Raw genomic sequence first — 226222 nt, forward strand, 5'->3', positions numbered from 1 at the left:
GGTCCCACACGATACGGGGGCGCATACTCCGAGTACCTGGCGCACAAGCGGGCCGAACGCGCACGCTGGGAGCAACGCTACGCCGAGGAGCGGAAACGGCTGGACCAACTCCGTCACGCGGTGCGCGTGACCGCCCGCCGAGTCGCGTCGGGCGGAGCACCACGGGACAACGCGAAGATGGCCTACGACTACTCCGGCGGACGCGTGCAAAAGCAGATCTCCCGACGGGTCAGGGCCGCCCGGCAGCAGTTGTCCGAATTGGAACGGAATCGGGTGCGCAAGCCACCGGCTCCCCTGAGATTCGCGGCCGTCCTCACCGACGAGGTCGGTGACGAACCCCGGAGAGCCCTCGCGGTGCGCGACGCGGCGGTGGCCGGTCGGCTGCGGCCGGTTCCCGCCCTGGACGTCCACATCGGCGGAGAGTCGGCCACCCGGCTGCTCGTCACCGGTGGCAACGGCGCGGGCAAGTCCACTCTGCTGTCGCTGCTGGCGGGACGGCTCACCCCGAGCAGGGGCACGGTCGAACGCGCCCAAGGCGTCCGGGTGGGACTGCTGGAGCAGGACGTGCGCTTCGCCGATCCGAAACGCACGCCCCAGCAGCTCTACGACGCCGCGATCCGTGGCCGATCGGCCCCTTCGCTGACGTCGTTGGGTCTGGTCGCACCGCGGGAGCTGAACCGCCCGGTGGGAACGCTGTCCGTGGGACAACGGCGTCGGGTGGCGCTCGCCCTCCTGATCGCCCGGCCGCCCCACGTGCTGTTGCTGGACGAACCCACCAACCACATCTCCCTCACGCTCACCGAGGAGCTGTGCGAAGCCCTCGACACCACGCCCGGAGCGGTGGTGCTCGCCTCGCACGACCGGTGGTTGCGTCGCCGGTGGGACGGCGCCGAGCTGGCGCTTCCCTCGGCGTGAGGCGGGCGGCTACAGCACCACGCCGAGCAGCGAGTCGACGGCGGAACGCACCAGCGCGGGCGCCGACTCGTCCGCCCCTCCGTGCCGCAACGCCTCGTCGGCCCACGCGTCGACGGCGGCCAGCGCCTTCGGGGTGTCGAGGTCGTCGGTCAGGTGATCGCGCAGTCGGTCGATCGTGGCCTCGGCACCGGGACCGGAGTCCGACGACACCGCCTCCCGCCACCGTGCCAGCCGTGCCTCGGCCCGTGCCAGCAGCTCGTCGGTCCAGGAGCGGTCGGAGCGGTAGTGGCCCTCGAACAGCGCCAGGCGGATGGCCGAGGGATCGACCCCGTCGGCCCGCAACCGCGAGACGAAGACGAGGTTGCCCTTCGACTTCGACATCTTCTCGCCGTCGAGACCGATCATCCCGGCGTGCACGTAGTGGCGTGCGAACGGGTGCTCCCCCACGAGCGCCTCGGCGTGGGCGGCGCTGAACTCGTGGTGCGGGAAGATGAGGTCCGATCCTCCACCCTGCACGTCGAAACCCATGCCGAGACGGTTGAGGGCGATGGCGCTGCACTCGATGTGCCATCCGGGTCGGCCCCGTCCGAGGCTCGACTCCCACGACGGCTCCCCCGGCCGTGCGGCACGCCACAACAGCGCGTCGAGCGGGTCGCGCTTGCCGGACCGGTCGGGGTCCCCGCCCCGCTCGGGGAAGAGCGCGCGCATGGTGTCCTCGTCGTAGCGGGACTCGTAGCCGAACCGGCCCGTGTACGAGCGGTCGAAGTACACGTCGGGGTACTCCGGGTCGTCGACCCGGTACGCCGCACCACTGGCGAGCAGCTTCTCGACCGCCTCGACGATCTCGGGGATGCTCTCGACCGCGCCGACGAAGTCGTGCGGGGGCAGCACCCGCAGGGCCTCCATGTCCTCCCGGTACAGCGCCGTCTCCCGCAGCGCGAGCACGACCCAGTCGTCGGAGTCACGTTCGGCCCGCTCCAGCAGCGGGTCGTCGATGTCGGTGACGTTCTGCACGTAGTGCACTTCGTGCCCGGCGTCCAGCCAGAGCCGGTGGATCAAATCGAACGCCAGATAGGTCGCGGCGTGGCCCATGTGGGTGGCGTCGTAGGGCGTGATGCCGCAGACGTACATCCGGGCGGTACGGCCCGGTGCGGTGGGCCGGAGCTGACCGGTTGCCGTGTCGTAGAGCCTGAGCGGACGGGGGGTTCCGGGTACACGGGGTACGGCGACCGAGGACCAAGTCTGCATAGCTTCAACCCTATGCGCGCTCGTTCGTCACCGTTCCGTGTGGTGAGCAGGACCCCAGACGCGCTCCACTCCCCGCCGTAGCTCGTCGGCGGCGGGAACGCCCTCCGGGTCGAGCACCCACTGCACGGCGAAGCCGTCGCACACGGCCATGACGAAACCGGCGAGCGCCCTCACCTGAGGGTCGTCGGGGGTGGTGCCGTCGCCGAGCGACTCCGCGACGAGCTCGGCGACCCGTTCCCGGCAGCGGCGGTACTGCCGCGCGAACTGCTCCCGTAGGGCGGGAGCTCGCTCGGCCTGGGCCAGTGCCTCCAGGTAGGACACGACGAGTTCGCGCTGAGCCGCCACGCCATCGAGCATCGCCGACCACGCCGAGAAACCGCGTTCCGCGGGAGTGGCGGCGGGGTCGGCCATCGCCACGCGAGCGAGCTGCTCCGTCCACTCCTCGATCGCCTCGCCGATGGCCGCGTTGAGCAGCCCTTCCTTGGAACCGAAGTGGTAACCGATGGAGGCCAGGTTGGTGCCCGACTCGGCCACGAGGTCCCGAGCCGTGATGCGCGCGTACCCCTTGGTACGCAGCAACCGCCGCGCGGCGGCGAGCAGGTCTTGCCGATGGCCCACGTCGCGAGCGTACGACACGCCCCTGGACACCGGATCTATACGGGCGTATAAAACCGCCATGGCGACCGACCTCACATCTCCCGTCCTGCGCCTCGACGACCTCACGGCCACCCGCGAACCTCCCGGCCCCCGCCTGCCCGTGGCAGTCCAGACCGCGCTGTTCGGCATGTTCCGGCAGTACTGGCTCCCGTGGCTGCGTCGCCGGTACGGCAGCATCGTCCGCCTGCGCATCTATCCCGAGCGGTCGGTCGTCGTCCTGTCCGACCTCGACCACATCCGCGCCGTGTTCGCGGGCCCCGCCTCCGTGTTCCACGCGGGCGAGGGCAACGCCATCCTCAAACCGGCGATGGGCGAGCATTCCGTCCTGCTCACCGACGAGGATGTCCATCTTCGGGCACGCAAGCTGCTGATGCCCGCGTTCAACGGAGCCTCGCTGCGCGGGTATCGCGACATGATCACCGAACTGGCCGAGGCGGAGGTGCGACGCTGGCCCGCGAATCGCCCGTTCTCCTCGCACACGCGCATGCAGGCGCTGACGTTGGAGGTGATCCTCCGCGTCGTGTTCGGCGTCGCCGAGGGCCCCCGGCTCGACGAGCTGCGCCACCTGCTGCGGCGGGTCGTCGACGTCGGCCCCATCGAGTTGATCGGCTGGCACAACCCACGCCTGCAGCGCGTGGGACCGTGGCGGGCCTACGCCTCCACCCAACGGCGGGTCGACCAGCTCCTGTACGCGGAGATCGCCGACCGACGACGGGCCACCGACCTCGACCGGCGTCGCGACGTGCTCTCCCGCCTGCTCACCGTCTCCACCGAGGGGGACGAACCGCCCCTGACCGACGCCGAGTTGCGCGACCAGCTCATCACCTTGCTGCTGGCGGGGCACGAGACCACGGCGACGGCATTGGCCTGGACGTTGCACGAGCTCGCCCGTGATCCCGTCGAACACGCGAAGGCCACCCGCGCCGCCGACGAGGGAGACGAGAAGTACCTCGAAGCCGTCGTCAAGGAGGCCATGCGCCTGCACCCGGTGGTCTCCGAGGTGGCTCGCAGGCTCACTCGGGACGTCCAGATCGGTGACGTGCGGATTCCGGCCGGACACACGGTGATGCCGTCCATCACGCTGGTCCACTCCGATCCCGAACACCACCCCGAGCCCCGGCGGTTCCGACCGGAACGGTTCCTCGGGGGCGGGCCCGCGAGTGGCACGTGGTTCCCGTTCGGCGGTGGGGTCCGGCGGTGTCTCGGCGCGGGATTCTCCCTGCTCGAAGCGGTCGTCATGCTGCGAGCGGTGCTGACACGGCACCACGTCACGACGGATCGTCCGCGCCCGGAGCCTCCCAAGCCCCGCAACGTCACGATGATTCCCGCGCGTGGCGCGCGGATCATCGCCATGCCACGGGGTTGATACGGAAAGTGACAAGTCAACCCACATAGCGTAACGACATAGTGACGTTCCCCACATAGGCTGGGCGGAAAGGGGCCCACACGGGCATCGAGGTCCGCCGAGAGAAAGGGGCGCGTCATGACCGCGACGAACACCACCGGCGACGGTGGCACGGAGACCGGCCGGTACCTCGTGCTGTTGCAGGAGAACTCCGCCGCGGCGGCGTTGCGCACGATGGCGCGGGTGGCGGGAGTCCGAGCGGCCAGCACGGCCGACCTCACCAGTTTCCGTACGGCCGACGCGTTGAGCGGGGCCGACGGGCTGTTGCTGCACGACCTGGGGGTAGCGGTGATCACGGCGGCGCGCGACCAGGCCGACGCGCTGGCGCGCGCCACCGCCGAACACGGACCACTGGCGCGGGTGGAACCGGAACGCCTGGTGAGGGCCTACTCCGCCCCACCGGTGGAGCCCGGCGAGAGCGGCGAGGACACCGATCTCGCCGAGGCGACACTGACCTGGGGCCTGCGGGCCGTCGGGGCCGAGGAGAGCACGGCCACCGGCGCCGGAGTCCGGGTGGCGGTGCTCGACACGGGGTTCACCGTCGACCACCCGGACTTCGCCGACCGAGAGGTCGAGGCACGGTCCTTCGTGGACGGTGAGGACGTCGCCGACGGGCACGGACACGGCACCCACTGCATCGGCACGGCGTGTGGGCCGCGCGCCCCCTCGGAAGGTCCCGGATACGGCGTGGCCCCCGAGGCGGAGATCTACGCGGGCAAGGTGTTGAGCAACGCGGGCACCGGCACCGACGGCGACATCCTGTCCGGGATCGCGTGGGCGGTCAGCAACGGCTGCGCGGTGGTGTCCCTGTCCCTGGGGGCGCCCACCCGGCCCGGCGAGACGCACTCGGAGACCTTCGAGGAGGTCGCCCGGCGCGCCATGAACCGGGGCACGTTAATCGTGGCCGCGGCGGGGAACGAAAGTGATCGAGCGGGAGGGGTCGTGGCTCCGGTGAGCCATCCGGCGAACTGCCCGTCGATCCTCTCCGTGGGAGCCGTCGACGCCTCGATGGCGGTGGCCAACTTCTCGTGCGGCACGGTCGATCCGGAACGTGCCATCGACGTCGTCGCCCCCGGCGTGAACGTCCATTCCAGCTGGACGCTGCCCGAGAAGTACAACTCGATCAGCGGAACCAGCATGGCGACGCCGCACGTGGCGGGTGTCGCGGCGCTGCTCGCCGAGAAGTACGGCGCCCGTGCCTGGGAACTCTGGGCCCGGCTGGGCCAGTCGGCGCGCCGCCTGCCGCTCCCGTCCACCGACGTGGGCTCGGGCCTGGTCCAAGCCCCCTAAACACCGTGTCCGCAGATCCCGTACACGTGTCCGCAGATCCCGTACACGTGTCCGCAGATCCCGTACACGTGTCCGCAGATCCCGTACACGTGTCCGCGGCCTGCGGCGCGGACACGTGTACACCAGGTGCGAACACCCGTACGTGGACTGCGGACACGCGTGCACAATCTGAGGACACGCCGGTCTTCAGTTGGCGGCCGTTATGGCTTCCAGGTGGGAGACGACGACCCGCTCGACCGTCTCCCTGTCGAGGCCGAGTCCGGAAAGCGGGCCGCTGCCCGCCTCCTCCTCCAACAGCGCCAACAGGATGTGCTCGGTACCCACGTAGTTGTGTCCCAGCCGCAGGGCCTGTCGCAACGTCAGCTCCAGGACCTTGCGAGCGTCCCGGTCGTACGGAATAAGGTCCGGGACCTCATCCTGCCGCTCCGGCAGTACCGCGACCAACGCCTCGCGCATGTCGTCGAGGGCCACCCCCTGCCCCTCGATGACGGCGATCGCCAGCGACCTCGGCTCGCTGAGCAGCCCGAGCGCGAGATGAACCGGCGCGATCACGGGGTTGCCCGCGGCCCGAGCCTCCTCCTGAGCCGCCATGACCACGTTCTCCGCGCGAGGAGTGAAGCGCCGGAACCCCTCGGAGGGGTCGAACGTCGAGGAGTCGCCCTTCGGGACGAACCGTTTCTGCGCCGCCTGCTTGCTCACGCCCATGCTCTTGCCGATGTCGGTCCAGGATGCCCCCGACCGGCGCGCCTGGTCGACGAAGTGGCCAATGAGGTGATCCGCCACCTCCCCGAGATGCTCGGCCAGCAACACGGCATCCGCTAGCTGTTCGAGCACGTCGGTGCGCGTCTTCTTGATCGCGTTGATGAGGTCGTCGAGCTTGATGGTGACTGGAGTTTCCGCCATGCGTCAACGTTAGGTTGACGACTCATCGTTTGTCAACCAATGGTTGACGTTCGCTCGATGGATTGCCGCGCCAGGACGAACAGCCCCAACGCCGCCACCGCCGCCACCACGGGAAGCTGGGCCAGGCCATCGACGCCGAGCACGCCCCCACCCGCCGCGACGCCGAGATACGTGCCCGACGGGTTGAGCGCGAGCGCCTGGGTGGCGACCGGACCGCCAACAAGTGCAGACGTGCCTGCACCGCGGGGGAGTTCCAGAAAGCCGCGCCACCCCACACCACCACCGGCAGCAACATCCCGAGGGAGACCGGGCGCCACGGCCACAGGGTGAGCAACGCCGCCACGCCGGCGACCAGCGTCCGATCCGGACCCCATCGATTGGTCGCCGCGCCTCCCGCCCAGATCCCGAGCATTCCCGCGACCCCCGACACCGCGAAGAGCACGCCGCGCTCCCCCGGTCCGGCATCCGCCAACGCCCCGACGTACGGCGCGAGATAGGTCAGCACCATCATCGAGCCGAGCATGAGGACGAGGTTCGCGGCGAGCCCGAGGGACACCGCCGGCCGCGCTAGGATGGCGAGTTGTCGCCGCACCGGCAACGCCTCCCGCACGCCCGTGCCACACGGAAGCACGAGCAGGACCGCCGCCCCGAAAGCCACTCCCGCCACGGCCATGAGAGCGAACGTGGCTCGCCACCCGAACGCTCCACCGATCCACGTGCCCACGGGCACGCCCACCGCGATCGTGCCCGTCACCCCGAACACCACCACCGCGACGTACCGGCCCACGCGTTCGGGCGGCGCGAGGGACGCCGCCGTGCTGAACAACACCGGTGTCGCTGCGGCGGCCGCCGAAGCGGCGAGTACCCGGAGCACCAGCAGCACCGGATATGCCGGAGCCAACGCGGCCAGCACGTTGGCGGCCGTGAACACCGTCGCCGCCGCACCCAGCAGGCACCCGCGCGGCGCCGATCGCGATGACCGGTGAGGCGATCGCGACGGTCAACGAGAAAGCCGTCACCAACTGCCCCGCCGTCGCGGTGCTCACACCGAGGCCGTCGGCGATCTCCGGAATGATGCCCGCGATGACGTAGTCGTCCGTGTAGAACACAAGCGCGCCCGCGCCCAGAACGAGAAGCCAACCCGGCACGCCGTGCACTTTGGGAACGCCACCGAAGAACCGCACCCGCATTTCACGGTCGTACCCGTATCGGGGCCACCGCCGACACAGCGGATGCGGACACGCGTGCACCGGATGCGGACACGCGTACGAGAAGTGCGGACACGCGTACGTAGGCTGCGGACACGCCGGTTGTGGGTCAGCGCGCTCGGCGGTGGCGGAGATAGTCGCCCACGACCGCCGCTCCGAGGCCGTCGGGGTCGGAGGCCACGACTCGGCCCCCGGCCCGGCGGGCCAGCAGGTCCACGAACGCCTCCAACCTCGGCTCGTCACCCAGGCGGAACACGGTGAACGCCGCCCCCAGCTTGGCGATCCGGTCCACCTCGGACAGTGTCTTGCCCAGTGTGCGCGGGCTGGGCGGGTAGTCGAACTCGGCCACGCCGTCGGATTCGAGATGCGCCGTCGGCTCCCCGTCCGTGACCATCAACACCACGGGCGTGGCATCGGGGTGCCGTCTGAGGTGACGCTCGGCGAGCAGCAACGCGTGGTGGGCGTTGGTGCCCTGTTCCCAGGTGCCCTCCAGACCCACGAGCTCCTCGATCCGCACCGACTGGGCGTAGCGGCCGAACGTCACGACCTCCAGCGCGTCCCCGCGGAACCGGGTCGAGATCAGATGATGCAGTGCCAGCGCCATGCGCTTCATGGGAAGCCAGCGGCCCTCGGTCACCATCGACCACGACGTGTCCACGCACAGCGCCACCGCGGCTCGGGCACGGTGCTCGGTCTCGACGACCTCCACGTCGGACACGTCGAGCCGCACACGTCCGGAGCCGTCGGCCGCCGCCGTGCGCAGCACCGCGTTGCGCACCGTCTGGGGAACGGCCCAGGGCTCGCTGTCGCCGAACTCCCACGGCCGGGTGGCCCCGGTGGGTTCCCCCGCCGCACCCGCCGACGCGGTGTCGCGCCGACCGGTACGGGTGCGCAGGGAACGGACGACGTCGGCGAGCGCGGTCTCCCCGAGCCTGCGCAACGCCCTCGGGGTGAGCCGGAGGGCCCCGTCGGGGGTTCGTTCGACGATGCCCTGCCGTCGTAGTTCGCGTTCCAGCTCGGCGAGTCGGCGCGCGTCGACGACGGCGTCGGGGCCGAGTTGCCGCTGCAACGCGTCGAGGTCGATGTCCTCCAGGCTGGCTCCGGGATAGCCCTGGGAAAGCTGTTCGGCCAACGCGTCCAGTTCGGAAAGATCGGTCATCGCCCGAACGCCGTCGGCCAGACCCAGTGGGTCGTCGCCGCGGAAGCGGGCGGACGAGGTCCAGTCCTGCCCCGGCCGCAGGGCGCGGAGCTGGTCGTCGAGCTGGGAGAGTTGTTGGGCGATACGGGGGTCCCCGAACGCCTGCCGGGACAGCTCCGCCAGTTCCCCCCGCTGTTCCGGCGTCATCGAGTTCAGCATCCGCTGCGCCGCCGCGGCTCGGGCGGCGAGCACGTCGATCAGCTCGTCGATGTCGCGGGGGTTTTCCGGGAAGAACTCGCCGTGTCTGCGCATGAACTCGGCGAACCGCTGCTCCACGTCGCCGAAGGACTGCGCGTGCGCGGCGAGCAACGCGTTCAGATCGGCCAACATGCGGTTGATCCGCTCCACGTCCCGTGGAGTCGTCGACCGCAGCACCTCGGCCATCCCCTCGAACCGCGACCGCAGCAACTGCTGTCCCAAAAGCTCGCGGATGCGTTCGTAGGCTTGCCGCCCGGTCTCGGTGGCCCACTGGTAGTCGGCGAGTTCACTCACGGCGGCGGCCGTACCGGTGGGCAGGGCGTCGAGCCGGGCTCGGCGGAATCGGGCCTCGTCGGTGTCCTCGGCGAGCGCGGCGCGCCGTTCGGCCGCCACGGCCTCGTCGAGCAGACGCCGCACCTCCTGCAGCGTGCCGTCGAGCCGGTGCCTGCGCTGGATCTCCGAGCGGCGCTGCCACAGGCGTCGCGTCAGCTCGTCCAGGCCAGGGGTGGACCGGGTGCCCCGCCGAAGCAGCTCGTCGAGCGCCGATCGCGGGGACGCGCCCGCCATGACCTCCTCGCCGATCTCGTCGATCGCCTCGCGCAGGTCGATCGGCGGGGCGAGGGGGTCGGGCCCGCCGTGGTAGGGACCGTACGAATAGGACTCGGGAAGGGTCATGCCCCACTCCCTTCGATCAGGGGCCGTAGACCGTGGTGGTGCCGTCGGCGTCCTTGGCGAGGCGGCGGGCCAGGTACAACGACTCCAGGGCAAGTTCGACGGCGGACGCGATGCGGGGAGCGGGCTCGTCGGCCGACACGCCCGCGCGCTGTGCCACCTCGTGCAGGACCGGCAGCTCGGGCAGTGCCGCGAGGAGATCGGCCCCGGTCACCCGTTCACCGGTGGCCACGAGGTGTCCGTCGGCCACCGCGTCCGCGAGGGGCCGCAGGTTCAGGCCCGCGAAGAGTTCGCCGGCGGTCTCGGCGACCGCGCGGCGCAGCAGGTGGGTGAGGTGCTCGTTCTCCCGGCCCTCCTCACCCGGTTCGAACTCCACCTTGCCGCGCAGCACTCCGGGCACGGCCTCCAGGTCGATGGGCCGGGCCACGGCCGGGTTCTCGCCGGTGAGCGCGGAGCGCCGCAGGGCGGCGGCGGCCACCGTCTCGGCCGCGGCGACGGCGAACCGGGCCGACACTCCCGAACGCTGGTCCACCACGGTCGAGGCACGCAGGTTCCGCACGAACCTGGCCAACACCGACAGCAGCGGATCACCGACCTCGGCCACCAGGTGGGCCTCCTGCTTCACCACCTCCACCTCGGCGGCGACGTCGAGTGGGTAGTGGGTACGCACCTCGGCGCCGAACCGGTCCTTCAGCGGTGTGATGATCCGCCCCCGGTTCGTGTAGTCCTCGGGATTGGCGGTGGCGACCAGGAGCACGTCGAGCGGCAGCCGGAGCGTGTAGCCGCGGATCTGGATGTCGCGCTCCTCCATGACATTCAGCAGGGCGACCTGAATGCGCTCGGCGAGGTCGGGCAGCTCGTTCACGGCGACGATGCCCCGGTGGGCCCTGGGCACGAGCCCGTAGTGGATCGTCTCCGGGTCACCGAGACTGCGTCCCTCGGCGACCCGCACCGGGTCGACGTCGCCGATGAGGTCGCCGACGGAGGTGTCGGGGGTGGCGAGTTTTTCCGTGTAGCGCTCCGAGCGGTGCAGCCACGCCACCGGCAGGTCGTCACCGAGTTCGGCGGCGCGGCGCCGCGAGGCCGGGGTGATGGGCGCGAGCGGGTGCTCGGCCAGCTCGGCCCCCTCGATGACGGGCGTCCACTCGTCGAGCAGACCGGTGAGGGTGCGCAGCAGCCGGGTCTTCCCCTGTCCCCGCTCCCCGAGCAGGATCACGTCGTGCCCGGCCAGCAGCGCGCGTTCCAGCTGCGGCAGCACGGTGCGGGAGAAACCGACGATTCCCGGCCACGGGTTCTCCCCGGCTCGCAACGCGGCCACCAGATTGTCGTGGACCTCGGACTTCACGCTCCGGGGCCGATGTCCGGCGGCTCGCAGTTCCCCCACGGTGCGGGGCAGGTCGTCGGGAGGCTGGGGACGGAACTGAGTCTCCTGAGACGTCACAGCAACGACGCTACTGCTCACTTCGTCCCCCGTCGACAGGGACCGGATACCGGTAGGCTCGGACTTCGTGTGTTGTCCCAGTGCGACTCTCGCCGTGTGGTCCTCGGCCTGGCTGTCCGGTGCCGCCGCCCCCGACGACGTGCTCGACGCTCTCGGTGCGTGGGGTGAGGCTCACGAGGTGGTGGCCCACGACGAAGCCACCGCCGACGTGTTCGAGGTGCCCGTGAACGGCGAGGTCCCGGCCGCGCCCGCCCAACTGCTGAGTGCGTTGCGACGGCTCGGGGCCACCGACGGTCTGCTGGTGCTGCCCGTCGCGGGTGACGTGCGTGGTCTCGGTGCGGGCGGGCCGTTCGCCTCGGCCGCCCTCCGTGCGGGTGAGGCCCTCGTGTTCCCCGGTCTCGGCTTCGGAGTCGTTCCCCGGCACCTCGCGGAGGGGCTGTGGCGCTGGACGGTGTTCCCCTTGGCCAGTCACCCGATCTCGGGTACGCCAGCGCCCGAGTACGTGCCGCTCGGGGAGGCCGAGCACGGCCTGACGGAGGCAGTCCGCGAGAGCGCCGGCACGCTGCAGGCTCTCGACGTGGCACGCGACCGTCCCGGCGTGCGGGCGGAGTTGTCCGCGCGGCTGCGGTCCCGGCCGCGCCCGCACTGGCCGACCGGGATGCCGGGCCGGGCCCTGCGCGTGCTGCAGCGCGCCGAAGAGGTCGGGGCGATCCTGGAGCTGGCCAGGGCCGACGAACCGGGCGGTGCGGTCTCGGCGTCGGCAGCGGCGCGCAGAAGCGAGGCCCTGCGCCCGCTGGACGACGCGGTGCGGCGGGCCCGCTGCGCCGCCGTGAACGAGGCGGTGCGCCTGCTCGCCCGCACGTCCGAGAACTCCTAGGGCACGGCGGGCCCGCTCACCCGAGCATCACGAAACCCACACCGCCGACTCCGTCGCGGAGGCCGGGACTACGCGTTCCCCGCCGGGGCCGCCGCGGGGCGCTTGAGGGGCTCGCAGCAGCGGGTCGCGCAGGGCGCACCGTTGGCGGTGTCCCCGCCCGTGACGAGCGTGGACAGCTTGCGGACCGGCGCGTTCTCGGTCTGCTCGCGGATCAGCTCGACGACGAGTTGCGCGAACCTCGGGTCGGCGTTGGGCGTCGCGGAACGCGCGAATCGCATGCCGAGCTCGGCGGCCTTGTCGGCGGCCTCGTTGTCGAGGTCCCAGATCACTTCGAGATGGTCGGAGACGAACCCGATCGGGCAGCACACCACCGAGCGCACGCCCTTGCCGTGCAACGCCTCGATATGGTCCACGATGTCCGGCTCCAGCCACGGCACCTGCGGGGGACCGGACCGCGACTGCCACACGACGTCGTAGGTCTCGGCGCCCACCCGCTCGGCCACCAGCCGCGAGGCCTCGGCGACCTGGCGGGAGTAGCGGTTGCCGCCCTCCTCGGGCGGTCCGGAGGCGGCGTCGGCCGCCGTGGGCACCGAGTGCGCCGTGAAGACCAGTCGCGCTTCGGGGTCGCCCACCTGCTCGTACGCCGCTCGGACGGCGTCGGCGACGGCCTCGACGAACAGCGGGTGGTCGAAGAACTGACGCAGCTTCACCAACTGCGGGGCCTTCCGGCCGACCGCGGCGCGCGCCCGCAGGATGTCCTCGTCGTACTGCCGGCACGCCGAATAGCCGCCGTAGGCGCTGGTGGCGAACACGAGAGCACGCTTGACACCGTCCTCGGCCATCCGCTCCACGGTGTCCTCCACCATGGGGTGCCAGTTGCGGTTGCCGAAGTAGACGGGCAGCTCAATCCCCTGCGCGGCCAGCTCCCGCTCGACCGCCGCGATGGCGTCGCGGTTCAACTGGTTGATCGGGGACACCCCGCCGAAGTGGTGGTAGTGCTCGGCGACTTCGGCGAGCCTCTCCGGCGGCACGCCCCGGCCTCGGGTGACGTTCTCCAGAAACGGCATGACGTCGTCCGGCCCCTCGGGTCCGCCGAACGACAGCCACAGCAACGCGTCGTAGTTCACGCGCCCATCCTCCCGCCGCCGTTCGGCCGCCGCAGAGCGGGGTGGGCCGGTCGCGACGCCCGTCTCATCCGGTTTGCCCTCCGCTCGCCCGTCGGCACCACGAGCACATGAGGGAGGTCGCCGGGCGGCTCGTGGCGCGGTGAGCCGCCCGGCGATCGAAAGGTCACTCCCCCAGGGCGTGCACTCCGCCGTCGACCCACACCATCGACCCCGTGGTGGCGGGCAGCCAGTCCGACAGCAGCGCGCAGATGCTCTTCGCGACCGGGGTGGGGTCGGAGGTGTCCCACCCGAGCGGAGCCCGGTCGCCCCAGCTTTCCTCCAGCTCGCTGAATCCGGGGATGGACTTGGCGGCCATCGTCTTCACCGGACCCGCCGCGACCAGGTTCACACGGATGCCCCGCGGGCCGAGGTCGCGGGCCAGGTAACGGTTGACCGATTCCAGTGCCGCCTTCGCCACGCCCATCCAGTTGTAGGCGGGCCAGGCGACACGGGCGTCGAAGTCCATGCCCACGATCGAGCTGCCCCGACCCAGCAACGGAAGCACGGCGGCGGCGAGCGCCTTGTACGAGTACGCCGAGATCTCCACCGCGGTGGCGACGTCCGCGGCGGGAGCGTCCATGAACGGCGCACCCAGGCAGCTCGGCGGCGCGTACGCGATCGAGTGCAGGACCCCGTCGAGCCCGTCGACGTGCTCCCGCACACGGTCGGCCAGCGTGTCCAGGTGCTCGGAGTTCCGGACATCGAGCTCCAACACGGGCGCGGGCTCGGGCAGGCGCTTGGCGATGCGCTCGACCAGCGACATTCGCCCGAAACCGGTGAGTACCACCTGCGCGCCCTGTTCCTGCGCCACCTTCGCGGCGTGGAACGCGATCGACGCGTCGGTGATCACGCCCGTGATGAGCAGGCGCTTACCTTCGAGCAGTCCGGACACAGTCGTCCTCCAGTTCCGGGGGTTCGGGTGGGTGGGAAAGGCGGGGAATTCTTCAGTGGCCCATGCCGAGGCCGCCGTCCACGGGCAGCACGGCCCCGTTGACGTAGGCGGCCTCGTCGGAGGCGAGGAACCGCACGACGTGCGCCACGTCGGCGGGGTCGCCGTAGCGGCCGGCCGGGATCTGCTTCAGGGCGGCGGCCCGCTGCTCCTCGGTCAGTTCGTTCGTCATGTCGGTGACGATGAAGCCGGGAGCCACGACGTTGGCCGTGATGTTGCGGGAGCCGAGTTCACGGGTCAGCGAGCGGGCGAGCCCCACGAGCCCGGCTTTGCTGGCGGCGTAGTTCACCTGACCCGCGCCCCCGGACAGGCCGATGACCGAGGAGATGAACACGAACCGTCCCCACCGGGCGCGCAGCATGCCGCGCGACGCCCGCTTGGCCACGCGGTAGGCGCCGGTCAGGTTGGTGTCGAGCACGCGGGTGAACTGCTCCTCGCTCATGCGCATCAGGAGCGTGTCGTCGTTGATGCCGGCGTTGGACACCAGCACCTCGACCGGGCCCTGGTGCTCCTCGATCTGCTTGAACGCGGTGTCCAGCTGCTCGGCGTCGGTGACGTCGGCCTTCACGCCGAACAGCCCTTCCGGAGCGCCGGAACCGCGGTGGGTCACCGCCACTCGATGGCCCGCCTCGGCGAGCTCTTGTGCGATCGCCAGGCCGATGCCGCGATTGCCGCCCGTGACCAGAACGGACCGTCCCACGTGTCACTCCTCGTACCGCGTTGCGTGTTCCTGCAGCGCCGAGGTTATCCGTTCGCCTTCGGCCGCGCCGAGGCAGGGACCGTGACCCCGTGTGTCCCGGAAAACGTGGCGCGAGAGAATCGCCTCGTGTTCCGGATCGTGTTCTTCCATCCCGAGATCCCAGGCAACACCGGCAATGCGATCCGGCTGGCGGCCAACACCGGCTGCGAACTGCACCTGATCGAACCGCTCGGGTTCTCGATGGAGGACCGCTACCTCCGGCGCGCGGGGCTGGACTACCACGACCTGGCGCACGTGCGGGTCCACCGCGACCTCGACGCCGCGTGGCGGGCCCTGGACCCGGTGCACGTCTACGCGTTCACGACGCGGGCGCGGCGTTCCCACACCGACGTCTCCTACGCCGAGGGCGACGTGTTGCTGTTCGGGCCCGAGTCGGTGGGCCTGCCCGACGAGGTCGTGGCCGACGCGCGGATCACCGAACGGGTCCGCGTGCCGATGTTGCCCACCTCGCGGTCGTTGAACCTCACCAACACGGCCTCGATCGCCGTGTACGAGGCATGGCGGCAGCACGACTTCCGCGGTTGTGGGCCCTTCGCCGGATAGTCGGCTCCCCCTTCCTCGGCTACGGCAGTCGCTGTCCGATGAGCAACGAGCTGACGGCCGCTCCGATCAGGACGATGGTGCCGAGCGCGACCCACGGCCTGCTGGCGTCGACCTCCTTGATCTCGTACCCGATCTGCTCGCCGAGGTCGTCGTAGACCTTCTTGAGTTCCTCGGCGGTGGCGGCCTTGTAGAAGTCGCCGCCGGACAGGCGGGCGATCTCCCGCATGGACGCGTCGTCGACCTCGACGGGCACCTGCTTGCCCTCGATGTCCACGCTGCCGTACGACGTGCCGAACGAAATCGTGGTCACGGGGATGTTCTTCTGCTTCGCCACCCCGGCGGCGGTGAAGGCTCCCCTCGGCGCGTACTCGTCCTGGGGGACGGTCTGTTTGCCGTCGGTCATCAGCACGATGCGCGCGGGAGGAGGTCCCTCCGCCCCGCCCACCACGGCGGAGAAGCTCTCGATCGCCTGGATCGCGGCGAAGATTCCCTCACCCGTGGCGGTGGACTGCGCGAGCTTGAGGTTCTCGATCGCGTGGATGACGCCCTCGCGTTCGGTGGTGGGTGCCACGAGGACGGTCGCCGTCCCGGCGAACGAGATGAGACCGAGGTTCACCCCCGGCGTGAGGTTCTGCGCGAACGAGCGAGCGGCGTCCTGCGCGGCCCGCAGCCGGGTCGGCTTGACGTCGGTGGCCTCCATCGACAGCGACACGTCGATCACCAGCATCACCGTGGCGCGGTTGCGGGGCACCTTCTCCTCGGCGGTGGGCCCCGCAAGCGCGAACGTCAACAACAGCAGCGACACCGCCAACAGCGCGGCGGGCACGTGCCGCACGCGTCCCTGGCTACGGGGCGCGACTCGTTCGAGCAGTTCCAGGTTGGTGAACCGCATGATGCGCTTGCGGCGCGAACGCAGCGCCAGCACGTAGCCCCCGACCAGCGCCGCGAGCACCAGTAGCAGCAGAAACCACCACGGCGCGGAGAATCCCGACACACTCATGAGGAAGCCCCCGACCACCCTCGTTTGCGGGCCACGACGAATCGGACCACGTCGGCGATCCAGTCGGAATCCGTGCGCAGCACCAGGTGTCCCGCCGCCGCCTGGCGGATCGCCCGCGCGACCTCGGCGCGATGAGCTTGCGCCGCGGCGGCGAACTCCTTGCGCAGCAACGCCGAGACGTGCACCTCGCGCTGCCGCCCCGTCTCCGGGTCGGCGAGCACCACCGAACCCACCTCGGGCAGGTCGACGTCGCGGGGGTCGAGCACCTCCACGGCCAGCAACTCGTGTCGCGTCGACAGCGCGCGCAGGGGACGTTCCCAGGTGACGGGGCCGAGGAAGTCGGACACGACGACCACGAGCCCCCGCCGACGCGGTGGCCTGCGTAGTTTGTCCACGAGCGCGGCGAGATCACCACGGGTGCCCTCCTCCGCGCGGGGCAGCGTCGCGACCCGGCGCACGAGGTCACGGGCGTGCCCCAGCCCGCCACGGGGCGGGATGCGCACCGTCTGCGTGCCGTTGGACAGCAAAGCGCCGATCCGGTTCCCCCCGCCGCCGGTCAGATGTGCCACGGCGGCGACGGCGCACACCACGAGATCGCGTTTCTCGCAGGCGGCCGTGCCGAAGTCCAGGCTCGGTGACAGGTCGGCGACCACCCACGTCTCCAGCTCGCGGTCGGCGACGGTCTCGCGGACATGCGGGGTGGTGGTCCGGGCGGTGACGGCCCAGTCCATCCGCCGCACGTCGTCCCCCGGCTGGTACGGCCGCGCCTCCCCCGGCTCCGATCCCGGACCGGGGACGAGTCCCAGGTGGTTGCCCTGCAAGAGGCCGTCGAGTCGCCGGCGCACGTCCAGTTCGAGGGTACGCAGCCCCGCCTCCAGTCGGTCCCCGCGCAGGATCGGAGGGGCCCAGGTGGGCCGGTCCCCGGCGTCGCTTCGCTCGGTCATCGCCGCCCGCTACCTACCGGGCACACCCGCCGCCACGGTGGGGCCCGTGCCCGGCCCTTGAGGCCGGGCCGACACCTGGGGCAACGGGACGGCCTGGAGCACGCGGTTGACGATGTGGTCCAGCGGCACCCCGTCGGCCAGCGCGTCGTAGGAGAGCACGAGCCGGTGCCGGAGCACGTCCGGCACGATGTCCACCACGTCCTGCGGAAGCACGTAGTCCCGACCGCGCACCAGGGCCAGCGCTCGGGCCCCGGAGATGATGCCCAGGCTCGCACGCGGCGAGGCACCGTAGGAGACCCAGCCCGCGACGTCCGCGAGGCCGTGTTCCCCCGGTTTGCGGGTGGCCAGCACCAGGCGCACGACGTAGTCCACGAGCGAGTGATGGACGAAGACCTTCGAGGCGGCGTCCTGGAGTCGGACGAGTTCGTCCGGGCTCAGGACCTGCTGAGGTTCCGGCGGCGTCACGCCCATCCGGTAGATGATCTCGCGTTCCTCCTCCGCCGTCGGATACTCGACGACGATCTTGAAGAGGAAGCGGTCACGTTGCGCCTCCGGCAGCGGGTAGACCCCTTCGTTCTCGATGGGGTTCTGGGTCGCCAGCACGAGGAACGGGTCGGGCATGGGGAAGGTCTCGCCGCCGATCGACACGTGGCGCTCGGCCATGACCTCCAGCATCGCCGACTGCACCTTGGCGGGCGCGCGGTTGATCTCGTCGGCAAGCACGAAGTTGGCCACCACCGGACCGAGTTCGACGTCGAACTTCTCACTCGACTGCCGGTAGATCCGGGTGCCCAGGATGTCGGCGGGCACGAGGTCGGGCGTGAACTGCACACGGGAGAAGGACCCGCCCACCACGCGGGCGAACGTCTCCACCGCGAGTGTCTTCGCGACACCGGGTACACCTTCGAGCAGCAAGTGCCCCTTGGCCAACAAGCCCACCAACATGCGCTCGACAAGCCGGTCCTGCCCGACGATGACGCGCTTCACCTCGAAGACGGTGCGTTCCAGCAACTGCGCGTCCCCCGCCGGGGTGCCGGGCTCGGTCACACCTAACCTCCTCGCTGGCGACCTGTGGTGCGTGCCCCGTGACCGTACCGGGTGCCGAAGCGTGGCTGATCACGACCATGCCGAGCCAAGCAAACACCTCCGCCGGTGTGACGGCTGTGAAGCTCACGGTCAGGGGCACAGGTCGTCCGGGCTGTCCACGTCACGAGCCTCGCCCGTGAGCGCAGGGACCTCCACAATGGACGACATTCCCAGGGTGCCACGTAACGAGGCGCCACGGGGATCGGTCGGCACGGCCGTGTCGAGCGAGTTTCTGCGCCACACCCCGATGAGCCACTGTCTCCGGCCGGTCGAGTCCACGAGCACGGCGCCGTCCGCCTCCCCGGCCGCGTCCAGTGCCGCCACCAGCCGAGAGATCGTGTCCGTCGTTACGCCCATCAGGTCGGCGGCGAGCACCGCGACGGTGTCGACGTGAGCGTCGAGCACGGCGAGCGCGGCGGCGAGCGCGGCCACCGGACCGGAGCCCGGCGGGTCCTCTCGTGTCCAGCGCACCCCCGGCACTCCCTCGCGCCGGGGGCCGACGACGATCACCGGATCGGTGTCCCGCAGCGCCGCGACCACCCGGTGCAGCAAGGGGATTCCTCCGACCCGGAGCATCACCTTGTCCCCGCCGCCCATCCGGCGCGCCGCTCCCCCGGCGAGCACGACTCCGGCCGGTCGGGGGCGCGCGGGGCGGGGATCGGTCACTGCCTCACCAACGGGGTCGCGGAACGGATCGTCCCAGCGTATCGCCGTGACGGCGGCGACGCGGCCGATCGACCCGCCCCGACGTCGCTACCATCACCACACTCCCGAGCCCCACGGCGACATTCGGTACGCCGCCCCGCTTCCGTGTCCGGTCCGCACACCCCGTCCTCGGGAGGAACATCCACGCACACCACGCGACAGGCGAGGAGGACGAGATGCGGTCACTACCTCGGGGGACGACGGCGAGCCGGGCGGTCGTCGGATGGAGCGCCCTCACCGCGACGGGACTCGTCGTAGCCGCCGTCGGCACGTTCCTGCCCTGGTTACGGTCGGGGCTCGTGAACCGGGACAGCTACGAGGCGGCCGCTGTGGTCGAACGCCTGTTCTCCCTCGGCTCCCTCGCGCACCTGGCGCTGCGCGCCTGGAACGGTGTCGTGGTCGCCACCGCCCTGTGCCTGGTGTTGCTCGTGCTCGGCCTGTGGCGCACCGCCGCCACCCTGGCGTCCGTGATCGGCGTCACAGTAGGAACCGTTTCGGCGCTGCTCACCGTCCAAGGCGTCGACGTGGCCGGCCTGGTCAGGGTCGCTTTCACGGGCCCGGCGACCTCGACGGTCGGCTCGCTCGTCGCGCTTTCCGGTGGGCTCGGACTGTTCCTCGCGGCTCACCGAACCACGACCACTCACGCTCGGGACGGGTGACACAAGTGAGTACGCCGGAATACGACCACCAACTCGGCCAGCAGGCCCCCCAGCATCCACAGCAGCCTCTCGGCGCCCCGCCCGGTACGGCGCCGTACGGGTATCCCGCGCCGGGGGCGGGATACGACGCGAATCAGCAGACGTTCCCCTTCCCCCAGCCTCAGCCGGGCAACGCGCCCGGTCCGCGGCCGCCACGGGGCAAGCGGGGACTCGTCGTGGGCCTGGTCATCGCCCTCGTCCTCGCCCTCGGCGGTGGCGCGACCTGGTGGGTGCTGTCCGAACGCGAGTCCGTGGCCTCGGGGGCGAACAGTCCCGAGGAAGCCGCGAGGGAACTGTTCACCGCGCTGGGCAACGGCGACCTGGTGGGGGTCGCCCAGTCCCTGGCTCCCGGCGAGGCCGCGGCGCTCGGCGATCTGCTCGCCGACAGCGCGGAGGAGCTCAAGCGGCTGGGCGTGCTGACCCCGGACGCCGATCTCTCCGCCTTCTCCGGCCTTCGTGTCACCGCCTCGAACCTCACGTTCGACGCCAAAAGCGCCGAACGAGTCAACGATCACGTGACCATCACGAAGCTGACCGGGGGCACGCTCACGCTCGACATGGACCTCACCACACTGCCGCTGGCCCGCGAGTACCTGGAGCCGATGCTCGCGGCCGCGGACGTCGAGGGCGTCACCACCGGAAGCCGGACTCTCGACATCGGCACGATCACGCGACTCTCCGGGCCCCTCCGTATCGCGACCGTGAACGTCGACGGCGCGTGGTACCCGAGCCTGCTCTACACGTTCACGGACAACCTCCTGAACGAGCTGCGGTTGTCGTGGCCGCGGACGTCGATCCCGGCGAACGGCGCCGACTCCCCCACCGAGGCTGTGCGGCAGACGCTGCAGGCCGCTCTCGACGCCGACCTGAACCGGGTGATCGAGCTGCTGCCGCCCGACGAGATGGCCGTGCTGCACGACGTGGGCCCGCTGCTGGTGGACATGCTCGCCACCGAGGGCGCGAGCCCCACGGGAGTGAAGGTGCTCGACCTGCGGACGGAGGACACCCCCGTCGCCAACGGCACCCTGGCGACCGTCACCGCGGTGGAGCTGGAGGTTCCCGGACAGGGGAACTTCTCCGTCGCCAAGGACGGCGACTGCTACACCGTCACCGCCGCCACCGGCGAGAGCCGACGCGTCTGCGGCGCCGAACTCGGCGAGATGATGGCCGAGAACTCGGACGGCACGACCCCGCCGGAGGTGACCGAGAAGATCGCCCGAACACTCGCCGGGAAGGGGCTCGGGGTGGTCACCACCCAGGTCGACGGCAAGCACTACGTCAGCCCGCTGCGGTCCCTGGGCCACCTCGGCCTGAGCCTCTACGGGCAACTGAGCCCGGAGGACTTCAAGGCGATGCTCGACTCCGAGTGATCGTGGGGACGACCACGGGCCCGGCACCCCACCCGGTGCCGGGCCCTTCGGCTATCCTGACCTTGAACAGAAAAAGGACAAGCGTACGGTTTAGTGGGCCGGGCTGAAGGGAAGCTCATCTCTGCGGGCGTGACGGGGGTGGGCGACACTCAGCCTGCTCCTACCCGAACAACCGCCGCCACTGGAGTGAACGTGACTGCACCCGCCAGCAAAAACAGCTTCGGCGCCCGCGACACGCTCCGGGTCGGTGACGCCTCGTACGAGGTGTTCCGCCTGGACAAGGTCGAGGGGTCGCAGCGCCTTCCGTACAGCCTGAAGATCCTGCTCGAAAACCTGCTGCGGACCGAGGACGGCGCCAACATCACCGCCGAGCACATCCGCGCGCTCGGCAACTGGGATCCCAAGGCGGACCCGTCCATCGAGATCCAGTTCACCCCCGCGCGCGTGGTGATGCAGGACTTCACCGGCGTTCCGTGTGTGGTGGACCTCGCCACGATGCGTGAAGCGGTCGCCGAGCTCGGCGGCGACCCCGACAAGGTGAACCCGCTCGCGCCCGCCGAGCTCGTGATCGACCACTCGGTCATCATCGACGTCTTCGGCCGCGCCGACGCCTTCGAGCGCAACGTCGAGATCGAGTACGAGCGCAACCGCGAGCGCTACCAGTTCCTGCGCTGGGGCCAGAACGCCTTCGAGGAGTTCAAGGTCGTTCCTCCGGGCACCGGCATCGTGCACCAGGTGAACATCGAGCACCTGGCGCGCACCGTGATGGCCAGGGGCGGCCAGGCCTACCCCGACACCTGCGTGGGTACCGACTCGCACACCACGATGGTCAACGGCCTCGGTGTGCTGGGCTGGGGCGTCGGTGGTATCGAGGCCGAGGCCGCCATGCTGGGCCAGCCGGTGTCGATGCTGATCCCGCGCGTCGTCGGCTTCAAGCTGACCGGCGAGATCCCCGCGGGTGCCACCGCCACCGACGTCGTGCTGACGATCACCGAGATGCTGCGCAAGCACGGTGTGGTGGGCAAGTTCGTCGAGTTCTACGGCGAGGGCGTGGGCGCCGTTCCGCTGGCCAACCGCGCCACGATCGGCAACATGAGCCCCGAGTTCGGCTCGACCGCCGCGATCTTCCCGATCGACGACGAGACCCTGCGCTACCTGAAGCTGACCGGCCGCTCGGAGGAGCAGCTCGCGCTCGTGGAGGCCTACGCCAAGGAGCAGGGCCTGTGGCACGACCCGAGCCGGGAGGCGGAGTACTCCGAGTACCTGGAGCTCGACCTGTCGACCGTGGTGCCGTCGATCGCCGGTCCGAAGCGCCCGCAGGACCGCATCGAGCTCAGCGCCGCCAAGCAGTCGTTCCGCGCCACCCTGCCCGACTACGTGGGCGACGCGTCCGGCGAGGAGACCACCTCGCTGGTCGACGAGGCCTCCGAGGAGTCGTTCCCCGCGAGCGACTCGCCGGGCTACATCGCCGACGGTGTCCAGGAGGACCGCGGCGGGGAGCCGGTGCACTCGGCGGCCAACGGCGCGAACGGTCGGCCCAGCAAGCCGGTGAAGGTGACCTCGGCCGACCGCGGCGAGTTCGTCCTCGACCACGGTGCCGTGGTGATCGCCTCGATCACCTCCTGCACCAACACCTCGAACCCGTCGGTGATGCTCGGCGCCGCGCTGCTCGCCCGCAACGCGGTGGAGAAGGGTCTGTCCACCAAGCCGTGGGTCAAGACCTCGATGGCACCGGGTTCGCAGGTCGTCACCGACTACTACGACAAGGCCGGTCTGTGGCCGTACCTGGAGAAGCTGGGCTTCCACCTGGTCGGTTACGGCTGCACCACCTGCATCGGTAACTCGGGTCCGCTGCCCGAGGAGGTCTCGGCCGCGGTGCAGGAGCACGACCTGTCGGTGGTCTCGGTGCTGTCGGGTAACCGCAACTTCGAGGGTCGCATCAACCCCGACGTCAAGATGAACTACCTGGCGTCGCCGCCGCTGGTCATCGCCTACGCGCTGGCCGGCACGATGGACTTCGACTTCGAGAACCAGCCGCTGGGTCAGGACCCGCAGGGCAACGACGTCTACCTGCGTGACATCTGGCCGTCGCCGCAGGAGATCCAGGCGACCATCGACTCGGCGATCACGCAGGAGATGTTCGCCAAGGACTACGCCGACGTGTTCGACGGCGGCGAGCGGTGGAAGTCCCTGCCCACCCCGGAGGGCAAGACGTTCTCGTGGGACCCCGAGTCCACCTACGTCCGCAAGCCCCCGTACTTCGAGGGCATGACCAAGGAGCCGGAGCCCGTCACCGACATCTCGGGCGCTCGCGTGCTGGCGAAGCTGGGCGACTCGGTGACCACCGACCACATCTCCCCGGCCGGTGCCATCAAGGCGGACTCCCCCGCGGGCCGCTACCTCACCGAGCACGGTGTCGACCGCAAGGACTTCAACTCCTACGGTTCGCGTCGCGGTAACCACGAGGTGATGATCCGCGGCACGTTCGCCAACATCCGCCTGCGCAACCAGTTGTTGGACGGTGTCCAGGGCGGCTACACGCGGGACTTCACCCAGCCCGGCGGCCCGCAGGCGTTCATCTACGACGCCGCGCAGAACTACGCCGCGCAGAACATCCCGCTGGTGGTGCTCGGCGGCAAGGAGTACGGTTCCGGTTCGTCGCGTGACTGGGCGGCCAAGGGCACGCGCCTGCTCGGCGTTCGCGCCGTGATCGCCGAGTCGTTTGAGCGCATCCACCGCTCGAACCTCATCGGCATGGGCGTGATCCCGCTGCAGTTCCCGGAGGGCGCCTCCGCGGACTCGCTGGGTCTCGACGGCACGGAGACCTACGACATCAGCGGCATCACCAAGCTCAACGAGGGCGAGACGCCGCGCACGGTGCACGTGACGGCCACCAAGGACGACGGCAGCAAGGTCGAGTTCGACGCGGTCGTGCGCATCGACACGCCGGGCGAGGCCGACTACTACCGCAACGGCGGCATCCTGCAGTACGTGCTGCGGAAGATGACGAACGCCTGAGTCGGCGACCGCCGTCCCCACGAGCGGGACGACCGAGAAACGACGGCCCACCGCGCCACCCGCGTGGTGGGCCGTCGTCGTGACGGGAGGTGTTGGGCGTTGCTGGAGGTGGTGTCGGCGGGCGCGGCCGTGTTCGCGGGAGCGCTGGTGCAGGGCTCCGTCGGTTACGGCATGAACCTCATCGCCGCTCCCCTGCTGGCATTGGTGGACCCGCGACTGGTTCCGGTTCCGCTGCTGATGGTCGCGCTCGCCCACGCGCTGTTGTCGGTGGCCCGCGAGTACCGGGACGTCGACTGGCGGGGTGTGGGGTTCGTGACGGCGGGCCGGGTGCCCGGTACGGCGTTGGGGGTGTTGGCCGTCGTGCTGCTCGCGGAGCGCCCGTTCGCCGCCGTCGTGGGGGGCGCCGTGCTGGTGTGCGTGCTGTTGTCGGTGGTGTCGTGGACGCCGAGACCGACCCCGCGCGCGCTGCTGACGGCGGGCGTGGCGAGCGGAACCCTCGGCACGGCCTCATCCATCGGAGGGCCTCCGCTGGCGCTGCTGTACCAGAACGAATCGGGGCCGCGGATCAGGGCCACGCTCGCGGCCTGCTTCGCGCTCGGGTCGTCGTTGTCGTTGGCCGCCCTGGGGTTCGCGGGACAGCTCCACGTCGACGATCTCGTCACCGTGCTGTGGTTGCTGCCGTTCCTGGTCGCGGGTTTCCTGCTCTCCGGTCCCGTCCGGCGCCTCCTGCACGGAGGACGCATGCGCGTGGCCGTGTTGACGGTCGCCGCCGGGAGCGCGCTCGCCCTGCTCGTCCGCAGCGCGCTGGGCTGAGCCGTCGTTCGGCGCGCTGCCGACAGCGAGTCACGGGTTCCGGCGCTCGACTCCACCCGGCCGCGGGTCGTCGGCCACTGCGACGTCGACCGACCGCGGGTCGGCCGCACCTCGCGGTGAGACGAAGTCCAACACCAACACCGGGAGTCGTCGCCCCGCCCACTTGCGTTCGGCACCGTAGCCGGGCCAGTACCGCAGCAATCGCGGCCACAGTCGCTCGTACTCCGCGCCCGTCACCTCCCGAGCCCGTACCGGGGTGGTCCGGCCCCCGATCGTCACCGTCGCGTCGGGACACGCCCGGAGGTTGTGCACCCAGCCGGGATCACGGGGCCTGCCCCAGTTGGAGCCCACCACCACGACGGCGCCCGGCAACGGCAGACACAGCAACTGGGTCTCCCGCCGTATCCCACTGCGTCGCCCCACGGTGGTCAGTCGCACCGTGGGCACCCCCGCCATCCGCAGCAGCGTCACCCGCCCCGCCGTGATCCGGTGCAGCCGCCGATCGGCGCGCACGATCACCGGGGCCAGGCGCATGACCCAGCGGCGGGCCCCGAGGAACCGGGCCAGTGCCCCGCGCACGCTCATGTCAGTCGCGCACCTGCGCCAGGCACACCCCGAACCGCCCCTTTCGGTCGGTCCACCAGCGCCGCACCGCGAAACCGGCGTCGGCCAACTCGGCCCGCACCCCCTCGGGGCGGAACTTGGCCGAAATCTCGGTCCGCACGTACTCGCCTCGCTCGAACCGCACCGTGAGGTCCGCGTCGGGAATCGACACCGTCATGGGGCGGCGGGCGGCCAGCCGCATCTCGATCCACTCCCGACAGTCGTCCCAGTGCGCGACGTGGTCGAACGCCGAAGGATCGAAGTCGGCGCCGAGATGGGTGTTCACCACGCGCAGCACGTTGCGGTTGAACTCCGCGGTCACTCCCCGCGAGTCGTCGTAGGCGTGCAGGAGCGTGTCGGTGTCCTTCACGAGGTCGGTCCCGAGCAGCAGCCACTCCCCCGAGCCCAGCACCGCACGCACCGAGGCGAGGAACTTCGCGCGTTCGGCGGGGACGAGGTTGCCGATGGTGCCGCCGAGGAAGGCCACCAGTCTCGGAGCGCTTCCGGGCAGGGTTTCCAGGTGGGCGGTGAAGTCCCCCACCACACCGTGGACGGCCACCCGCGGATACTCGGCGGCGACGGCGCGAGCCGAGGCCGACAGCGCCGAGGAGGACACATCGAGGGGCACGAACTCCCGCAGGGTCCCGTGTGCGGTGCCGGCGGCGAGCAGCAGCCGGGTCTTCTCACTCGACCCGGACCCGAGCTCCACCAACGTCCGCATCCCACTGGTGGCCGTGATCTCGGTGGCCCGCCTCGCGAGGATCTCGCGCTCGGCACGGGTCGGGTAGTACTCCGGCAAGGTGGTGATGCGGTCGAACAACTCGCTGCCCGTGGCGTCGTAGAACCACTTCGACGGCAACCACTTCGGTCGCGCCGACAGCCCCTCGCGAACATCCCGCCGCAGTGACTCGGTCACCTCCGTGCCGTCCCGGTGAATGTCGATCGACACCTCGCTCACGGCAGACTCCGTTCTTCCGGTTGTCCGATCTTCGTGACCTCGTACGCCGTCGAGGCCCCGCCGTCGGTGGTCCGCGCCACCAGGAGCCCGCCGTCCGGGACGGGACGCCAGTCCGGCTCCTCGTCGCACGGTTCGGAGGCCACGAGCACGCCGGCTCCGTGGGGACGCAGCCACAGCGAGTGCGACCAGGCGGTCGCCACGAGCACTGCCCTTCCCGAGAGCAGGAAGTTCAGGCGTGACCCCGGTGCCGCCGCCACCACGCGGTGGAGGAGGTCGGTGACCGTCTCCACCGGATCGGCTCCCCCGCGCAGGGCGTGGCGCACCAGCGCCCACAGCAGCGCCGAGTCGGTCGGCGCGGCCAGGCGCAGCAGATCCACCACGGGGAGGCCCGCGGCGAGTCCGGCGACCGACTCGGGCCAGCCGAACACCACGCCGTTGTGGCTGAACAACCAGTCGTCGTCGGCGAACGGCGCGCACGCCTCCGCGGTCACCGGCATGCCGACGGTGCCCGACCGCACGGCGGCCAGAAACGAGCGCGACCGCACCGGGCGCAGCAGCCGTTCCAGAGCCGGGTCCGTCCAGATCGGCTCGGCTCGCCGGTAGCACGTGGGGTACCCGTCGTCGGCGAACCAGCCGACACCGAACCCGTCGGCGTTCACGGTGCCGCCGCCCCTCATGTTCTCGGGCGCGTACGACTGGACCACCAGCGAGTGCGGGGCGCGCAGCACCGGGTCGGCGAGTGCCGTGGCCGGACCGAGGTACGCCAGGTGCCTACACAACGGCGTCTCCGTACCGCACGTCCCGCGCGCAGCGGAAGCCCGCGAAGATCTGCCGGCGGACGGGGAAGTCCCAGTTGCGGAACGTACCCCGCACCGCCACGGGGTCGCTGCCGAACGACCCGCCGCGCAGCACCTTGTAGTCGGGTCCGAAGAAGACCTCGGAATACTCCCGGTACGGGAAGGCGGTGAAACCCGGATAAGGCCGGAAGTCGCTGCTCGTCCACTCCCAGACGTCGCCGATGAGCTGGTGCACACCGAGCGCGGACGCACCGTCCGGATACGCGCCCACCGGGGCGGGCCGCAGGTGGCGCTGCCCGAGGTTCGCGTGGGCGGGGGTGGGATCGTCGTCACCCCACGGGTACCGGCGGGAGCGGCCCGTGGCGGGGTCGTACCGGGCCGCCTTTTCCCACTCGGCCTCGGTGGGCAGTCGCCTGCCCGCCCACGCCGCGAACGCCTCCGCCTCGTAGTAGGAGACGTGGAGCACCGGTTCGTCACCGGGCACCGGCTCGTACACCCCGAAGCGAGTACGCCACCACCGGCCGTTCTCGCGCCTCCAGAACCGAGGGGCGACGATGCCGTGCTCGCTGCGGTACGCCCAGCCCGCGTCGCTCCACCAGCGTGGGTCGGCGTAGCCGCCGTCGTCGACGAATTCCGCGTACCGCGCGTTCGTCACCGGCGTGGTGTCGATGGCGAAGGCGTCGACGAACACCTCGTGGGCGGGTCGTTCGTTGTCCAGCGCCCACGGTTCGACCGAGGTCCCCATCGTGAACGAGCCCGCCGGAACGACGACCTCCTCGGGCAGGTCGCGCACCGTCGCGGGAGGTGGGGCGGGCGCGTGCAACACGGGATCGCCCTTGCGCAGTTGGTGGGTGGCCAGCATCGTCTCGCAGTGCTGCTGTTCGTGTTGCGCGATCATGCCGAAGGCGAACGCGTCGCGCGTCAGGGCTCGATCGGACAGGGGCGTCCGTGCCAGCACGTCGAACGTCCTGCGCCGCACCTCCTCGACGTAACGGCGAGCCTCCGACGGCCCGAGCAGGGGTAGCGACGGCCGGGTGGCGCGAGGGTGTTGGAAGGCGTCGTAGAGGTCGTCGATGTCGGGACGCATCGGGTCGAGACCTCCCACCTCCCGGAGGATCCAGATCTCCTCCTGGCTTCCGATGTGGGCGAGGTCCCACACCAGCGGGGACATCAAGGCGGAATGCTGTTTGACGAGATCGTCGTCGTCCACGGCGCCGGTCAGGGCGAGGCTGCGGGCGCGAGCCCGGTCCAGGACCTCGGCGACGTACGCCTTCAGGGCCGGTTCGGACAGTTCTCGCAACGGGTGGTCCGGCTCCTTTCGACGATCGAGCAGAGTGTCGACGTCGTGGTGTGCACGGGTCATGGACGTCACTCCCTTTCCCGCCGTCGCCACCGACGTTCGACGGCGTCGGCGAGTTCGGCGATCGTGTGATCGGGCAGGTTCAGGTTCGACAGCGCGGCGCAGCCGAGTTCGCCGACGGCGCGGGCGGTGGCGCCCAGGGCCGCGTCGTCCGTTCCCGATCGCGCGGCCTCGGCCCACCGGCCCGCGACCGGCTCGCAGAGCTCCAGTACCGAATCCACTGTGGAGGGTGTGGAGAGCAGGGCCGCCAGCAGTGCCGCGGGGCAGGCCCAGTCCTCGGGCGGCTGCGCGTCGAGGTAGCGGATCTCCAGGTAGCCGTGCGGTCGTACGGGGGTGAACAGCGTCGTGAGGTGGTAGTCCAGGTCACCGAAGGTCGGCCGGGGCAGTCCGGCACCGGGCCCCCGTGCCTCGATCCAGTCGGCGAACGTTAGGCCGGCGGGTGCGTCCCACCTCGTTCCGTGGCGCCGCAACACCAGCAACGGGGTGTCCAGCACTCGCCGTGCCCACGCCGCCGCCGGATCGTCACAGGGGCGTTCGGCTCTGGTGCGGCACGGCTCGGTGTCCATCACGGAACGCCAACGCGCCGACGCGAACCCCGTGTCGGCGCCCGCGTGCCGCCGGGAGTTCGCGAACAGGGACAGCAACACCGGCCCCAGGGCGTGCGCGGCGGCCCACCGGCGCGGTGCCTCGTGGGCGCTCCCCGCGTCGACGCACACCTGGATGGCGGCCGTGCTGCACATCATCGTGATGCCGCCGGGCCCGAGCGGGGCGAACCGGCGTTCCATCGCCGCGTAACGCGGGGTCGGCAGCAGCCGCGTCGGGGAACGGAAGGCGTCGATTCCGTACGAGCCCAGCCGCAGGCCCGCCGCGCCGAGAAGATCGTCAACGTGAGCGAGGTCCGCGTCCACCGCCTCCATGAGGGCCCCGAACGACGAGGCGGGGGCCGTGGAGATCTCCACCTGGCCTCCGGGTTCGAGGGTGAGCGCGGAACCGGACGGAAGCGGCAGCGCGGGGCTGTCGGGGACGAGAGTGGGCGGGGCATGGGGGCCCAGGGCGGAGGCGAGGCGCGCCGGTGTCAGGGGGAGGGTGGGATCGACGACGTCGTGGACGGTGAATTCCAGCTCGACGCCGAGCAGCCGCGGTGGGCCGTGTTTGAAGCACACCGCCGCGACGTAGGCCTCCCCCTCCGCGCGATCGGAGATCACTCGGGCGGCGATCTCCTCGGGCTCCGTCCTCGTGTCGGGTACGCCTCGGTGCCGAGGATCACGGGGATTCGGCCGGGCGACGGATGTCGCTGTCATTCCCACACTCCCCCATCGACGTCGATGGCCCACGGACGTTAAGGAAGGGGTACGACGCTTTCGGGTGAGTGAAACCTGATTCAGCCCGGAACCGTCGCCGAGGCACCGAGCCCGAGCTCCGCCGCGGCGGCCCGCACGGCGTCGATCACCAGTCGCAACGCCGGTCTGCGCCGGGCCGTGCGACGGTAGGCCACCGACACCGTGCGCATCACCGGCGTCGCCAGCGTCACGATGTCGACCCCGGCGGGGCGCAACGTCAGCCCCAGGTCCGACACCAAGGTGATGCCCAGCCCGGCGCTCACCATCGCCATCGCCGTGGCCTGCTCCTCGACCTCGTGGTTGATCACGGGCTGGAATCCGGCTCGCTGACACGCCACCCGCACCGCTCTGCCGAAGTGACTTCGCGGGCTGGCAAGGATCCACGGTTGGTCGGCCAGGTCCGACAAGCTCACCGAGCTCGCCGGGGCGGTGGCGGCGGGCATCGCGGCGTACAGCCGTTCCACGGCCACCGCCACCCGCTCCAGTCCGGTGTCCCATGGCGTCGGCGCGTCGGTGTAGTCGAGCACGAACGAGAAGTCCAGCGATCCGTCGCGCACGGCGTCGGCCGTCTCCTCCGGGGCCAGCTCGCGGGTACGGACCTCGATGCCCGGATGCTCCTCGGCGAGCGAGGCGAGCGCGGTGGGCAACAGTCCGGAGGCCACCGACGCCCACACTCCGGCGGTCAGCCGCACCGACCGGGTCTGCTGCGCCTCCTCCAGTGCCAGGGTGGCGCGCTCCACCGCGCCCAGGATCTCCTCGGCGTGCTCGCTGAGCAGCACGCCGAGTTCGGTGAGTTGGACCCGGCGTCCCAGCCGCTCGAAGAGCTTGGCTCCGACGTCGCGCTCCAGTTGCGCGAGCTGCTGCGAGACGGCGGAGGCCGTGTAGTGCAATGCCGCCGCCGCGGCGGTGACCGTGCCCCTGCGGCGCAGTTCCCGCAGCATCCGCAACCGATGCACCGACAGTTCCATTCACCAACCGTAAAAGGAATCGTGCACGGTTCCTAACTGGACGTGATCGCCGGCGCGACCCCAGCCTGGAGGTGCGCGTCACGACGCGCGCGAACCAGCGGGCGGGCGTTTCGAGGAGGGGTCGAGTGGGTCTTCAGCATGCTGCCGAACCACTGCTGCGGTTGACGTGGACCGACCGGGTGACGGGCGCGCACGGCTATCTCGTCGTGCACAACCTCGTGTCGGGGCTGGCGACCGGGGGCACGCGGATGCGGCCCGGTTGCACGCTAGCCGAGGTCGAGGACCTCGCGCGGGGCATGGCCGCGAAGACGGCGACGTTCGATCTTCCCGTCGGCGGCGCGAAGGGCGGGATCGACTTCGATCCCAAGGACCCGCGCGCCCGTGGCGTACTGACCCGGTTCTACGAGGCGACGCGGCCGTGGCTCGACGCGCACTGGGTGACGGCCGAGGACCTCGGGGTGCCGCAGCACCTCGTCGACGAGGTGTTCGCCGAGCTGGGGCTCGGTCAGTCGTACCACGCGGCCATCCGGCGGTCGGCGAACCCGGAACGCACGCTGCGCCGCGTGCGCGCGGGCCTTTCCACCCCCGTTCCGGGCGGTCTGTTGCTCGGTGACGTCATCGGCGGCTACGGCGTGGCCCAGGCATGCCTGGGGGTGGCGTCGGCCCTGGCACGGCGGCCCGAGGACACGACCGTCGCGCTTCAGGGCATCGGCACGATGGGTGGGGGTGCCGCGTGGTATCTGCACGAGGCCGGGGTGCGTGTCGTGGCCGTCGCCGACGCGGCGGGCACTCTCCACGATCCCGACGGTCTGGACGTGCCCGTGCTGCTCGCGGCCCGCGACGCCTACGGCGAGATCGACCGGACCAGGGTGCCCGAGCGCGTTCGACGGCTGCCGCGTTCGTCGGTGGTCGCCACGGAGGCGGACATCCTCGTCCCCGCGGCCGTCTCGTACGCGCTCACCCCGGACAACTCCTACGACGTGAAGGCGGCGGCCGTCGTCGAGGCGGCCAACGCGGCGACCACACCCGAGGCCGAGGCCATGCTCGCCGCGCGGGGCGTACCGGTGATCCCCGACTTCGTGGCCAACGCGGGCGCCGCGGCGTGGGCGTGGTGGTTGCTGCTGGGCGAACTCGGCACGGACCCGACCGACTCGTTTGCGAAGCTGCGCACCGAGATGCGGGCGAAGGTGGCGTTGCTGTTGTCCGCCTGGAACGCCGACGGGGTGCCGCCCCGGAGGACGGCATGGGAGTTCGTGACGGCCCGCGACGCGATCCCATCACCCGATCAGGTGCTCACGATCCCCTGATCTCGGGAGCAGCGTCACAGTACGTACGTACGGATTGCGAGTCCTCGGGACCGATGTCAAGATCGTGGGATGCCACGGGTCAGCCAGGACCACCTCGCGGCGCGCCGCCGACAGATCCTCGACGGCGCCCGCATGTGCTTCACGCGGTACGGATACGAGGGTGCCACCGTCCGACGGCTCGAAGAGGCGACCGGCCTGTCCCGCGGAGCCATTTTCCACCACTTCCGTGACAAGGAGTCCCTGTTCCTCGCTCTGGCCGAGGACGACGCTCGTCGGATGGCCGACGTCGTCGCCGAACAAGGGCTCGTCCAGGTCATGCGCGACCTGCTGTCGAGCACCGGGGAGCATCCCGCCGACTGGCTCGGCACCCGGTTGGAGGTCTCGCGGCGGCTGCGGACCGACCCGGAGTTCCGGGCTCGCTGGGCGGAGCGCTCGCAGCAGCTGACCACCGCGACCCGCAAACGTCTGCTGTGGCAGCGGGAGGCGGGCAACCTGCGCGACGACGTCAGCATCGACGTCCTCACCTCGTACCTCGAACTCGTGCTCGAGGGGCTGGTCTCCCACCTCGCGATGGGCCTGCCCGCCGACGATCTCGAACCGGTGCTGGACGTCGTCGAGGAGAGTGTGCGCCGTCACCGCGGCCGCGCCGCGACGGCGGCCGACGAGCGGAGCGGCACCGAGAATGAGGAACAGAACATCTCGGGTGCTCGTTAATCGTGGTTAAGATAGCGCCACTTTCCACACAACCCGATTTGGAGGAGTGACCACACCCGTGCGCGATGCGCAGTCACCCGGAGACAGTACCGAGCCGGGTGACAAACCCGGCTATCCCTCCGCCTGCCGCGACCTCGGCGGTGTCCACTGATGGACATCCTGTTCACGGTTCTCGGCGTCTGCTTCGTCATCCTGCTCACCATCGGAACCGGTCTGGCCGTCGCGGCCGAGTTCTCGCTCACCACGCTGGAACGCAGCACGGTCGAGGCGAACGTCCGACAGGTCGGTGACAAGCGTTCGAAGATCGTCCTGAAGGCGCACCGCACCCTGTCGTTCCAACTCTCGGGTGCGCAGGTCGCCATCACCCTCACGACTCTGGTCACCGGGTACGTGGCCGAGCCGTTGCTCGGCCGGATCGTGCGCCCGATCCTGACCGGGTTCGGCATGTCCGAGTCCGCGGCGGGCAGCACCTCGCTCGTCGTGGCCATGCTGCTGGCCACCGCGCTGTCGATGGTGATCGGCGAGATGGTGCCGAAGAACCTCGCCGTGGCCCTGCCCCTGAAGACGGCCCGCGCCGTTGCCGGCTACCACACGCGGTTCTCGATACTGTTCCGCTGGCTCATCAACCTGATGAACAACAGCGCGAACTGGGTCGTACGCAAGCTCGGGGTCGAGCCGCAGGAGGAGTTGCGCTCGGCGCGTTCCCCTCAGGAGCTCGGCTCGATCGTGCGCGCCAGCGCCGAGACGGGGTTGCTCGACAGGGCGACCGCGCAGTTGCTCGACCGGTCGCTGCGCTTCGGCGACCGCACGGCGGCCGAGTTGATGACCCCCCGCGTGCGGGTGGAGGCCCTGCAGGTCGACGACACGGTGGCGGACATGGTGGCGCTCGCGCGCCGTACCGGCCTGTCCCGTTTCCCCGTCTACCGCGAGGACCTCGACGACATCCAGGGCACCGTGCACATCAAGCAGGCGTTCACCGTGCCCGCGCCCGAGCGGACGTCCACCCCGGTGAGCTCGCTCATGCGGCCGGTTCCCACCGTCCCCGAGTCGCTTCCGGGAGACGCCGTCCTCGACCGACTGCGCGACTCCCGGTTCCAGCTCGCGATCGTGGTCGACGAGTACGGCGGCACGGCCGGGCTCGTGACGCTGGAGGACGTGGTCGAGGAGATCGTGGGTGACGTTCGCGACGAACACGACATCCACGAAGAACCCGCGTCGCACCAGCTCACCCCCGACAGTTGGGTGGTCTCCGGGCAGCTTCGCGACGACGAGGTGCTCGACGTCACGGGCTTTCGGATGCCGGAGGGCGACTACGAGACGATCGCGGGTCTACTGCTGGACCGACTCGGTGAGATTCCCGAGGTGGGCGCCACCTTGGACATCGACGACTGGCAGCTGGAGGTGACCGGCATGGACCGGCACCGCATCGCCGAGGTCACCCTGCGGCGCAGGAAGGCGATCTCATGAGCGACTGGTTGTCCATCTCGCTGATCGGGGTGTTGTTGCTCGCCAACGCCTTCTTCGTCGGTGCCGAGTTCTCGCTCATCTCGTCGCGCCGGGATCGCCTGGAAGCCCTGCTCGAACAGGGCAAGACCCGCGCCGGGATCGTGATCAAGGCCGGCAAGAACGTGTCGCTGATGCTGGCGGGCGCGCAGCTCGGCATCACGGTCTGCTCCCTGTTGCTGCTGCAGTTCGGGGAACCCGCGGTGGCGCACCAGCTCGAACTCGCGGTGAGTGCCCTCGGGATACCGCTGCCGACCTACGTGGTGCACGCCGTCGCCTTCACCGTCACGCTGGTGGCGCTGACGTTGTTGCACGTGCTGATCGGCGAGATGGTGCCGAAGAACCTCGCAATCGCCGAACCGGAGCGGCTCGCGCTGTGGCTGGTGCCGTTGCACGTGGCCTGGGTGCGCATCACTCACCCGTTCATCTGGCTGCTCAACAGCGTCGCCAACGGCATCCTGCGACTGGGGAAGATCGAGCCCAAGGCCGAGGTCGAGACCGGTTACACCTCCGCCGAGCTGGCCGCGCTCCTGCGCGAGTCACGCAGGGAGGGGCTGCTGGAGCAGTCGGAGCACCGCCGACTCAGCCAGACCCTGTCCTCGGTGGAGAAGACCGTCGCCGACGTGCTCGTGCCGCTGGACGAGGTGTCGACCCTCCCAGAACGGCCCACCGTCGGAGACGTGGAACGGGCGGTGTCGGCCACCGGGTTCTCGCGTTTCCCGGTGCGCGACGCCGGCGGCAGGCTGACGAGCTACGTCCACGTCAAGGACATCCTCGCCCAGCTCGACGGCGACCCCTCCGTCGTGGTGCCCACCGCCAAGACCCGCAAGCTGACGCAGCTCGCCCTGTACGCCAGACTCGACGAGGCGCTGTCGACCATGCGCCGGGAGGGAAGCCACCTCGCGATCGCCGTCAACGCCGAGGGCAGCGTGGTCGGCATCGTGGCGTTGGAGGACCTGCTGGAGGAGTACGTCGGTACCGTGCGCGACGGCACGCATCTCATGGGAAGGTCATGACGAAGGTCGAGATCCTCTCCGAGGAGGAGTGGCGGGCGCGGGAGGCCGCCCACACCGACCGGATGCGAGCGTGGACGGAGCCGCATCGACAACGCCGCTCGCGCGGGGAGAAACATCCGGTGCTGGATTTCCTCTTCACCTACTACTCGTTTCCCCCCACGCGCCTGGAGCGGTGGCAACCCGGCCCCGGAGTCGTCCTCACGGGGCCGGGTGCCCGGCGTTTCCTCGACCGGCCCGGATACCGCGAGACGGCCGAGGGCGTGACACTCGATCTCTCGGCCTTCTCCGACCGGCTCGCCCGCAACGCTCGATACTCGCTGTCGTTGCTGGAGGCCATCCACAGCCGCCGGGCTCGCGTCGACTGTTTCGGCTTGCACGAATGGGCCATGGTCTACCGCACGCGGCCCGAGCAGGTACGTCACGCGCAGGTGCCGTTGCGTCTGGGCCACGCGGGGACCGACGCGGTGGTGGAGTCGCTGAACGTGCGGTGCAGTCACTTCGACGCGTTCCGGTTCTTCACCCCCGACGCGCGGCCGCTCAACCAGTTCACGCCCACCCGCGAACGCCAGCGGGAGCTCGACCAGCCCGGCTGCCTTCACGTGGGCATGGACCTGTACAAGCACGCCTACAAGCTCGACCCGTTCGTTCCCTCGGAGCTGCTCGGCGACTGCTTCGCCCTCGCCGTGGAGATTCGGGAGCTGGACATGCGCGCCAGCCCCTACGACCTGTCGGCCTACGGCTACTCCCCCGTCCCGATCGAGAAGGCCGAGGGACGAGCCGTCTACGCGCGAGCACAGGCGTCCTTCGCCCGGCGGGCCCGGCCGCTTCGAGAACGACTGATCACGCTCTGCCGCACCCTTCTCACCGAGAATCATCACTCTTCGTGTTGAGTCTGATCACATTTTGATTACTTACCCACCTGAACAGGTGGTAGTATTTTGACCTCTTTTACGGAGAGTAATTATTGTGTTGAGGGGGACACGCGAGATGGGGCGGCATGGAGGTCGTCACAGAATCCGCCGGCGCACGGAAACCACGTCGTCGATCACGTCGACGGGAACCCACCGGGCCGTAGGACGCCGCCGGGGCGTCGCGGCATGGCCCATCGCCTGCGTCGTCCTGCTCGGTCTCCTCGTCGCCGGGTGGTTCGGCTGGAACTGGGCGGACGGCGTACTCGAAAGCCGTGCGGCGGCACAGGCGGCGGCATGTCCCGGGGGTGACGCCACCATCCGCGTCGCGGTCGACCCCGCGCTCGACGGCCCGGTCGGAAGCGCCGCCGACCGGTGGAACCGCAAGGGCACCGTCGTGCGGGAACACTGCATCCACGTCGAGGTCCACGCCGCGCCGTCGGACGACGTCGCGGCCGTTCTCACCGGAGACTCCGATCCCGCCACCATCGGCGGCTACCCGGCAGCCTGGATTCCCGACTCCCCGGAGCGCATCGACGCGCTGGCGGACCAGCATCCGGAACTGATCGGCTCCTCGGGCCTGACCGTCGCCTCGGGCCCGGACGGTGACTACCCCTTCCTCGCGCTCGCGGGCGAACACTCCGACGGGACCCGGCAGCACGCCGCCCAGTCGTTCCAGAAGTTCCTGCTCGAACCCGCACAGCAGAAGGCGTTCCGGGAAGCCGGACTCACACCGGCGAAGGGCTGACCACCCTCACCGGCAGGGCATCCCGGTGATGCGCGTCAGCAACGCGAGGAGCGTGGCGCGCTCGTCGTCGGACAGCCCTTCGAGCAACATCTCGTTGACCTCGTCGACGACGGCACTCGCCCGGCGCAGTACCTCGTGCGCCCGGGGCGTCGCCACCACGATGTTGCGGCGCCGGTCGGTCCGGTCCGGCGTACGCCGGACGAGGCCCTCCTCCTCCAGCGCGTTGATCATCGCGACGACGTCACTGCGGTCGATCCCCAACCGCCGCCCGAGATCGGCCTGCGTGATGCCCTCGGCCTCGATCAACGCCGCGAGCACGCCGTGGTGGTTCTTCGTCAGACCGGCCTCACCGAGGCGGTCCACCACCATCCGCTGCGCCCTGCGTCCGGCCTCGGCGAGCTGCCAGCTGATGCGGCCACGCAACTCCGCAGGAGGAAGCAACTCCGCTCGCAGACCGTGTCCCTCACGCACCCTCGCAGTCTAGAAGATCCTCTCCGGCCGCAAAAATCGTTGGCTTTTCCAACGTTGACTATGCCAACATTGGCAAGACCAACAAAGCTGGGGAGCTATCCGATGACCGATGTCCTGACCATCCGCCGTACCCCACCGCCCGACAGTCCGGGCGCGCTCACGGTCCTCCTCTTCGCCACCACCCTGAGCGTGCTGGCGGGGGCGGTGATCAGCCCCGTGCTGCCCACCGTCCGCGACGAGTTCGGTCTCGACGCGACCACGGCCGGGCTCGTGCTGACGGCGCACAGTCTGGTGATCGCCCTGGCCAGCCCGGTGGCAGGCCGCCTGATCGACCGCCACGGGTTCCGCGTGCCGCTGGCCGCCGGACTGCTGGTGTACGGCGTCGCAGGCTCCGCCGGTATGGTCGCCGACTCCTACGCAGCGCTGATGGCGAGCCGAATCGTGTTCGGACTCGGCGCCGCGGCACTGTTCTCGGCCACCACGGTCGCCATGACCACCCTCTACACCGGTACCCGCCGTGACCGCGTCATGGGCTGGAGGTCGAGCGCCACCTCACTCGGAGGCATCGTCTGGCCGCTGGTGGGCGGTGCTCTCGGCACGCTGACGTGGCACGCGCCGTTCGCCGTCCACCTCGTCGGACTCCCCCTCGGGCTGGCCACGTTGTTGTGCCTTCCCCGCACCGCGACGCCACCCGCGCGAACGCGGAGCCGCGCCCTGACCCTGCTGCGCGCCCACCCACGGCTGGTCGCCGCCCTCGGTCTCCAGGCCGCACTGTCGGTGTTGCTCTACTGCATAGTGATCTACCTGCCGTTCCGGCTCGACGAGACCGGGGTGACGTCTCCGGCACTGATCTCGTTGTTCCCGGCGGCGGCGAACCTGGCGGCGAGCCTGATCGGCTTCGGCTATGCGCGGCTACGGGCACGACTGTCGTACCCGACGCTGCTCCGCGCGTCGGTGGCACTCTGGGCGGGCGGCTTCCTGCTGCTGGGCACGGCCGCGCACCCCGTGCCCCTGGCACTCGGTGCGGCGGTCTTCGGAATCGGACAGGGCATCGCCTTCCCCGCGCTGACCGTGCTGGTGGCCGACGCCGTGAGCCCCGAGCACCGGGGCATGGCCACGTCACTGTCCGGCACGACGATCTTCGCGGCGCAGTTCGCGACCCCACTGGTGATCGGCCCTCTCACCGTGGTGGCCGGGATCGACGACATCCATCTGACGCTGGCGACCGTCCTCGCGGTGGGCACCGCGCTCTCCCTGCTACCCCACCGAACGACAGCGCGACGTGGCGCACCCAGCCGCCGACCACGGTGACCCCTTGCGCGTTCTCAGTCCGGCACCCGGACGCCCTGTGACGCCCTCGCAGGCCTGTCGCCCGTCGCGAGTGGCCCACTCCAGCGAACGCCTACGGAGTCGGGGAGGAGGCCGGAGCCGCCCTCACGGGAGCAGGCCCGTCGTTCCACCACTCCAAGATCTACTAAACTGCTTAGTAGAACTACGTGGGAGGTGTGATGCGGCACCGCGGGATCAGGTACGTCGCCGTGTTGGCGACATCGGCAGCGCTGACGGCGTGCGGCGGTGGGCTGGGCAGCGATACCGGTACCCCTTCCGGGGACGCTCTACCGACGCCGACTCCGGTGGCGCTGTCGGCTCCGGCCACACCGCCTTCGAGTGACGTGCGAGGTCCCGGTCCGGACGCGGAGACACCGCGCTGGCGGGCGCCGTTCGACGACGTCCCTCGGACCGGTGGCGGAATGTTCGTCGGTCTGGTGTTCCCCACCGACGACCAGGCCGACCTGTCCATCACCGGCGTGGCCACGGACGGGAGCACGCGGTGGGCCGTGCGCACGAATCCCTCCTGCATCGGCTACGGGGTGACGAGCGTCGCCGGGACGGCGGCCGCGGTGGTGCTCGCGAGCGACGCCGACAACCGGGAGGGCAAGATCGCCACGAGGACCACGGCCAACGCCTACGACGTACGCGACGGCAGCCGGTTGTGGGGGCCGTCGCCGGTGCCGGGGCCGATGCTCGGGCCCGGACTGATCTTCGGCAGGGCCACGCCGTCGATCGTCGGTGGGGCCCAGGGTGAGCGCGTCATGCTCGCGGCCCACTCGGGAGCCCCGGTGCCGCCGCCTGTCGAGGACGCGGTTCCGCTCTACGAGCACCACGGGACCGGCCTGTTCGGCAGGGGCGGCACGGTCACGGCCGTCGACACCGCGACAGGGGCTGTGTTGTGGGACTCCGGCACGCTCCAGGCGCCGCCCGGATTCAGCGAAGGCCCACGCGGTGTGAGGTTGCTCGACGCCGCCACGGCGTCGGCCGGCGACGTCGTCGCCCTGCGTTGGACGCGTCCAGGCGACGACGGCACAGGAGAGACGGCCCTGCACGAACTCGGAAGCGGCAGGCTGATCGCGGCTCTGGGTGACCAGCCGGAGCTGAGGACGGCCGTGGACCGGAAGACGGGGACGGTCGTCGTGTCCGGCCTCGACCAGTACCGGACGGCCCGCGCGTTCGACATCGGCACCGGCACGGAGTTGTGGCGTGACGACGACGGCGTCGGGGCGCTGGAGATCACACTGGTTCACGAGGGCACGGGGTACGGCACCCGCGCCGGGCGTTCGGTGGCCGTCGACGTCCGCACCGGCGACACGCTGTCCGACGGTGACTGGCCCGTCCCGGTGGCGAGTACGTCGGGCGTGCTGCTCGCGCCGTTGCCACCGCCGCCGGGAGCCGCGCCGTCCGAACGCACCGCCGGAAACGGTCCCGGCTACGTGGCCTACGGGCTGCGCTGACGAACGCCCCTATCATCGCAGTCGGCGGAAGGACGGTCGGTATGCGAGGGCTCGGGGAACTCGAAGCCAAGGTCATGGACGTGCTGTGGTCGGCGGACGAACCACTGAGGGTGCGGGACGTGCTCGAAAGGTTGGACACGGGCCGGCCGCTGGCCTACACCACGGTGATGACCGTGCTGGACAACCTGCACGGCAAGGAGTACGTGCGGCGGAGCAAGGCCGGACGTGCGTACGAGTACACCGCCGCCGAGTCACGCGAGGAGGTCGGTGCCCGCCTGCTGCGTGAGGTCCTGTACTCCAGTGGCGACACGGAGCAGGTGCTGCTGCACTTCGCCGAGTCGGCCACGCCCGAGGAGTCGGACATCCTGCGGCGCGCCCTGCGGAAGGGGAAGTCGTCGTGACACTGGCTCTCGGACTGCTGGCCGCGGCCGTCGTGATCGGCGTCGCCGCGCCCGCGTACCTGCGGATCGCGGTCACCCCCAGGTTGCGTCCCGGCCTCGCCCTCGCGGGTTGGACGAGTTCGGTGCTCGCGGTGGTGCTGGCCGTCTCGGTATCCGGCCTCCTGCTCGCCCTGCCGGGCGGTTCCGGGCTCGACGGCCTCATCGGCATGGCCGACAGCTGCGCGAACGTGTTCCTCGCCCGCGGCGACGTGGTGTGGGCCGACGTCACGCGTCTCGGCGGAGCCGCGGTGCTCCTGACGTTCACCGGTCGGACGATCGCCGTCGCGATCGGCAAGGTGCGCCGTCATCGCCGGTGCCGGCGTGAACACGTGACCCTGCTGCGGTCGCTGGGCCGTACCGAGGGCCCCGTGCTGTGGCTCGACGAGGTGACTCCGATCGCCTACAGCGTCGGCGGGCGGAACGGCACCATCGTGGCGACACGCGGGGTCGAACGGCTGGACGTCTGCGAGCGGGAGGCGGTGCTGGCTCACGAGCAGGCGCACCTGCGAGGGCGGCATCACGCCCTGGTGCTGGCCGCCGACATCGTCGCCGCCGCGCTCCCCTTCGTTCCGTTGTGCCGCCAGGCTCCCGGAGCGGTGCGCGTGCTGGTGGAGCTGGCCGCCGATGCGGCGGCCGCGCGGCGCCACGGGCCGGGGCCGGTCCGGTCGGCTCTGCTGTCGGTGTCGGCAGGGCAGGCACCGCGCACAGCGCTCGCCATGTCGCGGGACGCGGTCGACGCCCGGCTGTTGTGGCTGGAGAGCGGTCACCTGCCGGCGCCGAAGCTGCCGGTCCGAGCCGACTACGCGGTCGCCGCGGTACTGACCACGGTGCCCGCGATCCTGTCCGTCGCCACCGTCGCGCTGCTGGTCACTCTCTACTGTCTGGCCGTCGTCGGCTGAGGCGTGGCGCAGGCTCCGGTGGCGCAGGCGCTCTGCCTGCGGCGCTGGACGACGGCCAGGGCGAGCAACGCCAACGAGATGAGCGCGAGGAAAGGCTGCAACGGCGCCCAGAGACCGAGCGCACCGGACGTCCCGAGCGCGACGAGCACGAGTTTGTTGCACACCGGGCAGCCCACCGCGAACACCGTCAGCAACACCCCGCCCAGAGGCCGCCGTGACGCGCGGCCGGTCGGTGGCGGCCCCTGAATCGCGAACCAGGCGAACGTGAGGACGACGGTGGCCGCGACGACGGGGTACTCCCACCAGCGGACGGGGATCTCCCTGGAGAAGACCGGCGTGTCGATGATGTCGGTCGGCACGGCCACCACCGCCAGCGTCAGTACGCCCATCAGGGTGGCGCGGACGAATCTGCGGGTGTGTCGCCGGGCCGGTCGAACCGTGGTGGACATGGGGTCTCAGCTCTCGTTCGGGATCTGATTTACTAAGCAACATAGTAGTTCAGGTTCGAGTGGGAGAGCCGATGACCGCACGAACGCGGCGGGACACGTCCAAGCGCGACGGCGTCCTCGTGGCCGCTCTGGTCCTGGCGGCCCTGGGGCTGATCATCTATCTGGCCAACGGACGGTCGGGCGACGACACGGCGGCGAACGCGCAGCAACCCCAGCAGCAGACGTCGAACGTCGAGACGGGCGCCGACCCGCTGGCCGATCTGCCCCGGCGCGAACCCGGCGACCCCATGGCGCTCGGCGCTCCGGACGCGCCGGTGACCATGGTCATGTACGAGGACTACCGCTGCCCGTTCTGCGCGAAGTTCACCCGCGACATCGCCCCCGCGCTCATCGAACGCTACGTGGAGACGGGCGTGCTGCGGATGGAGTGGCGGGACCTGCCCATCTTCGGCGAGCAGTCGTTGCTGGCCGCCAGGGCCGGCCACGCCGCCGCCGAACAGGGCCGCTTCTGGGAGTTCGTCGACGCCGTCCACGCGGACGCACCCGACCGAGGGCATCCCGAACTCACTCCCGAGAAGCTGCGCGACTTCGCCCGCGAGGCCGGTGTCGAGGACCTCGACCGCTTCTCCGCGGACATGAACTCCACCCGCTACGACGCCGCGATCGAGGCCGACACCCTGGAAGGCACCGGACTCGGTGTGTCCAGCACACCGACCTTCATCATCAACGGCCGCCCCGTCCTCGGCGCCCAGCCACTCGACACGTTCGTGTCCGTCATCGACGCGGCGGAGGCCCGTTCATGATCGAGGTCGGGCTTCTCGGCGCCTTCCTGGGCGGCGTGCTGAGCCTGCTCAGCCCCTGCTCCGCGCTGCTGCTGCCGTCGTTCTTCGCCTACGCGTTCGACCGGCTCGGGACGTTGGCGCGGCGAACGGCGGTCTTCTACGCGGGACTGCTCGTCGTGCTGGTGCCCCTCGGCGCCGGTGTGGGCGCGATCGGTGCCCTGCTCACGCGCTACCGCGGGATCGCCACCATGGTGGGTGGGACCGTCCTCGTACTGCTCGGGATCGCGATGGTCCTCGGCCTGGGTTTCGGCTCGGCCGCCGCGCAACGTGCCACCGCCCGCATCAAGGTCTCCTCGAACGCCTCGGTGTTCGCGCTGGGCACCGTGTACGCGCTGGCCGGTTTCTGTTCCGGCCCGCTGCTAGGCAGCGTGCTCACCGTCTCCGCGGCCGGCGGTGACCCGGTGTACGGCGGGACGCTCATGGCGCTGTACGCGCTGGGCATGGCGGCGCCCCTGTTCGTCCTGGCACTGGCGTGGGACCGCTTCGACCTCGGCCGCAAGAGCTGGCTGCGCGGGCGTCCGGTGAGGATCGGGCCGATCGCCACCCACTCCACCAGTCTGGTGTCCGGCCTGCTGTTCATCGGCGTCGGCCTGCTGTTCCTGCTGACCGACGGCACGGCCAACCTCGGCGGGCTCACCAGCGTCGACACCCAGTTCTCGTTGCAGGTGTGGCTGCAGGAAAGGGTCAGCGCGGTCTCGAACGCCGCCGTGCTACTGGGCGTGGTGCTGGCCGCGATCCTGGTGCTGGTGGTCCGGCTGGTGCGGGCCAGGCGACGGCAGCGAAGTTCCTGACTCGGCCCGGATGTGGCGGGGCCGACAAGGCCGGTGTTCGCCCCACCCTCACGGCCGTTTCCACTCGAAAGACCCTCAGCATCCGGCTGGGCGCCCGCCCGTGCCGAGATACCGGTACCGGGAAGGGTGTCCCTCAGCCGGTGCGGCGGGCGTTGCGGCGCTCGGAGAGCTCGTCCGGGACGCCCGGGTCGATCTGCCCGCCGTCGGCGCGCTCGGCGGGAAACTCGTGCAACGTTCCGGAAATCTCCTGCATCGCGTTGCTCACCGCGATGCCGAACACGCCCTGCCCGCCCTGGAGCAGATCGACGATCTCCTCCGGGGACGTGCATTCGTACACCGTCGCACCGTCGGAGAACAACGTGACCCGCGCGAGATCCCGTACCCCCCTGGCCCGGAGATGCTCCACCGCGACACGAATGTTCTGCAGGGATACGCCGGTATCCAGCAGCCGTTTGACGATCTTGAGAACCAGCAGGTCCTTGAAGGAATACAGACGCTGAGAACCGGAACCGTGAGCCGTGCGAATACTCGGCGTCACCAGTTTCGTACGCGCCCAGTAATCGAGCTGCCGGTATGTGATACCGGCGATCTGACAGGCGGCCGGGCCGCGATAGCCAACCAGTTCGTCCGGCAGCGAGTTATCGGGAAACAACTCCCCTTGCTCACCGCCGGTGACACTCACCGGACTCTCGTCGACCACCCATGCCTCCTCTCGCCCGGCGTGGCGCCGGCAGCGAAACAAGACCGCCGATCCCGGGCCGGAACCGACCGGTTACGACAATCTCGCCGGTAACCGCTTTACCAGCGTAATCACATCGGCGCGATTAACGTCCTTTTGACGGTAAGCCTGCCCGCCTGACCGGTCAACGCGACGCGCGGGCCATCGGGTCAGCTAAGTACAGCCGTGACCGAGTTGACACGTTTACTCAGCCGAGTTACTTTTTACTTATGCAAGTAAAAGATGATTTCGCCGCCGGTATGGGACTCACGCCCACCGAAGCCGCTCGGCGGGCCCAGATCGTCGAGGCGACCATCGACGTCATCGCCGAACTCGGCTACGCCAAGACGTCCTTCTCCCGCATCATCGACAAGGCGGGACTCAGCAGTACGCGGATGATCTCCTACCACTTCGCGAACAAGCACGAGCTGATGACCGCGACGCTGACGACGCTCATCGATCATCACGACCGGTTCGTCACCGAGCACACGGTGACCACCGACGACAGGACCGCGCTGCTGCGCTCGTTCCTGGAAACGGAGATCGCCTATCTCGCCGCGTACCCACGACACGTCCACGCGGTGACCGAGATCGCTACCAACGGCAGGGATTCCGACGGCTCACCGCTGTTCGAACTCGTCGTGCGGGACCTCCGGGTCGGCAGGCTCGCTCGACAACTCGCCCAAGGACAACGAGAGGGACACTTCACGACCTTCGATCCCGAGATCATGGCGCGAACGATCCGGAGCGCGCTGGAGGGGCTGGCGCAGCAACTTCTCGCCGACCCCGACCTGGACCTCCGGCACTACACGGACGAACTCACCGCGTTGTTCACCCGTGCCACGCGAGCGTCCTGAGACCGATTAGGTGTCGGCGCCCCGGAAGTCCTCCGGGGAAACGGAGTCGAGGAACTCGCGGAACTTCTCGACCTCGTCCTCCTGCTCGTCGGGGATGATCAGCCCCGCTTCCTCCAGCACCGAGTCCTCGGCGTGGATGGGCACCCCGACCCGCAGCGCGAGAGCCACCGAGTCGCTCGGCCGGGCCGAAACCCTGACCCCACCGTCGAACACCAGCTCGGCGAAGAACGTACCTTCGCTCAGATCGGTGATGACGACCTGCTGAAGTTCTCGGCCCAACGCGCCGATAATGTCCTTGAGCAAGTCGTGGGTCAGCGGCCTGGCCGGACGGACGCCCTGCTGTTCCAAGGCGATAGCCGTCGCCTCCACCGAGCCGATCCAGATCGGCAGGTACCGCTCACCGTTGGTCTCCCGCAGCAGCAAGATCGGCTGGTTCGCGGGCAACTCGACCCGGACGCCGACGACGCGCATTTCGCTCATCGGGCTTCGCCTCCCTCTCTGCGCGCGGGCCGCAGCGCTTTCAACGACGATCCCGCATCGACTCTACTCGACGCTACCCGCCATCAGGGCGCTGTGCTCGTCGCGAAACTTGTTGTCCTCCACGGCTCTTGGCGAACCGGCTTCGTCTACGGTACGGCAATCGGGGGGCCACATGGGCCCGGCGGCCTGGAGCGTCATCAACACGACACATCGGTCCCGTGTGTCACCCACCCGAGTCTACCCACCGGTCACACCGCGAATCCCGGTTTTGACGAGCAGGGTGTGCAGCGTGACCGACAATGCGGCCAGCTCCTTGACGAGCTCGTCCCCCCGCGCCTTCGCGTTCGCGTCCCGCTGTCGGTAGACCGGGGCGACGATCTGCTCCACCAGACCCACCTCGCGGTCGGCCGAGGCGCGGAACGCCCGCAGGTGCCGCGGCTCGATGCCGTAGTCGCTCATGGACTTCACGGTGCGGGCGATCCGCACCGCGTCGGTGTCGTAGAACCCGGCGGCGTTCGGCCTGACGAGCCCGTACTGGCGCAACTCGTCCAGCATGAACTCGTCGATGCCGGCCTCGCGGAGCAGGTCGTCCTCGGTCAGCTGCGCGGCGGACTCGGGGTCCGTGGCGAACTCGTCCGGTCCCGGAGTGCCCGGCACGTGGCCGCCGTCGTCCACCGAGCTGATCGCCACCAGTTTGCGCGGCAACCGCGGGACGACGGAGGCGTTGGTGTCTCCGCGGTCGATCGCGTCGAGTTGCTCCTTGATGACCTTCAGCGGGAGGTAGTGGTCCCGCTGAGCGGCAAGGACGAACCGCAGACGTTCCACGTCGGCGGCGCTGAACTGGCGGTAGCCGGACGGCGTGCGGGCAGGCCGGACGAGCCCCTCGGATTCGAGGAACCGAATCTTGGAGATCGTCACGTCGGGGAAGTCGGGGCGCAGCTGCGCCAGCACGGCCCCGATACTCAACCCCTCTCGCTGTGGCCGCCCAGCAGCCGTCACCGTGCCCCCTGACCCCCGTGGCCGGGACCGGTCAGGAAGACGAGGCGGAACTTACCAATCTGCACCTCGTCACCACTGGACAGCACGGCCTGGTCGACGGGCTCCCGGTTGACGTACGTGCCGTTGAGGCTGCCCACGTCGATCACCACGAACTCGCCGCCCTCGCGCCGGAACTCGGCGTGACGGCGGGACACCGTGACGTCGTCGAGGAAGATGTCGCTGTCGGGGTGACGTCCCGCGCTCGTCGTGTCACGGTCGAGCAGGAACCGGGAACCAGCGTTGGGCCCCCGCTTCACCACCAGCAGCGCGGAGCCCGCGGGCAGCGCGTCGACGCCAGCGTCCTGCGGCTCCACCGCCGGCGCCTCCCGGCCCTCTGCCTCCGACAGGAAGTCGGCCCGGAAAACGGAAGTCCGCTCCGGAGACTGCTCCGGGGGAACACCGGGCCCGTCGTTCGTGCTCACCGCAAGCTCTCCTTACGCACTGGAGTGTCGTTCTCGTAAACGTAGTGTGGTCAACGTACCGTGTCCGGACCGTCGACAGTGCCGGGGCTCCCGGATCAGTTGTTGATCACACGTTGGTAGGCCTCGGCATCGAGGAGGGCGTCCACGGCCCCGGCGTCGTCCAGGGCCACCTCGATGAGCCATCCCTCCCCGTAGGGGTCCGAGTTGACCAACTCCGGCGACGAGACAACGGCGTCGTTGACCGCCACCACCTCACCGTCCACCGGAGCGAACAGCTCGGAGACGCTCTTCGTCGACTCGATCTCGCCGAACGGCTCACCCATGTCGAGGTGGGTACCGACCTCCGGAAGTTCCACGAACACCACGTCACCGAGCTGGTCCTGCGCGTACTCCGTGATCCCGACGCGCGCCCGGCCTCCGTCGATCGCCACGACCCACTCGTGTTCCTCGGTGTACCGCAGCTCCTCGGGAGTCGACACGTGAGAGCCTCCTTTCCCGCTCACCATCATGATCCACCTCGGGCGGCCGGCAGCACAACGTCGGCCACCATTCCGAGGACTCAATCGAGATGATTCGGCTCGGTCAGACCGTCCGGCGCGAGTCCCGTGACACCGCCCTCGCGATCTGCCACAGGTAGAGAGCGCCGGACCAGAGGTAGAGCACCGCGCCCCAGGTCGTGAAGGCGTAGGCGAACGGCTGCGCCACCTCGGCGAACGTCGTCGTGGGCTCGTGGGTCACGAGCATCAGCGGGAGCGCGTACATGAGGTTGAACGTCGCCGCCTTGCCGACGTAGGTCACCTCGGGCGGGGCGAAGCCGTGCCTGCGCAGGACCACCAGCCCCAGTCCCACCACGAGTTCCCTGCCGACGAGCAGGGCGACGATCCACCACGGCACGATGCCGCGCAACAGGAACGCCAGGAGCGCCGCCGCGATGTAGAGGCGGTCGGCCGCCGGGTCGAGGAGTTGGCCGAGCTTCGTGGTCTGATCGAGCAGCCTGGCGAGTTTGCCGTCGAGCCAGTCGGTGATCCCGCTGAGGACGAGCAGGACGAGCGCCCAGCCGTCTTCTTCCGGCCCGAGAAGGAGCCACAGGAACACCGGGACGCCGGCGAGGCGCAGGATGGAGAGGAGGTTCGGCACCGTTGTGAGCTGCCGCAGCAACGGCAGCTCACCGTCCGCGGTGCCGGCGGACCGGACTTTCGTCATTCGCTCACCGTATCGGGGCGGCGCGACGTCCCGATCAGGAGGAGCGCCGGTAACTCCACCCGCGGCGACGCAGTTCCTCCCCGGTGAGTGCCTGTGGCCGACCGTGCTGGTCGACGCCCATCCAGCGCGGTCTTCCCGCCCCGCTCTCCAGCACGTAGGGCCTGCCTCGGCTCCACACCACGGTGCACGGGGTCGTCGGTGGCGCCGGTGGCAGGTCGGAGGTGGACACCGCCGTCGCCGCGGCGGCGTGCGGGTCGGTGGGATCGGTGGAGGAAACGTCGGTTCCGCTGTCGTGGTCGGTACTCATCGCACTCTGCGCTCGCTTACCGTGGATCATCCGATGGATAACTTGTGAGCGACGTCTCACACTTCTCCGCGAGACGTCGCTCACATCTCCCATCGTCACCGTGAACCGAATCGTTAGCGCTTTGTTCGCATTCCGCGTCACCGATTCGAGTGGTTCTTCTCGGCGGCGGCCTTGAGCGAGGGGAAGTCCTCCTCCCGGAACTCCCGCTCGCCGCGAGCCTCGCCCTTGGCGTTCTCCCGGCCGCGCAGCTCCACCCGTCGGATCTTTCCGGAGATCGTCTTCGGCAGGTCGGCGAACTCCAGGCGCCGGATGCGCTTGTACGGCGCGAGGTGCTCACGGGAGAAGCGCAGGATGCTCTCGGCCGTGGCGGCGTCGGGCTCGTAGCCGTTCGCCAGCACCATGTACGCCTTGGGCACCGCGAGCCGCACCGGATCGGGCGCGGGCACGACGGCCGCCTCGGCCACCGCCTCGTGTTCGAGCAAGACGCTTTCCAACTCGAACGGCGAGATGCGGTAGTCGGACGCCTTGAACACGTCGTCGGTACGTCCCACGTAGGTGATGTAGCCGTCGTCGTCGATGGCGCCGACGTCCCCGGTGTGGTAGTAGCCGCCCGCGAACACGGTCTCGGTGCGCTCGTCGTCACCCGCGTACCCCGTCATCAGACCGACGGGCCGGGACCTCAGGTCGAGGCAGATCTCGCCCTCACGCCCCGGTTCGCCGGTGGCCGGGTCGACGAGCACCACCTCGAACCCCGGTACGGCACGCCCCATGGACCCGGCCTTGACCGGCTGGCCGGGGGTGTTGGCGATCTGGACGCTCGTCTCCGTCTGGCCGAAACCGTCGCGGATCGTCACCCCCCACGCCTGCTTCACCTGGTCGATGACCTCGGGGTTCAACGGCTCCCCGGCGCCGACGACCTTGCGCGGTGGGTTCCGCAGCCCGGTCAGATCGGCCTGGATGAGCATGCGCCAGACGGTGGGCGGGGCGCAGAAGCTCGTGATGCCGCAGCGGTCGATCTGCTCCATCAGCGCGCTCGCGTCGAAGCGCTCGTAGTTGTACAGAAAGACCGTGGCCTCGGCGTTCCACGGCGCGAACACGTTGCTCCACGCGTGTTTGGCCCAGCCGGGGGACGAGATGTTGAGGTGGACGTCGCCCGGTTCGAGGCCGATCCAGTACATGGTTGACAGATGGCCGACCGGGTACGAGACGTGGGTGTGCCGCACCAGCTTCGGCTTCGCCGTCGTGCCCGAGGTGAAGTACAGCAACAACTCGTCGTCGGCGCGGGTGGGCTCGTCCGGTGAGAACGCCTCGTCGGCCGAGTAGGCGTCGGCGAACGACTCCCAGCCCTCCGTGGGCCGCCCCACGGCGACGCGGGTGTAGTCACCGGCCACGTCGGCGAACTTGCCGGTGTCGGCGTCCCGAACCACGACGTGCCGCGCGTTGCCACGCTCCACCCGGTCGCGCAGGTCGGCGGGTCCCAGCAGCGTGGAGGCGGGGATGATCACCGCGCCCAGCTTGATGCACGCGAGGATGGTCTCCCACAGCTCGACCTGGTTGCCGAGCATGAGGATCAGCCGGTCACCTCGCCGCACCCCCAGCGTGCGCAGCCAGTTGGCCACCTGGTTCGAACGACGCGCGAGTTCGGGGAACGTCCACCGGTTCTCCGAACCGTCCTCCTCGACGATCCACAGCGCGGGCCGGGTGGCGTTGCGTTCCTCGGCGGCGATCCGGTCGAACCAGTCGAGAGCCCAGTTGAACTCGGTGAACTCCGGCCAGGCGAACTCCGCTCTCGCCTTCTCGTAGTCCTCCCGGTGCGCCAACAGCAGGTCTCGTGCCCGCAGGAACCTCCGGTATGCCTCTGTGGATCCCGTGGTGGCGTCGTTGCCCACTCCCACTGCCTCCTTACTCGCCCCGGAACTCGGGTTCCCGGCGTTGCAGGAATGCCTGCACCGCCTCGTTCAGATCGTGGCTGGGCAGGAACGCGGCGTTCCACGTCGCCACGTACCGCAGCCCGGCGTCGATCCTCTGTTCAGTGTTGACGGAGAGTACGTCCTTGACCCCTTGCACCACCAGAGGGGGATTCGCGGCGATGTCGGCCGCCAGCTTCCGGGCCGCGTCGAGCGTGGCGTCGCGGTCGGGGTAGACGTCGTTGACCAGGCCGATCTTGTCGGCGCGGGCGGCGTCGATGTCCTTGCCGGTGAAGGCGAGTTCTCGCAGGTGCCCCTCGCCGATGATCGAGGCGAGCCGTTGGAGGCTGCCCATGTCGGCGACGATGGCGACCCGGACCTCGCGGACGCTGAACCGGGCGTCGGCACTGGCCAGGCGGATGTCGGCGGCGGAGATGAGGTCCACCCCTCCGCCGATGCACCAGCCGGACACGGCGGCGATGACGGGCTTGCGGGTGCGAGCCACGGCAGTGATGGAGTCCTGCATCCGGCGGATCTCGTCGAGGAACTCCCGACGCGGGCGGGCGAGCGCGTCACCGCCGAGATACTCGGTCCAGGACGGCAGCATCGCGGCGAGGTCGAGCCCGTAGGAGAAGTTCCGGCCGCTGCCGGTCAGGACGATGGCCCGCACCTCGGGGTCCCGGTCGAGCTCGGCGAAGGCGAGGGGAAGTTCGCGCCAGAAGTCCGGTCCCATGGCATTGCCCTTGCCGGGCCCGAGCAGGGTCACCTCGGCGACGTGCCCGGTGCGCTCCACGCTCAGGGACACGTACTCACCGGACGTCGCTGTGTTCGTTTCGCTGCCACTCATGGGTGTCATCCTCACCCACCGTCCGGGTGTGGCGGCAGTAGCGCGGCGTGGAGTGAGAGCGACATCGCCCTCGGCGACGCCTCAGTGACGCGGCCGGGTCTCCCCCGCGGACAGCCCGGCGACGGGGCCGATGACGGTCACCGCCGGAGGGCGGATGCCCGCGTCGGCCACGGCTCGGGCCACCTCCGCGAGCGTCGACCGCACCGCCCGCTGGGTTCGCAACGTGCCCTCCTGCACGACCGCCACCGGGGTGTCCGCCGGACGGCCCGCCGCGATCAGCGTGTCGGCAACGACGCCCAGGTGCTCGACTCCCATCAGCAGCACGACGGTGCCGCGCATCCCGCCGAGCGCCTTCCAGTCCACGAGCGACCGGTCGTCGCCGGGCGGGACGTGGGCCGAGACGACGACGACCTCGTGGGCCACGCCGCGGTGGGTCACCGGGACGTCCGCGGCCGCGGGCACCGAGAACGCGCTCGTCACCCCCGGTACCACGGTGACCGGGACCCCGGCCTCGACACAGGCGCGCAGCTCCTCGAAACCTCGGCCGAAGACGTAGGGGTCGCCGCCCTTGAGACGCACCACGAACCGGCCCTCGCGGGCACGCTCGATCAGCACGCGGTTGATGGTCTCCTGCGCGGCGGCGCGCCCGTACGGGATCTTCGCCGCGTCCACGACCTCCACGTGGCCGGGCAGCTCGTCCAGCAGCTCACGCGGGGCGAGACGGTCGACCACCACGACGTCGGCCTTGGCGAGCAACCGCCGCCCTCGCACCGTGATGAGTTCGGGGTCGCCCGGTCCCCCGCCCACGAGGGCCACGCCCCCGGTCGGCTCCGCGTCCCGGCCGTCCGCTCCGGGGTCGGCCAGCACTCCCGTCCGCAGTCCGTCGAGCACCGCGTCCCGCACGGCGGAGGACCGTCTCGGGGCGCCCCCGGACAACACGCCCACCAGGAGCCCGTCGTGCTTCCCCGTGGCGGGGGTGACCGCGCTGCCGTGGGCTGCGGCGTCGGCGCGCACGCAAAACACCCTGCGGCGCTCGGCCTCGGCCGCCACCGCCGCGTTCACGTCGGCGTCGTCGGTGCACGCGAGCGCGTACCAGGCGCCGTCGAGGTCACCGTCGCGGTAGGGACGTCGATGCCAGACGAGCTCGCCCGCGTCGGCCAGCGCCTGCACCGAGGGGGTGGTGTGCGGGGCGACGACCTCCACCGCCGCGCCCGCGGCGAGCAGCCGAGATAGTCGTCGTTGGGCAACGGTTCCCCCGCCCACGACGACGACTTTGCGGCTCGCGAGGTCGAGCCCCGCCAGGTAGTGCTCCCGCGGCATGTGGTCAGCTTGCCGTCAGGTGTGGGCGGGCGACGAGCGCGGTGGCGGTCGTCTCATCCCGCGTGTCTCACCGTCTCAGTCTTCGGGACGCAGGAGTGTCAGCATCTCGGCGTTGTCGAACATGCGCGCCGTGTCCAACGCGGACGGCTGTCCCAGCTCGGGGTCGGCGCCGCCGTCGAGCAGTGCTCGGACGACCTCCGCCTCGTTCTTGAACACCGCGCCCGCGAGTGGGCTCTGTCCCCGGTCGTTGAGCCGGTTGGGGTCGGCGCCACGCCGCAGCAGCACGCGGACGGTGTCGGCGTGGCCGTGGTAGGCGGCGAGCATCACCAGGGTGTCGCCCTTGTCGTTGGTCAAATTGGCGGGGACGCCCGCGTCGACGTAGGCCGCGAGCGTCTCGGACTGGCCTTCCCTGGCGAAGTCGAACACCCGCGCCGCCAGTTCGAGCAACTCCGGGTCCGATTCCGGCGGGACGCTGTCGGTCATGTCTTCAGCGTGCCATGCCCGTGCCCGGTGTTCAGGTTCCGAACGCGGGGAGTGCCGGGGTCCCCGCGACGGGCAGCTCGCCGGAGGGCCGGTACAGCAGGCCGAGGAACTCCAGCAGCACTCGCTCCCGCAGGCGGCCCGGCGCCGCGGCGAGCAGCGCGTTGATCGGTGCCATGCGGGTGGGCAGCCCGGCGCCCGACGCCGCCGACGGCAGCGCCGCGGCGAGCAAGTCCCGGAACTGCTGGGGTGAGAACCGGTCGGGGTCGAGGCCGGCCACCAGCTCCCGCAGTGCCGGGTCCACGGCCACCGGGCCCGCTTGCCGAGCGGCCTCCACGGAGGCTCGCAGGTCGGTGAGGAAGTCGTCCTCGCAGCCGTGATTGACGGCGGTGACGGTCAGGTGGAGGTTGACCGGCGAGTGCCCGTGCGCGAACTGCGGCTGGACGTACCAGCCGCGCTCCCGCATCTCGTCGGCGACGGTGAAGAGGTCGAAGCCGACGTCCTCCGGGGCGCCCTCGGTGGCCACGGCCAGCAACGTGGAGTCGGGATCGCCCAGCACTCGCAGGCCCGCCGTCGTCTCGATCCCCTCCCGGATCGTCTCGACGGCGGCCAGCGTGTCGCGGGCCAGCCGGAGATAGCCCTCGTCGCCGAGGTACCGGACCACGGCCCACGCCGCGGCGAGCGGACCGCCCGAGCGGGTGGACTGCACGGTGGTGTTGAGCATCGTGTAGCCGGGCCAGTCGGCACTACCGAAGTAGTGGCCACGCCGCAGCTCGGCGTTCGCGTGCAGCAGCACCGACGTCCCCTTGGGACAGTAGGCGTACTTGTGCAGGTCCACCGAGACGCTGGTGACGCCGGGGACGGAGAGGTCGAAGTCGGGGGTCTCGACGCCGAGCCTGCGCAGGTAGGGCAGGACCCAGCCGCCGATGCAGGCGTCGACGTGCATCCGGACCCCGCGCGCGGCCGCGGCGGCCGCGATCTCGGGAATCGGGTCCACCACGCCGTGCGCGTACGACGGAGCGCTGGCGACCACGAGCACCGTGTCGTCGTCGACGGCCGCCGCCATCGCCTCCGGGTCGGCCCGGAAGGTGACGGGGTCGACCTCGACGTCCACCACCCGCAGCCCGAAGAGGTGGGCGGCCTTGCGGAAAGCCGCGTGCGCGGTGGTGGGCAGGACCAGCGCCGGGTCGGCGACCTCCGGGCGTCCCTCCCTGGCCGCCAGGACCGCGAGCAGACACGACTCGGTGCCTCCCGAGGTCACCGTTCCCACCGTCTCGGCGTCCCCGCCGAGCAGTGCCGCGGCCGCCGCGACGAGGTCGTTCTCCATCCGCAACAGGCCGGGGAACGTGGTGGGGTCGAGCGCGTTCGCCGCCGCCGCCGACGCGTACGCCCGCGCGCCGAGTTCGTCGAGCGCGGCGAGGCCGCTGTCGTACACGTAGGCGAGCGTGCGGCCGCCGTGGGTGGGCGCGTCGGCGGCGCGCAGGGCCCGCACCTCCTCCAGGACGTCCTCGATGTTCATGCTTCGACCGCCTTCCCGTCGTCTCGATCGCGCCGCTTCCGCTCCGAGCTGAACACCTCGCGCCGCAACAGCGGCAGCCCGAGCGCCACGAGCACGGCGGGCAGCAGCGAGAAGCCGACCGTGATGGCCGTGACCGCACTCTCGGGCTGGGAGGCCGCCGCGTCGGTGCTGGACACGTAGCCGCCCCACGAGAGCACGAGCCCGAACAGGCTCGGCCCGAGCGCGAGCCCGAGTGCCTCGGCCGCCGTCCACACCCCCGCCGTCACCCCGGCCCTGGCCTCCCCGGTGCGACGCTCCTCCTCGGTGATCAGATCGGGCAGCAACGCCAGCGGGAACACCTGGATGCCCGCGTAACCGACCCCGGCCAACGCCGCCAGGACGAACACCATGGCGGGCGGCAGCGCTCGCGCGAACACCAGGCCGGCCAGGGCGAGGGAGAGCGCCACCGTGGCCACTCGGAAGCCGGCGAGCTTGCCTCCCGACCGTCCCACGCGGTCCCACAGCGGCATCACCAGCAGCGCGGGGCCCACGAACCCGGCGAACAGCAACGACTGGTAACCGGCGTCGCCCAGGACGTACCGGGCGACGTAGCTCACCGCGGCGAGCAGCGTGGCGACCCCCAGCGCCTGGATGAAGTACACGCCGAGCAGCAGCCGGAACGAGCGCCACCGCCGCATCGTCGCGACGAGCTCCCGCCACGACGCCGTGGGCCTACGGGGCTCGCTGACCGGCACCCCGCGGATGCCCAGGATCACGGCGACCGTGCCCAGCACGATGAGCACGGCCACGAACACCCCCATCACGCGGTAGCCGTTGACTCCCCCGATGCCGTTGGTGATGGCCGGGGCGAGCGCCCCCGAGGTGAGGATCGCCAGGGCGAGCACGGCGATGCGCCACGTCGTGAGGCGGGTGCGTTCGTGGTAGCCGTCGGTGAGTTCGGCGGGCAACGCGTTGAAGGGCACTTGGAAGAACGCGAACGCCGTGGCGCACAGGAAGAACACCGCCACGACGTAGGCGGAGTCGGCTCCGACGCTGCCGAACCCCGGATGGGCGAACAGCGCCGCGAACGTGACCGCGAGCACGAGACCTCCCGCCACGAGCGACCGGGTGCGGCTGCCGCGCCGTGCGAGGTCCGCGTCGGACAGTCGGCCCGCCACGGGGTTGAACACCACGTCCCAGGCCTTCGGCAGCAGCACGATGGCCCCGGCCGCCGCCGCGGGCACGGCGAGCGTGTCGGTCAGGTAGGGAAGCAACAGCAGGCCGGGCACGGTGCCGAACGCCCCGGTGACGAAGGACCCCAGCGAGTAGCCCAGGCGGGTGCGGGTGCCGAGTGCGGACATGGCTCTCCCGACGACGGTGGTGATCGACTGCCGGGCATCGTCCCACCGCACGCGCTCGTGCTGTCAGCCGGGCCACACCAACGGCCGATCGACTGGTGGAGTCGTCCCTTTCGTCCCGGTGGCGCCCCACTCGGATTCGCACCTTTCGGAGGTAGGGTCGACAACAGAGGTAGTCAATTGTGGAAACGAAAGAGATGACGGGGACCGAGCGCACCTGGGCGGGCACCACGCTGGCCGACCGCAGAGCCACCCGCCGCCAACAGCTCCTCGACGCGGGTCTGGACCTACTCGGCACGTCGGCGGGCACGGCCGTGAGCGTACGGGCCGTCTGTCGCAACGCGCAGCTCACCGAACGCTACTTCTACGAGAACTTCACCGACCGCGACGACCTCGTCGTGGCCGTCTACGACCACGTGGTCTCCCTCGCCCACCGCACCCTCGTCGAGGCCGTCGAGAACGCGGGTCCCGAGCCTCGGGCCCGTGCCGAGGCCGCCGTGTCGGCGTTCGCGACCCTCGCCCTCGACGACCCCCGTAAGGGCCGGGTGCTTCTGCTCGCCCCACTCGCCGATCCGGCACTGCGGCGCATCGGCGCGCAACGCCTGCCGATGTTCGCCGAGCTGGTGTCCGAACAGCTCTCCGATCGAGTCGACGACGAGGACCGGACCATGACGGCGACCGCGCTGGTGGGCGGACTGGCGAACCTGTTCATCGCCTACTTGAGCGGCACGCTCGACGTCACCCGCGAACGTCTCACCGCCCACTGCGTCCGGCTGGTGCTCGGCGCGGAGGCACTGCACTCGTGACGTCCCCGCCGCGAGGGCACGGCACGGCGGGGACGTACACGAACTGCGGACACGCGCTCACGAACTGCGGACACGTGTTCGTGAAGTGCGGACACGCGCGCGGGGCTTCGATCAGGCGGCGCCCAGCAGGTGTTCGAAGGCCAGTTGGGACAGTTGCGCGTAGGCGTAGCCGCGTTCGGCGGCGGCCTCGGCGTCGAAGTCCTCGAAGGCCGTGCGGTCGGCCTTGAGGTCGGCGATGGTCTCCCCCTCGCCCAGGGTGGGCTGTGACAGCTCCGTCACGCGCGAGCGTTCGAGTGCCTCGGCCACCCTCGGGTCGGCACGGAAGGCCCTGGCCCGTTCCCGCAGCAACAAGTACGACCGCATGCAGGCCTCCGCGCTCGCCCACACGCCCTCGATGTCCTCGGTGCGCGGCGGCTTGTAGTCGAAGTGCCGGGGCCCGTCGTAGCCGCCGTGTTCGAGCAGGTCCACGAGGAAGAACGCCGAGAGCACGTCGCCGTGCCCGAAGATGAGATCCTGGTCGTAGCGCGGGCCATGCTGGCCGTTCAGGTCGATGTGGAACAGCTTGCCCTGCCACAGCGCCTGGCCGATGCCGTGCACGAAGTTCAGTCCCGCCATCTGTTCGTGCCCGACCTCGGGGTTCACGCCCACCATCTCGTGGTGCTCCAACGTGGAGATGAACGCCAGGGCATGTCCGATCGTGGGCAGCAGGATGTCGCCTCGGGGCTCGTTCGGCTTGGGCTCCAGCGCCAGGCGCAGGTCGTAGCCCTGGTCGATCACGTACTGCGCGAGGGTGTCGATGCCTTCGCGATAGCGGTCCATCGCGGCCCGCACGTCCTTCGCCGCGTCGGTCTCGCTGCCCTCGCGACCACCCCACAGCACGTACGTCTTGGCTCCGAGCTCGGCGGCGAGGTCCATGTTGCGCATGACCTTGCGCAGGGCGAACCGGCGGATGTCCCGGTCGTTGTTGGTCAGGGCGCCGTCCTTGAACACCGGGTGGGTGAACAGGTTGGTGGTGGCCATCGGTACCACCAGCCCCGTTTCGTCGAGCGCGGTGCGGAACCGGCTGATGCGCTTCTGCCGTTCGCCGTCGTCACTGCCGAAGGGAATCAGGTCGTCGTCGTGGAACGTCACGCCCCACGCACCGAGTTCGGCCAGCCGATGCACGGCCTCGACGGCGTCCAGCGCGGGACGGGTGGCGTCGCCGAACGGGTCGTTCGCCCGCCAGCCCACCGTCCACAAGCCGAAGCTGAACTTGTCCTCCGCCACGGGTTTGTCGACCACGGTGTCCTCCCGCTTCCTGTGCGTCGTTGGCGCCGCAATAGTTCGAGCACTGAACTTATGTCTCCCCGGCCTGAAGGTCAAGGTTTTCGTTCAACGCCTGAACGAATACGATGTCCGGGTGACCGACAGCGGCCCCGCGGGCCAGCACACCGTCCGGCGTCACAACTGCGCCCTCGTGCTGGACGCCATCGCCTCCTCGCCCGGCGTGTCCCGAGCCGAGGTCGCCGCGCGCACCGGACTCACGAAGGCCACGGTGTCGACCCTCGTCGACCGGCTCGTCACCGCGTCGTTGGTGCGGGAGGAGGGACGCCAGCACCGCAGCGGCCCGGGTCGCCGCGGGACCTCCCTGTCCCTGTCCCCCGACGGCCCCTGCGGCCTGGGTGTGGAGATCGGGGTCGACTACCTCGCCACCTGCGTGGTCGGCCTCACCGGTGAGGTGCACGCCGAACACGTGCGACGGTTCGACAATCGGGATCGACCGCCGAGCCGGGTCCTGGCGCGAGCGGCCCGCGAGCTCGACCGCGCCCTCGCCGACACTGCCCGGCGGCGGCTCACCGTCGGAGGTGTGGGCGTCGCCGTACCGGGGCTGGTCGAGACGTCGAGCGGTCGCGTGATCGACGCGCCGAACCTCGGCTGGCAGGACGTCGACCTCGCCACGGACCTGCGCGAACACCTTCCCACACTGCCCGGCGACCTGATGATCGGCAACGAGGCGAACCTCGCCGCCGTCGCCGAGCTGGAAGCCCTGCGCCACCGCGACGAGGACACCCCCGACAGCTTCGTGTACGTCTCCGCCGAGATCGGTATCGGCGCGGGAATCGTGCTGGACGGAGCGCTGTTCGACGGCAGCCACGGACTCGGGGGCGAACTCGGTCACTTCCCCGTGCAGCCGCGCGGACCGCGGTGTTCGTGCGGTGCCCGAGGGTGCCTCGAACGACTCGCGGGTCAGGACGCCATCCTCGAACGCGCCGGGGCCGCCGACGTCGACACCCTGGTGACCCGGCTCGACGCCGCCGAGCGCCCGGCCATCACCGCCGTCCGCTCGGCGGGCCGGATGCTGGGCTCGGCGCTGTCCGCCGTGGTCAACCTCCTCGACGTGACCACGATCGTGCTCGGCGGAACCTACGCGCGTCTGCATCCCTGGCTGGTGGACCCGCTGACCGCCGAACTGACCGACCGGCTCATGGGCTCACCGTGGCGTTCGGTCGAGGTACGCCGGTCGGTGCTCGGTGCCGAGGCGGCGGTGCGAGGAGCGGCCACCTCGGCACTGCGGACGGTGCTGACCGATCCCGACACCTACATCGCCCGCCGTGTTCAGGCGGAGGACCGCACCACCAACTCGGTGGGCAGCAGGATCGACGGAGGCAGCGGTTCCTCGCCCGCCAGCTGAGCGAGCAGTCGCCACGTCATCGTCCGCCCGAGTTCCTCCACCGGCTGGCGCACCGTGGTGAGGGCCGGGGTCACCGTCGTGGCCAGCACGGAGTCGTCGAACCCGACCACGGCCACGTCGTCCGGCACCACCCTCCCCCTCGCGGCCAACTCGCGCAGGGCCCCCACCGCGATGATGTCGGCGGCGGCGAACACGGCGTCGAGATCCGGATGTCGGTCCAAAAGCTCCGCCATGGCCGCCGCACCCGCGTCCACGGTGAAGTCGCTGTGGACGACGGCGTCGGTGGCGAGCTTCGCCTCCGACACCCCGCGTCGCCACCCGGCCAGGCGGTCGATCCCCACCGCCATGTCGGCGGGCCCGGCCAACGTGCCGATGCGACGGCGACCGGTCGCCACCAGGTGCCGAGCCGCGGCCAGCGCGCCGGTGAAGTTGTCGGCGTCCACGTACGGCACATCGCCCCCGCTGAGCGGCCGCCCGCCCGCCACCACGGGCAGTCCCGCTTCGGCGAGCCGCTTCGGCAGCGGGTCGTTACCGTGCATGCTCACCACCAGCGCGCCGTCGACATGACCGCTGCTCAGGTACTTCTCCAGTCGTGCCCCGTCGTCGTCCTCGGCGAGCATCGTGAGCACGAGTTGCCGGTTGCTCCCGGACAGTCCGGCGTGCACGCCGCGCAGCACCCCGGCGAAGAACGGGTCGCTGAAGACCCGCTCGCCGGGCTCGGACACCACCAGGGCCACCGAGTTCGTCCTCCGCGTCACGAGGCTGCGGGCCGCCTCGTTGGGCACGTAGCCGAGGGACTCGATGGCTCTCGTCACGGCTTGTCGGGAACGAACGCTCACCCCCGGCGAATTGTTGATCACCCGGGAGACGGTCGAGCGGGACACGCCCGCCACTCGCGCCACTTCCTCCAGTGTGGGCGCGCCACGGTGCTCGACCGTCGCGTTCCCGGGATCGATCATCGCCGTCCTGCCAAACCGTTGTCCGCTATTACCCGCGAATACCATGCAGCACTCGCCTTGGGCGTTCTGCGCTGGGTCTCGTAGTCCACGTGCACGAGCCCGAAGCGCTTGGCGTAGCCCTCGGCCCACTCGAAGTTGTCGAGCAGCGACCAGTAGAAGTATCCGCGCAGATCGACGCCCTGTTCGAGGGCGCTGTGCGCGGCCCGCAGGTGTCCTTCCACGAAGGCGATGCGGTCGGTGTCGTCGATGCGACCGTCGACCTCGCGGTCGTCGGGGAACGCCACTCCGTTCTCGGTGATGTAGAGCGGAAGCCGCGGGTACTCGGTGTGCAGTCGCAGCAACAACCCCGTCAGCTCGCCCGCGTTGACATCCCACCCGGAGGCGGTCTGCGGCAACCCCCGTTTCGGGAAGCTGACCCGCTCGACGCCGACCCATTCGGGCATCGGCCGGGCGTGCTCCGGCGCCGACGACACGTACAGGTCGCGGTAGTAGTTGACGCCGAGGAAGTCCAAACTCGCTCCGATGACGGCCTCGTCGCCGTCCCGCACCACGTCCGTGAACCCGAACGGCTCCAGGTCCGCGACGACGTCCTCGGGGTAGCGGGCCCGCAGCACCGGGTCGAGGAACAGCCGGTTCTGCAGGCCGTCCACCCGACGGGCCACCTCCGCGTCCCCCGGATCGTCGGGATCGGCCACGTTGACGGGGAACAGGTTGAGCGTCACCCCGACCTCGGCGTCGGGGACCCGTGCCCGCACGGCGGCCGTCCCGAGCCCGTGGGCCAGCAGGAGATGATGGGCCGCGGCGACCGCCGCTCGCGGGTCCCTGCGCCCCGGTGCGTGCCGGCCCGAGCCGTACCCGAGGAAGGCCGAGCACCACGGTTCGTTGAGCGTGGTCCACGTCGACACGCGATCACCCAACCGATCCACCACGGCCTCGGCGTAGTCGGCGAAACGGTGGGCCACCTCGCGCGAGGGCCACCCGCCCCGCTCCTCCAGCGCCTGGGGAAGGTCCCAGTGGTACAGCGTCGGCCACGGTTTGATGCCCGCCTCCAGCAGCGTGTCCACCAGCCGTTCGTAGAAGTCGAGGCCGGCCGGGTTGACCTCGCCTCCGTCGGGCCGCACTCGCGGCCACGCCACGGAGAACCGGTACGCCCGTATGCCGAGATCCCGCATCAACGCGACGTCGGCAGGCATCCGCCGGTAGTGGTCGGTGGCCGGCTCACCCGTGTCACCGCCCGCCACAGCGCCCTCCTTCTCACAGAAGGCGTCCCAGATGGACGGTGACCTCCCGTCGGCGGTGGTCGATCCCTCGACCTGGAACGCGGCGGTGGCCACCCCCCACAGGAATCCCTCGGGGAACCTCACGGTCCCCTGCGTGCCCACGGCGGACATCTCGTGCTCGTGAATCGTCGACACTCACTATCCCTTCACAGCGCCCTGCATGATCCCGGCCACGATCTGGCGGCCCAGCAGGAGGAACACGACAAGAATCGGAACGGTGGCCAGCGTGGTACCCGCGAGAACCAGCGAATAGTCCACGTAGTACCCGCTCTGCAGCTTCTCCAGTGCCACCTGGACGGTTGGGTTGTCCGGCCCCAGCGCCACCAACGGCCACAGGAAGTCGTTCCACGACGTCATGAACGTGAACATCGCGAGGAACGCCGCCGCGGGCCGCACGGCGGGCAGACACACGTGCCAGAACACCCGGATCATCGAGCAGCCGTCCATCCGCGCGGCCTCGATCAACTCGTACGGCACCGCGCTGACGGTGTACTGGCGCATCCAGAACACGCCGATCGCGGTGACCAGGTTCGGCACGATCACGGCCTGCAGTTCGTTCGCCCAGCCCAGTTCGGCCATCGCCATGTACAGCGGGATGATGCCGAGCTGGGTCGGAACGGCCAGCGTCGCCACGACGAAGAGGAAGAGCGCGTTGCGTCCCCTGAACCGGAGCTTGGCGAAGGCGAAGCCCGCGAGACTGGAGAACAGCACCGTGGAGATCGTCACGGAACCCGCCACGATGAAGCTGTTGGCCAGCGCCTTCCAGAACGGCACGGTGTCGAAGACCCGCGCCGCGTTGGCGAAGAAGTTGCCGCCCGGAGTCAGCGGTGGGACCTGCTCGGTGAGCACCGAGTTGTCCCGACTGGCCACCAGAAACGACCAGTAGAACGGGAAGATCGACCCGAGCACGAACGCGGTGAGCAGACCGTAGACCCAGAAGCTGGGTCGGCCCTGCCCCGGAATCCGGAGCCGTTTCCGGGTGCGGGCGAAGGCGAAAGTGCTCATCGGTCCTCCCCGGTGGAGGCGATACGTCGGGTCAGGAAGAAGTTGATCAGCGCGATGCAGATGATGATCACGAACAGGACCCACGCGATGGCCGACGCGTAGCCGAGGTCCTCGCGCTCGAACGCGACCTGGTACATGTACAGCGTCACCGTCTGGAACTGGTGGGTGGAGCCACCGTTGTTCGAACCGGGCATGGCGTCGAACAACTTGGGTTCGGTGAAGATCTGGAGACCACCGATCGTCGACGTGATCACCACGAAAATCAGCGTGGGACGCAGCATCGGCAGGGTGACGCTGAAGAACCGGCGCACCGCTCCGGCTCCGTCCACCACGGCGGCCTCGTGGACCTCCCGTGGAATGGCCTGCATCGCGGCCAGCACGATGAGCGCGTTGTAGCCCGTCCAGCGCCAGTTCACCATGATGGCGATCGCGACGTGACTGGCGAAGCGATTGGCCTGCCAGTCCACCCGGTCGAGTCCCAGCAGTTCCAGGACTCCGTTGACGAGTCCGTACTGCGGGCCGAACAAGTTGGCGAAGATGATCCCCAGAGCCACCAGGCTCGCGACGTACGGCATCAGCACACCGACCCGCCAGCCGGTGGCGAACCGCACCCGCGTGTTGAGCAGCGCGGCGAGCAGCACCGCGATGATGATCTGCGGGACGCTGGAGAGCAGGAAGATGCTCACCGTGTTGGTCAACGTCTTCCAGAACTGCGCGTCACCGACGAGCTGGACGTAGTTGTCCAGCCCCAGGAACAGCGGGTCGTCGTCGATCAGCTCCCAGTCGAAGAACGACACGTAGCCCGTGTAGAGCAGGGGGAACAGACCGACGATGCCGAAGATGATGAAGAAGGGCGCCACGTAGAGGTACGGCGAGTAGCGCACGTCCCACCGGCTCAGCCGGTCGCGCCAGCTCGGGCGCGACCGAGGCGTCGCCGGTTTCGTGGGTTCGTGCGCCACCGCCTTGTCCTCGACGGCCGCCGGAGTAGGACTCGGCTGGGTCACGGCCGCCCCCGTCAGGACGCGATTTGTTTGGCGGACGTGACGAACTGTCGCCAACCTTCGTCGGGCGAGGCTCCCTGCTCCACCGACTGCAGTGCCGGGGCCAGCGCGTTCTCCTGGATCTTGCCGTCACCCGGACCCTTGTACTGGGCCTTCTCGATCTTCTTGGCCTGCTCGGCGAACAGCTCGCCGATCTTCGCGCCACCGAAGTAGTCGCTGGTGATGGACAGCAGTTCCGGGGCCTCCAGCGCCTCGACCTGGCTCGGGAACGTCCCCGCGGCCTGGAACGCCCTGATCTGCTGCTCGGGCGCGGTCAGCCACGCCGCGAGCGCGGCGGCCTCCTCGGGGTGCTCGCTCTGCTTCGGCACCGCCAGGAAGGAGCCACCCCAGTTGCGCGGACCGCCGGGGAAGGCGTCGGTGACGGCCCACTTGCCCGCGTTCTCCTCACCCGCCTGTTCCTCGATGATGCCGAGCATCCAGGACGGGCACGTCTTCGTGGCGAAGGCCGACTGCCGGAAGCCGCTGTTCCATTCGTTGGAGTACGCCACCAGGCCGGCTGATTGACCGCGTTGCACCGCCGCGGTGACCTTGTCCCAGTTCTCCTTGACCTTGGGGTTCGACTCGACCGTCAGCCGGTTCTGCCGGTCGAAGTACCCCACGTCCAACTGGTTCTGCATGGCGTTGAAGATCTGCGCCGCCGAGTCGAACCACGCGACGCCGTCGACCTTCGAGATGAACTCGTCGCCCGCTTCGAAGTAGCTGTCCCAGCTGGCGAAGATCTCGCCCACCTCGTCCGGCTCGGACGGCAGACCGGCCTGCTCGAAGAGGTCCTTGCGGTAACACATCGCCAGCGGGCCCATGTCGGTGCCGTACCCGATGAGCCTGCCGTCGGCGTCCAGGGCCATCTCGTACTTCCAGTCGAGCCAGCGCTCGGGGCTCACATCGGCGGGACCGATCTCCCGCAGGTCGTGGAAGCGACTGGACTTGTCGAGGATCTCGGGGAGATGCCCCTCCTCGATGGCCACGACGTCGTCGAGTCCCGACCCGGCGCCGAGCTTGGTGAACAGGGCCTGGTGGTACGGACCCCCCTGTCCCGTTTTGTGGGGCACGATGTCGATCTCCGGGTGCAGACGTTCGTACTCGGCGTACAGCTCCTCGTACCCGAACTCGCTGAACGTCGAGATGGTGAGTTGGATCTTGCCGTCGGAGTCGGCGGAGTCGCCGCCACAGGCCACGGTCGCCAGACCGACCATGGCCACGGCGGATGCCGCGGCGATGGCGCGTCCGGCTCCTCTGATGTGGTGTCGCACGGTCACCCCTCGTTGGGTTGGCTACACGAAAACTGGGAGCGCTCCCAGTTGGGAGAGCAGCCTGCACCCTCACCCGTACGGGTGTCAACGCCCGATGACCAGCTTGTTATCAAAAACTATGTCCGAAATGTGGACATCAACCCCAAAATATCGGGAGCGCTCCCAATCCGCGTGTCCGCAGGACAGGCACGCGTGTCCGCAGGACAGGCACGCGTGTCCGCAGGACAGGCACGCGTGTCCGCAGGACAGGCACGCGTGTCCGCAGGACAGGCACGCGTGTCCGCGTCGCAAGCCGCGGACACGCTCCCCAAATCCCAACTCCCGTACGAGAAGTGCGAACACCCGTCCCCAAGCTGCGGACACGAGTGCATAACCTGCGGACACGAAACTTTCGTTTCGGTGCTGTCGTCTGAGGGCAGGGGGCCGGTACAGTGCGCCTTCAAGAACCGCGCTCTCGAAGCGAAGGAGGCAACGTGGCCCCTGCCCCTGGATTCGACGTCGTCGGCGAGGGAGAACACACGGTCATCGCCGTGCACGGCTGGTTCGGCTCGGCGGGCGCCTGGCGCCCCATCGTCCCGCACCTCGACACCACGACGTTCCGGTACGTCTTCGTGAACCTACGCGGCTACGGCGACCGCCGGGACGAGACGGGCGAGCACACGCTCGACGAGGCCGCGTCCGACGTGCTCGCGGTGGCCGACACGCTGTCGGTCGACCGGTTCTCGCTCGTCGGCCACTCGATGGGCGGCACCGTGATACAGCGGGTGCTGGCCGACGCACCCGACCGCGTGCGCGCGCTGGTCGGCATCTCGCCCGTCCCCGCTTCCGGTGTGCCGTTCGACGACGAGAGCTGGGCGCTGTTCTCCGGCGCCGCCGCCGATCCGGAGAAACGACGCGCGATCATCGACCTCACCACCGGCAACCGGCTCACCGGGGTCTGGCTCGACTCGATGGTGCGGCACTCCCTGGAGAACTCCGACGAACGCGCCTTCGCCGACTACTTGCTCGCGTGGGCGAAGACGGACTTCCACACCGAGATCGAGGGAAATCCGGTGCCGGTGAAGGTGATCGTCGGGGAGCACGACCCCGCGCTCGGCGAGGCCACCATGCGGCAGACCTTCACACGGTGGTATCCGAATTGCACCGTGGACGTCCTCACCAACTGCGGCCACTACGCCATCGACGAGGCCCCCGTCGCGCTCGCGACGAGCGTGGAGTCGTTCCTGCGCGAGCTCCCGTGACGGACCGCTCGAAGCACCGGCGCCTCACACGGCGGAGATCCGCCACGCGACGTCGTGAGTCGCACCGGGATCGAGCCACACGAGGTCACGACCGCTGTTGAACGCGTCGGGCGGGCACGTCATCGGCTCCAACGCCAGGCCCGTGCGGTGCAGGTGTGGTTCCGGCCGGTCGGCGGTGTGCACCTGCACCCACGGGCAGGCGCGGTCCCACCGCATTCGGACGCCGTGCCCGTCGCCCGCCAGCAGGAGGGCCTCGGCGTGACCGGTGTCGTCGAACTCCACGTCCCCGTAGGCGTGGTCGATCTCCACGTCGCCGATCGTCGTTCCCTCACGGAAGTCGAGGGCCGAGCCGGCGACCTCGCGTTCCTGCCCCGTGGGCAGCAACCGTTCGGGGTCCGGCTCCAGCACTCGCCGCGCGGGCAGCCGCAGGCTCCAGTCGTCCACCCGGCCCTCGCCCGCCACGAGGTAGGGATGGATCGAGCACCCGTAGGGCGCCGGGTCGTCGCCGAGGTTGCGGGCCGACAGTCGCACCGTCAGTCCGGTCTCGGTGAGTTCGTAGCTCACCCGTAGGTCCAGCCGGAACGGATACCCTGGCGTCGGCCACAAGGGGTACTCCAGCTCCAGCCGGGAGGCGGTGTGGCTCACCGGTCGCCACGGCACCCAGACGACGAGGCCGTGGAGGGCCGTGCCCCGTTCCGGCTCGGTGATCGGCAACTGCCTGATGCTTCTTTCGTGACGATACCGGCCATCGGTGACCCGGTTGGGCCACGGTGCCAGTACCGCGCCGGAGTAGCAGGGCATGATCTCATCCTCGGCGAAACTCCGCACCAGCGGTCCGCCCCGGTGTGTGAGCGTGCGCAGCGCCGCGCCCACCTCCGTCACCGTGGCCGCGTAGTCGCCCGCCCGAAGCTCGAACTGCTCACCCGACGGTCCCATCCGGCTCCTTTCCTCGGTCACGGCCTCAGCAGCACCTTCACCGCGTTCGCACCACGATCGCCGAGCGTCCGCAGGGCCCGTTCCGCTTCCTCCAACCCGAATTCGTGGGTGACGATGCGCGCGGGGTCGAGGGTTCCGGTCCCGAACGCCCGCACGGCGTGGACCCACGCACGCGGCGGCGCGCCGAACACCGTGTGGACGGTGATCTGGTTGGCCACGAGCTCACGGGTGCTCACGGTGTCGTGTTCGTCGGGAATGCCGGTGAGCACGACTCGCCCCCCACGCCGCGCGAGCCGGACGGCCGTCGCGGCGGTTCCCCGGTATCCGGCCGCTTCCAGCACGGCGTCGAACGTCCGCGTGAGCGCCTCGGTGTCGTCGACGGTGACGAGCCCGCTCGCTCCACACGCGAGGGCCAGCTCGGTTCTCGCCGCGTCGGGATGCACGACCACGAGCTCGGCGGGGCTGTGGGCACGCAGCAACTGCGTGGCGAGGAGCCCGAGCGTTCCACCCCCGACGACGGCGACCCGCTCTCCCTGCCGCACGTCGAGTCGCAGGCACGCTTCCGCGACGCATGCGGCGGGTTCCAGCCCGGCGGCCGACCGCAGGTCGGCGTCCGGGGACAGCGGGTGCAACAACCGGGCGGGCACCCGCAGCCACTCCGCCCACGCGCCGTCTTGGGTGAAGCCGGTCTCGTCGTAGGCGGACTGGCACACGGTCGGCTCACCGCGGCGACACGCCTCGCACACCTGGCACGACCGGAAGCCCTCGCCCACCACCGGGGCACCGACGAGGGCGTCGTCCACGTCGGCGCCGACCGCCTCCACCGTGCCGGACCACTCGTGTCCCGGCACGATCGGGTACCGAGAGAACTCGGCGGGGCGCCCGCCCGTGTACAGCTCCACGTCGGAGCCGCAGATCCCGGCGTACGCGACGCGGACGAGCGCCTCTCCCCTACCGGGCTCGGGACGCGGCACCGTGACGACCCGCAGGCTTCCCGGCCTGTCGATCCGAACGGCACGGCTCTCCGCAGCCGGTGGCGTGGTACTTCCCGCGATTCCCATGCGTTCTCCCTGGTCCGGCGGACGTGGGGCGGTGTCAGCCCGCGAAGGTGGGGGTGGGCAGCCCCCGAACGCCGGGGCGGCAGTGGAACAACGCGCCCGCGCCCGGTTGCTCGCCCTCGGGCACTCCCTGCCGGGAGGTGGTGATGTAGAGGTCGGTGAGGTCGGCGCCGCCGAAGGCGCAGGAGGTCACCCGGCTCGGCCCCACCTCGATCACCTCGTCCAACGTTCCGGTGGGGGTGTAGCGGTGCACGGCGCCGCCGCCCCACAGAGCGACCCACAGGCCGCCCTCGGAGTCGAGGGTCAATCCGTCGGGCATGCCGAGTTCGGGCGGGATCTCCACCACCGTGCGGCGGGCGGAAAAGTTCGCGGTCTCGGGGTCGAAGTCGAACGCGTCGATCCGGTGGGTGGGCGAATCGACGTAGTACACCGTGTCACCCTCGGCGTTCCACACGATTCCGTTGGAGATGGTCACGCCGGTGAACACGGTGTGGGTGCTGCCGTCGGGATCGAGCCGGAACAGGCTCCCACGGCCGGGAGCCTCATCGTAGGCCATCGATCCACAGTAGAAACGCCCCTGCCGGTCGCAGCCGCCGTCGTTCATCCGAACCGTCTCGTCGTCCCACAACGGGGCCAGGACGGTGACGTCGCCGTTCGGCTCGACGAGCGCGAATCCGCGCTCCACCGCCACGACGAGGCCGCCTCGGGACCGGGGACGGACGGCGGCGGCCACTGTGGACACGGTCAGGCGTACCACGTCCTCGCCGGGCACCCATCCGAGCACGTCCCCGCGCAACATGTCCACCCACCACAACCGGGCCGCGTCGGCGTCCCACACGGGCCCCTCGCCGTGGTGAGCGCAAACCTCGGTCACCTGGTCCGCACGCGGCATCAGCGTGCCCCAGCCGACAGCGGATCGGGGTTCATCGCGGGCTCCGTTCCGTATCGCCAGCATCGGGAGACCCATATTGTGAGCGCTAACATAGAAAAGGGTCAAGGCAATTCCCACGGAAGAAGGACTCTCACGTTTCACGGCGCGCGCCGAAATGTGATCGCTCACTATGATTAGGACGATTCGGGTCGCCGATCGGCACCTGCGTGACGTGGCCACATCCATCCGGCGGTACCGTCTGTTCGAAACCACGTTTCCGGAGGTAGGAATGGCGAGGAACGCGCCCTCGCGGCGGTCGCCGGGGCAGCGACCCGCGGTGATGGCCGACGTCGCCCGGTTGGCCGGTGTCTCCCACCAGACCGTGTCGCGCGTACTCAACCACCATCCTTCCGTCTCACCCGGCACGCGCGTCCGGGTCATGGCCGCCATCCAGGAACTCGGCTACCGCCCCAACTCCGCCGCGCGGGCACTCGCCACCAAACGCACCAAGGTCATCGGCGTGGTCGGGTTCGACACCTCGCTCCACGGGCCCGCCAACACCCTCTCGGGAGTGGAACGGGCGGCGCGCGACGCGGGCTACTTCGTCAGCGTGGCCGGTGTCCGAACCCCGGACGGCGAGGCCGTGGAGCAGGCACTGCAACGACTCATCAGCCAGGCTGTGGAAGGCGTCGTGGTGATCGCACCGCAGCGGGCGACCGTCGACGCCCTCGCCAACGCGCCGGAGGAGCTGCCGCTCGTGGTCGTGGAAGGCGGCGACGGCAACGGCAGGCCGGTGGCGTGCGTGGACCAGGAGGCGGGAGCCCGCCTGGTGACCCGGCACCTGCTGGACCAGGGGGCGCCCACCGTGTGGCACGTCGCGGGACCGGCGCAGTGGCTGGAGGCCGAGAACCGCATCAAGGGGTGGCGTCAAGCGCTGCTGGACGCGGGCGTCGAGCCTCCCGAGCCGTTACGTGGCGACTGGAGTCCCGCGTCGGGTTACGCGGCCGGGCAGCTGCTCGCCGAACGTTCCGACGTGCGCGCCGTGTTCGTGGCCAACGACCAGATGGCACTCGGTGTGCTGCGCGCCTTCCACGAACGCGGCGTGTCGGTGCCCGACGACGTCCTCGTGGCGGGTTTCGACGACATTCCGGAATCGGCCTACTTCACGCCTCCCCTGACCACCGTGCGGCAGGACTTCGACGCCGTGGGCAGGCGCAGCATCGAGCTGCTGCTCGACCTCGTCAACGGCACCTCGGCCGGAAACGCCGACGCCACCGGAACGACCGCGGCCGTCGTGGCCCCGGAACTGGTCGTGCGCCACAGCACCGTGGGCAAGCGACGCCCTCGTCCGTAAGTCCTCCCGCGACACGGGACCGGGCGCCGTTTTCGCCTCGAACGGCGAGTGTGCCGGTAAACCTTCTCCCCGCCGTGGCGACCCGCCGCCGAGATGTCCCGGCCGCGCATTTCAGGGCACCCTAAAACGGCGAAGTGAGCGCTAACATATGACCGCCTCCCACCTGTGTCAAGCAAGAAACCTTTTCCACCCGGCGCCCTTGACGAGCTCTATGTGAGCGTTCACACTGATCGACCGGGTGACATGGATCACCAAGGCGGCGGACTCCGGGGACGCGCGCCAGATGCCCGGCTCGGGAAGCGATCCAGGAGGAGGACCAGTGTTCAGGAAGTGGGTGACCGTGGCGGCCGCCGTGACCCTGTTCGGCGCGCTCACGGCCTGCGGTTCCGACGGTTCGTCCGGCGGTGGCGACGACGGCACCATCACCATGGGATTCGCTCAGGTCGGCGCGGAAAGCGGCTGGCGGACCGCGAATACGAAGTCGATCCAGGAGGCCGCCGAGAAGGCCGGCATCGAACTGAAGTTCTCCGACGCCCAGCAGAAACAGGAGAACCAGATCAAGGCCATCCGGTCGTTCATCCAGCAGCGGGTGGACGTCATCGCGTTCAGTCCCGTGGTCGAGACCGGCTGGGACACGGTCCTACTGGAGGCCAAGCGCGCGGGCATCCCCGTGATCCTCACCGACCGGGCCATCGACTCCGAGGACGAGTCGCTGTACGAGACGTTCCTCGGCTCCGACTTCATCGAGGAGGGCCGCAAGGCCGGCCAGTGGCTCGTCGAGGAGTCCGAGGGCGAGTCCGAGGTCAGGGTCGTGGAGTTGGAGGGCACCACGGGCGCCGCGCCGGCCATCGACCGGCACACCGGTTTCGTCGAGGCGATCGAGGGAACCAACATCGAGATCATCGCCTCGCAGACGGGCGACTTCACGCGGTCGGGCGGCAAGCAGGTGATGGAGGCCTTCCTCAAGGCGCACGACGACATCGACGTGGTCTACTCCCACAACGACGATATGGGGCTCGGGGCGATCGAGGCCATCGAGGCCGCGGGCAAAAAGCCCGGCGAGGACATCAAGATCATCACCGTGGACGCCGTCAGGGACGGGATGCAGGCCCTGGCCGACGGCAAGATCAACTTCATTGTGGAGTGCAACCCGCTGCTCGGCGATCAGCTCATGGAGCTGGCGAAGAAGATCGTCGCGGGCGAGGAGGTGCCCAAGCGGGTCCTCGTCGAGGAGGACACCTTCACCCGGGAGGAAGCCGCCGAGGTGCTGCCCGATCGGCAGTACTGACGCCAGTCCGCGCTTTCGGCGCCGCCATCCCCGTCTTCCCACGGACGGGGACGGCACTTTCCCCGCACCCCGAGTCAACGAAGGCGAGCCATGACCGAGACGAACGCGGCATCCGGACCGTCCGCGACTCTGATCGTCGACATGCGCGGTATCACCGTGGAGTTTCCCGGCGTGAAGGCGCTCCAGGGGGTCGATTTCCGTCTGTTCGGCGGCGAGGTCCACGCCTTGTTGGGCGAGAACGGTGCGGGTAAGTCTACTTTGATCAAAGCGTTGACGGGGGTGTACTCCGTCGACGCGGGCGAGATTCGGCTCGACGGGAAACGAGTGTCGTTCTCCGGTCCCGCCGAGGCTCAGCACGCGGGGATCGGCACCGTGTACCAGGAGGTCAACCTCTGCCCGAACTTGACGGTGGCCGAGAACATCCTCCTCGGTCGGGAACCGCGCACCCGCGGCGCGATCGACACCCGCGCCACCCGCGCCCGCGCGAGGGAACTGCTGCACCGCATGGGCCTGAGCATCGACCCCGACTCGGTGTTGTCGAGCCATCCCCTCGCCGTGCAGCAACTCGTGGCGATCGCCCGCGCCGTCGCGGTGGACGTCCGGGTGCTGGTGCTCGACGAGCCCACGTCGAGCCTCGACGCCGACGAGGTCGCCGAGTTGTTCCGCATCATCCGCCTGTTGCGGGACCGGGGCGTGGCGATCCTGTTCGTCTCGCACTTCCTCGACCAAGTCTATGAGATCTCCGACCGGATGACCGTGTTGCGCAACGGCATGTTGGTGGGCGAGTACCCGACACGACAGCTCGACCGGCTCGGCCTGGTGTCCGCCATGCTCGGGCGGGAACTCAGCACCTTGGAACGGATCGAACACCAAGCGTCCGAGCACCAAGCCCACCGCGACACCACCGCTCCCCCGCTGTTGCGCGCGACGCGGCTCGGGCGCAAGGGCGCCATCGAGCCGTTCGACCTGGAGATCAGGGCTGGCGAGGTGGTGGGGCTGGCCGGGTTGCTGGGCTCGGGACGCACCGAGTTGGCCCGGCTGCTCTTCGGCGCCGACCGCGCGGACTCCGGCCGGGTCGAGATCGACGGGAAGCCGGTGGCTCTCCGCAATCCGCGCGCGGCGATCGCACGGGGCATCGCGTTTTGCTCCGAGGACCGCAAGGGCGAGGGCGTGGTGGCCGACCTGAGCGTCAGGGAGAACCTCGTCCTCGCCATGCAGGCCGCCCGTGGCTGGGCGAGACCCGTCCCGCGCCGCACCGTCGACGATCTCGTCGAACGCTACCTGGAGATGCTCGACGTCCGCCCGCGTGATCCGGAGATCCCGGTCGGCAACCTCTCCGGGGGAAACCAGCAGAAGGTGCTTCTCGCGCGCTGGCTGGTCACCGAGCCCCGGCTGCTGATCCTCGACGAGCCCACACGGGGGATCGACGTGGGCGCCAAGGCGCAGATCCAGAAGCTGGTCACCGATCTCGCCGCCGAGGGACTCGCGATCCTGTTCGTCTCGGCGGAGTTGGAGGAGGTCGTCCGGATCAGCGACCGCGTGGTGGTGCTGCGAGACCGTCGCAAGATCGCCGAACTGGACCATCCGAACATCACCGTGGACGAGATCATGGAGTTGATCGCCCGCGGCGGTGCCGACCGAGAGGAGCGAGCCGCCTCATGACGGGTCGCACCACGGGCGTCGCGGCCCGCATCAGACGAAGCGCTCTCGTGTGGCCGTTGCTGGCGCTGGCGGCCCTGCTCGTGCTGAACGTCGTTGTCACGCCGTCGTTCCTCACCATCCGGCTCCAGGACGGGCACCTCTACGGCAGCCTGATCGACATCCTCAAAAACGGCGCGCCGACGTTGCTGATCGCGCTCGGCATGACGCTCGTCATCGCCACACGGGGCATCGACCTGTCGGTGGGGGCCGTGGTCGCCATCGCGGGGTCGGTCGCATGCACCTCCATCGCCGAGGCGAACGACCCGAACAGCGCGTCCACCGCGTTGCTCGCGATGGCTCTCGCCCTCGGCCTGTGTCTCGTGCTGGGCGCGTGGAACGGGTTCCTGGTGGCCGTACTCGGCATCCAGCCCATCATCGCCACGCTGGTGCTCATGACGGCGGGGCGCGGGGTGGCCATGCTGATCACCGACGGCCAGATCGTGACCGTCAACAACGACACCTACGCCGCCGTGGGCGCGGGTTTCCTCGTGCTCCCCGTGGCGATCCTCATCAGTCTCGGGGTCTTCGTCCTCGTGGCCGTGCTGACCCGCAAAACGGCGCTCGGCATGCTCATCGAGGCGGTGGGCATCAATCCCACGGCTAGCAGGCTCGCCGGGGTGCGTTCCCGCGTCATCGTGTGGACAGTGTACGTCTTCGCAGCCCTGTGCGCGGGTGTGGCGGGACTGATGATCAGTTCGAACGTGAGCGCGGCGGACGCCAACAACGCGGGGTTGTGGATCGAACTCGACGCCATCCTGGCGGTCGTCATCGGCGGCACCGCGTTGTCGGGCGGTCGCTACTCCCTCACCGGAACCCTCGTCGGGGCCCTGCTGATCCAGACCCTGACCACCACCGTCTACACGATAGGCATCCCTTCCGAGGTCACTCTCGTGTTCAAGGCTGTCGTGGTGATCGCTGTGTGCCTGATCCAGTCGCCGAAGGCGAGGGCGTTGCTGCGACGGCGGCGCTCCCCCGCCGCGCCCGGTCCGCGGCACGCCTCGGTCACCGACACCGTCCCGAGTCCGGAAGTGGGGCAGCGATGACGACGAACTCCCCCGCCCGCACCTCGTCCTCGGACACCGGCACGCCGACCGAGCGCCGGCGGCTCGCGGTGCCGTCGCGTTTCGTTCCGCTGCTCACCACGTTCGCGTTGTTCCTCGCCACCTTCGGCGTCGGAGCGGTGCGTTACGACGGGTTCGCCTCCGGTCAGGTGGTGGCGAACCTGTTCGTCGACAACGCCTTTCTCATCGTGCTCGCGGTGGGGATGACGTTCGTGATCCTGACGGGTGGCATCGACCTGTCCGTGGGGTCGGTCGTCGCGCTGTCCACCATGATCACGGCAGCGACGCTGCGGGCGGGTTGGCCCACTCCGCTCACGATCGTCACCGTGCTCGTGACGGGCGCGGGTTTCGGGCTGCTGATGGGGCTGGTGATCCAGCGGTTCGACGTCCAGCCGTTCATCGCGACGCTCGCGGGCATGTTCCTCGCCCGCGGGCTGTGCTTCCTCATCGACGTGGAGTCGATCTCCATCGACGACGCCGCGTTCCGCGACCTGGCCACCGGTGTCATCGAGCTGCCCGGCGACATCCGGATCACCTACGGCGTCGTGGTGGCCCTCCTGGTGGTGGCCGTCGCGGTGTACGTGCTGCACCGGACCCGGTTCGGCCGCACGGTGTACGCGGTGGGCGGCAGCGAGCACTCGGCGATGCTCATGGGACTGGCGACGGGGCGCGTGAAGGTGGGCGTCTACGTGATCAGCGGACTCTGCTCCGCGCTGGGTGGCCTGCTGTTCGCGCTGTACATGCTGTCGGGATACGGCCTGCACGCCGTGGGCATGGAACTCGACGCGATCGCCGCGGTGGTGATCGGCGGGACCGTGCTCTCCGGAGGAACGGGCTACGTCGTCGGATCGGTGCTGGGCGTCCTCATGCTCGGCACCATCCAGACCATCATCTCGTTCGAAGGCACCCTCAGCTCGTGGTGGACGAAGATCGTCGTGGGGGTGCTGCTGCTGGTGTTCATCGTCATGCAGCGCGCCATCGTGCGGCGACGGTCGTGAGCCGTCCTCGGCGTGGCCGACATCGCATCGGGTGGGCGTCCCGAGCCGACGGGAACGGTTCCGGCGGACAGTGGGGTGCGGACCGTGTCCACGGCAGAAAGGTGACAGTCATGGCCTCTCCCCGGCCCATCCGCACGGCGTTGCTCGGGTTCGGCGTGTCCGGCCGGTTCTTCCACGCTCCCTTCCTGGTGTGTGATCCGGCGTACTCGCTCGACGTGGTCGTGACGGGTGACGCGGAGCGGGCCGCGCACGCGCGCGCCGTCCGTCCCGGCGTGTCCGTCGTGGGCGCTGCCGACGACGTGTTCGCGAGAGCCGACGAGCTCGACCTGGTGGTCGTCGGCACGCCGCCGAACACGCATGTCGACCTCGCGACCCGCGCGCTCGACGCGGGACTCCACGTGGTGGTGGACAAGCCGTTCGCACCCACCAGCGCGGAAGGGACGGCCCTCATCGAGCACGCGCGCGACGCCGGCAGGCTGTTGACGGTGTTCCAGAACCGGCGGTGGGACACCGACTTTGTGACGCTGCGCGACCTCATCGCTCGCGGTGAGTTGGGCCGGGTACACACCTTCGAGTCCCGGTTCGAGGCGTGGAAACCGGGCGGGCCGCGGAGTTGGAAGGCCCTCACCCCGGTCTCCGAGGGAGGCGGCATCCTCTTCGATCTCGGCACCCACCTGATCGACCAGGCGATCCGGTTGTTCGGTCCGGTCGAGAGCGTGTGGGCCGATCTCACCCGGCGCACCCCCGGTTCGGTCGGGGCCGCCGACGACGACGCCTTCGTGGTCCTGCGGCACCGCGACGGAACGCGGTCGCGGCTGTCCATGTCGTCGATGGCGGCGCGGCCGGGGCCCCGCTTCCACGTCTCGGGTTCGAAAGCGGCCTACACCAAGTGGGGGCTCGATCCGCAGGAGTCCGCTCTGCGAGCGGGCACCCTGCCCGCCGACGACGGCTACGCGCGGGAACCCGAGGAGAGCTGGGGAGTGCTCGGGGTGGGCGAGGACGTCCGTCGGGTGGAGCCCGTGCGGGGCTCCTACGCCGAGTTCTACCGGCTGCTCGCCCTCGCGTTGGCGGGCGAGGGCGACGTTCCGGTGGACCCCCACGACGCCGTGGAGGTTCTCACGATCATCGAGGAGGCCCACCGTGCGAGCAGCGACGATCAGTGAGGTGTCGGGCGAGCACGGCGCTGTGACGATGGCGACGGCACCCGTCCCCCACCTTGACTTCAAGGTTTGGTTAGGCAAACCTAACAATATGTCGGCACCGTATCGTGGACGCCAGCTCGCGAGCGCTTTGCTCGCCCTTCTCCTCCTGACGCTGACAGCCTGCTCCGGCGGCTCGACCTCCTCCGAGGACGCGGGGCCGCCCGCGGTGCGGCCCGAGCCGGACGCCTTGCCCGTCACCATCGAGCACCGTTACGGCTCCACCACCATCACCGAGCCCCCGAAGCGTGTGGTCAGCGTCGGCTACACCGACCACGACGCGCTGCTGGCCCTCGGCGTGAAACCGATCGCGACCACCCGGTGGTTCGGCGACCACCCCGGTGCCATCGGCCCCTGGGCGCGGGACGCGCTCGGCGACGCTTCCGATCCGACGGTGCTCAAGGACACCAACGGCGTCCAGTTCGAAAAGATCGCCTCGCTTGAACCGGACCTCATCGTCGGCCTGTACTCCGACCTCACCCGCTCGGAGTACGACACGTTGTCCCGGATCGCGCCCACGCTCGCGCCACCCGCGGGGCTGCCCGACTTCGGCATGCCGTGGCGAGACGTCACCACGACCATCGGCAAGGCCGTGGGCAAGCCTGCCGAGGCCCGGCGGCTCGTCGCCGACGTCGACCGGAAGTTGGAGCGGATTCGCGAGGAACACCCCGAGTTCGCGGGCGCCACGGCGGTCGTGGCGGCGCTGTGGGAGGGGTACTTCCTCTACGGTCCCGACGATCCGCGTACCCGCCTGCTGTCCGATCTCGGCTTCGAACTTCCCTCCGATCTGGACTCGCTCGTGGGCGACCGGTACGGGGCCAGTGTCAGCGCCGAGAACGCCGACGTGCTCGACAACGACGTGGTCGTGTGGCTCACCGACGACAAGGGCGCCGAGCTTCGTCGCGACCCCCTCTACCAGACCCTGCGCGTCGCGAAGGAGAAGCGGGAAGTGATCGTCGACAACAACGACGACTTCGGCAGCGCCTTCTCGCAGGTGTCCGTGCTCAGTGTGCCGTACGTCCTCGACCGGCTCGTACCGAAACTGGCCGCCGCCGTGGACGGCGACCCGTCCACCACCGGCTGAGCGTCGGTGCGTGCGAGGATGCGGCCATGACGTACGTCGCTGCTTCCACACGCTACGACTCCATGCCCTACCGGCACTGCGGCCGTTCGGGGTTGAAGCTGCCCGCGATCTCCCTCGGCCTGTGGCACAACTTCGGCGACGACCGGCCGCTGGAGACCCAGCGCGCGATCCTGCGCCGTGCCTTCGACCTGGGGATCACCCACTTCGACCTCGCGAACAACTACGGCCCGCCCTACGGCTCGGCCGAGGAGAACTTCGGCCGCGTGCTCGCCACCGACTTCAAGCCCTATCGCGACGAGCTCGTCATCTCGACGAAGGCCGGGTACGACATGTGGCCGGGCCCGTACGGGGAGGGTGGTTCGCGCAAGTACCTGCTGGCAAGTCTGGACGCGAGTCTTGCCCGGATGGGTCTGGACTACGTGGACATCTTCTACTCGCACCGGTTCGATCCGGACACCCCGCTCGAAGAGACGATGGGGGCGCTCGACGCGGCCGTGCGGCAGGGCAAGGCACTGTACGTCGGGATTTCCTCGTACTCCGCGGAGAAAACGGCAGAGGCCGTGGCGATCCTGAAGGAGCTGGGGACGCCGCTGCGCATCCACCAGCCCTCGTACTCGATGCTCAACCGCTGGATCGAGGGCGGTCTACTGGACGTGCTGGAGCGGGAGGGGGTGGGCTGCATCGGCTTCTCCCCGCTGGCGCAGGGCCTGCTCACCGATCGCTACCTGAACGGCATTCCCGAGGGATCACGGGCGAGCCGGAACAGCTCGCTGCCGACCGAGTTCCTGTCCGAGGACAACCTCGCGAAGGTGCGGGCGTTGAGCGAGATCGCGAAGCGGCGCGGGCAGTCGCTGGCGCAGCTCGCCATCGCGTGGACCCTGCGGGACCCGCGCATGACGTCGGTGGTGTTGGGCGCGAGCAGTGTCGAGCAGTTGGAGAACAACGTGGCCGCGCTCGACAACCTCGCGTTCACGCCGGAGGAACTCGCCGAGATCGACCGCTACGCCACCGAGTCGGGCATCAACCTCTGGGCGGCCTCCAGCGCGCACTGACCGCGCCGTTCCCCGTCCTCACCGGCCACCGCCACGGGCTCGGCCCGTGGCGGTGGCCGCTTCAGTTCGCGGCGAACTGAGCCTTCGGCCCCGCTCCCTTTTCGTGAATTAAGTCAATTGCTTGACTTAGATTCGGGATAGCGCTTCACTGTCAGTACACCTTGCCATTACGGAGAGGATCGGCATAGTGGCTGACAGTGAATCCGTCCTGGACTACCCGATACCGAATCCCACGGCACTCGAACCGCCCCCCGAGTGGGCGCGGTTGCGCAGAGAATGTCCCGTCGCCAAGATCCGACTGCCGAGCGGAGACGAAGCCACCCTCCTGACGCGATACGCCGACGTGAAACAGGTACTGGCGGATCCACGGTTCACCCGGCAACTCGATACGCGGGCCGGCGCCGCGCGCGTCGCGGCGAACGAATCGGGCGGGGTGTTCAACAGCTCGATGGCCTCGGTCATCCCCCAGGCCGGGCCGGGTCACCGGCGCTGGCGCACCAAGGTCGGCCGCTGGTTCACCGCCAAGCGGATGGCCGCGTTGCGCCCCCGCATCTCGGCGATGGCCGAGCAACTCATCGACGAGATGGTGGAGCGAGGACACCCCGCCGACCTCAGGGCCGCCTTGGGCTTCCCGCTTCCGGTGTGGGTGATCTGCGATCTCCTCGGCGTGCCCAACTCCGACCGCGATCGCTTCTCCTACTGGTCCGACACCCTGCTGAACCTCACGAAGTACGACCAGGCCGAGATCGACGCCGCGCAGGCCGCGTTCGTCGAGTACATGAGCGCGCACGTGGCCGCTCGGCGTGCCGAACCCGGTGACGACCTGCTGAGTTCGCTCATCACCGAGGACGCCGAGGACCCGATGTCCGACGAGGAACTCATCACCACCGGTCTCGGTCTCCTCGTCGCGGGTCACGAGACCACGGCGAACATGATCGGCAAGATGGTCGGCATGCTGCTGTCCGACCGGAGCCGCTGGGAGCAGTTGCTCGAAAACCCCTCCCTCGTGCGCACTGCCGTGGAGGAATCGCTGCGGTTCGACGCCAATCCGGGCGTCGGGCTTCCCCGCTTCATCAGCGAGGACATCGAACTCTCCGACACCGTCGTGCCGGGCGGCACCACGGTGATGTGCAGCATGGGCGCCGCCAACCGGGACGAGAACGCGTTCGACCACGCCGACGAGATGGATCTCTCCCGCAGTCCCAACCCGCATCTGGCGTTCGGCTCCGGCGCGCACTCGTGCCTCGGTCAGGCGCTCGCCAGGACGGAGTTGCAGACCGTCCTCGACGTGCTGTTGCGTCGCCTGCCCACACTGGAGCTCGCCGTCGACGCCTCCGAGCTCGAACGTGTCGAAGGACTTGTGGTGGGAGGGTTGGCCACGCTGCCCGTGCGTTGGTGATGATGCCTGCATGGCAGTGAGGACGATCAGGAGCACGCGGGCCGTCGCCACCCGCAACCGCATCCTGGACACCGCGGAACGACTATTTGCCGAGTACGGTGTCACGGCGGTGTCCAACCGGCAGATCAGCGAGGCGGCAGGCCAGGGCAACAACACGGCGGTCGGGTACCACTTCGGAACGAAAGTGGACCTCGTGCGCGCCATCGTGCGCAGGCACAACGAGGACGTCGAACGACGGCGTCTGGAGATGGTGGAGCGGGCGGCCGACTCGCTCGACCCGCGCGACTGGGTGGCGTGTCTCGTCCACCCGATCGCCGATCACCTCGCCGAATCGGGCAGCCCGACATGGTTCGCGCGGTTCGGTGCCCAGGTGACGACCGACCCCGTGCTCCGGGAGATCATGTACGAGGAGTCGTTGAGCTCCCCCTCACTGGTGCGCACCCTCGACGGGCTCCAGCGCTGCCTTCCCGAGCTACCGACCGAGGTGAAGCTTGAACGCGGCGCGATGACCCGTCAGTTGATCGTGCACATGTTCGCCGAACGAGAGCGTGCTCTCGCCGAGCTGACCGCCACCCCACGCGCCAGTTGGCACGACGCCGCCTCCGGGTTGGTCGACGCCATCGTGGGGTTGTGGTCGGCTCCCGTCACGCCCCGAAACGGACCGGAACCCACGTAACCGGAGGACCGCATGAAGATCAGTGTCGACGAGGACAAGTGCTGTGGCGCGGGACAGTGCGTGCTACTCGCACCGGAGGTGTTCGACCAACGCGAGGACGACGGAATCGTCGTGCTCCTCGACCCCGCACCCGGTGAGGAACTCCACGCCGCGGCCCGCGAGGCCGCCAGCGTCTGCCCCGCCGCCGCGATCACCGTGAGCGAGGAATGAGCGCCCTCTCCAGCGTCCTGGTGATCGGCGCGTCGGCCGCGGGGCTGTCGACGGCCGACGCGCTACGACGGCAGGGCTTCCGGGGAAAACTCACCCTGGTGGGAGCCGAACCCCATCTCCCCTACGACCGGCCACCACTGTCGAAACAGGTCCTGGCCGGAACGTGGGAGCCCGACCGGACCAGGCTGCGAAGCGAAACAGCACTGTCCGCATTGGACGCGGAATTCCTGCTCGGTGATCCGGCCGTCGCCCTCGACGTCACCGACCGCGTCGTGCACACCGCCTCCGGCCGGGCACTGCGGGCCGACGCGCTCGTGATCGCCACGGGCGCCGAACCACGCCGGTTGCCGGGCGGGGACGACCTCGCCGGGGTACACGTGTTGCGCACCCTCGACGACGCTCTCACGCTGCGGGCCTCGCTGACCCCCTCCCGCAGGGTCGTCGTGGTGGGCGAGGGCGTGCTCGGAGCCGAAGTCTGCGCGACCGCCCGGACCCTCGGCGCGACCGTCACCATGGTCGGTCCCCAGCCCGCCCCGCTGGCGAGTCAGCTCGGCCCCTTGGTGTCCGGGCTCCTGGCCGACCTGCACGTCCGGCACGGGGTCGAGCTGGCCCTCGGGCACGCCGTCGACGGGCTCGTCGGCGAGGAAGGCCGGGTCACGGGTGTGCGGCTGGACGACGGTCGGGTGCTGCCCGCCGACGTCGTCGTCGTGGCCGTCGGAGCGACACCGGCGACCGCGTGGCTTCGGGACAGTGGCCTCGCGATCGACGACGGCGTGGTGTGTGACTCCCGCTGCCGGGCGGCGGAGGGCGTCTACGCCGTCGGCGACGTCGCCCGCTGGCGGCACCCCGCTCTCGACACTCCCCTTCGGCTGGAGAACCGCACCAACGCCACCGAACAGGCACAGGTGGTGGCCGCGAATCTCCTCGGGGAGGACCGCGGGTACGCGCCCGTTCCCTACTACTGGACCGACCAGTTCGACACCAAGATCCAGGTGTTCGGTCTGCCCTCGGCGACAGACGAGGCCACGGTGGTGGACGGTGATCCGGCGGACCGGCGATTCGTGGTCCGCTGCACGAGAGCGGGCACCGTCACCGGCGTCATCGGTTGGAGGATGCCCAAACAGACCCGGCTGCGGCGCGCCGAGGTCGCCGACGCGCTCTCCGCGGCCGCCCTGCGATCGGTCTGAACGACTTTCCACGGGAGATCTCGAATGACAAGCACCGCCTCGCAGACCCGCGAGGACACCGCGATTCCCGAATACCCCATGCCCCGCGCCGCGGGCTGTCCGTTCGACCCGCCGCCGCTTCTGAAGGAGCTCCAGCAGCGCACTCCCCTGACGAAGGTACGGCTGCGGGACGGCCGCACGGCGTGGCTCGTGACGCGCTACGCCGACCAGCGCAAGTTGCTGGCCGACCCGCGCATGAGCTCCGACGCCACCAACCCCGGCTACCCGCGACCGGCGGCACGCGTCGCAGGGGGAGGCTCGTCGGTCAGCTTCATCCTCATGGACGACCCGGAGCACGCGCGGCTGCGGCGCATGGTCACGGCGCCGTTCACGGTGCGCAGAGTGCGGGCGATGCGCCCCCGGATCCAGGCCATCGTGGACGGTTTGATCGACGACCTGCTCGCCGGGCCGAAGCCGGTCGACCTCGTCGAGGCGTTCGCGCTCCCGGTGCCGTCACTGGTGATCTGCGAACTGCTCGGTGTTCCCTACTCCGACCACGACTTCTTCCAGCAGCGCAGTAAGGTGGTCATCAAACTGGGCACCGCGCAACGGGAACGGATGGCCGCGCTCGGCGAGCTCGCCGACTACCTCGACGGGCTGATGGGTGACAAGCTCGCCGACCCCGCCGACGACCTGCTGTCGGGCCTCGCCGAACGCGTGCGTGCCGGGGAGTTGACCCGGCAGGAGGCCGCGCGGATGGGCGTGTTGTTGCTCATCGCGGGGCACGAGACGACCGCGAACATGATCGCGCTGGGCACGGCGGTCCTGTTGCAGCACCCCGATCAGCTCGCGTTGCTGCGCGACACCGACGATCCCGCCGTCGTCGACTCGGCCGTGGAGGAGTTGCTGCGCTACCTCCACATCACGCACAACGGCAGGCGGCGGGTCGCGCTCGCCGACATCGAGTTCGCGGGGCAGGTCATTCGCGCGGGAGACGGGGTCATCTTCCCCAACGACATCGGCAACCGTGACCCGGAGGCCTTCCCCGACCCCGACCGGCTCGATCTTCGCCGGGACGCGCGTCACCATGTGGCGTTCGGGTTCGGGGTACACCAATGCCTCGGCCAGTCACTCGCGCGGCAGGAGTTGAGCGTCGTCTACGGCACTCTCTACCGGCGTGTTCCGACCCTGCGGCTCGCCACGGAGCTGGATCGGATTCCGTTCAAACACGACGGTTTGGTGTACGGCGTGTACGAGCTGCCGGTGACCTGGTGACCCACGAGAGGACAGACATGAAGATCACCGTTGACCAGGACAAGTGCGTCGCTTCCGGACAGTGCGTCGTCGCCGCGGAGCGGGTGTTCGACCAGCGCGAGGAGGACGGCGTCGTGGTGCTGCTCGATGCCGAGCCACCGGCAGAACGGGCCGAGGACGTCCGGCGGGCCGCGTCGATGTGCCCCGCGCTGGCCATCCACGTCCGGGGGTGAGGTCTAGCGCAGTGCCGTTCCTCGGGAGGAGCCGATCAGGTCCAGCTCCGCCCGAGTGGGCAGTCCCTCCCAGTCGCCACGGGTGGCGACGGCGAAGGCTCCGCACGCGGTGCCGCGGGCGAGTCGTTCCGCGAGGTCGAGCCCGTCGAGCCAACCGGAAAGGTAGCCCGCCGTGAAGGCGTCTCCCGCCCCCACGGAGTCCACGACGGACACCTCGTGGGCGGGAGCGTGCCACGTACCGTCCGGGGTGGTGACCGACGCGCCCTCGGCGCCGCGTTTGGTGACCACCTCGGCCACCCCGTGCCGCAGCAGGTCGCTCACTCCGCCGACGAGCGCGAGTTCGTCGGGCGAACCGACCACCACGGTGGCGCGGCGTGCCAGCGGGGTGAGCACGCGGGCGGCGTCCTCGGCCGACCACAGTCGCGACCGGAAGTTGACGTCGAAGGAGATCGCCGAGCCGATCTCGGCGGCGCGGTCGCACGCCGCCACCACGGCCTCCCACGCCGTGGTGCTCAACGCCGGGGTGATGCCGCTGAGGTGCACCAGTCGAGTGCCGCCGTCCAAAGCGGACACCACGTCGTCGGGCCCGAGCCGCGACCCGGCCGAGCCGGCGCGGTAGTACTGGACCCGCGTCACGTCGGGAAGCCGCTGTTCGAACAGCACGAGCCCCGTCGGCGCGTCGTCCTCCCGCACCGTGGACGTGTCCACCTCCTCGGCACGCAAGGTACGCACCACGAGCGCGCCCGGCTCGTCCCGGCCCACGCGTCCGGCCCAGCGGACCCGGTGCCCGAGCCGGGACAGTCCCACCGCGACGGTGGATTCGGCACCGGCGACGGACACGCGCGCCGTCGTGCCGAGGCGAAGCAGTCCGTCGGCCCGCATCGCCACCATCGTCTCGCCCAGTGTCACGACGTCCATCACGCCGCACCCCCTCGCCGTGCGGCGGCGACGAACGCCGTGGCGCGTTCCCGCAGTGCCGCGATGTCACCGCCGTGCGGGGCGTCGCCGGTGAGCGGGCTGCCCACACCGACGGCCAGCGCGCCCGCCTCCAGGTAACGCGGCACGTCGGCCAGGCCCACGCCGCCGACCGGGACCAGGGCGGCGTCCGGGAAGGGGTCACGCAGCGCCGCGACATACGCCGGGCCGAGGGTGGCGGCGGGAAAGACCTTCACCGCGGTGGCCCCGGCCTCGCGGGCGGCGACGATCTCGGTCGGTGTCATGGCGCCGGCCAGCACCGGCAGGCCGAGCTCCACGGCCGTGGTCACCCCGCCGCCGAGGGCGGGCGTGACGGCGAACGTGGCTCCGGCGTCGCGGGCACGGCGGGCGTCGTCGGCCGTGACCACGGTTCCCGCTCCCACGCGCACGTCGTCGCCGAGCTCGGCGACCACGCGGTTCAGGACGGTGAGCGCGTCCGTCGACGTCAGCGACACCTCCACGAGCGTGACTCCCGCCTCCGCCAGGACCTCCGCCGTGCGGACGCAGGCGTCGGGGTCGCTGCCGCGGATGATGGCCAGCAGTCGTCGCGCCGCGAGCGCCTCACGCAGGTTCATCGTTCCTCCTCCGTCGAAGCCCGGTCGTCGGACACCACTCCGGCCACGTCCTCGGCGGCCTCGGCCAGCAGCACGCGCATGGCGGCCTCGGCCGCCTCGGGGTCCCGACGCCGGACCGCGTCGACCACGGCCGCGTGGCGGGGCACGGGGTCCGTGGCGCGCGCCTCGTGCACGAGCGCGTCCCGGAGCGACAACGTGGGTTCGACGAGGGAATCGAGGGCGGCCACGAGTTCGTTGTGGGTGGCGCGCAGGAGCGCCCGGTGCCAGCGCAGGTCCGCCGCGGCGGCGGCCTCTGCGTCCCCGTGGCCGGCGGCGGTCATGTCCTCCAACGCCGCGTCCAACTCGGTCAGGTCGGCCTCGTCGCGGCGGCGGGCGGCCAGTGCCGCCACCGCCGGTTCCACCATTCCGCGCAGCTCGCCGAGGTCCCGGAGCAGTCTCGCGGTCTCGCCCGCCGAGGCCCGCCAGCGGATCACGTCGGGGTCGAGCAGGTTCCAGTGCGCCCGACCGCGGACGACCGTGCCGCGCTTCTGTCTTGCCTCGACCAACCCTTTCGCGGCGAGCACTCGCAGCGACTCCCGCAACGCGGTCATGCTCACGTCGAGTTCCCGGCCGAGTGCCGCGAGGTCGAGCACCGAGCCCCGGGGCAGTGCCCCGGACACGATGCGTGCGCCGAGTGTCGCGACCGTCTGCCCGTGGACGCCCCGTCCGCCGTACGTCGTCACGGCGCGAAGTCTCTCCGGCGGGAGCAGCGCTGTCAAGATTAATTATTAATTAATGAGTATTTGACTCAGGCTAGCAGTGCCACCGCCATGAAGATCACGGGAAGGCTCAGCAGGGTGCTGACGGCCACGGCGTCGCGGGCCAGCGTGACCCCGTGGCCGAACCGCACGGCGTAGCCGAACACGTTCTGCGCCGCGGGGAGCGCGGCACAGACCACCACGGCCATCAGCTCCGTGCCGGACAACCCCAGCAGCAGCCCGAATCCCAACCCCAGCAGTGGGTGGATCACGTTCTTCAGCAGCACGATCACCACCAGCGGCACCCTGACGTCCGGGTCCCGCCCCGGCCTGCTCGCCCCGGACAGGGAGATCCCGAACGCCAGCAGCATCGCGGGTACCGCCAGATCGGCCAGCAACTCCACCGGGGCCAGCACCACCTCCGGCACCGTCAGCCCGGACGCCGTCACGACCAGCCCCAACGCCGAGGCGATGGCCAGCGGATTGCGCAACGGTGCGAGAACCGTGCGACGCCACGTCGTCCGATGACCGTTCCGCCGCGCCGACACCACGTCGAGCACCGTGGTGAACACCGGGGTCAGGATCGCGAGCTGGAACAGCAGCACGGGCGCGACCACCGTGGCGTCGCCGAACACGTAGGCGGCCACCGGCAGCCCCAGATTGCCCGCGTTGACGTAGCCGCTGGCCATCGCGCCGATCGCCGTCTCCCCCGCCGGTCTCCGGCGGAGTCTGCCCACCGGCACGTACAGCAGGCAGGCCAGGGAGCTGGTCACGGCGGTCACGAGCAGGTTCGCCGAGAACACAGCCGTGACGTCCGCGCGGGAGAGTGTGGTGAATAGCAGCGCCGGGCTCGCGACGAAGAACGCGGTCCGGGAAAGCACCTCGGTGGCGGAGGGACCGAGCACACCGACTCGTCCGATGGCGTAGCCCACCAGCACCACGCAGGCGAGGACCAGGAACCCTTCGACCACGCCGATCATGTGGCAGTCACGGCTCACCACCGTAGAGCTGTGATCTCCGCCAAACCGGGGTGGGGCCGCCCGCCGTTACGGCGAGCGCGGCGCGGGGAAGCCTGCGGCCATGTCCGACGATCCCCCGAGGCCGGGCGAGCCTCTCACGGCGGTGCCCTGGCGACGTTGGCCCGAAGCGCTCCGCACACGTGGGCGGGAGGTGTTGGCGCACCTGAACGCGGGTCACCCGCAGAACGCGCTCGAAGTGATCGACGAGCTGCTGGCCGACCTGCTCGCGCGGCGCGACTCGCTCGCCGACAGCGCCAACCGGCACTTCGAGCCGTCCACCGACGACCGCAACCCCTGACGCGGGCGTCCACTCAGCCCGTCGCGCGGCGGGCGGCGATGCCGATCAGGAGGGCGCCCACCACGAGCGCGACGGCTCCTCCGGCCAGGGCGGTCCCCGCCACCCAGGGCAGCGCGGGTGCCGTCGCCCCCACCTCGGCCCGAACACTCACCCCCGGATGCCGGTCGGCGTTGAGGACCACCAGCACCCACTCCCCCTCGGACACCGGGGTGTCCAGCGTCACGGCTCGTGTGCCGCTCGCGGTGGCCGCCCAGATGTCGACGCTGTCGGGCGGGGCGGGCGGGGTGCCCGAACGGAATTGCAGCGTCGTGACGTCACGGCCGGTGATGTCACTGACGACGGCGTGCCCGGTGCCCCGCAAGTACTGCTCGGCCTCCTCGGCCGAGGTCATACCGAGGAACACCCGGACTCCGGGGACCGTCGGGGTGACGCGCACCCTGACGTCCCCCAGCTCGGAGGTCACCCAGTCGGCGGCACCGGGTCCGAGCGAGAGCGGCTCGGACGACAGGGCGAAGGTGTCGGTCCGCAGCGTGGCCTCCGCGGTGACGTATCCGTCGTCGTCCCGTTGGGTGCGGTCCGCCCAGAGAGCCAGGGAGCCCGCGGCGAGCAGTCCCAGCGCCCCGAGCGCGAACAGCGCTCCCACCACGACCGGCACGATCCGGCCCACGGTCCAGCCACCCGGTCGCCGGCCTCCCTCGGTGGGCTCGGTGGGTTCGGTGTCCTCCGGGACGAGGCCCTCGTCGGGCTCGGTGCCGCCCATGTCGAGCCGGAACGGCGGGTACTCGTCGGTCAGCAACCCGACGTAGGCGGCCACGCGCAGCACCCAGCGGTTCATGCCGAGCACGAAGTCGAACACCGGCTTCGGGTACGTGCCGGTGAACAACAGCACGATCGCCGCGATGAACACCAGGATGCCGATCAGGCCCACGCCGCCCCAGCCGGGGCCGCCGTCCCCCCACCGCCGCACCAGCCATGCCCCGCCGCCGAGGAACAGCCCGATCACTAGGTAGTGCGGCACCGCCAGCAACCACTTGACGAGGACGAGGCCGCGGTGCAGGCGTGGTGGGTAGTCGATCCGCAGCCGCGCGGGGTAGTCCGGGACGTCGGCCAAGGTGAACGGCGGGTACCGATCGGTGCCCAGGGCGGAGTAGGCGTAGTAGTGCACGCGCCAGTTCCAGCGGAGCACCCCGACGTTGAAGTCGAAGATCGCCCGTGGATAGCGGCCGGTCACCAGGATGGCCACGAACGCGACCACGGTCAGGACCACGAACGCGAGCCACAGCAGCGCGAGGATGAGGAAGTGCGGCACCGCGAGTAACCACTTGACCAGCCACAACCACCGCGACAACGGGGTGTCGAGTCGCGCCTGTACCCACACCGGTCGTAGTTGTGGCGCCATCGGAGGGTCCTCCCGCCGGTTACGACCCGGTCTCACGCGTCCTTCGGCCGCGCTTCTCCAAGCATGGTTCCCGTGGGGTGGCCCGGACATGGGCCCTCGACCCTCGCCTCGGGGTCTTAGGTCCCACAGTCGACTCGCCCCGCCCGCTGCGGGACGATCAGCGGGACACGCCACCTACCCGAGGGAGTCTCATGAACGAATGGGGACTGCAAGGTCGCAGCGTGATCGTGACCGGCGCCGGATCGGGCATCGGGAGGGCCACTGCGCGCCGCTTCGCCGTGCTGGGCGCCCGCGTGCTGGTCAACGACCTGCACGAGAAGGCCGCCGCCGACACGGTCGACGAGTTGGTGGACACCGGAGCCGAGGCCGTCGCCGTCGCGGGCGACGTGAGTTCCCGGAACGTGGTCACCGAGCTCGCGCGGACGGCGGTCGACCGGTTCGGCGCGATCGACGTGCTCGTCAACAACGCGGGCGTCACCGACAACTTCTCCGCCGTCGCCGACGTGACCGACGACGAGTGGGAACGCCTACTGCGGATCAACCTCACCGCGCCGTTTTTGATGGCCAGGGAAGTGCTGCCGTACATGCTCAAGGCCGGCCGAGGCGCCATCGTCAACGTCACCTCGCAGGCCGGGCTCCGGGGGAGCGCCGCGGGCGCCGCCTACACCGCCTCGAAGCACGGGCTCGTCGGGCTCACCAAGTCGCTAGCGGTGACGTACCGCGACAAGGGCATCCGGTGCAACGCCGTCGCGCCGGGAGGCACGGCCACCTCCATCTCGGTGCAGCCGGACCCGAAGGCGTTGGGCCCGACGGCGATCATGCGCCACCTGGGCAACATGGGTCGCATCGCGGAGGCCTCCGAGCAGGCGGCCGTCATCACCTTCCTGGCCTCCGACCTCGCGAGCGACGTCAACGGCGTCGTCCTTCCCGTGGACGACGGCTGGTCGGCGGTGTGACTCGTCGACTCCTACTCGACGACCATGCGGACGGGCGTGCCGCGCTCGATCGTGCGGCTCACGGTGCAGAGCTTGTCGTGCGACAAGGTCACCGTGCGGGGCAGGATCGCGCGAGCGGCGTCGCCTCGCTCCCCCTCGGGGAACCTCACCGTGAACGTGACGGTGAGGTTCTCCATCCGGTTGCCGGACTCGTTGTCCGACACCTTGTCGCCACTCACGGTCACGGTGAACTCATCGGGTTCGGTGCGCCTGCTGGTGGCCACGTCGGTGTCGATCGCGGTGCAGCCGCCGATCGCGGCGAGCAACAGCTCCACCGGGCTGAACTCGTCATCGGCGGTGCCGAACCGCAGGCTGGCACCCCGCTCGTTGTAGGCGACGTAGCGCCCCTCGGCCTCGCGTTCGACGCGCACGGACCTGTGAGATGTCGTCATGGCGTCGAACCTACCGCCACGATCACCCGTCAGGGCCTGGGGATGTTGCGGAGGTTGGACCGGGCGAGCTGGATCATGCGCCCCACCCCGCCCTGCAGCACCATCTTGCTGGTCGCCAGGGCGAAACCGGTGAGCTGTTGGCCGGTAATGCGGGGCGGGATGGACAGCGCGTTGGGATCGGTGACCACGTCCAGCAACGCGGGCCCGTTGTGGTCGAGGATCTCGCGAAGTCCCCTGCGCACGTCCTTGGGGTCCTCGATCCGCACGCCGTGCACCCCGGCCGCTCGGGCGATCGCCGCGTAGTCGGTGTCGGGGTAGGTGGTGGCGTGCGGGGGCAGGCCCGCCACGAGCATCTCCAGGTCGACCATGCTCAGCGACGAGTTGTTGAACAGGACGATCTTCACCGGAAGTCCGTAGTGGACGATGGTGAGGATGTCACCCATGAGCATGGAGAACCCGCCGTCGCCCGCCATGGCGATCACCTGCCGCGAGGTGTCGGGAAGTTGGGCTCCGATGGCCTGCGGCATGGCGTTCGCCATCGAACCGTGCGTGTACGAACCGATCATCCGACGGCGTCCGTTGGGGCTGAGGTAGCGGGCGGCCCAGACGTTGCACATGCCGGTGTCCACCGTGAACACCGCGTCGTCGGAGGCCTCCTCGTCCAGGATGGAGGCGACGTACTCGGGATGGATCGGTTTGTGTCGCTCCACGTCGGTGGTGTAGGCGGAGACGACGTTCTCCAGCATGTCGGCGTGCTTGCGCAGCATCCGGTCGAGGAACCGACGATCGGTCTTGCGAGCCACGCGCGGCGTGAGCGACCGCAGCGTCTCCTTCACGTCGCCGCACACGCCGTGGTCGAGCCGGGAGCGTCTGCCGAGCGCCTCCGGCCGGGTGTCGACCTGTGCGATCCGCACGTCGTCGGGCAAGAACGGCCGGTACGGGAAGTCGGTTCCGAGCAGGATCAGAAGGTCGCACTCGTGCATCGCCTCGTAGGCGGCCCCGTAGCCGAGCAGGCCCGACATTCCCACGTCGAACGGGTTGTCGTACTGGATCCACTCCTTGCCGCGCAACGCGTGCCCGACCGGGGCGAGCACCTTGCCGGCGAACTCCATCACCTCGTCGTGGGCGTCGGCGACGCCGCGGCCGCAGAACAGCGTCACCCGCTGCGCCTCGTCGACCATCTGGGCGAGGCGGTCGAGTTCCTCCTCCCCCGGCCGTACGGTCGGCCCCCCGAAGGGGATCGCCATCTCGGTTCGACGACGTGGGAGGTCCTGCCCCGCGACGTCGCCGGGGACCACGAGCACCGACACGCCGCCTCGGCCGATCGCGGTCTGGATGGCGATCCGGGCGACCTGCGGCATCTGGTCGGGCGTCGAGATCATCTCGGAGTAGTAGCTGCACTCCTCGAACAACCGGTCGGGGTGGGTCTCCTGGAAGTACGACGTGCCGATGTCCTCGCTCGGGATGTGGGCGGCGATCGCCACCACGGGGGCCGAGCTGCGGTGCGCGTCGTACAGCCCGTTGATCAGGTGGAGGTTGCCGGGACCGCAACTGCCCGCGCACGCGGTGAGCCTGCCGGTGATCTGGGCCTCGGCTCCCGCGGCGAACGCGGCGACCTCCTCGTGCCGCACCTGCACCCACTCGATCTTGGGGTTTCGCCGAACGGCGTCGGTGACCGGGTTGAGACTGTCGCCCACGACGCCGTAGACGCGCTGCACCCCGGCCTGCACCAGCATGTCCACCAGTTGCTCGGCCACCGTCTGGTTGGCCATGCGCACTCCCCTCTCGGCCGACACCCGTTCCGCCGGTAAGTAGCCCCTTCCTCCGGACGTGAAACGTGGAAACCGAACAACGCCGCCGTCGGCTCACCCCGGCGGCGTCACCTGTTGAGCCGATTGTGCGCGAACAAAAACAGTCAGTAATGTCGGATCGGAGGATCGGATTACCACGCGTACAGGGGTGAGCCGTGCGGATTTCCGATGTCCTGAAAGCACTGAGAACTCCGGGAATTCTGACGGTTCACCCCGTCTCCCCGCTCGAGGAAGAATTTCCCCGGAACGGAACCGGGAAAAGCAAGGCACGCGCCCCGCAAGACTTCAGCTCGGAAACCTGCGTGTCTCCCGTGGAGATCCTCCACGAACTGAGTGTGGCCACGAGCTTCTTCACCCGAACCCCGTTCGCCGACGCGGAACAGCTCTGGAGAAATCTGCGCCATTGCGGAATGCTCGGAACCTATCGTAAACCCCGGAACCCTCGCGAATACCTCGTTCTTGCCAACTCCGCGAGCGACGTGGTGTACTATTACAAGGCCACACAGTCCGAGCGACTGGGAATCGGCCTCGCGATCGTCGTCGCCAAGCGAAGACTTCATAAACGGTACCCGGACCACGTTTTCCACGCGGTCGACGCGGAGTTCTTCCTGAACTCCGAATATGCCGGAAGAATCGGCAGTCGTCTCCGAGGAGACGGAACCGGCGGCAGACCCGATTACTTCCTCGTCGGAGGAAACCGGGCGGGAACCAGCGCCGAGGTGTTCGTCCTGGAGTGCAAGGGAACGCACGGAGGTTTCGGGACAGTCGGCAAGCAGCTGACCAAGGCGCGTAGGCAGGTGAAGTCCGTCGAACTCGGCAACCGGGCCCCCGGATCACTCACGGTGGCGTCTCAATTCGCGAAGTCCGGGGTCACGGCCCACGTCCTCGGCGCGCCGGGATCGGGCAACCTCTGGTCGGGCAGCACGAGCGCATTCCACGCGCTTCTCGACAGGGAGCCCGAGAGGGGCGAGCTGGTTCTGCGGAGCCCCACCGGCGACGAGAACTCGTCCGAGCCTCCGAGGATCGTGCACGTACCGGAGGACCACCGCACCTGGTTCCTTCAGGTGTTGACGCGGTTCGCGGCCGCCTCCGCCCTGCGGTTCGCCGGCGACATGGCGACGGCAAAGCAATACACCTCCCCGCGGGACGACGCTCCGAGACAGCTCTCCCTCTTCGACGAACAGCTGAGCCGAGAGCCGTCTCCCGAGGCCTCCTTGGACACCTTCACGCTTCCCGACGGCACGACCTTCGAGGGCAGGCTCTACACCGTCTCCCTCCCCCACCGGAAGGTCCTGCGAGTGCGCTGTGGTCTGGAGAGCCGCCTCTACCATGCGCTACGGGACGGACAGCTCGCTCGCTACTGGCAGCACGCTCGCAAGGTGCACGGGCGGCTTTCCGGCGAGCGGGGCCGCTGGGCCTCCGACGACGGCGTGATCTCCGTGGGCCCCGGAGGGACGATCATGACGATCGACGTCGCCGCCTGAAGCCACGAGCTCCTCAGCCACCGAAGAGCGTGCGCCACTCCTCCAGGGACCGGGGGCGGAAGACGACGTTGTCCCGGCGCACGTTCGACAACGACGCCGAGGGCTCGGCCGAGTACCAGTGCCCCGGATAGACCACCGGGTCGCCCGGCAGGTTCGCCAACCAGCGCAGGCTGCGGTACATCGCGTCGACGTCCCCGCCCGGCAGGTCGGTACGGCCGCAGCCGTCGAGAAACAGCGTGTCACCCGCCACGAGCGCGCCGTCGAGCAGGAAGCACTGGCTGCCCGGCGTGTGTCCCGGCGTGTGCAGCAGGCGGATGGAGATGGAACCCACGTCGAGGCGGTCGTCGTGGTCGTGGGCGACGAGGTCGGTCTTCGACACGCCCGTGGTGCGGCGTACCCACTCCAGTTCGGCGGAGGCGACGTGGATCGGCACCTGGACCCGTCCCAGCAGCTCGGCCACGCCCGGCAGGGAGAAGCCGAGGAGATCACCGCCGACGTGGTCGGGGTGGTGGTGTGTCGCGAGCACGCCCACGAACCGCATGTCGTCGTCCGAGAGCACGCCGAGCAGGTCGTCGATCGCGTAGGCGGGGTCCACCACCACGGCCTCGCGGGTCTCGCGGTCACCGATCAGGTAGGTGAAGTTGCGCATCTGGGTGGCCACGGGGTCGCCGACGGCGAAGTCCCGCCCGGACAGCAGTTGCCGGAAGTACAAGCGCTCGGACATGCGTCCGCATCGTAGTCCCCGGCCGTACGGCAACTGCGGACACGCGTGCATGAGGTGAGGACACGCGTGCACAAGCTGCGGACACGGCTGCGGCAGGATAGCCCGCATGGACGGGACAGTGGTGGTACTGGGTGGGCGCAGCGAGATCGGGACGGCCGTGGCCACGCGGTTGGCTCGGCTGGGCGCGCGCTCGTTCGTGCTCGCCGCCCGGCGCAGCACGGATCTCGACGCCGAGGAAGCCGCGTTGCGGGACGCGGGGGCCGAGGCGGTGACGCGCATGGAGTTCGACGCCGACGATCTCGCCTCGCACGGACAGCTCCTGGGCGACATCGTCGCCGAGCACGGCCCCATCTCCGTGGTGGTGACGGCGTTCGGCGTGCTGGGGGACCAGGCTCGGGCCGAACGCGACGCCGCCCACGCCGTGTCCATCGTGCACACCGACTACACCGCGCACGTCAGCGTGCTGACCCACGCCGCGAACCTGCTTCGCGCACAAGGACACGGAACGCTCGTGGTGTTCTCCTCGGTGGCGGGCGTGCGCGTGCGCCGCGCCAACTACGTCTACGGCTCCGCGAAGGCGGGGCTCGACGGCTTCGCCTCCGGGCTCGCCGACGCCCTGCACGGCAGTGGGGTGCGGCTACTGCTGGTGCGACCCGGTTTCGTCGTCGGCCGGATGACCCGTGGGATGAAGCCCGCGCCGTTCTCCAGCACTCCCGAGCAGGTCGCCGACGCCACCATGGCGGCGCTGCGCTCGGGCCGCCACACCGTGTGGGTGCCCGCCGTGCTGCGGCCGGTGTTCGCGTTGATGCGGCTGCTGCCCCGCCCGATCTGGCGGCGACTTCCCCGCTGAGCGGTTACCACCCGCGCGGTTACCACCCGCGATCCGGGCACGCCGAACTCGCTCCCCGTCACTCGCGGGGCGCGAGCAGTTCGTTCTCGTGCCGGCGTGGGCTCTGCGGCACCGTTCCGGACGGTCTGCCAACCCGCATGAGCAGCTGCGGGTGTCCGCCCAGCGACAACCGCTCGCCGAAACGTCGCCGTGCCTTCGTCAGGTGCAGCGGGTGCGTCTGTACGGCCGCCACGAAACCGCGCTCCACGGCGGCGAGCCACACCCGCTGCATGGCCATGCCGGTACGCACGTGTGCCTCCCTGCCGTCGTCGGCGGTGGCGAACACCAGCACGGTCTCCTCGGCGATCCGATCGGCCAGCACCTGGCGGTGGGGCAACGTGGTCTGGGGGCGCACCAGCCCCGCCCACGGCAGGGAGGACGACGGGGACGCGCTGCCCGCGATGCCGACGCCGTGCACGCGGGAGCGTTCGTCCCGGATCGTCCAGATCGCCAACTCCCGCTGGTAACCGCGGTCCTGTTTCAACACGATTCCGGCGTATTCCAGCAGGTCCGCCAGCACCTCGACCTCTCCCCTGCCCCGGAGGGGACGGACGTGCACGCTCTCCTCGCCCGTCTCCGCGAGGAGATGGTTCACCTCGTCGTCGGACAGCGCCGGGCCCGCGAAGGGTCTGCGGTAGCTGCGGCGCCGGGAGATGGCGGAGTAGCGGTGCAGCTCGGCCTCGCACGGCTGGTGGGTGTCCACGACGGCCAGGCGGGCCACGCGGTCGGCGTCGGTGCCGTCCGGCAACAGGCGCACCCGCGGTTCCAGCGACAGTATCCGGGCGGCGATCTCCAGGTTCGCCACGGCCGCGCCACACGAGATCGAGCGGTCCCGCCCGTGCGGGTCGTGGTACGGCAGGGCCAGATCGGCGCGTTCGAACAGCACCGCCTCCCCGTCGGGGAACTCCAACCGCCAGGGTTGGATGTTGTGCACCGAGGGCGCGCGGACGACGGCCCTGGCGAGCACGTCGGTCTCACCGACCGACCACTCGCGCTTCGTCATGGTTCGGCAGTTCCCGCTCGCGGGCACGGGGGCATGGGTCGAAAAGCCCACCCGTGGGGGTCGAACGGCCCTGCGAGCGATCCGTCGAAGCCCCCTCCATGGGTGAGGTCGCTGCCCTGCGGTGGCGGCCGGGGAGGCTTACCCTGCCGAAATGACCATCAGCGTCTTCCTCGTCGACGACCACGAGATCGTTCGCCGCGGCCTCGCCGATCTGTTGGAGGGCGAACCGGACATGCGGATCGCGGGCGAGGCGGCGTCGGTGGGCGAGGCCCTCACGCGCATTCCGGGTTCCGGCGCCGACGTCGCCGTGCTCGACGTACGGCTGCCCGACGGCAACGGCGTGGAGCTGTGCCGGGAGCTGCTGTCGCGGACCGAGGGGCTGAAGTGCTTGATGCTGACCTCCTACCACGACGACGAGGCACTGCTCAACGCGATCATGGCGGGCGCGTCGGGGTTCGTGCTCAAGCAGGTACTGGGTTCCGACCTCGTCTCGGCCGTGCGCACGGTCGGTTCCGGCGGGTCGCTGCTGGACAGCAAGACGACCTCGGCGCTTATGAACCGGCTCCGCAAGGAGCGGGAGGACGCCGACCCGGTGGCCGAGTTGTCCGAGCAGGAGCGAGCGGTGTTCGAGTTGATCGGTGAGGGCCTGACCAACCGGGAGATCGCCGCGCGCCTCTTCCTCGCCGAGAAGACCGTGAAGAACTACGTCTCACGGCTGCTGGGCAAGCTCGGCATGCGGCGCCGCACGCAGGCCGCCGTCCTCGCCACCGAGCTGCGCAAGCAGAATTCGCCCCGTCCGCCGAACCTCGGCTAGAGCGGAACGCGCCACAGCACGCACGTTCCTCCGCCGGGCTCGTCCAACAGGCGGAGTTCACCGCCGCACTGGCGGGCTCGTTTGTCCAAATTGTCCAGGCCGCTGCGTTTGGCGTCCTCGGGTATCCCCACGCCGTTGTCGGCGACCTCGATCACCAGTTGCCGTTCGGACGCCTCCACCACGATGCGCACCGCGTCGGCGCCCGAGTGCCGGAGCGCGTTGCTCAACGCCTCCCGGAGCACGGCCTCGGCGTGCTCGGCCACGTGGGGCGGGACGAGGGTGTCGACCGTGCCCGTCAGTTTCACGGTGGGCGCGACCTCGGACTCGGTGGTGAGTCGCTCCACGATGTCGAGCAGCCGGCGGCGCAGGCTGGCTTCCTCGGGATTGTCGGAGGTGTGTAGGTCGAAGATCGAGGTGCGGATCTCCCGCACCGTGTCGTCGAGCTGCTCCACGGCCTGTTCCACCCGCAGTCGCACGTGGTCGTCGCCGATCCGGCGCAGGGTTCCCTGCAAGCTCATGCCGGTGGCGAACAGGCGTTGGATCACGTGGTCGTGCAGGTCCTGGGCGATGCGGTCGCGTTCGGCCAGCAGGTCGAGCAACCGTTGGCTGCGTTGCTTGTCGGCGAACTCCAGGGCGACGGCCGCCTGGTCGGCCAGTGACGTGAGCATCGGCAGGTCCTCCCGCGCGAACGCCGGAGCTCCCTTGGCACGTGCGGTGACGAGCGCTCCCCCGGTGCCCGCCGCGCCGACGAGCGGCAGCACGGCGCCGGGCCCCAGGCCCGCCGAGCCGACTCCCGGTTGGTCGGGCAGTGCCGAGGCCAGGGCGGGGAACAGGCGTGGCGTGCTCTCCCTCATGACCTGCGCGACGGGCGAGTCGCCACGGGTGTCCACGGTCAGGTCGGCGAGCGCGGACCAGGACGGTCCGGCGGACACGTGCACCGACACGTCGTCGGCCGCCTCGTCACGGGCCAGGAGGATGAACGCGAGGTCGGCGTCGGCGAGTTCACACACCCGTCGCACGACGAGTTCGAGTGTCGCCTCCACCGACGCGCCGTCCAGCAGTTGCCCGTTGATGTCGGCCACGGCGCCCAGCCACCGTTCCCGTGTCCGGGACTGCTCGAACAGGCGCGCGTTGTCCACGGCGACGCCCGCGGCCGCGGCGAGTGTCTGCAACACCACCTCGTCGTCGGAGGTGAACTCGGCGCCGCCGCGTTTCTCGGTGAGGTAGAGGTTGCCGAACACCTCGTCGCGCACCCGCACGGGGACCCCGAGGAAGCTGTGCATCGGCGGGTGGTGCTCGGGAAAACCCACCGAGGCGGGATGCTGCGACAGGTCGGCGAGCCGCACCGGTCGCGGCTCCCTGGTCAGCAGCCCGAGCAGCCCCTTGCCCTCGGGCAGGTGGGGCATCTTCGCCCTGGTCTCCTCGGAGATGCCCACGTACACGAACTCGGCGAGTCCACCGTCGTCGTCGAGCACGCCCAGGGCTCCGTAACGGGCGTCGACGAGGTCGACGGCCGCCTGCACGATGCGTTGCAACGTCGAGTCCAGTTCGAGTCCGGAGGCCACCGCGAGCACCGCGTCCAGCAGCCCCTGGAGGCGGTCCCGTGTCCTGACGATCTCACCGATGCGGTCCCGCACCTCGTGCAGCAGCTCGTCCAGCCGCAATCCGGCCAGTGCCCGTGTCCCCGAGCGGTCGCCGGCGCGGTCGTCCGCGGGCTCCTCCACTGCCATCGGTCTCTCCGATCGAAAGCCGTCCTCGCCCGTCCGTATTCCCTGCCGAGGCGGAGCTCAAGCGGATGCGGGACGTGGGTGGCCGAGCACGAGCAGCGACTGCGGACTGCCGTCCACGCCGGTGTAGCGGATCATGCGCTGGCGGAACTCGCGCATCTCGAACGGCTCCACCACCGGATGCGCGGCCAGCCCGAAGGTGGTGGCCGGGAGCCAGGCCCGTTGCAGCGCGACGCCCGCGACGAGTTGGCCGCGCCTGCCGTCGGTGGCGGTGAGCACGAGCAGGCCCGCCTCCAGCCCACGTTTGCGGTGCGCGGCCACGACAGCCGCCACGGGGACGACCTTCACGTCGGCCGTCGACGCCGCGCGCACGATCGCGTCGCACACGGCGGGGTCCAGCTCCTCCGGATCGCGGGGGTCGAGCGGCGTGTGGTGCCGGTGGCGTTCGAACACCGCGCGGAACTGGCCGATGTCGACCGGCGAGGGCCGGTGCCGCCGGTTCGCCACCACGGTGGCCACCAGTTCGGCCCGCTCCGGATCGCCGAAGAGCACCACCTCCGGGGCCCAACCGAGGACCCGCACGGCACACACCACGACCGTCAGCGCGCAACCACACGCGATGACACCGTTGCGGTTGGCCCCGACGTGTCCCCGCAGCGGTGCGGGCAGGTTCTCCGCGATCTCGACCCGGTGACCGTGCACCCGGACCGTCCAGGGTTCGGCGAGACCACAGCGGTGAGCGTGAGCCACGGCGCGGGAGAGCACACCCTTCTCCTGCTCGGACCACGTGTGGCCTTCGAGCGAGAGAACGGGTGGCTCCGCCGTCACGGCTTCCGGTCCTCCCGTCCGTCGAGCACCACGTCGTCGAGGTCGCGACGCGGGGTGGGAGCGCCCGGAGGACCGTAGCCGAGTCGCAACGCCGCCTGCGGGTGGTAGACCCCGCCCAGGAGCGTGCGCAGCTCGGCGCGGACGTGGGGCACTTCGAGGGGTTGGGAGAGGAACGAGGCCCGGACTCCGGAGGCGGTGGCGGTGAGCAACACCCTTTGGAGCGCCTGCCCGGCCCTGACCGCGTCGCGTCGGGTGTCCCCCGGAGTGGTGAGCACCGCGACGAGGGGCTGCCGTTCGAACTCGCGGGCCGCCTTGCCCTCGCTCCCACCGAAGTCGCGGAGTGCCAGGGCGGTCTCGTCCGTCGCCCTCGGTCCGCCCGCGGACAACGGCACCCCGTCGAGCCGCTCACCCTGGTGGGTCCACTCGGCCAGTTCGGCGGCGAACTCCGGGTCGTGGCGTTGCGTGTGCTCGGCCCTTCGCACCAGGGCGGCGAACGCGTCGAACGGAGCGGGGTCGGCGAGCAACACCAGCCTGGCACCCTCGTCCATCGCCGCGCGTATCAGCGCGTGCCGCACCGCCGAGGGCACCGGCGTCTCCTCGAATGGCCGGCGGTTGGTGTGGCGCGCGTCGATCGCCTCGGCCAGCCGCGCGTCGGCGGCGGAGGGCGCTCTGCCGATGCCGAGTCGCAACGTGGCGAGCAGCTCGGGACGCCGCCGGTCCGGCAACACCGACACCGCGCAGGCCAGACCACCTCGCGCGAGCGCGAGCCGGATGTTGAGCACGGCCGCGCCACACGACAGGACCGCCTCCCTGCCGTCGGGGTCGCACACCGGCAGCACGCGGCCGTCGTCGAGCAGGACGTCGATCTCGCCGGGGCGCGTGACGAACATCCAGGGCTGGGTGTTGTGCGGCGAGGGCGCCCGAGTGCCCGCCCGCAGTGCCTCCGCGACGGTCGCGTCCAGGGTGTCGGCGACCGTGCCGGTCCCGGTGTCGGTCATGGCCTTGAGTGTGGCGGTCCGTGACCCGTCGTGACAGCGGCGCTCGTCCTGCTCCGGCAGGGTCTTTGGTCCCGGAGTCGGATCATTCGGGACCTCCGGCCCTTCGCCGGGGCGTCCGGCGCGGCGATGGTGGGGGCATGCCCGGTGACACGCCGACCGGCGGCACGATCGTGGTCGGCATCGACGGTTCTCCCGCGTCGAGGCAGGCGCTGCGCTGGGCGTGTTTCCAGGCGGAGATCACGGAGGCGAGCGTGCTCGCGATGTCGGTCAGGGAGGAGTCGGAGCTTTTGCCGGGCTCGGAGTTCGCGCTGCGGCAGCGCGGCGCGTGGCGCGACGACGACGCCGTGCGGGCCGCCCTGCACCGGGACGTCGGCATGGTCGCCACGTCGGCTCCCGTGCGCGAACTCGTCGTCACCGGGGAGCCCGCGGACGAGCTGCTGGCCGCGGCTGCGGACGCCGATCTCCTGGTGCTGGGCGCGCACGGATACCGAGCGCTGAGCACCACCCCGTTGGGTGGGGTGGCCACCGAGTGCGTCCGGCGCGCGGTGTGCCCGCTGGTGCTGGTGCCCGCCGCCCCGGCCCGGTAGGCGGGGCGGGCCCGGAGGCGTCAGTCGGGGTCGCGCTCGCGGTGGCGGACCGTCGCCCGGACCACTCCGGGCACCGACTCGGCGAGCACCGTGGCGACGTGTCGGTCGGTGGTGTCGTCGTGGTCGTCCTCGATCGTCACCGTGCCGCCCTCGACCGTGACGCTCCACCGATCGGGACCGCCGTAGATCATCAGCCGACGCCGGACGTCCCTGGCGATGTCGGCGTCGTCGCGTGACAACGCGCGCACGACGTCGCTTCGGGTCACGATGCCGACCAGCTTCGTCCCCGCGAGCACCGGCACCGCCCGGTGGTGTCCCTCCAACAGCGTGCTCACCAAATCGGCCACGTCCTCGCTCTGCTGGGTGCATGTGGGCGAGGGCGTCATCACCTCGGCCACCGTCCCGGGCGGGGGTTCCGCCGAGTATCCGGAGCGGTGGCGTGCGTCGCGCGGCACCCGCCCGGCCATGACGTCCGCCTCGGTGACGATCCCGACCACCTGGTCGGCGTCGTCGACCACGGGCAGGGCCGTGAAGCCGTGCTCGGTGAGCAGCCGGGTCACCCGCTTCACGGGGTCGTCCGGCGAAGCGGTGACCACGGGGCTGGTCATGATGTCCTTGGCACGCATCTACTCTCCCGCAGCCGACCGAACCACGGCGACGGCGCAGGGCGCGTGGACCACGAGCGCCCGGCTGGTGGAGCCGAGCAGCATGCCCTTGAACCCACTGCGGCCCCGGCTGCCCACCACGAGCAGCCGAGCGCGCTCGCCGTACTCCAACAACGTGCGCACGGGCCGCCCCCTCACGACGACGAGTTCGACCGCGACGTCCGGGTATGCGTCCCGCAGCGGAGCGACCTGTTCGGTGAGGGCGGCGCGTTCCGCTTCCTCGATCTCGTGGGGGTCGACCTTGAGCGGATAGCGGGGCACGGACTCGTCGAGGAAGATGCCGCGCCAGGTCCGCACCACCGTCAGCGACGCGCGTCGGTCGGCGGCCTCGGCGAACGCGAACCGCAACGCCGCCGTGCTGGACTCCGAACCGTCCACCCCCACCACGACCGGCGCGTCCGGGGACACCGACCGTCGCTGTCCGCGCACCACGATCACGGGTGAGTGGCCGTGCGCCGTCAGCCCCACCGCCACCGAGCCGACCAGCATGCCCGTGAACCCACCGAGCCCGCGGGAACCGAGCACGGTCATGCGGGCCCGCCTCGATTCCCCGACGAGTACGGGCACCGGTTCGCCCTCGACGAGTTCGGTCTCCACGCGGAGGTCGGAAGCCACCTTCCCGACCTCCTCCCTCGCCTCGTCGAGCCACTTCGTGCCCTGGTGACGCATGCCTTCCCGGAGCTGGGGGAAGGTCGCGGCGAACGCCGGATAGCCGTGTTCGGGCACGACGTAGGCGTGGACGAGCCGCAGGGTGTCGCCGTGGGCGGAGGCTTCCTCGGCGGCCCAGCGAGCGGCGTCCACGGCGGAGCGAGACCCGTCGATCCCCGCGACGATCAGGCTCATGACCTCGTCCTCTCCCGACGTCGAGTGCGGCCCGACTGGGTCCGGGCTCCGGTGCGGCCCGGCACCACGAGCAACGGGCACGGCGCGGCCCGTGCCAACGCGTGGCTCGTCGACCCGAGCAACCGGCCGCTCAGTTCTCGGTGACCGGTGCTGCCGACGACGAGGAGCTGCGCCGCCTCGGCGTGGTGCAACAGGGCCGGAGTCGGGTCGTCGCGGGTCACCACGCGCTCGACCTCGACCTCGGGGTAGCGCTCCCGCATGCCCGCCAGACGCTCCGCGAGCGTGACGGCCTCCGCGTTCTCGCCCTCTCCCCACGGCCCGCCACCGTGATGGAACAGACCGCGGTGGGCGTGCCCGGCGGAGTGCACGGCGACCAGTGGCGCGCCTCGCAAGGAGGCTTCCTCGTAGGCGACGACGACGGCCTCCACGCTGGTGGGCGATCCGTCGACTCCCACCACGACGGGACCGTGTCCCGGCGGATTCTCGGCGTCCCCCGGCCAGCGCACCACGGCGACGGGACATGGCGCGCGTCCCATGAGGGCCGTGGCCACCGGGCCGAGCCTGCCACCGTGTTCCGGGGCGTCGTGTCCGCCGATGACCACGCAGGCCGCGTGCCGAGCGTGCTCGGCCAGCACCGAGGGGGCGCTGCCGAGGGCGAGTTCGGTGCCGACCTCCTCGGGGCCTCCCGCGCGGTCGGCCACCGACCGCGCCCGGTCGAGCCACTCGCGGCCCTCGCCCTCCAGCTTCACGAAGTGGTCGGGCGGCAGCCCGATCCCCGTGCCGTAGGGCGTGGGCGGCTCCAACGCGGCCACGAGCAGCAACGGTTTGTGCCGCCGGGTCGCTGTCGCCGCCGCCCAGGCGGTGGCTCGCAGCGCTGGTGTCGAACCGTCCACTCCCACCACGAGACCCGCGGTGGTCTCCGCACTCGTCATCCGGCAGCTCCCTCTCCGCCTTCCTTCGGTGACCAGGGTGACGGCCGAGGACGCGGCCGGACAGGGGTCGAAAGCCCCCGGCCGAGGGGGAATCGGCCCGAAAGGCGACCGCCGGGGCACCGTTGCCCCGGCACCGGGGTCGTTCGGCCCTGCCCCCGGACCCCGCCGCGCGGTGATGCTCGGAAGGTGCCGAGGACGACGAGGAACTCGACATGCCCCCCGTGCCGGACGACGAGGTCGGACGTGTCGGGAGGACCCCGCCGCGTCGCGGACGCGGCACCCCTCACCACGTGCGGCGATCGGGGAAGGCCGATCCGGGAGGATCGTGATGGCGTGCCGTCGTCTGGGTAATGCCGGTGGAGTGCGGTTCGACGTGCACGCCTCCGCCCTCGTGGCCGTGGTGGTGCTGACGTCGGTGCTGGCGTTGGGACTGCTTCCGGTCACAGCGCCGGACCAACCCGTCGCCCTGTACTGGCTCGGCGGTCTCGTCGTGGCGCTCGGGTTCTTCGCCTCCGTGGTGCTGCACGAACTCGCCCACGCGGTGGCGGCCCGGCGGTACGGGGTGAGCACCCACCGGGTGGTGCTGGGGTTGCCGGGCGGCACGGCCGAGCGGGAGGCTCCCCCGCCGAGTCCCCGCACCGACGTCGTGATCGCCGTGGCGGGTCCCGTGGCCAGCGCGGGCGCGGGTCTCGGGTGTTGGGGGCTCGCGCTCACCGTCGAGCCGCTGCTGTCCCCGACGGCGTTGGCCGTGCTGCTGTGGCTGGGTCTGGCGAACCTCGTCTTCTGCGTGTTCACCTTGCTGCCGGGAGCCCCGCTGGACGGCGGGCGATTGGTGCGGGCCGCGGTGTGGTCCCGTACCCGTGACCGGGAACGGGCCGAGCGGGTGGCCCGCCGGTGCGGGAGCGCGCTCGGCGCCACGCTCATGGCGTGCGGCGCGGCGGCGGTCATCCTCTTCGGACAATTCGTGGCGATCTGGCTCGCCGTGGCGGGATGGCTGCTGCTCAGTGCTCGGGCAGTGGGGAGCACCTCGGGGGGCGAGGACACCGTCACCCCGTAGTCGACTCGTCCGGGAAGACGCGTCCGTGGCGGGGCGGCCTCGAAAAACCCTAGGCTCGAAACACGGTCCGCGGACGAGGGAGGGCGAATGAGCCGTCCGTACAGCGACAACTCGCCGATCGTGGTCGGTGTCGACGACTCGGAGGCCGCCATGCGCGCCGTGCGCTGGGCAGCCCTGACCGCGGCGAAGCACCACGTGCCGTTGCGGCTCGTCCACGCCTCCGGGCTCAGCGACCCCTATCTCATCGGTTTCACCGTGCCCCCGCCCGAGGCGTTCAAGGAGGAGCTCCGGGAGCGGCAGCGACGGGCGTTGCGCACCGCGGAGGAGATCGCCACCCAGGTGGGCGCCCCGACGGTGGAGGCGCGGTTCGAGACCGACGCGGCGATTCCCTTCCTGCTGCACGCCTCCCGTACGGCACGGATGGTGGTGGTCGGCTCGTCCGGGCGGACGGGGCTCGCGGGGCTGATGGTCGGCTCGACCACCTTGGCCCTGGTCTCCCACGGTCATTGCCCCGTGGTCTCGGTGCGCCGGGATTATCCCGACGCCGTCGCCGAGGACACGCGCCCGATCGTGGTCGGGGTGGACGGCAGCCCGCTGAGCGTCCGGGCGATCGGTCACGCGTTCGCGGAGGCGTCGGTCCGCAACGTCGACCTGATCGCCGTGCACACCTGGAGCGACACCACCACGGCGCTGTTGGAGGAACGGCGCATGTTCGAGGACTGGGAGCCCATCCACGAGTACGAGACCCGTGTGCTCGCCGAACGTCTCGCCGGTTGGCAGGAGCAGTACCCGGACGTGCACGTGGAGCGGGAGGTCGTGAAGGACCGGCCGCGCCACGAGCTTTTGGAACACAGCAAGGCGGCGCAACTGGTCGTGGTGGGAAGCCGGGGCCGGGGAGGGTTCCGGGGCATGCTGCTGGGCTCCACCAGTCAGGCGCTCATCCACCACGCGTCGTGTCCCGTCATGGTCGTGCGCCCGGAGCGGCACGCCGCCCGGAGTTGATCAGCGCGGCAGGAGCAGCACCCATACCGGTCCGTCGGCGAGCGGCAGCGGTTGTCCGGACTCGGTGGTGAACCGGGTGCCGTCGGTGGCCGAGGGGCGGGACCACGTGCCGTCGAACGACCTTCCCTCGCGCAGCACGGTGACCGGTCCGGTGCCGACGCTGCGGACCACGGGCGACGGCGAACCGCTCGCGTCGCGCACGCTCGTGCCCTCGGCGAGGTCCACCCGCTGTACCACCACGCTGGCGGCACCGACCTCGCCCGCGCCCACCGACGTCACCGGGGTTCCGTTCAACGTCACCAGCCAGCGTCCCGTCTCCGACGACCAGGTGAACCCGTATTCGTCCCGCTCGAAGGCGACGGTGTGGTCGCTTACCTGCCTGCCGCCGGTGGGCACCTCGCCTCGCGGCAACACCCCGGTGGGCGCGGGGCCCGCGCCCCTGGGCAGGAGCGCGGGTCGCGCGTAGAGGTTGTGCGGGGCGGTCCTGGCCGGGTCGCGGTAGAAACCGTCGGGGTCGTCCCGTGGCCGTACGAGCCTGGCGGTGGAACCGGTGAGAACGGGTTCGATCTCGGGCGCGGCGCCGGAGAACACGAGTGCCGGGTCGCCGTACTGGGCGAGCAGTTCGACATCGGACTCCCGCGCGCTCCGCACCGGTCCGGTGACGTCGGGCGGCTGTGTCGAGTAGACGGCGGCCAGCCGGGTGAACCCGCCCTCCACCGGCTCGACGTAGACGACATCGGCGGCGTCGAGCCCGCTCTGCGGACGCGCGGCGGGGACGTTGTCGATCTTCACCACGGTGAGCGGGACCTCGGCCGGCGGTGGGGCGACGGCCTCGGGGCCGGGTTCGCGCGAAGCGGTCCCCGGTGGGGAGGGAGTCGGCCCTCCGGGGTCGTCGCCGGACACCAGCAGCCACGTCACGACTCCCACCACGGCGCAGAGCAGGACGGCGAGCGCCACCACGGGCCCTCGCCGGAATCGGATCGGCATCCGGCTCACCCCCTCGCGGCGGACAGGTCCGGCCGGAGCACGGCCGCGCCGACGACCCGGCCCGCGGCGAGGTCGGCGAGGGCACAGTCCGCCTCGTCCAGGGCATAGGGGGTGGTGGAGACCCGCAGTCGGTGTCGTCCGGCGAGTCGCAGGAACTCACGGGCGTCGTCGCGGGTGTTCGCGGTGACGCTGCGAAGCTGTCGTTCCTCGAACAGGTGGGCGCGATAGTTCAGCGGCGGGACGTCGGTCAGGTGGATCCCGGCGATGGCGAGCGTTGCGCCCCGGTCGAGGGCGGTGAGGGCGACCGGGACGAGTTCCCCGGCGGGAGCGAACAGCACGGCCGCGTCGAGTGGTTCGGGGGGCGGGTCGGCGGCGCCCCGCACCGACGCGGCGCCGAGGTCGGTGGCGAGCTCCCGAGCCGCCGAGCCGCGTGTCATCACGTGCACTCGCGCTCCCTCGGCTATGGCCACCTGGGTGGTCAGGTGGGCGCTGCCGCCGAAGCCGTACACGCCGAGGCGGCCGCCGGGAGGCAATTCGGCACGGCGCAGCGCGCGGTAGCCGATGATGCCCGCACAGAGCAGTGGCGCGAGGTCGGTGTCGGAGTACCCGGACGGCAGCGGCAACGCGTAGTCCGCGGGCACGGTGACGTAGTCGGCGTAGCCGCCGTCGGCGTCCCACCCCGTGTAGTGCGAGTCCGGGCACAGATTCTCGGCGCCGCGCACGCAGTAGCGGCACGTCCCGCACGTGTTCCGCAACCAGGGCACACCCACCTTCTCCCCCGGCGGGAACTCCGCCGCGGTGTCCTCGCCGACGCCCTCGCCGATCTCCTCGACCACGCCGACCACCTCGTGACCCGGAACCACGGCGGGCCGATGCACGGGCAGGTCTCCTTCGCTGACGTGCAGGTCGGTGCGGCAGACCCCGCAGGCGAGCACTCGGACGAGCAACTCGCCCGGCGCGGGCCGGGGGATCGGCTCGTCGTGCTGTGTCAGGGGCCCGGAGGTGATCGGACCCGGCCGCGTCACGCGCCATGCCCGCATGGCTGTCTCCTCGCTCGGCAGGGTCGTCTCCCAGCGTGCGCGCGCGGGCGGTGGACAGCGAAGGGACTTAGGTCCCTCGGCGCGGCGTGCGGAGGACTCTCGCCCGACGCGCCCCGGTGGAGCTGCGATGGGGGAAAACCGTCGGAAGGGAACCTCATGAGTCAGCTCGAACGCTCCCACGGCCACTCTCTGATCCCCGACTTCCGCGACCTGATCGAGATGCTGCCCACGATGGGCGGGCTGCGCCCGGCTCTGGACCTGCACAGCATCCGCATCGAGGACCGCATCGAGGGCAACACCTACGTGCTCCGGGCCGAGCTGCCGGGGATCGATGTGGACAAGGACCTCACCATCACCGTCCACAACGGTTTGTTGACCATCGAGGCGGAACGCTCGGAGGAGCAGTCCGAAGGCGGTCGGTCCGAGTTCCGTTACGGTTCCTTCGCGCGCACGGTGGCGCTACCGACCGGCGCGCGGGAGGACGCCATCGACGCCTCCTACGACGACGGCATCCTCACCATCAAGGTCGAGTTGAGCAAGCCGGAGGAGAACAGGCGGCAGATCCGCGTGCGACACGACTGAGTCCGGCGTGATCCCGGCACGGGGAGGCTCGGTGTGCCCCACCGGCCGGGGAAGGACCACGTCGTCCTCTCCCTCCGGCGCACCGCTTCCGGTGCGGCTTTTCGACACGTGGGAGGGCGGCGTCCGGCGCCGAGGACCGCCGAGAGCGTCCGGGTTTGCCGAGGTGACCGGCTCGGCAAACCCGGACGGCCGTCCCGAGCCTCCCTCGGACCTCCCGCTCGTCGAGGAGCCCTCCGCGGGGTCGAACGCCGCGGTCAGCTGTTTCGCGGCGGGCCCGCGGACGAGATGTTCTCGTCGACCAGCCACTCGTCCGCGCTCTCCGGTGTCTCCATGGCCGGAGGCACCACGACCACCGGCACCTCGGCGTGCTTCACGCACGCGCTGCTGACCGAGCCCATCAGGGCTCGACGCACCCATTGCCCCGCCCGGCGCGCGACCACGAGCATGGCCGCTCCCCGCGACACCTCGATCAGCCCCGCGGCGGGAGCGCCTTCGACCACCATCGGCACGATCCGCGGCAGTCGGTCCCGGCCACGGGTGGCCTCCGCGATCGTGGCGTCCAGTTCACGGGCGTGACGCGCGCGGATCTTCTCGACGGGGTGCCACGGCGGTTCCCTGGTGAGATCCACCGACCACACGACGACGGCGTGCACGGGGCAGTCGCGCACCAGGGCTTCGTCGATGGCCCATCGCAGCGCCTCGCGCGCGGCCGTGGAACGGTCCACACCCACCACGATCGGTTTGTTCGCCTTCCTCGCCATGCGATCTCCGTTCGTCGCGGGCCTACCTCACCGCGCTTCCCCTTCGTGAGCGATCCGAAACCCCGGCCGTATAGGCCGTTATACGAGTTGAGCACGGTGTCACCGGACGGCGTCCGTCGGGGGACTCGGTTCCGCTCATTCGGCCGTGTCCTCGACCGCCGCGATGGTGAGACCATCCCGACCAGACCTGGTGACGAGGGCACGGCCCGCATGATCGACACTGGAGCAGACGAGCCGAGGAGAGTGACAGGTATGTCGGTGCCGGGTCCCGTCCGCCGAGACGTCCCGTCGCGCCCCATCGCTGCCGTACTGGCGCTGGCCGCCATCGCGCTCACCGTGGTGGGAGGCTGGTTGCACACCGGCAGCGCGCTCATCGCCGTGGAGTTCCCCACTCCCGACGGGCCGAGTGATCCCGACGCGATCACGTCCGGCGCCGCGTGGGGATTCGCGCTCGCCGTCTGCTACGGCGTCGGTCTCTACCTGGGCACGGCCGCCGCGGGCTGGGTGTGGCGCACTCCGCCGGCCCGAGCCGCCGTCCGGTTCGGGGTGACCGCCACCGTCGTGGCCGTGGTGACCCACCTGTTCGAGAACGTGGTGTTGCTGCTTTCGGGAGGGGAGATCACCCCGGACTCCGTGCTCGCGCACTGTGTCACCGCGCTCGCCGTGGTGAAGTACTCCGCGTTGGGTCCCGCGGCGGTCATCGCGGTGCTCGGGGCGACGGTGCTGGTGGGGCGGTGCGTGACCCATTCGGCCAAAGAGCTGGAGCGGCGCGCCGACCACGTGCTCACGAGCATTCCTCCCCGTCCCATCGACCCGGACGATCCCCCGCTGCCCACCGATTCGGACGCCCGCGCCACCCGCTGGCGCCAGGCGTACACCGTGCCCGACGTCCGCCCCGACGTCGTGAGCAAGCGGTGGCACAGAGGGGAACACACCACCGGATTCTGCCTGTCGGGCGGCGGCATCCGGGCCGCGAGCGTGGCGCTCGGCGTCCTGTCCACGCTGCGGGAGGAGCTGCTCGGCGCACGGTACCTGGTGTCGGTCTCGGGCGGTGGCTTCACCGCCGGAGCATTCCAACAGGCCCTCACCGGCGCGGGGTCGCCACCACCGGGTGGCACCGTCGAGCGCGACCCCGAGACGGTCTTCACCGACGGCACCGCCGAGCTGAACCACATCCGACGGCATTCCAGCTACATCGCCGACACCTCGGGCGAGGTGCTGGCGGCGCTCGGCCGTATCGCCCGTGGGCTGGTGCTGTCCCTGATAGTCCTCTTCGGACCCGCACTCGTTCTCGGCGTCGCCGCCGGATGGTTGTACCAGCGGGTGCCGCTGACCTCGCTGTCCGGCGACCCGCTCAGCTATCCCACGCCCCGGCTCGGCGCCGCCGTGGCCGTGACCGTGCTGGCGCTGTGCGCGTTCCTGTTCGGACTGGCGGCCCGGAGCGAGAACACACGGCGCGCGGTCGTCGCGCGACTCGCCACCGACTTCGCGGCGCTCGCCTGGATCGTGTCCGGGATCGCGGTGGTCGTGCCCTCACTCGCCTGGGTCTCGGCGTGGTTGCTGTCCCGCACCGACGTGACCGTCGACGTCGGCGCCCCGGTGGGGGCGGTGGCCCTGACCTACCTCAGCGCCGTGTCGGCGATGGCGTGGCGCCGGCGGGCCCGGTTGCGCCGGTTCGGCTTCCTTCGTCGAAGCGGTGGTTCGAAGCCGCTCGCGGCCGTGCCCGACGGGCTGCTGCGACGGCTGCTCGTCATCCTCGCCACCGGTGTGCTCGCCCTGCTGTGGTTGCTGCTGCTCGGCGCCGCCGTGATGACCGAGGGCCGGGCCGACGCACTGTGGACGGCCGCCGCCACGCTCGTCCTGGTGGTCGTGCTCGGCGGGGTGTTCGACGTGACGTCACTCAGCCTGCACCCGTTCTACCGCGAGCGGCTGGCCCGTGCCTTCGCGGTGCGCGTGATGCGGAGACACTCCGACGGCCAGGTGGTGGCCGTGCCCTACGACCCGGCCGAGACCACCACGCTCTCCGCCTACGGCGCGGTGGCCGAGGGAGTCCGGTTCCCCGAGGTCGTCTTCGCCGCCGCCGCGAACCTGAAGGGCGAGCACCGCACCCCGCCGGGGCTGGGTGCCGTGTCGTTCACCATGAGTGCGAAGTGGACCGGCGGCCCCGACGTCGGGTGGGTGCGTACCGACGACCTCGAACGCATCTCGGGCACCCGGATCCGCCGTGACCTCACCGTCCAGGGTGCCGTGGCGCTGAGTGGCGCCGCGTTCGCGTCCGCGATGGGGAGGCTGAGCCGCTGGTTCCAGGTGCTCCTCGCGGTCTCCGGGGCGCGGCTCGGGGCGTGGCTGCCGAACCCCGGCTTCGTGCGGCAGGCACGGGAGGCGGCCCGGCGGGGCGACTGGGCGTACCCGTGGCTGCCGAAGGTCCGGCGGCTGCCCTACCTGGTGCGCGAGGTGTTCGGCAGTCACCGGCACTACGACCGGTTGCTGCACATCAGCGACGGCGCCCACTACGACAACCTGGGCCTGGTGGAGCTGTTCCGGCGCCGCTGCACCCGCATCTACTGCATCGACGCGAGCAACGACCACCCGCCCTCGGCGCGCACGCTCGCCGAGGCGCTCGAACTCGCCCGGCAGGAGCTGGGTGTCCGGGTGGAGCTGCACGAACCGTGGTGCGTCGACCCCGGCTCGGCCCGGCCCGACCTTCCGGGGCACCCGCTGGCCGACCGCATGGCCGTCTCCCCCGTCGTGACCGGCACCGTGTACTACCCGCCCGAGAGCGGCCTCGACGAGGGGGTCACGGGGGAGCTGATCGTGGCCCGCGGGGTGTTGTGGCCCGACCTGCCCTACGCGCTGCAGTCCTATGCCGTCCACCATCCCGAGTTCCCGAACGACAGCACCGGTGATCAGTGGTTCGACCACGGCGAGTTCGCCGCCTACACCGAGTTGGGCAGGCAGCTGGGAGCGGCCGTGCGGGCCCACACCTCCCCGGTCCCGCCCGGTGTCTGCTCGCGACCGCGCCCCGACGGCACCACCACCGTGCCCTCCGCCGCCGAGCGGAATTGACCATCCGCCAACTCCGGAATGGACCCGAGGTAGGGTGTCCACGGCTGGTCTCCGCTCGGTCGCGGTGTGTGACGCCCCCATGTTCCGAGGGCTCGACGCGGGCGGGCGGATGCGGCAAGATACTGGCCTCCGGCCTCGCCGACCAGCCGGCGCCTGATGGGAAGCGACCGTGGAAGGATCTTCTGTGAATTCCCAGACCGCCCAGCTCGACGACCTCCGTCTGGTCGCGCTGCCCAGTGCCATCAAGTGCACCGAGCTGTTCGTCCGATTCTCGCTCACCGAATGGTCGTTACGTGAGCTGTTCGACGAGGCGGCGGACGTGGCCCGGCAGTTGGTCGAGGCCGTAGTGGAGAGAACCGACACCTCCTCCCCCGGCTTCGTCACCGTGCGGCTGCGGTTGTCGGGAAACTGCCTCGTCGTCGAGGTGGAGGACGACCAGCTCGACCACATCCACGACGACGCGCCCGTGGTGGAGGGCCACCCGACCGGCGCCGTGCCCCTGGAGGGCCGGGGCAAGCTGGTGTGGTGCGAGATCCCGCTGCCCGACGGGGTGACGGCCGAGCAGGTGCGGCTGCCTCGCCGTGCCGAGCGCCGGGTCCGCACGGTGCCCGAACCTGCCCCCGACGCCGAGCCCGCCACGCCCGACCCCAGCGTCGTCGACCGCATCCTCGTGGGGCTGCAGAACCGCGAGTGGTGACCGCCCCCGTGCCCTGAGCCCGTTCGCCGTCGAAGCGCGAGGTGAGGCCGCAGGCGCGACGATGGGGCCATGACGTTCGAATCGATGACCCGCTGGCGCCCCGCCACCGGCGCCACGGCGCTCACGCTCGACGGTCGGGTGACGACGCTGCTCGACCGCGCCCGCGTCTACGCGTGCGGCATCACGCCGTACGACATGACGCACCTCGGTCACGCCGCGACGTTCGTGTGGGTGGACACGCTGCGGCGCGTGCTGCGCACCCTCGGTGTGGAGCCGATCCTGTGCCGCAACGTCACGGACGTCGACGACGTGATCGACGACGCCGCCCGCACGGCAGGGGTGCGGTACGACCATTTCGCGGCGCTCCAGGAGTTCCGCTTCGAGGAGGACATGTCGGCGTTGCGAGTGCGCATGCCCGACCACGAGCCGAGAGCGCACCGTTACGTCGACGCGGTGATCCGGTTGGCCGGTGCGCTCGCCTCCTCGGGTGCGGCGTACGTGCGGGACGGTGGCGTGTACTTCCGGGGCAGGCACGTGGTGGCGCGGTCCGGGCTCAACGAGGAGACGGCCCTGCGGCTGGCGCGGGAGTACGGCGGCAGGCCCGACGACGCGACGAAGGACGACCCGTTCGACGTCGCGGTGTGGCAGCCCGCCGAACCGGGCCATCCGGTGTGGGACTCACCGTGGGGTCCGGGCCGGCCGGGGTGGCACGCGGAGTGCGTCGCCATGGCGGTGTCGACGTTCGGGCCGTGCGTGGACATCCACGCGGGCGGCGCCGACCTGCGCTTCCCGCACCACGCCTACCACGCGGCGATGGCCGAGGCGTACGCGGGCGTGTCGCCGTACGCGCGAGCGTGGTTCCACGTCGGCACGGTGCTGGCCGACGGCGTGAAGATGGCCAAGTCGCACGGGAACTGCGTGTCCGTGCAGGACCTCCTGCGCGACTACGCGCCCCCGGTGGTGCGGCTCGCGCTCATCGACCGGCCGTGGGCGGAGTCGTGGGAGTACGCCCCCGGAGTCCTGGACATCGCCGCCGCGAGGCTGGAGGACCTGTACCGGGCCGCGGGCCGGGGAGGCGGGCACACGGACGACACCGGCATCGAGCACATGCGGCAGCTGCTCGGCACCGACCTCGACGTGCCCGCCGCGCTGGACGTCGCCATCGAACGTGGCGGGACCGCGGCCCGCGTCCTGACCGCCGCTCTCGGCCTGTCGTGACCCCTCAGTTCACCGGCTCGACGTCGGGGACCCCGTCCTCCGGCGGTGGGGCGTGTTCGGAGTCCGACTCGGTGATGGGCGCGTCGCCGTTGTCGGTCAGCAGGACGGGCGTCAACGCCTCGGTACCGTCCTCGACGATCTCCACGACCCGCACCCCCGACACCCCCGCGTGGGAGTCCTCCGAGTAGCGGAAGGGCGCGAAGGTCGGGCCGGTGAGGTCCCCGCCCACGGTCTCCAGCGCCCGCACCAGGCCTTCGCGGGTCGGCTCGGGGCCCGCGGCCTGTAACACCTGCACGAAGGTGTACGCCTGCGCCATCCCGTAGATCCGGTAGTTGGTGAGTTCACCACCGTCGCCGTGTTCGTCCCACACCCGCTGCCACAGCCGCACCCACGGGTCGTCGGTGTCCTCGACCCCGGCGAGGTACTCGGTGGTCAGCGCGCCCTCCAGCGAACTGGCGTCCTCGACCTTCCCTTCGGAGAACCGGGCCAGCAGCGATCCGACGAGCTGGGAGTCGGAGCCCACGTTGCTGTAGACCCACTGGGGCCGGTAGTCCAGGCGCTGCGCCGAAAGCTGGCTGAGCGCGGTGAAGGAGGGCACGGTGAACCCGACGACGATCTCGGCACCGGCGTCCTTCAAGGCACTGATCTGCGGGGTGATGTCGCCCGCCGTCGGGGCGTAGCGCTGCGTGGTGACGATCTGCGAGTCGACGTACGCCCGGACACCTTTCTCGCCGTCCTCGCCGAAGTCGTCGTCCTGCAGCAGCAGGCCCACCTTGGCGTCGGGGTAGTGCTCGGCGAGGTACTTGCCGAGGATCTTTCCCTCGATCTCGTAGTCGGACTGCCAGCCGAACGTGCCCGGATAACGGTCGGGCTGGTCCCACAGCAGCGAGCCGGAGGACACGAACAGGTCGGGCACCTCGTTGTCGCGGAGGAAATCGAGCACCGCGCTGTGGGTGGGGGTGCCCAGGCCTCCGACCATCGCGAAGATCTCGTCGTTGAGCACCAGTTCGCTCGTCACCTGGCTGGTGTTGGTGGGGTTGTAGGCGTCGTCCTTGTAGAGGTATTCGATGATGCGGCCGTGAACCCCTCCATGGGCGTTGACGAAATCGAAGTAGGCCTTGGCGCCGGTGGGGATCTCGCTGTAGCCGGGCGCGGCGACGCCCGTGAGCGGGAAGTGGGCGCCGATCCTCACCGCCTCGGCGGTGACGCCGGGCTGGGAACCGCCCGCTTCCGCGTCCTGCCGTCCGCCCGCGCCGCATGCCGACAGCACCAGCGCCGCGGCCAGCCCCACGAGTGCCACCCGTGGTCTCGACGTCGCTCTCATCCGTCATCCTTTCCGTTCCGTACCCGGTTCCACACGCGGCGACCGAGTCCGGCCACTCCCGACGGAGCGGTGAGCATCACGGCCACCAGCACGATCCCGTAGATGAGGGGAGCGAGTTGCGCCGCCCGGACGGCGGTCAGGCCGAACTCGGTTCCCAGGTCCGTCACCGCGGGTGGGAGGAACACCAGCAACGCGCTGCCGAGCACGGCGCCGGTGAGACTGCCGAGCCCACCGACCACCACCGCCGTGAGCAGTGACAACGACAGCACGAGGGTGAATCCGCTGGGGGCGGTCAGCCGCACCACCAGCGCCAGCACCGATCCGGCGAGTCCGGCGCAGGCGGCGCTGACCACGAACGCCAGGACCCGTGCCCGCCCGAGGTGGATGCCCGCCAGCGCGGCGGCCACCTCGTCGTCCCGTACGGCCCGCCACGTCCGCCCGTACCGGCTCGTCACGAGGTTGGCCAACAGGTAGAGGACGAGCAGGAGAGTTCCCCAGGCCACGTAGGCGAGGAACTTCTGGTGTCCCAGGTCGGAGCCGGTGAGGAAGAACATCGCGTCGTCGAACCACCGCGCGGGTCGCGGTGTGTTCACGCCGAGCCCCTGCTCGCCCCCGAGGACGTCGTCGAAGTGCACCGCCAGTCCCGGTACCCCGACGGCGAGCGCGAGGGTGGCGCCGGCGAGGTACGGGCCCTGCAACCGGGCCGCGGCCGCGCCGACGACCGCGCCGACGAGCGCGGTGAGCGCCGCGGCGGCGAGCATGGCGATCCCGAACGGCAGGGTTCCGTCGCGCAGCAGCAACGCGGTGGCGTACGCCCCCACGGCCATGAGGGCGCCGTGTCCGAGGGAGATCTGGCCGTTCAGTCCGGTGAGCACGGTCAGCCCGGCGGCCGCGATCGCGTAGTAGGCCACGGCCGCGAGCTGGGCGTGCCGGAACGGGGAGATGTTCTCGCACACCAGCACCACGACCACCAGCGCGAGGGCCGCGGCGAGGGCGTGGCGTACCGGGGGCGACGACGGGAGGAGCCGTCGCCGAGCACCCGTGGTCGACTGGCTCATTCAGACCTTCCTCTCGGTCGTACGGCCGAACAGTCCCCGAGGTCGGACGAGGAGCACCACGACGAGGATTGCGAGGGCCGCGAGCGCCACGAGTTCGCTGCCGAGGTATCCGGACACGTAGGACAGTGCGAGTCCGATGAGGAGTCCACCGACCACCGCACCGGGAGGGCTGTCGAGCCCGCCCAGCACGGCGGCCACGAACCCGAACACGATCACCGGTTCCATGTAGGCGGGGTGGATCAGACTTCCCCCGGCGATGAGCAGGCCGGCCAGCGAGCCCACGACGGCCGCCAGCGCCCATCCCAGCGTGAGCATGCGCCCCACGCGGATTCCGAGCAGTCGGGAGACCTCCTCGTGCAACGCGGAGGCGCGCATCCGTAGCCCGAGATCGGTGAGCCGGAACAGCGCCACGAGCGCGAGCATCACCGCGAGGACCGCGAGCACGACGAACGCGTCGAACGGGGTGAACGCCACCGTGGTCCCCCCGACGGAGAACCCGGTGAGCGGAAACGGTGCCGGGAAGGACTCGTAGGCGGAGCCGAACAACACCGCGGCCAGCGCCTGCAGGGCGACGAACAGCCCGAGCGTGACGATGACGGCGTTCAGTTCGGGACCTTTCTCGACCGGACGGACGACCACGCGCTCCAGCACGGCTCCGAGCACGAGTCCCGCGGCGAGCGCGACCGCGAACCCCACCCAGTACGGCAGGCCGCTTTCGATGACGACCAGCGCGAGGTAGGTGGTGAGCATGCCCATCGCGCCCTGCGCGAAGTTGACGACGCGGGTGGAACGCCAGATCAGCACCAGCGCCAGCGCGAAGGCGGCGTAGACGGCGCCCCGGCTGATGCCGTTGAGGGTGAGGTCGACGAATCGCTGCATGCAGCTCTCCGGGGTCGGGAGGGAACGGGGTCAGAAACCGAGGTAGGCGTGGCGGAGTTCGTCGTCCGCGGCGAGCGTGGCGGCGTCCGCCCGTGCCACCACCCTGCCGAGGTTGAGCACCACGCCGGTGTCGGCGATGGACAGCGCGCTGCGCGCGTTCTGCTCGACGAGCAGCACGGCGAGTCCCTCGGTGTCGACCAGGTCGCGCAGCACCGCGAAGATCCGGGAGACGACCCGAGGGGCGAGGCCGAGCGACGGTTCGTCCAGCAACAACACCTCGGGTGCCGACAGCAGCGCGCGGGCGATCACGAGCATCTGCCGCTCGCCGCCGGACAGCGAGTGCGCGGCGTGTCCCACGCGCCGCCGCAGCGGCGGGAACAACGAGTACACGTCGGCGAGCGTGGGCGGGGTGCGGGATGCCGAACGGAGAGAGCCGAGCAACGAGCCCAGGCGCAGGTTCTCCTCCACCGTCAGCTCCGTGATCACTCCCCGCCCCTCGGGGACGTGGGCGATCCCGGCCCTGGCGACGTCCTCGGCGCTGGCCTCGGTGAGGTCCACCCCACCGAGTTCGACCCGGCCCGCCTTCGGCCGGAGGAGTCCCGACACCGTACGCAGCAACGTCGTCTTGCCCGCGCCGTTCGCTCCCAGGACGGCGGTGACGCGGCCGGGAGGGGCGGTGAGGTCCACGTCGTCGAGCGCGATGACCGGCCCGTAGCGCGCGGTCAGTCCCCGCACGCGCAGCGCGGCCCGAGTGCCACCGTCCTCACGGGTGGAGCGGTCGTCCGGCGTGCCGCTCATGCGCGTGCCTCCTCCCCCAGGTACGCCGCCACCACGGCGGGGTCGGTGGCGATCTCCTCGGGCGGTCCGGAGGCGATCACCTTGCCGAAGTCGAGGACGGTGATCCGGTCGCACACCGACATCACGAGGTCCATGTGGTGGTCGACGAGCACGACGGCCATCCGGTCGGACAGCGTGCGCACGAGGTCGCCGAGTTCGTCCATGTCCTCGTGTCCGAGCCCGCTCGCCGGTTCGTCCAAAAGCAACAGTTCGGGTTCCGAGACCAAGGCACGGGCCAGGGCCACGCGTTTGCGCACGGGGTACGGCAGGGCCTCGGGCGACGCGGTGGCGTGGTCGTGGATGCCGAGCTCCCGCAGCACCGCTTCCGACCGGGCCCGCAAGGCTCGTTCGTCGGCCGTCGAGCGGCGCAGTCCCAGCAGCGCGGAGAGGAAGCCCGAGCGGCGGAACCGGTCGGCCCCGACCATGACGTTCTCCAGCACGGTGAGCCCTCGGAACAGTCCGAGCCCCTGGAGGGTGCGTGCGATGCCGAGGGAGGCCAGCCGGTGCGGGCGGGGATGGGACACCGGTTCGCCACGCACCCGGATCTCACCCGAGTCGGGGCGCACGAATCCGCAGCAGACGTTGAACAGGGTCGTCTTGCCCGCGCCGTTGGGGCCGATCACGCCGTGCACCTCTCGGGGCAGGGCCGTGAGCGAGACGGCGGAGAGCGCGGTGAGGCCGCCGAAACGTACCGTGACGTCCCGGAGTTCGAACAGGGGTTGCCTCGGCGGTGCGCCGCCGGTGTCGACCGGGTGTCGGTGTCGCACGTTCGCACCTCCCGTCGCTGGCCTCGTCGCCAGCCCGTCCGTGGTCGGGGCAGCAACAGCCTCGTGCCGGACGTCCAACGGCGGCCATAGGCGCACCGCCCAGCGTTTGGCGAAAGAACTGGGCGGACCGCCCGATTCCGGCGCCGGTCGGCGAGAAGACCACGGACCCGGCCCCCACGCTCGTGCCGCGTGCCCGGCAGGTCGCGGGGCCGAGCGCCCAAGGGCTGTCGCCTCGTTTGTGCGGAACGCACGAAAGTGCTGGACGCGGCGCCACCGGCCGTGCCATGGTCACGAGGATGACGACGGCAGCGGGCCACCCGACGAACGACGAGGTCTCCTCGTCGGCGAGGACCGCCCTGCGCGTCCTCACCACCGCGATGCTGGAGGACCTCGACGCCCTCGCGGACCGGCTCACCCTGATGGTGTTGCGGGCCGAGCCCTCCTACGCCGAGCTCGGGGTGTCGGCTCCAGACGACCTGCGCGAGAACCTCAAGGCGAACCTCGAACGCGGCGTCCAGGCACTCGGCGGGTTCGTGCCGGACGGCGTCGATCCCAACGACACCTCCCGTGAGACCGGCCGCAAACGCGCGAGGGAGGGCATTCCGCTGGAAGCCGTACTGCGGGCGTACCGGCTGGGTGGCCAGGTGATCTGGGAAGGGTTGCTGTCGACCTCGCGGGACCGGTTCCGGGGCCGCTACGACCGGGAGCTGCTGGACGCCTCGGGCTGGGGCTGGCGGGTGATCGACGCGGGTTCGGCGGCGCTGGTCGACGCCTACCGACTGGAGGAGTCCCGGCTGCGCAGCCGGGAGTTGAACAAGCGCCACGCCTTCCTCGGAGCGCTGTTGGATGGCCGGGGCAAGGACGCGGCCGTCGCGCAGGAGGCCGCCACGGTGCTCGGGTTGCCGACGTGCGGGCCGATGCTGTGCGTGGTGGCCCCGGTCGACGCCCCTACCGACGAGCCGCTCCGGTCGCCGAGGGACACCCTCGCCTCGCACGGCCTCGTGTCGTCGTGGCACGTGCGTCCCTCCGACATCGTGGGGTTGGTCGCGCTCGGCGATCGCACCGCGGCCGAGGCGTTGGACGCCTTACGGCCCGCGGTGGCGGGCCGGGTGGGCGCGTCCCCGGTGATCAACACGCTCGGCCAGGTCGGCGACGCCTACACGCTGGCCCGCACGGCGGCGAGGACGCTGACCGGACCGGGGGTGGCGCTTCTCGACGAGCACCTGCCCGAGGCGTTGCTCGTGGGCAGTCCCGAGTTGACGAGCCGACTGACCCAGGTGGCCTTCGGGGACCTGCTCGCCCTGCCCGAGCAGGAGCGGGAGACGTTGCTGTCGACACTGGACGCGGTGATCGACAGTGGTGGCTCCCCCACCCGCGCGGCGCAACGGCTCTACTGTCACCGCAACACCGTGATCTATCGACTGCAACGCATCGAGTCGGTCACCGGAAGGTCGGTGTCCGACGCCCGCGACCGGTTGTTGTTCGCGCTCGGGCTGTTGGCCGTGCGTCGCCTCGCCCCGCGTGACGAGGACCGGTGGGGTTCGTCCGGTCGCTGAGCCCACACCGACACACGTCCCTCGTCCGGGCAGGTGAGTCCCGCGCGTCACGGCCGCGCCGCGGCGCGGCGCGTGGCAGGCTGGAGTGGTGCCGACCCCCACCGTGCCTCGGCTGCTCGTCGTCTCCGCCGGGACGGCGAACTCCTTGCTGCCCTCGATACACGAGGTCGCGCGGCGCGTCTGGCCGGAGATCGACGTGCTCACCGGAAGCGTCTCGCCCACGCCGGCCGCCGGTGCGTCGGCGGGACGGGCGCTCGGCCGCCTGCTCGACGAGGTGCGCCCGGACCTCGTGCTCTCCACGCACCCCGTGGCGACCGCGGGGCTCGCCTGGTTGCGGCGGTACCGGGGCTTCGGCCTGCCCACGGCCTCGTGGGACCCCGCCACCGGACCGGCCGAGCTCGAACGGGCGATCCACCGGCTCGCCACCACCCCGCCCCGGCCGGGCCCCCGCGCGCTGCCCGCGTCGGACGCCCTCTTCGCCCATGTCGACACCCCCGACGTGCCCCAGCACGTGGGCACGGTCCTGGTGTTCGAGCCCGGTCCCGTGCCCACAATCGACCACACGGCGACCATGCTGACCTCGGTTCCCGGTTCCCTCGGTCGGCTCCTACCCGCCACCGCCACCCGGCCCGCCCGGTGGGAGCCCGTGCCGGGCAGACCGGCCTCGGCGAACGTCGACGCGGTGACGGCGGTCGACCTGGAGTCCGCGGTGGACGGCTTCTTCTCCGTCCCGCTGCGTGCCGAACACGCCGTGAGCGCCGCCCGGATCGTCACGGGGTTGGCCGACGGGCGGAGCGCCCTGCTGGTGAAGCTGCACCACGCGCTCGGCGACGGCATGACCGTGTTGCAGGCGTTGTTGTCCGACACCGACGACGCGGAGAAGCTGCCGTGGGCGAGCCGTCCCGCCGTGCCGATGGGGGGCGGCGGAGCGCCGGGGTTGCGTGCCGGACTGCGGCCGGTCCTTTCCGGACTGTGGCGGTTGGCCGCGGCCGGGCGAGCGCCTCACGTCACGACGGACGGCCCCGTTCCCGACGCCCGCAGGCACCACTCCCTCGGGCTCCTTCCCGGACGCGCGGTGCGGTCGGGTGCCCGCGCGGCGGGCGTCGCCGCGGCCGACTACGTGCTCGCGGCGTTCGCGCAGGCCTGGCACGACGTCGGCCGTGACCCCGGTGACCGGTTCCGGCTCATGGTGCCCTGGTCGGTCCGGGGCACCGACAGCCTGCGGGTGGCGGGCAACCACACCGGTGCGGTGTCGGTGGACCTGCCGGTGGGGCCGATGGACTTCGCCGTGCGGGTCCGGCGGGTCGCCGAGGCCTTGCGGTCACGCACCGAGACCGGGGTGCCCGAGGCCGCGAATCTCGTGGTGCAGGCGCTCGGTGTGTTGCCGCCGCCCCTGCACCGGGCGGCGGCTCGGTGCGTGTACCGCGGCGACTGGTTCAACGCCGTCGGCACGGTGATGCCCGGACCTCGGCGGGAAGTGCGCTGGCACGGCGCCGTGATGTCGGGGGCGTATCCCGTCCTGGCGCTCGCGCCCGGCACCGGGCTCGCCTGGGGCGCGCTCACCTGGGGACCGTGGATCGCGGTGTGCGTCACGGCGCGCGCCGACCTCTCCGACGTGGCCGACGCGGTGACCGCCCGGATGGCGGACCTCGTCGCGGGCGCGCCGGTGCGGGAGCTGCCGTGATCGGGCCCGGTGCGCGAGTACTCGTCACCGGTGGTTCCTCCGGGATCGGGGCCGCCACGGTGGCGGCGTTCGCGGCCCGCGGCTGTCGGGTGGTCGCCGTCGGCCGGGACGCGAGCGCGCTCGCCGCCGTCGCCCGGCGGACGAACGCCACGCCGTACGTGGCCGATCTGACCGAACCACGGGCGATTCCCGCTCTTGTCTCGGAAGCCGGTGACGTCGACGTGCTCGTCGCGGCGGCGGGGCTCGGCCGGGCGGGGTGTCTCACCGATCTGGCGGACGACGAGATCGTCGAGCTGGTCGACACCAACGTGCTGGCGTCGCTGCGGCTCGCCCACGCGGTACTGCCCGGCATGGTGCGGCGGGGACGCGGGCACCTGGTGTTCGTGTCGTCCATCGCGGGGCACATGGCGGTGGCCCGCGAAGCCGTCTACTCGGCGACGAAAGCGGCCGTGAACGTGTTCGCCGCCAGTGTGCGGCACGAGGTCGCCGTCCACGGGATCGGGGTCTCGGTGGTGGTGCCCGGCGCGGTGGACACGCCGTTCTTCGCGCGCCGGGGCGCGCCTTACACCCGGCGCTTTCCTCGCCCGGTGCCCGCCTCCGTGGTGGCCGACGGGATCGTGCGGGCGGTGGAGCGCGGCAAGGCGGAGGTCTTCGTACCACGATGGTTGCGGTTTCCCGCGCGGCTGCGCGGGGTGGCCCCCGGCCTCACCGACGCGTTGCAGCGCCGGTTCGGCTGAGTCAGCCGCCGGTCGCGGCGCGGATGGTCTCCTTCAGGGAACCGAGCGTCGCCAGCACCGCGGTGGGTTCGTAGCCGCAGTGCGCCATGCAGTTCGCGCACCGGGGGTCCTTGCCCCTGCCGTAGGCGTCCCAGTCGGTGGTCTCCACGAGCTCGGCGTAGGTGCGGGCATAGCCGTCGCTCATCAGGTAGCACGGTTTCTGCCAGCCGAACAGCGAGTACGACGGCACTCCCCACGCGGTGCAGCCGAAGTCCACCTTGCCCTCGAGGAAGTCGAGGAACAGCGGCGAGTGGTTGAGCCGCCAGCGCTTGCGGTTGCCTCCCGCGAACGCCTTGCGGAACAGCTCCCGTGTCTCCTGCACCCCGAGGAAGTGTTCCTGGTCCGGTGCCTTCTCGTAGGCGTAGGCCGGGGAGACCATCATCTCGTCGACCTTGACCTCGTCGTTGAGGAAGTCGAGCACCTCGATCAGGGTCTGGGGGGTGTCGGTGTTGAACACCGTGGTGTTGGTGGTGACCCGGAATCCCCGGCGCTTCAGCTCGGCGATCGCCGCGATGACCTCGTCGAACACGCCTTCCTTGTTCACGGCGGCGTCGTGGCGTTCCCGCATTCCGTCGACGTGCACGGCGAACGCGAAGTACCGCGACGGTTTCAGGTCGAGTTTGTCGATCTTGCGGCGAACCAGCGCGGCGTTGGTGCAGAGGAAGACGTACTTCTTGCGGCGGACGAGTTCGTTCACCATCGTGTCGATCTCGGGGTGCATCAAAGGCTCCCCGCCCGCGATCGACACCATCGGTGCGCCGCACTCCTCGATGGCGGCCACCGCCTGTTCCACCGGCATCCGCTGCTTCAGCACATGGGCCGGGTGCTGGATCTTGCCGCAGCCCGGACAACTGAGATTACAGGCGAACAGCGGCTCCAGCTCCACGATGAGCGGGAACTTCGAGCGCCTTCGCAGTTTCTGAGCCAACAAATACCGTGCGATACGCAGACTCTGGTGCCACGGCATGCTCATGGGTGCCGCACCTCCTTCACGGGGTTGTCATTGCCTCGGGCCACGGTCGTCGCCCAGGTCCGGAGCGCGGGACCGGACGCCCTCAGCGCCGCGAGTGCCGCAACACCTCCCGGCACGGTCGCCGCGCTCAGCAGGGGCCGGGCCGGTGTGTCGACCACCGCGCGGAGTACGGTGACGGGTCTTCCGTCGTCCACCAGGTCCAGCAGCAGACCCGACTCCAGGTCGAGGGCCACGGCGTCGGACGTCGTGTCGGCCGCGCGTCCGACGATGCGCTCGGACTCAACGAGTGCTCCGGTGTGGACGGTGCGGCCGGCGGCACGCAACGCCGAGACCAGCTTCGTCGACGACGAGCATCGGCGGGCACCTCGGGGCGAGCGCACCACGTCGGGCACCACGAGATCTCCCGGCCGGGCGTGGGGCGTGAGCGCGCATGCCACGCCGACCACCGCCACGGGCACGCGGGGCCCGCGCCGCAGGACGGCGCACACGGCCGAGCGCCGCCACGCGCGCATTCCCGCCCACACGACTCGCCCGCCTTTAAGTCCACTCCGGACACTCACCGCCTCCACCGTGAGCGGGCACAGGACGAGGAGCGCGTCAGTCCGGTTCGGCATCGTGACCACGTCCCAGATACCGGCCGAGGGCGGTGAGAGGGAACACCAGCCGGTACAGGTGGTAGTTGATGTAGAAGTCGCCGGGGAACCCCGTGCCGGTGTAGTGCGGTTCGTCCCAGCCGCCGTCCGGGCGTTGGGTGGACACCAGCCACTCCACTCCGCGTCGTACGACGGGGCCACGCTCGCCGGCGGCCAGCAACGCGAGCAGCGCCCACGCCGTCTGGGAGGCCGTGGACCTTCCCTTGCCGACCCAGGCGCGGTCGACGTAGGAGCGCAGGTCCTCTCCCCAGCCGCCGTCGGCGTTCTGGTGGGCGGTGAGCCAGTGCACGGCCGCGCGCACGGCCTCGTGGTCGCGGGACACGCCGCAGGCGACGAGCGCGGGGACCACGGCGCCCGTGCCGTAGACGTGGTTGGCTCCCCATCGGCCGAACCACGAACCGTCGGCCTCCTGCGCGTCGAGCAGCCACCGAACGCCTCGGCGTGCGGCCTCGCAGTCGGCCATGCCCCGTGCGGCCAGCATCTCGACCACGTGGGCGGTGACGTCGGCCGACGGTGGGTCGATCACGGCCCCGAAGTCGCAGAACGGCAGCTTCTCGCACAGTGTGCGGGTGTTGTCGGCGTCGAACGCTCCCCAACCGCCGTCCGCGGACTGCATGCCCACGAGCCACTCGGTGGCTCGCTCCACGGCCGCCTCGATCCGGTCGGGTTCGGGATGGCGTACGCGCCGTAGCCCCAGCACGACCTCGGCCGTGTCGTCGGTGTCGGGGTAGTGGTCGTTGGCGAACTCGAAAGCCCACCCCGAGGGAGCCAGCTCGGGTCGGCGCACTCGCCAGTCGCCGGCGACGCGGATCTCCTCCCGGAGCAGCCAGTCCGCGGCGGCGACCAGCGCCGGGTGGTCGGCCGGGGTCCCGGAGTCCAGCAGCGCGGTCATCGCGAGCGCCGTGTCCCACACCGGTGACTGGCAGGCTTCGAGTCGACGCACCCATCCGTCCTCGGTGCGTTCCCGGACGGTGAAGCCCTCCAGGCCGTCCAAGGCCTTACGGATCACCGGGTGGTCCAGTGGGTAGCCCCGCAGGTGCAGCGCCAGGATCGAGTACACCCACGGCGGTTGGATGCCGCCCCACCCGCCGTCGGCCTCCTGCCGGTCGAGGATCCAGCGTTCAGCGCGGTCGAGCGCGGCGGCGCGCAAAGGTTTCAGGGGCAGCCGCTCCAGACGGTGCAGCACGGCGTCGAGGCCGCGGAACACCCCCGACCACGACATCACGGGGTCGCTTCCCCGCCGTTCGACGCCCGTACGCAGCTCCCGCAGGGAGAACCCGAGTTGGCGGGCGGGCCGCGCGGAGGCGACGATCGTCAACGGCACCACCGTCTGCCGGGCCCAGCAGGCCCAGTCGTAGATGTTGAGGGGAAACCAGTCGGGCAGCAGGACCAGCTCCGGGGGCAGCACCGGGAGCTTGCTCCACGACCACTGGCCGAACAGTGCCAGCCAGATCCGGGTGAACACCCTGGTGGCCTCGATCCCCCCACTGTCGAGAATGTACTCGCGGGCGCGTCGCAGGTGGGTGGCATCGAGCGGGTCGCCCGCGAGCCGCAACGCGGCGTAGGCCTCCACAGTCGTGGACAAGTCGGGGGGACCGTCGTGGAACGTCGCCCAGGTGCCGTCCTCCCGCTGCCGGGACCGGATCCAGCGCGCCGTCTCCTCGGTCACGCGCGGGTCGGAGGCCCCGATGAACTGCCGCAGCAGCAGGTCCTCCGCCTCCATCGTCACGTTGGTCTCCAGCTCGCCTTTCCACCAGCCCTCCGCGTGTTGCAGGGAGAGCAGGTACCGGCGCGCGGAGTCGACGCAACGGCGTACCCGTTCCCGCGTCGAGGTCTCCTCGGGCGTCAGGACGTCAGTCATCGGTCACGCTCCACGACGAAACGGGTGAGATCGGCCAGGGTCGCCCGGATGTCCTCGGGTGGGTCGACAGCGGCGAGGCAGGCCTCGGCCTTCGCGATGTAGCGGTGGGCGCGGTCGCGGGTCCAGTCGAGCGCGCCCGTGTCGTCGACGAGCGCCGCCATCGTGCGCACCTCCTCCTCGTTCGGCGGGCGGTCCCTGCGGTAGTACTCGCGCAGCGCCAACGCGCTGTCGGTGCCCGAGTTCAACGCGACCGCGATGGGCACCGACTTCTTGCGCACCCGCAAATCGGCGAGCACGGGTTTGCCGGTGACCTCGGGGCTGCCGACGATGCCGAGGAGGTCGTCCACGAGCTGGAAGCCCATGCCGAGGTTGCGGCCGAACCGCCCGAGCGCCGCGACGGAGGCTTCGTCCCCGCCTCCGAGCAACGCGCCCAGCTCGGCCGCGCACTCCATCAGCGCCGCGGTCTTCCCGTCCTCCATACGCAGGCATTCCTCGACCCCGACGAGGGCGCGCTTTTCAAACTCGATGTCGGCGGTCTGCCCCTCGATGAGCCTGCGCACGGCGCCGGTCAGGCGGCGGCCCGCCGAGAGATCGCCCGTGGTCTCCAGTACCTCGACCGCGAGCGTCAGCAGTGCGTCACCGGCGAGGATCGCGGCGGGGGTGCCGAACACGGCCCACACCGTGGGGCGGTGACGTCGCTCGGTGTCTCCGTCCATGACGTCGTCGTGCAGCAGGGAGAAGTTGTGCACCAGCTCCACCGCCACGGCACCCGCCAGGGCGGCCTCCGGTCTCGCTCGCACCGCCTGCGCCGCGAGCAGCGCCAGCGCCGGACGGAGCGCCTTGCCTCCGTCTCCTTCCACGGCCATGCCGTGCTCGTCGGTCCACCCGAGGTGGTAGCTGACGATGCGTCGCATCGTGGGGTCCAGGGTGTCGACCGCTTCCCGCAACGCGGGGCGGACGAGCAGCTGGGTGGCACTCACCTCGGACGGCAGGGTCATGGTCATCCGCTCACACCTCCCGCCAGGTGAGCGGTGACGAGGTCAGCGGCTCGGTGTCCACTTCGCACGGCTCCCTCCATCGTGTCGGGCCAACCTGTAGCGGTCCAGGATCCGGCGAGGACAAGGCCGGGCAACGCCGTGCGCTGGGCCGCACGCAAACTGTTCGATCCCGGTCCCTGTCGGAACGTGGCCCGTCGCTGCCGGGTGACGAAGAACCGGGAACACGGTGTGGTGGCGGCGTCGGGGAAGAACCTGCCGAGTTCGGCGAGGAAGACGTCACGCAACGCCGTCGCCGGGGTGGTGAGCCAGGCGTCGGCCGCCGACAGCGACACCGTGAGGTACTGCCCCGACGTCAGTCCCGCGGCGGCGGTGCGGTCGAACACCCATTGCACGGGTGACGAGACGGCCGCGGCGAACGGCAGGTCGGTGACGGGTCGTTCGTAGACGACGTGGACGTTCACGATCGGCACCGCGCCGAGCCGGGCGAGCCGCCAGTTCTGCAGTCCCGCGCGTCCGGGGCAGACACGCATCGCGGTCTCCGGGGGAACGGCGAGGACGACGGCGTCGGCGTCCACCACTTCGTCGTCCATGCGGACGAGGAACCGATCGCGGACGGGGGTGATGCCCCGGACGGGGCTGTGGGTGCGCACCTGGGCGTCGCGCTCCAGCAGGTACTTCTCCGCGGGACGCACGTGCAGGTCCTCCAACGGCCACCGGGGGACGCCGATGTCCGCGCCGTCGGAGGAGGTCAGCAACGCGGTGTGGAACACCATCGCCGCCGAGGCCAGGGAGACCCGGAAGACGTCACCGTTGAGCGCGGCCACGGTGATGAGGTTCCACAGTCGGTCGATGGTGGCGCGGTTCTGACCGTGTCGGACGAGCCAGTCGCCGAAGCTGTGGGAGTCGAGGGTGGCGTCGTCCGGGTCGAGCGAACGCAGGGCCAGGGCCGCTCGCAGCACCCGGAGTCGGTCGAGCGGGCTCAACGCCGAGTAGCGGGCGAGCGCGGGGGCCAGGTGCAGGGGCGCCCTGGCGTCGGTACGCCACAGTTCGGCGAATCGGCCTCCGGGCGCCAGCACGGGGACCCGGAAGCGCTCCTGCATCTGAAGTCCCTCGGAGCTGCCGAGTCGTTCGAGCAGCGCCCGGTAGGCCGTGCAGCAGCGCAGGGCCACGTGCTGGCCGTTGTCGACGGTGAGGCCGTCGCGCTGGAACGAGAACGTCGCGCCTCCCAGGCGGGATCTCGCCTCCAGCACGGTGACCGCGAACCCGGCGTCGGCGAGGTCGCAGGCCGCCGTGAGCCCGGCCAGGCCGGAACCGACGACGACCACGCGGACGTCCTTCGAGGCGGGTCCGTGCGGTCGTGGCTGGACGCAGGGGGCGGTCATGGTGTTCCCCCCGCCAGCGCCACACAGGCCACCAGCGCCTTCTCCCAGTCGGGCAGGCTGGTGCGGCCTTTCAGCACCAGCGTCGGCCGCAGCGCCATCCGCGTCAGCAGGCGGTGGTAGATGCCCGCCATCGCCGCGCAGCACGCTCGGCTGCGTCCGTCGAGCACGTCGAGCAGCCGCAACCCTCGCTCGTACCACTCCTGGGCACGGGCGGCCTGGAACTCGAGCAACGCCAACAGACTCTCGGGGTCGTCGACGAACTCACCGTTCTCGTCCCGCTTCAAGGTGCAGCCGAACCGGTCGAGTTCGTCTGCGGGCAGGTACACCCGTCCGTTGTCGAGGTCCTCCACGACGTCCCGCAGGATGTTGGTCAGCTGCAGCGCCACGCCCAGGTCGTCGGCGATCGGTTCGTCGCGGGCGCGGTCGGGGCTGCCGAACACCGCGAGCGACAGTCGTCCGATCGAGCCGGCCACGCACCGGCAGTATCGCCGCAGCGCGTCGAAGTCCGGGTAGTCGACCCCGAGCACGTCGGCTCGGCAGCCGTCGATCAGGTCGTCGAAGGCGTCCAGCGGCAGGTCGAACCGGCGGGTGGCGTCCACAAGGGCGACCAGCACGGGGTCGCCGGTGTCGGTTCCCGCCTCCACCGCCCGCAGGTCCGACCGGGCGTTCTCCAGCCCCTTCAACTTCACCTCGGGGGCGAGGTCGCCGTCCCCGATGTCGTCGATCCTGCGGGCGAAGGCGTAGACCGCGCTGAGCGCGTTGCGTTTCGGCGCGGGGAGCAGCCGAATGCCGTACGAGAAGTTGCGGGCCTGTTCACGGGTGATGCGCACGCACGTGCCGTAAGCCTGCTCCGTCCTCATCGAGCACCACCGGCCCCCAGCGAGGCCAGCCAGGAGACGACGACGTGGGAGCGCCGCGGGCGCGGCGTTCGGGCGAGCACGTCGAATCCCGCGTCGGCCAGTGCGCGCGCCGTGGCCCGGCCTCCCGCGACGTAGCCTGCGACGGCCAGTCGCGCCGCGCCTCGAAGCTCGTTCACGAGCGGGGCGCCCTCGTCGAGCAGGCGTACGGCCCGTTGCACCTGGAGCGCGACGGCCGCTCGGACCCCCGTGTCCGCCACGGGGGCCACGAGGTCGTCCTCCGCCACGCCGTACCGTTCGAGGTCGGCGGTCGGCAGGTAGACGCGGCCCGCGTAGGCGTCCTCGACGACGTCCTGACAGTGCTCCAGCACCTGCAGGGCACTGCAGATCCGGTCGGACAACAGGCAACGTCGTTCGGAGTCGGCGTCGAACACGCGCAGCACCAACCGTCCCACCGGGTTGGCCGACAGCTCGCAGTAGCCGAGAAGGTCGTCGAAAGTGCGGTACCGGTGCACCACCTGGTCACGCCGGTTGGCCTCGACCAGTCGTTCGAGCTCCGACCTGGGGAGGTCGCACACCGACACGGTGTGCGCCAGTGCGCGGTACAGCGGATCGTCTCCGGTGGTCCCCGCGTACACTCGGTCGAGTTCGGCGGACACTCCGTCCAGAAGGGAGAGCCGGTCTCCCAAAGCGGCGTCACCGATGTCGTCCACCATCCGGGCGAACGCGTAGAGCGTAAGCAGGTGCCGCCGGTACTGGGGCGGCAGCACGCGAAGGGCGACAGGGAAGTTCTCGTGTCGTGCCCGTGCGCGCAACCGCTCCAGGGGCGGTGACGCCTGTGCTGCTTCGGCGTGCATGGGCCTCGCCTCGTCCCGTTCGGCCGGGTGGCCGAGCGTCGGCATCTGGGATTTTCCATTGTCGGGCCGAACCCGCGTGGAGGGCAACTCCTCGCCCGCGCTTCCGGCCCCCTCGGGTCCGGCGACGTGATCCGGTCTTCGGTCCGTTCTGGCTTCCACGTCCACCGGAAGAGATGCTATGGCGTAACGGTTTCGTCGCAACCTTGACGACGAGGTCCCGATCGTGTGACGGACGCCCGCTCGCCCCGCCCGAAGAGCCGACTGAAAGTCCACAATGTCCGGACGTAATGATGCGCGCGCCACCCCGATCAGTCCACATGGGAGCAACGACTACGGTGTCACGACGGCACGTCCGGTGAGCGTCCCCTCCTCCAGTCGTCGATACGCCTCCGCCACATCGTCGAGTGGGAACCGGGTCACCTCGGTGTGCAGCAAGCCTCGCCGGGCGAGGGAGAGCACCTCCACCAGTTCGGAACGACTCCCCCAATAGGTGGTCTGCACCGACATCTCGTACGGCAGGGAGTTGAACGACACGGGAAGCCGTCCTCCTCCCAGGCCCACGATCGTGAGGTCGCCCAGCACTCGCCCCACCGAGGCGGCCAACGTCAGCGTCCGGTCGCTGCCCACGCAGTCGATGACGACGTCGGCGCCGCGGCCCTCGGTCTCCTCCCGCACCAGCTCGGCCACGCCGTCGCCGGGTGGGGCGGTGAGGTCCGCTCCGAACCGCCGCGCCGTCTCCAGGGCCTCCGGTCTGGTGTCGACGGCCAGCACCCGCGCGGCGGTCGTTGCCTTGACGATCTGCACCGCCAGGTGTCCGAGCCCGCCGATACCGATGATCACGGCTAAAGCGGTGGGGGTCAGCTTCGGCCACGAACGCCGCACGGCGTGGTACGGGGTCAGCCCCGCGTCGGTGAGCGGCGCTGCGGTCACCGGATCGAGTCCCTCCGGCAGGGGCACGACGTGCCTGGCGTGGGGGACGAGCAGGTAGTCGGCCATGCCGCCGTCGAGTCCCAGTCCGGCCCCGCCCTGCCTCACGGGAGCCTCGTGCGGCCGCTCGCAGTAGGTCTCCACACCGCGCAGGCACTGGTTGCACGTCCCGCAGCCCCACGGCCCGTAGACCGCCACCGGGGTTCCGGGTTCCAGTCCGGTCACCCCGTCACCGACGGACTCGACCCAGCCCGCCGTCTCGTGCCCGAGCGTGAACGGCAACGACCACGGCAGCTGTCCGGGCCGGAACTCCCGGATGATGTGGAGATCGGAGTGACACACCCCCGCGCCTCCGACCCGGACCAACACCTGTCCGGGTCCCGGCTCCGGGGTGGCCACCTCGGTCAGCACGGGGTCGGTCAGCCATTCCCGCATCCGAAAGGCCCGCATCGTCACTCCCTCGTCAGCTCTCACCACTCGAAGGCCGTACCACCATCACAGGACACTGCGCGTGGTGGATCAACGCCTGACTGGTGGAACCCAGGAGCATTCCGGTGAAGCCACCACGGCCGCGGCTGCCGACGACCACCAGTTGAGCCGTGGTCGACCGATCGAGAAGCTGCCTGCGGGGTCGGTCGCGCACCAGGACGCGCTCGACGGAGACCTCCGGGTACTTCGCCCGCCAGCCTGCGAGCTGCTCGTCCAGCCGCGCGCGGACCTCCTCCTCTTCGGGCGTGTTCATGAAGAACAGCCGAGCGCGGCGGAGCAGGTTCTCGTCCTCGACGTCGGCCCACGCGTGCACGGCCACCAGCGGCGCCGAGCGCCGTCGTGCCTCCTCGAACGCGCGGGCGACGGCGCGCTCGCTCAGCGAACTGCCGTCCAGACCCACGACGATCGGTCCGGTCGAGGGTGGTTCGGTCCGTCCCTCCCCGCACCGCACCACGACGACCGGCGCGTGAGCGTGCGCCGCCACCGCGACCGCCGTCGACCCCGCCAGCATCCCGGTGAACCCGCCGAGCCCCGAGGCCCCGAGGACGACCAGCGCCGCGGTCCGGGAGCGGTGGGTCAGCGCGGGGACGGGTGGTTCGTCCACCGCCCGCGCGGACACGGCGAGGCCGGGCGCGAGCTCCGTGGCCTCGCGCGCCGCGGCGTCGACGATGTGCTGCGCTTCCTCCAGCAAGGACTCGATGACGCTGGGCGGGACCGGCGCCTCGGTGGCGAAGTACCGCGCCACGAGTCCGTAGGCGTACACCACGTGCAGCGGTGCTTCGCGGTCCGCGGCCCACCTCGCGGCCCATCGCAGAGCTCGTGTGGCCGCCTCCGACCCGTCGACCCCGACCACGACGGCACCGTCCTCACCCGCCATGTCCGCTCCCTTCGCCGGGTGTCCGCCGTGCCCGACACGGCACAGCCGACCGTAAGGCCCGGAAAGCGGCGGGCACCGCCGTCGTTGGTCCCGTCGCCGTCGGGACTTCGGACCCCGGTGCTACGGCTTCGCTGCCAGCACCGAGAACGGGCGGGCGTAGAGGCGGGTGAGCAGGCCCGTGCAGGCGGCCATGGCCTGCACGTCGGGGCCGAACCGGCTGGTGGTGACGATATCGGCGTCGGGCAGCACGGTGTTCTCCTTGTACGCGCCGTAGACCACGGAGAGGTGGTCCGGGGCATCGGTGAACGCCTGCCCGCCCAGGACCACGAGTTCGGGGTTGACGATGTCGCGCAGCAGCGCCACCGCCGTGCCCAGCGCCCGCGCCCGGTCGGTGAGGATGCGGTCCGCCTCCGCGTCACCGGCGCGCGCGGCGGCCCGTAACGCGCGGATGTCGGGTTCGCGCAGCACCCCGGCGCGCACCGCGCGTTCCAGTACCGCCCGCTCCGCGACGGCCACCTCCAGGCACCCGGTGCGACCGCACGGGCACGGCACGTCGCCGCCGACCGGCAGGTGCGCGATGCTGCCCGACTGGCCCGGCCCCCGATGCAGCACCCCGTCGACGGCCACGGCCACGCCGACCATCTCCCGCGCGTAGAAGTAGAGCGCGCTACGCGCGTGGACGGCCTCGCCGAACAGCAGCTCGGCCGTGGCCATGGCAGGCACGTGACCGTCGAGGTGGACGGGCAGTCCCGTGACGGACTCGACGATGTCCCTGGCCGGTACCGCGCGCCAGCCGAGGGACCCGTGGTCGAGCAGGCCCCGCTCGGCGTCGACCTGACCGCCGATCGCAAGGCCCACGCCGATGATCCGCCGCTCGGGCCACATCGCCAGGAAGCCCTCCACCTCGCGCGCGATGCGTTCGAGCACCGCCTCCGGCGCTCCCTTCGGGGTGGGGATACGCACGCTGTCGAGCAGGACGCCACGCAGCGTGCTCAACCCGTACGTGGTCGTGGTAATACCAATGTGCACCCCGCACGCGGCGATCACGTCCTCGTTGAGGTCGACCGGCACCGTGGGCCTGCCCACCTCCCCCGTCGGTTGGGGGGACGGCGCCTCGGAGAGCAGCCCGAGGTCGATCAACGTCGCGATCTGCCTGCTGACGGTGGGCATGCTGAGCGACGTGTGTCGCGCGACGGCTCCTCGGGACAACGGGCCGTGGGCCCGGATCGCGCCGAGGATCGCCGCGGCGTTCGCCTCGCGAACGCCGCCCGTGCCCTGCGGCGTCTCCACCATGCCGAGCGTCCTCCCCGCCACGACCTCGCTTCCACGGCCAGCCCACCGGACGACGGTAATAGTCGTCAACATATTCCAGTGGACGGACTCGGGGGTATTTATTTTCAGCGCTTTCTTTAATTGCGTCCGACATATCCCTCAGCCCAGAAAGTGAGAATCCCGTGACCTCCCGGTCGTTTCCTTGCGATGATCGGGACCCCTTTTGACGTCGTGTTCTTCCAGCCGGGGCCGCCGAGGGCGGGACCACCGGGGAATCGGGGATTTCATGCAAACGCTGTTGCTGTTCGGCCTTGCCGGGCTTCTCGCTCAGCTCGTGGACGGCTCGCTCGGAATGGCGTTCGGCGTAACCGCCACCACGCTGGTCGCGGTCGGCACCGCCCCGGCGGTCGCATCCGCGGCGGTTCACCTCGCCGAGGTCGGCACCGCGTTGGCCTCGGGAGCCGCGCACTGGCGGTTCCGCAACATCGACTGGCCCACCGTCGCGACCCTCGCCGTCCCCGGCGCGATCGGCGCGGTACTCGGGGCCTACGTCCTGACCTCCCTGCCGATGGAGTTCGCCGAGGTCTGGATCACCACGGTGCTGTTGCTGCTGGGCCTGTACGTGCTGATCCGCTTCGCGTTCCGGCGGGTCGGCACGCTGGTGACGACACGCCGTCCGGGGGCCCGCTTCCTCGCCCCGCTGGGGCTCGTCGCGGGGTTCGTCGACGCGAGCGGGGGCGGTGGTTGGGGGCCCGTGGCGACGACGAGCCTGCTGTCTTCCGGACGGCTCGAACCGCGCAAGGTCGTCGGCTCGGTGGACACGTCCGAGTTCATCGTCGCCCTCGCCGCCAGCCTCGGCTTCCTGTTCTCCCTGTCACAGGAGGAGGAGCTGAACTACACAGTCGTGGCGGGGCTGATGGTCGGCGGTATCCTCGCCGCTCCCGTGGCGGCCTGGCTGGTGCGCAAGCTGCCGGCTCGGGTGCTCGGTGCCGCGGCGGGCGGGCTGATCGTGTTCACCAACGCCCGGAGTCTGCTGGACTCCGCGGGGGCGAGCACGGGCGTCACCACGGTCGCGCTCACCGCCGTGGGCGTACTCTGGGCCGTCGGACTCGTCGCCGCCATCCAGTCGGTGCGGGAGGAACGGCGCGCGGAGGCACGGGACACGGAGGAAACCCCCGTGGGGTAGGCGAGTGCTCCGGCCGACGAGCCGTCGCTCACGGCGGTCGCCCGTTCGCTCGCTTCCGCGTAGCGAGGTTGCCGCTCAGCCGCCCGACCGGCGGGCACGTTCCAGCGCCGGACCGAAGCGTTTCCGCACGGCACGCCAGGCTGCCACGATCTCGTCACGCTCGGGCTCCACGGGCTCGGGGTCGGCACGGTCCCCCTGGAACGACAGCAGCAACTGCACCACCCTGCCGACCACGTCGGGATGACCGAGCGGTACCGGGGGCTCCACGCGCACGGCGGGGTCGGACTCCCTGCTGACGAACGCGGCCACCCGGACTCCCCTCGCGAGCAGGCGTTGCCGGGCCGCCGCGGTGTCGGAGTCCCACCAGTCCGCGTAGGACCCCGCGGAGTCGACCCGCGCCTCCCCGGCGGCCATGGGCGCGGGATCGACGACCACCACGCTGCGTACCCGGTCGGCGTGCTCCTCGGCGAGCCGCAACGCGGCCTCGGCGGCGGTCGCCGCCGCCACGAGGTGCACGCGCTCGGAGCCGTCCCCCATCACGTCCTCCACCGACGGCGCGTCACCGACCTCCGCGGGCAACCGGAACCACCCGACGCGGAGGTGTTCGGCCAACGGCCGCCACGTCGCGGGCAGCGTGTCGTGCTTCGCCTCCCCCGCCGGGTCGAGCACGAGCACCACGGGAGCGTGCTCCGGTCCCTGCCACACCACCGACGGTCCCGCTCCGCGCACCTCGTCGTCGTGGAAGTCCCTCATGACCGAGGACGTACCCGGAACTGATCGCGACTATGCGCGGCGGGCCGAGCCGGGAGCTCGCCGCCTGGCTCGCCGGCCCCGAGTCCTCGTCGTTCTGTGCGAGCCCCGAACCCTTCGTAGGATTGTCTGGTATGCCCGATCGAGGCCGCTACCACCACGGTCATCTCCGGCGCGCCGTCATCGACACCGCGGTGGAGATCATCGCCCATGACGGCATCGGCGCCATCAGCCTCCGCGACCTGGCGCGGCGCGCGGGTGTCTCTCACGCCGCTCCCACCCACCACTTCAAGGACAAGGCGGGCCTGCTCACCGCCATCGCGATCGAAGGCTTCGAGATGCTCTCCGACTCGCTGGAGGAGGCGTTGGACGCTCGCCTGCCCTTGCTGGAGCTGGGGGCCCGGTACGTGCGGTTCGCGACGGACCATCCCGGTTACTTCGAGGTCATGTACCGCCCCGACGTCTACCACCACGACGATCCCGAGCTGCTCGCGGCGAGAAGTTGGGCGAGTCGGCTCCTGTGCGCGGGCGTCGCCGCCTCTACGTCGTCGTACCGGGAGAACGACGACGTGGGCTCCGGAGCGCTCGCGGCGTGGTCCCTCGCGCACGGTTTCTCCACGCTCGCCCGCAGCGGGAACCTGGACGAATACCTCGAACAGTTCTCGCCGACGGAGCTGTTCCGCCGCGTCGCGCTCCGGACCCCTTCGTTGAGTCGGGCGACGTCCGGCGAGGAGGACATCGCCTGACCCGTGGGCCTCAGCGCCGTTCGAGTCCCCGTTCCACGGCGGCGATGAGCTCCGGACGCAGCGCCTCGGGCGGGATGACCGCGTCCACGGATCCCACCTCGACGGCGCGGCGGATGGAGTGGATCTCGTCGAACTCCGCCGCCACTTCGCCGAGTTTCTCCGCGCGCACGGAACTCCGCACGTCCGCGAGCTGGGTCGCCAGCTCGGCGCGCTCGGAGTCGGTCGCCTCCGCCAGGCGTGCCTCCAGCTCCTTCACGCGTTCGTCGGCGGCCGTGCGCGCGGCGACCTCGCCGGAGAACACCACGGCCGCGGCCGGCGCCCCGCCGATCACGGACGCGAAGGACCCCTCGACCGCCAGCACGGTCATGTTGGGGTTCAACGCCTTCGAGAAGACGACGAACGCGCCGCCGTGGTAGCGCGAGATCACGCAGAACACGATCGGTCCCTCGAAGTTGACGATCGCACGCCCGATCTCCGCGCCGTACTCCAGTTGGAGCTTGCGCATCGACTCCGGTGATCCGTCGAAGCCGGACAGGTTGGCGAGCACGACCACCGGACGGTTGCCGCTGGCCGCGTTGATCGCCCGCGCCACCTTCTTCGACGACCTCGGGAAGAGCGTGCCCGCCGTGTAGGTGTCGGGGCCGTCCGTGGGCGGGAACCCGCGCCGGGGCACCGAACGGGACTCGATGCCGATCAGGCACACCGGCCACCCTCCGAGGTGGACGTCCTGCACCACGGCCGTCTCCGCGTCGGCCATCCCGGCCCACCGTTCGAGGACGGGGTGGTCGGCGTCGGCAACCGCGCGCATCACGGTGCGGATGTCGAACGCCTTCTTGCGGTCGGGGTTCGTCTCGGGCGAGAAGATCTCGCCCACGGTGGTGAAGTCGCTGCCCACGACGTTGTGCGGGTAGGAGCGCACGTCCCGGTCGCGCGGGTCGGTGGTCTCGGCGCGGCGCGGTCCGCTCTCGCCCGGCGCGACGTAGGTGTGGTCGTAGTGCGCCATGAGCACCTCGCGGGCGCCCGCGAGGTCGGGCGCCCAGTACTGCGCCTGGCCGTTGGGGCCCATCACCCGGTCGTAGCCACCGATGCCGAAGTTGTCCTCGGCGGAGACCCCACCGGAGAAGTCCAGCGACTGCTTGCCGGTGAGCACCATCGCCGAGTCCGGGGTCATCACGAGGATGCCCTTGGTGTGCATCAGCATGGTGGCCTCGGCGTTCCAGTAGGGCTGGGCGCCGACGTTGATACCCGCGACCACGACGTTGATCTCTCCGCCGTCCTGGGTGAAGTGCACGATGCACTTGAGCGCCGCCGCCACCCAGTCCATGTTCTCGGTGCCGGAGTCCATCGCGATGCGCGCGCCCGCCGACAGCGCGAACCACTCCAGCGGTACCCGCATGCGCTCCGCGAGGTCGAGCGCGGCGATGACCCGCGCGCACTCCGGTTCCGCGAGCGCGCCGAGCGACTTGGTGGGGTCTCCCAGCAGCACGACACGGGTCACCCCCTGCGGGTGCCGCTCGGTGGGCGTGGTCACCACACCCACGACGATGCCCGCCGTGTTTCCGCCCCTCGGCCGGTCGACGGGCACGAGCGCGCCGTCGTCGTCCAGGTCGTACTCGACGAACGTGCCCTTCGGACCGGCGAGCAGGTCGACCAGTTCGTACGGGTAGACGGTGTTGCGCCGCCGCGCCCGCAGCACCTTCTGCCCGTAGGCGTCGAGTGGGCGGATCACCTCGGTGGACGGCGTCGTCATCCGCACCCGCACCCCGGAACCGGGGGTGTGGGTGATGAGCACGGCGACGTCCCGGATCTCACCGCTGTCGGGGTCGCGTCGCCTGCCGAGGAACTCGACCACCTCGACCCCCGCGCCGGCCGTGGTGGGCACGACGCGTCGGGCGACGATGCGGAGCTCCTCGGTCGTGAGCTCGATCGTCGGCCACACGTAGATGACGATGCGGTTGGTGTCGAGACGCTTCTTGGCGGGACGCCGCACCTGCTGTTCCCGGATGGCGTCGAGGCAGGCCGCCAGCGTGCCCTCCACGTCGGGCAGCGCGAGCACCCGCCCCTCCGAGTCACGGAGCGGAGCGAGGTCGCGTACCTGCGACATCGCCACGAATCGTTCGTCGGACGGGTTCTCCGGCGCCACGCACCGGACGAGGTGGACCTCCTCGTCGGCCGACGGCAGGCGCGTGAGGTCGAACTCGCGGAGCCGGTGCAGCTGCAGTCGCTGCGCGACGAGCGGGTGCAGACCGCGGATCAGCCGGTCCTCGGCGAGCCCCTGGGCGGAGGTCCGGAACGTGAAGTGGTGGTGCATGACCGACCCACTGCGGCCCGCCACGGTCACGGTGACACGACGTACCTGGGAGGGCAGCGACACCTCCGTGAGGGTGGCCGACAGCTTCGCGGCGGCCGTGTCGTCGTCGGCGAACTCGTCGGACCACGCCAGGTAGAGGTCGACCTCCGTCGCGCTCTCGCCGGGGGTCTCGGCGACGCTTGTGGCGACGGCGTGGAGAGCGCCGGTCAAGTCCTGCGGATCGGCGGCCGTGGACACCAGCCTCACGCGTTCGGCGTCGAGTTCGTACTGCGCCGTCAGACACGGAAAGCCCGTCACCGGGCGGATTTCCACGTCCGAAAGCGACTGTTCCCGGTAGTACCGGCCCGCCATGACCTCCAGCAACGGCCCGAGGTCGGCTCCCTCGCGTTGCATGCGCTGGCCGAGGATCCGCACCAGCGGCTCGGGGCACGCGACCATCTCGGCGATCCGCTCGGCACGGTCGGCGGCGTCCGGGTGGGCGTCGAGGTACCGGAGGTGTGCGCGTACCCCGGCGTAGGTCTCGGCACGCCTGCGGCGCAGCATCGGCTGGGCGAACCATCGGAACACGACGCTGCGGGCGAGATCGGCCACCACCGGGAACCGCACCTGGGTGGCCACCACCAGGTGTTCGAGCACGTGTCCGAGGGGCTGCCGCACGGACTGCTCGGGCGCGGGTTCGCTCAACCACTGCCGCAGCAGCGCGGTGACCACGCCGATGTCGCCGGCGGCGCGCTGCTGGGCGCAGAAGATCCGGAACACGGCCTCCGTCAGCTCGGGGCTCCGTTCCAGATCGGACACGCCGTAGTGGGCCAGGGCGCGGGCCAGCCGTTCCTGGAAGACCCCCGACAACCCGGCTCGATCGACGTCCAGGCTCTGCAGGTAGGTGTGGAAGTACTCCCGAGGGCTGTGCACGTGCGTCTCGGCAGAGCGTTCGCTGTCGACGGGCCGGTTGCGGCTGAGCTCGGAGAGGTCGGCGAACACCCGCAACAGCTCCAGTTCGGCCCGCACCGGGCGCTCACCGCGACGGACGAGTTCGGCGCGCGCGGCCAGGTAGTCGTTCAGCGCGCGGTTCTCGTCGTGCGGGTCGAGGTCGTAGCCGAGCAGCCTGCTGCGCAGGTCGGAAAGGGCGCGCTCGGCGCGTTCGGCGGCGTCGGCGTCCGCCGGGCACACGGGAAGTTCGAGGTCCTCCCCCTCGGCCTCGGTCTTGTCCCCCTCGGCGTCGCCGGTGTCGAGCGGCTCCAGCCGCAGCAACGGAGCCCCGGCCTCCACCTGGCTGCCGATCGCCACGGGCCGCTCCCGCAACACGGCTCGGAACGGCGCCCGCAGCACCGTCTCCATCTTCATGCTCTCCAGTACGAGCACGGGAGCGCCCGCCTCGACCTCGGCCCCGACCTCCACGGGAGCCGCCACGACCAACGCGGGCGCCGGCGACCGCAGGATGCCGCCCTCGTCACGGCTGATGCGGTGCACAGTGCCGTCGATCTCGACGACGTGCACCGGTCCGTGGGTGCCGGTGACGAACCGGTACCGCCTGCCGTGCGCCACGAGCTGGCCCATCGCCTCGCCGTGCCGCTCGATCTCCAGATCGACCCCGTGGGTCGTGGGCCCGTCTTCGATGACCACGCCGAACCGACGGGGTCCGGTGCGGGCCACGGTCACCCGGTAGCTCGTGCCGCGCAGCTTCAGCTCCACCGTGCGGCCGCCGATGTGGCGGACCTGCGGCCTGCCGCCGTGCGCGGTCGACAACAGGTGCTGCTGCTCGGCCCGCTCGGCCTCGGTGTAGGAGTCGATGGCCGCGACCGCCAGCGCGATGCCGGCGTGCCGGGTGGCCCGGAGCCTGCCTTCCCCTCGCACCCGGTCGATCCAGCCGGTGTCGGCGCTGGCGTCGATCACCTCGGGCGCGTCGAGCAGGTCGAGCAGGAAGCTCTTGTTGGTGGAGCCGCCCTCGATGAGCACGCTCGTGTCCGCCACCGCGCGCCGCAGGCGGGCCAGCGCCTCGTCGCGGTCGCGACCGTAGGCGATGATCTTGGCGATCATGGAGTCGAAGTCGGCGGGGATGGTGTCGCCCTCGCTCACGCCCGTGTCGACCCGCACCCCCGGACCGGCGGGGAACGACAACAGGCTGATCCGGCCGGGCGCGGGCGCGAAGTCGCGGTCGGGGTCCTCGGCGTTGAGTCGAGCTTCCACCGCGTGCCCGATCTCACGGGGCTTCTCGCCCTCCAGGCGTCCTCCGGCCGCGACGTGGAGCTGGGCTTTGACGAGGTCCATCCCCGTGGTGGCCTCGGTGATCGGGTGCTCCACCTGAAGCCGGGTGTTGACCTCCAGGAACGCGAAGAGCTTCTCGCCGGGGTGGTAGAGGAACTCCACCGTGGCCGCGCCGCGGTAGCCCACCGCGAGTACGAGCCGTTCGGCCGACGCCTTGAGCTCGGCGGTCTGTTCCGGGCTCAACAGGGGCGAGGCGGACTCCTCGATGACCTTCTGGTTGCGCCGCTGGACCGAGCAGTCGCGCACGCCGAGTGCCCACGCGGTGCCCTGGCCGTCGGCGATCACCTGGACCTCGACGTGCCGAGCGCCGGTCACGAGCCGTTCGAGGAACACCACGCCGCTGCCGAAAGCACGCTCGGCCTCCATGCGCGTGCGCTCGTAGGCGTCGGTGAGCTCGGCCTCGGAGGAGACCACCCGGATGCCCCGGCCGCCGCCTCCCGCGGTGGCCTTCAGCATCAGCGGGTAACCGATGCGCTCCGCGGCGGCACGAGCGGCGGCGAGGTCCTCAACCGGTCCCCCGCTCCACGGTGCCACGGGCACGCCGACTTCCTCGGCCAGCAGTTTCGCGCCGATCTTGTCGCCGAGGCGGCGCATCGCCTCGGCGCTGGGCCCGATGAACGTGACACCCAACCGGTCGCACAGCTCCGCGAACGCCGGGTCCTCGGCCACGAACCCCCAGCCGACCCACGCGGCGTCGGCCCTCGTGTCCACCAGCGCCCGCTCGAGTACCTCCAGGTTCAGATAGGGCCGGGCGGAGGCCGGCCCCAGGCAGTACGCCTCGTCGGCCTCACGCACGAACGTGGCGTCCCGGTCGGCGTCGGTGTAGAACGCCACGGTCTCCAGTCGCGGCCCACCCTCGGCGTTGCGCTCCCTGACGGCGTGGATGAGCCGCATGGCGGCTTCCCCGCGGTTGACGATGGCGACCCGACGGAACACCCGATCTCCCCTTACCCTCCTGCGACAACACGCCTGTGGCACGGAATCCCGAAAGAGAGAAAACCTGCCATAGCCACTCTCGCGGTTCCCGGCCCCCCGCGGGAATGATCGGACTCACCACGTCGTGTCACGGGAGTTTGTAGGAATCCACCAAACGTGACGAGGGCGCGGCCCCGGTGTCACCGCGGGTCGCCGTGGCCGAAGGGCCTGCCACCCACGCGCACCGGAAACCGCGCCCCGGTTCCGGATGTCCTCGCTCGTCGCCGGTTCGGACGCTCAGCTCTCGCGTCCGCCCTCCTCCTCGATGTCGAATTTCTCCTTGCGCACCTCACCCGAGATGGTCTCCTCCTCGGTGACCTTCTCCTTGCCGAGGCGGACCCTCTCCACGGGCACGCTCTCCTTGGTGACGTGTGCTTCCTCACGGTGCAGGGTGATCTCCTGCTCCTCCTCGCCGATGTCGTACGTGGTGCCACTCTCGGCGCCCGTCACCGGTTCCCGCTCGATACGGACCTCCTCGTGCGACACCGGAACGGTCATCTGCTGTTCCTCGGTCACCACGTACTTACGGAGGCGTACCCTGCCGCTCTCCACGTTCTCGGTGCTCGCGCGCAGCCGTTCCTCGGAGCGCGTCATCGCCTCGCCCTCCGCTCGGGAGCGCGGCGTTCGTGGCTCGCCGGTGCGACCCCGCTCCCCGGTCGTGCCGGACGTCCCGGCCGTCATCCCGGCCGTCGTGTCGGTGGTTCCGGACGTCGTGCCGGTGGTTCCGGTCATCCCGGGGGTCCCGGTCGTTTCGGACGTTCCCGTGGTTCCCGTCGTGCCCGAGATCCCGGAGCCCCTCCCGCCCGCTTCGGTGGTGGTGCTCTCCTCGGGCATCGCCCCCCTGGGAGCCGGGAGATTGTAGTGGTTGTACAATTCGGCGCTTTCCTCGCCGGTGAGGTCGCTGTTGGTGTCGGCGTGCGGAGCGTCGGAGACCTGCTCCTTGAGTACCGAGACGTGCACGCCGTCGGACTCCAGGTGAGCACCTTGCAGGGGGACGAAAGTCTCCTTCTGGCCGAAGAGACCGGTCCGCACGGTGACCCACTCCGGCTGCCGTGACTCGTCCGACAGGTAGACCGTACCCACCTTACCGATCTTGCGGCCCTCCGCGTCGACAACGGTGTTGTCGACCAGTTCCTCCGGACGCAGTGTCGCTGCCACGATCGCTGCCTCCCTTCACGCTAGTGTGATCACGGAGAGGGTCGAACTGCGGAACAGTCCAACTCATGTCTCAGCGTTCCCTCTCACCGAGAGGAAAACCCCGCCCCGAGATCAATCACCCACATGGGTGGGTAACTCGCTCACGAGAGGCAGCGACCGTGTGCACACAGTCGTCGTATGCCGTCAGCCCTTCACACACACGACCTGCTTGAGGTGAGCCACCACCTCGACCAGATCGGTCTGCGCCGCGATCACCGAGTCGATGTCCTTGTACGCCGCGGGAATCTCGTCGACGACGCCGATGTCCTTACGGCACTCGACGCCCCGCGTCTGCTCCGTCAGGTCCGCGGCACTGAACAGCTTGCGCGCCTTCGTCCGGCTCATCCTGCGGCCCGCGCCGTGAGAGGCCGAGTGGAAGGACGCCTCGTTGCCGAGCCCCCGGACGATGTAGGAGCCGGTGCCCATGCTCCCCGGAATGATGCCGAGATCGCCCTTGGCCGCACGGATCGCCCCCTTGCGGGTCACCATCACGTCGACGCCGTCGTAGCGCTCCTCGGCGACGTAATTGTGGTGGCACGAGATGGGCTTCGCGAACCGCACGCCCGGCACGGTCTCGGCCAGGGCTCGCTGGACCAGCGCCAGCATGGTGGCGCGGTTACGGGCCGCGTACTCCTGTGCCCAGTACAGGTCGTGTCGGTAGGCGTCCATCTCGGGGGTCCCCGTCAGGAACACGGACAGGTCGGGGTCGGGAAGGTCGGCGTTGTGGGGCAACGACCTCGCGATGTCCATGTGGCGCTTGGCGAGTTCGTTGCCGATTCCCCGCGACCCGGAGTGGAGCATCAGCCACACTCGCCCCTCGTCCTCACCGCCCTGTTCGAGGCACACCTCGATGAAGTGGTTGCCGCCGCCGAGCGTGCCGAGCTGCCGCCGCGCGCGATCGAGCAGCTTGTGCACCGAGGGGTGCAACGACGAGAACTCCGACCAGAACGCGTCCCAGTCGCCGAGGCCGGGGACCTCGGCCGGGTTGACCGGATTGCGGTGCAGGTCGAAGCCCACCGGCACGGCGGCCTCGATGCGCCTGCGCAACCCGCTCAGGTCGTCGGGCAGGTCCGAGGCTGTCAGCGAGGTGCGCACGGCCGACATCCCGCAGCCGATGTCCACGCCCACGGCGGCGGGGGACACGGCGTCCCGCAACGCGATGACGCTGCCGACGGTCGCTCCCTTTCCGTAGTGCACGTCCGGCATCACGGCGAGTCCGTGTATCCACGGCAGTGTGGTGACGTTGCGGAGTTGCCTCATCGCCGCCTCCTCGACCGTGTCCGGGTCGGTCCACAGGCGAATGTCCGCTCGGGCGCCCTTGATCGTCGTGTACACGCTCACCACCTCACGTCCGTTACGACGTTCACCATCCCCGACGTCCGGCGGCGACGGCAACATCATTTCCGGACACGAGAACACCGCGTCTTCCGGGTGAGAACTCCCCCGGAAGACGCGGTGCGGGGACGGCGGGGTGCGTCGGCCGTCAGTGGTGACGTGCGTTCTCCGCGGCGAGGACGATGCGCCGCTTCTCCACCTCGGAGATCACCCCCTCGGCGGCGAGCTGGTCGGCCACTTCCGTCGCGCGTTCCGCAGGATCGCCGTGGTGTCCGGTGTGCGAGGCGAGCAGGTCGTTGATCGTGCAACCGTTACCGGTGTCGACGTTGTCGACCGTGCTGTCGTGTCCGGCGATCCTCACCGTGTCCCGGACGTCCGAGCCGGGGCAGGCGTCGCCCTCGGCGGCGACGACGGTGAACGTCAGCTTGCCGTCCTCGGACCTGTTCCCGGCGTGGTCGACGGCGTGGTAGAGCACCGTGTGCTCGCCCGGCTCGGTGATCACCACCGGTTCCCCGTAGGGGGTGTAGGACCCGCCGTCGAGGGAGTAGCGCAGGAACCGCACTCCCGATTCGGAGTCGTTGGCGGACAGCGTCACCGTGGCCGAGTCCACGTACTCCCACTGGGCGTTCATGGTCCCGGTGACCTGGGCGGTCACCTCGGGAGGCGTGGTGTCCTCCCGATCGGCCTCCACAACGGTGAAGGTCACCGACCCCTCCTCGGAGGTGTTGCCCGCGTGGTCGGTGGCGCGGTAACGCAGCGTGTGGTCGCCCGGCTCGGACACGATCACCGGCTCGGAGTACGGCTGGAAGTCACCATCGTCGAGCGCGTACTCGACGGTGTCCACACCGGAACCGTCGTCCGACGCCGTGATCGTCACCGTCGCCGAACCCACGTAACCGCCGTCACCGTCCCGATCACCCGACACCTCCGCGGTCACCGACGGCGGAGTGGTGTCCTCGTCGTCGCCGCCGTCCTCGGTGACCACGAGAACTCCCTGCATCTGCCCGTGTCCGGGAATCGTGCAGTAGTACCGGTACGTGCCGGGCGACAGATTCACCTCGACCTCGTACCTGCCCCCGTTGGCGTCGTAGGGGCTGGCGACGATGTTCACCTTGACATCGTTGTTGTGTTCGGGCGACGACGTGTCGAAGGTGAGCGAGTGGGTCATGCCGGTCGTGTTGCCGGTGGCCGTGCTGTTCTCGAACACGATGGTCGCCGGTCCCGGCTTCGCGGTCTCCGGAGCGGAGACGTACTCCGTCAGACTGTCGCCAGCGGTCCAGACGAGTACCTGCTGCTGTGCCGAGGCGTCCGCGGACTCCTCGGCTCCGGGGGCCGCGCCCGCGGGCACGAGCCAGAGTGCGATCAACGAGGTGGCGAGGGCGGCGACCAGCGCCCCACGCACCGTTCTCTCGCGTCGGGCCCGCAGGCTCGACACCAACTGGCGGATCATCGTTGACTCCACTTCTCGGGACGCGCTTCTCACAGTTCCCGCACCCGGATGTTGCGGAACTCGATGACATCGTCACCACCGTGATTCTGCAGTCCCACGTAACCGTTGAGGAACTGACGCAACTCGGTCGGTGGATCGCCGTCTCGGGACGACTGCTTCCCCGGCGTGTTGTCGAACTCGTTGATCACCTTGCCGTTGCGGATGATCGTGTAGTGCTGTCCCTTCACCCGGATCTCGTAGTCGTTCCACTGTTCCTTCGGCGTGACTCCGGCACGTCCGTAGTAGACCTCGTCGAAGTTGTAGACCGATCCGGTCTTCTGCGGCTCACCCGATTCACCGTCGTAGATCTGGATCTCGTGTCCGCAGTAGATGGCGACCCACGCCTGGGAGTCCCGCGCGGACCCCCACGTTCCGCAACTGGTGTCGGGGCGGTCGGCAAGTGGTGTCCTCGGGTCCGGGAAACGGACCAGGACACCGCTGTTGGCACGGTGCTCGCCGGGTGCGACGTCCCGGAACTGCAGCTTCAGCGAGAAGTCCCCGAAGGCCTTCTCCGCGTACCACAGCATGCCGAGCCCACCGTCGGACCTCAGCGATCCGTCGGGTCGGAGCTCGAAACCGCCCGAGGGCGCCTGTCGCCAACCGCGAAGTGACTCGGGAGTACCGTCGAAGATCGGCTCGTAGCCGTTGTCGGCCTTACCGCCGATGCCGGATTCCTTAGCCGCCTCGACGAGCGTGTCCCGCTCCTCGGAGGTGAGGACGCCGTCGGCCACGAGCTTGTCGGTGACGTCGCGGACGTGGGCGACGAACGCGCCGTTGTCCTCCCAGGTGCTCTCGTCGTCGATCAGGTCGTCGACCGTGCAGCCTCCCGAGGCCTTGTGGTTGGTCACTCCCGTGTCGTCGTCGCGGTAGTGCACCGTGCGGTTGGAGTCCGGCACCGCGCACTCCACCGTCACCTCGGACTTGACCGTTTCTTTCTCACCGTCGGCGTAGGTCACCGTCAGGGTCGCGGTGTACTTGCCGGGCTCGGCGTAGGTGTGCCTCGGGTTCGCCTCGTTCGAGGTGGTGCCGTCGCCGAAGTCCCACCGGTGGGACACCCCGCCGGAGCGCAGACCGTCGAACGCGATCGTCAACGGCTTGTTCTGCACCTCGTACGACCGCACCGCCGGAGCCGGCGTGGCCGGTCCTCCCTTGTAGACCACCCGAATGAGCTTCTGACGGTCGTCCAGGGTGAAGAAGCCGGAGCCGTAGTCGAGCATGTAGAGGGCTCCATCCGGCCCGAACTCGGCGTCCATCCAACTGAGCAGTTGGTCGGACCCGTCACCGCTGGGGATGATCTTGCGCAGGTCCTCGGCGAACGGCGGCGGAGCTCCCTCCTCGACCGTGGCCGGGTCGACGGTCACCGCGATGCGGTTGTTGGCGTTCGACTGGTCACCGATGAACCACTTCCCGTCCCAGTACGACGGCCAGGCCACCCCACTGTTGGTGTCTACTTCGGAGCTGTAGTAAGTGGGTCCGGACATGACCGCCTGACCGCCGCCCTTCACGTACGGCCAGGTGTAGGTCGCGTCCTCGGTGACGTAGGTCGGGATACCGCTGCCGTCCTCACGCTCGGGGAACACCGGACCCCCGCCCTGCGGCGAGTACCAGATCATGTTGTTCCGTACCGGGGGAAGATCCACCAGCCCGGTGTTGCGGGGCGAGGTGTTCTTCGGGTTGTCGCAGTCGTACCAGCCGGTGAGCACGCTCGCGTCCTCGTTGCTCCGATCGCGGTACGGCTGCTTGTTGCCCATGCAGTAGGGCCACCCCTGGTTGCCCGCCGACGTGATGATCGTGGCGTTCTCGTACTTCGCCGGCCCCAGTTCGGGATCGGGTTCGCTCGCGTCGGGCCCCACCCAGGCCGCGGTGAGCCAGCCGTGCTTGGCGTCGATCTGGATGCGCGCCGGGTTGCGGACACCCATGACGTAGATCTCGGGGCGGGTCTTGTCACCGGGGTCCTCGGCCTCGGGGAACAGGTTGCCCTCGGGGATCGTGTAGGTGCCGTCGTCCTCGGGGTGGATGCGCAGGATCTTGCCGTTCAGGTCGTTGGTGTTACCGGCGGTGCGGCGGGCGTCCTGGAACGACACGCCCTTGTACTCCTGGGTCCAGTTGTTACCGGAGTACCCGTCCGAGCCCTGGGAGGAGTTGCTGTCGCCGGTGGCGATGTAGAGGTTGCCCTCGTCGTCGAACGCCATCCCGCCACCCGCGTGGCAGCACGAGTGGATCTGCGTGTCCCACGACAGCAGGTCCTTGCGGCTTTCCAGATCGATGGTGGCGGTCTCGTGGTCGTAGGTGAAACGCGAGATCGTACGCTGGCCGATGCGCTTGTCGGTGTCGATCGACTCGTAGGGCATCCAGTAGACGTACATCCAGCCGTTGGAGGCGAAGTCCGGGTCGAGCTCCAGGCCGACCAGGCCTTCCTCGCTCTTGACGAGTTCGTCACCGGCCCCCCGGTTGCCGAACACGTCGAGGGTGGCGAGCAGCTTCACCTTGCGCGTCTTCGGGTCCCACTGGTGGATGGTCCCGCAGCCGAGACCGACGTTCTCGTCCTCCCAGTCCGGGATCGCGCCCGTCGCGCAGGCCGCCTTGCCGATGTAGAACACCGTGCCGTCGTCGGCGATGGTCAGTCCGTGCGGTTCGCCGATCTGGTCGAGTCGGCCGGGAAGGTTCTCGCCGGTCAGTCGTTCGATCTCGTAGTTCGCCGCGATCGTGGCCTGGCAGTCGCCGCGCACCAGACCGGTGGTCCATTCCAGCGCGCCGAGCAGGTGCCCACGGAAGTTCTTCTCGCCGTAGCTTTCCTCGGTACCGCCCATGGCGGTGTAGAACGATCGACCACCGCTGTAGTCGCGGCACCACGAGATCGGGTGGAACGGCCCGTTGGCGGCGGTGCCGGGGTCGTAGGTGTGTTCCTGGACCTGCGCGACGGTGTGCACCTCACCGATCGGGTTGGTCTCCCAGTTCAACCACTTGTCGGTGCGTTTCCACGTCAGCGGGAGGCCCTTGTTGGCCGGGTGCTGGCGGTCGACGACGCTGACGACCGCTTCCTGGGCCTTCGGTTCCTCGGGGACGACCTCGTCACCCGTGTAGAGCTCGAACTCGGCGAGCTGGGTGGCGTCCTCGCCGTCGTTCGCCGTGATGTTCAGCCGGTAGTGGCTGTAGGCGGTGTCGTTGTCGAAACGATACTGTTTGGCCTGGAAGCGGTTGGGGAAGTCCTCTCCCGAGCGAGAATCCAGGTCGATCCAGTTCTCCCCGTCGTTGGAACCCTGAAGGGTCCAGTCCTTGGGGTCCCTGCCGGGGAAGTCGTTCGCCGACACCAGGGCGTAGTGCGACACGGCCGCGGGCTCGGCGAGTTCCACGCTCAACCACGCCGAGTCGTCGAAGGCCAGCCACTTCGTGTCGTCCTTGCCGTCCACGGCGTGGGCGGCGGTCTCGTTGGGAGGGTTCTCCCCACTGGCACTGACGTTCGCGATCTCCGCCGGAGTGGGGCGGGCGCCCGCGGGCCGCGCGCCGATGAGGCCGGTGAACCATTCCGACCGCTCCTGCGCCCGCGCCGCGTCGCGAATGCCGAGGAAACCTCCTCCGTTGCCGATGTAGTGGCGTAGCGCGTCCTCCTGCTCCCGGCCCAGTTCGACTCCGTTGGCCGACAGGAAGACCACGCCGCGATAGCCGCTCAGGTTCTCGCGGGTGAACGCCGCCGGATCGGTCGTGACGTCCACGTCGAGACCGCTCACGGCGGCGATCTCACCGATCGCCTCGGCGGCGCGCTCCACGGGGTCGTCCTGCTGGTCGGCGGCTCCGTGGAACACGAGCACCGAGCCCGTCCCGGCGGTGCTCCGCGTGGGCGTCACCCCGCGATCCCGACGCTCGGGAGCGCCGAAACTCGGGCTCGACGCGAGCCCGAGAACCAGCGCCATACCCGTCGCGACCGCCATCGTGCGCCGCAACGGTGTCGGTCTCGCGCGCCCGTTGCGGGGTAGAGCTGACAATCTCCTTCGACCCATCTCTACTCCTCACTGAAAGGGTGTTGCAGGTCAGTGCGACGTCAGCGATCGGCGGGGTGCGCACCACCGCTGTGTCAGTGACCACCACCGCCGTGTTGGCGATACCGGTCGATCGCCTCCTGAGCGCCCTCGGGCATGCTGCCGTCGGCGTTGCGGACGAGGAAGACACCGTTCATCCCGGTCTCGGAGTGGCTTTGCACGTGGCAGTGGTACATCCAGGCCCCGGGGCCGACCCCGTCGCCGGCGATCACCTGGAAACCGAACGAGTCGCCGGGGTTCAGGTCACGGTTGTCGATGATGCGGCTCCGGTCGTCGGGGCCCATGAGGTAACCGGTACGGTTGTCCGCCCAGCGGTGGGCATGCAGATGGAACGTGTGGAAGTTGCTGCCGTGTCCGATGGCGATGAACTCCACGCGTTCCCCGAGGTCGGCCACCAGGACGGGAAGGTCCGGCGCCACCTTGTTGTTGATCGTCATGTCGTTGAAGACGATCGTGAATTGCCGGTCCGGCAACAGATCGCCTTCTCTGCGCACGACGAGCGCGCCGTAGAGGCCCTTCGCGATGCCCTCGGTACCGTGGTCGGAGCCGAGAGCGTGATCGTGGTAGTGCCAGTAGCCCGCGCTGCCGGGGAGCCAGAAACCGTCGGGCCCTTGCGACTGCGGCCGGGTGCGCCACACGTAGGTGCGCGTCTCGCCGGGTTCGTTGAACGAGTCGTTCAAGGGACTGCCGTCGGACTCGGTGTCGTACTCCACCCCGTGGGGGTGGATGGACAACCGCCGGTCGGTGTTGTTCACCAGGTCGATTTCGAGGGTGTCTCCCTCCCAGAGCTCCAGGACCGGTCCGGGGATGGTGGCCTTGCCCGGTTCGAGTCCGTAGCCGTACAGCCCGCCGGGAAGTTCCTCGGCGTAGAGCGTGACGCGCTTGGTCTCTCCCCTGACGCTCGGCGTGCTCCTATCACGGACCGCCGCGGCGGCACGGCCGCCGCCGAGCGCCGTGGCCGCCATGGGTGCGACCACACCGGCCGCGGCACCGGCCAGCATCGAGCGACGCGACATCTGTCCGAACAGGGGGTGCCGTGCCTGCCTACCAGTCATGGGTCTGCGCCTCCAGCGACATGGGTTTCCGTCGGGACGGTAAACACTTCGGATGTGGACGTAAATATCTATGGTCAGAAACGTCCAACTTCTGACCTAAAAAAGCAAAAGTGGTTGGACCAAACGGTCCATACCACTCCCCCGTTCGCCGCAGGGCGAGACGGGGATCACGGTGACAACCGCACCTGCTGATCCCCGTCTCACCGAGGCTTCACACTGACCTCGGCGCACTCCACCCGATAGGAGACGAGGGCGTCTCCGAACTCACCGCCCACGCGTCCCCGTGGCCGTCAGGCACCGTCCCACCGTCACCGGAAGCGGCGGGGGAACGCGCGGGTCGACCGCCTCACCGCACTCCCGCCGGGGAGACGTCGACGGTCACCACACGGGTCGCCGAGGCCCGCCAGCCGTCACCACGCAGCACCGCCCGCAACCTCGCTCCGCCGCTTTCTCCCACCTTCGAGGTGACCGCGAACGCCACGGTGGTCGAACTCCCGGCCCGAAGGGGGCGCAGCGCGTGTTCGGCGGGGACCACTGTCCAGCCCTCCGGCACGGCAAGGCCGATCCGGCTCGCCGGAACCGTGCGGTCGACGGCCGCCACCGTGGCCTCGACAGTGAACAGCGCACCGTCCTCCACCCGGTCGGGCGCGGACAGCGCCACCTCCACGAGGGTCGTCGCCACGTAGGTGTGTCCGGCGTCGGCGTCGATCACGATCTCCTCGCCGTCCCGTTCCACGTCCACCGTCCGACCGGTCTCGGCGTCCGTCACCCGGAACCGACCACCAAACAGTCCACTATGTATCCTAATGGGACCGTCCCGTCCGGCTTCCAGGGTGATTCGGTTCGCCGTGCCATTCGCCCATTCGACGTCCACCGTGACGTCGCCACGGGCCCGCAGCCCGGACACCGACCCCGTACTCCACTCCGTCGGCAGCGCGGGAAGCACGTCGACGACGCCGCGGTGACTTTGCACCAGCATCTCCGCGATTCCCGCCGTGGCCCCGAAGTTGCCGTCGATCTGGAACGGCGGATGCGTGTCCCACAGGTTCGGCAGCGTGCTGTGGGACAACAGTTCCGACAGCATCGTGTGGGCGTGGTCCCCGTCCAGCAGCCGCGCCCAGAAGTTGATCTTCCACGCCTTGCTCCATCCCGTACCGCCGTCACCACGGGCGAGCAGCGACTTCTCCGCGGCCGCGGTGTACTCGGGCTCGGAGTACGGGTCGATCTGACGTCCCGGATGCAGGGCGAACAAGTGCGACACGTGCCGGTGCTGGTTGTTCGGGTCGTCCCAGTCCTCTTTCCACTCCTGCAACTGACCCCACGAGCCGATACGCAGGCCCGGATCGAGGTCGGCGAGCGTGGCGGCGAGCTCGGCGCGGAACTCCTCGTCCTCACCGACCAGCTCGGCGGCCTCGGCGGTGTTGGTGAGCAGGTCCCACACGATTTGCTGCGACATCGACGCGCCCGCCGAGAAGTCTCCCTGCTCGGGCGAGTAGCTGGGGCTCACCACGAGGCGCCCGTCGCGAGAATCGGTGACGAGCTCGTCGATCCAGAACCGCGACAGCGACTTCAGCATCGGGTAGGCGCGTTCCGCGAGGAACGTCTCGTCCCGTGTGAACAGGTAGTGCTCCCAATAGCTCTGAGCCAGCCAGGCCCCCGCCTCGGGGAACCAGAAGGAGGTCGCCCAGTCGTGCACTCCCGTGTAGCCGAAGGGGGTCGTCTCGTTGTGCACCACCCAACCCCGGTTGCCGAACATCTCCTTCGCCGTCACCGTGCCGGGGGCCACGAGCGAGTCGACGTAGTCGAACAACGGCTCCGTGGTCTCGGAGAGGTTCGTGACCTCGGCGGGCCAGTAGTTCATCTGCAGGTTGATGTTGACGTGGTAGTCGGCGCTCCACGGTGGGCTCGTCGAGTCGTTCCACACCCCCTGCAGGTTCGCCGGCAACGAGCCGGACCGCGACGACGCGATGAGGAGGTAGCGCCCGTACTGGAAGTACAGCACTTCGAGCGCGCGCCGTTCCTCGGCGGCGAGGCCACCGTCGCGGTAGCGGGCCAGCAGTTCGTCGGTGGGCAGGTCGGGCATCCGTTGCCCGAGGTCGAGGGAGACCCGGTCGAACAGCCCCCGGTGGTCGGCGACGTGCGCGGCCCGCAGCGCGTCGTAGCCCTTGGCCACCGCCGCGTCGACGCGCTCGGTGACGGCCGCGTGCGGGTCCTCGCCGCGGTAGACCGGGTACTCGGCGGAGTAGTCGGTGCCCGCGGCGAGCACGAGCGTCATCGTGTCGGCGTCCGTCACAGTGACCGAGCCGTCGGGGTTGTCGACGCGCGAACCGCCGTCGGTGAGCACCTGGATCTGGGCCTCGTAGCGCAGGCCGTTGTCGTCGAGCGCACCCGAGAAGGTGATACGGCCGCCCCGCGCGGTGAGGTTCTTCGACCTGTTGTCGGGCGCGGTGACGCCCACCGTGACGTCGACGGCACCCGGCACCTCGCCCGAGAAGCGCGCGACGACCACGTCGTCGGCCGCGGAGGCGAAGTACTCGCGGGTGTGGTGGACGCCGTCGGCCTCGTACGACACGCCCGCCACGGCGTCGGCGAGGTTCAGGTACCGCCGGTAGTCGGCGACCTCCTCCAGTTCGGCGCCGCTGACGCGGATCTCGCCGAAGGTCTGGTACGCGCCGTAGCCCCGTTTCGGTTGTCCGAGCTTGCTCACGACCCATTCCGGGTCGGCCCGCAGCTCGGTGTCGAGGCGTTGCCGCACCTCCTCGATGGCTCCCGGTCTCGGTTCCCGCCAGTTGCCGAAGTCGTATCCGTCCGCCGCTCCGGGGCCGCCCGTCCACAGCGTCTTCTCGTTGAACTGCAGCCGTTCGGTGGCCACCCCACCGAACACCCCCACGCCGAGGGCACCGTTTCCGACGGGGAGGACCTCCGACTCCCAGTCGGACGCGGGCTCGTCGTACCACAGCGTGAGGCCCTCGGGGGATGGTCGAAGGTCGGAGGTCTCGGCGGCGCCGGTGGCCGTCCCGAACGCGGGCAGGACCGCCGCGGCCACGGTCAACGTCGCCGTCACCACGGTCGCTCGGTACCACGGCGGTCCGGTGAGTCGTGCACGTTCTCGTTCGATCATCACGTCCCCTCGTGTCGGAGGCGCTCTGCGCAGTCACGAGCACACGGCTCAGAGCGTATGCATGGTGCGGATCACACGGAGGCTATAGATCGGATGTATTACCGTCAAGGAGCCGATATTTCCGCTACCGGACTCCATTTCGGCCCCGAAAGACCCGACCACACCACCTCCGGCACAGGGGTCAGAACGTGAAGTCGGTCGTGGAACGCACCTGCAGGTTCACGAACCGGGGCTCGTCGACGCACACCTTGCGCAGGTTCTCGGCGAACCGCGTGGTGACGGGACTCGCCGAGTTGGCCATCGCGGCGGCGTGGTCGGGGAACTCCACGATCTCCACGTAGGTGTCCGGGTGATCCCGGTCGGCTCCGACGACCGCCCACCGCGCGGTGCGGTCCGCTCCGATCGCCTCGGCCCACTCCCGCGCCATTCGCTCGACCTCGTCGATCCGGTCGGTGCGGAACTCGATCAGTTGCACGAACGCGCCCGGCCGGGTGTCGGCCACGGGAGCGTCACCGAGGCTCCGCCGAATCCTCTCGCGCAGTTCGTCGTCGTCGGTGTGCCCGTGCACATCGGCGGCGTGGTGTGCCGCCGCGCGCACCAGCTCCTCCGTTTCCCCGCTCATCGCCAGCGTGCAGCCGGACACGCTGGGTGTCTCCCGGCAGTCCACGTACTTCCGTGTCATCGTCATTCTCCGTTCCGATGTCGGCGCCCTTGACTTCCCGTCGGTCGCGGCGCACGGTCGAAGGCACGTCACGCTCCCTTCCCGAGCACCTCGGACATGTACCTCTCACTGCACACGGCCCGACATCTCGTGTCCGTTGTGGACACCATCGCCGGGATCACCGACCCGGAACGGTTCCCGGAGTCGTGTCTGGCGGTGATGTGCGATCTTCTCGCCTCGGATTCCGTCGTCTACCACGCGCGGGATCTCCGCACCGGCACCGTCCGTCACGTCGAGTTCCACCGCGTGTCCGCCCCGTCGGGCGACGGGTTCCGCCCGCACCACGTCACGCTCTCGGTGACGCCGGTTCCGACGTTGCACGCCACCGTGGTGTTCTCGCGTCACACCCGCCCCTACACCGACGTCGAGCACGACGTGTGCGAGCTGCTGCGGGAACCGATCACGTCGGTCCTCCGGCGGTTGCACTCCGCTCGTCTCGTGGTCCCGGACCTCCAGCAGACCGTGCTGACCCTGCGGGAACGGGAGATCGTCCGGCTCGTGGCCCTGGGGCGCACGAACGTCGCGATCGCGCACGAGCTGGCGCTCAGTCCGCGTACCGTCGCCAAGCACCTGGAGCACGTCTACCGCAAGCTTCGGGTCGACGGTCGGGCCGCGGCGGTCGCTCGCGTCCTGGGTTGATCGCGGCGGCCACCGCCGTGTCCACGTCACTTCCGCAACTCGTACACCCGGTTGAAGTCCGTGGCCACTGCTTCGCGCGCGACGCCGAAGCCCGCCTCCCGGCCGAGTTCGCACGTTCTCGTCGGGCCCGCCTGGTTGCCCAGGCCGTAGGCCGGTTCCGCGGACAACCCGCTGGGCAGGCAGATCCACGTCGAGGCTCCCACCAGCAGGCGTCCCAGCGGGTTCAACGTCTCCTCCACGCTGTCCCAACTCATCGGTTCGACGAGCATCACCGTGCCGTTGTCGGCGAGCGCGGAGTACGCCGCGCGCAGCGCCCCGACGGGGTCGGGCATGTCGTGCAGGCAGTCGAAGAAGGTGATGAAGTCGAAGCTGCCGTCGAGGTCGGTCGCCCCGGCCGTGCGGAACGAGACCCGGTCGGCGACGTCCGCCTCCGTCGCGCGGTGCTGTGCCAGCACGATGGAGGGCCCGTGGTAGTCGATACCCACGAACTCGCTTTTCGGGTACTCCTTCGCCATGATGATCGTCGACGCGCCGAGTCCGCAGCCGACGTCCGCCACCCGCGCGCCCGTCCGCAGTTTGTCCTCCACTCCCGACAGCGCCGGGATCCATGTCGACGTCAGGTTCGCCAGGTAGCTCGGCCGGAAGAACCTCTCCGTACCGAGGAAGAGGTCCTCGTGATGCTCGTGCCACCCCACTCCCTCGCCCGTACGGAACGCCTCGGTGAGTCGGTCGATGATGCGGGTGGCCGCGGTGAGGTTCTGGAAGGCGCCCGCGACGTAGGCGGGGCTTTCGGAGTTGGTGAACGCCTCGGCCTGCTCGGGTGACATGTGATAGCGCGTCCGGGCGGGATCCGACGAGGAGTCGGAGCTCCCGTCGTGGGTGACATAGCCGGTGGTGGCCATGGCGAGCAACCACTCCTGGACGTAGCGCGCGTCGAGGCCCGTGCGCTCGGCGAGCTGTCCGGCGTTCATCGGACCGCCCTCCGCCAGCTCCGTGAACAGTCCCAACCGGTCCCCGACGAGCGCCAACGGCACGGTCATCGCCGCGCCCACGTCGGTGATCACCTGGTGCAGCAGTTCCTCCAGGCGGTCGGCGTCGAGGACGGAGGTGTCGGTCGTGGTCATGTGTGTCTCCCTTCCGTGCTGCTCACAGCACACGCTTCGGGAGGCGAGTCGTCCATACGCACAAGCGCGCACAACCGGAGACGACCCCCGCCGGGGCCACGCTCGTCCTCCGCCCGTGGTCGCGGGCCGGTCAGGAACTGGCGACCACCCGGCGCATGGAGGGAAATTCGTCACGGGAGAGCTCGACGATGCGCATCAGCCCGGTCGGGGGGTCGTGCAGGATCAAGCGGCGGGGGAAGATGCGTTCGGCGAGAGCCGCGAGAGCATGCGCTCCCCCCACGTCGATGAAGTCGAGCCCGTCGAGCTTGAGATGCAGGTCGCCGTGCACGGGCAGGGCGTCCAGCGCGATCTCGAACACCTCGCGGGAGGCGAGATCGAGTTCGCCGTGGAGCCGCCAGGTGTCGGGCTGATTGGGATCGGCGTACAGCCCCGAGCCCGATCCGAACGTCGAGCGCTGCCTCAGCGGATGCACGAAGGAAAGCGCCGCCGCGGCACGTCGATCGACGTAACGACCGTCGTAACCACACAACAACACCACCGGCATCCGCGACACCATTTCGTCCACGAGCAACTCCGAGCGCACGAATTGCACGGCGTCGGCCCGGCCCTGGATGGGATGCGCGGACTCGGCGGCGATCCGCAACCGCGGGTATCCGGCCGCGAGGGCGTGGTCCGTCTCGCGCCGGATGACGTCCATCTGTTCGGCGAGACGCTGATCCCCCGCCATTCCCCTGGCGAGCCCCACCGACATCAGGGTCAGTTGCCCGGTGCGCAACAACTCGTCACGGCCGGGTAGTTCCTTTAGGTCCTCGGCCAGTTCCTCCGGGGTCTTGTCGGAGACGTAGAACAACGACTCCCGGTGCACCACACCCTCCTCGAAGAACGGCACGAGCACGTCGCGCCAATTCCGGGGCCCCGTGTGGAACCAGCAGGTATGATCGTGCCACCCCCGGCTGACCGGCACGGAGAGGGTGCTCGTCCTGCGCATGGCACCACCTAAGCAGTTCCCGGACATGCGGACTGGGTCCGAAAGTCCCTACTCACCTGTGACCACGCCGACCAATGAACTCCGCCACATATCGCTGCGCGTCATCGACCGAGGTGCTCGTCACTCCATCGTCGACCCGGCCGACGATGCTCGCAGTGCGATGGCACGTTCGGTGCACCCGCCGGAGCACGTCGATCACCCGGCGCCGGTCGGTTCCCGCCACCGTTTCCCCCCGAAGTCCACAATGCACTAACTAGCCCCGGATCGGTCGTGCTCACGCGGTATGTCGATCACGGAACCCCACCTCCGTGACGTGGTGAGGTCACACCACGGTCCACCGGTCGGGCCGAGTCGGTGTCGTGCGTGCCCGACAGCATGATCTGTGCGGCCAACTTCGCCGCTCTGGCCACCGCGCTGTCGACCTTGGTCGCGTCCGGCAGCGTGTCGTCCGCGCGCGGGGGACGGGGTTCGAGCTCCCGCAGCAGCGATCCGAGCTCCGCTCCGAGCCGGTGGACGGCGGACCCGATCGCTCGGGCGTCGGGGCCGGTGTCGGGCGACGCGGGGTCGGGTCGTAGGGCGGCGATCACCACCGCCGCGAGTTGCTGCGCCACGTGCTCCGCGAGGTCCCCGGTGTCGCTCGTCATGCCTTCCCTCCCCCGACTGTTGAGCACATAGCATCCTCCGGGTACTCGGGTCGGTGAAGAGTCGAAGGTCCCGGCTCCTACGACGAGGCGGTGTCGGTCTCGGGCAACGGCACCGTCCAGATCAACCGGACGACGTCATCGTCGGTGCGCACCTCCACCTCACCACCGTGGTCGTCGGCTCGCCGGCGGATCTCCTCGAACCACGAGCTGTGCGCGGGCACGTGGTCGGTTCCCCGGACGAGGATGTCGACGGTCACCGTGTCGTCGACGTTGACGTCGAGTACGACCTCCGGGGTGGCGCCCCGATCGACCACCTGCCGGGCGAGCTGCCCGATGCCCTGCCGGGCGACCGCCTCGACGTCGCGGCCGAGCCATTCGGGTACGAGGGTGTCGAGAGCGCCGCCGATGCGGACCGAGGGGACCTTCGTTCCGTTCGGCGGTTCGGAGGCGATGTCGAGCAGCCTCCGCCGCAGGCTGTGACGCGCCGACGTGCCCAGCGAATGCAGATTGAAGATCGAGGTACGGATCTCCCGCACCGTCTGGCCGAGTCGCTGCAGCGCGTCGCGAACCCGCTCGACCACGTAGGGATCACGCAGGTCCTTGAGCACGCCCTGCAAGCTCATGCCGACGGCGAACAGCCGCTGGATGACGTGGTCGTGCAGGTCCTGGGCGATGCGGTCCCGGTCGGCGAGGAGCGCGATGGTGCGCTCGCCCTCCTGCTTGTCCGCGAACCGCAACGCCACGGTGGCCTGCGCGGCGAACGAGGCCACCATCGACATCTCCCGGTGGGAGAACCCGGTGGCGCCGCGATCCCGCAGGGCCAGCAGTACGCCCTTGACGCCCTCGGAACTACGCAACGGCGCCACGACGGTGCTCCCGAACTTCGTGGTCAACGACGTGGGAAGCGACGTGTCCGCACGACGGAGATCGTCGAGGATCGTCGGTTCGGCCTTGCTCAGCACGTCGCTGAGGACACCACCCGCGACGATCAGTTCACCCACCGCGAGCCGAGGTACCGACCCGAAGACCGCGCCGACGGACAACGCGCCGTCCCCCTCGTCGAGCAGGACCACCGCCGCGTCGGCCCCGGACAGTTCTCCGGCCACCTCGGCGAGACGCCGCAGCGATCGGTCGGGCGACGCGCCGGCGAGCAGTTCCGCGTTCACGGCGGTGACGGCTTCCAGCCATCGACCGCGCACCCGGGTCTGTTCGAAGAGTCGGGCGTTCTCCACCGCCACCCCGGCGGAGGCCGCGAGTGACCGCAGCACGATCTCGTCGTCGGCGCTGAACTCGCCGCCACCCCGCTTGTTGTTGACGTAGAGGGTGCCCACCGTCTCGTCCCGCACCCACACGGGCACGGCGAGGGCCGCCCTCGACTCGGGAGCGCGGGCCTGCGGCACCTCCACCTCGGTGCCGGAGTCGGGGTCGAGATTGACGGTGACCCGTTCCGGGGGCCCACCCTCGGGGGCGAGCACCGTCAACGTGCCGCTGCGTGCCTCCACCAGGTCGAGCGCGGCCCGCACCGTGCGCCGCAGCGTCGTGTCGAGTTCGAGCTGACCACTGACCGCGAGAACCGCGTCGAGCAGCGACTGCAGCCGGTCGCTCGTGCGCGAGATCTCGGCGAGTCGGGACTGTACGCCCGAAAGGAGCTCGTCCAGTTTGAGTCCGGCCAGCTGCCGGGTGGCCGACGGGGACCGTGGTGTGCCCGACTCCCGTCCTCCCGTTTCGGCGCTGCGCGACATAACCGGCGTGTACCCGAGTGGTGAGGGGTCAATCGCCGGTCACGCGGGCCGGGCCACTCCGTCACGCGGGGCTACGGGCGGGCCCGTCCCCGGGTCCGCGACGCGGGTGGTGGGGTGTGGTTCGTCCTCACCGGGACAGATGCGCGGGGTGGTGCGTCACCGACTCGATGTCGGCCACCGTGGTCTCCAGCAATTGGTGCGACAGTTCGGCCAGCGCCCTCGCGACCGCGAGTTCGTCCCCGATGACGGGCACGTCCGTGTCCCGCGGGTTCCGCCGAGCCACACCGATGCCCGTACGGACGGTTCCGTCGTCCGTCCGCAACAGGGCCTCCGCGCGGGTCTGTCCGTCCTGTTCGTCGATGACGATGTTCATCGTCCAGGTCGCCGTGTGTTCCATGTCGATCTCCTCTTTCGGCGAGTGTCACCCGCGACCGGTCCGCGCAGGAGAGGCTTTCGTCCCGACCGCGTCGCGAACGGACGGCCTCCGGGCCCCTCCGTGAGTGGCGCGCGGCCGGTGAGGGCAGCACGATGACGGCAGGCGGGTGAGCACACCACCCACGAGCGGCCCATGACCGGAGGACACGTTGAGCGAGCATCCCACCGTGACAGCCGTCGACGCTCTGGCCGCCGAACTACTCGACGAGGCCGAAAGTCACAGCGCGCGCCGTACCGCGCGCACCCTCGTGTCGGGTAACTCGTTGCGGTCCACGTTGATCGCGATGCTCACGGGCACCGAACTGGCCGAACATGACTCGCCGCCCGCCGGGACGTTGCACGTGCTGGGCGGCACCGTGCTGTTGCGCACGCCGAGCAGACAGTGGGAGCTGGCCGAGGGCGACCTGGTGCCGTTGCCGCCGGAACGCCACTCGGTCTACGCGCTCAGCGACGCGACCCTGTTGCTGACCGTCGCCCTGCACTGACGTCCTCCGACGGCCGTGCGCGCCGGCTCCTTCGCCGCCGCGGTCAGCAGTCGCCGTCGAAGCAGAACCGCGACTCCGCCTCGTCCGTCTTCTCCACGCTGAGCACCACCTCCTCGCCCGGCGTGACGATCTTCCCGGCCGACGGCGCCTGTCGCACCACGATCCAGTTGTCGCGGTTGAACACGAACAGGTGGTCGTCGATCGGCACGGTGGTGATGTCGTCGATGCCGAGGGCCCGCAACGCCCTCACGCCGTCACCGAGGTTGACGCCGTGCAGTGACGGCATCGGCACGGGACGAGACGGTGCGTGGTCGCCGTCGAGTGCCGCGCGCAGGGGAAGACAGGCCCCCGAAGCGGGCAGGAGGGCGAGGACGCCGATGAGGAGGGAGCAGCACCTGCGGTGGATTGCGCGCATGACGTGACCTCCGGCGAAGGAGGGGAAGGGGCACGTCCACCAGGTCGGCCACAGGGGGACCCGAGGCCTGCCGGATCGTCCTCACCGGACGGTCCGGCCGTTCCACACCCTCATGGTGTCATGCTTCACCCGGTCGTGTCAGCACCTTCTCGTCAGCGCGCGAACCAGCGTTGGGGCTCGGGGGCCGTGTTCTCGTAGATGTGCTTGGCCTCCTGGTACTCGCCGAGCCCGGCGTGACCGAGTTCCCGGCCGATCCCGGAGCGCTTGTAGCCGCCCCATTCCGCTTGCGGCAGGTACGGGCCGAAGTCGTTGATCCACACGGTTCCGTGGCGCAGGGAACGGGCCACGTACTCGGCCTTGCGCGCCTCGGTCGTCCACACGGCCGCGGCCAGGCCGTACGTGGTGTCGTTGCCGATCCGCACCGCCTCCTCGACCTCGGAGAACCGCTCCACCGTCAGGATCGGCCCGAAGGTCTCCTCCTGCACCACCCGCATGTCCGCGCGGCAGTCGTCGAACACGGTGGGCAGGTAGAAGAATCCTCGCGCGAGCTTGGGGTCGTCGGGCCTGCGTCCGCCCGTCAGCAGGCGCGCGCCCTCCTCGATGCCGAGGCGGACGTACGATTCCACCTTCGCGCGGTGTTCCTCCGAGACCAGGGGACCGCTCTCGGTGTCGGGGTCGAGTCCGTTCCCCAGCCTGATGCGTGCGGCGCGCTCGGTGAGTTCGGCGACGAAGCGGTCGTGCAGCGCGTCCTCCACCACCAGCCGGGTTCCGGCCGAACACACCTGGCCGGCGTGGAAGAACACGGCGATGAGGGCGTAGTCGATGGCGGCCTCGAAGTCGGCGTCGGCGAACACGATGTTGGGGTTCTTGCCACCGAGTTCGAGTGCCACCTTCTTCACCGTGCCCGCCGCCGACGCCATGATCGCGCGACCGGTGGCCAGACCGCCCGTGAACGACACGAGGTCCACCAGGGGACTCGCCACGAGCGCCGATCCCACGGGGTCGCCGGCGCCCAGCACGAGGTTGACCACCCCGGCGGGCACACCCGCCTCCTCCAGCAGCTCCACCAGCTTGATGGTGGTCAGCGGGGTCGTCTCGCTGGGTTTGAGCACCATCGTGTTGCCCGCCGCCAACGCGGGCGCCACCTTCCACGCCATCTGCAACAACGGGTAGTTCCACGGCGCGATCAACGCGCAGACCCCCACCGGCTCGTACACCACACGGCTGCGCACCGCCGGGTTGCCCGCGTCGACGAGCCTGCCCGGATCGGACTCCGCCAGGGTGGCGTAGTACTCGAAGACCGAGGTCACGTCGTCGACGTCGATGCCTCCCTCCACCAGGGTCTTGCCGGTGTCGAGGGTCTCCGTTCTGGCGATCTCGGCGCGGTCCCGCTGCAACAGCTCCGCGACCCGGCGCAGCAGGCGCGAGCGGTGCCGGGCCGTCCAGGTGCGCCACACACCGTCGTCGAACGCCTTCCTCGCGGCCAGCACGGCGGCTTCCGTGTCGGCGACGTCGGCCTCCGACACGGTACGCACCACCGACTGGTCGTAGGGGTTGATGACGTCTCGCGTGGCTCCCGCCGAGGCGGACACCCAACGACCGTCGATGAACAGAGTGGACATGAGGGGTCCTTTCCCGGAAATTCGCCGTAACGAGCGCGGTGCCGTCGGCCTCGCTACCGTTGGAACGTGCCCTGAAGCACCCTCACCGCAAACATGCGGGCCGCCCCGCCACGACGCGAGAACGACGCGAGGACACTGTGGAGGCGGCCGGTCCCCCGTCTCTCCGGGAGCGGCCTTGGCGACCACCGACGACAACAGGACCCCTCCGGAACCGTTGTCCACGCCGGACGCCGGAACGCGGGAGTACGGGCTCAAACGACTCGTCTTCTTCGGTTCGGCGACGCTCATCGTGGCGTTGTCGGTGTGGGCCATCCTCACCCCGTCCGGCGCGTCGAACGCCATCGGCAGCGCGGTCTCGTGGATCTCGTCCAGCTTCGGCTGGTACTACTTCCTCGCCGCCACGCTCTACCTGGGGTTCGTCCTCTTCGTCGGCTTCTCCCGCTACGGCCGGGTGAAGCTCGGCCCGCAGCACTCGACGCCCGACTACGGGGTGTTCTCGTGGGCGGCCATGCTGTTCGCGGCGGGGATCGGCATCGACCTCATGTTCTTTTCCGTGTCGGGCCCCGTCAGTCACTACCTCGCCCCGCCCGAGGGGCAGGGTCAGACGGCGGAGGCCGCGCGTCAGGCGGTCGTGTGGACGCTGTTCCACTACGGCATCACGGGGTGGGCCATGTACGCGTTGATGGGCATGGTCCTCGGCTACTTCGCGTTTCGCTACCGGCTCCCGCTGGCGATCCGTTCGGCCCTCTACCCGATCATCGGCAAACGCATCCACGGCAGGTTCGGCGACACGGTGGACCTCGCCGCGATCATGGGCACGATCTTCGGGATCTCCGTCTCCCTCGGCATCGGGGTGGTGCAGCTCAACTACGGCCTCCGGTTCATGTTCGGTATCCCGGAGGGGACCGCCGCCCAGATCGGGCTGGTGGTGGTCGCCGTGCTCATGGCCACCGTCTCCGCCGTGTCCGGCGTGGACAAGGGCATCCGCAGGCTGTCGCAGCTCAACATCATCCTCGCGGCGCTGTTGATGGTGTACGTCCTCGTCCTGGAGGGCCCCGCGCGGTTGCTCAACGCGCTCATCCTCAACATCGGCGACTACGTCAGCCGGTTCCCGTCGATGACGCTCAACACGTTCGCCTACGACCAGCCGGTGGAGTGGCTGAACGACTGGACGCTGTTCTTCTGGGCGTGGTGGGTGGCGTGGGCACCGTTCGTCGGGCTGTTCCTGGCACGGATCTCTCGCGGGAGGACCCTGCGCCAGTTCGTGGCGGCCACACTCGTCGTGCCGTTTTTGTTCACGCTGACGTTCCTGTCGATACTGGGCAACAGTGCCCTCGGCGTCGTACGGCGGGGCAACCTCGAGTTCGGCGAGACCGCGATGAACACCCCGGAGCAGGGGTTCTACGGGCTGCTCGCCCAGTACCCCGGTGTGACGTTCAGTGCCGGACTCGCGACGTTCGTGGGCCTGCTGCTGTACGTCACGTCGGCGGACTCCGGTGCCCTCGTGATGGCCAACCTCAGTACCCGGCTGCCCACCCCCGTCACGGACGCCAAACCATGGCTGCGTATCTTCTGGGCGCTGGCCACGGGACTGCTCACGATGGCCATGCTCGTCGTCGGCGGGGTGGACGCGCTGACCAGCGCCACCATCATCATGGGGCTGCCGTTCTCCCTGGTGATGTTCCTGATCATCTGGGGGCTGTACCGGGCGCTGCGCGTGGAACGTTTCCGCGAGGAGGCGCTGCGCACCACGCTGCCGTCGTCGCTGTCGGTGCGCACCACCGTCTCCCCCGGTCAACCTCTCAGCACGTGGCGACATCGACTGGCCAGGGCGTTGAGCTACCCCGGCCCGCGGGCGGCGAGACGCTTCGTCAACGAGGTGTGCCGGCCCGCGCTGCACGACGTGGCGGAGGAACTCCGGACGCGCGGCCTGGACGCCAACGTCCACGAGGAGACCGAACCGGGCGGTACGGTGCCCTACCTCGCGCTGCGGGTGTCGTTGGACGCCGAGCCGGACTTCGGGTACTGGGTCCGCCCGGTGGAGCGACCCACGCCGTCGTACGCCATGCGCTCGGTGGCCGGGCACGACACCTACTACCGCATGGAGGTCCATCTGTCCGAGGGAGGTCAAGGCTACGACGTCATGGGCTATACGCGGGACCAGCTCATCGGCGACGTGCTCGACCAGTACGAACGTCACCTGGAGTTCCTGCGCCTGAGCGGGGAGACCGAGAGCCACCACGTGCTGCCCGACCACGCGCCCGCCCCGTCCGACGAATCACCGCCGGAGGACGAGGAGCGGTGACCCGGTCGGCTCAGCCGGTGACGGCCAGGGCGATCACGAGCGCGAGCCGTGTCTTCGGGTCGTCGAGGTCCAGCCGTACCAGCTCCCCCATCCTCCGCATGCGGTAACGCACCGTGTTGGGGTGCACGTCGAGCGCGGCCGAGGCGGCGCCGAGATCGCCCTGAGCCTCCAGCCACGCCCGCAACGTCGGCACGTAGTGGGTGTTGTGCGCGGCGTCGTGGCGGGCGAGCTCCGCGATCGGTCCGCGCCGGGGTCGTCTGCCCGAGTCGGCGGCCGTGCGCAGTCGTTGCAGCAGGATCTCCGACCAGGCGCCGTCGTAGTCCACCGGTTCGCTTCCGGGGCGGCCGACGTGCAACGCGAGGCATTCGTCGGCTTCCTGTCTGCCCTCGGGCAGCTGCGTCACCTCGCACACGCCTCCGATCCCCGCCGCCACCGTCACGTGGTCGGGCAGGTCGCGCACCAGTTCGGCGACCCACGCCTTGGCCGGGGCGGGATCGTCCCCGCACGGCAGCACCGTGTAGACGGTGTTGCCGAACAACGTACTGCGACCGGGGCGCGACCACCCGAATCCCGTGGTGGCCCGGTCGTAGGCGAGCAGCACGGCGGCATGGCGTTCATCGTCGGCGTGGGCCTGCAGCGCCACGACCCGGAACGTCTCGGGTGGCAGGCCGAGCTTGCCGCACACCGAGGTGGCGTCGGGTGTGCCCTCCAGCAGTTGGATCACCAGCTCCGACTCCACCTGTCGTTCCAGGTCGGAGCTCACTCGCGAGCGCAACAGGTGCAGCGCGACCGCCTCGGCACCGTCGCGCAGCGCGCGCAGTCGTCGCCCGGTGAGCGGTTCGTCGCAGGTGACCCACACCGACCCGAGCAGTTCCCTGCCCGCGCGCACCCCCGCCACCATGCGCCCCCGTAGTCCGTGCTCCGGCGAGGGCGCCACGAACAGCGGTTCCGACGAAGACGCCAGGTGGCGGAACACCCCGCGTTCCTCGAACAGTCGTCGCACGGGTTCCGACACCCGGCGGCCGAGGATGGTGTCGAGCCGCGCGGGGTCGGCGTCCTGCTGCAGCGAGGAGTAGGCGACCACACGCGACAGCCCGTCCTCGACCGTGACCTGCCCACCCACCGTGGTGGCGATGGTGTCGGCCAGCGCGAACAAATCGCTCGGCCCTCGGCCCACCTCGGTCTCGCGTCCTTCCAGGACCAGCCCGTAGACGACTCCGCAGACCTGGCTCCACGCCACGGCCCTGTCCACGAGCAGCACCGCGATCCCGTGCCGGTTGGCCTCCTCCGCTGCCCGGCGGGTGACGGCGGAGTCGCGGGAGCCGTGGGGGGCGTGCACCAGGACCACGGTGGCCTGCGCGGTCACGGCCAGCTTCACCGCCCGTCGCGGATCACGCACGCCCACCGCGAGCAGCACGTCACCAACCTGGGCCTCCGAATCGGCCGGGTCGTGGACGACCACGCTGTGCAACTCGGCCGAGCGTGGCGACATCACGGCCAGGGGGCGCACGCCGTATCCGCTGAGCACGTTGATGAGCCGATCCAATGTCACCATTGCCGTGAGTGTTCCCCCGTGGCCGTTGCGAACAAAGCGCGTGGGCCAGATTGTGCCGATTCGACAAACGCATCGCGCGTGGGGTCGGTCACCCTGGAGGGGCAACGTCGCACAGCGGGCCACAAGGAGGCAGGCGGTCATGGACGCACACACGCGCATCGACGGAGGACCTCGCACGGCGGTGGTGGTCGGGGCAGGCATCGTGGGACTGTCGACGGCCTGGTTCCTCCAGGATCGCGGGGTCGAGGTCACCGTGGTCGATCGCGACGACGTCGCGGCGGGCGCCTCCTGGGGCAACGCGGGGTGGCTTTCCCCCGGCCTGGCGATCCCCCTCAATGAGCCCAGCGTGCTGAAGTACGGTCTGCGGACCCTGCTGGACCCGAAGGCTCCCCTGCACGTGCCCTTCACGGTGGACGTCGGCCTGTGGCGCTTCCTCACCCAGTTCGCCGCCCACTGCACATGGGGCGCGTGGGAGCGCGCCGCGCAGGCGAACCTGCCCTTCAACGCCGAGTGCCTCGACGCGTTCGACACGCTGACCTCCTCCGGGGTCACCGCACCCACCGTCAGCGCCCCCATCACGGCGCTGTTCGAGACCCCGAAGCAGGCCACCGGCCTGCTGAAGGAGCTGCGGCGGATCAACACCTCCGGCGGCCACATCGCCTACCGGGGCCTCACCGGTGACGAGCTGCGGGAGGCCGCGCCGCAGGCCTCCGCGCGCATCGGTGCAGGTGTGCGCTTGGAGGGACAGCGCTACGTCGACCCCGGAGCGTTCGTCGCCGCGTTGGCCGACTCGGTCCGGCAGCGGGGCGGGGTGATCCGCACGGGCTTCGACGTCACCGCCATCCGCCCGCACGACCACGCCGTCACCCTCGAATCGCGGACCGGCGAACTGGTCTCGGGCAACGTGGCGGTGGTCGCCACCGGGGCGTGGCTGAACCGGCTGGCGCGCAGCAAGGGCGTCCGGGTGCCGGTGCGCGCGGGCCGTGGATATTCGTTCACCGTTCCCACCGACCGGCCCGTGCCGGGTCCGGTGTACCTGCCTCACGTCCGGGTCGCCTGCACGCCGTACCGGGGCGCGCTGCGGGTGGCGGGCACGATGGAGTTCCGCGGCCCCGACGACCCGCTCGACCGCGCGCGCATCGAGGCCATCGTGGCGTCGGCGCGCGACCTGCTCGACGGTGTGCGCTGGGACGAGCGCACCGACGAGTGGGTGGGCCCGAGGCCGGTCACTCCGGACGGCAAGCCGTTGATCGGCGCGACCGCCGTTCCCGGCTTATACGTGGCGGGTGGTCACGGTATGTGGGGCTTCACGCAGGGACCGATCACCGGCCGGCTGCTCGCGGAGCAGATCGTCACGGGCAAGCAGCCCGAGGCGCTGCGGTCGGTCGATCCGCTACGCTGAAGGCTTCGGTGAGGCCGCCGGGTCGGTCCTCTGTGGGCGTTCCCGGCCCGGCGACGTTACGCGGCTTATGCCTAAACCACCTGTTCGGTGGTCACCCGTTCCCGTGATGCAACTTTCACCCGGCTCGTTGCCGTCTTACTGTTCAACCGTCAGAAGCACGACAATGCACAGCCTGGGGTCCGGATACATGTCCGGAGGGGACTGTCATGAGTAAGACTGCCGACCAGATAGTCGTCGGTGATCGCATCACCTATCTCGCGGGAACCCCCGTGGGAATGGAGAAACTGTTCCGCAGCGGAGAAGTTGTCGCCTATCCGATCTCGGACCCGTACACGTCGGTGTTGTGGTTCCCCACACGCCCCGACGACGCGGAGGACGACACCGAACCGGTGTGGGTACGTCACGACAAGGTCGTCGACGTGGTCTCCGCGGTGGAGTGATCACACGGACGACGAGGCAGAACCGAGACGGGCGTGGGTGAAGGGGAAGCCACCCACGCCCGTTTCTCTTGTCGTCGGCGGTGTTTTCCGATCGACAGCGAAGGTCCACAGGGGAAACTCCCCGAAAGACGCTCTCAGCGGATCGTCAGGACGATCTTTCCCTTCGCCGATCGAGCGTCTAGTTCGGACAAGGCGGTGACGACGTCGTCCAGCGGGTACGTCGCGCCGATGGGCGGATCGAGGACACCGCGCTCGACGAGCGGGTACAACTCCGCCCACTGCCGGTGGAGATAGTCGGGCCGCTTGGTCCAGAACGCGCCCCAGCCGACGCCGACCACCGAGATGTTGTTCAGCAACAGGCGGTTCACCTTGACGACGGGAATCTCCCCGGCCGTGAACCCGATGACGAGTAACCGCCCCTCCGGCGCGAGGCTGCGGAGGGAGTCGGTGAAGCGGTCGCCTCCCACCGGGTCGACGACGAGATCGACACCGGCCCCGCCGGTCAGGTCCTTCACCGCAGCGCGAAAGTCGTCGGGCGACACGACCTCGTGCGCACCGGCCCGGCGAGCCATGTCGCTCTTCTCCGGCGACGACGTCACCGCGATCACTCGCGCTCCGAGCGCCGAGGCGAGCTGCACCGCGGCCGTGCCCACTCCACCGCCCGCGCCGTGCACGAGTACCGTCTCGCCCTCCCGCAATCCGCCTCGACGCGTCAACGCGAAGTGCACGGTGAGGTAGTTCATCGGGAAGGCCGCCGCCGAGACGAACGACACGGTGTCGGGAATGGCGAACACGGCGTCGGGCGACACGGCCACCGTCTCGGCGAATCCGCCGAGGCCGGGGAAGGCCGCGACCCGGTCGCCCTCGCGGACGGACGCGCCCTCCGGCGCGAAGCGCACCACGCCGGCGACCTCGGTGCCCGGCACGAACGGCAGCTCCGGCCGGTATTGGTAGAGTCCGCGCGTCTGGAGCAGGTCGGGAAACGTCACTCCGGCCGCATGGACGTCGATCACCACCGCTCCGTTGTCACCGAGCGGTTCGTCGATCTCCGTCACCCTCACCGCGGAGGGGCCGTCGAGTGTGGTGATCTGCGCTGCTCGCATACGTGACTCCTTCGTCAGGGTGCGACGGGATCGCACTCTACTAAGCAAGCGCTCACTGCAGCGACTGGGATGTGGTCCGGGACACGATTCAGTCCTCACGGCGCCCCGAGCCAATCACCACTCGGTAGAGCAACAGGATCACCAAGGCGCCGAGGATCGCCAGCCCCCAGGTGCGGAGGTCGAAGAACGTCCCGAGGTCGACGTCGAACGTCGTCCTGCCAATCCAGCCACCCAACAGGGCGCCCCCGATACCGAGCAATATCGTGAGCAGACATCCTCCGGGGTCCCGCCCCGGCATCAGCATCTTGGCGATGGCTCCGGCGAGCAGTCCGAGAACGATCCAACCCAGTACGCCCATGACGGCCAGCCTACGGACATCTCGATCATGCGGCACGGAGTTGAACGCCCCCCTGTGCCGATGGGCCGGAATCCACGAACGTGACGCCGAATTCGCCTTCCCCGCTCCCGACGACTCCCTCCCGTTCGGGAAAGGAGGCGGCCCGGCGCGCCGTCCGCGGGGACGGGTGGCACGCCGGGCCGCCGAACACGAGTGCCGGGGACGGCTCACTGGGGCGCCGGGGACGACTCCTCCCAGCCGAGCGCGCCCGCGATTTCCCGCTTCAGGATCGGCGCGAGGGTCTCCATGTAGGTCCTGGTGACGTGGTTGTCGTCCATGTAGACGAGCACGTTGCCGATCACGGGCGGGCAGACGGCCGGGGTGCAGAAGTAGTCGCTGAGGTCCACGAACGCGGTGTTGGCGGGCACGTTGCCCGCCGTCTCCCACGGCGGCCGAGCGTGGTACATGTCCCCGCGTCGAGGCGCGCACTCCGGCGCGTCCAGACCGTGCAGCTGCACGCACTCCGACGGTTCGAAATCGAACCGCGGGCTGTCACGAATCCCCACCACGCGAATGCCGTGCTCGCCCAGCCGGCGCCACTGCTCCACATAGCCATCGGGCGTCCACTCCGACAGCCCCACCCGAACGTCTCGGGTCGCCATCGCGAGTACCGCGTCGGGGTGGAGGTCGATGATCTTGGGCAACACTTCCCGGTTCCACTGCACGCACAGCTCGCTGATCGGCTCCGCCTCGTTCGCCGTCAGCGGGCAGCCGGACTGGTGGAACACGAAGAGTTCCCAGTTCTCCTCCTTGGCGATGGGGATGAGTGCCGACGCCAACTGCCAGATGTGGGAGTCGCCCACCGCGACGACGCGTCGTGTCGGCGCGACCCCGTCCGGCGGCGTCATTCGGCATTCCCGGACGTTGCCGTCCTCCCCGACCGTCTCCCGGATGCATTCGTCGAGCTCGAACTCGGTCCACTGGCTCGGCAGCGCCGCGTACGGGGGAACGACGTCGTTGTCGGGGTCGTAGACGGGTTTGCCCGTCGCCAGTACCTGAGCACCGGGGTGAGCCGGGTCGTCGGCCCGGAAGTCGAACTTCGCGCGTTGAGTGGTCACCTGCTGCCAGGCGACGGCCGCGGCGATGACGGGCACCAGCACCAGCACCGCGAATCGGTAGGCGCCCCAGCGGGTGGTCACCCCGATCTGCGAATACCGCACCGGATTCTCGATCCCGTGATACGTCAACACCGCCAACACCACGGACAACCCGATCACACCGGCGCCACCGAGCAGACCAACCTCACTCTGCCCCCGAACCACCAAATAAAACAGCAACACCGGCCAATGCCACAAATACAGCGAATAACTGATGTTGCCCAAATAAATCAACGGACGCGACGACAAAAACCGATCGGCACCCACCCGGCTACCGGTCGCCCCCGCCACCAACACCAACAACGCCGACACCATCGGCCACAACGCCACATACCCGGGGAACATGGTGCCGACCTGCAACACCAAACCACACGAGGCCAGCCCGATCACACCGAGCCACCCACACACCACGGCCAACCACCGCGGCAACACGATCCGATCAATCGTCAACGCCAGCAAACCACCCAACGCGAACTCCCACACCCGCGTCAACGAGCTGAAGTACGCAAACGGCTGATTCACCGCCGTCAACCACACCGAATACGCCAACGACACGGCGAAGATCAGTGACAGGGTCGTGATCAGGGTCGCCCTCATGCTCCAACCGAGCCGGCGGACGATCACCATCACCACGGCGATCAGCAAGGGCCAGACCAGGTAGAACTGCCCCTGCACCGACAGCGACCAGAAGTGCTGCATGATGCTGGCGCTGCTGTGCTGGGCGAAGTAGTCGGTCGAGTCCGCGGCCAACTGCCAGTTCTCGAAGTACAACGCCGACGCGATGACTTCCTTCGCCGTCTGGATCCAACGATGCTCCGGCAACCAGAGGAGTGCGGCCCCCATCGAGACGACGATGACGGTCAGCGCGGCGGGGAACAGGCGTTTGAACATCCGGCCCCAGAACGGGCGGAACTCGATACGACCACGCACACTCGCGCGGAACAACTGCCCGGTGATCAAAAAACCGGACACGAAGAAAAAGACGTCCACACCGCCCGAAATACGATCGAGCCACACGTGATAGACGACCACCAACGCGGCGGCCAACGCACGCAAGCCCTGCAACTCGGGACGGAACTTACGCCGGGGACGCGACGGCGGTACGGACGCCTTCTCCTCCCGCAAGGGTTCCCGCAACGTGGTCATTGCCGGAAGGTCCTCCCTGTACCTCCTCGGGCGGCCTCGCGCAACCCGAGCTAACGCAGCCCTGGCACGGTATCCCCCCTATCGGGTGAGCCAACGCGCGGGTAGGTACTGCACGCTCGTCGTCGATCACGCATAGTTGTCCGACCACCCTCCGGGGGCCACGACGGTGCTGCTAGCGTGAAACAGCAGGTGAGGGTGCGCACCGCCGGCAAGCTCGCAGGGAGAAGAACGTGGCCGAGCAGACAACGACGCCTCCGACCGTGACCGCGGACGACATCGAGGCGGCGGCCCGACGGCTCGCGGACGTGATCCCACCCACGCCTCTCCACCGCAACGAGCGGTTGTCCCGTCGCCACGGCCTCGACGTCTGGCTCAAACGGGAGGATCTGAACTCCGTCCGCTCCTACAAGGTTCGCGGCGCCTACAACCTGATGAGCCGTCTGCCGGAGGAGCAACGCCTCCGTGGTGTGGTCTGCGCCAGCGCCGGAAACCACGCCCAGGGTGTCGCGTACGCGGCGGCGGCCCTGGGGGTCGAGGCGCGCGTGTACCTGCCGAGGACGACACCGAAGCAGAAACGCGAACGCGTGGCCTGGCTCGGCGGCAAGCACGTCCAGGTGATCGTCGAGGGCGAGACCTACGACGACGCCGCGGCGGCGGCGCGGGCACACGCGGACGCCACGGGCGCGGTGCTCATCCCGGCGTTCGACGACCCGCACACCATCGCGGGCCAGGGCACGGTGGCCAAGGAGATCGTTGACCAGCTCGGGTACCCGCCCGACGTGGTGATCGTCCCCGTGGGAGGCGGTGGCCTGCTCGGCGGCACGTTGGCATGGCTGCGGGAGCGGTATCCCGCCGTGGACGTCGTCGGCGCGGAGCCTCGGGGCGCGACGAGCATGGCCCTGGCGTTGGAGCGAGGCGGGCCCACGCCCCTGGACACGCTCGACCCGTTCGTCGACGGCGCGGCCGTGCGCATGGTGGGCACCCACACCCACGCACTCGCCGCACGTCACGCTCCGCGGCTGATCGCCGTGCCGGAGGGACGCATCTGCGTGGAGATGCTGGATCTCTACCAGTCCGACGGGGTGATCAGCGAGCCCGCCGGTGCCCTCGCCTCGGCCGCGCTGGGGCTCGACGGTCTCGACCTCCCCGAGGGCGCCACCGTGGTGTGCGTGCTCTCCGGCGGGAACAACGACGTCAGCCGTTACGCCGAGATCGTGGAGCGCGCCCTGATCTACGAGGGCAAGAAGCACTACTTCCTGGTGGAGTTCCCCCAGGAGCCGGGGGCGCTTCGCCGGTTCCTCGACGACGTGCTCGGACCCGACGACGACATCACGCTCTTCGAGTACGTCAAGCGCAACAACCGCGAGACCGGGCCGGCGTTGGTGGGCATCGAGCTCGGCGCCGCCGAGAACCTGCCCGCGATCCTGGAACGGATGCGGCGCGCGCCCCACCGTATTCAGCGCGTCGAGCCGGACAGCCCGCTCTTTACGTTCCTGACGTGAGCCTCAGTCGACCCGGTGCAGTTTGTCCGGGTGATGCACGGCCGTTTTGCCGGTTTTCTCGCTGCGCACCAAGTACTGCGGGTGTTCCTTCGACGCCTTGACCGTGCGCCCGCCCGCCTCGGTGTCGGAGGTGATCTTTTCCTCGACGGTGCCGACCGAGCTCTGGTTGCCCGCCTCCCACCGCACGCGGTCGCCCTTTTTGAACTCCGCCATGACAGGCCTCCTTTCGTCCTCGTCGAAGGCGTACCCGCGGAGGACGCCGGGTCACGGAAATGCCCGGCCCCCTTCGAGGAGGGCCTGTTCGATGAACTCCCACACCGGCGCCGTGCCGTTGTGGTCCAGCCATGCCTGCGTGCCGACCCGCACGGCCGCGAGGAAACAGGCCGCGAGCACCCGCGCGTGGGTGGCCGACCGGCTCTCCGGCGGCAACCGGCGGTCGATCTCCACGGCGAGCGTGCGTTCGAAGGAGGCGTAGGTCGCGACCTGCTCGGCGACCAGTGCCGGGTGCGAGCGGATCACCCGCGCCTGGGTGAGCCAGTCGGGGAAGTCGCGGCGGGGGCGTCGCCGCTGGAGATCGCGCAACACCGTGTTGGCTCCTTCCCGCAGGGCCGTCCACACGGATTCGTCCTCCGGCCGCGCGGCCACGGCGTCGAGCAGCGAGTAGAGTCGCATACCGTCGCCGTGAAGCATGGCTTCTTCCTTGCTGGCGAAGTAGTTGGAGAACGTGCGACGGGAGACTCCGGCGGCGTCGGCGATGGCTTCCACTGTGACGGTGTCGTAACCGTGCGCCACGGACAACCGCATCGCCGCCTCGTGCAATGCGAGCTTTGTGGCGATTTTCTTCCGTTCCCGCAACCCGAGCACTGTCTCCACGCCCGCAATGGTAGGCCGAGACGTGATGTGTTTCTCAACGCGCAAACTTGCACAGTGGGCAAGCTCACCGGGATAGTTGCGTATGGCAACCATGTCTCGGTTGCCTTCCCTTTCCATCTTCCGTGAATCACAGCCCGGAGGCTGCGTGACTTCCTCGACCCTGTCCTCGCGACACGAGGCCGACCGCGGCAGCGTGCTCCGCCCGCTGCTCGGCCTCCTGCTCGTGCTGTTCGTCTCGATGATCAGCGCGACAGTCGTGTCCACCGCGCTTCCGAGGATCATCGGGGCGCTCAACGGTAGTCAGACCCAGTACACCTGGGTTGTCACGGCGACGTTGCTGACGGCTACCGCGTCAACTCCGATCTGGGGCAAACTCGCCGACCTCTACAGCAAGAAGGTCCTCGTCCAGGTCGCAATCAGCATCTTCCTCGTCGGCTCGCTCCTCAGCGGTTTCTCGCAGGACGCGGGCCAGCTCATCGCCGCTCGTGCGTTCCAGGGCCTCGGTGTCGGGGGCCTCCAGGCACTGGTGCAGACGATCATCGCGGCGATGATCCCGCCCAAGGAGCGCGGCCGTTACAACGGTCTGCTCGGCGCCGTCATGGCGGTCGCCACCGTGAGTGGGCCGCTGCTGGGTGGTCTCATCACCGAGACGTCCTGGATGGGCTGGCGCTGGTGCTTCTTCATCGGTGTCCCGTTCGCCGCCCTCTCCCTCATCGTCCTGCAGCGCTCCCTGCACCTGCCCGTGTTGCGGGACCGTGACGACGTCCAGGTGGACTACGTGGGAGCCACGCTTCTCGCGGCAGGGGTGAGCCTGCTGCTGATCTGGGTGACCTTCGTGGACTCCTCCTTCGACTGGGTGTCGTGGCAGACGGCGGCCATGGTGGGCGCGGCGCTCGTGATCCTCGCCGTGGCCGTGTGGTGGGAGTCGCGCGTGGCCGAGCCCGTGCTGCCGCTGGCGGTGATCAGGCAGCCCGCCCCGGCGCTGGCGATCCTGGCGAGCCTCGCGGTCGGTATGGCCATGTTCGGCGGTGCGGTGTTCCTCGGCCAGTACTTCCAGGTCAGCCGCGGGTACACCCCGACGGAGGCCGGGTTGCTGATGATCCCGATGATGCTCGGGACGCTCGTCTCCTCCACGGTGTCGGGCCTGGTCGTCAGCCGCACCGGCAAGCTCAAGGCTCAGATCGTGGCCGGCACGGTGATCCTGGTCGCGGGCTTCGGTGTGCTGTCGACGTTGAAGCACGACACGTCGCTGCTCATCGTCTTCGCCGGGCTCGCCACCATGGGTATCGGCGTCGGTATGTCGATGCAGAACCTCGTGCTCGCGGTGCAGAACACGGTCGCGCTGCGTGACGTCGGCGCCGCGAGCGCGTCGATCACGTTCTTCCGGTCGCTGGGCGGCACCATCGGCATCTCGGTGCTCGGCGCGGTGCTCGCCAACCGCGTCAGCGCCGACATCGCGAAGGGCCTGCAGGAGGCGGGGGTTCCCGCGTCCGCGTCGGGTGGGGCGAGCAACCTCAACCTGGACGCGTTGCCGGCGCCGATCCGCACGATCGTCGAGACGGCCTACGGCGACGCCACGGGTCACATCTTCCTGATCTCCACGGCCATCGCGGTGGTGGGCGTCATCGCGGCGCTGCTGCTCAAGCCCGCGCCGCTGCGCACGACCCTGGACATGGAGAAGCCAGCGGAGACGGAGCCGGCCGGGCCCGAGGAGACGGAGCCGGCCAAGCAGGACTGAGGACGCGGTCCTGCCGCGGGATCACGCCAAGGGCGTGGCCGGAGTGAGGCGGGGCAGGTGCCCGACGACATCCGGACTGTCGGCGAGCGGCCTCGCCTCGACGCGGAAGTCGCGATCACGGTCGGGGTCGTAGCGCGGCCCGATCACGCGCGGCCGCAGCGGGCGCCGAAACCATCGTGTCCCGGCGGAGTCGGGAGCGGGGTCGGCCGCCCGGTGCAGGTCGAGCAGAGCCCTTCACCCGGCCCGGCGGAAAGCCCCGCGAAGACCACCTCCGCGAAGTCCGATGGTGGGGCGGGCACCGAGAAAGGTGCCCGCCCCGCTCCCACGGTGAGCGCCGTGACGACGTAACCGGGGCCGAGCCGGGCGCGTAGCGTTCCGCCCGCGACGAGGTGAGCACAAGACCGCCCCGGTAGACGATCCGCTGTCACGTCGCGGTCCGACGGCTCGGCACGGTGCCGGCGAGTGCGGGCTCGATCCCCTCTCCGGGGGTGGTGCCGCGAGCGCACGACTTCGGACCTCCGCGCGAAATCTCTCCGCGAGCGATGCTCATCGACTAGGCTGCATCGGATCCATGAGATAATCGAGGGTATCCGTGAGATAGCTGGGGGTTTCGTGCAGCCGCTGACCGATGACGATCCCGTCCGCGTCGGCAACTACACGCTGCTGGGCCGACTGGGGTCGGGTGCGATGGGCACCGTCTATCTGGGGCGCTCCCGCAGTGGGCGGTACGTCGCCGTCAAGCTCGTCTCGTCGGGGCTTACGGAGGAGCACTCCTTCCGCGACCGGTTCCGCCACGAGGTGGCGAACATGCGCAAGGTCGGCGGTTTCTGGACCGCCGGCGTCGTGGACGCCGATCCCGACGCCCCACGACCTTGGGTAGCCACCGAGTACATCGCCGGACCCACCCTCGCGGAATACGTGCGGGAGAAAGGACCGCTGCCGGAAAGCGAGTTGTTCGGGCTCGGGGCCGCGCTCGCCGAAGCCCTCGTCTCCGTGCACGGCGCGGGCGTGGTGCACCGCGACCTCAAACCCGGCAACATCCTGATCTCCACCGACGGACCGAGGGTCATCGACTTCGGCATCTCCAGGGTGCTCGACCAGACCACCCTCACCGCTACGGGCGTCGCCATCGGCACGCCGGGGTTCATGTCGCCCGAACAGGTCGAGGCGGGCGAGGTCGGCCCCGCGAGCGACGTCTTCTCCCTCGCGGGCGTGCTGGTCTTCGCCGCGACCGGCAACGGCCCCTTCGGGGCGGGCTCACTACCCTCGATCCTCTACGCCGTCGCCCACGGCGAGCCGCGCCTCGACGGCGTTCCGCCCCGCCTGCGCGCGGTGCTCGAACCGTGTTTCGCGAAGGACCCCGCCGCGCGCCCCACGGCGGCTCAGTTGCTCGACTCGTTCACCCCGGACCGCGACCCCGTCACCATGCCGGTGGCGACGTCCGCGGGCGCTCCGCCCCCACCGAGCGTCTCCCCCGGCGCGGTGGCGGCGACGGACGAACCGCCGACCCGGCCCGTGGCGCCGCCCGCGCCTACGACCCCCGCGCGTGGCGAGAAAAACGATCAACCACTGCCCATCGAGTTCATCCTCGGCTCCACGCTCGCGGGCATTGCCGGTTACCTCTGCGCCTTCCTCCTCAACGGGGCCATCGAGGCGCCGGTACCGCAAGACAGGTTGCGCCTCACCGAGTTCGTTCCCGTGGTGCTCACGAGCCTGATCGTGTTCTTCCGGCCGTTTCGCACCGAGCGGGCGCGATTCTGGGGCTCATTCGTGCTCGGGTTCGGCTTCCCCGCTGTTCTCACCGCCTGGTGGGTGCCGTACGACAACCTGCTCTCGCCCACGGACACCATGTACGTGTTCACCGGCCATGCCCTACCACCGCTGGCGCTACTCACCATCGCCGACATCGCCATCGGACGGCGCACCACCGGGGAACCTCTCGGTGGTGTCCCGCAATTCGCGCTTCCCGTGGCGATCTGGGTCATCGACCTCTACTTCCAAGCGTATGTCGTGACCGTCTTCCTCGGCGTAATTCTTTTGTTGATCTTTCCGGCACTCGTAGCTGTGCTGCTGTTCGGGCTGCTGGCATCGCCCTCCGGGCGGAGGCGACTCGACCGGTCCGGGCTGGTAATCAGCCTCGGAATCAGCGCGCTCCCGGCCGTGCTGTACCTACTGCAAACCATCACATATGACGTCCCGCTGCACATTCCCCTTGCGAACTCCCTCCTCGCGACCCTGCCCACCGCAACGTTCGCGATTCCGTTCGTGCTGGTGCGGCGGTCCACAGTTCGCCGCGCCGCCCGCCGGGCGCGGGCGCGCATGCAGGCGCAACGCCTTCCCCGCTGAGCGGCGCGGGCGGCCTCGTCAGCTGTCGAGGTGTTCGCGTACCCGCGTGGCGACCTCGGCCACCGGCACGCGGACCTGCTCTCCGCTGGTCATGTCGCGCACGGTGACCTCGCCCGCGGCTTGTTCCTCGGGCCCGTAGATGAGCACCGTACGCGCCCGCTGGTCGTTGGCCCACTTGAGCTGCTTGCCCAGCTTGCCCGACGTTCCCAGGTAGACGCCCGTGCGCAGGCCCCGGCCGCGCAGGTCGGCGGCCATGCGCATCACGGTGTCCTCCGCGCCGAGGACCGTCAGGGCGACGTCGAGTCCCCCGGTCTTCTCCGCGTCGGCCGCCTGGACGGCGAGGATGCGTTCGAGGCCGATGGAACCGCCGCATGCGGGCAGGTCGGGGCCGCCCAGCTTGGCCACCAGCCCGTCGTAGCGCCCACCCGAGGCGATGGAGCCCGGATAGCCCTCGGCCACCACCTCGAAGATCGGGCCGGTGTAGTAGTCGAGACCCCGCACCATGCGTGGCGTGAAGGCCACGCGGTCGTCGGGCAGGCCGGCCGTCAGCTGCATCAGCCGGTCGATCTCCGCCAGGCCCTCGCGTCCGCGCTCGGTGGTGTCGAGCTGCTTGCGCACGCGGTCGGTGTCGGCGGCGGTCACATCGCCCACCAGTTCCTCGGCGACGCGGGTGTCCAGGCCCCGCTCGACGAGTTCGGCCACGACCGCCGAGGCGTCGAGCTTGTCCAGTTTGTCCAGCGTGCCGAGCACGGCCGTGCCGCGTTCCTCGGGAATGCCGTAGGCCTCCAGCAGGCCGTGCAGTGCCTTCCGGCTGTTCACCAACATCCGGAAGTCGGTGACGCCCAGCGCCGTGAGTCCGTCGTGGATCGCCCACAGGATCTCGGCGTCGGCCAGCGGTGAGGCCGACCCCACCGTGTCGATGTCGCACTGGGTGAATTCCCGGAACCGTCCCTTCGCGGGCCGGTCGGCCCGCCACACCGGCCCGATCGCGTAGCGCTTGTAGGGCGAGGGCAGTTGACTGCCGTACGTGCCCACCACGCGGGCCAGGGGAACGGTGTGGTCGTAGCGCAGCGCGAGGTCGGCCTCGCCCGTCGCCTCGTGCACACCACGCTTGAGGATCTTGAAGATCAGCGCGCTGGCCTCGTCGCCGAGCTTGCCCGCGAAGACTTCGAGCCGCTCGAACGCCGGGGTCTCCAGCGGGTCGAACCCGTAATGCTCGAACACGCCCGACACCGTGTCGAACGCGGCCTTGCGGCGACGCACGTCGTCCGCGAGGAAGTCTCGGGTTCCTGAGGGTGGCTCGGCGGCCTTCGCCATGTTGTCGTTTCCTCCGCTGTCGTCGACTCGGCGCCCATTGTCCCGCGTCGGCCACCGCGCGGCTCGCCACCCCTTACGTGCGTGTCACCGAGCCCGACCGTATAGGTCGTTATACATGCGTATGGGCGCGCGACCCCGATGCGATCCGGCCGACCGTGTCACGATCGCGACACGGTCGGCCGGGACGAACACACCACGTTCAGCGACTGAAGCCCGCCGTCAACCCGCTGACGAGCTGGCGCCTGCCGAGGATGTACAGCGCGAGCACCGGCAGGGTCGACAGCACCACGGCCGCGAGCACGGCCGGGATGTTCACCGTGAACTGCCCCTGGAAGCTCCACAACGCCAGGGGCAGCAACCGCTGGTCGGGGCTTTGCGTGAGGATCAGCGGGAACAGGAAGCCGTTCCACACCTGGAGCGCGTCGTACACCGCCACGGTGACCACGGCGGGCCGGGTGAGCGGCAGCACCAGACTCCACACCACCCGCCAGTGCCCCGCGCCGTCAAGTCGCATGGACTCGAACAGCTCCCCCGGAACGTCCCGTAGGAAGTTCGCGAGAATCACCACGGTCAGCGGGATCGCGAACGCCGCCGACGGCAGGATGATCGCCAGCAGCGTGTCGTAGAGCTGCGCCTGGACGATGAGGTAGTAGACGGGGATGATCGTGGCCTGCAACGGGATGGCGAGCCCGAGCAGGAACGACCGGTACGTCAGGCGGGAGAATCTGGTGTCGGCCCGCACCACGTAGTACGCGGCGAGCAGCGACACGGTGACGGTGATGGCCACGGTCGCCAGCGTCACCACCACACTGTTGCCGAGGTAGCGCAGGAAGTCGTTCTCCAGCACCAGCCGGTAGCTGTCGAGCGTGGGCTCCTCCGGCGGCACCAGCGGATTGGACGAGAAGAATCCCTCCTGGTCGCGCAGGCTGGTGATCACCACGTAGTACACCGGGACGATCACCACGAGCAGCCACGCGAACCCGGCGAGTCCACCCACCACGTTGGGCCTGCGGTGGGCCCTGCTTCGGACACCGGCCGCCATCACGCCCCCTCCAACTGACTACCGCGACGGAAGCTCGCCCAGCGGGACAGCCCGAGGGCCAAGGCGAGACCGGTGACGACGAGCAGGACCGCCAGGGTGCTGGCCTTGCCCATCTCGTCACTGGAGAACCCGGTGAGGTACATGTGCAACGGCAGCATCCGCGTCGCGTCGCCGGGCCCGCCGCCGGTCAACACGAACACCAGGTCGAAGTAGGTCAACGACCCCACCGTCATCAGCGTGGACGACGTGATGATCGTGTAGCGGAGCTGCGGCAAGGTGATGTGGAAGAACTGCCGGATGGTGCCGGCGCCGTCGAGCTGCGCCGCCTCGTACAGCGACGCCGGGATCTGGCGCACGCCCGCCTGGTAGAGCAGGGTGTGGAACGGCACGAACTGCCACGCGATGACGAACACCACGACGTACAGCGCCAGGCTCTCGTCCCCGAGCCAGTCCTTGGCGAGCGACTCGGCGCCGAACGCCAGGCTCATCCCGAAGTTGGGGTCGAGCAGCGCCTTGAAGGCGATGGCGATGGCCGCCGATGACAGCAACATCGGCAGGAAGTACAGCACTCCCAGCAGCGCGCGATAGCGGCCTCGTCCGGCCACGAAGACGCCGAGCAGGAGCGAGATCGGGGTCTGCACCAGCCAGCTGAACACGATGACCTGCACCGAGAGCCAGATCGCGTTCAGGGTGGCCGGGTCGGTGAGCACGTCCGACCAGTTGGCCAGCCCCGCCCACGTCATCTCCGAGATGCCGTCCCAGTACACGAAGCTGAGCGCCACCACCCCGACCAGGGGCACCAGGGCGAATACGCCGAAGAACACCAGCGCGGGCGCCGCCATGACGGGAGAGGGCCCGCCGCGGCGGGCACCCGCACCGGAGTCGGACAGCCGTGAATCGGTCACTGTCGTCACTTCTGTTCGATCGTGGAGTCCATTGCTTCACAGAACTGTTCCGGGGACATCTGCCCGCTGAACAGCTGCTCCAGGTTCGTCAGCAGGGCGTCCGCCTGCTTCGGGGACAGCGCCTGATCCCAGGAGAGTTCGAAGTTGGGCGCCTGGGCGGCCAGGTCGTAGACGAACGAGAGGTAGTCGGGGTCATCCGTTGTGGACAGTCTCTTGTCGATGCCCTTCACCGGGGGCACGGAGCCGTTCTCCAGAAGCGTGTCGACGTAGCTGTCGCTCATGAGTCCCTCGGTGAGGTACTGCGTCGCGGCCTCCTTCTCCTTCTCGGAGGCGTCGGCGCTCACCGCCCAGTAGTTCGCCGGGTTCCCGACGATGTTGGCGGGGTCTCCCTTGCCGTCCTCGACCGTGGGGAACGTCGTGTAGCCGAGGTGACCGTCGGAGATGAACTCCGGGGCGGAGTCCTTGATGGACGGGTAGGCCCACGATCCCATGAGGTACATGGCGGCCTTGTCGGTGTAGAGCAGGGCGGCGTCGGCACCGCTGTCCGCGGCGATCGAGTTGTATCCCTTGATGAATCCGCCCGCGTCGACGAGTTCGCGGATCATCTCCCCCGCGCGCTTCACGGCCGGGTGGGACCACGCGCCGGGCTCGTTCGCCACGATGGCGTCGAACACCTCGGGGCCGCCGATGCGGTCGACCAGGTACTCCAGCCACATCAGTTGCGGCCACCTGCTCTGGCCACCGATGGCGAACGGGGCGATGCCCTCCTCCTGGAACCGGGGGACGAGATCCATGAGTTCGTCCCACGTGCTCGGAGGTTCGGCGCCGATCCGGTCGAACAGCTTCTTGTTGTAGTACAGCAGGACCGGCTGCATGCCGTTGTTGGGCAGTGCGTAGGTCTTACCGTCCACGACACCGGTGTCGAGGACCGAGGGCAGGAAACGGTCGGTGAGTTCGGTCTCGTCCTCGACCAGTTCGGAGATCGGGACGACCTTGCCCGCGTCGACCCAGTCGCGCAGCGTGCCGCCGCCCCAGCCGAAGATCAGCGTCGGTGCGCCGCCCGCACCGATGGAGGTACGGATCTTCTGCTTGTAGGCGTCGTTGGCGAAGAATTCCGCGTTGATCGCGTGGTCGGGATGGTCACTGTTCCACGACTCGAAGGAGCTGCGAATGGTCTGTTCGTCCCCGCCCGTGAGAGCCCAGGCGTTCGCTCCCGACCCACCCGGCCCGCTCGTGCCACAGGCGGCGGACAGGGTCAGGACCGCCGCCGCACCCGCTGCGAGCAGTGCCGCGCGTCTCGTACCCAGTGCCATGACGCACCTTCCTCGTCGAAGGTCCGAAACTTTTCGGAAAACTTATGGTGTGGATACGCACCCTAGAAGGGGGATACAGCAAGGTCAAGAGTCGACTTCCCACGATTTTCAGCTATAGTTGATCGAAAGTTTTCGAAAAACGAAACGGAGGTTGCGGTGCCGAGTGGTTCCAACACCCGGCGGCGAGCGACGCTGGCGATGGTGGCCGAGGCCGCGGGCGTGTCCCTCCCCACTGCGTCCAAGGTCATCAACGGCCGCGGTGACGTGGCGGCGGCAACGCGTCTCCGGGTCGAGGAGGCCGCTCGCGAACTCGGCTACGTCCCTCCGGTCGGTCGACGCAGCATAACTCCCGCACGGGTCGTGGACCTCGTGTTCGACGACCTCGTGAGCCCCTACTCGCTGGAAGTACTGCGCGGTGTCACCGAGGCGGGCGCCGAAACCGGGGTGGACGTCGTGGTCAACCGCATCCCCACGGGAAGTGGCGAACCGGCGTGGGCATCCACTCCGGAAGGTTGGGCCAACCGTCTCAAGGCCGCGGGCCGCGAGGGCATCATCATCGTCACCTCGGAGCTGACCGAGGAACAGGTGGACGCCTTCGACAAGGCCAGTCTGCCGCTCGTGGTGATCGACCCGTTGAACCTGCCGAGAACGGACGTCACGAGCGTGGGCGCCACCAACTTCTCCGGCGGGTTGTCCGCCACCGAACACCTGTTGTGCCTCGGGCACCGCAGGATCGGCTTCGCGGGTGGGCCGGTACGGGCGGCGTGCGGGCAGGCCCGCCTGCACGGCTACCGCGCGGCGTTGGAGAAGGCGGACATCTCACCGGACCCGGAGCTGACCCTGCACGGCCCCTTCAGCTACCCCGCCGGGCTGGAGATGGGCAGTCAGCTGTTGTCCGCCCCCGAACCACCCACCGCCGTCTTCGCGGCCAGCGACACCACCGCGCTGGGCGTGGTCGAGGCCGCCCGCCGACGCGGGCTGCGCGTGCCCGACGACCTCAGTGTGGTCGGGTTCGACGACACCATCCTGGCCACGCTCGCCACGCCCGCCCTGACCGTGGTCCGGCAGCCGTTGTTCGACATGGGCCGGGTCGCACTTCGCACCCTGCTCCGGCTGGCGGCGGGCGAGTCCCTGGATTCCCACCACGTCGAGCTGGCCACCCAGCTCGTCGTGCGTGACTCGACAGCACCTCGACGAGGAGAACGATGACCACCAAGCCCTGGCACGACACATCGGCCGACTCGCTGCGGCGCGCGCAGGCCCTCCTGGACGCAATGACGTTGGAGGAGAAGGTCGCGCAACTGGGCAGCGCGTGGCCCGGCAACGAGCAGCTCAACGGCAACGTCGCGCCCATGCAGGACGTCTTCTCGCAAGGTGCGGCCACGTTCGAGCAGCGTCGTCGGCACGGTCTCGGGCACATCACGCGCGCGTTCGGCACCGCGCCCATCAGCGTGGCCGACGGCACGGAACGAGTCGTGAAACTCCAGCGGGACGTCGTGGACAACACGCGGCTCGGGGTTCCCGCGATCGTCCACGAGGAGTGCCTGACCGGGTTCACCACCTACGGTGCGACGGTGTACCCGGCGCCGTTGGCGTGGGCGGCCACGTTCGATCCCGAGCTCGTCGAACGGATGGCGGCCGCGATCGGGTCGGACATGCGCGCGGTGGGTGTCCACCAGGGACTCTCGCCGGTGCTGGACGTCGTGCGCGACCACCGGTGGGGCCGGGTCGAGGAGACCCTCGGCGAGGACCCCTACCTCGTGGGCATGCTCGGCAGCGCCTACGTCCGCGGGCTGCAGAGCGAAGGCGTGATCGCCACGCTGAAGCACTTCGCCGCCTACTCCGCCTCGCGGGCCGCGCGCAACCACGCTCCGGTGTCGATCGGGCCCCGCGAGCTGCGCGACATCATCCTCCCGCCGTTCGAGATGGCGGTGCGGGACGCGGGCGCGGGCTCGGTGATGAACTCCTACGTCGACGTCGACGGCGTGCCCGCCGCCGCCGATCCCACGCTGCTCACCGGGGTCCTGCGTGACGAGTGGGGATTCGAGGGCACGGTGGTGTCGGACTACTGGGCCATCGCCTTCCTCGCGACCATGCACCGGGTCGCCGACAAGGCCGCCGACGCCGGGGCGCTCGCCCTTCGGGCGGGCATCGACGTCGAGTTGCCCGACGCCCTGTGCTACGGGGAGGAGCTGATCGAACGGGTGCGCCGCGGGGAGGTCGACGAGGCGCTGATCGACCGTGCCGCGCTGCGCGTACTCCGGCAGAAGGTCGAGCTCGGTCTGCTCGATCCCGACTGGACACCGGAGTCGGACGTGGACTCCTCGGTGAACCTGGACTCGGCGGAGCACCGCGAGCTGGCGCGCCGGATCGCCGAGCGGTCGGTGGTGCTGTTGGCCAACGACGGGGTGCTGCCGCTGGCGAGCGAACACCGCCGGGTCGCGCTCGTGGGTCCGTGCGCCGACGACGCGCTGGCCTTCCTCGGTTGCTACTCCTACCCGAACCACGTGCTGCCGCGGTACCCCGAGTTGGACCTCGGGATCGAGGTGCCGTCGCTGGCCGAGGCCCTACGCACGGAGTTGCCGGACACCGAGATCGAGCTGGTTCCGGGGTGCGCGGTCAACGACGACGACCGGTCGCACATCGCGGAGGCCGTGGCCGCCGCCGAGGGTGCCGACGTGTGCGTGGCCGTCGTGGGTGACCGGGCGGGGTTGTTCGGCGAAGGCACCTCCGGCGAGGGCTGTGACGCCCCCGACCTGCGACTGCCCGGCGTGCAGGAGGACCTGCTGGCCGCGTTGCTGACCACGAAGACCCCCGTGGTGATCGTGGTGGTCTCGGGACGCCCCTACGCGCTCGGCGAGCACGCCGACCGCGCGGCCGCCGTCGTGCAGGCGTTCATGCCCGGCGAGGAAGGCGGTGCCGCGCTCGCCTCGATCCTGTCCGGACGCACGACGCCGTCGGGACGCCTTCCGGTGCAGGTTCCCCGGCACCCCGGCGGGCAGCCGGCCACCTACCTGCACCCGCCGCTGGGCGGCAACAGCCAGGGCATCAGCAACCTCGACCCGACCCCGGCGTTCCCGTTCGGACACGGACTGTCGTACACGACGTTCGACTACGACGGCCTCACCCTCAGCGCCGAGCGAGTGCCCACCGACGGCAGCCTCGACATCAGCGTCGACGTGCGCAACAGCGGCGACCGCGCGGGCTCCGAAGTGGTCCAGCTCTACCTCGACGACGTGCAGGCCCAGGTGACGCGGCCGGTCCGGCAACTCGCCGGCTTCGCCCGCGTCGACCTGGAACCGGGTGAGACGGCACGGGTCACTTTCACCCTGCACGCCGATCGCACGAGCTTCACCGGGCGCGACCTGCGCCGCATCGTGGAGCCGGGACGGATCGACGTGTACGTGGGGCGTTCGGTGGCGGACCTGCCGTGCTCGGCGTCGTTCGAACTGACCGGTCCGGTGCGGACCGTGGGCCACGACAGGGTGCTGACCACTCCGGTGAGCGTGACCACCTCGCGCTAACGACATTCCTCCGGCGGACGGACCCGCTCGACCGCGCCGCGACTACGCTGGTGGCCGCACGCGCCCGAGCCGTTCGACGACGAGCCGACCGGGTGCGGCACGTACCGCGTTCGGGCGGTCACGGCGGGTTCGTCCGCTCGCTCCCCGCCACTCCACTGTGGTGTATCTCTCGCGCTCACCTGACCACCGTGTGAGACGACTTTCCGGGCTCTCCGTCGTTGCCACACCCTGGAACCCGCCACGCACGCGGTACCCACCCCGACGCGCGTGCGAAGTAGTTCCGGGAAGGTGACATGGCAGACACACACGGCAGTGACAACACGGGCGACGAGATCCGTCTGCCCGAACGCCCCAAACGTTCGAAGGGGCCGTTCATCGCGCTCGGTGTCGTGCTGGTCGCCGCCTTGGTGGCGATCACGGTCGTGTTCACGGGCGGTGACTCCGACGACGGGGGCGCCGGGAACGTGACGGTGCGCATCGGCACCACCGAAGCCGGGTCCGACTACTGGCAGACGTTCACCCGCGTCGCCGCGGACGAGGGCATCACGATCGAGACGATCAACTTCAGCGACTACAACCAGCCGAACCCGGCGCTGTCGCAGGGCCAGACCGATCTGAACCTGTTCCAGCACGTACTGTTCCTCGCCAACTACAACGTCTCCAGCGACGACACCCTGACGCCGATCGGCTCCACCTACGTGGTGCCGTTGTCGCTGTACTCGCGCAAGCACACCTCCGTGGACCAGATCCCCGCGGGGGGCATGGTGGCCATCCCCAAGGACCCCACCAACCAGGCCAGGGCCCTGCTGGTGCTCCAGCAGGCGGGGTTGATCGAGCTCAAAAACGGCGGCACCGTGCTGTCCACGCCCGCCGAGATCGACAAGGCCGCCTCGAAGGTGGAGGTGACCCCCGTAGACGCCGCGCAGACCGTGGCCGTGCTGGACTCGGTGGACGCCTCGATCGTGAACAACGGCTTCGCCATGGACGCCGGTCTCGACCCTGCCAAGGCGCTGTTCTCCGACGACCCGCGCAGCGACGCCGCCGAGCCCTACATCAACATCGTCGCGGCGCGCGCCGAGGATAAGGACAACCCGACCTACCGGAAGGTCGTCGAGTTGTTCCACCACCCCGAAGTGCAGGAGGCTTTGAAGGCCGAGTCGCGCGGCACGTCCGTGCCGGTGCAGCGCTCGCAGGAGGAGTTGGAGGACATCCTCGTCAAGCTCTCGGACACGGTTCGGACGGCGAAGCGATGACGGCGGCGCCTCTCATCGAACTGCGAGACGTCACCAAGGTCTTCGCCACGGCGGGCCGCGGTCGGGTCACCGCGCTCGACGGCATCAACCTCACCGTAAACGCCGGTGACGTGTTCGCCATCATCGGCTACTCCGGTGCGGGCAAGAGCACCCTCGTGCGGCTGGTCAACGCGCTGGAGAAGGTCACGAGCGGTCAGGTGATCGTCGACGGCACGGACATCACCGCCCTGAGCGAGCGGAAGCTGCGGGAAGTGCGGCGCGGTATCGGCATGATCTTCCAGCAGTTCAACCTGCTGCGCTCGCGGACGGTGTTCGGCAACGTCGCCTATCCCTTGAAGATCGCCGGGTGGTCGAAGCCCGACATCGAAAAGCGCGTGGCGGAACTGCTGAACTTCGTCGGCATCCTCGACAAGGCATGGCACTACCCGGATCAGCTGTCGGGTGGTCAGAAGCAACGCGTCGGCATCGCCAGGGCACTGGCCACCAACCCGAAGATCCTGCTGGCCGACGAGTCCACGAGCGCGCTCGACCCGGAGACCACGGCCGACGTGCTGCGGCTGCTGAAGCGGGTGAACACCGAGCTCGGCGTCACGATCATGGTGATCACGCACGAGATGGAGGTCGTCCGCGAGATCGCCGACCGGGTCGCCGTGCTCGACTCCGGCCGGATCATCGAACAGGGCTCCGCGATCGACGTCTTCGCCAACCCGCAGCACGCCACCACCCGCCGGTTCGTGGAGACGGTGCTGCAGGACCAGCCGGAGGGCGCGAACCTGGAACGTATCCGCACCAGGCACGCGGGACGACTCGTCACCGCCCGCGTCCGCGACGACCGCAACATCGGGGCGGTCCTGTCGAGCGCGCAGGCCCGGCACGGCGTGAGTTTCGAGATCGTCTACGGCGGCATCAAGGAGTTGGGCGGCCAGTCGTTCGGCGGCCTGACGCTGGAGCTGATCGGTGAGGACGCCGGAGTGGACGCGCTGATCACCGAGCTGCGGGAGGTCACCGAGGTACAGGAGGTGAAGCTGTGAACACCGACTGGGACACGCTCGGCCCCGTGCTGGTCGACTCCATCGGCGAAACCCTCTGGATGGTGAGCGCCACCCTCGTGGTGGGCGGGATCCTGGGGCTGCTGCTCGGCATCCTCCTCTACACCACGCGTCCCGGTGGGCTGTGGGCGAACCGCGTCGTGCACACGGTGCTCAACGTCGCGGTGAACATCATCCGGCCCATCCCGTTCATCATCTTCATCACGGCGATCGGCCCGCTCACCATCAAGGTCGTGGGCACTCAGCTCGGCACGACCGCCGCGACGTTCGCCCTCATCATCGCCGCCACGTTCGGTATCTCCCGCATCGTGGAGCAGAACCTGGTCACGATCGATCCCGGCGTGATCGAGGCGGCCCGCGCGATGGGGGCGAGTCCGCTCCGCATCATCACCACGCTGTTGGTGCCGGAGGCCCTGGGGCCGCTGATCCTCGGCTACACCTTCGTGTTCATCGCGGTGGTGGACATGACGGCCGTCGCGGGTGCGGTCGGCGGTGGCGGCCTCGGCGACTTCGCGATCACCTACGGCTACCAGCAGTTCGACTGGACGGTCACGGCCGTCGCCGTGGTGCTGATGATCATCCTGGTGCAGGCGGTGCAGTTCCTGGGCAACTGGCTGGCCCGCAAGGCACTACGGCGCTGAGGTGTCGGCTCGTGGGGGCTCCTCCGGCCCCACGAGCCGACTCGGCGCAGTGCCCGGTGCATCGTCCCGCGGTCCGGCCTCACAGACGTCGCCCGGCGATCAGCTCGACCACGCGCTGACGCACGTCCTCCCCCACCTCCGGCACCACGTAGTCCCGTTGCCGGACGTGGGCGAGCAGCTCGGGATCCGGGGCCACGTCGTGCTCGCGCAGGTAGTACGCCACCGAGTCCGGCCACACCCACGTCCCGTCGGTGCGGACGTTCAACGGCACCGACGGCGGGCGCTCCGGGTCGAACGCGTCCGTGTCGTAGCTCCACGCCGCCAGCACCGTCGGCGCCTCGCTCAGGTATCGCAGCACCCGGTCCTTCTCCGTCGGGTCCAACGGGGTCCGGTTCACCACCGGCCGGCCGTCCTCGTCGAATCCGTCGTAGACCTTCGCCGCGCGTAACTCCTCGCGAGCCTCGGACATCTCCGCGCCGGGAGCGGGGACGAGCCCCGCGAGCCGACGCAGCCACGCGGGAAGGTGGGCGTCATCGCGCGGATGTATCCGCAACTCGTCCCGGAAGCCCTCCCGCATCGGATTGCTCCGCCACCGTGGCTGGGTGTAGTAGGCGAAGTCGGCGTAGGCGGCTCCCGACGGATCGACGGTCACCGTCGCGCTCAGCCACGTTCCTCGTCCCGGCTCGGCCATGCCGGTCCGCAGCCGTCCGAGCAGGTCGGCGACCTCGGCGGGAGGGCGCACGGGCAGCGGGGAACCCTCCGCGTCGAAGGCCATGGCGTCGACTTCCGTGTGCGTGCCGACACCGCGGTACTCGCACAGCAGCTGGGTCCATCCGGGCGGAGCGGTCTCGGCGAGCAACTCCCCGGCGCGGGTCACCAGCTCGTCGCGTTGCCGCTCGTCCAGAGGTGCCGATGCGTTCGTCATGGGCTCCTCGTTCTCGGTGATCACGACGCCGACGGCGCGGGTGGCCGCAGTGTGGGGTGGGGGATCTCCTCCAGCACTCCCTCGGCCACGAGGTCCGCCACCGGCCGCTCCAGCAGGAACGCGACACCCCCGCCCGGCTGGTCGAACCACGGCACCGCCGTGCCCGTCAACGCCCGGACCGCGTACCGCAGCCGGTAGACGTGGTACTCGTCCCGCGCCCGGCTTTCGGGGTGCGACCGATAGGGGAACTCCGTCCCGGCCGCGTACAGCGTGTTCCCCGACGGGTCCCCGTAGCGATCGAGTTCCGTCCCCGGCGGAAGCGTCACCAACCGCTTGCCCTTGTACAACGTCAGCTTGATGTCACCGCCCAGGGGCTGGATCGGCCACTCGTCGATGTGCCGCTTGGCGTCGGGCGGCAACTCGTCCCGGAACGCCTCGCGGTGCAGGTACAGGTTACCGACGAAATAACGAGTCGCCTCGGCCGCCGAGTCGAAGGCGACCGAGGCGCGACGCTGCTCGCCGTGGGCGAGGAAGACGTGCCACCGCCCGTCCTCCCGCACCAGGCACCACGCGCCGTCCGCCACCTCGCCGACCCGAGCCAACCGGGGGTCGAGTCCCAGCTCGGCCACCGCCTCCTCCGCCCTGCGGAGCGAATCCTTCTCTCCGCCCAGCATGGCGATCGTCGGCCGGCCCACCGCGTCCGCGAGCCACGCGGGAACCATCGACTCGTCCCGTGGGAACAACTCCAACTCCCGCAGCAGGGCGGACACCGGTGGCTCGCGGTCCCACGACGGCCGGTCGTCCCAGGTGTATCGATAGTCGCATTCGGAGTTGAGATGGATGTGCGTGGTGACCTGGAACCACGTGCCCCGGCCCCGGCGGTACATGCCCGCCCGCAGCTCGGCGAGAAGCTCGGAGACCTCCTCCGGCGGCTGCCACGGGTAGAGGTCGCCGTTGGTGGCTCTGCGCACCATGGTCACGAGCTCGGTGTGGTCCCCGACGGCCCGGTAGGTGATCACCACCTGGCTCCAGTCGACGGGGACGGAGAACGAGACGACGTTGATGACGTCTGCCCAGACTCGATTCTGCTCGACGGGATCGCCTTCCATGATCCCGATGGGAGCTCTCCCCTTGGCCACCGTGTTCCCCCTCACCGCTCGCGGTTCGCCTCGGCGATCCGTTCCGCGAGCCAATCCGGAATGTTCTCCTCCGGGCGCGGAAACGCCTCCAGGTCGCGCGCCCAGCTCTCGGCCGGGATCGGCGATCTCCACGATCTCCACTTCGGATCCCAGTCGTAGTTGTACTTGACGTACATCTGAGCGGGGGGATCGAGCAGGTAGCGCATCGAGAACCAGGCTCCCATGTCGGGCCGGTACGTCAGGCGCCGCACCTCCAACAGGTCGTCCACGACGTGTGGCGGGAGCGTCATGTCCGGCTGCGAACCGTCCTCCAGCAACACGGTCAAGGTCACGTCGTGGACGTCGGCGACGGCACGGCACTGGAGGTCGATTCGTCGCCACCGCTCGGGAGCGTCGTCGAGCAAGGTCAGCCCGATACGCGCCAGAAGTTGTCTGCTGCGGCCGGTCTCAGCCGACATCAGTGATCGTTTCTCCTTGGTCGGTGGGATCGCAGAGAAATTACTCGCCTCGCCGGGAAGCCGTGGAATTCCCGGTCGCCCCGCGAATCGGCGCCCCGTGGGTGGCCGAGCGGTCGCGGACGTCTCGCGGCGAGCGGCGGCGGGGAGGACTTCCGCTAAACAGCTCGCCTCCCGTCGTACGCCGCACCCGGAGGGAGTTTCACCCCTTGAAGTACACCAACTGATGGCTGGTGGCCAGCAGCTCCCCGTCGGCGCTCCACAGCCGGGCCGACTGGTCGAAGTAACCGGCGCCGAACACCCCGGCTCGCGCGGTCGCGAGCACCGGGCGGTCCCCTTGCGCCCGCACCACCTCGGCGGTGGCGTGGAAGTACGACGACAGCGACACCGTGCCCGCGGGTACGAAGGTGCCCTTGCGGCGGAGAATGCGCGGGTAGAAGACGTCGCACAACGCCGCCAGCGCCGGGACGTCGAGCGGGCGGGACGGCTGGTCGCGCACCCACAGGGTGGTGGTGGAGTCGGGCTGCGCGCCGGTGTCCGCGTCGGGTAGTTCGCCTTCCAGGTAGCGCATCTCGTAGTTGCGTGCCCAGGCCACGAAGTCGGGCATCGGCCGCACCGGCACGGCGTCGGCCGGGGGCACGTCGGGCATGGTGATCTCGGCGTCGGACCACGTGTCCCGGCGGATGCCGGTCACGACGGTCGCCGTGGTGGTCACCACCCCGTCCTGCGTGAGCGCGACGGTCCAGTGCTGGGTTGAGCGGTTGGTGCGCACCGGGGTGAGGCTGATCTCGAACGCCCCGTCGGCCACCGGAGCGGCGTAGTTGACTGTGAGGGAGATTACGTCGCCGAGCAGCCGGGCGTCGTCGAGCACCGCCCGCACGATCGCGGCCGCCGTGATGCCGCCGAAGGGGCCCACCATGTTGGCGTACGCGGGGTGGGTACGTCCGTTGTAGACGCCCTCGGCCACGGGCTTCAGGGCGACGGCGTCGTCGAACGGGTGGGCTTCCGCGGAGCGGGCGGCTTCGGTCATGGGCTCTCCTGCGGCGACGATCCGACGGTTCGGTACGACAACCTACCGAAGCTGGTGACCGCGCTCACCGACCGGTAACCCTGGACACAACGGCCACGTCGACGCCGGTCCGGGCGCGTCCGGCCGCTACTCGCCCACCGCGAAATCGCTGCCTTCCGGCGGTGGCCGATGGCAGGATGCCGACATGCACCCGAGTGATCCCAAGTCCGTCCTCCACCACTACCTCACGTCGGCGCGCGAGGCGCTGATGTGGAAGCTGGACGGCCTGTCCGAGTACGACGTCCGGCGTCCGCTCACGCCCACCGGCACGAACCTGCTGGGTCTGCTCAAGCACCTCGCCGGCTGCGAGGTCGGGTATTTCGCCCTCACCTTCGACAGGCCGTTCGAGCCGAACCTGCCGTGGTTGTCGGAGGACGCCGAGGACAACGCGGACATGTGGGCCACCGCCGAGGAGTCCCGTGACGACATCGTCGGCCTGTACCGGCGGGTGTGCGATCACTCGGACCGTGTCATCGCCGAGCTGGACCTCGACTCGCCCGGCGTAGTGCCTCATTGGCCCGACGACCGGGCTCGCACCACGCTGCACGCCGTACTGGTCCACATGATAGCCGAGACCCAGCGGCACGCCGGGCACGCGGACATCGTGCGGGAGCTCGTCGACGGCTCCGTGGGGCTGCGTCGGGAGCACGCGAACCTGCCGCACGGGGACGCCGCCTGGTGGCGGAACTACCACGACAAGCTGGAGCGCATCGCTCGCGAGGTAAGTGGCCACCACTAACAACGCTCACGCACCGCACCCGGCGTGCCACACTCGGACCTCGCGAACGGTATGCACACGGTGAGGCTGAAAGCCGGGGAGGCCGCGGTGACCACGGACGACGACGAGCTGGTACCGGTGGGGCGGGGCCCCGTCGCCGAGGTGTACGCCGGGGTGCGCGACGACGCGGGATTCGCGCTCAAGGTCTATCCCGAGCCGCTCGATCGGCGCACCCTCCGCGCGGTGCGCGGCGAGATCGCCGCTCTGGAGGCGCTTCGCGACCACGCCCCCGTGCTGGTGGCGGACTCCGTGGAGCGGCTTTCGGAAGGTCGGACGGGCCTGCGCATGGAGTTGTGCGCGCAGTCGCTGGTCGAGCTCGTCGAGGGCTCCGGGCGCAGGCCGGTGACCGAGACGCTCATCCTGGGCGAGCATCTCGCGGAGGCCCTTTCCGCCGCGCACGCCCGCGGCGTCGTCCACGGCGGGGTCTGCCCCGCCAACGTGTTGTTCCGGGGCTCCGGCGACACCGTGCTGTCCGACTTCGGCACCGCGTTGCGGCGCCGGTTCGCTCCCGGCTCCCTGTTCCACGGCGCGGCCGCGCCGGAGACGCTGCGCGACGGCACGCTGGACGAACGGTCCGATATGTACGGGCTCGGCGCGACGCTGTACTTCGCCCTGACCGGGCGGCTGCCGCATCCGCGCGGGCACGGGGAATCGGACGACGCGTACGCGTTGCGTGTCCTGAGCGAGCCGGTGGCCCCGCTCGGCCGCTCCGACGTGCCCTCCCCGTTCGCGGAGCTGATCCTGGGTCTGCTCGGCAAGGACCCCGCCGACCGGCCCGCCGGCGCGGCGGAGGTCGCCGCTTGCCTGCGTCGGATTCGCGCGGACGTCGAACGTCCGGTGTCCCCGCTTCCCACCGATCTCGGCGAGCCCATTCTGGTCACCGGCCCGGCCCGGCGCCGTCGGTGGCGGCTGCATCCCGGTCCGCTCGTAGCGGCGGTGGTGTGCGTGATGATGCTCGTCGTGGGTGTCCTGCTGCTACTCGCCTACCGGCCTCGGGACGTCGTCGTGCAACCCGCTCCAGCCGAGATTCGGGAATCGACCACTCCCCCGTCGTCATCCCCGGCTCGCGCGGTGACCGTGACGTTGGAGGAACCCGTCGATCTCGGCCATTTCGTGGAGCTGTCGTGGCACAGTGACGCCCCGCTGCACTACGCGGTGATCGTCGCCGTGGAGGGCGGCGAGGTCGACACCGTGTACGTCCGCGACCGCACCAGCCACCGTGTCGAGGTCGATCCCATGTCGCGGTACTGCTTCCTCGTCCACGGCACCGACGGCGCCGGGGTGTACGCCAGTGAGGTGCGCGCGATCCGGGGCGCCACCTGCTCGCTGTGATCGGCCGGTCAGGGCGCGCGCAGCGTCCGGTGGTCGAGTGCCGCCCGGAGCCGGGCGCGCCATCCCCGTCGAGCCAGGCCACGACGGATCGTGTCCACGGTCGCCCAGGCGCGGGCGGTGTCGCCGCCGTCGGGGTCGCGCGGGGCCGCCCACACGGCGTGGTCGACCTGCGCGGCGAGCGCGCGCACGGCGGCCACCGTCGGCGGGGCCGCCACCGCTTCCGCCGCGTCGGCGAGGTCGCCCGCGGTGTCGACTGCCAACCCGTTGCCGCCCAGTTCGGCGGTGACGGCCACGCGCAGGTTCTCGTCGTCCTCGACCACGAGGACTCGCCGGGTGGGCACGTGTGTCATCGAATCCTCATGTTCGATCCCGCATCGTGTCGGCATCCGGGTCACCTCCAGGCCGCTTCCGCAGCAGCCTAACGCGGGAATCCGGAACGGATCGCGGCTTCGGCCCGGCTGGCAGCAAACTGCCTCGCCGGTGCCGGGGCAAAGGGGAAGGGGAGACTGCGATGTCCACTGCGACACTGGCCGGACCGTCCACTCGGTCGTCGTCCGGCTCCGCGTTGGCCCGCATGGCGGTCGTGCCTCCGGTGTTCGCGTCGGGGGGCGTGCGCGACCACGTCGACGCGACCCTCGCGCACGCCGCGCGCGAGGTCTGCGTGAGCGTGGCCTCGGGACGGGTGAACGGTCGGCTCGCTCGCCCACGGCGGGTGCACTTGGCGAACCTCGCGCGTGGGGTCCGGTATCGGGTGTTGCTTCCGGAGCGGACGCTGGCGAGCGTCGAGGGGCGCAGGCTGGTCGAGGCCTGGACGTGCGGGGGCGTGGAGTTGCGGGCCGCGCCGGAGGTTCCGCTGGCGGCGCTGGTGATCGACGGTACCGCCGCCGTGCTTCCCGGGGCGGGAGGTGACGTGGCGGGCGAGGCGGCCCTGTTCACGTTGCCGAGCGTCGTCGGTGCCGCCGTCGCGCTGTTCGAGCGGGTGTGGGAGTCCGCCGCGCCCCCGGGCGGCGCCGACGCCGGGGCCGACGACCTCGCTCCGCGCGAGCGTGAGGTTCTGGTCCTGCTGGCCTCGGGGCGCACCGACGAGTCGGTGGCGACGATGCTGGGGATCTCCGTGAGGACGGTGCGGCGGCTCGTGGCGGGGCTGTTGGAGCGGCTCGGGGCCCGGAGTCGTTTCGAGGCCGGGGCCAAGGCGGCGCGGCGGGGCTGGCTCGGCTCGTGACCGCCTACGACGGCGCCCGCTACCGTCTGGTCGTGCGCGTACTGGTCATCGAGGACGACGAGAACCTTCGGGTGGCGGTGGAGAGTGCCCTGCGCGGTGACGGGTTCGCGGTCGACGTCGCCGAGAACCTCGCCGCCGCCGACGAGGCGGTGAGCGTCAACGACTACGACTGTGCCGTGTTCGACCGGATGTTACCCGGTGGTGACGCGCTCGCCTACGTGGCGGAGCGCAGGCGGCGGGGCTGGTCGGTGCCGGTGTTGTTCCTGACCGCGCGGGACACGGTGAGCGACCGCGTCGACGGTCTGCGGTGGGGCGACGACTACCTGGTCAAGCCGTTCGCGATGGAGGAGCTGCTCGTGCGGGTGCGCAGTCTCTGTCGGAGGATCGAGGCCCCGACGGCAGCGCCGTTGCGGCTGCTCGACATCGAGCTGGACCCCGAGCGGCACGAGGCCAGCCGGGGTGGGGTCCCCCTGTCGCTCACGCCGAGGGAGTTCACGGTGCTGCGGCTGCTGCTGGCCGCCGACGGTCGGCTCGTGCCGTGACGGGAGTTGGTCGCGGCGGCCTGGGACGAGCTCGTGTCGCCCACGTCGAACGTGCTGGACGTGGTGATCCGGCAGCTTCGGCGCAAACTCGGGCCTCCCAACGTGGTCCAGACCATGCGGGGAGCGGGCTACTACCTCGGGACGGCTCGCGCCGGGTGATCCCGACCCGGCCGGCGCGGGATGGCACTGACGGTGGCCTTCACCGCGCCCGCTCGATGTCGGCGTTGGACAGTCCGGTACCGAGTGCGGCCAGTACGTCCCGTCCGGGGCGGGAGTTCCGCGACGCGGCGGCGGACAGCCCGTCGAGCCCCGGCATCCGGATGTCCGGCAACACCGCGTTCGGCCGGTGTCGTCGTGCCGCCTCGACCGCGCCCCCGGCACCGGCCGAAGAGGCACCCGTCCTTACCGAGCGGACGCGGCGGCGGGAGGAGGTCGTCGGCAGACGGGCGAACAGGGTGGAGGTATCGAGCCCGGATCAGCGGCTCAGCGCGGTCTCCCGTTCCATGCGTACCAGCTTCTCGGGGTTGCGCACGGCGTAGAGCCCGGTGATGCGGCCGTCCTCGACACGGACCGCCACGACGCTGTCGAGTTCACCGTCGAGCCGGAAGACCAGTGCCGGATGGCCGTTGACCTGCGCCGGCCGCAACGACAAGCGGGCGGCGAGCCTGCCCAGCCCGGCCCCCAGCAGGCGCGCCACCTTGTCCGCCCCCACGACGGGGCGCGGCGCGGCCTGCTTGATCCCGCCACCGTCGCCGATGAGGACCACGTCGGGCGCGAGAATGTCGAGCAGGCCCTGCACGTCGCCGGTCTCGACAGCCCGCTGGAACGCCCGGAGGACATCTCGGGTCTCGGTGGCGGAGACGACTCCGCGGGGCCGGCGTGCGGCAACGTGTTCTCGCGCCCGGTGGGCGATCTGCCGAACCGTCGCGGGACTCTTGTCGACGGCTTCGGCGATCTCGCCGTAACCGAAGTCGAACACCTCGCGCAGCACGAACACCGCCCGCTCGACGGGTTTGAGCGTCTCCAGCACCAGCAGCATCGCCATCGAGACGCTGTCGGCCAACTCGACGTCCTCGGCCACGTCGGGCGTGGTGAGCAGTGGCTCGGGCAGCCAGGAACCGACGTAGGACTCCTTGCGGCGGCCGAGCGTACGCAGTCGGGTGAGCGCCTGCCGGGAGGTGATCCGCACCAGGTACGCGCGCTGGTCCCGCACCGTGCCGAGGTCGACGTCCACCCACCGCAACCAGGTCTCCTGCAGGACGTCCTCGGCATCGGCGGCGGAGCCCAGCATCTCGTAGGCGACGGTGAACAGCAGGTTGCGGTGGGCGAGGAAGGCTTCCGTGGCGATGTCCGGGCGGTCGTCCTCGTTACCTCGACCGCCATCGGGCACGGTTCGCGACGTCCCGGACATGGATCACTCCCACTCGTTTTCGGTTCTTTCCCTCCAGACGCCGAACCTCGCCGTTCTGTGACACCGAATCAGGTGTTCCACGTCACACCGATTCGCTGTCATGGGGAGCGGGGCGCCGGCATCTGGTGTTCGTCGGCGCGCCGAACACACGACCCCACGAGTGAGGAAGAAAGTCATGGAACCCCGATTCAACATGTTCACCAACGAGATCGCCGTCAGGTTCGGCAAGCGGTTCGCCAACGCCAGCATGGTGATCAGCGCGTCGTCGTTGCCGAAGACCACCCAGGAGCTGGTGGCACTGCGTGTCAGCCAGATCAACGGCTGCGCCTTCTGCGTCGACATGCACACCAAGGAGGCCACGGCGGCCGGTGAGTCCCCCACCCGGCTCAACCTGGTCGCCACCTGGCGCGAGGCGGTCGGGTTCACCGAGGCCGAGCGGGCCGCGCTGGCCTTCGCCGAGGAGGGCACCCGGCTCGCCGACGCCCACACCGGCGTGTCCGACGAGACCTGGGCCAAGGTGCGCGAACACTACGACGACGACCAGATCGCCGCGCTGATCGCGCTGGTCGCCCTGGTCAACGCGGCCAACCGGATGAACGTGATCGTGCGCAACCCGGCGGGTTCGTACGAGCCGGGCATGTTGGCCGAGACACTGAGCTGACCGGCGAAAGTCGCGCGAGCGGGAACGGCCCCGGCGTCGTCCGGGGCCGTTCGCCGTGTTTCGGGTTCGGCCCGAGCTATTCGCGGAGGAAGGCCAGCAGGTCGGCGTTGACCTGGTCCTGCAGAGTGGCGGTGAGACCGTGCGACCCTCCGGGGTAGTAGATCTCCCGCGCGTCGTCGACGATCTGGGCCACCTTGCGCGACGTGATGTCGATGGGGACGATCTGGTCGTCCTCGCCGTGCATGAGGAGCGTCGGGATGTCGAACTTCTCGAGGTCCTCGGTGGTGTCGGTCTCGGAGAACACCGCGATGCACTCGTAGGCGTTCTTGAGCCCCACCTGCATGCTCCACAGCCAGAACTGGTCCAAGGTCCCCTGGGACACCTTGTTGCCGGGACGGTTCGCGCCGTAGAACTGGACGGCCAGCTCCTGGTAGAACTGCGACCGGTCCGCGGCGACGCGGGAGCGCAGGTCGTCGAAGACCTCCTTCGGCACGCCATCGGGGTGCTCCGGGCTCTTGACGAGGAGCGGTGTCACCGCGCCGATCAGGACCGCCTTGGCGACGCGCTCGGTGCCGTGCCGCCCGATGTACCGCGCCACCTCACCACCGCCGGTGGAGTGGCCGACCAAGGTGACGTCCCGCAGGTCGAGGGCGTTGATCACGGCCGCGAGGTCGTCGGCGTAGCGGTCCATGGTGTTGCCGGAGGAGGGCTGGCTGGACCGGCCGTGTCCGCGCCGGTCGTGCGCGACGACGCGGAAGCCCTGCTGCGAGAGGAAGAGCATCTGCCCGTCCCAGGCGTCGGAGTTCAGCGGCCAGCCGTGCGAGAACACCACGGCCGGGCCCTCGCCCCAGTCCTTGTAGTAGATCTCGGTGCCGTCCTCGGTGGTGATGGTGCTCATGGGTTCCTTCCTTCGAGGCCGCTGTATCGCGTGGCTGTCACTCCCCAGCGACCAGCACTTCTCGGTCGCCGACAGATCCGCAGCCGAAGCTCGGATCGGGGCACGACGGGTCTTCCCCACGAGCCGGTGGCCGGCCGCAGCAAAGCCCTCGACGCCCCTTACCTCCTCCCACATCCGGTAAACGACCACCACGTGAGTACCGCGTTTCGGACACGAGTCGGGGCGACAGCGAGACCGAGAGTAGGGCCGAAAGTCACTCGCGCACCGGAACGTTCGTCGTCGTTGCCCTTGCGTACGCGCGGGAATGCCCCTGTGCCGTCTCGACCGGCCGGCCCGCCCGGCGAATTGGCCCCCACTTCGCGCGATCCCCACGGCGAGCGATTCGCGCATCGCGCGGCTCGGTTTCCCGATTGGTTCGGTCCAGTACCGGGAATCGAGCGAACCGGTGTGCCAGGGTGGGGTGCATGACCTCGGAAGATCACCCGTTTCCCGGCGATCCGACCCCGACGAACGACTACGACAGTTTCTCCGAGGCGTACGCGGCCGAGAACGAGGCCAGTCTCATGAACGCCTACTACGAACGTCCCACGGTTCTGGAGCTCGCTGGTGAGGTGGCCGGTCGACGGATCCTCGACGCCGGTTGTGGCTCGGGGCCGCTGTTCGCGGCACTGCGCGACCGAGGCGCCATCGTGACCGGCATCGACGCGAGCGCCGGAATGCTGGAACAGGCCCGTCGGCGGCTCGGCACCGACGCGGACCTACGACTCGCCGACCTGGCCGAACCACTCCCCTTTCCCGACGACTCGTTCGACGACGTCGTGGCGTCCCTGGTGCTGCACTACTTGCGCGACTGGGAACCGACCCTCGCCGAGCTGCGACGCGTTCTGAGGACCGGCGGTCGCCTCATCGCCTCGGTCGACCATCCGTTCGCCATCAACCTCATGCATCGCCTGTCCGGTCCCAGACCCGACTACTTCGCCACGTACAACTGGACCGAGGAATGGAACCTGGGCGGACGACCGGCGCGAATGAGTTTCTGGCACCGTCCCCTGCATGCGATGACCGACGCCTTCACCGCGGCCGGGTTCCGGATCTCCGTCATCAGCGAACCCAAACCCGTGCCGGCCGCCCGCGAGTTGTTCCCCGACGGTTTCCGGTTGCTCAACACCTTCCCGAGCTTTCTGTTCTTCGTCGTCCGAGCCGACTGACCCGCCGCGACGCGGTCGGCTTCCTTCGAACTCGGGCGCGTACCGTGGCCGGTTCGGCGCGCGGGTTGGTCGGCGAACAACCGGAGGAAGTCGGTTGCCTTCCTCGCGCAGCATGACCCGAGCCGACCGGACCGTGAACCCCCGCCGAGCCCCGTCCTCACCGACGGGTCGTTGCTCCGATCGCCGTCGGTCTCAGACCGAGTCCCAGACCTTGCGCAGAGGACTCAGGCCTTCCTCGACGTAGTCGGCGATCGGGCGGGTTCCGCCGTCGGTGAACCAGAGTTCGAGCGCGGCGAAGTAGCCGAACGCGAGCGCGTTGGCCATGACGCGGGCCTGGGATTCCGTGAGTCCGCCCGCATCGGCGAGGAAGGGAGCGATGCGCTGGGCGGCGCGGTCCAGGGCCGCGAGAGCGGCCGTGCGCACGGTCGGCTCGGTGAAGAAGTAGCGCACCCGCCGCCACGGGCTGGCGTTCCTCGGCGCGGCGTCGCCGTCGGAGGTCGCCTCGTACCGGCGCACCACCCGTAGCACGCTCTCGACCGGGTCGGCCGGGTCCAGGATCTCGGAGAGCGTCTCGGGGCTCATGACGTCGAACTCGTCGGCGACGAGCAGGCCCTCCTTGGTGCCGAAGTAGCGATACACCGAGGACGGCGAGACCTCCGCGGCCTTGGCGATCTGTTCGATCGTGACGGCGTTGAAGCCGCGCTCGTCGAAGAGGTCCAAAGCCCGTTCCTGGATGGTGCGCATGGCGGCGCGCCGCCACTGTTCGCGAAGACCGGCCATCGCCCCAGCATAGCTTCTAGACAGTGACTCACAGAAAGAGAGTGACTTTCGGAACGGGGTTGCCTCTCCGCGACCTCGAACGTAGAGTGACTCTCTAAGAGAAAGTCACTGTCAGTTTTGCTTCGATGGGACACGTCATGCCACAGACAGCGACCCGCCACGCATCCCTCCGACCCGCTCTCGCGGCGATGTGGCTCGGACTCGCCTTGACGGTGTTGGCCACCGGCTATCCGTTCCTCGACAACGCCACCACGCACGTGCTGGCCGACCACATCCGAGCCGGGTATCCGACCTACTCCACGGCCGAGATCGACGAGGCCGTCGGCCTCTACCTGATGATTCTGTCCATTGTGGGCAGTCTTGGGCTCGTCACCTGGCTGGTCACGATCCGGGCGGCACGGTCCGGCAAGAGCTGGACCCGCTGGCTCGCACTGGCCGCGCTCCTCGCCGCCGCTTGCATCGCGATCACCGGGCTCACCATGCGCGACACCTCGGGCGACGTCGGCCTGGCTCCCCTGCTGGCGTGGCTCCAGGTGCTTCCGTGCGTGGCCGGCGCGGCGGCGGTCGTGCTGTTGTGGCGGCGGCAATGACCACGAAGACCTTCCGATCCCGGCTCGCGCGCGCCCTCGGCGCCGGGAAACGAGCGATGTATCGCGGGGGCCGCCCGAACGTGGTGATGCGACTGTGGAACCGGCTGGACGCGAGGCTCTACTCGGCCGGATTGGTCATCGCGTCGCGGGCCGTCGTCCTCCAGGTCCCCGGTCGCATCTCGGGCCGCGAGATCACGATCCCGCTCGCCGTCGCCGACCTCGACGACGAGGAGTACGTGGTGTCCATGCTCGGACCGAAGGCGAACTGGGTCCGCAACGTCGAAGCCGCCGACGGCCGTGTCGTGCTTCGTCGGCGCGGGCGGAGCACGGCCGTCCAGCTCGAAGAAGTCCCGCCCGCCGAGCGAGCGCCGATACTCCGCCGGTATGTGGCCGTCGCGCCCGCGGCGAGACCCCACCTCGGTTTGGGCCCCACGGCACCACTGGCGGAGTTCGAGCGGATCGCCGCCGAGCACCCGGTCTTCCGCATCCGGAAACGCCTCTCCCCCTGAGCTGCCGTGAGAGTAGGCACCTATCAGCCGTTCTCCGGAGCAATGGGCAGAGTGAGTTCACGTGGATGACCGCCACAGCCCCCTGGAAAGAACAAGCCACGCCAAGACAAACCATCGTTTCGGCCCATGAAAGCTCTCCCCGTCGTTCACCATGCTTATCCAGTTCATCTCACGTGAACTCGGCATAGTTGAGCTAGAGCTATGCGCTGCGACCGTTGAGAGTCGATGCGCCTGCTCCCATTGGGAACAGAAGCCACATTCAGACAGAACGGCAGTATGGGGGCCGACTCGCCCTCAGTAGTGATTTCACTCTTCCATATAGCAATCTAAGATCATGTATTGCCCCGACTGTGATTGGCGCTTTAAACCTCGCAAGGACGGTCGAATCCCAAAACACGCCGCGCTTACACCAGATGGCCAAGCTACCAACAACTCGAGTGTCGAATGAGCGGGAAAGTGGCCGCCGAACATGGATTGAAAGCTCCACAGCGAGGACAGAGCAAGTCACTGCGATGCAGTGCATGCAACACGTGACAGAAACGTAGTACACGCGACGGGCGGATCAACAAGCACTTGAATCAGTACGGTAAGCCATGCAGGGACGATCGCCTAAGCCGATGACAACCATGAGTGACAGATTCACGTGGCCCTGAGCATTTACCAGCTCATCACACATCTCTGTGGATGGCAGGCCGACGGCAATACGGCCTGCCATCAGAAGTACACCCGCACATCCGGTGACGCCTGCGGTCTGCCCTATCGACCATGACGCTCCTCGAGCAATTCGAACGGGACATCTGGCGACTCCCCGGCCCGGACGCCACATCTCCCATGAGGCGTCGCACGGCGCCGCGACGCAAGCCGTTGGCCTAGTTCACGATCGAGGGCCCGCGTCTCGTGCTCGGGCAAGGGATCTGCGTGGCCGTACTGCCGCACGATCCCTTGGCCGAGGGCACCCACTCCCCCGGAAGACCGTCACACGGTTCTTCGAACGATGAGCGCACGACGACCGCGAGCAGCTCGCTCGTCCCGTGACGCCTTGAACTCGCGCCACGCCCGTGCGGTGGCGACTCCCAGCAGGCCCGAGCCTCGACCGCGGGAGGACCGCGGCCCCCTTCCCTGGCGTGGCCCCACCCTCCTATTGTACCCTTTCACTAATTGATTAGTGAAAGGTGCTTGGTGATCGAATTCCGCATCGACCGGCGTTCGGGTGTGGCGACGTACCTGCAGCTGGTGCAGCAGACGAAACGGGCTCTGCGTCTCGGTCGTCTCCGGCCGGGAGATCGGCTTCCCACAGCCAGGGAGGTCGTCGAGGCCACGGCAATCAACCCCAACACGGTCCTCAAGGCGTATCGGGAGCTCGAACGCGAGGGGCTCGTGGAGGCGCGGCGGGGGCTGGGGACGTTCGTGCTTCGTTCACTCGCGAGCGGCGACGCGGCCGAACAGGAGTCCCTCCGCCGGGAGCTTGACGCGTGGATGGCGAAGGCCCGTGAGTCCGGGTTGCAGCGCGAGGACGTCGAGGCGCTGGTCGGTTCCGTGCTGGATCAACGATTCCCGAGCTCCGATCCCGCTGTGAGGGAGTGACGTGGTGGAAGACGAGGGTATTGCCGCGTTAGAGGCGGTCGGATTGGGCAAGCGATACCGGAGGGGGTGGGGGTTACGGGACTGCACGTTCTCGCTGCCCCGAGGGAGCGTGTGCGCGCTCGTCGGGCCCAACGGCGCGGGCAAGAGCACGCTGCTGTCGCTCACCACGGGACTGCGGAGACCCACCACGGGCGAGATTCGCGTACTGGGACGGTCGGTCGACGGCGGCGGGATGCCTCCCGGACTGTCCTTTTTGGCACAGGACAAGCCGTTGTTCCGCAACTTCACGGTGGCGGAGATGCTGCGCGCGGGGCGTTCCCTCAACACCGAATGGGACGCGGCGTATGCGCGGCGGCTCGTCACCGACGCCGGTGTCCCCTTGAAGGCTCGCATCAGCACGCTTTCCGGGGGGGCAACGGACACGGGTGGCGCTGGCCGTGGCGTTGGGGAGGCGGCCGACGGTGCTGGTGCTCGACGAGCCGCTGGCCGACCTCGACCCGGTGGCGCGTGCGGAGGTCATGCAGACGCTCATGGGCGAGGTCGCCGAGACCGGCATGACGGTGTTGTTGTCCTCGCACGTGTTGTCGGACCTGGAGAACGTCTGTGATCATCTGCTGCTGTTGTCCGAAGGCGAGCTCCGGTTGGCCGGGGACGTGGAGCGGCTGGTGTCCGAGCACGCGCTGCTGATCGGTCCGGCAGACGGCGACGAGCACGCGGTGCCCGAGCACGCCGTCGTCGAGAAGCGGAGCACTCCCCGCCAGGTGACCTTCCCGCTTCGAGACACGCCGCACCGATCGGTGCCCGGTCCGGGGTGGGAAGTGCACGACCCGACCGTGGAGGAGTTGGTGATGGCCTACCTGCGGGCGCCGAAGCCGCCGGTGGCCGCGCGGGCCGAGGAGGTTGCGGCATGACGTGGGTGGCGTGGCGGCAACACAAGTTTTCCCTGTTCGTCGTGATCGCGAGCGTGGCGGTGACCGCGGCGGTGATGCTGTGGTTCCGGATCGCCGCGCTCGACCATCTCGCCGCGGCCGGGATCGAGGGGTGTGTGCGGGTCGAGGGCGATCGCTGTCCGCAGGGTGCGATGACCGCGTTCGCCGACGCCTTCGAGGGATACGCGCGGAACTTCCCGATGGTGCTTCTGGCGTTGCCCGTGTTGTTGGGCATGTTCACGGGTGCGCCATTATTCGCCAGGGACTTCGAGCAGGGCACGCACCTCCTCGGGTTGACGCAGTCGATCAGTCGCCTGCGGTGGTGGGCGGTGAAGGTGGCCGTCGTCGGTCTTCCCACCGTGGCGGCGATGTTCGCGCTCGGCATGGTCAGCAAGTGGGCGTTCGAGCCGCTGTACTACGTCACGCGTGGGTCGTTGCTGACTCCCGCGTTCGAGACGCAGGGTCCGGTGTTGGGCGCCTACACCGCGTTGGCGTTCGCCCTCGGCGCCACAGCCGGGCTGCTGCTGCGGAACACGGTGGGGGCATGGCACTCACGCTGGTGCTCTACCTGGTGCTCATGGTGGGCGTCGGGGTGTCCGCACGGTCGCACTACGCCGAGCCCGCGCAGGCCACGGCGGCGGCGGAGCAGGGAAACCCCGTTCCCGACGACGCGTGGTGGTTGGGGTCGGTGTATTACGACGAGCGGGGTTCCGAGGTGTCGTTCAATCCCTCGGCGTGCCGCGACGGGGATACGCCGGCGATCTGTCTGGCCCAGCAGGGGGTGGCGCAGCAGCGGATGGCGTTTCATCCCGCCGATCGGTTCTGGTTGTTCCAGGGCATCGAGAGCGCCATTCATCTCGTGGTGGGGGCGGCGCTGCTCGTGGTGGGGTTGTGGCGAGTCCTCCGGATCGCGTGAGGGACTCGCTCGGTGAGTGGGGAGGCGGGGGCGCTCCCGTCTCCCCACTCGGGTCAGTTCCGTTCGCGCGTGGCGAGGTAGGACGCGATCATGTCGCGGTCGCCGTGTCCCTGGTCGCGCGCGAGGCGCCACCGTTCCAGGGCCGCTTCGGTGAGTGGGACCGGGGTGGTCTTCGGGGCCGCCGCCAGTACCAGTTCCGCGTCCTTGATGGAGTTGGTCACGGTGAACGACGGGGTGAAGTCGTCCGCGAGCGCCGCCGCCGACTTGCCTTGGAAGAAGCCGCTGTCCATCGGCCCGCCGGTGACCACGTCGACGACGAGGGCGGGGTCGATGCCGAGTCCCCGTGCCACCGCCAGCGACTCGGCGACGCCGTGCGTCAGGGCGGCGACCCACACGTTCAGGGTGAGCTTGAGTCGGCTCGCCGCGCCGGGTGCGTCGGAGACCCAGACGGTGCGGCTACCGATCACCTCGAACAACGGCTCGACCGTGGACCGCACCTCGGGTGCCGCCGAGGCCATGACCACCAGCTTGCCTTGTTCGGCGGGCTGACGGCTTCCCTGCACCGGGGCGTCGACCAGCGTCAGGCCCAGTTTGTCGGCCAGCGACCGCAACTCGTCGATGCCGGTACCGACCGTGCCGAGCTGAACCCAGACCGCTCCTTCCTGCGGGGCGTCACCGGCCTCCTCCAGCACCCGGCCGGTGACGGGTCCATCGGTCAGCACCGTGATGAGGATGTCCGCACTACGAACGGCCTCCGCCGGACTCGAAGCGACGGTGGCGTCCGTTCCCTCCACCGCGGCCCGCGCCCGCAACGGGGTCCTGTTCCACACGCGTACCGGAAAGCCCGCCACCGCGAGGTTTCTCGCCACCGGGGCGCCGATCGTGCCGGTGCCGAGTACCGCGACCACTGGACGGTCGGACATGTACATCCTCCTTAAGAACCAGTTGAACCGGTTCAAGATTAATTGCATGACTCCCCCACCGGCAAGCCACCCCGGCCGTCAGCGCGCGGAGGCGCGCAGGTTTTGCTTCTTCTGCCGGTTGCCGCAGTAGTTCATCGAGCACCAGCGCCGCGTGCCCGCGCGACTCGTGTCGACGAACAGGCCGTGACACTCCGGCCGAGCACATACGCGCACCCGCGTTCGCGACTGGCCACCGAGCACTCGGACGGCGTCGTCGGCGATGACCCCGAACAGGCTGTCGACCCAGCGCCTCGGAGGCAGGCACCAGGTGGCGCGGCCGTGTTCGAGAGTGAGGTGCCCGGCCCCGCCGACGGAGAACTCGTTGAGTCGCTCGACGTCGGCGGGGTCGAGTTCTCCACCGGTCGCCGTCGCCGTCCCGATTCGGTGGATGACTTCCCGCAGCTCCCGCGCGCGCAACAGGTCCCCTTCGGTGAGTTCACGGGGCGGGGTCCCGAAGCCGTTCAGCTCGAACCAGGTCGCCAGCGACGACGGCGTGGCGAGGCGTTCCACCGCCTCACCGGAGCGGTCGACGAGCGTGGCGGTGAACCGGAACGCCAGCACGGGGTTGTCCAGCCGGAACTGCGAAGCACGGCGATCCATGCGATCACTCCCCTCTCGATCGAACCACTCTAACAAGGAATAGAGAACCACTTTAAGGAGTTCTTCGAGAAGGACACGGCTCCACAGCAAGCCGGGCCGGCGGTGCCCGCACGGAAGTTTTCGAGACGGGGGAACTTCTCTTTCGTCGGCCTCCCCGCCGTCAGGCGCGGTCGGCGGGGGTCCAGTCGAGGATCAAGTCGACGAGTCCGGGGAATCGGGCGTTGAGGTCGTCGAGGCGGACGCGGCTGCGGCGTTCGAGGCCGTACTGGCGTTGCGTGATGACACCGGCTTCGCGCAGGGCCTTGAAGTGGTGGGTGAGGGTGGACTTCGGACGGTCGAAGCCGAACCAGCCGCAGGTGTGGTCGTAGTTCTCGGACTCGGTGAGAAGCCGCTGCACGATCGTCAGGCGGAGCGGTTCGGAGAGCACCGCGAAGACTTTCTCCAGGCGAATGTCTTCGCGAGCCGGTTCGGGCAGCGGCGCCGGCAGGTCGTCCGGCGTCTTCTCGTCGCGGTAGGTCGTCGCGAGTGCCCTCATGCCCTCATCGTACCCGTTGTACGGGTTGATTCGTACTGCCGAATCTGTTCGACTATTCTCGAACAGATACGAATCAAGTCGAACCGGAGGCGGGATGAGCACGGAGGACACCAGCGAGCACGCTGGGACACGACTGGGATGGTCGGTAGCGGCGGCGGGCACGGTGACCGCGGTGTTCGCGTTGTCGAACGCGCCGACGCCGCTCTACGTGCGATGGCAGGACGAGTGGGGGTTCTCCTCGGGCACGCTCACGGTGATCTTCGCCGCGTACATCGCCGGGCTCATCACCACGTTGTCGGTCGCGGGGCGGATCGCGGACCGGCACGGTCGGCGCGTCGTGCTCGTGCCCGGTGTGCTGCTCGCGGTGCTCTCCAGCGTGTTGTTCCTGCTCGCGCGGGACGTGGTGTGGTTGCTGGTCGCGAGACTGCTCGCCGGGATCGCCGTCGGCGCGGCCGTGACGGCGGGGATGGCGGCGGTGGTCGACCTCGCCCCCACTCACTCCCGGCATCGAGCGTCGCTACTGTCCTCGGCCTCGATGGTCTTCGGCGCCGGTCTGGGACCGCTCGTCTCGGGGCTGCTGGCGCAGGTCCTCGACCGTCCGCAGAGCACGGTGTTCGTGATCATGACCGCGGTCACCTCCGCGGGCGCGATCCTCGCCCTGCTTCTGCCGTTGACGCGTCCCGCGCCGACTCCCCGGCTCCGGTGGCAGTTCCCGAGCCCGCCACCGGAGCACCGCCACGAGGTGGCGTGGGGCATCGCGACGTTCGCCCCCGGCATCACCGCGACCTCGTTCGTGCTCTCCCTCGGCCCCTCCGTGTTGCGCGAGGCGATCGGGGTCACGAACTCGTTCGCGGCGGGCGCGATCGCGTGCGCGATGTTCCTGGCCGCCACGGGTGTCCAGTTCGCGCTCTCCCGGCTGGCCACCCGCACGCACCTGTTGCTCAGCTCGGTGGCCGCCGTCGTCGGCATGGGCCTGCTCGGACTCACGGTGACGGTGCTGCCCTCCCTCGTCGTGCTCGCGGTGGCGGCGTTGCTCGCCGGGGTCGCGCAGGGCCTCGGGCAGCTCGCGGGACTGACGTTGATCGCCACCCGCATCCCCATCGCCCGGCGCGCGGAGTCGAACGCGGCCCTGAACATCGCCGGTTACATCCCCGCCGCCGCGCTTCCCATCGCCACCGGCTATCTCGCCGACGCGTGGGGGCTTCCCTCCGCGGTGCTCACCTTCGCCGGTGTCCTCGGCCTCACCGCCGTCGTCGCCCTCGTCGTGGTCCGCGCGCACACCAGCGGTCATCCGGCCGTCGTCGCTCCCGAGCCGGTCGCGGCGGAACGGAGCGAACAGTGACCCGAGTACTCGTCGTCGTGGCCCATCCGGACCTGTCGCGGTCGCGCGTCAACGCGGCCTGGACCCGCGCGCTCCTGGAAGACGGCCGCGCCACCGTTCGCGTCCTGACCGACACCCTCGTCGGCGACGGGTTCGATGCCGTCGCGGAGCAACGCGCCCTGGCCGCCCACGATCGGATCGTGTTGCAGTTCCCGTTTCGGTGGTATTCCTGCCCGCCGCTGCTCAAGACCTGGATCGACCAGGTACTCGAACGCGGCTGGGCCTACGGGCCCGGCGGCCATGCGCTCGAGGGCAAAGAACTCACGGTGGCCGTCTCCACCTGGTCGCGGGCGAGCGACTACACCACCGAGGGCCGCTACGGCAGGACCATGTCCGAGCTGCTCTCCCCGTTCGAGGTGACGGCGCTGCGAGTGGGCATGAGCTATCGGCCCGGCTTCCACGTCCACGACGTCGGCGCGCTCTCCGATGCCGACCTCGCGGTCACCGCGAAGCGACTCGTGGAATGGGTCGTGGCGCCCTAGCGAGGGGCGTGCCGATGCTCCCGTGAGCGGGAGGAGCCGGAACCACGCCGTGAGGAAGGTGCCGCCCAGCCGGACGGCACCTTCTCGCGCTCACACCACCTATGCGGAGCGAACCCGGCTCGGCTCGACGGCCGAAAGGAGGTGAGATAACGCTCGATGGCGCGGGCGCTTTCCGCGAAAGCGTCCATGCGGCTTTTGATGAGGTCGAGCTGCCGTCGCAGTTCGGGCTCGACCTCGGGGGCGTACTTCGTCTTCCGGACTCGGACTCGACTCCACCGGGATCGGGGTGGCCATGATGGTGATCGGCGCCGGGAACGCGGTCGGTTCCGTCTTCGGCCACAAACTCACCGACCGCTGGGGGGGCTCCCCCGGTCCCCGACCGTCGGCGTGGGCGTCATGGCGCTCGGCTACGCGGTCGTCGCGTTCACGTCGTCGCTCATCGCCGCAGTCGTCCTGTTGGCCTGCGTCAGGATAGCCGCCGGTTTCGTATTTCCCGTCACGATGGCCACCTTGCAAGCACGCGCGGGCACCGCACGGGGAACCGTGTCGTCCCCGGCCAATGTCGCCATGTACAGCGGCACGACCCTCGGCGCCGCGATCGCCGGCCGGTCTTCGCGAACACGACGGGCTTCACCGGAGTCGCGGGCCTCGCCATCACCGCGTATCTCACCGCTCTCGCCTGCTTCACCCGGGCGGCGGCTCCCGACCGACGCGATCCACAGTAGACGGATTTCTCGAATGGAGGCGTAGCGCCGGAGATCAGCAGAGCCGCTCGAACAAGAGAAGAAAGTTTGAACACAGGCGCAGCGATGGGCCGCCGGGATCTCAGTGGTGTGGGAGGAGGTTGGTCAGGTGGTCAATGAGGGCATCCGGGTGGTGGGTGGCCAGGCGTGGGTGTTTGCCGGGTTTGTTGGCGTAAGCCACTACTGGTGTGCCGGCGGCGTGGATGTCGGTGATGGAATCGCCGATCATCAAGCACTCGCCGGGATATGTGCCGTGGAGGGTAATGGCCCGGTGCAGTAGATGCGGGTGGGGTTTGAGGTGTCTTACATCCTCGGTGGTGCGTGCCGAGATGCTGCCGATGTAGCGGTCAAATCCCGTGGTGTGGAGGTAGGTCTTCACGGCGGCGGCGGAGTTGTTACTGACGATCGTGACGACCAGTCCTCGACTGGTGAGGTGGTCGAGTACCGCGGGAAGGCCGGGGGTTTGTGGGGCGGCCCGGACCGCTTCCACCTCGGCAGCCCGGAAGGCTTTTTCGACCGCCTGTGTCGTGGGGGTGTCGAGTTCGGTGGCGTAGGCCAACACCTCGAACGGATCATGGGCCGTCGCGGCCGCACCTGTCACTGGCTGGCAGCGGTCAGCGAGGACGGCACGGAGCCGGTCGGCGACCTCGTGATCGGGCAGAGCCCCGAACACCGCACAGACCGGCCCATCGAAGTCCAGCAGGCTATGCCGAGCCCGCCGAACCAGATCCCCAGCTGCCGCCACTTCAGCCCCCGCGCCGGCAATACCGCGAATGCCTGTCCTCTGACCTATCCAACACGGCTGGCACTCAGGTGTTCGATGACTCGGTGTGGCATGTATGTGTCATGCCCCGGCCCGCGCTCATACCCAGGAGTGACAAAGGGGCCGCCTACCTGCGTAGACGGCCCCTGTTCTGTCGGGCTGACAGGATTTGAACCTGCGACCCCTTGACCCCCAGTCAAGTGCGCTACCAAACTGCGCCACAGCCCGGCCACCACCGTTGCGGTGATGGCTGTTAGCTTACCGTGCCCTCCGAACACTCCGCACGGGGGGTCCCCATGTCGATCACCCTGAGACGTTTGGCCAGCTCAGAGCGCTTTTCGATGTCTTCTCACAAGATCTCGACATGCCCCGTCGCAGTCAGGTACGGGGCGGCATTGACGCCCGTCACCTTTTCAGCCGCCGGGATCGGCAGCGCACCATGCCCCCCAGAAGCGCGACAGCAAACGAACGCCATATCCCTCGAACGTGTGACCCGCGAGGCGAGCAACGCGACACCCGAGGCGCTTGGTCGTAACCCTTCGAATACTTTCCGTACTCACCGAGCCGGAAGACAACAGCGAGGCTATGCCGCACTAACGATCACGAAAGGGCGCGAACGTTCAAGCATCACCGATGTGGATCACTTTCCCGGCATTGGAGCATCACCGGCATCCTCACGTCCGACATCCGGCTCGATCTCAACAAGAAACATCAAAACCGGCGCCTAAGCCAGCCGTAGCTGGCCTTGAACAGGTTCTGGAGCAACCTGATTCCCACCGGCCTTGTATCCACGTGGCCCCATGGGGCGCCCGGATCGGCCCCCTCGGGTATGTCTCCCGGCTCGGCCGGGACCAACCGCCAATCTCTCGGCCAGTTGTGTTCGCGATCGTGCCGTGCCATCGCGCGGGAGAACCTAACCTTGCCCTTGAACCGAGCTTTATCGAACGAGGTGTGGCCGTCGAACGTGGCCTTGTCGAACGAGGCATCGCCGAGCCTGGCCTTGAAAAACCAGGCACGGCTGCCGAACCAGGCTTTGGGAAACCAAGCGCGGCCGTCGAACCTGGCATTGGCGAACCAGGCGTCGCCCTCGAACGTGGCCTCGCCGAACAAGGCATCGCTTTCGAACCTGGCCCCGATGAACAAAGCGAGGCCTTCGAACCTGGCTCTGTCGAACCAGACGCCGTCGGTGAACCTGGCATTGTTGAAGTTCGTGTGTGGATGGATGCGGCGATCGCTGAGGGTGAGGTTGTGAAGGGTGGCCCCGGTGAGGTCGACGTCCAACTCATCGCCCCAGAACCACGGTGACGCGGGCTGGTCCTGGTAAGGGCCGGAGTGGACGTGCTCGCGCAGCAGCCGCTGCACCGTCAGCCGCACTTCCAGCTCCTGGCGCCGCTCCGCACGCTCCTGTTCGGTCAAACCTTTGGCCTCGGGATCGCGGAACGGCATGCGGAGGTAGGCGCACCACACGTTGACGATCGGACGCCGCTGCTCGGGATGATCCTGTCCCAGTCGCTGCAGGGCGTATAGAGCGCCGAGGCGAACGGCGGCGCGTTCGTGGCCCAGTTGTTCGACCGCGGTGGTGTAGAGGTCGGTCACCCGTCGCTGCTCGGCGTCGTGCTGGGTGGCCTTGGCCTCGGCCTGCTTGTGTATCAGGTTGAGTTCGGTGGTGCGCTGGCGTCGCAGCGCCACGAACAGTGCCGCGGCCCCGCCGGTGCCCAGCACGATGGTGCCGGCCAACCGGATCGCTTCCAAGCGCACCTTGTCACTCTCGCTGCCGTCACCGAACGCGAGCAACAGCACGGTGGTCACAACCGCCGCCACCACCAGCAGGCCACCGAGGATCCACCACACACTCGACGGCGGCAACGGCCGCAACCGAACGTCGTCATCGTCAACCTGCTCGTCCCCAACGCTTTTCCGGCGCCCCCGGATTCGTGCCATGGCAGCACTATGCCGCGTTCGTGATCATGAGGTGGGGTGAACACGCCCCGAAACCACCGAAGCAGGCCATGCCGCACCGGCTACCGTGCGCAGAACGGGATGGGTAGAAACGCTGCTTTCAGCAGCCGACAAGCCGCCATTGGGTATAGACCAATTTCGGGTCCCTAACGTCGGTGGTGTGATGCCGCAATGTCGGCTCCACGCTCACGTTACGGCCGGCATTCGGCACGGAGTACGCCACCTCGTCGGCAGTGTAGGGGGACGGCCAACTGCGGGGTGGGTCGAAATCGTCCGGCAGGTCGTCGTCTCGACTCGTTCCACACGCCCACTGCCCCCGGGATGAGCGGGCTCATACTCATCATGGCCGGGGAACCTCGACCGTTTCTCAGGCCGTCCTAGGCGGGAAGGCCTGCCGGGCAAAGCATTCAAAGAAACCCTTCCCCGGCAACAGGCTATGCTGCTTTAAAACGATCAGCGTCCATTTTTAAAGTAAGTCCCCGCCCCGGGGATCGCCTTCCCCCGGCTGCCGTTACAGGTTTCCGCCCGGCAGAACACTGAACGGCAAGATCACTGCGCTCAGGTACGTCGTGCCGTTCAGCGCTACTGATCCAATGTTCGCGTTGATCGTTCGGGACGCGCCGTTGGCCGAGTATCGCTACGAGCACCACCCCTTGCTCGCCTAGTGTTGGCCGTCGAGGAAGCGACCGAGTTCGGCGGGGCGTCCTTCACCGCGTGGAGGGCGCCCCACTTGCGTCGAAGACGGTGACGTGATCTCTCACGGTCAAGTCCGTGGTGGTTCAACCTCAGCGCCTGCCGGAATGGCATTGCCTCGCAAGGAAGGGACACAGTGACGATACGGCTGAGCTACATCGACTTGTCCGATCGGGCCTCGGGCACCCGACGCTGTCCACTCCGGGAAGTCCCGACGCCGGTTTGACCATCGGACCGGTCCAGACCCCTTCACCGCCGCGCGCCTTCGGCTCTTCCAACACGCGGTGGTGACGCCGCAACGGGGTGCGTTCCGCACCGAACCTCCGAAAGAATCAAGCGATGCCGCCGACGCACGTGTTCGCAGACGAGACGAAGGAAAAGGGCTTCGTCGTCACCACCGGTGCTCTCTCCGCCCGTGACCTCGCCACCGCGCGCCGCACCATGCGTGGTCTCATCATGCCCCGGCAGCGGCGTATCCACTTCACCAAGGAAAGCGACGCTCGCCGCAAGGAAGTCTTGGACGCCATCGACCAACTCGGCCCGGAGATCACGATCTACGACGCCTCCACTTTGCCTCGGCGGCGACAACGCGAGGCGTGTCTGTCGGCGATCGTGGCCGACCTCGCGGACGCCGGAGCGCAATTGCTGGTGCTGGAGACCGACGACTCGGTGCTGGAACGCGACAAACGCCTGCTCTACCAACAAGTCCGGGAACTGGGCTGCGCCGACAGACTGCAGTATCACCACCTTCGCGCCCACCAGGAACCTCTTCTGATGATTCCCGACGCCGTGAGCTGGTGCTGGCATCGCGGTGGTCACTGGCGCGTCCGTATCGAGGCGATGAACCCGACCGTCCGCCGCGTCACCAACCCCGGATAGCGCGAAACCCGGCCCACCCACCGTCCGGAAGGCTGCCGGGTTCACTTCAGCGGGCCTACTGGCCCGTGCAGCCCCATGGTAGGCAAACCTCACCTGCTGTCGCAACTTCACGGAGCCCCCGACGAGCCTGCTCGCGGGTTCGACGATGGCTCCCCGGGAACCACCGGGTCTCACGACCGGGCGAGCATGGGAATACGCCCGCCAGCGAGGACGGCCTCCATCTGACGCGGCGAGAGCCTGTGGTGCAGGCGGTAGTCCTCGCCCTTGGTCTCGTTGCGGACCGTGATGTCGGAATGCGTGGTGAGGCGGTCGCGCAGGCCGTGCAGGCTGAGCACGTCACCCTGGTCGACGCGGTCGTAGTCGCTGGGGTCGGTGAACTCCAGGGCGAGGATGCCGAAGTTGGCCAGGTTCTGCCAGTGGATGCGGGCGAACGACTTGGCGATCACCGCCTTCAGCCCCAGATACCTCGGGGTGATGGCGGCGTGTTCTCGTGACGAGCCCTGCCCGTAGTTGTCGCCGCCCACCACGACGTGCCCGGTGTCGGCGCAGTCGTCGGCCCGGCTCGGGTAGGTGGGGTCGACCTGGTCGAAGGTGAACGTCGCCAGTTGCGGCACGTTCGAGCGGAACGGCAGGGCCCGCACCCCGGCCGGGGAGATCTCGTCGGTGGAGAGGTTGTCCCCGACCTTGAGCAGCACGGGCGCTTCGAGGTCATCCGGCAGCGGGGGCATGTCCGGCAGCGCCGAGATGTTGGGGCCCTTCACCAGCTTCTCCCGCCGGGCCTTCTCGGGCGGCAGTGGTGGCACCAGCATGTCGGTGTTCACCGACGCCCGCGTGGGCAGGGGCAGGTCGGGGTAGTCGAGCCCGAGTTTGTCGGCGAGTTTCCTCGGGTCGGTGATCACGCCGGTGAGCGCGGAGGCCGCCGCGGTCTCGGGCGAGCACAGCCACACCGAGTCCTCGCGTGTGCCGCTGCGTCCCGGAAAGTTGCGGGGGAAGGTGCGCAGGGAGTTGTGTCCCACGGCGGGTGCCTGCCCCATGCCGATGCAGCCCATGCAACCGGCCTGGTGGATGCGCGCGCCCGCGGTGATCAGGTCGAACGTGCCGCCTATCTTCGTCAGATCGGCCAGGATCTCGCGCGAGGTGGGGTTGACGTCGAAACTCACCGCGTCACTGGTCTGCCGACCGCGCACGAGGTAGGCGGCGATGGCGAAGTCCCGCAACCCGGGGTTGGCCGAGGACCCGATGACGACCTGACTGACCTCGGTACCCTCCACCTCGCTGACGGGCACCACGTTGTCGGGTGAGGACGGCTTGGCGATCAGCGGCTCGATGGTCGACAGGTCGATCTCGTCGGCGACGTCGTAGGTGGCGTCGGGGTCGGCGACGATCTCCCGGTAGTCGTCCTCGCGTCCCTCGGCGCTCAGGAACTCGTACACGGCGGCGTCGGAGGGAAACACCGTCGTGGTGGCCCCCAGCTCGGCGCCCATGTTGGCGATGACATGCCGGTCCATGGCCGTCAAGGTCCCCACGCCGGGCCCGTGGTACTCGATGATGCGGTTGAGACCGCCTTTGACGCTGTGCCGGCGCAGCATCTCCAGGATGACGTCCTTCGCCGACGTCCACGGCGGCAACTCGCCCGTCAACCGCACGCCCCAGATCTCCGGCATGCGCACGTACACCGGCTCGCCCGCGATGGCCAGGGCCGCTTCGAGCCCGCCCACGCCCAGGGCCAGCATCCCCAACGCCCCCGACGCGGGGGTGTGGGAGTCGGAGCCGACCATGCTCTTGCCGGGGATGCCGAACCGCTGCATGTGCGTGGGGTGCGACACGCCGTTGCCCGGCTTGGAGTACCAGATGCCGTAGCGGCGGCAGGCCGAGCGGAGGAAGGCGTGGTCCTCGGCGTTCTTCTCGTCGGCCTGCAGGAGGTTGTGGTCGACGTACTGGACGCTGACCTCGGTGCGCGCCCGGTCGAGACCGAGCGCCTCCAGCTCCTGCATCACCAGCGTGCCCGTGGCGTCCTGGGTCAACGTCTGGTCGATGCGCAGGGCGATCTCCTCGCCCGGCTCCATCCGGCCGTCCACCAGGTGATCGGCGATGAGTTTGTGCGCCACCGTCCTGCCCATACCCGGCGACTACCCCTTTCGGGGGCATCGGCAACCATGGCTGTCGTGTTGCGCGGTTACCGAAAGGACGTGCTGCTCGTCGTCGCGGCGGGTGGCGCGCTCGGCAGTCTGGCCCGCTACCTGCTGGCCGAGCTGCTGCCCCACCCTCCCGGCGGCTTCGCCGTGGCCACCCTGCTGACGAACGTGCTGGGCGGTCTCGGACTCGGCGTGCTGATGGCGTTCGTCGAGCACGACAGGCCACCCCGGCTGGTGCGGCCGTTCCTGGGCATCGGGTTCTTCGGGGGCTTCACGACGATGTCGACGTTCGCGCTGGAGACGGTGGAGGCGCTGCGGCACGGGCACGTCGGCGTGGCCGCCGCCTACGTCGGCAGTTCCCTGGCGGCGTCGCTGGTGGCCGTGGCCGTCGGGTTCGTGGGCACCGACCGGGTGCTGCGCCGATTCGCTCGAGGTGACCGGTCGTGACGGTGCTGCTGGTCATGCTGGGCGGCGCGGTGGGCGCCACCCTGCGTTATCTGATCGACACGCAGGTGCGGAGCCGGCAGCGTTCCCGCTTCCCGTGGAGCACGCTCACGGTGAACCTCCTCGGCAGCGTCGTGCTTGGCGTGCTCACCGGTCTGACCCTGCCCGCGGCGGCGGAGAGCGCGACTCACGCGGCCCTCGGCGTGGGGCTGTGTGGTGCGCTCACCACGTTCTCCACCTTCGGCTACGAGACGGTGCGGTTGTTCCTCGACGGCGCACGCGGAGCGGCCGTGGGAAACGTGGTGGTGACCACGGTGGCCAGCGTCGCGGCCGCCGCGGGCGGGGTCGCGCTCGGTGGACTCCTCGGCTGAGGCGAGGATCAGTCGAGGCAGAACTCGTTGCCCTCGATGTCCCGCATCACCATGCGGGATTCGTTGACCCCATCGGCGCGCAGGAGTCGCACGCGGACCGCGCCGAGGGCGGTCAGCCGGGCGCACTCGGCCTCCGGGGTGGCGAGTCGTTCCTCGCCCACGAGCCCGGTGCCCACCCGCACGTCGAGGTGCAGCCGGTTCTTGACGACCTTGCCCTCGGGCACGCGCTGGCAGAACGGGCGCGGCCCCACTCCCTCGGGGTCCACGCACGCGAACGCCCCACCGCGTTGCCCAGGCGGCAGGGAAAGCTCGAACTCCTCCCACGACGCGAAACCCCGCGGCGGTGGGCGGGGACGTACCCGAGGACTTCGCACCAGAACCGGGCGATCCGCTCGGGCTCGGCGCAGTCGAAAGTGACCTGGAACTGCTTGACCGCCATCGGGCCACCGTAGTGGAGCGCCTCGGGCGTCGGGAACCGATTTTCGGCGGGTTCGGCGCTACCGTCGTCGTCATGACTGAAGTGGACACGGCGCCGACGGTGGAGCTGAGCATGTCCGAGTTGCGCGAGGTCACCGGATACGCCGTGGCCTGCGCGGAACCGGCGTTGGCGATCTTCGAACGGGACTACCCCGACGACCGGCGGCCTCGGGAAGCGCTCGACGCCGCGCGGGCGTTCGCGCGGGGAGCCAAGCGCACCAAGGCGATCCGGAACGCCGCGTGGGCGGCGCAACGAGCGTTCCAGCAGGCCCGTGACGCGGGACGGGCCGCGGCGGGTGAGGCGGCCCGCGCCGCTCTCGCCGCGGCCGGTGCGGCGTTTCTCCACCCGCTGGCGAAGGCCACGCAGGTGCCACACATCCTCGGCTCCGCCGCCCACGCGGCGCGGGCGTTCGAGCTCGACGCCGGTGACGATCCGCGCGTCGCCGCCGGCCACCTCGCCACGGCACGCGAGCTGGCCGGGCCCGTCGTGGTGAGCGTCCTGAGGCGGTATCCGGCTGCGCCCGGCGGTCGTGGCCGGGTCGGTGAGCTGGTGCGGGAGCTGGACGCGGCGTTGCGTAGTCGGGGGCTTTCCGGATAGGCCACTCGCGACCCGAGGGCCCGGCCTCCACGGCGGATACGCGTGCACAGCCCGCGGACACACGTACGACAAGTGCGGACACGCGTACGACAAGTGCGGACACGCCGGGAGGTTCAGTCGGAGACGGGGATGGGGGCTCCGTCGCGCAGGAAGACCGGGATGCGGTCCAGGGGCGCGTCGGCGCGCACCGTGGTGCCGCCCTCGTAGTCCGTGCCCGTCCAGGCGTCGGTCCACCGCGCTCCCTCCGGCAGGTACACCCGGCGCGAGCGGGCGCCCGCCTCCAGCACCGGAGCCACCAGCACGTCGGGGCCGAGCAGGAACTGGTCTTCGACCTCCCACGCCCGCGCGTCGTCGGGGTAATCCACGAACAACGGCCGCATCGGCGGTATCCCGGTCTCGTGCGCCACCCGCATCTGCTCGCCGAGGTACGGCCGCAGTCGCTCCCGCATCGCCAACAGGCGGGTGAGATGGCCCAGCACCTCCTCACCGTAGGACCACACCTCGTTCGGGCCGCCGGTCATGTCGGGGCCGAACGGCATGCGCGGCTCGCGCACCCCGTGCAGGCGGAACAACGGGCAGAAGGCGCCGTAGGCGAACCACCGCACGAACAGCTCCCGGTACTCCGGCGAGTCCGGGTCCCCGCCGTGGAACCCGCCGATGTCGGTGGTCCACCACGGAATCCCCGACAACGCGATGTTCAGCCCCGCCCGTACCTGCGCCCGCAGCGACTCCCACGTCGGCGGGATGTCGCCGGACCACACGGCCGCCCCGTAGCGCTGGCTGCCCGCCCACGCCGACCGGCACAGCAACACCACGTCCTCGCCCTCGGCGCGCGCCCCCTCGAAGAACGTGCGCGCGTTCTCCCTCGGGTACAGGCACGCCACCTCGGTGCCCGGTCCGGCCGCGAAGCTGAGGTTGTGCGGGTGTCCCGGCTGCAGCTCGGGCTCGCAGGCGTCCAGCCAGAACGCCCGGACCCCGAGGTCGAAGTAGTTCCGCTTGGCGGTCTTCCACACGAACTCGCGGGCGGCCGGGTTGGTGGGGTCGTAGAACGCCACGGGCATCTCCGTGCCCATGCCCTTGTCGTGCCAGGGCGCGTGCAGGGGCACGCCGCGTTCGGTGCCCACGAGCATCCCGGCATCGCGCATCATCGGGTAGTTGTCGCTCAGGGGGCTCACCGACGGCCACACCGACACCAGCAGCTTCACCCCGAGTTCGTCGAGTTCGGCGATCATGCCCTCGGGGTCGGGCCAGTCGGCGGGGTCGAAGCGCCAGTCACCGAGGTGGGGCCAGTGGAAGAAGTCGACCACGATCACCGACAGCGGCAGCCCCCGGCGCCGGTGTTCCCTGGCCACCTCCAGCAGCTCCTCCTGGTCGCGGTAGCGCAGCTTCGACTGCCAGAAGCCGGTGGCCCACTCCGGCAACAGGGGCGGGTGCCCCGTGGCGTCGGCGTAGTGCGCGAGCACGTCGGCGGGGGTGTCGCCGGTGGTGATCCAGTAGTCGATCTGGCGGGCGCCGTCGGCGACCCACCGGGTGCCGTTCTCGGCCAGCTCGACCCGGCCCACGCCGGGCATGTTCCACAGCAGACCGTAGCCGCGGCTGGAGAGCAGGAACGGGATCGACACCTCGCCGTTGCGCTGCACGAGGTCGAGCACCATGCCCTTCTGGTCGAGCCTGCCGTGGGAGTGCTGGCCCAACCCGAACAGCCGCTCGCCGTCGTAGGCGGCGAACCGCTGTTCCAGGCGCCCGTAGCCGCCGCCGTGGGCCTGGAACACGCGCGCGCCCGGCCACCAGAAGTGGGCCTGCTGTTCGGCGAGCAGTTCCTCCCCGGTGTCGCTGCGTTCGAACCGCAGCAGCGCGATGACGCCGGTGTCGGTGGGCACCTTCTCGACCACGGCCGTCAGCGCGCCGTTGGTGATGCGTCCCGTCGTCGGGTCCACCCGCACGGCGGGGTGCGTGGGTTCCGGGGTCAGGAGCGCTCCGGGGATGTCCTCGACGATGCGGTGTTGTGCGACGCGCACCCGCAGGCTGTCGATTCCCCAGGGCTCGATCCGCAACACCTCGTGACGCACCCGGACTTCGAGGGCCCGCCCGCCGTCACGGCTTTCGATCATGCGTGTCTCCCTTGTCGAGTAGGCCGTCATTCCTTGATCGCGCCGCCCGTGACGCCCGCGACCACGTACCGCTGCGCGATGACGAGCAGGATCGCGGCGGGGATCGAGGCCAGCACGGCGGTGGCGAGCACGGCGTTCCAGTCGGCGCTCTGGTTGCCGATGAAGCGGTAGATGCCCACGGTGATCGGTTCGAACGACCGGCCAGTGGTCAGCGTGACGGCGAACAGGAAGTCCGCCCACGCGAACAGAAACGCAAACAGTCCCGCCGTCACCGTCGCGTTGCGACTGATCGGCAGGATCACCGAGACGAACGTGCGCCAGTGCCCCGCGCCGTCGACCCGAGCGGCCTCGGTCAGTTCCCTCGGGATCGACACCATGAACGCCCGCAGCACCAGGATCGCGAAGGGGATCGTCGCCGTGGAGTCGGCGAGGATCAGCGCGAGGTAGCTGTCGATGAGCCCCAGGTTGGCGAACATCTCGTACAGGGCGTTGGCCATCACGATGCCGGGGATCATCTGCACGATGAGCAGGACGAAGATCACCGGTTGCGCGCCGCGGAACCGCAGTTGCGCCAGCGCGTAGGACGCGGGCAGCGCGACGAGCAGCGACACCACGACGGTTCCCAGCGCCACGACGAGGCTGGCCAGCAGGTGTTCGCCCTGGCTCGACAGCGCCTTGGCGTAGCCGTCGGTGGTGCCGTCCACGGGGAACCAGCTCGGTGAGGAGCTCAGCAGGGCCCCGCCGGGTTGGAAGGAGGCGTTGATCATCCAGTAGAAGGGGAACAGCAGCACCACGACGATCACCACGCCGAGGGCTGTGCGCGCCCACCGCTTGGCATCGTTCCGTGTCCTCATCGCTCCGCCTCCGCGATCGTCGACCGGGCCGACCGCAGGTAGAGCAGGCCGAACACGGTCGCCACGAGCACCAGCAGGTTGCCCACCGCCGCGCCCTGGCCGAACGCGAACTGCCCGTCGAACGACAACTGGTAGGACCAGGTCGTCAACGTCTGTGTCGCGTCGGCGGGACCGCCTCCGGTGACCACCATGATCACGTCGAACACCTTGATCGTGTAGACGAGGCCGAGCATCAGCACCACCGCCGTCACCGGGCGCAGCATGGGCCAGGTGACGTGCCGGAACCGCTGCCAAGCCCCGGCGCCGTCCAGCTCCGCCGCCTCGTACAGTGACTTCGGGATCGCCTTCAGCCCGCCGTGCAGGATCACCAGGTTGAACGGGATGCCGATCCAGATGTTCACGATGATCACCGCCGGCAGTGCCCAGCCGGGATCGGTGAGCCACGGCGCGCCGGTGTCGGAGACCCCCAACGCCCGCAGGAAGGCGTTGACGACACCGTGGTCCTTGTCCAGCATCCACCGCCACACCGCGCCGCTGACCACCAGCGGCAGCAGCCAGGGCAGCAGGAGCAGCGACCGCAGCAGACCGCTGCCGGGGAAGCGCTCGTTGAAAAACAGCGCGAGCGCCAGGCCGATACCGAACTGGAAGACGAGGGAGAACACCGTGAACACCACGGTGTTGAGCACCGCCTCCCCGAACAGCGGGTGCCGGATCACCGCGAGGTAGTTGTCCCAGCCGACGAACGGCGCCTCGCCGGTGTAGAACGAGCGGACGGAGTAGTCACGCAGGCTCATCGCCACGTTGTTCACCAGCGGAAAACCGAAGAACAACGCGACGTAGGCGGCGGCGGGGAGCAGAAAGAGCAGCGCCGCGAGGCGTTCGCGCGAACGCAACCGTCGGGGCCGGGACACCGCCTCCGGCGCACGAGCGGGAGTCGCGACGACGGTGCTCACCGCGATCCGGCCTGTTCCTGCGCCCGACGCAGTGCCTCCTTCGGCGACTGCTCACCGGTCAACGCCACCTGCAGCGCCCTCGCGAGTTCCTGCGACACGGCGGGGTAGTTCTCGCCCAGTTCCGCGGTGCGGGACCGGGCCGTCTCCACCTGGCGCGCGAACGGCTCCATGCCGGGGTGCTGTTCGACGAACGTCTCCACCGCCGAGTCGCGGGAAGGCACGTAGGCATGCGCGGCATCCCAGGAGAGCATGTTGTCCTCGGCCAGGATGCACGAGAGCACCTTCGCCGCCGACTCCTGGCGTCCCGGCCCGGTGGCGGGGATGACCCCGACCTCACCGCCGAGCGCCACCACCGGTTCGGTGCCCTCCTCGGGGACCGGGATGGGGACGACGCCGTAGTCGGGTCCTTCCTCGTCCAGCCGCGCGAGGTTCCACGAGCCGTTGATCATCATGGCGGCGTTGCCCGCGACGAACTGGTCGGCGACGTCGTTTTGGTTCCAGTTCACCACCGACTCCGACGCTGCGCCCGACTCCACGAGCGAGACCACGAACTCCAGGGCCTCGACGGCGGACTCGGAGTCCAAAGCGGACAGCTCGGCGCCGTTGCTCCAGAAGAACGGCAGGAACTGCCACGCGCCCTCCTCGGACGGGATGGCCGAGAAGGCGAGACCGTAGCGGCCGTCGCCCGACAGCTCCTTCGCGACCTCGGCCAGCTCCTCCCACGTGGCGGGTGGCTCCAGCCCGGCCTTGTCGAACATCTCCTTGTTGTAGAACAACGCGAGGTTGTTCACGCCCGGCGCGAGTCCGTAAATCTCGCCGTCGTAGGTGCCCGCTTCGAGGATGCTGTCGTAGTAGCCCTCGGTGGAGATGCCGTAGTCGGTCAGCGGCGTGAGGGCGCCCGTGCCGGCGACCTGCTGGAGGGTCGGGTTGTCGAGGAAGACGAGGTCGGCCAGGGTGCGGGAGCTCGCATCCTTGAGGATCTTGGGAAGCATCTGGTCCGTGGGCACGGTCTGCCGCTGCACGCCGATGCCGGTTTGCTCCTCGCAAGTGTCGAGAACGCGTTGCCACGCGGCGCTGCCCTGCTGGTCGGCGTAGTAGTCGAGAACCGTGATCTCGGTCGCCGGCTCGGACGACGTCGGCGCCGTGGCCGGGCCGCACGCGGTGGTCACCAGCACCGCGCTCGCGACGCTGACTCCGGCCATCAGTTGTCGAGCCACTCTGCTCATGGGTCACTCCTTCGCGAGGATGTGCGCTCCGCAGACCAGGTCGAAGCGCTTCGATTCAGTTGTCCTCGACGCGCCCCGTGGTGCCGGGGGTGAGCGCTATCGGCGTGGTGCCGTGCTGCCGCCGCGACGCAGCCGGGGCGAGAGCAGGCGCACCTCGGGGGCGACCTCGCCGTCGAGCCGGCGCAGCACCATCTCCACCGCGAGGCGACCCACCTCGTCGGAGGGGATGGGCACCGCCGTCAGCGGGACCGCGAAGCCATCGGCCATGTCCTCGGGACACACGGCCACCACGGAGATGTCCTCGGGCACTTTCCTGCCGCGCCGGTCGAGTTCGGAGAGCACGGTGCCGAGCGCGGCCTCGTTGTGCACCACGAGGCCCGTGACGTCCGGCTGTCGTGTCAGGACCTCGGCCACGCAGGCCCGCGCCGCCTCGTGGGAGGGCGGGCACTGGTACGCCCCGCCCCGCAGCCCGCGTTCGCGCACGGCGTCGTCGAACCCGCGCAGGAAGCGCCCCGCGAAGCTCGTCCCCCG

Annotated in this window: 206 protein-coding genes, 1 tRNA gene and 4 pseudogenes (2 of these 211 running past the window's edge); 87 read left to right on the top strand and 124 right to left on the bottom strand. The window is 69.9% G+C overall.

Annotated elements, in window-relative coordinates:
* Positions 1-915, top strand: partial view of an ABC-F family ATP-binding cassette domain-containing protein gene (locus SACGLDRAFT_RS12005; RefSeq protein ID WP_005464926.1) — the 3' portion only. Its footprint begins 708 nt before the window's first position; 915 of the gene's 1623 nt are visible here — the last part of the coding sequence; the start codon falls outside the window, past its left edge; it ends in the stop codon at positions 913-915.
* Positions 916-924: 9 nt separating this feature from the next.
* On the opposite strand, the gene mshC is transcribed toward SACGLDRAFT_RS12005, so the two are convergent.
* Together mshC and SACGLDRAFT_RS12015 are read right to left on the bottom strand one after the other, a co-directional pair.
* Entirely contained in the window at positions 925-2163 is a 1239-nt protein-coding gene (gene mshC / locus SACGLDRAFT_RS12010; protein ID WP_005464928.1) for a cysteine--1-D-myo-inosityl 2-amino-2-deoxy-alpha-D-glucopyranoside ligase, read from the bottom strand.
* 27 nt (positions 2164-2190) lie between these two features.
* Positions 2191-2781, bottom strand: a complete 591-nt coding sequence (locus SACGLDRAFT_RS12015) for a TetR/AcrR family transcriptional regulator (protein ID WP_040919924.1) — start codon at positions 2779-2781, stop codon at positions 2191-2193.
* A 58-nt stretch (positions 2782-2839) separates the two neighbouring features.
* Here SACGLDRAFT_RS12015 and SACGLDRAFT_RS12020 point away from each other — a divergent pair, with 58 nt between their 5' ends.
* Entirely contained in the window at positions 2840-4186 is a 1347-nt protein-coding gene (locus tag SACGLDRAFT_RS12020) for a cytochrome P450 (RefSeq protein ID WP_005464934.1), read from the top strand.
* A 117-nt stretch (positions 4187-4303) separates the two neighbouring features.
* Entirely contained in the window at positions 4304-5515 is a 1212-nt protein-coding gene (locus SACGLDRAFT_RS12025) for a S8 family serine peptidase (RefSeq protein ID WP_005464937.1), read from the top strand.
* 186 nt (positions 5516-5701) lie between these two features.
* Here SACGLDRAFT_RS12025 and SACGLDRAFT_RS12030 read toward each other — a convergent pair whose 3' ends face one another.
* From SACGLDRAFT_RS12030 to SACGLDRAFT_RS12045, 4 genes are all read right to left on the bottom strand, one after another.
* Complete coding sequence (locus tag SACGLDRAFT_RS12030; protein ID WP_005464938.1) at positions 5702-6418, bottom strand: Clp protease N-terminal domain-containing protein; 717 nt, start codon at positions 6416-6418, stop codon at positions 5702-5704.
* Between the two features lie 22 nt (positions 6419-6440).
* Positions 6441-7349, bottom strand: a complete 909-nt coding sequence (locus SACGLDRAFT_RS12035; RefSeq protein ID WP_005464939.1) for an MFS transporter — start codon at positions 7347-7349, stop codon at positions 6441-6443.
* A 386-nt stretch (positions 7350-7735) separates the two neighbouring features.
* The gene (locus tag SACGLDRAFT_RS12040) at positions 7736-9697 is read right to left on the bottom strand and encodes a vWA domain-containing protein (protein ID WP_005464940.1); all 1962 of its coding nucleotides are present in this window, start codon (positions 9695-9697) and stop codon (positions 7736-7738) included.
* 16 nt (positions 9698-9713) lie between these two features.
* Positions 9714-11135, bottom strand: a complete 1422-nt coding sequence (locus tag SACGLDRAFT_RS12045) for an ATP-binding protein (RefSeq protein WP_005464941.1) — start codon at positions 11133-11135, stop codon at positions 9714-9716.
* 67 nt (positions 11136-11202) lie between these two features.
* Between SACGLDRAFT_RS12045 and SACGLDRAFT_RS12050 the strand changes: the two genes are divergently transcribed.
* On the top strand, positions 11203-12012 hold the full coding sequence (locus SACGLDRAFT_RS12050) for a hypothetical protein (protein WP_005464943.1): 810 nt from the start codon (positions 11203-11205) through the stop codon (positions 12010-12012).
* Positions 12013-12080: 68 nt separating this feature from the next.
* Here the strand turns inward: SACGLDRAFT_RS12050 and SACGLDRAFT_RS12055 are convergent, their stop codons facing one another.
* The 3 genes from SACGLDRAFT_RS12055 to fabG all read right to left on the bottom strand — a co-directional run bounded on the left by SACGLDRAFT_RS12055 (position 12081) and on the right by fabG (position 14827).
* Positions 12081-13139, bottom strand: a complete 1059-nt coding sequence (locus tag SACGLDRAFT_RS12055) for a ferrochelatase (RefSeq protein ID WP_005464944.1) — start codon at positions 13137-13139, stop codon at positions 12081-12083.
* Positions 13140-13302: 163 nt separating this feature from the next.
* Positions 13303-14070: an enoyl-ACP reductase FabI gene (fabI, locus tag SACGLDRAFT_RS12060; protein WP_005464945.1), complete on the bottom strand. Its 768-nt coding sequence runs from the start codon at positions 14068-14070 to the stop codon at positions 13303-13305.
* A gap of 52 nt (positions 14071-14122) precedes the next feature.
* The gene (gene fabG / locus SACGLDRAFT_RS12065; RefSeq protein WP_005464946.1) at positions 14123-14827 is read right to left on the bottom strand and encodes a beta-ketoacyl-ACP reductase; all 705 of its coding nucleotides are present in this window, start codon (positions 14825-14827) and stop codon (positions 14123-14125) included.
* Positions 14828-14953: 126 nt separating this feature from the next.
* Here fabG and SACGLDRAFT_RS12070 point away from each other — a divergent pair, with 126 nt between their 5' ends.
* Positions 14954-15430 carry a tRNA (cytidine(34)-2'-O)-methyltransferase gene (locus tag SACGLDRAFT_RS12070; RefSeq protein ID WP_040919926.1) on the top strand — a complete coding sequence of 159 codons (477 nt, stop codon included), beginning with the start codon at positions 14954-14956 and terminating at the stop codon, positions 15428-15430.
* Between the two features lie 19 nt (positions 15431-15449).
* On the opposite strand, the gene SACGLDRAFT_RS12075 is transcribed toward SACGLDRAFT_RS12070, so the two are convergent.
* The 4 genes from SACGLDRAFT_RS12075 to mobA all read right to left on the bottom strand — a co-directional run bounded on the left by SACGLDRAFT_RS12075 (position 15450) and on the right by mobA (position 19126).
* Positions 15450-16430 carry a VWA domain-containing protein gene (locus SACGLDRAFT_RS12075; protein WP_005464948.1) on the bottom strand — a complete coding sequence of 327 codons (981 nt, stop codon included), beginning with the start codon at positions 16428-16430 and terminating at the stop codon, positions 15450-15452.
* A complete protein-coding gene (locus SACGLDRAFT_RS12080; RefSeq protein WP_005464949.1) occupies positions 16427-17374 on the bottom strand; it encodes a DUF58 domain-containing protein in 948 nt (315 codons plus the stop codon). The genes SACGLDRAFT_RS12075 and SACGLDRAFT_RS12080 overlap by 4 nt, the downstream gene beginning before the upstream one ends.
* Before the next feature lie 9 nt (positions 17375-17383).
* Positions 17384-18421 (bottom strand): AAA family ATPase, encoded by a 1038-nt coding sequence (locus SACGLDRAFT_RS12085; protein ID WP_005464951.1) that lies wholly within the window; start codon positions 18419-18421, stop codon positions 17384-17386.
* Positions 18422-18550: 129 nt separating this feature from the next.
* On the bottom strand, positions 18551-19126 hold the full coding sequence (gene mobA, locus SACGLDRAFT_RS12090; protein WP_040918991.1) for a molybdenum cofactor guanylyltransferase: 576 nt from the start codon (positions 19124-19126) through the stop codon (positions 18551-18553).
* 215 nt (positions 19127-19341) lie between these two features.
* On the opposite strand from mobA, the gene SACGLDRAFT_RS12095 reads away from it, so the two are divergent.
* From SACGLDRAFT_RS12095 to SACGLDRAFT_RS12110, 4 genes are all read left to right on the top strand, one after another.
* A complete protein-coding gene (locus SACGLDRAFT_RS12095; protein ID WP_005464954.1) occupies positions 19342-19824 on the top strand; it encodes a hypothetical protein in 483 nt (160 codons plus the stop codon).
* The gene (locus SACGLDRAFT_RS12100; RefSeq protein ID WP_005464956.1) at positions 19821-21233 is read left to right on the top strand and encodes a flagellar basal body-associated FliL family protein; all 1413 of its coding nucleotides are present in this window, start codon (positions 19821-19823) and stop codon (positions 21231-21233) included. The genes SACGLDRAFT_RS12095 and SACGLDRAFT_RS12100 overlap by 4 nt, the downstream gene beginning before the upstream one ends.
* A 192-nt stretch (positions 21234-21425) precedes the next feature.
* Entirely contained in the window at positions 21426-24251 is a 2826-nt protein-coding gene (locus SACGLDRAFT_RS12105; RefSeq protein ID WP_005464958.1) for an aconitate hydratase, read from the top strand.
* A 99-nt stretch (positions 24252-24350) separates the two neighbouring features.
* On the top strand, positions 24351-25064 hold the full coding sequence (locus tag SACGLDRAFT_RS12110; protein WP_005464960.1) for a sulfite exporter TauE/SafE family protein: 714 nt from the start codon (positions 24351-24353) through the stop codon (positions 25062-25064).
* Between the two features lie 123 nt (positions 25065-25187).
* Here SACGLDRAFT_RS12110 and SACGLDRAFT_RS12115 read toward each other — a convergent pair.
* The 6 genes and pseudogenes from SACGLDRAFT_RS12115 to SACGLDRAFT_RS12140 form a co-directional block, all read right to left on the bottom strand.
* Positions 25188-25649 (bottom strand): annotated as a pseudogene (locus SACGLDRAFT_RS12115) (nitroreductase family deazaflavin-dependent oxidoreductase); the annotation flags it as partial.
* A gap of 1 nt (position 25650) precedes the next feature.
* Entirely contained in the window at positions 25651-26625 is a 975-nt protein-coding gene (egtD, locus tag SACGLDRAFT_RS12120) for an L-histidine N(alpha)-methyltransferase (RefSeq protein WP_005464963.1), read from the bottom strand.
* Positions 26622-27404, bottom strand: a complete 783-nt coding sequence (gene egtC, locus SACGLDRAFT_RS12125; RefSeq protein WP_005464965.1) for an ergothioneine biosynthesis protein EgtC — start codon at positions 27402-27404, stop codon at positions 26622-26624. The genes egtD and egtC overlap by 4 nt, the downstream gene beginning before the upstream one ends.
* Positions 27397-28785, bottom strand: a complete 1389-nt coding sequence (gene egtB / locus SACGLDRAFT_RS12130) for an ergothioneine biosynthesis protein EgtB (protein WP_005464967.1) — start codon at positions 28783-28785, stop codon at positions 27397-27399. Before egtB ends, egtC begins: the two co-directional genes overlap by 8 nt.
* Before the next feature lie 5 nt (positions 28786-28790).
* Positions 28791-30083 (bottom strand): glutamate-cysteine ligase family protein, encoded by a 1293-nt coding sequence (locus tag SACGLDRAFT_RS12135; protein ID WP_005464969.1) that lies wholly within the window; start codon positions 30081-30083, stop codon positions 28791-28793.
* An 80-nt stretch (positions 30084-30163) separates the two neighbouring features.
* Positions 30164-31090, bottom strand: a complete 927-nt coding sequence (locus SACGLDRAFT_RS12140) for a LysR family transcriptional regulator (RefSeq protein ID WP_005464971.1) — start codon at positions 31088-31090, stop codon at positions 30164-30166.
* Positions 31091-31215: 125 nt separating this feature from the next.
* Between SACGLDRAFT_RS12140 and SACGLDRAFT_RS12145 the strand changes: the two genes are divergently transcribed.
* From SACGLDRAFT_RS12145 to SACGLDRAFT_RS12170, 6 genes are all read left to right on the top strand, one after another.
* The gene (locus SACGLDRAFT_RS12145) at positions 31216-32397 is read left to right on the top strand and encodes a Glu/Leu/Phe/Val dehydrogenase dimerization domain-containing protein (protein WP_005464973.1); all 1182 of its coding nucleotides are present in this window, start codon (positions 31216-31218) and stop codon (positions 32395-32397) included.
* 69 nt (positions 32398-32466) lie between these two features.
* Positions 32467-33111, top strand: coding sequence for a TetR/AcrR family transcriptional regulator (locus SACGLDRAFT_RS12150; protein WP_005464975.1), 645 nt, complete (start codon positions 32467-32469; stop codon positions 33109-33111).
* Positions 33112-33261: 150 nt separating this feature from the next.
* Positions 33262-34578: a hemolysin family protein gene (locus tag SACGLDRAFT_RS12155; protein ID WP_005464977.1), complete on the top strand. Its 1317-nt coding sequence runs from the start codon at positions 33262-33264 to the stop codon at positions 34576-34578.
* Positions 34575-35630, top strand: a complete 1056-nt coding sequence (locus SACGLDRAFT_RS12160; RefSeq protein ID WP_005464978.1) for a hemolysin family protein — start codon at positions 34575-34577, stop codon at positions 35628-35630. Before SACGLDRAFT_RS12155 ends, SACGLDRAFT_RS12160 begins: the two co-directional genes overlap by 4 nt.
* A complete protein-coding gene (locus tag SACGLDRAFT_RS12165; protein WP_005464980.1) occupies positions 35627-36520 on the top strand; it encodes a hypothetical protein in 894 nt (297 codons plus the stop codon). Before SACGLDRAFT_RS12160 ends, SACGLDRAFT_RS12165 begins: the two co-directional genes overlap by 4 nt.
* Positions 36521-36617: 97 nt before the next feature.
* Positions 36618-37286, top strand: coding sequence for a hypothetical protein (locus SACGLDRAFT_RS12170; RefSeq protein WP_005464982.1), 669 nt, complete (start codon positions 36618-36620; stop codon positions 37284-37286).
* Positions 37287-37292: 6 nt separating this feature from the next.
* On the opposite strand, the gene SACGLDRAFT_RS12175 is transcribed toward SACGLDRAFT_RS12170, so the two are convergent.
* Positions 37293-37757 carry a MarR family winged helix-turn-helix transcriptional regulator gene (locus SACGLDRAFT_RS12175; protein ID WP_005464983.1) on the bottom strand — a complete coding sequence of 155 codons (465 nt, stop codon included), beginning with the start codon at positions 37755-37757 and terminating at the stop codon, positions 37293-37295.
* A 102-nt stretch (positions 37758-37859) separates the two neighbouring features.
* Here SACGLDRAFT_RS12175 and SACGLDRAFT_RS12180 point away from each other — a divergent pair, with 102 nt between their 5' ends.
* The 4 genes from SACGLDRAFT_RS12180 (at position 37860) to SACGLDRAFT_RS12195 (ending at position 41885) form a co-directional block, all read left to right on the top strand.
* Positions 37860-39068: an MFS transporter gene (locus tag SACGLDRAFT_RS12180; protein WP_005464985.1), complete on the top strand. Its 1209-nt coding sequence runs from the start codon at positions 37860-37862 to the stop codon at positions 39066-39068.
* 197 nt (positions 39069-39265) lie between these two features.
* Positions 39266-40546 carry an outer membrane protein assembly factor BamB family protein gene (locus SACGLDRAFT_RS12185; RefSeq protein WP_005464987.1) on the top strand — a complete coding sequence of 427 codons (1281 nt, stop codon included), beginning with the start codon at positions 39266-39268 and terminating at the stop codon, positions 40544-40546.
* A 41-nt stretch (positions 40547-40587) separates the two neighbouring features.
* The gene (locus SACGLDRAFT_RS12190) at positions 40588-40947 is read left to right on the top strand and encodes a BlaI/MecI/CopY family transcriptional regulator (RefSeq protein ID WP_005464989.1); all 360 of its coding nucleotides are present in this window, start codon (positions 40588-40590) and stop codon (positions 40945-40947) included.
* The gene (locus tag SACGLDRAFT_RS12195; RefSeq protein ID WP_005464990.1) at positions 40944-41885 is read left to right on the top strand and encodes a M56 family metallopeptidase; all 942 of its coding nucleotides are present in this window, start codon (positions 40944-40946) and stop codon (positions 41883-41885) included. The genes SACGLDRAFT_RS12190 and SACGLDRAFT_RS12195 overlap by 4 nt, the downstream gene beginning before the upstream one ends.
* Here the strand turns inward: SACGLDRAFT_RS12195 and SACGLDRAFT_RS12200 are convergent.
* The gene (locus SACGLDRAFT_RS12200; protein WP_005464992.1) at positions 41861-42334 is read right to left on the bottom strand and encodes a hypothetical protein; all 474 of its coding nucleotides are present in this window, start codon (positions 42332-42334) and stop codon (positions 41861-41863) included. The genes SACGLDRAFT_RS12195 and SACGLDRAFT_RS12200 overlap by 25 nt on opposite strands.
* A 71-nt stretch (positions 42335-42405) precedes the next feature.
* Between SACGLDRAFT_RS12200 and SACGLDRAFT_RS12205 the strand changes: the two genes are divergently transcribed.
* On the top strand, positions 42406-43137 hold the full coding sequence (locus tag SACGLDRAFT_RS12205; protein WP_005464994.1) for a DsbA family protein: 732 nt from the start codon (positions 42406-42408) through the stop codon (positions 43135-43137).
* Positions 43134-43967: a cytochrome c biogenesis CcdA family protein gene (locus SACGLDRAFT_RS12210; protein WP_005464996.1), complete on the top strand. Its 834-nt coding sequence runs from the start codon at positions 43134-43136 to the stop codon at positions 43965-43967. Before SACGLDRAFT_RS12205 ends, SACGLDRAFT_RS12210 begins: the two co-directional genes overlap by 4 nt.
* Before the next feature lie 133 nt (positions 43968-44100).
* Here the strand turns inward: SACGLDRAFT_RS12210 and SACGLDRAFT_RS12215 are convergent, their stop codons facing one another.
* Positions 44101-44667, bottom strand: a complete 567-nt coding sequence (locus SACGLDRAFT_RS12215) for a MerR family transcriptional regulator (RefSeq protein WP_005464998.1) — start codon at positions 44665-44667, stop codon at positions 44101-44103.
* Between the two features lie 248 nt (positions 44668-44915).
* Here SACGLDRAFT_RS12215 and SACGLDRAFT_RS12220 point away from each other — a divergent pair, with 248 nt between their 5' ends.
* Complete coding sequence (locus SACGLDRAFT_RS12220; protein ID WP_005464999.1) at positions 44916-45542, top strand: TetR/AcrR family transcriptional regulator; 627 nt, start codon at positions 44916-44918, stop codon at positions 45540-45542.
* 6 nt (positions 45543-45548) lie between these two features.
* On the opposite strand, the gene SACGLDRAFT_RS12225 is transcribed toward SACGLDRAFT_RS12220, so the two are convergent.
* From SACGLDRAFT_RS12225 to SACGLDRAFT_RS12280, 12 genes are all read right to left on the bottom strand, one after another.
* Positions 45549-46022, bottom strand: coding sequence for a bifunctional nuclease family protein (locus SACGLDRAFT_RS12225; protein WP_005465000.1), 474 nt, complete (start codon positions 46020-46022; stop codon positions 45549-45551).
* 237 nt (positions 46023-46259) lie between these two features.
* Positions 46260-47021 carry a transcriptional regulator FtsR gene (ftsR, locus tag SACGLDRAFT_RS12230; RefSeq protein WP_005465001.1) on the bottom strand — a complete coding sequence of 254 codons (762 nt, stop codon included), beginning with the start codon at positions 47019-47021 and terminating at the stop codon, positions 46260-46262.
* Positions 47018-47482: a glycogen accumulation regulator GarA gene (gene garA / locus SACGLDRAFT_RS12235; protein ID WP_005465002.1), complete on the bottom strand. Its 465-nt coding sequence runs from the start codon at positions 47480-47482 to the stop codon at positions 47018-47020. The genes ftsR and garA overlap by 4 nt, the downstream gene beginning before the upstream one ends.
* A gap of 95 nt (positions 47483-47577) precedes the next feature.
* Positions 47578-47961, bottom strand: coding sequence for a glycine cleavage system protein GcvH (gene gcvH / locus SACGLDRAFT_RS12240; protein ID WP_040918999.1), 384 nt, complete (start codon positions 47959-47961; stop codon positions 47578-47580).
* Between the two features lie 103 nt (positions 47962-48064).
* Entirely contained in the window at positions 48065-48685 is a 621-nt protein-coding gene (locus SACGLDRAFT_RS12245; RefSeq protein WP_005465004.1) for a CDP-alcohol phosphatidyltransferase family protein, read from the bottom strand.
* 34 nt (positions 48686-48719) lie between these two features.
* On the bottom strand, positions 48720-48992 hold the full coding sequence (locus tag SACGLDRAFT_RS12250) for a hypothetical protein (protein ID WP_005465005.1): 273 nt from the start codon (positions 48990-48992) through the stop codon (positions 48720-48722).
* A gap of 137 nt (positions 48993-49129) precedes the next feature.
* Positions 49130-50881, bottom strand: a complete 1752-nt coding sequence (locus SACGLDRAFT_RS12255) for an AMP-binding protein (RefSeq protein ID WP_005465006.1) — start codon at positions 50879-50881, stop codon at positions 49130-49132.
* Positions 50882-50894: 13 nt separating this feature from the next.
* Entirely contained in the window at positions 50895-51746 is an 852-nt protein-coding gene (locus SACGLDRAFT_RS12260) for a crotonase/enoyl-CoA hydratase family protein (protein WP_005465007.1), read from the bottom strand.
* Positions 51747-51827: 81 nt separating this feature from the next.
* Positions 51828-53066 (bottom strand): uroporphyrinogen-III C-methyltransferase, encoded by a 1239-nt coding sequence (gene cobA / locus SACGLDRAFT_RS12265; RefSeq protein WP_005465008.1) that lies wholly within the window; start codon positions 53064-53066, stop codon positions 51828-51830.
* 75 nt (positions 53067-53141) lie between these two features.
* Positions 53142-53549, bottom strand: coding sequence for an ankyrin repeat domain-containing protein (locus tag SACGLDRAFT_RS12270; protein WP_005465011.1), 408 nt, complete (start codon positions 53547-53549; stop codon positions 53142-53144).
* 31 nt (positions 53550-53580) lie between these two features.
* Complete coding sequence (locus SACGLDRAFT_RS12275; RefSeq protein ID WP_005465012.1) at positions 53581-55065, bottom strand: pyridoxal phosphate-dependent decarboxylase family protein; 1485 nt, start codon at positions 55063-55065, stop codon at positions 53581-53583.
* Entirely contained in the window at positions 55062-56405 is a 1344-nt protein-coding gene (locus SACGLDRAFT_RS12280) for an MFS transporter (protein WP_005465013.1), read from the bottom strand. Before SACGLDRAFT_RS12280 ends, SACGLDRAFT_RS12275 begins: the two co-directional genes overlap by 4 nt.
* A gap of 194 nt (positions 56406-56599) precedes the next feature.
* On the opposite strand from SACGLDRAFT_RS12280, the gene SACGLDRAFT_RS12285 reads away from it, so the two are divergent.
* On the top strand, positions 56600-57208 hold the full coding sequence (locus tag SACGLDRAFT_RS12285; protein ID WP_005465014.1) for a TetR/AcrR family transcriptional regulator: 609 nt from the start codon (positions 56600-56602) through the stop codon (positions 57206-57208).
* A 111-nt stretch (positions 57209-57319) separates the two neighbouring features.
* Here SACGLDRAFT_RS12285 and xylA read toward each other — a convergent pair whose 3' ends face one another.
* Positions 57320-58489, bottom strand: a complete 1170-nt coding sequence (gene xylA, locus SACGLDRAFT_RS12290; RefSeq protein WP_005465015.1) for a xylose isomerase — start codon at positions 58487-58489, stop codon at positions 57320-57322.
* A gap of 118 nt (positions 58490-58607) precedes the next feature.
* Between xylA and SACGLDRAFT_RS12295 the strand changes: the two genes are divergently transcribed.
* Positions 58608-59879: an ROK family transcriptional regulator gene (locus SACGLDRAFT_RS12295; protein WP_005465016.1), complete on the top strand. Its 1272-nt coding sequence runs from the start codon at positions 58608-58610 to the stop codon at positions 59877-59879.
* On the opposite strand, the gene SACGLDRAFT_RS12300 is transcribed toward SACGLDRAFT_RS12295, so the two are convergent.
* From SACGLDRAFT_RS12300 to SACGLDRAFT_RS12320, 5 genes are read right to left on the bottom strand one after another with little or no spacing between them, the layout of a single operon-like run.
* On the bottom strand, positions 59804-60838 hold the full coding sequence (locus tag SACGLDRAFT_RS12300; RefSeq protein ID WP_005465017.1) for a LacI family DNA-binding transcriptional regulator: 1035 nt from the start codon (positions 60836-60838) through the stop codon (positions 59804-59806). The genes SACGLDRAFT_RS12295 and SACGLDRAFT_RS12300 overlap by 76 nt on opposite strands.
* On the bottom strand, positions 60835-62229 hold the full coding sequence (locus SACGLDRAFT_RS12305; protein WP_005465018.1) for a GH1 family beta-glucosidase: 1395 nt from the start codon (positions 62227-62229) through the stop codon (positions 60835-60837). Before SACGLDRAFT_RS12305 ends, SACGLDRAFT_RS12300 begins: the two co-directional genes overlap by 4 nt.
* Before the next feature lie 27 nt (positions 62230-62256).
* Positions 62257-63123: a carbohydrate ABC transporter permease gene (locus tag SACGLDRAFT_RS12310; RefSeq protein ID WP_005465019.1), complete on the bottom strand. Its 867-nt coding sequence runs from the start codon at positions 63121-63123 to the stop codon at positions 62257-62259.
* Positions 63120-64082 carry a carbohydrate ABC transporter permease gene (locus SACGLDRAFT_RS12315; RefSeq protein ID WP_198283564.1) on the bottom strand — a complete coding sequence of 321 codons (963 nt, stop codon included), beginning with the start codon at positions 64080-64082 and terminating at the stop codon, positions 63120-63122. The genes SACGLDRAFT_RS12310 and SACGLDRAFT_RS12315 overlap by 4 nt, the downstream gene beginning before the upstream one ends.
* Before the next feature lie 56 nt (positions 64083-64138).
* A complete protein-coding gene (locus SACGLDRAFT_RS12320; RefSeq protein ID WP_005465022.1) occupies positions 64139-65434 on the bottom strand; it encodes an ABC transporter substrate-binding protein in 1296 nt (431 codons plus the stop codon).
* 473 nt (positions 65435-65907) lie between these two features.
* Here SACGLDRAFT_RS12320 and SACGLDRAFT_RS12325 point away from each other — a divergent pair, with 473 nt between their 5' ends.
* Positions 65908-66675 (top strand): alpha/beta fold hydrolase, encoded by a 768-nt coding sequence (locus tag SACGLDRAFT_RS12325; RefSeq protein WP_005465023.1) that lies wholly within the window; start codon positions 65908-65910, stop codon positions 66673-66675.
* A gap of 24 nt (positions 66676-66699) precedes the next feature.
* Here the strand turns inward: SACGLDRAFT_RS12325 and SACGLDRAFT_RS12330 are convergent, their stop codons facing one another.
* The 3 genes from SACGLDRAFT_RS12330 to SACGLDRAFT_RS12340 are packed head-to-tail and all read right to left on the bottom strand — an operon-like array spanning position 66700 to position 69561.
* Positions 66700-67632: an aldose 1-epimerase family protein gene (locus SACGLDRAFT_RS12330; protein WP_232283957.1), complete on the bottom strand. Its 933-nt coding sequence runs from the start codon at positions 67630-67632 to the stop codon at positions 66700-66702.
* On the bottom strand, positions 67629-68672 hold the full coding sequence (locus tag SACGLDRAFT_RS12335) for a zinc-dependent alcohol dehydrogenase (protein WP_005465025.1): 1044 nt from the start codon (positions 68670-68672) through the stop codon (positions 67629-67631). Before SACGLDRAFT_RS12335 ends, SACGLDRAFT_RS12330 begins: the two co-directional genes overlap by 4 nt.
* Positions 68673-68706: 34 nt before the next feature.
* Complete coding sequence (locus SACGLDRAFT_RS12340) at positions 68707-69561, bottom strand: SMP-30/gluconolactonase/LRE family protein (RefSeq protein WP_005465027.1); 855 nt, start codon at positions 69559-69561, stop codon at positions 68707-68709.
* A gap of 268 nt (positions 69562-69829) precedes the next feature.
* Between SACGLDRAFT_RS12340 and SACGLDRAFT_RS12345 the strand changes: the two genes are divergently transcribed.
* From SACGLDRAFT_RS12345 to SACGLDRAFT_RS12410, 14 genes are all read left to right on the top strand, one after another.
* Positions 69830-70894: a LacI family DNA-binding transcriptional regulator gene (locus SACGLDRAFT_RS12345; RefSeq protein ID WP_005465029.1), complete on the top strand. Its 1065-nt coding sequence runs from the start codon at positions 69830-69832 to the stop codon at positions 70892-70894.
* A 319-nt stretch (positions 70895-71213) separates the two neighbouring features.
* Positions 71214-72182: an ABC transporter substrate-binding protein gene (locus SACGLDRAFT_RS12350; protein ID WP_005465031.1), complete on the top strand. Its 969-nt coding sequence runs from the start codon at positions 71214-71216 to the stop codon at positions 72180-72182.
* Between the two features lie 90 nt (positions 72183-72272).
* Positions 72273-73844, top strand: a complete 1572-nt coding sequence (locus SACGLDRAFT_RS12355; RefSeq protein ID WP_005465033.1) for a sugar ABC transporter ATP-binding protein — start codon at positions 72273-72275, stop codon at positions 73842-73844.
* Positions 73841-74926: an ABC transporter permease gene (locus SACGLDRAFT_RS12360; protein ID WP_005465035.1), complete on the top strand. Its 1086-nt coding sequence runs from the start codon at positions 73841-73843 to the stop codon at positions 74924-74926. The genes SACGLDRAFT_RS12355 and SACGLDRAFT_RS12360 overlap by 4 nt, the downstream gene beginning before the upstream one ends.
* Positions 74923-75942, top strand: a complete 1020-nt coding sequence (yjfF, locus tag SACGLDRAFT_RS12365; protein WP_005465036.1) for a galactofuranose ABC transporter, permease protein YjfF — start codon at positions 74923-74925, stop codon at positions 75940-75942. Before SACGLDRAFT_RS12360 ends, yjfF begins: the two co-directional genes overlap by 4 nt.
* Before the next feature lie 110 nt (positions 75943-76052).
* Positions 76053-77105, top strand: coding sequence for a Gfo/Idh/MocA family protein (locus SACGLDRAFT_RS12370; protein WP_005465037.1), 1053 nt, complete (start codon positions 76053-76055; stop codon positions 77103-77105).
* Positions 77106-77193: 88 nt separating this feature from the next.
* Entirely contained in the window at positions 77194-78225 is a 1032-nt protein-coding gene (locus SACGLDRAFT_RS12375; protein WP_040919002.1) for an iron-siderophore ABC transporter substrate-binding protein, read from the top strand.
* A gap of 26 nt (positions 78226-78251) precedes the next feature.
* The gene (gene mgrA, locus SACGLDRAFT_RS12380; RefSeq protein WP_005465039.1) at positions 78252-79277 is read left to right on the top strand and encodes an L-glyceraldehyde 3-phosphate reductase; all 1026 of its coding nucleotides are present in this window, start codon (positions 78252-78254) and stop codon (positions 79275-79277) included.
* A 187-nt stretch (positions 79278-79464) separates the two neighbouring features.
* Positions 79465-80676 carry a cytochrome P450 gene (locus tag SACGLDRAFT_RS12385; protein ID WP_005465040.1) on the top strand — a complete coding sequence of 404 codons (1212 nt, stop codon included), beginning with the start codon at positions 79465-79467 and terminating at the stop codon, positions 80674-80676.
* A 10-nt stretch (positions 80677-80686) separates the two neighbouring features.
* Positions 80687-81352, top strand: coding sequence for a TetR family transcriptional regulator (locus SACGLDRAFT_RS12390; protein WP_005465041.1), 666 nt, complete (start codon positions 80687-80689; stop codon positions 81350-81352).
* Positions 81353-81364: 12 nt separating this feature from the next.
* A complete protein-coding gene (locus SACGLDRAFT_RS12395) occupies positions 81365-81562 on the top strand; it encodes a ferredoxin (protein ID WP_005465042.1) in 198 nt (65 codons plus the stop codon).
* A complete protein-coding gene (locus tag SACGLDRAFT_RS12400; RefSeq protein WP_005465043.1) occupies positions 81559-82749 on the top strand; it encodes an NAD(P)/FAD-dependent oxidoreductase in 1191 nt (396 codons plus the stop codon). The genes SACGLDRAFT_RS12395 and SACGLDRAFT_RS12400 overlap by 4 nt, the downstream gene beginning before the upstream one ends.
* Positions 82750-82773: 24 nt before the next feature.
* Positions 82774-84003, top strand: coding sequence for a cytochrome P450 (locus SACGLDRAFT_RS12405; RefSeq protein ID WP_005465044.1), 1230 nt, complete (start codon positions 82774-82776; stop codon positions 84001-84003).
* Between the two features lie 17 nt (positions 84004-84020).
* Positions 84021-84215 carry a ferredoxin gene (locus SACGLDRAFT_RS12410; protein WP_005465046.1) on the top strand — a complete coding sequence of 65 codons (195 nt, stop codon included), beginning with the start codon at positions 84021-84023 and terminating at the stop codon, positions 84213-84215.
* Positions 84216-84218: 3 nt separating this feature from the next.
* Here SACGLDRAFT_RS12410 and SACGLDRAFT_RS12415 read toward each other — a convergent pair whose 3' ends face one another.
* From SACGLDRAFT_RS12415 to SACGLDRAFT_RS12430, 4 genes are all read right to left on the bottom strand, one after another.
* Positions 84219-85133, bottom strand: coding sequence for a sugar kinase (locus SACGLDRAFT_RS12415; protein WP_005465048.1), 915 nt, complete (start codon positions 85131-85133; stop codon positions 84219-84221).
* Entirely contained in the window at positions 85133-85765 is a 633-nt protein-coding gene (locus SACGLDRAFT_RS12420) for a bifunctional 4-hydroxy-2-oxoglutarate aldolase/2-dehydro-3-deoxy-phosphogluconate aldolase (protein WP_005465050.1), read from the bottom strand. Before SACGLDRAFT_RS12420 ends, SACGLDRAFT_RS12415 begins: the two co-directional genes overlap by 1 nt.
* A complete protein-coding gene (locus SACGLDRAFT_RS12425; protein ID WP_005465052.1) occupies positions 85762-86487 on the bottom strand; it encodes a FadR/GntR family transcriptional regulator in 726 nt (241 codons plus the stop codon). Before SACGLDRAFT_RS12425 ends, SACGLDRAFT_RS12420 begins: the two co-directional genes overlap by 4 nt.
* Before the next feature lie 65 nt (positions 86488-86552).
* Positions 86553-87482: an AEC family transporter gene (locus SACGLDRAFT_RS12430; RefSeq protein ID WP_005465054.1), complete on the bottom strand. Its 930-nt coding sequence runs from the start codon at positions 87480-87482 to the stop codon at positions 86553-86555.
* Positions 87483-87582: 100 nt separating this feature from the next.
* Between SACGLDRAFT_RS12430 and SACGLDRAFT_RS12435 the strand changes: the two genes are divergently transcribed.
* Entirely contained in the window at positions 87583-87819 is a 237-nt protein-coding gene (locus SACGLDRAFT_RS12435; protein WP_005465056.1) for a hypothetical protein, read from the top strand.
* A 13-nt stretch (positions 87820-87832) separates the two neighbouring features.
* On the opposite strand, the gene SACGLDRAFT_RS12440 is transcribed toward SACGLDRAFT_RS12435, so the two are convergent.
* Complete coding sequence (locus SACGLDRAFT_RS12440) at positions 87833-89218, bottom strand: DUF4389 domain-containing protein (protein WP_005465058.1); 1386 nt, start codon at positions 89216-89218, stop codon at positions 87833-87835.
* A gap of 191 nt (positions 89219-89409) precedes the next feature.
* Here SACGLDRAFT_RS12440 and SACGLDRAFT_RS12445 point away from each other — a divergent pair, with 191 nt between their 5' ends.
* Positions 89410-90174: an SDR family NAD(P)-dependent oxidoreductase gene (locus SACGLDRAFT_RS12445; RefSeq protein ID WP_005465060.1), complete on the top strand. Its 765-nt coding sequence runs from the start codon at positions 89410-89412 to the stop codon at positions 90172-90174.
* A gap of 11 nt (positions 90175-90185) precedes the next feature.
* On the opposite strand, the gene SACGLDRAFT_RS12450 is transcribed toward SACGLDRAFT_RS12445, so the two are convergent.
* Together SACGLDRAFT_RS12450 and SACGLDRAFT_RS12455 are read right to left on the bottom strand one after the other, a co-directional pair.
* The gene (locus SACGLDRAFT_RS12450; protein ID WP_005465062.1) at positions 90186-90605 is read right to left on the bottom strand and encodes an OsmC family protein; all 420 of its coding nucleotides are present in this window, start codon (positions 90603-90605) and stop codon (positions 90186-90188) included.
* Between the two features lie 29 nt (positions 90606-90634).
* Positions 90635-92377, bottom strand: a complete 1743-nt coding sequence (locus SACGLDRAFT_RS12455) for a pyruvate dehydrogenase (protein ID WP_005465064.1) — start codon at positions 92375-92377, stop codon at positions 90635-90637.
* A 518-nt stretch (positions 92378-92895) separates the two neighbouring features.
* On the opposite strand from SACGLDRAFT_RS12455, the gene SACGLDRAFT_RS12460 reads away from it, so the two are divergent.
* Entirely contained in the window at positions 92896-93900 is a 1005-nt protein-coding gene (locus SACGLDRAFT_RS12460; protein WP_157608802.1) for a hypothetical protein, read from the top strand.
* Positions 93901-93913: 13 nt separating this feature from the next.
* On the opposite strand, the gene SACGLDRAFT_RS12465 is transcribed toward SACGLDRAFT_RS12460, so the two are convergent.
* Positions 93914-94624: an MBL fold metallo-hydrolase gene (locus SACGLDRAFT_RS12465; protein WP_005465068.1), complete on the bottom strand. Its 711-nt coding sequence runs from the start codon at positions 94622-94624 to the stop codon at positions 93914-93916.
* Between the two features lie 106 nt (positions 94625-94730).
* Between SACGLDRAFT_RS12465 and SACGLDRAFT_RS12470 the strand changes: the two genes are divergently transcribed.
* Complete coding sequence (locus SACGLDRAFT_RS12470) at positions 94731-95474, top strand: SDR family NAD(P)-dependent oxidoreductase (RefSeq protein WP_005465070.1); 744 nt, start codon at positions 94731-94733, stop codon at positions 95472-95474.
* A 58-nt stretch (positions 95475-95532) separates the two neighbouring features.
* On the opposite strand, the gene SACGLDRAFT_RS12475 is transcribed toward SACGLDRAFT_RS12470, so the two are convergent.
* Positions 95533-96516: an Acg family FMN-binding oxidoreductase gene (locus tag SACGLDRAFT_RS12475; RefSeq protein ID WP_005465072.1), complete on the bottom strand. Its 984-nt coding sequence runs from the start codon at positions 96514-96516 to the stop codon at positions 95533-95535.
* A 151-nt stretch (positions 96517-96667) separates the two neighbouring features.
* Here SACGLDRAFT_RS12475 and SACGLDRAFT_RS12480 point away from each other — a divergent pair, with 151 nt between their 5' ends.
* A complete protein-coding gene (locus tag SACGLDRAFT_RS12480; RefSeq protein WP_005465074.1) occupies positions 96668-97330 on the top strand; it encodes a response regulator in 663 nt (220 codons plus the stop codon).
* Here SACGLDRAFT_RS12480 and SACGLDRAFT_RS12485 read toward each other — a convergent pair.
* The 3 genes from SACGLDRAFT_RS12485 to SACGLDRAFT_RS12495 are packed head-to-tail and all read right to left on the bottom strand — an operon-like array spanning position 97327 to position 100883.
* Complete coding sequence (locus SACGLDRAFT_RS12485; RefSeq protein WP_005465076.1) at positions 97327-99060, bottom strand: sensor histidine kinase; 1734 nt, start codon at positions 99058-99060, stop codon at positions 97327-97329. The two genes, SACGLDRAFT_RS12480 and SACGLDRAFT_RS12485, sit on opposite strands and share 4 nt — an antisense overlap.
* A 57-nt stretch (positions 99061-99117) precedes the next feature.
* The gene (locus SACGLDRAFT_RS12490) at positions 99118-99885 is read right to left on the bottom strand and encodes a hypothetical protein (RefSeq protein ID WP_005465086.1); all 768 of its coding nucleotides are present in this window, start codon (positions 99883-99885) and stop codon (positions 99118-99120) included.
* Positions 99882-100883, bottom strand: coding sequence for an Acg family FMN-binding oxidoreductase (locus SACGLDRAFT_RS12495; RefSeq protein WP_005465089.1), 1002 nt, complete (start codon positions 100881-100883; stop codon positions 99882-99884). Before SACGLDRAFT_RS12495 ends, SACGLDRAFT_RS12490 begins: the two co-directional genes overlap by 4 nt.
* A gap of 137 nt (positions 100884-101020) precedes the next feature.
* On the opposite strand from SACGLDRAFT_RS12495, the gene SACGLDRAFT_RS12500 reads away from it, so the two are divergent.
* Positions 101021-101470: a universal stress protein gene (locus tag SACGLDRAFT_RS12500; RefSeq protein ID WP_005465091.1), complete on the top strand. Its 450-nt coding sequence runs from the start codon at positions 101021-101023 to the stop codon at positions 101468-101470.
* Positions 101471-101490: 20 nt separating this feature from the next.
* On the opposite strand, the gene SACGLDRAFT_RS12505 is transcribed toward SACGLDRAFT_RS12500, so the two are convergent.
* From SACGLDRAFT_RS12505 to SACGLDRAFT_RS12515, 3 genes are read right to left on the bottom strand one after another with little or no spacing between them, the layout of a single operon-like run.
* Complete coding sequence (locus SACGLDRAFT_RS12505) at positions 101491-102096, bottom strand: CBS domain-containing protein (RefSeq protein ID WP_005465093.1); 606 nt, start codon at positions 102094-102096, stop codon at positions 101491-101493.
* Positions 102097-102978 (bottom strand): universal stress protein, encoded by an 882-nt coding sequence (locus tag SACGLDRAFT_RS12510; protein WP_005465095.1) that lies wholly within the window; start codon positions 102976-102978, stop codon positions 102097-102099.
* Positions 102975-103910 (bottom strand): universal stress protein, encoded by a 936-nt coding sequence (locus SACGLDRAFT_RS12515; protein WP_005465097.1) that lies wholly within the window; start codon positions 103908-103910, stop codon positions 102975-102977. The genes SACGLDRAFT_RS12510 and SACGLDRAFT_RS12515 overlap by 4 nt, the downstream gene beginning before the upstream one ends.
* Before the next feature lie 328 nt (positions 103911-104238).
* On the opposite strand from SACGLDRAFT_RS12515, the gene SACGLDRAFT_RS12520 reads away from it, so the two are divergent.
* Together SACGLDRAFT_RS12520 and SACGLDRAFT_RS12525 are read left to right on the top strand one after the other, a co-directional pair.
* Entirely contained in the window at positions 104239-104967 is a 729-nt protein-coding gene (locus tag SACGLDRAFT_RS12520; RefSeq protein WP_005465099.1) for a site-2 protease family protein, read from the top strand.
* Positions 104968-105054: 87 nt separating this feature from the next.
* The gene (locus SACGLDRAFT_RS12525; RefSeq protein ID WP_005465101.1) at positions 105055-105969 is read left to right on the top strand and encodes a universal stress protein; all 915 of its coding nucleotides are present in this window, start codon (positions 105055-105057) and stop codon (positions 105967-105969) included.
* Here the strand turns inward: SACGLDRAFT_RS12525 and SACGLDRAFT_RS12530 are convergent, their stop codons facing one another.
* Together SACGLDRAFT_RS12530 and SACGLDRAFT_RS12535 are read right to left on the bottom strand one after the other, a co-directional pair.
* Positions 105970-106956, bottom strand: a complete 987-nt coding sequence (locus SACGLDRAFT_RS12530; RefSeq protein ID WP_005465103.1) for a DUF3048 domain-containing protein — start codon at positions 106954-106956, stop codon at positions 105970-105972.
* A 5-nt stretch (positions 106957-106961) separates the two neighbouring features.
* A complete protein-coding gene (locus SACGLDRAFT_RS12535; RefSeq protein WP_005465104.1) occupies positions 106962-107996 on the bottom strand; it encodes a zinc-binding alcohol dehydrogenase family protein in 1035 nt (344 codons plus the stop codon).
* 156 nt (positions 107997-108152) lie between these two features.
* On the opposite strand from SACGLDRAFT_RS12535, the gene SACGLDRAFT_RS12540 reads away from it, so the two are divergent.
* The gene (locus SACGLDRAFT_RS12540) at positions 108153-108578 is read left to right on the top strand and encodes an Hsp20/alpha crystallin family protein (protein WP_005465105.1); all 426 of its coding nucleotides are present in this window, start codon (positions 108153-108155) and stop codon (positions 108576-108578) included.
* A gap of 254 nt (positions 108579-108832) precedes the next feature.
* Here SACGLDRAFT_RS12540 and SACGLDRAFT_RS12545 read toward each other — a convergent pair whose 3' ends face one another.
* A complete protein-coding gene (locus SACGLDRAFT_RS12545) occupies positions 108833-109339 on the bottom strand; it encodes a universal stress protein (protein ID WP_005465106.1) in 507 nt (168 codons plus the stop codon).
* Between the two features lie 252 nt (positions 109340-109591).
* Between SACGLDRAFT_RS12545 and SACGLDRAFT_RS12550 the strand changes: the two genes are divergently transcribed.
* The 3 genes from SACGLDRAFT_RS12550 (at position 109592) to SACGLDRAFT_RS12560 (ending at position 114320) form a co-directional block, all read left to right on the top strand.
* The gene (locus tag SACGLDRAFT_RS12550; protein WP_005465107.1) at positions 109592-112405 is read left to right on the top strand and encodes a patatin-like phospholipase domain-containing protein; all 2814 of its coding nucleotides are present in this window, start codon (positions 109592-109594) and stop codon (positions 112403-112405) included.
* 184 nt (positions 112406-112589) lie between these two features.
* Entirely contained in the window at positions 112590-113102 is a 513-nt protein-coding gene (locus SACGLDRAFT_RS12555; RefSeq protein ID WP_005465108.1) for a hypothetical protein, read from the top strand.
* A 69-nt stretch (positions 113103-113171) separates the two neighbouring features.
* Positions 113172-114320 (top strand): cysteine--tRNA ligase, encoded by a 1149-nt coding sequence (locus tag SACGLDRAFT_RS12560; protein ID WP_005465109.1) that lies wholly within the window; start codon positions 113172-113174, stop codon positions 114318-114320.
* 4 nt (positions 114321-114324) lie between these two features.
* On the opposite strand, the gene SACGLDRAFT_RS12565 is transcribed toward SACGLDRAFT_RS12560, so the two are convergent.
* The 5 genes from SACGLDRAFT_RS12565 to SACGLDRAFT_RS12585 are packed head-to-tail and all read right to left on the bottom strand — an operon-like array spanning position 114325 to position 119185.
* Positions 114325-115644, bottom strand: a complete 1320-nt coding sequence (locus SACGLDRAFT_RS12565; RefSeq protein WP_005465111.1) for an ABC transporter substrate-binding protein — start codon at positions 115642-115644, stop codon at positions 114325-114327.
* Complete coding sequence (locus SACGLDRAFT_RS12570; RefSeq protein ID WP_005465112.1) at positions 115641-116702, bottom strand: branched-chain amino acid ABC transporter permease; 1062 nt, start codon at positions 116700-116702, stop codon at positions 115641-115643. Before SACGLDRAFT_RS12570 ends, SACGLDRAFT_RS12565 begins: the two co-directional genes overlap by 4 nt.
* A complete protein-coding gene (locus tag SACGLDRAFT_RS12575) occupies positions 116703-117581 on the bottom strand; it encodes a branched-chain amino acid ABC transporter permease (protein ID WP_005465113.1) in 879 nt (292 codons plus the stop codon).
* Between the two features lie 30 nt (positions 117582-117611).
* Positions 117612-118379, bottom strand: a complete 768-nt coding sequence (locus tag SACGLDRAFT_RS12580) for an ABC transporter ATP-binding protein (protein WP_005465114.1) — start codon at positions 118377-118379, stop codon at positions 117612-117614.
* Positions 118376-119185, bottom strand: coding sequence for an ABC transporter ATP-binding protein (locus SACGLDRAFT_RS12585; RefSeq protein ID WP_005465115.1), 810 nt, complete (start codon positions 119183-119185; stop codon positions 118376-118378). The genes SACGLDRAFT_RS12580 and SACGLDRAFT_RS12585 overlap by 4 nt, the downstream gene beginning before the upstream one ends.
* Before the next feature lie 296 nt (positions 119186-119481).
* On the opposite strand from SACGLDRAFT_RS12585, the gene SACGLDRAFT_RS12590 reads away from it, so the two are divergent.
* The 3 genes from SACGLDRAFT_RS12590 to SACGLDRAFT_RS12600 all read left to right on the top strand — a co-directional run bounded on the left by SACGLDRAFT_RS12590 (position 119482) and on the right by SACGLDRAFT_RS12600 (position 123162).
* Positions 119482-120741, top strand: a complete 1260-nt coding sequence (locus tag SACGLDRAFT_RS12590) for a PucR family transcriptional regulator (protein ID WP_040919937.1) — start codon at positions 119482-119484, stop codon at positions 120739-120741.
* Positions 120742-120829: 88 nt separating this feature from the next.
* Complete coding sequence (locus tag SACGLDRAFT_RS12595) at positions 120830-122425, top strand: wax ester/triacylglycerol synthase domain-containing protein (protein WP_232283958.1); 1596 nt, start codon at positions 120830-120832, stop codon at positions 122423-122425.
* Positions 122422-123162, top strand: a complete 741-nt coding sequence (locus SACGLDRAFT_RS12600) for an SDR family NAD(P)-dependent oxidoreductase (RefSeq protein ID WP_005465119.1) — start codon at positions 122422-122424, stop codon at positions 123160-123162. Before SACGLDRAFT_RS12595 ends, SACGLDRAFT_RS12600 begins: the two co-directional genes overlap by 4 nt.
* A gap of 1 nt (position 123163) precedes the next feature.
* Here SACGLDRAFT_RS12600 and hpnH read toward each other — a convergent pair whose 3' ends face one another.
* The 10 genes from hpnH to SACGLDRAFT_RS12650 form a co-directional block, all read right to left on the bottom strand.
* Positions 123164-124174: an adenosyl-hopene transferase HpnH gene (hpnH, locus tag SACGLDRAFT_RS12605; protein WP_005465120.1), complete on the bottom strand. Its 1011-nt coding sequence runs from the start codon at positions 124172-124174 to the stop codon at positions 123164-123166.
* Positions 124171-124788: a nucleoside phosphorylase-I family protein gene (locus SACGLDRAFT_RS12610; RefSeq protein WP_005465121.1), complete on the bottom strand. Its 618-nt coding sequence runs from the start codon at positions 124786-124788 to the stop codon at positions 124171-124173. The genes hpnH and SACGLDRAFT_RS12610 overlap by 4 nt, the downstream gene beginning before the upstream one ends.
* Positions 124772-126688: a squalene--hopene cyclase gene (shc, locus tag SACGLDRAFT_RS12615; RefSeq protein WP_005465122.1), complete on the bottom strand. Its 1917-nt coding sequence runs from the start codon at positions 126686-126688 to the stop codon at positions 124772-124774. The genes SACGLDRAFT_RS12610 and shc overlap by 17 nt, the downstream gene beginning before the upstream one ends.
* Positions 126685-127692, bottom strand: a complete 1008-nt coding sequence (locus tag SACGLDRAFT_RS12620; RefSeq protein WP_005465123.1) for a polyprenyl synthetase family protein — start codon at positions 127690-127692, stop codon at positions 126685-126687. The genes shc and SACGLDRAFT_RS12620 overlap by 4 nt, the downstream gene beginning before the upstream one ends.
* Positions 127689-129068: a hydroxysqualene dehydroxylase HpnE gene (gene hpnE / locus SACGLDRAFT_RS12625; protein WP_005465125.1), complete on the bottom strand. Its 1380-nt coding sequence runs from the start codon at positions 129066-129068 to the stop codon at positions 127689-127691. Before hpnE ends, SACGLDRAFT_RS12620 begins: the two co-directional genes overlap by 4 nt.
* Positions 129065-129928: a presqualene diphosphate synthase HpnD gene (hpnD, locus tag SACGLDRAFT_RS12630; RefSeq protein WP_005465126.1), complete on the bottom strand. Its 864-nt coding sequence runs from the start codon at positions 129926-129928 to the stop codon at positions 129065-129067. Before hpnD ends, hpnE begins: the two co-directional genes overlap by 4 nt.
* Complete coding sequence (gene hpnC, locus SACGLDRAFT_RS12635; protein WP_005465127.1) at positions 129925-130827, bottom strand: squalene synthase HpnC; 903 nt, start codon at positions 130825-130827, stop codon at positions 129925-129927. Before hpnC ends, hpnD begins: the two co-directional genes overlap by 4 nt.
* A gap of 285 nt (positions 130828-131112) precedes the next feature.
* On the bottom strand, positions 131113-132159 hold the full coding sequence (locus SACGLDRAFT_RS12640; protein ID WP_005465128.1) for an NAD(P)-dependent alcohol dehydrogenase: 1047 nt from the start codon (positions 132157-132159) through the stop codon (positions 131113-131115).
* 13 nt (positions 132160-132172) lie between these two features.
* Positions 132173-133075, bottom strand: a complete 903-nt coding sequence (locus SACGLDRAFT_RS12645; protein WP_005465129.1) for a universal stress protein — start codon at positions 133073-133075, stop codon at positions 132173-132175.
* A gap of 120 nt (positions 133076-133195) precedes the next feature.
* The gene (locus SACGLDRAFT_RS12650) at positions 133196-134368 is read right to left on the bottom strand and encodes an ROK family transcriptional regulator (RefSeq protein WP_005465131.1); all 1173 of its coding nucleotides are present in this window, start codon (positions 134366-134368) and stop codon (positions 133196-133198) included.
* A gap of 265 nt (positions 134369-134633) precedes the next feature.
* Between SACGLDRAFT_RS12650 and SACGLDRAFT_RS12655 the strand changes: the two genes are divergently transcribed.
* The gene (locus tag SACGLDRAFT_RS12655; protein WP_005465133.1) at positions 134634-135533 is read left to right on the top strand and encodes a sulfite exporter TauE/SafE family protein; all 900 of its coding nucleotides are present in this window, start codon (positions 134634-134636) and stop codon (positions 135531-135533) included.
* Positions 135534-135608: 75 nt separating this feature from the next.
* On the opposite strand, the gene SACGLDRAFT_RS12660 is transcribed toward SACGLDRAFT_RS12655, so the two are convergent.
* Entirely contained in the window at positions 135609-136286 is a 678-nt protein-coding gene (locus tag SACGLDRAFT_RS12660) for a hypothetical protein (protein WP_005465134.1), read from the bottom strand.
* A 131-nt stretch (positions 136287-136417) separates the two neighbouring features.
* On the opposite strand from SACGLDRAFT_RS12660, the gene SACGLDRAFT_RS12665 reads away from it, so the two are divergent.
* Positions 136418-137029 carry a TetR/AcrR family transcriptional regulator gene (locus SACGLDRAFT_RS12665; RefSeq protein ID WP_005465136.1) on the top strand — a complete coding sequence of 204 codons (612 nt, stop codon included), beginning with the start codon at positions 136418-136420 and terminating at the stop codon, positions 137027-137029.
* A gap of 10 nt (positions 137030-137039) precedes the next feature.
* On the opposite strand, the gene SACGLDRAFT_RS12670 is transcribed toward SACGLDRAFT_RS12665, so the two are convergent.
* The 8 genes from SACGLDRAFT_RS12670 to SACGLDRAFT_RS12705 all read right to left on the bottom strand — a co-directional run bounded on the left by SACGLDRAFT_RS12670 (position 137040) and on the right by SACGLDRAFT_RS12705 (position 155496).
* Entirely contained in the window at positions 137040-142541 is a 5502-nt protein-coding gene (locus tag SACGLDRAFT_RS12670) for an ATP-binding protein (protein WP_005465138.1), read from the bottom strand.
* 276 nt (positions 142542-142817) lie between these two features.
* Positions 142818-143738, bottom strand: coding sequence for a DUF2382 domain-containing protein (locus SACGLDRAFT_RS12675; protein WP_005465140.1), 921 nt, complete (start codon positions 143736-143738; stop codon positions 142818-142820).
* Between the two features lie 183 nt (positions 143739-143921).
* Positions 143922-145112 (bottom strand): RtcB family protein, encoded by a 1191-nt coding sequence (locus tag SACGLDRAFT_RS12680; protein ID WP_005465142.1) that lies wholly within the window; start codon positions 145110-145112, stop codon positions 143922-143924.
* Positions 145113-145260: 148 nt separating this feature from the next.
* Entirely contained in the window at positions 145261-146562 is a 1302-nt protein-coding gene (locus SACGLDRAFT_RS12685) for an OmpL47-type beta-barrel domain-containing protein (RefSeq protein ID WP_005465144.1), read from the bottom strand.
* 29 nt (positions 146563-146591) lie between these two features.
* Positions 146592-150599: a ThuA domain-containing protein gene (locus SACGLDRAFT_RS12690; RefSeq protein ID WP_005465146.1), complete on the bottom strand. Its 4008-nt coding sequence runs from the start codon at positions 150597-150599 to the stop codon at positions 146592-146594.
* Between the two features lie 74 nt (positions 150600-150673).
* Positions 150674-151693, bottom strand: coding sequence for a multicopper oxidase domain-containing protein (locus SACGLDRAFT_RS12695; protein ID WP_005465148.1), 1020 nt, complete (start codon positions 151691-151693; stop codon positions 150674-150676).
* A gap of 346 nt (positions 151694-152039) precedes the next feature.
* A complete protein-coding gene (locus SACGLDRAFT_RS12700) occupies positions 152040-154814 on the bottom strand; it encodes a glycosyl hydrolase family 95 catalytic domain-containing protein (RefSeq protein ID WP_005465150.1) in 2775 nt (924 codons plus the stop codon).
* Between the two features lie 181 nt (positions 154815-154995).
* Positions 154996-155496, bottom strand: a complete 501-nt coding sequence (locus tag SACGLDRAFT_RS12705; protein ID WP_005465151.1) for a DUF1059 domain-containing protein — start codon at positions 155494-155496, stop codon at positions 154996-154998.
* Between the two features lie 96 nt (positions 155497-155592).
* Here SACGLDRAFT_RS12705 and SACGLDRAFT_RS12710 point away from each other — a divergent pair, with 96 nt between their 5' ends.
* The gene (locus SACGLDRAFT_RS12710; RefSeq protein WP_005465153.1) at positions 155593-156174 is read left to right on the top strand and encodes a helix-turn-helix transcriptional regulator; all 582 of its coding nucleotides are present in this window, start codon (positions 155593-155595) and stop codon (positions 156172-156174) included.
* Positions 156175-156200: 26 nt separating this feature from the next.
* Here the strand turns inward: SACGLDRAFT_RS12710 and SACGLDRAFT_RS12715 are convergent, their stop codons facing one another.
* The 5 genes from SACGLDRAFT_RS12715 to SACGLDRAFT_RS12735 form a co-directional block, all read right to left on the bottom strand.
* Positions 156201-157298 (bottom strand): class I SAM-dependent methyltransferase, encoded by a 1098-nt coding sequence (locus tag SACGLDRAFT_RS12715; RefSeq protein ID WP_005465155.1) that lies wholly within the window; start codon positions 157296-157298, stop codon positions 156201-156203.
* A 130-nt stretch (positions 157299-157428) separates the two neighbouring features.
* A complete protein-coding gene (locus SACGLDRAFT_RS12720) occupies positions 157429-158286 on the bottom strand; it encodes an MEDS domain-containing protein (RefSeq protein ID WP_005465157.1) in 858 nt (285 codons plus the stop codon).
* A gap of 290 nt (positions 158287-158576) precedes the next feature.
* A complete protein-coding gene (locus tag SACGLDRAFT_RS12725) occupies positions 158577-158930 on the bottom strand; it encodes a hypothetical protein (protein WP_005465159.1) in 354 nt (117 codons plus the stop codon).
* 77 nt (positions 158931-159007) lie between these two features.
* Positions 159008-160672, bottom strand: coding sequence for a GAF domain-containing protein (locus SACGLDRAFT_RS12730; RefSeq protein WP_005465161.1), 1665 nt, complete (start codon positions 160670-160672; stop codon positions 159008-159010).
* A 127-nt stretch (positions 160673-160799) separates the two neighbouring features.
* Complete coding sequence (locus SACGLDRAFT_RS12735; protein ID WP_005465163.1) at positions 160800-161069, bottom strand: DUF1876 domain-containing protein; 270 nt, start codon at positions 161067-161069, stop codon at positions 160800-160802.
* A gap of 187 nt (positions 161070-161256) precedes the next feature.
* On the opposite strand from SACGLDRAFT_RS12735, the gene SACGLDRAFT_RS12740 reads away from it, so the two are divergent.
* On the top strand, positions 161257-161592 hold the full coding sequence (locus SACGLDRAFT_RS12740) for a cupin domain-containing protein (RefSeq protein WP_005465165.1): 336 nt from the start codon (positions 161257-161259) through the stop codon (positions 161590-161592).
* Between the two features lie 43 nt (positions 161593-161635).
* Here the strand turns inward: SACGLDRAFT_RS12740 and SACGLDRAFT_RS12745 are convergent, their stop codons facing one another.
* Positions 161636-162007: a PASTA domain-containing protein gene (locus tag SACGLDRAFT_RS12745; protein WP_005465167.1), complete on the bottom strand. Its 372-nt coding sequence runs from the start codon at positions 162005-162007 to the stop codon at positions 161636-161638.
* Between the two features lie 152 nt (positions 162008-162159).
* Entirely contained in the window at positions 162160-163629 is a 1470-nt protein-coding gene (locus SACGLDRAFT_RS12750) for an aldehyde dehydrogenase family protein (protein ID WP_005465169.1), read from the bottom strand.
* Between the two features lie 175 nt (positions 163630-163804).
* On the opposite strand from SACGLDRAFT_RS12750, the gene betT reads away from it, so the two are divergent.
* Positions 163805-165934: a choline BCCT transporter BetT gene (gene betT / locus SACGLDRAFT_RS12755; protein WP_005465170.1), complete on the top strand. Its 2130-nt coding sequence runs from the start codon at positions 163805-163807 to the stop codon at positions 165932-165934.
* Between the two features lie 10 nt (positions 165935-165944).
* Here the strand turns inward: betT and SACGLDRAFT_RS12760 are convergent, their stop codons facing one another.
* Positions 165945-167489: a PucR family transcriptional regulator gene (locus SACGLDRAFT_RS12760; protein WP_005465171.1), complete on the bottom strand. Its 1545-nt coding sequence runs from the start codon at positions 167487-167489 to the stop codon at positions 165945-165947.
* A gap of 139 nt (positions 167490-167628) precedes the next feature.
* Here SACGLDRAFT_RS12760 and SACGLDRAFT_RS12765 point away from each other — a divergent pair, with 139 nt between their 5' ends.
* Both SACGLDRAFT_RS12765 and SACGLDRAFT_RS12770 read left to right on the top strand, forming a co-directional pair.
* Complete coding sequence (locus tag SACGLDRAFT_RS12765; RefSeq protein WP_005465172.1) at positions 167629-168891, top strand: NAD(P)/FAD-dependent oxidoreductase; 1263 nt, start codon at positions 167629-167631, stop codon at positions 168889-168891.
* Between the two features lie 206 nt (positions 168892-169097).
* Positions 169098-169331 carry a hypothetical protein gene (locus tag SACGLDRAFT_RS12770; RefSeq protein ID WP_005465173.1) on the top strand — a complete coding sequence of 78 codons (234 nt, stop codon included), beginning with the start codon at positions 169098-169100 and terminating at the stop codon, positions 169329-169331.
* Positions 169332-169465: 134 nt separating this feature from the next.
* On the opposite strand, the gene SACGLDRAFT_RS12775 is transcribed toward SACGLDRAFT_RS12770, so the two are convergent.
* The 3 genes from SACGLDRAFT_RS12775 to SACGLDRAFT_RS12785 form a co-directional block, all read right to left on the bottom strand.
* On the bottom strand, positions 169466-170434 hold the full coding sequence (locus tag SACGLDRAFT_RS12775) for an NADPH:quinone oxidoreductase family protein (RefSeq protein WP_005465174.1): 969 nt from the start codon (positions 170432-170434) through the stop codon (positions 169466-169468).
* A gap of 88 nt (positions 170435-170522) precedes the next feature.
* The gene (locus SACGLDRAFT_RS12780; protein WP_005465175.1) at positions 170523-170792 is read right to left on the bottom strand and encodes a GlsB/YeaQ/YmgE family stress response membrane protein; all 270 of its coding nucleotides are present in this window, start codon (positions 170790-170792) and stop codon (positions 170523-170525) included.
* A gap of 206 nt (positions 170793-170998) precedes the next feature.
* Entirely contained in the window at positions 170999-173074 is a 2076-nt protein-coding gene (locus SACGLDRAFT_RS12785; protein ID WP_005465177.1) for an acyltransferase family protein, read from the bottom strand.
* Positions 173075-173304: 230 nt separating this feature from the next.
* Between SACGLDRAFT_RS12785 and ilvA the strand changes: the two genes are divergently transcribed.
* On the top strand, positions 173305-174576 hold the full coding sequence (gene ilvA, locus SACGLDRAFT_RS12790; protein ID WP_005465178.1) for a threonine ammonia-lyase IlvA: 1272 nt from the start codon (positions 173305-173307) through the stop codon (positions 174574-174576).
* Positions 174577-174579: 3 nt separating this feature from the next.
* On the opposite strand, the gene SACGLDRAFT_RS12795 is transcribed toward ilvA, so the two are convergent.
* Both SACGLDRAFT_RS12795 and SACGLDRAFT_RS12800 read right to left on the bottom strand, forming a co-directional pair.
* Positions 174580-174789, bottom strand: coding sequence for a hypervirulence associated TUDOR domain-containing protein (locus tag SACGLDRAFT_RS12795; RefSeq protein WP_005465179.1), 210 nt, complete (start codon positions 174787-174789; stop codon positions 174580-174582).
* Positions 174790-174840: 51 nt separating this feature from the next.
* Positions 174841-175449, bottom strand: coding sequence for a TetR/AcrR family transcriptional regulator (locus tag SACGLDRAFT_RS12800; RefSeq protein WP_040919013.1), 609 nt, complete (start codon positions 175447-175449; stop codon positions 174841-174843).
* A gap of 145 nt (positions 175450-175594) precedes the next feature.
* Here SACGLDRAFT_RS12800 and SACGLDRAFT_RS12805 point away from each other — a divergent pair, with 145 nt between their 5' ends.
* Both SACGLDRAFT_RS12805 and SACGLDRAFT_RS12815 read left to right on the top strand, forming a co-directional pair.
* Positions 175595-177187, top strand: coding sequence for an MDR family MFS transporter (locus SACGLDRAFT_RS12805; protein WP_005465181.1), 1593 nt, complete (start codon positions 175595-175597; stop codon positions 177185-177187).
* Between the two features lie 612 nt (positions 177188-177799).
* Positions 177800-179533, top strand: coding sequence for a serine/threonine-protein kinase (locus SACGLDRAFT_RS12815; RefSeq protein WP_005465182.1), 1734 nt, complete (start codon positions 177800-177802; stop codon positions 179531-179533).
* A gap of 18 nt (positions 179534-179551) precedes the next feature.
* On the opposite strand, the gene hisS is transcribed toward SACGLDRAFT_RS12815, so the two are convergent.
* The 4 genes from hisS to SACGLDRAFT_RS12835 form a co-directional block, all read right to left on the bottom strand.
* Positions 179552-180850, bottom strand: coding sequence for a histidine--tRNA ligase (hisS, locus tag SACGLDRAFT_RS12820; RefSeq protein WP_005465183.1), 1299 nt, complete (start codon positions 180848-180850; stop codon positions 179552-179554).
* 199 nt (positions 180851-181049) lie between these two features.
* Positions 181050-181892 (bottom strand): carbohydrate ABC transporter permease, encoded by an 843-nt coding sequence (locus SACGLDRAFT_RS12825; RefSeq protein WP_005465184.1) that lies wholly within the window; start codon positions 181890-181892, stop codon positions 181050-181052.
* Positions 181892-182806 (bottom strand): carbohydrate ABC transporter permease, encoded by a 915-nt coding sequence (locus SACGLDRAFT_RS12830; protein ID WP_005465185.1) that lies wholly within the window; start codon positions 182804-182806, stop codon positions 181892-181894. The genes SACGLDRAFT_RS12825 and SACGLDRAFT_RS12830 overlap by 1 nt, the downstream gene beginning before the upstream one ends.
* Complete coding sequence (locus tag SACGLDRAFT_RS12835) at positions 182803-184110, bottom strand: ABC transporter substrate-binding protein (RefSeq protein WP_005465186.1); 1308 nt, start codon at positions 184108-184110, stop codon at positions 182803-182805. The genes SACGLDRAFT_RS12830 and SACGLDRAFT_RS12835 overlap by 4 nt, the downstream gene beginning before the upstream one ends.
* A gap of 156 nt (positions 184111-184266) precedes the next feature.
* Here SACGLDRAFT_RS12835 and SACGLDRAFT_RS12840 point away from each other — a divergent pair, with 156 nt between their 5' ends.
* The 5 genes from SACGLDRAFT_RS12840 (at position 184267) to SACGLDRAFT_RS12860 (ending at position 190577) form a co-directional block, all read left to right on the top strand.
* Positions 184267-185319: a LacI family DNA-binding transcriptional regulator gene (locus SACGLDRAFT_RS12840; protein WP_005465190.1), complete on the top strand. Its 1053-nt coding sequence runs from the start codon at positions 184267-184269 to the stop codon at positions 185317-185319.
* Positions 185316-187634 carry a beta-xylosidase/alpha-l-arabinosidase gene (locus SACGLDRAFT_RS12845; protein WP_005465192.1) on the top strand — a complete coding sequence of 773 codons (2319 nt, stop codon included), beginning with the start codon at positions 185316-185318 and terminating at the stop codon, positions 187632-187634. Before SACGLDRAFT_RS12840 ends, SACGLDRAFT_RS12845 begins: the two co-directional genes overlap by 4 nt.
* Positions 187635-187927: 293 nt before the next feature.
* Positions 187928-188887 (top strand): MetQ/NlpA family ABC transporter substrate-binding protein, encoded by a 960-nt coding sequence (locus tag SACGLDRAFT_RS12850; protein WP_005465193.1) that lies wholly within the window; start codon positions 187928-187930, stop codon positions 188885-188887.
* Entirely contained in the window at positions 188884-189918 is a 1035-nt protein-coding gene (locus tag SACGLDRAFT_RS12855) for a methionine ABC transporter ATP-binding protein (RefSeq protein WP_005465195.1), read from the top strand. Before SACGLDRAFT_RS12850 ends, SACGLDRAFT_RS12855 begins: the two co-directional genes overlap by 4 nt.
* Positions 189915-190577 carry a methionine ABC transporter permease gene (locus SACGLDRAFT_RS12860; RefSeq protein WP_005465196.1) on the top strand — a complete coding sequence of 221 codons (663 nt, stop codon included), beginning with the start codon at positions 189915-189917 and terminating at the stop codon, positions 190575-190577. Before SACGLDRAFT_RS12855 ends, SACGLDRAFT_RS12860 begins: the two co-directional genes overlap by 4 nt.
* Before the next feature lie 79 nt (positions 190578-190656).
* On the opposite strand, the gene SACGLDRAFT_RS12865 is transcribed toward SACGLDRAFT_RS12860, so the two are convergent.
* The 4 genes from SACGLDRAFT_RS12865 to SACGLDRAFT_RS12880 all read right to left on the bottom strand — a co-directional run bounded on the left by SACGLDRAFT_RS12865 (position 190657) and on the right by SACGLDRAFT_RS12880 (position 194126).
* Positions 190657-191502 carry a hypothetical protein gene (locus SACGLDRAFT_RS12865; protein ID WP_040919945.1) on the bottom strand — a complete coding sequence of 282 codons (846 nt, stop codon included), beginning with the start codon at positions 191500-191502 and terminating at the stop codon, positions 190657-190659.
* Positions 191503-191522: 20 nt separating this feature from the next.
* A complete protein-coding gene (locus tag SACGLDRAFT_RS12870) occupies positions 191523-192641 on the bottom strand; it encodes a TNT domain-containing protein (protein WP_005465199.1) in 1119 nt (372 codons plus the stop codon).
* 11 nt (positions 192642-192652) lie between these two features.
* Entirely contained in the window at positions 192653-193099 is a 447-nt protein-coding gene (locus SACGLDRAFT_RS12875) for a hypothetical protein (RefSeq protein ID WP_005465200.1), read from the bottom strand.
* Positions 193100-193298: 199 nt separating this feature from the next.
* A complete protein-coding gene (locus SACGLDRAFT_RS12880; RefSeq protein ID WP_005465203.1) occupies positions 193299-194126 on the bottom strand; it encodes an acyl-CoA thioesterase in 828 nt (275 codons plus the stop codon).
* Between the two features lie 184 nt (positions 194127-194310).
* Between SACGLDRAFT_RS12880 and SACGLDRAFT_RS12885 the strand changes: the two genes are divergently transcribed.
* Both SACGLDRAFT_RS12885 and SACGLDRAFT_RS22755 read left to right on the top strand, forming a co-directional pair.
* Entirely contained in the window at positions 194311-194904 is a 594-nt protein-coding gene (locus SACGLDRAFT_RS12885) for a DinB family protein (protein WP_005465205.1), read from the top strand.
* Positions 194905-194991: 87 nt separating this feature from the next.
* The gene (locus SACGLDRAFT_RS22755) at positions 194992-196275 is read left to right on the top strand and encodes a serine/threonine-protein kinase (RefSeq protein ID WP_040919950.1); all 1284 of its coding nucleotides are present in this window, start codon (positions 194992-194994) and stop codon (positions 196273-196275) included.
* Positions 196276-196283: 8 nt separating this feature from the next.
* Here the strand turns inward: SACGLDRAFT_RS22755 and SACGLDRAFT_RS23000 are convergent, their stop codons facing one another.
* On the bottom strand, positions 196284-196616 hold the full coding sequence (locus SACGLDRAFT_RS23000; RefSeq protein WP_332306636.1) for a response regulator: 333 nt from the start codon (positions 196614-196616) through the stop codon (positions 196284-196286).
* Positions 196617-196786: 170 nt separating this feature from the next.
* Between SACGLDRAFT_RS23000 and SACGLDRAFT_RS12900 the strand changes: the two genes are divergently transcribed.
* Both SACGLDRAFT_RS12900 and SACGLDRAFT_RS12905 read left to right on the top strand, forming a co-directional pair.
* Positions 196787-197497, top strand: coding sequence for a helix-turn-helix transcriptional regulator (locus SACGLDRAFT_RS12900; RefSeq protein ID WP_005465208.1), 711 nt, complete (start codon positions 196787-196789; stop codon positions 197495-197497).
* 32 nt (positions 197498-197529) lie between these two features.
* Positions 197530-198198: pseudogene (locus SACGLDRAFT_RS12905) on the top strand (response regulator transcription factor).
* A 40-nt stretch (positions 198199-198238) separates the two neighbouring features.
* Here SACGLDRAFT_RS12905 and SACGLDRAFT_RS22945 read toward each other — a convergent pair.
* Both SACGLDRAFT_RS22945 and SACGLDRAFT_RS12910 read right to left on the bottom strand, forming a co-directional pair.
* Complete coding sequence (locus SACGLDRAFT_RS22945; protein ID WP_269727184.1) at positions 198239-198373, bottom strand: helix-turn-helix domain-containing protein; 135 nt, start codon at positions 198371-198373, stop codon at positions 198239-198241.
* A gap of 141 nt (positions 198374-198514) precedes the next feature.
* Positions 198515-199450, bottom strand: coding sequence for an RNA polymerase sigma-70 factor (locus tag SACGLDRAFT_RS12910; RefSeq protein WP_005465210.1), 936 nt, complete (start codon positions 199448-199450; stop codon positions 198515-198517).
* 175 nt (positions 199451-199625) lie between these two features.
* On the opposite strand from SACGLDRAFT_RS12910, the gene SACGLDRAFT_RS12915 reads away from it, so the two are divergent.
* Positions 199626-200111, top strand: coding sequence for a carboxymuconolactone decarboxylase family protein (locus SACGLDRAFT_RS12915; protein ID WP_005465211.1), 486 nt, complete (start codon positions 199626-199628; stop codon positions 200109-200111).
* Positions 200112-200187: 76 nt separating this feature from the next.
* Here SACGLDRAFT_RS12915 and SACGLDRAFT_RS12920 read toward each other — a convergent pair whose 3' ends face one another.
* Positions 200188-201009 carry an alpha/beta fold hydrolase gene (locus SACGLDRAFT_RS12920; RefSeq protein ID WP_005465212.1) on the bottom strand — a complete coding sequence of 274 codons (822 nt, stop codon included), beginning with the start codon at positions 201007-201009 and terminating at the stop codon, positions 200188-200190.
* A gap of 464 nt (positions 201010-201473) precedes the next feature.
* Here SACGLDRAFT_RS12920 and SACGLDRAFT_RS12925 point away from each other — a divergent pair, with 464 nt between their 5' ends.
* A complete protein-coding gene (locus SACGLDRAFT_RS12925) occupies positions 201474-202217 on the top strand; it encodes a class I SAM-dependent methyltransferase (protein WP_005465213.1) in 744 nt (247 codons plus the stop codon).
* A gap of 192 nt (positions 202218-202409) precedes the next feature.
* Here the strand turns inward: SACGLDRAFT_RS12925 and SACGLDRAFT_RS12930 are convergent, their stop codons facing one another.
* The gene (locus SACGLDRAFT_RS12930) at positions 202410-202997 is read right to left on the bottom strand and encodes a TetR/AcrR family transcriptional regulator (RefSeq protein WP_005465214.1); all 588 of its coding nucleotides are present in this window, start codon (positions 202995-202997) and stop codon (positions 202410-202412) included.
* 137 nt (positions 202998-203134) lie between these two features.
* Here SACGLDRAFT_RS12930 and SACGLDRAFT_RS21930 point away from each other — a divergent pair, with 137 nt between their 5' ends.
* The 6 genes and pseudogenes from SACGLDRAFT_RS21930 to SACGLDRAFT_RS22770 all read left to right on the top strand — a co-directional run bounded on the left by SACGLDRAFT_RS21930 (position 203135) and on the right by SACGLDRAFT_RS22770 (position 207525).
* The gene (locus tag SACGLDRAFT_RS21930) at positions 203135-203587 is read left to right on the top strand and encodes a hypothetical protein (protein ID WP_005465215.1); all 453 of its coding nucleotides are present in this window, start codon (positions 203135-203137) and stop codon (positions 203585-203587) included.
* Positions 203584-204096, top strand: a complete 513-nt coding sequence (locus SACGLDRAFT_RS12940) for a nitroreductase/quinone reductase family protein (RefSeq protein WP_005465216.1) — start codon at positions 203584-203586, stop codon at positions 204094-204096. The genes SACGLDRAFT_RS21930 and SACGLDRAFT_RS12940 overlap by 4 nt, the downstream gene beginning before the upstream one ends.
* A 1179-nt stretch (positions 204097-205275) precedes the next feature.
* Positions 205276-205680, top strand: coding sequence for a GntR family transcriptional regulator (locus SACGLDRAFT_RS12945; protein WP_005465217.1), 405 nt, complete (start codon positions 205276-205278; stop codon positions 205678-205680).
* 109 nt (positions 205681-205789) lie between these two features.
* Positions 205790-206035: pseudogene (locus SACGLDRAFT_RS22760) on the top strand (ATP-binding cassette domain-containing protein); the annotation flags it as partial.
* A 70-nt stretch (positions 206036-206105) separates the two neighbouring features.
* On the top strand, positions 206106-206591 hold the full coding sequence (locus tag SACGLDRAFT_RS22765; protein ID WP_232284184.1) for an ATP-binding cassette domain-containing protein: 486 nt from the start codon (positions 206106-206108) through the stop codon (positions 206589-206591).
* Between the two features lie 562 nt (positions 206592-207153).
* Positions 207154-207525, top strand: coding sequence for a hypothetical protein (locus SACGLDRAFT_RS22770; RefSeq protein WP_040919019.1), 372 nt, complete (start codon positions 207154-207156; stop codon positions 207523-207525).
* A gap of 53 nt (positions 207526-207578) precedes the next feature.
* Here the strand turns inward: SACGLDRAFT_RS22770 and SACGLDRAFT_RS12960 are convergent, their stop codons facing one another.
* From SACGLDRAFT_RS12960 to SACGLDRAFT_RS12970, 3 genes are all read right to left on the bottom strand, one after another.
* The gene (locus tag SACGLDRAFT_RS12960) at positions 207579-208448 is read right to left on the bottom strand and encodes an NAD(P)-dependent oxidoreductase (RefSeq protein ID WP_005465218.1); all 870 of its coding nucleotides are present in this window, start codon (positions 208446-208448) and stop codon (positions 207579-207581) included.
* Positions 208449-208526: 78 nt separating this feature from the next.
* Positions 208527-209087: a CGNR zinc finger domain-containing protein gene (locus SACGLDRAFT_RS12965; protein ID WP_005465219.1), complete on the bottom strand. Its 561-nt coding sequence runs from the start codon at positions 209085-209087 to the stop codon at positions 208527-208529.
* Positions 209088-209247: 160 nt separating this feature from the next.
* Positions 209248-209622 carry an ArsR/SmtB family transcription factor gene (locus SACGLDRAFT_RS12970; protein WP_005465220.1) on the bottom strand — a complete coding sequence of 125 codons (375 nt, stop codon included), beginning with the start codon at positions 209620-209622 and terminating at the stop codon, positions 209248-209250.
* A gap of 94 nt (positions 209623-209716) precedes the next feature.
* On the opposite strand from SACGLDRAFT_RS12970, the gene SACGLDRAFT_RS12975 reads away from it, so the two are divergent.
* On the top strand, positions 209717-210964 hold the full coding sequence (locus SACGLDRAFT_RS12975; RefSeq protein ID WP_005465221.1) for an MFS transporter: 1248 nt from the start codon (positions 209717-209719) through the stop codon (positions 210962-210964).
* On the top strand, positions 210961-211485 hold the full coding sequence (locus SACGLDRAFT_RS22515) for an NAD(P)H-dependent oxidoreductase (RefSeq protein ID WP_005465222.1): 525 nt from the start codon (positions 210961-210963) through the stop codon (positions 211483-211485). The genes SACGLDRAFT_RS12975 and SACGLDRAFT_RS22515 overlap by 4 nt, the downstream gene beginning before the upstream one ends.
* A gap of 825 nt (positions 211486-212310) precedes the next feature.
* Here the strand turns inward: SACGLDRAFT_RS22515 and SACGLDRAFT_RS12985 are convergent.
* The 3 genes from SACGLDRAFT_RS12985 to SACGLDRAFT_RS12995 all read right to left on the bottom strand — a co-directional run bounded on the left by SACGLDRAFT_RS12985 (position 212311) and on the right by SACGLDRAFT_RS12995 (position 214800).
* Positions 212311-212973 (bottom strand): HAD family hydrolase, encoded by a 663-nt coding sequence (locus tag SACGLDRAFT_RS12985; protein ID WP_040919022.1) that lies wholly within the window; start codon positions 212971-212973, stop codon positions 212311-212313.
* A gap of 172 nt (positions 212974-213145) precedes the next feature.
* A tRNA-Pro gene (locus tag SACGLDRAFT_RS12990) sits at positions 213146-213219 on the bottom strand.
* Positions 213220-213702: 483 nt separating this feature from the next.
* Positions 213703-214800 carry a pentapeptide repeat-containing protein gene (locus SACGLDRAFT_RS12995; RefSeq protein ID WP_157608804.1) on the bottom strand — a complete coding sequence of 366 codons (1098 nt, stop codon included), beginning with the start codon at positions 214798-214800 and terminating at the stop codon, positions 213703-213705.
* Between the two features lie 1182 nt (positions 214801-215982).
* Here SACGLDRAFT_RS12995 and SACGLDRAFT_RS13000 point away from each other — a divergent pair.
* Entirely contained in the window at positions 215983-216522 is a 540-nt protein-coding gene (locus tag SACGLDRAFT_RS13000) for a hypothetical protein (RefSeq protein ID WP_005465226.1), read from the top strand.
* A gap of 170 nt (positions 216523-216692) precedes the next feature.
* Here SACGLDRAFT_RS13000 and SACGLDRAFT_RS13005 read toward each other — a convergent pair whose 3' ends face one another.
* Complete coding sequence (locus SACGLDRAFT_RS13005) at positions 216693-218642, bottom strand: aconitate hydratase (RefSeq protein ID WP_005465227.1); 1950 nt, start codon at positions 218640-218642, stop codon at positions 216693-216695.
* A gap of 36 nt (positions 218643-218678) precedes the next feature.
* Here SACGLDRAFT_RS13005 and SACGLDRAFT_RS13010 point away from each other — a divergent pair, with 36 nt between their 5' ends.
* Both SACGLDRAFT_RS13010 and crcB read left to right on the top strand, forming a co-directional pair.
* A complete protein-coding gene (locus SACGLDRAFT_RS13010) occupies positions 218679-219104 on the top strand; it encodes a fluoride efflux transporter FluC (RefSeq protein WP_005465230.1) in 426 nt (141 codons plus the stop codon).
* Positions 219101-219472: a fluoride efflux transporter CrcB gene (crcB, locus tag SACGLDRAFT_RS13015; RefSeq protein WP_005465231.1), complete on the top strand. Its 372-nt coding sequence runs from the start codon at positions 219101-219103 to the stop codon at positions 219470-219472. The genes SACGLDRAFT_RS13010 and crcB overlap by 4 nt, the downstream gene beginning before the upstream one ends.
* A gap of 8 nt (positions 219473-219480) precedes the next feature.
* Here the strand turns inward: crcB and SACGLDRAFT_RS13020 are convergent.
* Positions 219481-219911, bottom strand: a pseudogene (locus SACGLDRAFT_RS13020) (VOC family protein).
* Between the two features lie 72 nt (positions 219912-219983).
* Here SACGLDRAFT_RS13020 and SACGLDRAFT_RS13025 point away from each other — a divergent pair.
* Positions 219984-220547 carry a putative immunity protein gene (locus SACGLDRAFT_RS13025; RefSeq protein WP_005465232.1) on the top strand — a complete coding sequence of 188 codons (564 nt, stop codon included), beginning with the start codon at positions 219984-219986 and terminating at the stop codon, positions 220545-220547.
* Between the two features lie 113 nt (positions 220548-220660).
* Here the strand turns inward: SACGLDRAFT_RS13025 and SACGLDRAFT_RS13030 are convergent, their stop codons facing one another.
* From SACGLDRAFT_RS13030 to SACGLDRAFT_RS13050, 5 genes are all read right to left on the bottom strand, one after another.
* A complete protein-coding gene (locus SACGLDRAFT_RS13030; RefSeq protein ID WP_005465233.1) occupies positions 220661-222658 on the bottom strand; it encodes a glycoside hydrolase family 31 protein in 1998 nt (665 codons plus the stop codon).
* Positions 222659-222684: 26 nt separating this feature from the next.
* Positions 222685-223512 carry a carbohydrate ABC transporter permease gene (locus tag SACGLDRAFT_RS13035; RefSeq protein WP_005465234.1) on the bottom strand — a complete coding sequence of 276 codons (828 nt, stop codon included), beginning with the start codon at positions 223510-223512 and terminating at the stop codon, positions 222685-222687.
* Entirely contained in the window at positions 223509-224465 is a 957-nt protein-coding gene (locus SACGLDRAFT_RS13040; protein ID WP_005465235.1) for a carbohydrate ABC transporter permease, read from the bottom strand. Before SACGLDRAFT_RS13040 ends, SACGLDRAFT_RS13035 begins: the two co-directional genes overlap by 4 nt.
* Positions 224462-225691, bottom strand: a complete 1230-nt coding sequence (locus tag SACGLDRAFT_RS13045; protein ID WP_005465237.1) for a sugar ABC transporter substrate-binding protein — start codon at positions 225689-225691, stop codon at positions 224462-224464. The genes SACGLDRAFT_RS13040 and SACGLDRAFT_RS13045 overlap by 4 nt, the downstream gene beginning before the upstream one ends.
* Positions 225692-225787: 96 nt before the next feature.
* Positions 225788-226222, bottom strand: the 3' end of a protein-coding gene (locus SACGLDRAFT_RS13050; RefSeq protein WP_005465238.1) for a LacI family DNA-binding transcriptional regulator. It continues 570 nt past the right edge of the window; 435 of the gene's 1005 nt are visible here — the last part of the coding sequence; its start codon lies beyond the right edge, outside the window; its stop codon occupies positions 225788-225790.

This window comes from Saccharomonospora glauca K62, assembly GCF_000243395.2.
Taxonomy (GTDB): Bacteria; Actinomycetota; Actinomycetes; order Mycobacteriales; family Pseudonocardiaceae; genus Saccharomonospora; species Saccharomonospora glauca.

Bases quoted from the DNA above. Each gene is read 5' to 3' on its own strand.
- mshC (WP_005464928.1), bottom strand. From the start codon at position 2,163: ATGCAGACTTGGTCCTCGGTCGCCGTACCCCGTGTACCCGGAACCCCC.
- SACGLDRAFT_RS12020 (WP_005464934.1), top strand. From the start codon at position 2,840: ATGGCGACCGACCTCACATCTCCCGTCCTGCGCCTCGACGACCTCACG.
- SACGLDRAFT_RS12025 (WP_005464937.1), top strand. From the start codon at position 4,304: ATGACCGCGACGAACACCACCGGCGACGGTGGCACGGAGACCGGCCGG.
- SACGLDRAFT_RS12030 (WP_005464938.1), bottom strand. From the start codon at position 6,418: ATGGCGGAAACTCCAGTCACCATCAAGCTCGACGACCTCATCAACGCG.
- SACGLDRAFT_RS12040 (WP_005464940.1), bottom strand. From the start codon at position 9,697: ATGACCCTTCCCGAGTCCTATTCGTACGGTCCCTACCACGGCGGGCCC.
- SACGLDRAFT_RS12075 (WP_005464948.1), bottom strand. From the start codon at position 16,430: ATGAGTGTGTCGGGATTCTCCGCGCCGTGGTGGTTTCTGCTGCTACTG.
- SACGLDRAFT_RS12080 (WP_005464949.1), bottom strand. From the start codon at position 17,374: ATGACCGAGCGAAGCGACGCCGGGGACCGGCCCACCTGGGCCCCTCCG.
- SACGLDRAFT_RS12095 (WP_005464954.1), top strand. From the start codon at position 19,342: ATGCGGTCACTACCTCGGGGGACGACGGCGAGCCGGGCGGTCGTCGGA.
- egtB (WP_005464967.1), bottom strand. From the start codon at position 28,785: ATGACCCGTGCACACCACGACGTCGACACTCTGCTCGATCGTCGAAAG.
- SACGLDRAFT_RS12135 (WP_005464969.1), bottom strand. From the start codon at position 30,083: ATGACAGCGACATCCGTCGCCCGGCCGAATCCCCGTGATCCTCGGCAC.
- SACGLDRAFT_RS12140 (WP_005464971.1), bottom strand. From the start codon at position 31,090: ATGGAACTGTCGGTGCATCGGTTGCGGATGCTGCGGGAACTGCGCCGC.
- SACGLDRAFT_RS12150 (WP_005464975.1), top strand. From the start codon at position 32,467: ATGCCACGGGTCAGCCAGGACCACCTCGCGGCGCGCCGCCGACAGATC.
- SACGLDRAFT_RS12155 (WP_005464977.1), top strand. From the start codon at position 33,262: ATGGACATCCTGTTCACGGTTCTCGGCGTCTGCTTCGTCATCCTGCTC.
- SACGLDRAFT_RS12160 (WP_005464978.1), top strand. From the start codon at position 34,575: ATGAGCGACTGGTTGTCCATCTCGCTGATCGGGGTGTTGTTGCTCGCC.
- SACGLDRAFT_RS12165 (WP_005464980.1), top strand. From the start codon at position 35,627: ATGACGAAGGTCGAGATCCTCTCCGAGGAGGAGTGGCGGGCGCGGGAG.
- SACGLDRAFT_RS12170 (WP_005464982.1), top strand. From the start codon at position 36,618: ATGGGGCGGCATGGAGGTCGTCACAGAATCCGCCGGCGCACGGAAACC.
- SACGLDRAFT_RS12180 (WP_005464985.1), top strand. From the start codon at position 37,860: ATGACCGATGTCCTGACCATCCGCCGTACCCCACCGCCCGACAGTCCG.
- SACGLDRAFT_RS12185 (WP_005464987.1), top strand. From the start codon at position 39,266: ATGCGGCACCGCGGGATCAGGTACGTCGCCGTGTTGGCGACATCGGCA.
- SACGLDRAFT_RS12190 (WP_005464989.1), top strand. From the start codon at position 40,588: ATGCGAGGGCTCGGGGAACTCGAAGCCAAGGTCATGGACGTGCTGTGG.
- SACGLDRAFT_RS12200 (WP_005464992.1), bottom strand. From the start codon at position 42,334: ATGTCCACCACGGTTCGACCGGCCCGGCGACACACCCGCAGATTCGTC.
- SACGLDRAFT_RS12205 (WP_005464994.1), top strand. From the start codon at position 42,406: ATGACCGCACGAACGCGGCGGGACACGTCCAAGCGCGACGGCGTCCTC.
- SACGLDRAFT_RS12210 (WP_005464996.1), top strand. From the start codon at position 43,134: ATGATCGAGGTCGGGCTTCTCGGCGCCTTCCTGGGCGGCGTGCTGAGC.
- SACGLDRAFT_RS12220 (WP_005464999.1), top strand. From the start codon at position 44,916: ATGCAAGTAAAAGATGATTTCGCCGCCGGTATGGGACTCACGCCCACC.
- SACGLDRAFT_RS12225 (WP_005465000.1), bottom strand. From the start codon at position 46,022: ATGAGCGAAATGCGCGTCGTCGGCGTCCGGGTCGAGTTGCCCGCGAAC.
- SACGLDRAFT_RS12245 (WP_005465004.1), bottom strand. From the start codon at position 48,685: ATGACGAAAGTCCGGTCCGCCGGCACCGCGGACGGTGAGCTGCCGTTG.
- SACGLDRAFT_RS12250 (WP_005465005.1), bottom strand. From the start codon at position 48,992: ATGAGTACCGACCACGACAGCGGAACCGACGTTTCCTCCACCGATCCC.
- SACGLDRAFT_RS12260 (WP_005465007.1), bottom strand. From the start codon at position 51,746: ATGAGTGGCAGCGAAACGAACACAGCGACGTCCGGTGAGTACGTGTCC.
- cobA (WP_005465008.1), bottom strand. From the start codon at position 53,066: ATGCCGCGGGAGCACTACCTGGCGGGGCTCGACCTCGCGAGCCGCAAA.
- SACGLDRAFT_RS12270 (WP_005465011.1), bottom strand. From the start codon at position 53,549: ATGACCGACAGCGTCCCGCCGGAATCGGACCCGGAGTTGCTCGAACTG.
- SACGLDRAFT_RS12275 (WP_005465012.1), bottom strand. From the start codon at position 55,065: ATGAACATCGAGGACGTCCTGGAGGAGGTGCGGGCCCTGCGCGCCGCC.
- SACGLDRAFT_RS12280 (WP_005465013.1), bottom strand. From the start codon at position 56,405: ATGTCCGCACTCGGCACCCGCACCCGCCTGGGCTACTCGCTGGGGTCC.
- SACGLDRAFT_RS12285 (WP_005465014.1), top strand. From the start codon at position 56,600: ATGACGGGGACCGAGCGCACCTGGGCGGGCACCACGCTGGCCGACCGC.
- SACGLDRAFT_RS12300 (WP_005465017.1), bottom strand. From the start codon at position 60,838: ATGATCGATCCCGGGAACGCGACGGTCGAGCACCGTGGCGCGCCCACA.
- SACGLDRAFT_RS12305 (WP_005465018.1), bottom strand. From the start codon at position 62,229: ATGTCCGCCGTGGGCACGCAGGGGACCGTGAGGTTCCCCGAGGGATTC.
- SACGLDRAFT_RS12310 (WP_005465019.1), bottom strand. From the start codon at position 63,123: ATGAGCACTTTCGCCTTCGCCCGCACCCGGAAACGGCTCCGGATTCCG.
- SACGLDRAFT_RS12335 (WP_005465025.1), bottom strand. From the start codon at position 68,672: ATGGGAATCGCGGGAAGTACCACGCCACCGGCTGCGGAGAGCCGTGCC.
- SACGLDRAFT_RS12340 (WP_005465027.1), bottom strand. From the start codon at position 69,561: ATGCCGCGTGCGGACCAGGTGACCGAGGTTTGCGCTCACCACGGCGAG.
- SACGLDRAFT_RS12345 (WP_005465029.1), top strand. From the start codon at position 69,830: ATGGCGAGGAACGCGCCCTCGCGGCGGTCGCCGGGGCAGCGACCCGCG.
- SACGLDRAFT_RS12355 (WP_005465033.1), top strand. From the start codon at position 72,273: ATGACCGAGACGAACGCGGCATCCGGACCGTCCGCGACTCTGATCGTC.
- SACGLDRAFT_RS12360 (WP_005465035.1), top strand. From the start codon at position 73,841: ATGACGGGTCGCACCACGGGCGTCGCGGCCCGCATCAGACGAAGCGCT.
- yjfF (WP_005465036.1), top strand. From the start codon at position 74,923: ATGACGACGAACTCCCCCGCCCGCACCTCGTCCTCGGACACCGGCACG.
- SACGLDRAFT_RS12370 (WP_005465037.1), top strand. From the start codon at position 76,053: ATGGCCTCTCCCCGGCCCATCCGCACGGCGTTGCTCGGGTTCGGCGTG.
- SACGLDRAFT_RS12375 (WP_040919002.1), top strand. From the start codon at position 77,194: ATGTCGGCACCGTATCGTGGACGCCAGCTCGCGAGCGCTTTGCTCGCC.
- mgrA (WP_005465039.1), top strand. From the start codon at position 78,252: ATGACGTACGTCGCTGCTTCCACACGCTACGACTCCATGCCCTACCGG.
- SACGLDRAFT_RS12390 (WP_005465041.1), top strand. From the start codon at position 80,687: ATGGCAGTGAGGACGATCAGGAGCACGCGGGCCGTCGCCACCCGCAAC.
- SACGLDRAFT_RS12395 (WP_005465042.1), top strand. From the start codon at position 81,365: ATGAAGATCAGTGTCGACGAGGACAAGTGCTGTGGCGCGGGACAGTGC.
- SACGLDRAFT_RS12400 (WP_005465043.1), top strand. From the start codon at position 81,559: ATGAGCGCCCTCTCCAGCGTCCTGGTGATCGGCGCGTCGGCCGCGGGG.
- SACGLDRAFT_RS12405 (WP_005465044.1), top strand. From the start codon at position 82,774: ATGACAAGCACCGCCTCGCAGACCCGCGAGGACACCGCGATTCCCGAA.
- SACGLDRAFT_RS12410 (WP_005465046.1), top strand. From the start codon at position 84,021: ATGAAGATCACCGTTGACCAGGACAAGTGCGTCGCTTCCGGACAGTGC.
- SACGLDRAFT_RS12415 (WP_005465048.1), bottom strand. From the start codon at position 85,133: ATGGACGTCGTGACACTGGGCGAGACGATGGTGGCGATGCGGGCCGAC.
- SACGLDRAFT_RS12420 (WP_005465050.1), bottom strand. From the start codon at position 85,765: ATGAACCTGCGTGAGGCGCTCGCGGCGCGACGACTGCTGGCCATCATC.
- SACGLDRAFT_RS12430 (WP_005465054.1), bottom strand. From the start codon at position 87,482: ATGATCGGCGTGGTCGAAGGGTTCCTGGTCCTCGCCTGCGTGGTGCTG.
- SACGLDRAFT_RS12435 (WP_005465056.1), top strand. From the start codon at position 87,583: ATGTCCGACGATCCCCCGAGGCCGGGCGAGCCTCTCACGGCGGTGCCC.
- SACGLDRAFT_RS12440 (WP_005465058.1), bottom strand. From the start codon at position 89,218: ATGGCGCCACAACTACGACCGGTGTGGGTACAGGCGCGACTCGACACC.
- SACGLDRAFT_RS12445 (WP_005465060.1), top strand. From the start codon at position 89,410: ATGAACGAATGGGGACTGCAAGGTCGCAGCGTGATCGTGACCGGCGCC.
- SACGLDRAFT_RS12450 (WP_005465062.1), bottom strand. From the start codon at position 90,605: ATGACGACATCTCACAGGTCCGTGCGCGTCGAACGCGAGGCCGAGGGG.
- SACGLDRAFT_RS12455 (WP_005465064.1), bottom strand. From the start codon at position 92,377: ATGGCCAACCAGACGGTGGCCGAGCAACTGGTGGACATGCTGGTGCAG.
- SACGLDRAFT_RS12465 (WP_005465068.1), bottom strand. From the start codon at position 94,624: ATGTCCGAGCGCTTGTACTTCCGGCAACTGCTGTCCGGGCGGGACTTC.
- SACGLDRAFT_RS12470 (WP_005465070.1), top strand. From the start codon at position 94,731: ATGGACGGGACAGTGGTGGTACTGGGTGGGCGCAGCGAGATCGGGACG.
- SACGLDRAFT_RS12475 (WP_005465072.1), bottom strand. From the start codon at position 96,516: ATGACGAAGCGCGAGTGGTCGGTCGGTGAGACCGACGTGCTCGCCAGG.
- SACGLDRAFT_RS12480 (WP_005465074.1), top strand. From the start codon at position 96,668: ATGACCATCAGCGTCTTCCTCGTCGACGACCACGAGATCGTTCGCCGC.
- SACGLDRAFT_RS12485 (WP_005465076.1), bottom strand. From the start codon at position 99,060: ATGGCAGTGGAGGAGCCCGCGGACGACCGCGCCGGCGACCGCTCGGGG.
- SACGLDRAFT_RS12495 (WP_005465089.1), bottom strand. From the start codon at position 100,883: ATGACCGACACCGGGACCGGCACGGTCGCCGACACCCTGGACGCGACC.
- SACGLDRAFT_RS12500 (WP_005465091.1), top strand. From the start codon at position 101,021: ATGCCCGGTGACACGCCGACCGGCGGCACGATCGTGGTCGGCATCGAC.
- SACGLDRAFT_RS12505 (WP_005465093.1), bottom strand. From the start codon at position 102,096: ATGCGTGCCAAGGACATCATGACCAGCCCCGTGGTCACCGCTTCGCCG.
- SACGLDRAFT_RS12510 (WP_005465095.1), bottom strand. From the start codon at position 102,978: ATGAGCCTGATCGTCGCGGGGATCGACGGGTCTCGCTCCGCCGTGGAC.
- SACGLDRAFT_RS12515 (WP_005465097.1), bottom strand. From the start codon at position 103,910: ATGACGAGTGCGGAGACCACCGCGGGTCTCGTGGTGGGAGTGGACGGT.
- SACGLDRAFT_RS12520 (WP_005465099.1), top strand. From the start codon at position 104,239: ATGGCGTGCCGTCGTCTGGGTAATGCCGGTGGAGTGCGGTTCGACGTG.
- SACGLDRAFT_RS12525 (WP_005465101.1), top strand. From the start codon at position 105,055: ATGAGCCGTCCGTACAGCGACAACTCGCCGATCGTGGTCGGTGTCGAC.
- SACGLDRAFT_RS12530 (WP_005465103.1), bottom strand. From the start codon at position 106,956: ATGCCGATCCGATTCCGGCGAGGGCCCGTGGTGGCGCTCGCCGTCCTG.
- SACGLDRAFT_RS12535 (WP_005465104.1), bottom strand. From the start codon at position 107,996: ATGCGGGCATGGCGCGTGACGCGGCCGGGTCCGATCACCTCCGGGCCC.
- SACGLDRAFT_RS12540 (WP_005465105.1), top strand. From the start codon at position 108,153: ATGAGTCAGCTCGAACGCTCCCACGGCCACTCTCTGATCCCCGACTTC.
- SACGLDRAFT_RS12545 (WP_005465106.1), bottom strand. From the start codon at position 109,339: ATGGCGAGGAAGGCGAACAAACCGATCGTGGTGGGTGTGGACCGTTCC.
- SACGLDRAFT_RS12550 (WP_005465107.1), top strand. From the start codon at position 109,592: ATGTCGGTGCCGGGTCCCGTCCGCCGAGACGTCCCGTCGCGCCCCATC.
- SACGLDRAFT_RS12560 (WP_005465109.1), top strand. From the start codon at position 113,172: ATGACGTTCGAATCGATGACCCGCTGGCGCCCCGCCACCGGCGCCACG.
- SACGLDRAFT_RS12565 (WP_005465111.1), bottom strand. From the start codon at position 115,644: ATGAGAGCGACGTCGAGACCACGGGTGGCACTCGTGGGGCTGGCCGCG.
- SACGLDRAFT_RS12570 (WP_005465112.1), bottom strand. From the start codon at position 116,702: ATGAGCCAGTCGACCACGGGTGCTCGGCGACGGCTCCTCCCGTCGTCG.
- SACGLDRAFT_RS12575 (WP_005465113.1), bottom strand. From the start codon at position 117,581: ATGCAGCGATTCGTCGACCTCACCCTCAACGGCATCAGCCGGGGCGCC.
- SACGLDRAFT_RS12580 (WP_005465114.1), bottom strand. From the start codon at position 118,379: ATGAGCGGCACGCCGGACGACCGCTCCACCCGTGAGGACGGTGGCACT.
- SACGLDRAFT_RS12590 (WP_040919937.1), top strand. From the start codon at position 119,482: ATGACGACGGCAGCGGGCCACCCGACGAACGACGAGGTCTCCTCGTCG.
- hpnH (WP_005465120.1), bottom strand. From the start codon at position 124,174: ATGAGCATGCCGTGGCACCAGAGTCTGCGTATCGCACGGTATTTGTTG.
- SACGLDRAFT_RS12610 (WP_005465121.1), bottom strand. From the start codon at position 124,788: ATGCCGAACCGGACTGACGCGCTCCTCGTCCTGTGCCCGCTCACGGTG.
- shc (WP_005465122.1), bottom strand. From the start codon at position 126,688: ATGACTGACGTCCTGACGCCCGAGGAGACCTCGACGCGGGAACGGGTA.
- SACGLDRAFT_RS12620 (WP_005465123.1), bottom strand. From the start codon at position 127,692: ATGACCATGACCCTGCCGTCCGAGGTGAGTGCCACCCAGCTGCTCGTC.
- hpnE (WP_005465125.1), bottom strand. From the start codon at position 129,068: ATGACCGCCCCCTGCGTCCAGCCACGACCGCACGGACCCGCCTCGAAG.
- hpnD (WP_005465126.1), bottom strand. From the start codon at position 129,928: ATGAGGACGGAGCAGGCTTACGGCACGTGCGTGCGCATCACCCGTGAA.
- hpnC (WP_005465127.1), bottom strand. From the start codon at position 130,827: ATGCCGACGCTCGGCCACCCGGCCGAACGGGACGAGGCGAGGCCCATG.
- SACGLDRAFT_RS12640 (WP_005465128.1), bottom strand. From the start codon at position 132,159: ATGCGGGCCTTTCGGATGCGGGAATGGCTGACCGACCCCGTGCTGACC.
- SACGLDRAFT_RS12645 (WP_005465129.1), bottom strand. From the start codon at position 133,075: ATGGCGGGTGAGGACGGTGCCGTCGTGGTCGGGGTCGACGGGTCGGAG.
- SACGLDRAFT_RS12650 (WP_005465131.1), bottom strand. From the start codon at position 134,368: ATGGTGGAGACGCCGCAGGGCACGGGCGGCGTTCGCGAGGCGAACGCC.
- SACGLDRAFT_RS12655 (WP_005465133.1), top strand. From the start codon at position 134,634: ATGCAAACGCTGTTGCTGTTCGGCCTTGCCGGGCTTCTCGCTCAGCTC.
- SACGLDRAFT_RS12660 (WP_005465134.1), bottom strand. From the start codon at position 136,286: ATGAGGGACTTCCACGACGACGAGGTGCGCGGAGCGGGACCGTCGGTG.
- SACGLDRAFT_RS12665 (WP_005465136.1), top strand. From the start codon at position 136,418: ATGCCCGATCGAGGCCGCTACCACCACGGTCATCTCCGGCGCGCCGTC.
- SACGLDRAFT_RS12685 (WP_005465144.1), bottom strand. From the start codon at position 146,562: ATGATCCGCCAGTTGGTGTCGAGCCTGCGGGCCCGACGCGAGAGAACG.
- SACGLDRAFT_RS12690 (WP_005465146.1), bottom strand. From the start codon at position 150,599: ATGGGTCGAAGGAGATTGTCAGCTCTACCCCGCAACGGGCGCGCGAGA.
- SACGLDRAFT_RS12695 (WP_005465148.1), bottom strand. From the start codon at position 151,693: ATGACTGGTAGGCAGGCACGGCACCCCCTGTTCGGACAGATGTCGCGT.
- SACGLDRAFT_RS12700 (WP_005465150.1), bottom strand. From the start codon at position 154,814: ATGATCGAACGAGAACGTGCACGACTCACCGGACCGCCGTGGTACCGA.
- SACGLDRAFT_RS12705 (WP_005465151.1), bottom strand. From the start codon at position 155,496: ATGACACGGAAGTACGTGGACTGCCGGGAGACACCCAGCGTGTCCGGC.
- SACGLDRAFT_RS12710 (WP_005465153.1), top strand. From the start codon at position 155,593: ATGTACCTCTCACTGCACACGGCCCGACATCTCGTGTCCGTTGTGGAC.
- SACGLDRAFT_RS12715 (WP_005465155.1), bottom strand. From the start codon at position 157,298: ATGACCACGACCGACACCTCCGTCCTCGACGCCGACCGCCTGGAGGAA.
- SACGLDRAFT_RS12720 (WP_005465157.1), bottom strand. From the start codon at position 158,286: ATGCGCAGGACGAGCACCCTCTCCGTGCCGGTCAGCCGGGGGTGGCAC.
- SACGLDRAFT_RS12725 (WP_005465159.1), bottom strand. From the start codon at position 158,930: ATGACGAGCGACACCGGGGACCTCGCGGAGCACGTGGCGCAGCAACTC.
- SACGLDRAFT_RS12730 (WP_005465161.1), bottom strand. From the start codon at position 160,672: ATGTCGCGCAGCGCCGAAACGGGAGGACGGGAGTCGGGCACACCACGG.
- SACGLDRAFT_RS12735 (WP_005465163.1), bottom strand. From the start codon at position 161,069: ATGGAACACACGGCGACCTGGACGATGAACATCGTCATCGACGAACAG.
- SACGLDRAFT_RS12745 (WP_005465167.1), bottom strand. From the start codon at position 162,007: ATGCGCGCAATCCACCGCAGGTGCTGCTCCCTCCTCATCGGCGTCCTC.
- SACGLDRAFT_RS12750 (WP_005465169.1), bottom strand. From the start codon at position 163,629: ATGTCCACTCTGTTCATCGACGGTCGTTGGGTGTCCGCCTCGGCGGGA.
- SACGLDRAFT_RS12760 (WP_005465171.1), bottom strand. From the start codon at position 167,489: ATGGTGACATTGGATCGGCTCATCAACGTGCTCAGCGGATACGGCGTG.
- SACGLDRAFT_RS12765 (WP_005465172.1), top strand. From the start codon at position 167,629: ATGGACGCACACACGCGCATCGACGGAGGACCTCGCACGGCGGTGGTG.
- SACGLDRAFT_RS12770 (WP_005465173.1), top strand. From the start codon at position 169,098: ATGAGTAAGACTGCCGACCAGATAGTCGTCGGTGATCGCATCACCTAT.
- SACGLDRAFT_RS12775 (WP_005465174.1), bottom strand. From the start codon at position 170,434: ATGCGAGCAGCGCAGATCACCACACTCGACGGCCCCTCCGCGGTGAGG.
- SACGLDRAFT_RS12780 (WP_005465175.1), bottom strand. From the start codon at position 170,792: ATGGGCGTACTGGGTTGGATCGTTCTCGGACTGCTCGCCGGAGCCATC.
- SACGLDRAFT_RS12785 (WP_005465177.1), bottom strand. From the start codon at position 173,074: ATGACCACGTTGCGGGAACCCTTGCGGGAGGAGAAGGCGTCCGTACCG.
- SACGLDRAFT_RS12795 (WP_005465179.1), bottom strand. From the start codon at position 174,789: ATGGCGGAGTTCAAAAAGGGCGACCGCGTGCGGTGGGAGGCGGGCAAC.
- hisS (WP_005465183.1), bottom strand. From the start codon at position 180,850: ATGGCGAAGGCCGCCGAGCCACCCTCAGGAACCCGAGACTTCCTCGCG.
- SACGLDRAFT_RS12825 (WP_005465184.1), bottom strand. From the start codon at position 181,892: ATGGCGGCCGGTGTCCGAAGCAGGGCCCACCGCAGGCCCAACGTGGTG.
- SACGLDRAFT_RS12835 (WP_005465186.1), bottom strand. From the start codon at position 184,110: ATGGCACTGGGTACGAGACGCGCGGCACTGCTCGCAGCGGGTGCGGCG.
- SACGLDRAFT_RS12845 (WP_005465192.1), top strand. From the start codon at position 185,316: ATGACCACCAAGCCCTGGCACGACACATCGGCCGACTCGCTGCGGCGC.
- SACGLDRAFT_RS12850 (WP_005465193.1), top strand. From the start codon at position 187,928: ATGGCAGACACACACGGCAGTGACAACACGGGCGACGAGATCCGTCTG.
- SACGLDRAFT_RS12855 (WP_005465195.1), top strand. From the start codon at position 188,884: ATGACGGCGGCGCCTCTCATCGAACTGCGAGACGTCACCAAGGTCTTC.
- SACGLDRAFT_RS12865 (WP_040919945.1), bottom strand. From the start codon at position 191,502: ATGACGAACGCATCGGCACCTCTGGACGAGCGGCAACGCGACGAGCTG.
- SACGLDRAFT_RS12875 (WP_005465200.1), bottom strand. From the start codon at position 193,099: ATGTCGGCTGAGACCGGCCGCAGCAGACAACTTCTGGCGCGTATCGGG.
- SACGLDRAFT_RS12880 (WP_005465203.1), bottom strand. From the start codon at position 194,126: ATGACCGAAGCCGCCCGCTCCGCGGAAGCCCACCCGTTCGACGACGCC.
- SACGLDRAFT_RS12885 (WP_005465205.1), top strand. From the start codon at position 194,311: ATGCACCCGAGTGATCCCAAGTCCGTCCTCCACCACTACCTCACGTCG.
- SACGLDRAFT_RS12900 (WP_005465208.1), top strand. From the start codon at position 196,787: ATGTCCACTGCGACACTGGCCGGACCGTCCACTCGGTCGTCGTCCGGC.
- SACGLDRAFT_RS12910 (WP_005465210.1), bottom strand. From the start codon at position 199,450: ATGTCCGGGACGTCGCGAACCGTGCCCGATGGCGGTCGAGGTAACGAG.
- SACGLDRAFT_RS12915 (WP_005465211.1), top strand. From the start codon at position 199,626: ATGGAACCCCGATTCAACATGTTCACCAACGAGATCGCCGTCAGGTTC.
- SACGLDRAFT_RS12920 (WP_005465212.1), bottom strand. From the start codon at position 201,009: ATGAGCACCATCACCACCGAGGACGGCACCGAGATCTACTACAAGGAC.
- SACGLDRAFT_RS12925 (WP_005465213.1), top strand. From the start codon at position 201,474: ATGACCTCGGAAGATCACCCGTTTCCCGGCGATCCGACCCCGACGAAC.
- SACGLDRAFT_RS12930 (WP_005465214.1), bottom strand. From the start codon at position 202,997: ATGGCCGGTCTTCGCGAACAGTGGCGGCGCGCCGCCATGCGCACCATC.
- SACGLDRAFT_RS21930 (WP_005465215.1), top strand. From the start codon at position 203,135: ATGCCACAGACAGCGACCCGCCACGCATCCCTCCGACCCGCTCTCGCG.
- SACGLDRAFT_RS12940 (WP_005465216.1), top strand. From the start codon at position 203,584: ATGACCACGAAGACCTTCCGATCCCGGCTCGCGCGCGCCCTCGGCGCC.
- SACGLDRAFT_RS22770 (WP_040919019.1), top strand. From the start codon at position 207,154: ATGGCACTCACGCTGGTGCTCTACCTGGTGCTCATGGTGGGCGTCGGG.
- SACGLDRAFT_RS12960 (WP_005465218.1), bottom strand. From the start codon at position 208,448: ATGTCCGACCGTCCAGTGGTCGCGGTACTCGGCACCGGCACGATCGGC.
- SACGLDRAFT_RS12965 (WP_005465219.1), bottom strand. From the start codon at position 209,087: ATGGATCGCCGTGCTTCGCAGTTCCGGCTGGACAACCCCGTGCTGGCG.
- SACGLDRAFT_RS12970 (WP_005465220.1), bottom strand. From the start codon at position 209,622: ATGAGGGCACTCGCGACGACCTACCGCGACGAGAAGACGCCGGACGAC.
- SACGLDRAFT_RS12975 (WP_005465221.1), top strand. From the start codon at position 209,717: ATGAGCACGGAGGACACCAGCGAGCACGCTGGGACACGACTGGGATGG.
- SACGLDRAFT_RS13000 (WP_005465226.1), top strand. From the start codon at position 215,983: ATGCCGCCGACGCACGTGTTCGCAGACGAGACGAAGGAAAAGGGCTTC.
- SACGLDRAFT_RS13005 (WP_005465227.1), bottom strand. From the start codon at position 218,642: ATGGGCAGGACGGTGGCGCACAAACTCATCGCCGATCACCTGGTGGAC.
- SACGLDRAFT_RS13010 (WP_005465230.1), top strand. From the start codon at position 218,679: ATGGCTGTCGTGTTGCGCGGTTACCGAAAGGACGTGCTGCTCGTCGTC.
- SACGLDRAFT_RS13025 (WP_005465232.1), top strand. From the start codon at position 219,984: ATGACTGAAGTGGACACGGCGCCGACGGTGGAGCTGAGCATGTCCGAG.
- SACGLDRAFT_RS13030 (WP_005465233.1), bottom strand. From the start codon at position 222,658: ATGATCGAAAGCCGTGACGGCGGGCGGGCCCTCGAAGTCCGGGTGCGT.
- SACGLDRAFT_RS13035 (WP_005465234.1), bottom strand. From the start codon at position 223,512: ATGAGGACACGGAACGATGCCAAGCGGTGGGCGCGCACAGCCCTCGGC.
- SACGLDRAFT_RS13045 (WP_005465237.1), bottom strand. From the start codon at position 225,691: ATGAGCAGAGTGGCTCGACAACTGATGGCCGGAGTCAGCGTCGCGAGC.